Origin of the sequence: Corynebacterium xerosis NBRC 16721 = ATCC 373, from assembly GCF_001552415.1 — a bacterium.
Classification (GTDB): domain Bacteria; phylum Actinomycetota; class Actinomycetes; order Mycobacteriales; family Mycobacteriaceae; genus Corynebacterium; species Corynebacterium xerosis.
The window spans coordinates 172,096-402,781 of record NZ_BCRD01000002.1 but is presented as its reverse complement, the minus strand read 5'-3'; the positions used below and the strand labels follow the sequence as shown (position 1 = coordinate 402,781).

Here is a 230,686-nt window from a genome sequence, read left to right as displayed (position 1 = left end):
CCCGAACCGTCCCGTCGCTTGCCGACGCCCACGTCCTGCGCACCGCCGACGACGCGTCGCGGCTGCGGGAGACGCTCGGCGGCGGGGGCCGCGGCGTGGACGTCGTCGGCGCCGGGGTGCTCGGGATGGAGGCGGCCGGGTCGCTGACCGATGCCGGCCAGCGGGTCCGCGTCCACGACGTCGCGCCGGAGATCATGTCCCGCATGCTTCCCGACGGCGCCGCGGCCTGGCTGCGCGGCGTGCACGAACGCCGCGGCGTGGACTTCGCCCTCGGTGCGGAACCGCAGCTGGACGGTGACGCGGTCACGGTGGCCGCCATCGGCATCCGCCCCGACACGGAGCTGGCCGAGCAGCTGGGCCTCGAGGTCGCCGACGGCGTGGTGGTCGATGAACTTGGCAGGACGTCCCGGACCGGCATCTACGCCGCCGGCGACTGCGCGGCGCTGCGCGTCGGCGACTGCCTGCACCGCGACGAGGATCTCGCGTCGGCCCGGGCCTCCGGCATCCGCGGGGCCACCGGCGTGCTGGTCGACGCCGGAGAGACGGAAGCGCCCGACGCGCACGCACCGGCGCCCGCCCGGCGGTGGAGCGTCCAGGCCGGGCTGCGCGTGACCACTATCGGCGAGGTCGTCGGCACCGGGACCGAACCGGGCGCCGGGGCCGAGCACATCGTGGTCGTCTCCGAGGCGGAGGAATTCGAGTCCGTCGTCGTCCGCGATGGGCTGGTCATCGGTGCGGTGGCCGTCGCCAAGCGCCCGAACCCGCGGGGAATCGCCGCGGCGGTCGGGCACCCCTGGGACCGCTGACGCCGTGACGTTGCACGCCCCCACTACCCTGGCGGGTGTGAAGGACGAACCGGACCATGCGACCACCGACCCTGGAACCGCCGCCGGCGGGAACGGGCGCGGTGGCCGCAGGCGCCGGTTGACCGCCGGCCAGCGGCGCGAGGACATCCTCGACGCGGCCGCGACTCTGTATTCGGAGGGACGGCCGAGCGAGTACACCATCGACGACGTCGCCAAGAAAGCCGGAGTGTCCCGCGCGACGTTCTACCGGCTGTTCACCGGGCTCGAGGACCTGAAGATGGCCATCATCGGCCGCATCGCCGCGGCCTTCCAGAAGCGGATGTTCTCCGGTTTCGGCTCCGACAACCAATGGGAGGAACTGGTGGTCGGCATCCGCGAATTCCTGCGCATCTGCGACGCGGTGCGCTCGGAGGTGCTGGCGCTGCTGGACAGCCACGGCCGGGGGACGATCGCCGAGGGCATGCGCGATGCGGTCGCCGCCGAAATCGCCCGCCGGGTCCGGCCCATCGAGGAAACGCCGCTGGGCCGCGAGGCGCTGCGCACGTGGGTGGCCGCCGCCGAGCACCAGGTCCGCGACTGGATGCAGGCCCGCGCCGCCGACAAGGCCTCGGCGGCGCCCGTCGACGCCGTCGCCGAGCGCATGGCCGCGTTGCTGCCCGCCATCGCCGGTGCCTTCGCCGCCACCGGCGAGGATGCGTTCCTCGACGAGGTCATCCGCGTCCTCGAGGACGGGCGCCGGGCTCTCTAGACGGTCATCCGATCCGCGCCGACGTCGGCAGCTGCAGGCGGTCGGAGCGGACCATGAAGCTCTCCAGGCTGACGTCGCGCAGGATCAGCTCGTCGGTGATCTGGTCGGGCAGCCCCAGCGAGTGCGACGCCAGCGATTCCAGCACGGCGTCGTCGATCCACCGGGCGTCGATCGTGATGGGGATCAGCTCGCCGGCGCTCGCCGCGGGCGTGACCGTCAGGGAGCGGACGATGATGTGGAAATTGCCGGTCAGGGTGGACATGGTGCCGGGGGCCGTGGACAACCCGACGTCGACGCCTTCGGCCTGCAGGCCGAGGTTGTCCAGCTCCACCCGGTCCGCGTCGAGGCGGATCGCCTGCACGACCTCGCCGGACGGGATGGTCACGGCGGTTTCGGACAGCCGCACGTTGCCCAGCAACCGCACCGAGTCGGCGGTGATGATCTCCATCGTGTCGGACACGTTCAGCTCCCCCGGCAGCGACTCCGGCGGATCGCCGAGGCCGAAACCACCGGCGGCGTCGTCAGGCTCGTTTCCGGTCCCGGGCAGTCCCGGCAACAATTCGCTTGGCGACGGGATGGTGCCGGTATCGGGCAACGGTGACATGGCAGGGGGCGCGATCGCCGGCGGCGCCTGCTCCTGCGGGGCCCACGGGACGGGCAACGCGGGAATCGGCCACGGGGCGGGGGCGGCCGAGGCGACCGGCGGGGCGAACATCGGCGGCGCGGCAATGGCACCGACCATGGCGAGTGCGATGATCAGTGCCGCGGCGCTTGAGCCAGCGGCGGAGGGGCCCTTCCCTTCCGCGCGCCCGGTGCCCGAACCCGGTTCGGCGACTTCGGAGCCGCCGGGGGTGCCGGGGCCGTTTGCGACCGGTTTCTCGTCCGGGCTCCACGACAGCGCGAGCGCGCCGCCGACCAGCGCCAGCACGGTGCCGAGGATGAAGCCGCCGAAGTTCGACGTCGGCAACGCGACGATGGCGAGGATCAGCGACGTGACGCCGGTGAGGATCCGCGTGTCACCGCCGCGCCACGTCAGCAGGCCGCACACGATGAGCAGCACGCCGATGAGCAGCGTCGATACGCCCGACAGCGACGAGATGCTGATCAGCAGTCCCTGGACGTCGAAGGTCAGGTAGGCGGGCGTGAGGATCACCGCGCCGCCGAGGATCATGCTCAGCCCCGCGCCGAACGGGCGCTGCTTGCGCCACCGGTTGAGGGACCGGCCGCGGCGGTCGCCGGCGGTGTCGTGGGCGTTGTCGGCGCTGTTGGCGTTATCGATCTTGTCGGCGTCAACAGCTTTGTCGGACTTCGGGTCAGCAGCCACCGTCATCCCCGGTCACGACGTTGATCTTCGCCCCGGCGATCGTCAGCGAATCCGCCGCGACCGACGTCACCTGGAGCACCTGTTGCTGGACCACCATCCGCGTCGCGGCCAGGCCCCAGCTGCCGCCGGGCGCCCGTTCGTCGACCTGATTGGCGTCGATGCCGATCTGGGGGTTGTACATGGTCAGGGCGCCGTTGATGTCCTTGGCGCCGACCAGCAGATTCTCGGCGCCGAAGTTCTGGCCGGGGACCAGGAGCTTGAACGTGGCTTCCCCGACGCCCGGAACGTTGCCCAACGGCGCCGACAGGCAGACGTCGGTGCCGGTGGCGTCGCCGAAGCGCAGCTTGGAAACGCCGGACTCGCCGTCGCCGACCTTCTCGGCGCCGACGAAGAGACTGGAGGAATCGCCGACGAGCTCGTCGACGGTGAGCGTCATCACCGTGCCGGACAGTGCGAGGTTGGCGGAGATGCCGCCCTGGGCCATGGCCACGCCCGTGCCGCCGGCGACGAGAAATCCGCCTGCGAGGATGCCGATGAACCTGGCCTTCTTCACGTGCCCCATGCGTACGTCGCCTTCTTCCCGGTCGCCGGCGCGGACCGGGGCCAAAATCCCGTCGTCCGCGCCCTTTTCCTTTCCGGGGACTATATAAGTGCAGCAGCGTGCAGGGGCGGGGTTCGCGAAAATGGCGGGCGGGCTCCCGGGACAGCCAGGTAATTGCATCCCTCTCCGACAGCCGCCGGTGCACTGTGCCGGACCTGGGACGGTCACCCGCCCGGTGCGCGGTTCCGGCGCCCCAGGCCGGTTGCGACACGGTCCATGAGATCGAGCACGTCCGGTGCCCGCCAGGCACGGCGCCGTTTCCCGGCCTGGTACCCGATGACGATGCCGGATTTTTCGAGCCGTTCCAGAGAACGCCTCGCAGCCGTCACGGAGCACCCCGCCGCATCGGCGGCGAAAGCGACGTCCATGACGGGCTGCGCCAATAACGCGTCCACCAATGCGCCGTCGGGTGTACCGGCACGTCCCGTCACAAGCGCGCGCCAGTCCTCCCGGATCGACGCCAGTTCCCCTGCCGCCCACGTGCCCAACCCGGCGGCTTCGACCGCGGCGCGGGCGAATAGCTCGACTATCGGTTCCGGATGCCCTCGGCGGTACGCATCCAGCGTGTGGAAGTAACCCGCCGTGTCTTGCAGCAATCTCGCCGACAGCGGCAGCACCGCGTTCGAGCACAAACCGGATTGCGCCAACACGACGTGGACGAGCGCGCGGCCCGTCCGGCCGTTGCCATCCGCGAACGGGTGAATCGTCTCGAACTGTGCGTGGGCGATCGCGGCTTTCGCGACGGCCGGAAGGTCGCTGCGGCCCAAGAAGCCCATCAAATCGTCCACGAGCGCGGGTACGTCTTCGACCTTCGGCGGAACGAACAGCGCACCCGCAGGGCTCAGGTCATCACCGCCGATCCACACGGCGCCCTCCCGCCACTTGCCCGCGATGTCCGGTGCCGAGGGGCCGAGCAGAACCTCATGCATGCCGAGCAGCCCGTCGACGCCGAGTTCCGATCCGACGCGCGCCGCAGCGGACATCAACTTCGCATTCGCCACGATCAGCGGAGCGTTGCCCTTGATGCGCGACCCCGAAGCACCGCGTGCAGATGGGCCCGAGACATCCCCCTCGGACCCGGAAGTAGCGAAGAACTCCGCCTCCACGAGCGCCCTCGCCGAGGCGGTGAGACGTTCGATCCGGGACGACGCGGACGACTCGCTTCGCAGGAGCAAAGAGGCAAAGGGCAGCAATGCCGACGCCGGGCCGGCGTCGAAGCGCGCCACGGCGGCCGATGCTGCGGCCAGGTCGGCCGCCAATGCCGACGTCAGCTCGAACTTCGCCTCGGATATCGCGGGAACGACGGCGGAGTCATACGACGATGGGATCCTCGCGCGTGCCCGCGAGGAAACCGGCAGCCCGGGATCGACGACCCAGTCCTGCTTTTCGAATGTGACGTGCGGCCAGGTCATGTCGTCCCCTTCCGACGGCCACGGATGCAGATCACAACCGTCGCTCATGACCGCCAATTTTACACTTGACCCCCATAAGTGCAATCACAACTCGGGTTCATGGCACTTGAGGAGCTCAAGGCATCGATGATCGGCAGCTGGAACAACCGGGCACATGACCCGGAATCCCGCGCCATCCCCGAGCTACACCGAGCAGGAACCGTCCGAGCAGTCCGGGCCATCTGCGCCGGCATCGGTCCCGGCCCCACCGGTCGCGGCGGCATCGGCGCCCGCCCCCTGGCCACCGGTTCCGCCGGTCGCGGAGCCGTCGATCGTCGTCAAGCCCTTGTTGGACTCTTCCCACGCCGTGGCCAACGCCTGCCGGAACACGTCGACCGGCTGGGCGCCGTTGACGGCGAACTTGCCGTCGAAGACGAAGAACGGCACGCCGGAGATGCCCAGGCCCTGGGCCATGGTCATGTCGTGGCGCACGTCGATGGCGTAGGCGTCGGAGGCGAGCATCTCGGCGACCTCGTCGCCGGGCAGGCCGATGGACTCGCCGATCTCGCGCAGCACCCCATGATCGGAGACCAGGCGGCCGTCGGTGAAGTACGCCTTCTTCAGGGCTTCGTCGGCTTCGTCGTCGAGCCCTCGGTCGCTGGCCATGGCGGCCAGGCGGTGGGCGTCGAAGGTGTTGCCGGACTTGGCGTCGCGCCAGTTGAACTCCAGGCCGACGGAAGCGAAGTTCGCGGCCATCTGATCCTGGGACTCGACGGCGGCCTCGAGCGGCATGGAGTACTTCCGCGCGATCATTTCGGGGATCGTCTCGGTCGACGACGCGTCGGCGTTCGGGTCGAGCTGGAACGCCCGCCACAGGATCTCCACTTCGGCGTCCGCGTGCTCGGCACGGAACTCCTTCAGGGCTTCTTCCAGGTGCCGCTTGCCTATCCAGCAGAACGGGCAGACGACGTCGGACCAGATGTCAATGCGCATGACAGGTGCAACGGCGCCCGGCTGCGGGGCATTCCCGTCGGCCGGATGTCGCTGCCTTACGCGTCCTACCGGGCAGGGTTACCCGCCTCGGTGCCCACCTCGGACTGCGCCTCGGCGCGCGCCGTGCGCTCGGCGGACTTGCGGGCGACGGCGGCGAAGATCGCGCCGGCGATGTTGTGCCACACGGCGGCGACGGCGCCCGGGATGGCGGCTTCGGCCGAGAAGAACTTGCCGGACATGCCCGAGGCCAGGCCGGCGGACTGGGTGGCGACCTCGATGGCGGTGGTGCGGCACGCCTCCGGCGGCAGCTTGAACACGCGCGCGGCGAGGTAGCCGAAGATGTAGCCGAACAGGTTGTGCAGGATCACGGCGCCGATGACCAGCAGGCCAACGGTCTTGAGCGTCTCGGCGGACTTCGCCACGGCGGGGAACACCACGGCGCCGATGCCGAGGATCGACAGCCACGGCAGGATCGGCAGCAGCTTGTCCACGAACTTGTCGAAGGCCACTCGGATGATCAGACCGCCGACGACGGGGATCAGCACGGTCTGCGCCAGCGTCCAGGCGATGCCACCGCCGTCGACCGGCGTTTCCTGGCCGGCCAGCAGCAGCATGATGATCGGCGTGACGATGGGCGACAGCAACGTCGACACCGACGTCATGGCCACCGACAGCGCCACGTCGCCCTTGGCCAGGTACGCCACGACGTTGGAGGCCGTGCCGCCGGGAACCGAGCCGAGCATGAGCAGGCCGATGGCCAGCATCGGGTTGAGGCCCAGCATCTTCGACACGGCCACGGCGGTCAGCGGCATGATCACGAACTGCGCGATCACGCCGATGGCGATGGGCCACGGGCGGCGGGCGACGAGCTTGAGATCCGGGATCGTCAGCGTCAGGCCCATGCAAAACATGATCACCATCAGGGCGTAGGTGATGTAGTCGCCGATGGGGACGAAGGGCTCCGGGACGAAGAACGCGATGATCGCGCCGATGAGGATGAACGCCGGGAACGCGACGACCGCAATGGCGGCGGAGCGCTCCTCGGCCGCATTGTCCACGTGGGCGGTCCCGGTGGCACCCGACGGATCATGTGGGGGGTTCTGATTGATCATCGTCATGTGTTCACCATATGGGATCGTGTTCCCATCCGATGAAACGCCCTGGTCGTGCCGACTCCCTCTCCCCTCGCATATCGTGGCGCCATGACCGACTTCGCCGCCCATACCGATGCCACGATCCGCCGGGCCCACGCGCTGGCGGCCGAGGCCCACCGCGACGACGTCCGCCCCGGCCCCGGCGGTGCGGACGAGCCGTATCTGCGCCACGTCGAACGCGTCGCGGAGATCGTCGAGGCGGCAGGTGGCGCGCCGCAGCTGGTTGCGGCGGCGTTGCTTCACGACGTCGCCGAGGACCATCCCGAGTTCTGGGCCGTGGCACGCAACGGGGTTGCTCGAGACGTCGTCAAGCATGTCGAAACCGTCACCCGCCGGGCCGGCGAAAGCTACCCGGACTTCGTCGAGCGCGCGGCGGCCGACGGGCAGTCGCGGGCGATCAAACTCGCGGACGTGCGCGACAACCACGGCAGCCTGCACAACCTGCCGACCGGCACGGACGACGACCGAGCCCGCGTGGAGAAGCTGCGGGCGCGCTACGAAAAAGCGTTGGAGAGGCTGGAGCGGGCGAAGGGCGAAGGCGGGGGCCGCGACGAAGGCCCGGAGAGCGACCGACCCGAAAGCCCCTAGTCCCCCAGCTTCCCGGACAGCCGCTCGAGGCGGTCGAGGCTCTGGCCGTCGAGGCCGATGACGCTGAGCTCCTTGCCCTTGGCCTCGTACTTGGTGCGGATGGCGTCGAGGGTCGCCACGGTCGACGAGTCCCACAAGTCGGCCTCGGTGAGATCGAGGATGACGTGGTCGGGGTCGCCGGAGTAGTCGAACTGGTAGACCAGGTCGTTGCTGGAGGCGAAGAACAGCTGGCCGCGGATGCGGTAGCGGCGGACGTCGACCGTGCCGTCGCCGTCGACGTCGGACTCGGCGACCTTCTCGATGCCGACCATGTGCGCGACGCGGCGGGCGAACATGATCATCGCCGCGACCACGCCGAGGATGACGCCGATGGCCAGGTTGTGCGTGATGACGGTCGCCGCGACGGTGACCGCCATGACGATGGTCTCGCTCAGCGGCATGACCCGCAGCGTGCGCGGATTGACCGAGTGCCAGTCCATGGTGCCGACGGAGACCATGACCATCACGGCGACCAGCGCGGCCATGGGGATCAGGCCGACGATGTCGCCGAGCGAGACGACCAGGATGAGCAGGAAGATGCCGGCGAGCAGCGTGGACAGGCGGGTGCGGGCCCCGGCCTCGCGAACGCCGATCATCGTCTGGCCGATCATCGCGCAGCCGCCCATGCCGCCGAACAGGCCGCCGACGAGGTTCGCCGCGCCCTGGCCCCACGACTCGCGGGTCTTGTCGGAATGGACTTCGGTGATGTCGTCGACGAGCTTGGCGGTCAGCAGCGATTCCATGAGCCCGACCAGCGCGACAGCGAAGGCGTAGGGCGCGATGATCTGCAGCGTTTCCAGAGTCCACGGCACGTTCGGGATGAGCAGCTCGGGCCACGATTCGGGCAGTTCCCCCTGGTCTCCGACGTTGGGGACCTTCCAGCCGGCGGCGACGACCACGATGGAGATGACCAGGATCGCGATCAGCGGCGCCGGCACGACGGTGGTGACGCGCGGGAAGAACACCATGATGAGGATGCCCGCCGCGACCAGCGGGTAGACCAGCCACGGCACGCCGATGAGGTGCGGCAGCTGCGCGGTGAAGATGAGGATGGCCAGCGCGTTGACGAAGCCGACCATCACCTGCCGGGGGATGAACCGCATCAGTTTGGCCACGCCCAGCAGCGCCATGATGATCTGCAGGGCGCCGGCCAGCAGCACGGTGGCGATGAGGTAGTCGACGCCGTGGTCGCGCACGAGCGGCACGATGACCAGCGCGATCGAACCGGCCGCGCCGGAAATCATGGCCGGCCGACCGCCGGTGAACGCGATGGTCACCGCAACCGCGAAGGACGCGAACAGACCCAGCCGCGGATCGACGCCGGCGACGATGGAAAACGAGATCGCCTCCGGGATCAGCGCCAGCGCGACGACGAGGCCGCCGAAGACCTCCTTGCGCAGCCGCGTCGGCGAGGAGAACGCGAACTTGAACGAGTCGATCACCCCGACGGGCGCGTCCGGCTCGGCGTTCGGCTGCGGGTTGTTCTGCTTGACGACGCCGCCCTGGGCGACTCCATCGGCGCTGTTCGTCATTGACGGCCTTCCGGATCGAGACAATGGGGACGATCCGCCGCAGCCAACCCTCCCCCTACGTGAGAATCGAACCTACCGTAGCGGTAGAGTTCGCCCGCGACCAATCGGGAGCGGCGCCCTGGGTAGCATCGGGGCGAAAGCCTGGATCACGATTCAAACGCGGCGGAAGGAGGAGCACATGACCGGCACGGATGGCGGTACCGAAGGCGGCACCGGCAGCGACGTTGACAGCAACGTCGAAAGTGGCCGCGAAGGCGCCTTCACGGACGCCACGCCGCTGATGAAGATCGGTGAGGTCGCCGAGCGCACCTCATTGTCGATCCGCAGCCTCCGCCACTACGACGAGCTCGGCCTGGCCAGCCCGTCGGCCCACTCCCCCGGCGGTTTCCGCCTGTACACGGAGGCCGACGTCGAACGCCTGCTGACCATCCGCCGCATGAAGCCCCTCGGGTTCCCGCTGGATCGGATGCGCGAGTTCGCCCGCGCCGTCGATCGGCTTCACGACGACCCCCGCGACGCCGAGGCTACCGACGTCGTCGAGTCGATCCGCGTGGAAACGGCCGAACGCCTGCGCAAACTGCGCAAGCATCTGGCCTATGCCGAGGAGTTCGCCGACATCGTCGATGCGGTGGCGGCCTCGGGCACGGCCGGCCCGTCGTAAAGCGAACCAGCCGCAAGCACCGGCCGACCCGCAGGCCCTACTTCTTCCGCGGCCCCCGGACCCCGGTGCCCGGGCGGCCCTGCGCGCGGGACTTTTCGTAGAACGCGATCCATTGCTCGGACGTGACCTTTTCGGCCAGGCGGCCGATGAGCTCGACGGGCACGTGCTCGGGCTTGCGGAAGCGGATGCACGACTTGCCCATGTCGAGTTTGCGGCCGGTGCCCAGGGCCTCGTACTCGGCGACGAACCAGTCGAGCAGCTCGGGATCGGCGTAGACGGCCATGTGGTAGATCGAGATGTGGCGCTTCTGGCTCGCAATCGCCAGGAACGGCAGCGGCGTATCCGGGGTGCAGTGGTAGCCGTCCGGGTACGTGGCCAGCGGGACGACCCAGTTCGGCATGCCGGAGTACATGGCCTTGTCGAAGCCCGCGGGCAGGTGGGCGTCGATGGTGTCGACGAGGGCGGTCATGACCTCGCGGCGATCGTCGTCGAGCTCGGCGAGGTACTGGTCGACGGTGGCGGCATCGGATTGCATGGGCCCATTGTGCCGGGAAAGTCGGGCCGGGCCCGGACAGGCTCGGCCGAACTCGACCGAACGCGACCGGGCTCCCAGAAAACCCGAGCCGGCTGTCGGTTGCGACGTAAGGTCGGGGGCATGAGCGCGAAGAAGATCGACGTCAAGGATTCCCTGTCCGCCAAGCTCGCGGAGTGGAAGTCGTTCAGCCCCGCAGGCAAGGCCACGGTCATCGCGGCGGTCGTCGCGGAGCTGGCCGCGAAGGCCGGCGTGTGGGCCGATCTGGCCAAGCGGCCGGCGGACAAGGTGCGCGGCCCGAAGTGGCTGTGGGCCGTGCTGAGCTTGGTCAACGGCTTCGGGCCCGGCGCGTACTTCATGCTCGGCCGAAAGAAGTAGAGTCGAGCGGCCCTGGACTTCCGTGGGCGAACCGCTAGGATAGTTGACATGTCACCATCTAGCGAGGTCGCGCCCGCCCCCGACATCCGCATCATCCGCGCCGACGAGCGTTCGACGTGGCGCGATTCGGCGTTGCTGTCGCGGCAGTCCTTCCCCGCCACCGGCAGTTTCGACCTGGAGGGCAACGCGTTCGGGCTGCTCATGGTGCACAACGACGACGTCGTCGCCCCCGGCGAGGGCTTCGACATGCACCAGCACCGCGACGTCGAGCTGGTCACCTGGGTCATGGGCGGCCGCCTGCGCCACCGCGACGACGGCGGCATGGAGGGCTCCGCCGCCGGCACCGAGTCGATCCTGCCACCGGGCATGGCGCAGCGCGTCAGTGCCGGCCGCGGCATCCGACACTCGGAGCTCAATGCCTCCGGATACCTCGACGGCAAGAAGCTCCACGTCATCCAGGCGTGGTTGCCGCCGGATGAGCGTGGTGCGACGCCCTCCCACGACGAGGTCGACCTCAACGAGTCCCTCGCCACCGCCGCGTCGGCCGACTCCCCCGCCGAGCGCTTGATCCCCGTGGCATCCGGCACTCCGGGCGCCGCGCCGCTGACCATCGGCACCTCCGGCGCGACGCTGTGGGCCGGCCGGATTCCCGCGGGCGCCGACTTCACCCTTCCCGCAGCGCGTTTCACGCACTTCTTCGTCGCCAAGGGAACCGTCGAGTTCAACGGCACGTCGCTTTACGACGGCGACGTCGCACGCATCACCTCGACCGCATCGGATTCTGCCGATTTTCCGGCGGTCGGCGCGACGGCCGATTCCCAGTTGAGCGCCATCGCCATCGACGACGCCGAGGTGCTCATCTGGGCGATGGACCGAGCCATCCGCTGAAGCTCGACACCCTGGCGGGTGGCGGAAACCAGCGGTACCGTCGGCGATGATGACCGACATTAACCTGACCTCAGCACCCTTCAATGACCCGTCCGGCACCGGCGCGGCGGACCGCGGTACTTTCCGTTTCGCCGTCGTCGGCCTCGGCCAGATTTCCCAGCAGGCGTTCGTTCCCGCGATCCGCAGCCTCCCCGATGCCGAGATCACCGCAGTGGTGACCGGTTCGGAGGAAAAGGCCGGCGCCGTGTCCGACGACGTCGCGGTGTACGGCTACGACGACTTCCCCGACTTGCTGGCCAGCGGGGACATCGACGCGGTCTACGTGGCCACGCCGGTGTTCCGCCACCGTGAATTCGCCGAACCCGCCCTGGAAGCGGGCATCCACGTGCTGCTGGAGAAGCCGATGGCCGACTCCGTCGCCGATTGCGAGGCGATGATCGCGGCTTCCCGACGCTCCGGCGCGACGCTGATGGTCGCCTACCGCATGCACCAGGACGCCTACATGGTGGAGTTGGCGGACCTGGTCGCGCGCGGGGCCATCGGCGAGACCCGCACGTTCACCTCGACGTTCACCCACGACATCGAGGAGGCCAACCACCGCGGCCACTCCGGTTTCTGGGGCGGCCCGGTGCCGGACTTCGGCGCCTACCCGCTCAACATGGTGCGCCACCTGTTCCGCGCCGAGCCGACGCACGTCCACGCGACGGGCGTCCGTTCGCGCGGGCGCGGCTTCAATTTCCATGACACCGTCGGCGTCACGCTGCGCTTCCCCGGTGATCGCGTCGCGCAGTACACGCTGAGCTACAACGCGGGTGACCTGGACACGTTCCAGCTGGTCGGATCGAAGGGCACCATCACCTCGGACTCCTGCTACGGCTTCGCCCCCGAGCCGCCGCGCAACTACTCGTTGACCACGCCGAACGGCACGCGCCGCCACGAGGCGACGTCCGTCGACCAGTTCGCCGGCGAGACCCGCTATTTCATCGATTGCGTCCGCGCCGGCATCCGCCCCGAGCCCGACGGTGCCGAGGGGCTGGCCGATGTCCGCATCTTCGCAGCCATCGAGGAATCGCTGCGATTGGGCCGCGAGGTCATCCTGCCGCCGCGCCAGTTCGGGCCCGGGTTGTCCCAGAACCAGGTCCGCGCCATCGCCCCGCGCCCCGAGCGTGAGATTCCCGACGACGACGAGCTGGTCGACCAGACCCCGCAGGATCGCTGACGCCGACGCCCTTTCCACCGTGGTCCCGGCCGCGCCGGTGCCGTCGATCCCGCTGATGCAGTCATCGGGCTGCCGCGCGTTCGTGCCGCTGCTGGAGCGGGGCGCGCAGATCGTGATGACGTCATCCATCGCACGATGCGCGGCATCGACGCCCGCCGCCAGGTGATCGCACCCGACGCTGTCGCCGGCTTCGCCTGGTACTCCAAACGGTTCGCCCGCCCCGCGTACCTCGCCGCGATGCGCACATCGGACATCGTGACGGGCTGGATGATCGCCCACGACCGCAAGAAGTCCAAGGCCAGGTAGGGCCATGCTTTACGACGGCGCGCGCGGGCATGTCCCGCCTCCACGTCGCGACGAAACGCCGTCGCGGTGTGCCCGGGTCCACTAGCGTTTGCCGAATGAACTCTTTCTTGCCGCGCCCCCGCACTTCCGGTTCGATGTCCTCCCGCCCCGGCCTGCGTGCCGCCGCCGTCGCCGGCCTCGTCGGCACGGCGGGCCTCGCCGCCGCCTCGGGTGCCGGGCTGCTCGGCCGCTCCCCGAAGTCGACCGGCCCGCGGAAGGTCCTGATCACCGGTGCCGCATCGGGTTTCGGCCTGGAGCTGGCGAAGCGTTTCGCCGCGCGCGGCGACGACGTCATCGCCACGGACCTTCATGACACGGCGAACGAGGCCGTCGCAAAGCTCGGTGATACATGCACCTACCGCAAGCTGGACGTGACCTCCGATGAGGACTGGGAGCGCGCGGCCGCGGAGGTCGGCGCGGTGGACGTGCTGGTGCTCAACGCCGGCATCGCGGTGGGCGGTGCGATCGAGAACGTCACCATGGACACGTGGCACCGGGCGCTGGACATCAACCTGCTCGGCGCGGTGCGCGGCTGCCGCGCGTTCGTGCCGCTGCTGGAATCGGGCGCGCAGATCGTGATGACGTCGTCGGTGGCGGGCCTGGTCCACCCCATCAAGATGTCGACGTACAACGCGACGAAGGCCGCCGTCGTCGCGCTGGCCGAGACCGTCGATTTCGAACTGCGCGAGAGCGGCATCACCACCACCGTGATCTGCCCCCAGTTCTTCCGGTCGAACCTGGCCGATTCCTTGACCGGCGACGACGCCGAAGCCGATGAGCTCGCCCGGACGCTGCTGACCAAGACGCCGCTGACCGCCGCGACCGTCGCCGACCGGGCGATGAAGGGCATCGACGCCCGCCGGCAGGTGGTCACGCCCGATTCGGTGGCGGTGATCGGCTGGTATTCCAAGCGCTTCGCGCGGCCGCTGTACCTGTCAACGATGCGAAAGGCAGGCAAGGGCGCCAACCGCCTGGCCACCCGGAAGGCGAAGCAGGGCTGAATCAGGGCTGCATCACGGCGCAAGCAGGGCTGCATCACGGCGCAAGCAGGGCTGCATCAGAGCGGAAGCAGGGCCACCGAAGCTGCGTCGCCGAAGAGCGGCTACTTCAGCGAGTCGATGATGGCGGTCATCATCGTCGTGGCCTCCGCCATGATGTCGTCGATGCCGTCGACGCCGGCCATCTCGCCCATCGCCGCCGGGTTGAGGGCGGTGACGCGGATGGCGTCGCCGCCGTGGGCGAGGTCTTCGCGGACCACGACGTTGCAGGGCATGACCAGCGAAATGTCGCGGGACGCATCCAGTGCCCGGGACGCGAAGGTCGGGTTGCACGCGCCGAGGATGAGGATGCGCTCGATGTCGCGGTCGATCTTCTTCTTCAGCGTGGCGGTGACGTCGATTTCGGTGAGGACGCCGAAGCCGCCGTCGGCGATGGCCTGGCGAGTGCGGTCGGCGACCTCGTCGAAGTCACCGTGGACGATGGTGCCGATGCCCATGCGCTCGGCGGCGTTGGCCGCGGCGTGGGGATCGGCGGCGGCGTCGCCCGCCGGGGTGGTGCCGGTGAAGTTCGGTCCTGCGGTGTTCTCGGCCATGATCGCTCCTTGCGTGGTTGGTCCCGGCTGCGCCGCCACGTGCGGCGGCGCGCCGATTCGATGCCCCTCACCATACCCCCTGGGGCATACGGTGTCGAGGGTTCACCGCGGGACGGGATCAGACACGGGCGATGCGGGCCGTCGCCAAGCGGGAAACGATGCCGCTCGCCGTGCCGGCCCCGATCCGGCGAGCCCCTCGCAGCGCCCGCCCCGTGCCCGCCCTTTCGCGGACCTACAGCTGACCGAAGACGGCGTGCGCGATGAGCTGGTCGAGGCGGCGGATGTCGATGTCGCGGCCCAGCTTGACCTTGATGTGCCCGGCGCGGGTCCACAGCTCCAGCTCGGCGTTGAAATCGAGCGTGCCGGCATTCTCCGACGACCACATGTTGATCGACGAGTACGGCAGCGAGTACAGCTCCACCTTCTTGCCGCGCAGGCCCTGGGCGTCGCGGACGATCATGCGGCGGTCGGTGAAGATCGCGGAGTCGCGGAAGGTCTTGAACGCGGTGATCGGCCGCTCGCCCTGCACGAGGATCGGCCCGATGTCCTGGGGCACGGGGATTTCCTGCATCAGGGTCCAGCTGGTGATGGGCGCGATTTCGGTGGTCATGGTTCTCCTCGGGAGGTGATGGGAAGTCGGTGGCACGTCCGGGATCGAGCGATGCCCGTGCCGACGGCATCTACGGTGCCCGCATTCGCGCCGGGGCGGAAACGGGCGACCACGAAGCGGGTCGGGGCTGCCGCGCACGGCGGGTTGCTTGACGACGCCAACCGTCATTCCGACAGCAGCGCGTCCGGCAGATTCGCCCAGCGCATCCGGACGACCTGGCGGGCGGTGTCCTCGTCGAAGCCGAGGGCGAGGCACTTGTCAATCTCTGACTCGACGGTCAACGTTTCACCGGTTTCCCCGTCTTCGACGGGGTCTTCGAGGATGAAGACCCAGTCTTCGGCGTCCTCGCGCGTGGTCTGCACGAAGAGTCCGGATTCGGTGGCCATTTTCTCCGCGGCGTCGTCGCGGAACCACTGGCCCATCGCCGGAAAGTACAGCTGCCACCCGCCGATGCCGAAGCGGATCAAGCACGGGTCGACGTCCTCGCCGATCTGCCCCTCGATGAAGTACACCCAGGTCGCGTCGGCGATCGTCGACCCCGCCGGAGACTCGGACGGGTACCCGGCGCCGGGAAGATCGAACAGCGGCAAGCACCCGGTACTCGACGGAGCGAAGTACTCGTCTTCCGATTCGTCGGTGTCGCCGTCTTCGGCGTCGTCGTCGGCTCCGCCTTCCTCTGCATCCCCCTCTTCATCCTCGTCCTCATCGCCCTCCTCGTCCTCATCGAGGAAGTCGAAGGAGTAGTCGAAGTCGTCGTCGGGATCCGCGTCCGGGTCGACATCAGGGTCGTAGTCGGGATCCTCGAATTCGGACACCTCTTCGTCGGCGTCCTCCTCCTCGGCTGCCTCCAGCTCGGCGAGCTCATCGAGGAACTCCTGGAACCGTTCGGCGGGCAGGCCATCGGCCATCGGGTAGTCGGGCTGGCCGGCGCCGAGGTCGTAGACCGACATCGTGTCGCCCCACATCTCGTCGACGAACTCGTCGGCTAGCCTGCGATCCTCCGCGAAGTCATCGGCCAAGCCCTTGCGGGAAGCGGCCAGCACTTCGGTCTCGTACAGGCGCTCGTAGGTCCAGTTGATCACGTCGAGCATCGCCGCCGACCGCGACGCGAAATACTGGCGTGCGGACGCGGGCGGAGGCCCGCTCGCGCCCCACCCCGCACCCTGCGGCGGGCCGATGAAGCGGGTGAGCAGCCGAAGGTCCGGATCCATCACCTCGAACAGCAGGCGCGCCCGGTCGGCGTGCGGACGGCACCCGATGAAGCAGCCGACCGTCGGTGCCTCCTGCGTCAAGGACCCGATCCAGAGGAACCGGCAGTGCAGGCCCTCTGCGATGCGCGACGCGAGCTTCGCCCGCTCCCAGCGATACGACTGCGTCAACTGGATCTGACGGATGACCGGCCGATCGCGCACGTCCAATTCGGCGGCGGTCAGCGCATGCTTAGGCGTCGTCGCCGCGCCCTGCTCCGCGAGAAGCCCGAACGCGACCTGCATGTGCAGCTCCATGTTCCGGGTGTCGTCGTTGGCATCGGCCCACGCGAACAATCGCTTGACCAGCTGCATCAAATGAAGGTCCATGACCGGCCCCTCGCTTTCGATCTCCGGCTCCGTGGCCGGCACCGCGGCCGCTTCCGCGGGTGCGCCCGCAGACTATGCGGCGCGGCGGATTGACCCGACCGCCCTCCCAAACGGTCGTTCGAGACGGTGCCGACGACTTCGCCCACCCCACCACGTCCCCACCGTCCGTAGACTCGTCCCATGTCACAGACGAACGAGCCGACCACCACCCCCGACCAGCCCGTCCGCCTGACCACCGATTTCGCCGATGCCATGCCGGAGATGGCCATCGAATGGTCCGCGCAGGAATCGCCGACCCCCGAGATCGTGATGCTCAACGACGACCTCGCCCGCGAGCTCGGCCTCGATCCCGAGTGGCTCCGCTCCCCCGCCGGCGTCGAATTCCTGACGGGGCGCGCCGGAGCCGACGCCAACTCCGATGACGCGACGAACCCCGCCCGCGGCGCCACCCATTCTTCAGCTTCCGCCCCCTACCGCCCGGTAGCGCAGGCGTATTCGGGCCACCAGTTCGGGCAGTTCGTGCCCATCCTCGGTGACGGCCGCGCGCTGCTCCTCGGCGAGATCGCCGTCCGCGACGGCGATCTCCGCGACATCCATCTCAAGGGTTCCGGCCCGACCCCCTTCGCCCGCCGCGGCGACGGCCTCGCCGCGCTCGGCCCGATGCTGCGCGAGTACCTGGTCGCCGAGGCCATGCACGCCCTGGGCATCCCGACTACGCGCGCGCTGGCGGTCATCGCCACTGGCGGCCGCGTCCAGCGCGAGCGGGCGCTGCCCGGCGCGATCCTGGTGAGGGTGGCGGCGAGTCATCTGCGCGTCGGTTCGTTTCAGTTCGCTCGGACGCATGGCGGAGACGACGTCGTCAAGCGTCTCGTCGACCATGCCGCCGCCCGGCACTACCCGGACGTGCTCGCCCTGCCCCAAGCCAAGCGCCCGCTGGCCCTGTTCGATGCCGTCGCCGATGCGCAGGCGAGCCTCGTCGCGGCGTGGCTGGGCGTCGGCTTCGTCCATGGCGTGATGAACACCGACAACATCACCATCTCCGGCGAGACCATCGACTACGGCCCGTGCGCCTTCCTCGACGCGCACGACCCGGGCGCGGTGTTCAGCTCCATCGATCGCCAGGGCATCTACGCCTACGGGCACCAGCCCCGCGTGGCCGAGTGGGATTTGGCCCGGTTCACCGAGACCCTCGCGCCGCTTTACGACGCCGACGCCGAACGCGCCCTGGCCCTCGCCCGCGAGCACCTCGCCGGGTTCAGGGAGCTCGTCGATGGCCGGATCCTCGAGACGTGGAAGGCCAAGTTGGGGCTAGGTGGTGGGGCGGCGGTGGCCGATGTCGCTGCCGTGCACGCCGTGGTCGAGGAATGGTTGGCGATGCTCGGCGACGACAACCCCGACCACACCCTCGTCCACCGGGCGCTGACGCTCGTCGCCGCTGGAGGGCGAGCCGACGGCATGGGCGACGGCCCCGACAGCGTCGAGCCGGAAGTCGCGGAGGCCGCGTTCCTCGCGCACTTCACCGACGGCGACCGCGCGAAGGAGTGGCTTGAGACCTGGTGGGAGCTGGGCCCCGACGCCGATCGGATGCGCCGCGCGAACCCGATCTACATCCCGCGCAACCACCTCGTGGAGGAGGCCCTGGCCGCCGCGGGCGCCGGCGACGCCAACGAGCCCCGCAACATGGACCCGTTCCACGCGCTGCTGGCGAGGATCACCGAACCGTTCACGCCGAGCGGCAACCCCGCCGACGAACGATTCGAGCGCCCGGCCCCGGCTGAGTTCGGCGATTACACGACCTACTGCGGGACGTAGGCGACACATCGGCGCGCGCATCGGCGGCCCGTCGGCAGCGCATCGCGGCGACACATCGGCGGCGCATCGGCGACACATCGGCGGCGCACGGACGGCGCATCGGCGGCACCCAAGCGGACGAGCCCTCGTTAACCCACCCCGAATGACTTAACCCACCCGCTGTACCGGGTGGGTTAAGTCATTCGGGGTGGGTTAACGCGTCGAAGGGGAAAGCCGGGGCTCCACCCCCGCCGCCCACACCCGTTTTCCGGCACAGGCACTTAATCGCGACTAACGGGGCCATGAATCCGCACCCCATCACCGTTACCCGCACGCCCTTTTGACTCCCGCGCGGGCACCGTCGCCAAGAACTCAGATGATTCCAGAACCGTTTTCCGCGAAACCCGCACGAAACATCCGGTGATCATCTTTTAATAAGCACACCGCTCACGGCGGAGCACCGGGTACCCCCGGTTCCCACATCAGGTTCCGCCGACCGCCCGCTTTTACGTCCCGCAAGCACATTCAGGAGTCCACAGTGCGAATCGGAATCCCCATTGAACCGGATGCCCGGCAGCCGCTCGTCGCGGCCACGCCGGACACGGTCGCCAAGCTGATCAAGCTCGGCTACGACGTCGACGTCCAGGCCGGGGCCGGCGACCATGCCGCCTACCCCGACGATCTTTACGTAGCCGCCGGCGCACGACTCGTCGGCGAGGATGTGTGGCGCGCGGACATCATCACCACCCTCGACACCCCGCCACGCGAGTACCGCAACCTGATGAAGCCCGGCGCGATGCTCGTCTCCCGACTGGCCCCGGGCCGCGACCCCGAGCTTGTCGACGACCTCGCGTCCTCGCACTTCACCGCACTCGCGATGGACGCCGTGCCGCGCCTGTCGCGCGCGCAGTCGATGGACGTGCTGTCCTCGATGGCCAACATCGCCGGATACCGCGCCGTGGTCGAGGCCGCCAACTCCTTCGGCCGCCTGTTCACCGGGCAGGTCACCGCCGCGGGCAAGGTCCCGCCGGCCACCGTGTACGTCATCGGCGCCGGCGTCGGCGGCCTCGCCGCCATCGGCACCGCCAACGCCATGGGCGCCATCGTCAAGGCCACCGACCTGCGCCCCGAAGCAGGCGAGCAGGTCGAGTCCATGGGCGCCGAGTTCATCCCCATCCCCGTCGCCGCGGAGAAGTCCACCGACGGCTACGCCAAGGAAATGACTGACGACCAGGCCACCGCCGCCGCGAAGCTCTACGCCGAGCAGTCGGCCGCCGCCGACATCGTCATCACCACCGCGAACATCCCCGGCCGCCAGTCCCCGCGCCTGCTCACCGCCGACGACGTCCGCGCCATGCGCCCGGGCAGCGTCATCGTCGACATGGCCGCGGCCAACGGCGGCAACTGCGAGCTGACCGTGCCCGGCGAGGTCATCGTCACCGACAACGGCGTGACCATCATCGGCCACACCGACCTCGCGGGCCGCCTGCCCGGCCAGGCGTCGCAGCTCTACGGCCAGAACATCGTCAACCTGTTCAAGCTGATCACCCCGGACAAGGACGGCACGCCCATCCTGGATCTCGACGACGAGATCGTCCGAGGAATCACGGTCACGCTGAACGGGGCGTCGTCAAGCAAGGGCGGCGACACCGGCAACGTCGAGGCCGAAACCACCGGCGCGGCGACCGATACCCGCATCCTGTGGCCCCCGCCGCCCGTGCAGGTCTCGGCGACGCCCGCCGCCGCCGCGCAGGAGAAGCTCGCCGCCGCCGCGACCGCCGAAGAGCCCGAAAAGGTCGCGTTCATGGGTGGATCCAAGGCGAAGATCGGGCTCGGCCTGGCCATCGCGCTGGGCGCGGCGGTCATCCTGGCCAGCCCCGCCTCCGTCAGCGTCAACTACATGGTGCTCACCCTGGCCATCGTCCTGGGCTTCTACGTCATCTCCGCCGTCACCCCGCGACTGCACACCCCGCTGATGTCGGAAACCAACGCCATCTCGGGCATCGTGCTCGTCGGCGCGATCCTGGTGGTCAGCTCCACCAACGTGATCGTCAGCTCCCTGGCATTCCTAGCCATCGTCCTGTCGTCGATCAACATCTTCGGCGGCTTCACCATCACCGACCGCATGCTCGGCATGTTCCGCAAGGAGGAGGCGTAAGACATGAGCGCATTCAACGACTTCACGCACGACGTCGCATTCGCCGCCGCAGCAGCGGCCGACGACGCGGCCGCGACCGGCGCAGGCACCGACGTCCTGCTGGACTGGACCAACCGCCTGTCCACGCTCGGCTACATCGCCGCGGCACTGCTGTTCATCATGTCCCTGGCCGCCCTGTCCAAGCCGGAAACCGCCCGCCGCGGCAACACGCTGGGCATGACCGGCATGGGCATCGCGGTGCTCATCGCGATTTTCCAGGCCACCGCCACCGCGGCCCGCGACACCACCGGCGAGCACATGGGCCCGCTGGTCACCATCATCCTCATCGGCCTGGCCATGGCGCTGGGCGGCATGTTCGGCGTGTGGCGCGCCCGCTCGGTCGAGATGACCGGCCTGCCGCAGCTGATCGCCTACTTCAACGGCTTCGTCGGCCTGGCCGCCGTGTTCATCGGCTTCAACTCCTTCATGGAGGACGGCGGCCTGACCGGCAACGCGCAGGCCTTCCACCTCGGCGAGGTGTTCCTGGGCACGTTCATCGGCGCGGTGACCTTCTCCGGCTCGATCATCGCCGGCCTGAAGCTGGCGGAGAAGATCAAGGGCGCCCCGGTGCTGCTGCCGGCGCGCAACCTGCTCAACCTCGCGATCCTGGTCATTTCCGTGGCGCTGATGGTCGTGTTCATCATCGTCGGCGACGGCTCGGTGGCGTGGATCGCCCTGGGCGCCATGACCGCCCTGGCCCTGTTCCTCGGCTGGCACCTGGTCATCGCCATCGGCGGCGGCGACATGCCGGTCGTGGTGTCGATCATGAATTCCTACTCCGGCTGGGCCGCGGCGTTCACCGGCCTGATGCTGGCCAACCCGCTGCTGATCATCACCGGCGCGCTCGTCGGTTCCTCCGGCGCGTACCTGAGCTACATCATGTGCCAGGCGATGAACCGCTCCTTCCTCAACGTCCTGCTCGGCGGCTTCGGCACCGACGGCGGCGTGGTCGCAGACGGCGGTGAGGCCGGCACGCACACCGAGGTCTCCGCGTCCGAGACCGCGGACCTGCTGAAGATGGCCAAGACCGTCATGATCACCCCGGGCTACGGCATGGCCGTGTCCCAGGCGCAGTACCCCGTCGCCGAGCTGACCCGCACGCTGCGCGAGGCCGGCAAGGACGTCACCTTCGGCATCCACCCGGTCGCCGGCCGCCTGCCGGGCCACATGAACGTCCTGCTCGCCGAGGCCAAGGTCCCCTACGACCTGGTGCTGGAGATGGACGAGGTCAACGACGACTTCGCCGACATCGACGTCGTGCTGGTCATCGGCGCCAACGACACGGTCAACCCGATCGCCGAGCAGCCCGGCTCCCCCATCGCCGGCATGCCGGTGCTGAAGGTCTGGGAGGCCGAGAACGTGGTGGTGTTCAAGCGCTCCATGGGCTCCGGTTACGCGGGCGTGCAGAATCCGCTGTTCTTCAACGACAACACGGACATGCTGCTCGGCGACGCGAAGTCGTCGGTCGAGTCGATCATCTCCGAGCTGAAGTCCGGTTCGGGTGCGGCCGGTGGCGCCGCGCCGAACGCCGGCGGGTCCTCCTCGCGCGACGCGTCCGGTGCCCGCCAGGTGCCCGCGTCCGTGCACCAGAAGTAGCACCGGCCGGGAAGCAGGGCCCGGCCCACCCAAACGAGACCGGCCCGCTTCACCCAAAAAGACGTCGGGTGGACGGAAAGACGTGGTACACCACAACTTTTCGTCCACCCGGCGTCTTTCTGCGTCCGCCTCGGCTTTTACGTCCGGTTCCGCCGACCTCCACCGCGTTTCGCTTGACGACGGCCCGACCTCCTCGACGCCGGACCCGACGAGACCTGCGAGTTGATCGTCGAGGAATTGCCCCGCACCCACCTCGGCCAGCGGTGGCGCGGCGTGCTGCTGCTCCTCACCGGCGACGACATGGGCGGCGACGAGCCCGACGCCCCTCTGCGCGAATCGATCCTGGGCCAGCACGAATTCTTCGCCGACGGCCACTACGGGGTGGTCTCGCCCGAGAGGGTGGCCGTCGTCAAGCAGGCACTGGAAAGCGTCGACGTGGATGCCGCCATCGACGACGGGTCCTCCGCCAAGGGCCTGCGCGGGCTGCTGGGCCGCGGGCGCACGCGGATCCACGGGATCGTCTGCGATCATCCGGCCGAAGCGGTGCGCAGCGCCCACGAGGCGCTGCTGGGCATCTACCGCGATGCGGCGCGGCAGGGGGCGGGCGTGGTCATCGCCATCGGTTAGACGCGGGTTCTCGCTTGACGACGGCCCACGTGGTCCCTGCGGCGGCCTTTTCGTCGGCTACGGGGTCAGAAGTCGGCGACCTCTGGCCACCAGCCGGAGACCCGCGGGTCCCGGCGCGCGGGTCCTAGATGGTCACCACAATGTCGTTGGGCTCCAGGACGTCGAAGAAGTGCACGGCATCCTGGTGCGACAGGTGGATGCAGCCGTGCGAATCCTGCGTGAGGTCGCCCTCGTGGAAGGCGACGCCGGTGGTGGTGAAGTACACCGAGAAGGGCATCGGCTCGTTGTCGAAGACGTAGCTGATCTCGTCGCGGACCTTGCGCTGGACGGTGAATTCGCCGCGCGGGGTCTCGTAGCCGGGCATGCCGGTGGTCGTGGGCACCGGGCCGGCGGTGATGCGGCCGTCTTCCTGCAGCCACGCCAGGCGATTGTCGACGTCGACGCAGGCGCGGGCGTGCGGCGGGCAGGGGTTGTGGACCAGCCGGCCATCCGGGGTGAGGTTCCACTCGTGGAGGGCGGCGTTGACCGTTTCGATGACGTCGGCCTCGTTGGTCGGCCCCGTCGCGCCGACGCGGTCGTGGATTTCGACGTTGCGCGGGAACGGCACGGGCACGCCCACGAGGTGGCGCTGGATCATCTCGCCGCGGGCCTCGGCGGACAGCGGCGCGGGGGCGACGTCGGTGATCGCCGTCGTGGTTTCGTCGGCGGTGAGGATCTCGTCGACGTCGATGGGCCCGCCGAAGGACAGGGCCGCGACGACGCCGAGGGCCAGCACGCCCACGCCCGCGCCGAGCAGCGCCCATTCGCGCCGCGGTGCCGGTGAGGCGGCGCGATGGCGTCCCCGACGGCGGGTGCCGGACGTGGAGGGCCGAGCGCCATCGGGACGGCGCCGAGGGGGCGTCGATGAAGTGTCCACGCACTCCAACGTACCCACATGCTCACGGAACATTGGCCCGCATGTCGGGAAAGGCCCGCACCGTCCACGAGTTCCATCGCTGGTTGCTTGCCGATGACAACCGGGCCATCGTGTCGATCAACTGATCGGCCAGGCGGTGACCTAGCCTTGGCGGGGACGACGGCCGCATGTCACGCGGCCGCCCCGCGAGGAGGACGACCATGGCCGCCCAACATCGACGACCGACGCTGATCGCGCTGCTGATCGGCTTTCTCGTGGGGGCCGCGGCCATGGCCGGGGTGGGCTACGGCCTCGGCTACGTCGGCGAGGGCAGCCGAACGGATCCCAATGCGGCCGCCACCGCTGACGCCGACGCGAGCCTCGCCACCGGCGCCGGTTCCGATGACGCGGGACTCGATTCCGCCGGGACCGACGGGGAGGGCGATGGTGCGGCGGACGGGACGTCGTCAAGCAATCCGCCCGACCCGAACCGCCTGACCGTGACCGTCTCCGGCGACCTGCTGTGGCACGAAGAAGTGTGGGCCTCCGGCGACAACGGCGACGGGACGTGGGATTTCACGGACATGTTCGCCGACGTCAAGCCGATGATCGGGGCCGCGGACTTCGCCGTCTGCCACCAGGAAACCGTCTTCGCGCCGCCCGAGGGTCCCTACCTGGGCTACCCGGGATTCGAGTCGCCGCCGCAGGTCATCGACGCGATCAAGGACACCGGCTGGGACATGTGCACCACCGCCTCCAACCACTCCGTGGACGCGGGGACGGCCGGGCTGATCCGGACGCTCGACACCTTCGACGCCGCCGGCGTGCTGCACTCCGGCGCGGCGCGCAGCCCCGAGGAGATGGACCAGCCGCGAATCTTCACCGCCGCCAACGGCGCGCGGATCGCCGTGGTCACCGGCACGTACGGCACCAACGGCATCCCGGTCGAGCACCCGTGGCTGGTCGGCGGCCTCGACCCGGAAGAACTGCTGGGCAAGGCCGCGGCGGCGCGGGCGGCGGGGGCGGACATCGTGATGGTGGCCATGCACGCCGGAGAGGAAGCCGTCGTCGAGCCGACGCAGCAGCAGGTGGAGCTGGCGCAGATCCTCACCGCCTCCCCCGACGTCGACGTCGTCTACGGCCACCACATCCACGCCGTGCAGCCGATCGAGCAGGTCAACGGCAAATGGGTGATCTACGGGCTGGGCAACATGGTGGCCCACCAGTCGGCGGAGACCGTGCTGTCCTACGAGGGCATCACCGTGGAGCTGGAGTTCCGGCGCGGCGACGACGGCCGTTGGGGCGTGGGCGAGGTGAGCTACGTGCCCACCGTCGTGACGCCGTACCAGGCATTTCCGGTGCGGGTGGCGCCGGTTTCGACGCTGATGGGCCGCGCCGGGGACGGGGCCGAGGGCGATGCCGAACGGGCCCGGCTCGACGCGGCCCTGGAGCGCACGCGCGGGGCGATCTTCAGCCGCGGGCTCGACCCGCAGCTGATCCGCGAGAAGTAGCCGGGGACGCGCTGGTTCAGCGCTTGACCCGGCCGCCGGCGTTCTGCCAGGCGGTGACGCCGCCGGAGAGCCAGTAGGCGTCGAATCCCTGCTTGCGCAGCTGGCTGCAGGCGCGGCGGGCACGGGGGCCGTGGGCGCACACGGCAATGACCGGATGCTTCTTGTTCAGCTCCTTGGCTCGCGCCGGGATCTGCTGAACCGGGATGTGCGACGACTTCTGGGGAGCGGTCAGGCGACGCTCGGCGTCGGTGCGGACGTCGACGAGGCGGGCGCCGTCCTTGCACATCTGCACGGCTTCGGCGCCGCCGAGCTTGTGCTCGGTGCCGAAGAGCTTCGCGAAAAACGACATGGGTTGTGGACCTCCGGGGTGACGACTGCGCGGACGACTACCCGGTGATCATACCCCCTAGGGCATATTGGTTGAGGGGTGGCCGTCGCAAAGCACTACGCGCCAGGTGCCGCGTCCCGCGAATCCCTGCGACTACGGCCCCAACCGTGACCGACCATCGGAGCGAGCACCCACGGCGCGGCGAAAACCATGGCGCCCATCAGCAGCTGCGCAGCCGGGGGCCACAGGCCGGCCAAGGCGCCGAACGCCACGGTCAGCACCGCGCCCGCCGCATACGGCCGCCAGTAGACGGCTCGCTCGAGGTGGGGCCGAATGACACGATCGCGCCCGTCGTCGCCGTACCAGCGGGCGACGCGGGCGTGCTCTTCCGCCCATGCCTCGAACTCGGCCTGGCCGAGGTCCGCGACCACGCGCGCCACGCCCACGTGCCAGAGCAGCCGGACCATGAAGGCGGTGGCCACCGGAAGCAGGACCAGGGCCATCGCCAGCGATCCGGCGTGCAGGCGCGGGTCGTCGACCATCTGGTCCACGAACCCCATGCCCGGCAGGGCCAACCACAGCTGCAGCCACACGATCGCCGTGACGCCAGTGGCGGCGACGGCGGCCTCCCACCACGGGAAGAGATTGCGGATGACCACGTTCAGCGCCATCTGCAGCGCCCACGAGCCGAAGATCAGGGCGCTGGCGAACGCCACGAGAGTCAGGCGGGCGGGGTCGCGGTCGATCGACGCGAGCAGCGCGATGACGAACACCGCCGCCGGCCAATGTCGGGCCAGGCCGGAAAGACCGGCCGGATGGGGCAGTTCGGGCAGCGCGAAGTGCGGAAGGCCGAGGCGGGGAATGCCGGCGCGGCGGAAACCGGCTCGCGGGAAACCGGAGCGGGACGGCTGACGGGGGTCCACGGCCGTCAGCGATCACCGGCTAGATACATAAGCACTCGACATACATTAGACAATCATTCACTCAGGCAATGACGAACCCCGGGAATTCGTAACGGCGGGAGGAACCAACCGAGAAATCAAGGGCCCTGAGGAACCCGGGCGGCGCCTGCACCGACAACTACATCGGCGCCTCGACGCGGATTCCGCGATCGCCGTGCTCGCACACGGTCGACGCCCCGAGTTCCGCAGAGCGACCGGCCGTCGGCGAGCTGCACATCCACCCGTCGAAGTCCACGAACAAGGTGTTGCCGCCGCCCTCGGAGAATTTGCGCGAGTCGTACTCGTCGAGGACCTCCATGGCCTCCTTGCAGGTGATTTCGCCCTCAACGACGTCGGCGAGACGATGGCCCTCCATCGCACCGCACAACATCGGTGCCTGGACCAGGACGTCGGTGCCGGTCTGATATTCGGTGGCGGGCCCGTTGGCCGCGCTCGCCTGGAGCTCTTCGGGATCGAGGACCGGCCCCTCGGTGGTGATGTCGCGGTCGGAGCCCTCAACCTGGATCGCCGCCGCGTCGGATACGCATGCCAGGCGCGAATCGTCGGGCTTGGCACACTTGACCAGGCCGAAGTTGACCCACTGCCCCGTTTCCAACTCGGCCTTCGCCGGCGGGACGCCTTCGACGATGACGTAGGCGACGCCCGCGGATCCGATGGCCACGGCGCCGGGCGGCCCGAAGAAGGGTGGCATGTCGACGTCCGGGATGTCGTCGGCGGGCGTGCCGATGCAGGTCACGAACTCACCGTTGACGAAGCACTCCCCCGTCCTCCCGTCGACGACGTAGGTGAACGACTGCACGCTGTGCTCCCGGAACGTGCTCTGGTCGACTTGCTGCAGCGAAGCGAAATCGACGTCAATGTCTTCCGGTTCCTGCGCGGCGGTCTCCGTGACGGTCACCGTGGAGCGGGTTTCGCTTTCCGACGCGCCCGCCGCCGGAGACGGAGCGGCCTCCGTCTGCGAATCGGCGTCGCCCGCGCAGGAGGCGAGCAGAAGGCCGGTCGCGGCGAGCAGCGCGGCTGCGGCCGTGACTTTGGGAGTCGCGGAGCCGCGGGGGTTCTTCAGCATGGTTTTCATGCCAATAGGTTGCCACGATGTCAGCGTGGCGGCTGGTCGGGGGCATGTACGGCACGGTGCTCCACTTCGGAAACGATCGTGTCCTTCGAACCTCGGTTTTCCCTCGTGACTTCTGCTTCTGCCGCAACGGCATCAGGGAGACCGGCGAAAGACGCTCGACGTGGTTCGAGCCGAGCGATCAGTTGCCCGAGCCCTATCGACTTTTGATCCCCCACGACTTCGTCAAGGGTGGCCGCGGAAACGACGTGAAAATGCCACTGGCTCAGGTCCAAGGGTCCACGTTGGGATTGCCCGGGCTACCCAGCACGCTAAAGACGTATACGTCAGCCGGACGGCTCTTCCCTTCGTCGAACGTGTTCGTTTCGAAGTGCCACGGTCGATGCTCGGCTGCATCGAATCGAATCACCGACGGGCGGACCTGTTTCCACGATTGCCAGTACGAAGAGGATTTGACCTCGACAGTGGTGCCGTCGGCCAGCACCAGATCCCACGCATCCCATTCAACGCGCACGTTCCGAGGATCAACGCCCAATGCCCGCCCAACCAGGAATTCTGCGAGCACGCCACGGAGGGAATTGCTGACCAGATCCGAACTGGACTAACTCCAGAAGTCCAGGACATTCGCCACGTCCCGACCCTCGTCGTCGATGAACCGCTCGGTGCCGTCGAAAAGCCGAACACGGCGTGGAGTTTCCATGCCCTCAGGTTGCCACGATTGCGGCATGGCCGCGGTTCGGGGTGTTGGCCATGCGTTGCATAATTGAATTGCGACCAACCGGGGTGATTCCCACGCCCGGTCGCCCTTTGAAGAGCGTCGGAAGGCACCAATGAAAAAGAAGCTCCTGATCAGCGCACTCGCGGCCGTCCTCATGGTGCTCCCCGCGTGTTCCAACGGCGAGGCGACGGTGGAGACCGTCACCGAAACGACGACCGTTGACAACCCCAAAAAGCCCAACCCGACATCCGGCGATTCCTCGGAAAAGAATGAATCGAAGACCCCCACAACCAGCGCCGGCCACACGGGATATACGGGCGCACCGACCGGGGACCCGACGCCGATCAACAAGTCCATCGCCCGTTGCGCCAAGTCATCCGAGGGCCTGTACGAGCAGGGAACCACGTGGTTCACCGACGGCACGTCCGGGTGGACGCAGTACTGCTCGAACAACTTCCATGACGGCCCGCCGCCGGTGTACGAGCCCCAGGAGCCGTACGCACCGCCGGCGCAGAACACGCCGTCACCGTGGGTGCAGGGTCAGATCGACTGGTCCAACTGTCTCGAGTCCGGCAAATCCGAGGAACAGTGCCGGGCTGAATTGAATTAGCTCTCGGCCGCTCGATGCCTGCGCGGTCCGTCGTAAAGCCGGGGCAAGAAAAAGCGAGACGGACGGAAAGCGTTGACCGACGACCGACCGAGCGGCCACCCGGCGTCTTCCTGCGGTGAGGGGCATCCGCTGCGGCGGCTGGTCGGGAGAATTGAAGTCCGCCCCTCGGCAGGAATGCGGGTTCCACCCGGCTCCACTTGTAATCTCATGCCCATGCACAACGATGCGCCGCAGCCCGACACCCGCACGCGCATTTTGACGTGCTCGCGGGAGCTGTTCAGCCAGCGGTCCTTCGCACAGGTGTCGCTGAAGGACATCGCCGCGGCGGCCAGCGTCAGTTCGGCGCTGATTCTCAAGCATTTCCTCAGCAAGGAGCAGCTCTTCGAGCGCACGGTCGACTTCACCGACAGCGCGTCGGCGCTGTTCACGGGCCCCTTCGATCAGCTGGGCATGACGTCGGTGTTGGAGACGATCTCCGCACCGGACAATGCGCCGTATTCGACGATCCGGATCCTCACGATCACCGATGGCGGCGAGGAGTCCCTTGGCGCGATCGGCCGGCGCATCAAGGAGGATCTGCTGCAGGTGCTCGCGCGGCGGATCGCGAACGAGGCCCCGCACGCGCACCCCTCCCCCGAGCTGCGCGCACAGTCGGCGATGGCGGTGCTCGCCGGGTTGTCGTTCATGCGCCGCGTCGGCGACATCGACTTCGCCGCCTTCGATCGCACCGAGCTCATCGACCACTACGCGGCGATCATCCAGGGCATCGTCGACGGTCGGGAGTAGCAGGTCCGCGGTCGGGGGTGTTCATCGATCACCGCTTTACGACGAAGCCCCACGGCAACGGGCCGCAACACCGTTTCCGCTGGGGTGTTCGGCGTTCGCGATCACAATCCTTTTCCAGTGTGACGCAGGTCTCCGTTAGCGTCTGGGCAGATTCGCGGGAATGTTTCGAATGAAAACTCCCGCGCAGACCCCAGACGACTAGCTCAGGAGCTGAAATGACCCGCACGATCACGCATTTCGTTGACGGCGCCGCCCGCCCCGGCAACGGTGGCCGCACCGCCCCCGTCATGAACCCCTCGACCGGCAAGGAGCAGGCCCGCGTCGAGCTGGCCTCCGCCGCCGAGGTCGACGAGGTCATCGCCAACGCCGAGCAGGCGCAGGTCGGCTGGGCGAAGACGAACCCGCAGAAGCGCATCCGCATCATCATGAAGTGGATCTCGCTGATCAACGACAACATCGACGAGCTGGCCCGCACGCTGTCGCTGGAGCACGGCAAGACCTTCGAGGACGCCAAGGGCGACATCGCCCGCGGCACCGATGTCCTGGAGTTCTCGGTCGGCGCGCCGCACTTCCTCAAGGGCGAGTTCTCCAACTCCGTCGGCACCGGCATCGACGTGTACTCCATGCGCCAGCCGCTCGGCGTCGTCGCCGGCATCACCCCGTTCAACTTCCCGGCGATGATCCCGCTGTGGAAGGCCGGCCCGGCGCTGGCCGCGGGCAACGCCTTCGTGCTCAAGCCCTCCGAGCGCGACCCCTCCGTGCCGGTGCGCCTGGCGGAGCTGTTCATCGAGGCCGGCGGCCCGGCCGGTGTGTTCAACGTCGTCCACGGCGACAAGGAGTCCGTCGACGCGATCCTCGACTCCGAGGTCATCCAGGCGGTCGGCTTCGTCGGCTCGACGCCGATCGCCAAGTACATCTACGAGCGGTGCGCTGCCACCGGCAAGCGCGCCCAGTGCTTCGGCGGCGCGAAGAACCACATGATCATCCTCCCGGACGCCGACCTCGACAGCGCGGTCGACGCCCTCGTCGGCGCCGCCTACGGCTCCGCCGGCGAGCGGTGCATGGCCATCTCGGTGGCCGTGCCCGTGGGCAAGGAAACCGCCGACGCCCTGCGTGCCAAGCTCGAGGAGCGCATCCCGGACCTGAAGGTCGGCCACAGCCTCGACCCGGAGGCGTCCTACGGCCCGGTCGTGGCGAAGCCCGCGCTGGACCGCATTTCCCGGCTCATCGACGAGGGCGAGGCCGCCGGCGCCGAGCTGGTCGTCGACGGCCGCGGCAGGGGCGCCAACGACGCCGAGTTCGACGGCGAGTCGCTGGCCGACGGCTACTTCATCCAGCCGACGCTGTTCGACAACGTCACCACCGACATGTCCATCTACACCGAGGAGATCTTCGGCCCGGTGCTGTGCATCGTCCGGGCGAACGACTTCGAGGAGGCGTTCCGCCTGCCCGACGAGCACGTCTACGGCAACGGCGTGGCCATCTTCACCCGCAACGGCCGCGCGGCCCGCGAGTTCGCCGACCGCATCCGCGTCGGCATGATCGGCGTCAACGTGCCGATCCCGGTGCCGATCGCGTACCACACGTTCGGCGGCTGGAAGGCCTCCGGATTCGGCGACCTGAATCAGCACGGCCCGGATTCGTTCCGCTTCTACACGCGCACCAAGACGGTCACGCAGCGCTGGCCCGACGGCGTCGCCACCGGCGCCGACTTCTCGATGCCGATCATGGACTAGGAGCCGACGATGACCGACACCTCCAACACCACCCCGAACTCGGCCACCACCGTCGCCTTCATCGGACTCGGCAACATGGGTGGGCCGATGGCCGCCAACCTCGCCGCCGCCGGATACGCCGTCCGCGGGTTCGACGTCGGGGCGGAAGCCCAGGCGAAGGCCCGCGAAGCCGGGATCGATATCGTCGACTCCGTCGCCGGCGCGGTCGACGGCGCCGAAATCATCATCTCCATGCTCCCCAACGGGGCCCTCGTGGACTCGGTGGTCACCGAGGCGCTGGCCGTCGCCAAGCAGGGTTCCCTGTTCGTGGACTGCTCGACCATCGCCGTCGACGACGCCACCTCGGTGCGCGACAAGATCGCCGCCGCAGGCTCCGCGTTCATCGACGCGCCGGTGTCCGGTGGAGTCACGGGCGCCGCAGCCGGCACGCTGGCCTTCATGGTCGGCGGCGACGAGCCGGACGTGGCCCGGGCGAATCCGCTTTTCGACGTCATGGGCCGCGCCACCACCCACTGCGGTGCCGTCGGCGCCGGGCAAGCCGCGAAGGTCTGCAACAACATGGTGCTGGCGATCCAGCAGTTGGCGATCGGCGAGGCCATGGTCCTCGGCGAGAAGCTGGGGCTGTCCGCCGAGTCGTTCCACTCCGTGGTGTCGAACTCGACGGGCGCGTGCTGGGCATTGACCGTCAACTGCCCGGTCGCGGGTCCCGTGCCGACGTCGCCGGCGAACAACGGGTTCACGCCCGGCTTCGCCACCGCGCTGATGGTCAAGGACCTCGGCCTGGCCATGGGCGCACTCGACGCCACCGGCGCCTCCGCCCCGCTCGGCCGCACCGCCGCCGAGAAGTTCCGCGAGTTCGCCGACGACGGCAACGCGCACCTCGACTTCTCCGCGATCATCAACACCCTGCGCGAAGGGGACTGACCATGGCCATTGCCCTGATCGGCATTTTCCTGTCGCTCGCGTTCCTCATCTTCTTCGCGTACCGCGGCCATTCCGTGGTCGTCGTCGCGCCGCTGGCCGCTTTGCTGGCCGCCGTGCTCTCCGGCGCTCCCCTGCTGGCCACGTACACGCAGATCTTCATGCCGGCGCTCGGCGGGTTCATCGTCAGCTTCTTCCCGCTGTTCATCGCCGGCGCGATCTTCGGCCACCTGATGACCATCAGTGGTCTGGCGCAGGACCTGGCCGGGGGCATTTCGAAGCTGCTGGGACCGAAGCGGGCGCTGCTGTCGACGGTGCTGGCCACAGCGCTGCTGACCTACGGCGGCGTCTCCGCCTGGGTCGTGGCGTTCACCATCGTTCCGATCGCGGTCGCGCTGTTCAAGGAAGCGGAGATCCCCAAGCGCCTGATGCCCGGCGCGCTGGCGCTGGGCACCATCACCTTCGCACTGGCGGCGCTGCCGGGCAGCCCGCAGGTGCACAACGCCATCCCCACGAAGTACTTCGGCACCACGACGTACGCCGCCCCGATCGCCGGTCTCATCGGCGCGGCCCTGACGTTCACGTTGGGCATGCTGTGGCTGGAGTACCGGGTGCGCCGTCTGAAGGCCGCCGGTGAGATCTTCGAGCCGAAGCCGGATCCGAAGCACGACTTCCACGAGGCGGAGGGCCACGGCAGCACGTCCGAGGCCGAGTCCATCGGCGTCGACCCCGATGCGATGGGCCACGGGGAGACGTCGCCGGTGCTGACCCACGAACGCGACCGGATCCAGAATCCCACGGTCCGCGGCTTGATCGGCTTCCTGCCGATTCTCGTGGTCATCGTGATGAACTACCTGTTCACTTACGTCTTCGCCGACATGATGAATTTCGACTACCTCGCCGAGGAGAAGTTCGGCGGCGTGGAGCTCAGCTCCGTCATCGGCGTCTGGTCCGTCACCGTCGCCCTGGTCACCGCGATCCTGCTGATCTTCGCGCTCAACCCGCGCAAGGCCTCGGACTACGCCCACGGGCTGTCCGACGGCGCCAAAACGGCGATCCTCCCCGCCTTCACCACGGCCTCCGAGGTCGGCTACGGCGCCGTGATCGCGTCCCTGGCCGTGTTCGCGGTGCTGCGCGACGGCATCTTCTCGGTCAGCGACAACGCGCTGGTCGTGTCGATCCTGTCCACCGGCGTGATCTCCGGCATCACCGGCTCGTCGTCGGGCGGCCTGAGCATCACGCTGTCGACGTTCGGCGAGGACCTGCAGCAGATGGCGGCCGCCGGCGGCATCGACATGGAGCTCATGCACCGTCTCACCGCCATGGCGTCGGTCAGCTTCGACTCGCTGCCGCACAACGGCGCGGTGCTGACCATGTTGCTCGTCTGCGGCCTGACCCACCGCCAGTCCTACAAGGACATCTTCATGGTGACGGTCGTCGTGCCGCTGGCCGTGCTGGCCGTGCTCATCCCCCTGACTCTGGGCCTAAGCATCGTGTGATTCCCGGTCGCCGCGCATGCGGCGATCACGAAAGCGGCGAGGTGGATTCGTTCCCCCTCGCCGCTTTTCGACGGCCCGTCGTAAAGCCGCCGCCAGAACCGGCGCCGGTGACCACCATCGCGTGGCGCATTTCGCACGTCATCGTCGGTTGCCTCGGCGCCCGCCTGGCCAATCACTTCGGCGGCCCCGCAGTCGATTACGGCACCTTCGAATACTCGCTCACCGCCGGCGGGGCGCTGGCGCAACTCGACGAGGCCTACGCCGCGTGGATCGGCGCCCTCCATTCGCTTGACGACGCCGCCCTCTCCCTCCCCGTCGGCCCCACCGAAGGTCCATGGGCCGAGCATTCGATGGGGACGCTCATCGCGCACATCAACCGCGACATCATCCATCATGGCGCGGAGATCGCCCTGCTGCGCGACCTCTACGCCCACCGGGACACGCTGGGCGCCGACTGACTGCGCCGTGACCGATGGGCTCGGTGGTCACGGTGGCGCGGGTGGCGGGAACTGCGGAGGGGGCGCCGTGACCGACCTGCCGCTCCCCTACTCCGCGACCTTCGCCAGGGCCTGCTCGATGTCGGCGATGATGTCGTCGGCGTTCTCCAGCCCCACCGAAATGCGCACCAGGCCCGGGGTGATGCCGACGGACTCGAGCTGGTCGTCCGGGACCTGCCGGTGCGTGGTCGACGCCGGGTGCAGCACGCACGACCGCGCGTCGGCGACGTGGACCTGCCGCGCGATGAGCTGCAGCGCGTCCATGAACTTCACGCCGGCCTCGCGACCGCCCTTGACGTCGATGGTCAGCACGCCCGACGCGCCCTCCAGGTACTTCTCCGCCAGGTCGTTGTACGGCGACGACGGCAGCCCCGGGTAGCGCACGTCGGTCAGCACGTCGTCGCGGGTGAACAGGTACTCGGCGACCTTCTGCGCATTCTCGCAATGGCGGCGCATGCGCACGTCCAGGCTTTCCAACGACAGGTTCAGCATGAACGCCGAATGCGCCGACGGGTACGCGCCGAAGTCGCGCTGCAGCTGCATCCGCGCCTTGATCACGAACGGCGCCGCCGCGTAGTCCCTGGTGTAGACGACGCCGTGGTAGGACTCGTCGGGCTCGGTGAACCCGGGGAACTTGCCGTTGGCGTAGTCGAACGTGCCGGCGTCGACGATCATGCCGCCGACCTGCACCGCGTGGCCGTCCATGTACTTCGACGTCGAGTGCAGGACGATGTCGGCGCCGTACTCGATCGGCTTGCACAGCACCGGGGTGGCGAACGTCGAATCGACGATCAGCGGCACACCCTCCCCGTGGGCGATGCGGGCGAACTTCTCCACGTCGAGGACGCTCATGGCGGGGTTGGCGATGATCTCGCCGAACAGCGCCTTCGTGTTCGGCTTGAACGCGGCGGCGATCTCCTCGTCGGAGGCGTTCTGGTCGACGTAGATGACCTCGATGCCGAAGCGCTTCAGCGTCGTGGAGAACAGGTTCGACGTGCCGCCGTAGATCTCCGACGACGCGACGAAGCTGTCTCCGGCCGAGCACAGGTTCATGATGGTCAGCGCCGTCGCCGCCTGGCCCGACGACGTCGCCATCGCCGCGGCGCCACCCTCGAGGTCGGCGATCTTCGCCTCCACCGCCATCACCGTCGGGTTGGCGAACCTCGAGTAGATCAGCGCCTGCGTCGGCTCGTCGAACACGGCCGCGATGTCGTCGGAGGAGTCGAACGTGTACGTCGTCGACTGGACGATCGGCACCTGCCGCGGGTCCTTGTTGCCCGGCGCGTACCCGGAGTGGATGAGCTTCGTCTCGTCGTGCAGCTGAGTTTCGTCGTGCGCGGTCATCTGGGGCCCTTTCGGAGGGGTTTCAGGTCGCATAGCCGATTCCATTCAATCACCATTTTTGCTTGGCGACGCCCGCTCCCCCATCCTCAGCGACGGATTGGCCGGGGCGACGGGAGACGGACTATGGTCGGATGTTCCTGCTCAGAGTCATTTTCAGCGTCTCAGGCGAAGTGGTGAGCACAATCGGCGGCAACTCCGGACGACGTCGTCCCGGCCCAGGTTCAACGACATTTGCGGCGCGGACCATCACGGTCCCGGCAGCCCACGACGGCCGGCGCCTGGACAAGTACATCCGGTCGCAGCTCAAGGGCGTGCCCGCGACCCTGCTGTTCCGCCTGATGCGCGAGGGCAAGATCCGCGTCAACGGGTCGAAGGTGAAGCAGAACCACCGCATCGCGGGCGGCGACGAGCTGACGCTGCCGACCATCACGGTCGAGGCGGGACCATCGCCGCGGCCCGTTGCCCGGCACCTGGTCGACGCGGTGAAAAACGCGATCGTGCACGAGGATGAGGGGCTCATCGTCGTCGACAAGCCCGCGAACCTCGCGGTGCACCGCGGCACCGGGGTCGACGCCGGCGTCATCGAGGCGCTGCGGCGCGCGCGGCCCGACGTGCCCGACCTGGAGCTCGCGCACCGGCTCGACCGCGAAACCTCCGGGCTGCTGATGGTCGCCAAAACCCCGGCGATGCTGCGCCACCTGCAGGAGATCCTCCGCGACCGCGAGCACGAGATCAAGCGGACCTACCTGGCCCTCGTCGAAGGTGCGTGGCCCGATGACCTGCACGTCAGCCACGCTCCGCTGCGGCGGACGTCGCGCGCGACCATCGTCGCACCGGAGCACCGGGGCGGGCAGCGCGCCGAGACCCGCTTCCGCGTCGTCGAACGCCACGGCCGCCGCGCGACGCTGATCGAGGCCCGCCTCTTCACTGGCCGCAAGCACCAGATCCGCGTCCACTGCAAGGACGCCGGCCACCCCATCGGCGGCGATTCCCGCTACGGCTCACGCGCCTTCAACGGCCACGTCCGCGGGCGCGGCATCACCGGCATGCTGCTGCACGCCCACACCCTGCAGATTCCGCTCCCCGACGGTGGCACCCTCCGCCTCACAGCACCTCCGCCCGAGGAATGGGAGCGGTTCTAGCGGCCGTTCGGAATTTCCGCGGCGACGCCGCCGACGTACGCCTCGGGCGGGGTCAACCGCTCGACTGCCAACGCGATGCGCTCGTCGGAGTATTCGCCCAGGCGCATGCTGCGGTGCAGGAGGATCCCCTCGTAGAGGGCGTCGATGACGAAGGTGGTGTCGGCGTCGAAGTGCTCGAGGATCACGTCGCGGCACCGCTGGGTCCACGACGCCAGGATCATCCGGTGCAGCGGCCGCCGCAGCGACAGGGAGTACAGCTCGCTGCCGAGGATGATGTCGCGGCGCGAGTCGGCCGATTCGGTGAGCATCCGCGTCGTCGCGGCGCGGGCGGACTCCAGCGAGTCGGCTGCGGCGTAGTAGTCGCGGAATTCCTGCACGGACCGTTCGGTGTAGTCGAGGAATGCGGCGCTGAGCAGCGCTTCCTTGTCGCTGAAGTAGTAGCTGATCGACCCGAGCGACACCTGCGCGGCCTCGGCGACCTGGCGCATCGACGTTCCGGCGACGCCGTGGGCGACCAGGCAGTCCAGTGCCGCGGCGATGATCCGTTCGCGCCGGCCGGGCGCGTGCGCTCCGCCGGGGTCGGCTGTCGCGTCCTTCTTCATGTGCATGCTCGACCTTTTCGCTTGACGACGGCCCACCGGGGCCACCAGCAGCCTACGCCGAAGCCGCCCGGGTGCGGGCGGCTTCGGCGCGGGTCAGATGCGTTGGGGAATCAGCCGATTCGGAGTGCCGGCTAGGCGACTTCGGCGTCGCGGCGGCCGCGGGGCGCATCCTTCGGGCGGCCGGAGAAGATCTTCCAGATGCCGAAGATCGCGACCAGGGCCCAGACGACCTCGGTGATGAACAGGCCCGGGTTGAACGGCGACAGCGCGGTGTAGACGAAGCCGATGGCGCCGAGGAAGTTGAGCAGCTGGTAGATGACGGAATCGGCCTTGAGGACGCCGAAGTTGAGCAGTCCGAAACCGATGACGAAGCACGCGCCGGCGGCGATGCCGATTTCATAGGAGAAGTTCATTGGGGTGGCCCTTCAGATCAGTGCGGGATCAGTTCAGTGCGGGATCAGTGCGGGATCAGTGCGGGATCAGTGCGTCGGATGTGGGGTGCGGTCAGGCCGCGGACGGGGTGGAGCCGGTGCGGCGGCGCGAACGGGCGATCTTGACGATCCCGTACAGGCCGATGAGCGACCAGATCAGCTCGGTCCAGAACACGCCCGCATTGAAGGGGTTGGCCGCCGAGGCGGCGAGGAATCCCGCGCCGACGAAGTTGAGGATCTGGTACGGGTAGTGCTCCGTGGTCCACTTGCCCAGGTTGAGCATCGCGAAGGCGAACAGCAGGGCGACGGAGGCGATGAGGCCGAAGATGACCATTGCGGACATGCTGGCGGCATCCTTTCGTGGGGGTCGATTCGAATCGGCGCACGCGATTCGGCGCGCACGATTCGACGAACGATGAATTCGGGATACCGGCCCTGCGCTTCTCCGGCGGCTGACGAATCGTTCGGTGACGGTCACGATTCGCTCGGGTCGATGATTCAGTTCTAACGCCTCGGTCCCCGCATGCGCGAGTGTTCCGCCCCCGAAAAACCGGACGGGCGTACAAACGCGCAGGCCAGGACGTCGTCAAGCATGTTGGACGGTCGTTCGGTGCGTATTGCGAACACGCGCGAACTAAATTCGGCCTCAGAAGCCCACCGGCAAAGAGACAGGTGCCACGGGCTTTCACCCGGTCCCTGTGGCCGGACCAGACCCCGCATTCCCGGCGCGTTCTCCGGTGCGCCCCGAACGCCCGGCCCGCCGATGCAGAGGTGACGGCAGCGGCGGGAATCGCAGAAAGCACCCGCCATGTCCCATGCCCCCACCGGCGTCGACCCCGATATCCGGGACGTCAATTTGCACGTCAAGCCCGGACGGAAGCGCGCCCCCTTCTTCCGCTACATCCGCATCAACCTGCCGCGCCTGACGCGGGCAGCGATCATCGCCGTGATGGCGCTGCTGGCGTTCACCGCCGCCGTCGTCGCCCGCAGCGGCCACCTGCCGTTCAGCGCCGGCGACATCGCCCTGTGGCTCGTCGTGGCGCTCGCGGTGATCTTCATCGTCGTCGCGCTCGTGCCGTCGACGCGCCCGTGGGACTTCGGCTGCGTGCCGGCCCTGGCCGCGATCCTCGCCTACGTCGGCGGCCTGTTCGGCGACGCCCCCTACGTCTGGAACGGCGCGAGCGTCGAACTCGCCGCCGCCTGGAACTCGATGATGCTCCTCGGCGTCGTCTACCTGGTCATCCGGTGGGCCGCGGGCTACGGGATCCTCGCCGTGTACCCCGACGACCAGGGCTTCGAAGACTAGGCGCGAGCCGGAAAGCACGGAAGGACACACATCATGCTCACCGAATTCCCCGTCTGGCTGCGCATCGAGCACTTCGTGAACATCATCTTCATCACGTTGTTCATCCGAAGCGGCATCGAGATCCTGGGCACGTTCCCCAAGCTGCACCGCTCCATCCACACGCCGCTGGGCGGCCAGTGGGCGCAGTTCACCATCAAGCAGAAGCGCAAGCGCAAGTACTTCCCCGTCGCCGGCGAGTACGACGACTACTCCCCCATCGTGTCCCTGCCCGGCCACGGTGACCTGGGGCAGGGCCGCTACTGGCACTTCATCTCCGTCATGGGCTGGGTGTCCATGATGGTCATCTACTGGGTGCTGCTGGCCGTCACCGGCCAGTGGCAGCGCTACATCCCCGACGGCTGGGACACCTTCGCCCAGGCCGGCCGCGACATGCTGACCTACCTGGCGTTCCAGGTGCCGCCGGCGATGGACGGCTACCCGTTCAACGCGGTGCAGCAGCTGTCCTACGGCTTCGTCATCCTGGTGCTGCCGTGGTGGATGATCATCACCGGCGCGTTCCAGTCCCCGGCGATCAACAACCACTTCCCGCGGATCTCGCGGGCGATGGGCGGCCGCCAGGTCATCCGCACCATGCACTTCTGGGGCCTGATCGCCTACATCGTGTTCATCGTCGTCCACGTGCTCATGGTCGTGCTCCACGGCTACGGCCACGAGGTGTCGAAGATGGTCTTCGGCCACGCCGAGCACCCGCTGGCCGGCGGCGTGATCTTCTCCGCGGGCCTGGTGCTGGTGGTGTTCATCCACGTGTGGGCGACGAAGACGTCGACGAACTCCCCGCGCGTCATCGAGCGCCTGCACAACGTCGTCGTCCGCCCGCTGACCCGGGCGCTGCGCAAGCTGCCGGCGAAGACCACCACGTACCGGGACGCGGAGGTCACCAAGGCGCCGCACCACCGCGCGTCGGGCATGCCCCCGGCCACCGAGGCGTACATGGCGCTGGTGTGCAACGACTACGACGACGACTATGTGCTGGAGATCGGCGGGCTCGTCGAAAAGCCGATGCGCCTGACCCTGGCCGACCTGCGCGACATCGCCGCCGGGCACTCCCAGAACACGGTCCACCACTGCGTCCAGGGGTTCACGTCCGTGGGCAAGTGGGACGGGGTGCGGCTGCGCGATCTGCTGGAGCTGGTCCGCCCGCTCGACGGCGCCACCGACGTGGTGGTGCACAGCTTCCAGAACATGACCCGCGACGACGACCTGTACGAAGGTTCGTACTACTACGAGTCCGCGCCGATGGAGGAGGCGATGCAGGACCAGTCGCTCATCGCGATCGGCTACGACGGCGACGAGCTGCCCATCAAGAACGGCGCCCCCATGCGCCTGCGCCTGGAGACGTCGACCGGCTTCCGTTCGGCGAAGTGGCTCGACCGCATCGAGGTGGTCAACCGCTTCGACATCATCGGCGAGGGCAAGGGCGGCTTCTTCGAGGACACCTCCAGCTACGACCGCCTGCAGACGCTGTAGGCACCGCGGACGAGAAGGAGAACACCAATGTCACGCGCGCTCTACCAGGACATTTTGCTTGACGACGCCCACGTCGACCGCGTCCGCCGGTACCTCCGGGAGGTCGATTTCCACCTGCCCGGGGCGACGGCCGACGATTTCGAGATCAACCGCCGCGCCCGCTACCTGGGCTACATGTTCCAGGCGGAGGACCTCGAGGCGTTCGGCGTCGGCCTGAAGTGCACCCGGCCGGGGTTCGAGGGCCGCAACACGTTCATCCGCATGAGCCGCGGCCAGCTGCTCGGCGAGGAAAATGCGAAGCGGCTGCCGGTCAACGAGCCCGTGCTCGCCGCCGAGTCGATGACCCTGCACCGGATGTACGAGGCCGGCGGTGAGGCCGGGGCGGCAATGCGCCACGGCATCGGGACGTACGACTCCGACGCCGGGTTGCCCGGCGGCGACATGGATCTGGCGATGCTCGAAGCCCAGCTCGGCGACATCATCGCCTTCCGCAACGGCGACCCCGTGCCGGGCGACCAGGAGATCCTCGACCTGAAGATCTACTGGGGCACCCTGCTCGCCGGCCGGTACCCGCGGTTGAAGCATTTCGAGCGGGCCGGGAAGCTGTCGCCGGAGCAGGCGGAGCGGCTGGGGAAGTTCGAGTCGACCGTCAACGCCGTGTCCGACGTGCTGGTGGGCCTCGGCCTGCCGACCTTCGAGACGCTGAAGACGACGCCGAAGGTCGACGGGTAGCGCCGTCCCGCGCGGGCCCCGCTCTCGGGTCCCACGCGGGCCCGCCCGGGCCCGCTACCCCAGGAAGGCCTTGTCGGACAGGGTCGCGCCCTTGATCTTCACGAACTCCTGCAGCAGGTCCTGCACGGTCAGCTGCGCCTTCGTCTCGGCGGAGGCCTCGTAGACGATGCGGCCCTCGTGCATCATGATCAGCCGGTTGCCCAGGCGGATCGCCTGCTCCATGTTGTGGGTGACCATCAGCGTGGTCAGGCCGCCGTCCTCGACGATCTTGTGCGTCAACTCGGTGACCAATCCGGCGCGCTGGGGGTCCAGGGCGGCGGTGTGTTCGTCGAGAAGCATGATCTTCGGCTGCGTGAATCCGGCCATGAGCAGTGACAACGCCTGGCGCTGGCCGCCGGAGAGCAGCCCGACCTTGGCGGTCAGGCGGTCCTCAAGGCCCAGCTCCAGGGAGCGAAGCTGCTCGACGAAGACCTCGCGCCGCGCCTTCGACAGACCCAGGCCCAGGCCGCGGCGCTTGCCGCGGAGGTAGGCCAAGGAGAGATTCTCCTCGATGGTCAGGCTTGGCGACGTCCCGGCGAGCGGATCCTGAAAGACCCGCCCGATGTACTTGGCGCGCTTGTGGTCGGGCATCTTGCCCACGGAGATCCCGTCGATGCCGATGTCGCCGGAGTCGATGGACATGCGGCCGGACACCGCGTTGAGCAGCGTGGACTTGCCGGCACCGTTGGAGCCGATGACGGTGACGAAGTCGCCCTCCGCCAGATCCAGGGAGACGTCGACGAGGGCCTTGCGCTCGTTGGCGGTGTTGGGGAAGAACGTCTTGGAGACGTTTCGGATGGTCAGCATCACGCGTTCACCTTCCCGTCGGTCGCGGTGACGGCAGCCGCATCGCCGGCGCCGGTGACCGCCGCGGTGTTCGGCGTGACGGCACCACTCGCCCCGGCCCCGGCGCCATCACTGGTGCGGCCGCGGTTGGCGCGCGAGCCGGCGATGGCGCCGCCGATGGCCGAGCGCCACTGGGGCACCAGCAGCGCGATGACCACCAGCGCGGCGGTGATGAACTTCATGTCGTTCGGGTTCAGCCCGACCTCCAGGGCGGCGAAGATGATCAAGCGGTAGAGCACCGCGCCGACGACGACCGCCGCGACGGACAGCCACAGGAAACGCTGGCCCAGGATCGCCTGGCCCATGATCACCGATGCCAGGCCGATGAGGATCAGGCCGACGCCCATCGAGTTGTCGGCGAAACCCTGGTACTGCGCGAATACCGCGCCGGCCGCGCCGACCAGGCCGTTGGACAGCGCCAGGGTGATCAGCTTGGTGCGGTCGGTGGACACGCCGAGGGAGCGGATCATCGGCCCGTTGTCGCCGGTGGCGCGCACCGCCAGGCCGAAGTCGGTGTTGAGGAACCACACGATCGCCGCGGTGATCACCGCGACGACGGCGGCGAAGATGCCCACCGACGCCCACGACCCCATCAGCCCGGCGTCGCGCAGCGGGGTGAAGATGGTGTCCTCGCGCAGCAGCGGCACGTTCGACGATCCCATGATCCGCAGATTCACGGACCACAGGCCGATCTGCGTCAAGATGCCCGCGAGCAGCCCATCGATGTTGCCCTTGGTGTGGAGCAAACCGGTGATCAATCCCGCGGCGAAACCCGTCGCAAAGCCGGCGAGAATGGCCAGGAAGGGATTCCACCCGGCCAGGATGGCGACGGCCGCGGTGGCGCCGCCGGTGGTGAAGGAACCGTCGACCGTCAGGTCCGCGAAGTTGAGGATGCGGAACGTGAGAAACACGCCCAGCGCCATCACTCCGTAGATGAGGCCGAACTCGACGGCGGGGATCATACGGTTTCGGCCTCGCTCAGGATGGCCTCGGGGATGGTCACGCCCTGGCGCTTGGCGGCGTCCTCGTTGACCATGTAGGTGAACTCCTTGGCGGTCTCGACGGCCGTGGTGGCCGGGTCCTCGCCGTCGCGGAGGATGCGCAGGGCCATCTCGCCGGTCTGGCGGCCCAGTTCGGTGTAGTCGATGCCCAGGGTGGCCACGGCGCCGCCCTCGACGGTGCCGGCCTCGGCGCCGATGACCGGGGTCTTGGAGCTCTCGGCGGCCTGGACCAGCGAGGCGATGCCGGATACGACCAGGTTGTCGGTGGGCACGTAGAACGCGTCGACGTCGCCGAGGGCCTGGACGGCCTGCGGGATTTCGGTGACGTTGGTGACGGTCTGGGTCTCGATCTCCAGGTCGCGCGACTCCGCGGCCTCCTTTGCGGCGTCGACCTGGACCTGCGAGTTGACCTCGCCGGAGGCGTAGACGATGCCGACCTTCTTCGCGTCCGGCACGAGCTCCTTGAGCAGGTCGAGCTGCTGGTCGACGGGCGCGACGTCGGAGGTGCCGGTGACGTTGGCGCCCGGCTTCTCCATCGAGTCGATGAGGTCGGCGGACACCGGGTCGGTGACGGCCGTGAACAGGACGGGGGTGTCCTGGATGTTCTGCGCCGTGGCCTGCGCCGCGGGGGTCGCGACGGACAGCACCAGGTCCAGGTCGGCCGACGCGAACTGCTGCGCGATGGTCAGCGCGGTGGACTGCTCGCCGTTGGCGTTCTGCTCGTCGAACTCCACGTCCACGCCGGCTTCCTCGAACGCTTCCTTGAAGCCCGCGGTGGCGGAGTCGAGCGCCGGGTGCTGGACCAGCTGGTTGATGCCGATCTTGTAGGTGTCGTCGCCGGAGGCGCCGTTGCCGCCGTTGCCGTCGTCGGACGAGCAGCCGGCCAGGGCGAGGGCGCCGGCGGTGAAGATCGCGGCGATCTTGGTCTTGCGGGACGTGAACATGGGAGAGCCTCCTGTTGTTCCGGAAGGGACACTAAGAACTTATCCGTACGGGGGTGACCGGAGAAGGCTCACGCCGTTTCCGCGCCGATTTCGTTCCGCGCGGGGGCACCCGAACGCTGCGGTTTGTGGGATTCGGGGGTGGAGGGCGCTTCTGCGGCTCCGCGGCGCTCTCCTGCCTGCCGTGCGGATCCGCGTCGCCCTCCGGGCGGATTTGCAGCCTCGAGTCGCTAACGACTATTCGCTTGGCAATGTCCCGCCTCACCGGACAAGGATCTTACCTAACAGACGCTGAAAGCTGGCACACCAATCCATTTCGCCAACCATGCAATAAACCATGCAGTGAGAGCACTTCAAAACTGAGCCCGCCTTAATTCAGTTTAAATTGGTCAATCCATATACAACCGAACTCGAAGAACTAGCAATAGCTGCCGGGACGGCCAATCAAACACACCACTCTTGCGAAAAATATCTAAACGCAATAATTAAAGAGGCCGACCGCCATTCACAATAGTCTAAATCTGTGCGAAGTCATCAATTCAAACGCCTCCCGCTCCAGCACCTCAAGCTTTGAGGAGGAAAGGTCCCCAGACCTAAACATTTCGTAGCGAATTGGCCAGCAATTCGACCAGTCCTCCATTCTCCCATCCGTGAAACGAACAACACCAGAGTATTCTTTCGCAATTGCCGAGCGAAGATCTTGATCGCCGAACGACCAAAGCATAACCGCCACCAGCGGAGTCAACCATTCTTCAATTGCATGAACATCGAGCTGAGGATTGGGTCTTTCCAGGCCAAATTTTCCGAGAAGCCTCCAAAGATCAAGTTGGAAATACTGAATAAGATACAGCATCCAACAAGAAGTTTCGGTACTGCCCCTCTTCAACTCCCGGTACGCCAAGGAATAAATGATGTCATCGTAAAAGCTGAGCGCCGAAGCCGAAACCATGTTACGCTGACACATACTGTCAACAATTGACGGAATGAGGTGCGGCCACCTAAAGGCCGAATTAAGCGATCGGCAAAGAAATTCTTCAACCTCATCAGGCGTCGAACACATCCGGAGGCGCATCTTCCAGGCATACTTTGCCACGGAAAGTCCAGGATAGTCGCGCTCGAGTGCCAGGAGGTCAGCGAAGAACGCCGGAATACCCGAACTCCCCGCGTAAAACTGGCCAGTTCCAAGGAACCGACCCACAATCACCTGTATTCCTGAACCGGAGTACTGATGAAAGTCGAGTATCTCTTCCTTGGAGTGATTCAGATCCAGCGAATACCGACGAAGCGTTGCCGCAATTTCCGCAATCAGAGATTCAATATCTACTTCTTTCGATACCAACATTGTGATATCGTCGATTGCCCTCGCATACAACAGCTCCCCAGCCAACTGCTTCTTATTTAGCAATTCGTCGACAGGCTCCAGGATTAGCTCGGCGGCCACATTTGAAGTGACAGGCCCAATCGATATCCCATCGGTGCGACTATTCCTGCTAGTTTGAAAAGCTCGATCAATCTTGGCGCCGACAGAAGAGGAGGCGGCACCCCGCTTCTTCTCTATCGCCCATTCGAGCGCATGAGAATAAATACTAGGAAAAAAGTTGGAAATGTCCAGATTGACAATCTTTCCATTAACAAACTTTTCCGAAGGCTTTCCTTTAGTGAAGCCCGTAGGATTACCAATGCCAGTCGACTTAACCGCGCCAGAAGGCCGCCCGAACGGGTTCGTAATTTGATTGTAGCTCTCGTCAAATATGACAATGCGACCGTCCGTCTGCCGAGCTCGCGGAGATAACATGGAATGGGGATTGTTTATCCGAGGGAACAGGGAATTCCAATTATCGCAAAGCCCCTCGACCAACCAACTGTACCCTGCTGGATGAGGAAACTCCATGTGACGTATTTTCCCATCATACCGCACGGAGCCATATACACAAGGGGCAAGCTTACTTATTTGCTTATTGAAAGGCTTATTGCCGCCAGGCGCTGCACAGGGCTGCGTCGACGTTATCAATGCCTGGGCGAGGGAATCGGAAAAAGAATCTGTTCGAATTATCCGGGGTAGTGCAGGCACGTCGCGCACATTGTTCAACCACTGCAGTCTATATGCGGCGTCTTTAAACTGCTGTTCACTAACCATTTTATCTCTTTCGTGATGGGCTATTTTCCGTTGCCAACGCTACATCATCGAAGTTTCGCCTTCAAGCATTTTAGGAATGATTCACCAATTGCTTGTTTCATATGCTTTTTGGAGAGGGGTTCTTTGGCGCATCCGTTCCCGTCCTGCACCGCCCGCTGCTATTGCTGGTGTCCCTAGCTTTGAGACAGGTGGAGCGCTTTGGGCGTGGGTTAGCCCGGGATATGGAATCAGGGACACAAAGAGCCCTCTAGGTTGCGGAAGCTGCGGCGGCGAGCTCGTCGTCGATGGTCGTGGCCGCCGAAGCCCGGACGCCGATGACGCCCATCAAGACAGCGGCGACGACCAACGCGATGAGAATCGCCCGCCACTCCCCCGTCGCCCCGTAGAAGGCACCGACCGCAACTGGGCCAGCGCCGGCCACGAGGTACCCATAGGGCTGGACGAATCCGGACAGTTTCGCCGTCACCACGTGCGAGCGACTGCGCGCGGGGATGAGGGCGATGGCCGTCGGGAAGCAGAAGCCGCCGAGTCCGAGGAAGAAGGACCAGAGGAGGGGGACGTAGCCGTCGGCAAGCAAAAGCCCGAGGTACCCGACCGCGGTGGCCGCCGCGAACACGACGACGTACGGCGTCAGTGAACGCGCGCGGGCGATGAGCGACGGCATGACCAGCCCGCCGAGGACGTTGAGGCCGCCGACCAGTGCCAACGCGAGCGTGCCCGTCGTCGCCGACGCACCCGAATCGCGGTAGATCTGCGGGAGCCAGCCCATCTGGATGTACGCGTTCATGGACTGCAGACCGAAGAAGACGAGGAGGAACCGCGCCGTCGAGGAACGCCACATCGGGGCCGACTCCGACGCCCCGGCGCCGGAATCCGGTGAGGTGGCCGGGTCGGGGCGGGGACGGTCGTCGCCGAACCGGGCCACGACCACCATCCACACGACGACCTGCACGGCCGCCGGCACCGCCCACACGGCCAGGGCCCACTGCCAGGCGGAATCGCCGCGGAAGAACAGGGCGCTCAGCGGGCCGATCGCGCCGGACAGGCCGAGCAGGGCGCCGTAGGCCGTCATCAACGCGACCATGTGCCGGCCGCCGTGCCGCTTGATCCATGCCGGCAGCAGCACGTTGGCCACCGCGATGCCCGCGACGACCAGCCCCGTGAGCACGGCGAACACCCACATCGCGCCGACCCACGGGCGCACCGCCAGGCCGATGAGGCTCAGCACCGCGCCGAGGGTGATCGTGCGGGTCAGACCGAGTTGCTTCGCGACGGGCACCGCCACCAGCCCCAGCAGCGCAAACAGGAAACCGGGCATCGCCGTGATCAGGCCCGCGTACTGCGCGCCCGCCCCGAACGCCGCGAGCGTCTCCTCGAGCACCGGGCCGACCGACGAGATGCCCGCGCGCAGGTTGATGCCGATGGCGATGACCGCGGCAAACAGCGCGGCGGCCGCGAGCGTGCGGGGTGCGCGGGGCGCGCGGCGAGACGGGCCCTCAGAATGCGGAGAGCTCGGCGGGGTCGGAGGGGTGGCGGGCATTGGCCCATTAAGCGACGGGGTTGGTGGGGTGTCAACTTTGCGGTGTCGGCTCGCTTCCGGGCCGTCCCTTTTCGGGTGCGGGTGGTCTGCTTTGCGACGGGAACGTCGTCAAGCAGAAAGCCGTGCCATCCTTGGGGGATGGACGATTCGTTGAGCGGGGACTTCGAGTGGCAGCCCGTGGACACGGTGGAGGAACTGGCCGAACACATCGATCGCGACGAGATGCTCGACGGCCTGCGCATGGCCGATCAGGTGAAGTTTTGGGCCATCTACCCAGGGCTGTACAAGGCGGTCGTCGACGGCACCACGGTGTCATATGACGGCGAGCATTTCCCCGGCGGCTCCATGTGCGACTGCGACGCGGTCGGGGTCGCATCCATATGGTGCCGGCACATGGCGGCCGTGGGGCTGGTGGTGCTCGGGCGGGGGCGGGTGCCGGAGGGCGCGGAGGAGGCGATCCTGAACTACGAAAAGGTCTACACCGCCGAGGAGTGGGAAGAGATGAAGGAGGAGGTATTCGCCGCCCTCGACGAGGAGGACGCCAACCGGACGATTTTCACCAAGTTCGGCGGCTGGAAGAAACTCTGGGCAATCGAGCGCGAGTGAGGGGTGGGGCGGCTAGCTGCGCTTCGCCTCCGGGAACAGCTCCTTGAACTCCGCGATGCCCTCTTCCGGAAGCCACACGTAGGTGCCGCCCTGGCCGTTGTCGATGAACAGTCGCACGCGCCCGGGCACGTCGCCGAAGTCATCGAGGATGTCCATGGCGACCTCGGGGTTGAGCCAGTCGTCGGCCTGCTCGAACTCCATTCGCCGGGCCACGCCGTCGAGGGTGTATTCCAGCGTGGCGGTGCGGGCCTCGAAATTGAGGTGCGATGAGGCGTCGGAAAGCCTGTCTTCCTTACCCGTCGCCTGAGCCCACTGGCGGACCCAGTTGGCGTAATCAGCGTGGTCCTCGATCATCTCGGCGTCGAAGTGAAGCACGTGCGAAAACGCCGCGCCCTCCAGGTCCTCGCACGTGAGGATGAAAAACGGGGTCGCATCGGTGGGGTGGATCGTCTCGGGACGCAGCAGCTCGAGGCCCGCGCGGCGGAAAGCGTCGATGATGGCGTCGCGATCATTCTGGTTTTCCATGCGAACGAAGATACGCGCGAGTGGCGAACCTGGCATGGGGTCGTGCGCAGGATCGGACCCTATCCGTACTTCTGCTCCATTTCCCCGCATAGCGCGGGATCGTCGATATACCCCTGCTGGCAGCCATGGTGGGTCTGCGCTTCACCGGACGAGTCGTACACGGGATCCTCGGGAACCGGCGCCGGGGCAGGTGCCGGGGCCTCGCCGCCAATGGGTCGGCCGCCCTTGCTCGGATCGGTGCACCAGCTGGGATCGGGGACGTGCCAGTCAGTCTGCGGGCAGACGTACGGATTCTCGGCGAGCTGCGCATCGCGTTTCGCCTGGCAATCCGGGTGCGGGCCAAAGCTCCCGTCGCTGAATCTCCCATTGCCAGTCCACGATCCACCTCCATAAATGCACTCCACCAGCTGAGACGTGGGTTCGGCGTTTTCTGAGGATGCGGCAGTCGCGGACGACGCGCTGCTCGTCGTCGAGGACGTGGAGCTGGACGTGCTCGTGGAACTCGACGCCGTCGAGCTCGTCTGTTCCCCATCACTCGACTCATCGGCTCCGCAGCCAGCGAGCAGGAGCGCGGCGATGGGAAGGGCGACCATCCGGGCAACGGTTTTCATGACTCAACTATGGCAGAGAGTGGGAGCTCAGGCGGCCTCTACTGAGTTGCCGGCTGACTCGTCGACAAAGCCATCCGCGACGATGCGGGTCTCGCGTTCAACGATGACCTCGTCGCTGAAGCGGCATTCGGTGCATCGACGGCGATGAACGGCGAGCCGATCGGCGAGTTCGTTGAGCGGATCGCCCGAGTGGCCGCGCACCCACTTCAGCTGGATCCCATGGTCGCGAATGAGGACGCGCATCTGATTCAACTGCGACAGTCGCTTGCCGGTGGCCCAATACGTCGCCCGATTGCCGGACAGCGCGCCGAGAGCCTGCCGAGAATCGGAAAGAATGACGATCTTCCGATTCGGCTCGCGCGACATGGCGTCGTCGATGGCGTACTTGATGGCGAGAAACTCAGCCTCCGCGATCGCATTGACGTCGATCATGCGCGAGGTGTGGTGGCCTTCGGCGCTGATCCAGGCGATGCCGGCAGCGCCATTGCGTCCGCGGGACGCGTCGGTGGCGATGTACAGCGGTTCCCGGTTGCGCGCTTCTTCAGCCTCGATGCTCTCGACGCGCGCCACTTCCTCGGCCAGTCCCCTATCGACCGCCTGAAAGACACTGCGGCGCGACGCACCCACCACCCCGAGGTGCCCGGAGAACCGTTCAAGCCCGAAGGGCAACGTGCCAACCGCCGCGGCCACCGTCACATCGGGGATATCCACCACGACACGGCCGTGCACCGGCTGGACGGCCGCCAGGTGATCGGCCAATTCCGCCGCAATCCGCGCCCGGGTGTCGATGACCCGGCGGCTCAGCGTCGCGTACCGGGCATTGACGAATTCCTGCCGTTCGCCCAGCGTCGCTCGCGCCGCCCGCTGGCCAGGATGTTCGTAGCGATCGCACTCGACCCGCGTGAGCACCCAATCGGACAATCCCGGAAAGCTGACGCGGAGCTCGCCGCACACGATGGCGGCGGTGGTAGTGGTCGCCGTATCCACGTGGATGGTCGCGAGCACGGCTTCGGCACCCGAGACCGTGGTCGGGCGGGGCGTGGCCGTGACGTCGCCATCGCGAAGCGGCACGAGCTGTGGGTTTATGCGCCGGCGCATCATGGCGGGCGACGGTCCCGGCGATGCCGGGGCGAACTGGGAAGGCTGTGGGACCGGGGCGATTGCGGTGGTCATGGGAATCTCCTTTCGTTGATGCCCGCACCGTATCCAGTGGCCTGGATAACCTGGCCGAATCGACTCGAACAGATTCTCGACACCCTCACCCTCGTGGCGCCGAGGCATCCATGCCCACCCCGAATAGCCCACCAAATCTCCCGATTCGGCCGCAACCAGCGTCTCTGAAACTTAAGAGAGCTATGCAGAAGCATTCCCTCAGCCAAAATCCGCCTTCCTGAGCAGCCCATGCACGCCGACGGTCCGGTCGACGACCTGCGACAGTGCCAAGTCGGCAGCGGCGGACAAGTACGCGTAAGCGGTGACGCGCTCGACGCCAAGGTCATGCTCGAGGAAGTTCAGCGCATTGACCACGGCGCGGCGCATCACGACGCTGAGGTCGCCAGACCCCCGGGATCCGACAACCCGATGGGAATCCAATGCTCCTAGGTCACCGCCCAGGAATAGCCGAATGAAACGGATGGCGCATCGGCGTGCTCGCGCTTGCACACCGTCAGCTAAAACATTGAGCGGGGCGAACCCTTCCTTGCGGCGAGCGCGACCTCACCTTCACCATGACCATGTGGGAGGCGACGGTGTCAAACAGGACCCCTTCCACTCGAGCTAGCAGGGCGAACGCGGACCAGTGCCCAGATGATCAATGTCGATGTTTCAGCCGCCCAACGTCAGTGTCACGGAATTGTCCCGAGAGTCGATCGGCGACGCACCGCCTGAAAGCGCAACCCCCATTATGCTGGCGAACGGCCGCTGTGGGAATCGCGACTCGACGGGCCGCTGGCCATGACGCCGCAGCAAACTTTGACCGGAGTGCAGACGGAGACATTGCCGATGCCCATGGAATCGTCCGAGTCGGGCTTGCGACGTTCGATGGAGGCATCACTTCGACCGCAACAATGCCATCGGGGGCAACTCCATCCGAGGTCGCCGCCAACGATCGCCATGACGGAAAGAGACGACTCAGTACCGAGCGCGAAGCTCGTTGGCAATCGCTTCAATATTCAACACGCCACCGGGCATGACCCCTTCGACAGTGATCAAGCCAGTAACCACAAAAGGACCGTCGGTCGCGAAGTCGCGTTCAGAGCGTGAATAATCGACAGCGATGTCGGTCGCATCCTTAAGGACGCCAGCCTTCGCCATGCCTTGCCCAAACGACAGAGCCCAAGTAACTGTTTAAATCAATAGCAAGCGATTTACACCTTCGCAGAATAGCTATCCACAACACAAGAAGAAATGCGCTTACGAAACAGAGGAACGGACAGGACCGTCCCCAAAAGCACCGAACAAATATAGAAAGCGTATGCAATATCACTCACCCAAAACGATTCAATCGCCACGCCGTCACCACCGGAGTGAACTTCAATCAAAATCGAAGAAACATTCACCATCGGAATCACCACTGCCGACAAGACGCCAGCAATAGAAGTTGCAATGACGGCAAAAAACACAGAACTTCCCTCGCGCAAGAATATCACATAGGACAACCGCACCGGACCGATTGCACCTATGATGAATGCAGAGTACAACCACGCACGCCACACTTCATTTAACTCAAATCCGCCAAAATTGTCAACCATATTAAGCATTAAGATAGAAACCGCGAGAACGATAGCTCCCCAAACGACAACCTGAAGCCCAAATTGAGTAGCAAGTTTTCGCGCATTCCAAGATGAATAGATCGAAGTCAAATAATTGCAGAGGGACCTAGGACGTCGAAGAACGCCGGCGATGATCAACACAAAAATGAGGGACACGTTTAAGACCAATACAAGGAGGCCAAACAAGAGCAGGACCTGATCTGCCATCGACAAAATCACAGATCGCATCTCTTGACCCTCCACAGGATCCAGCACCCCGTGATCGACCGTAACGCGCGAGTAAACGACGAGCAGCACAGGAAGGACCAAAAAAGCCAGGATCGGCAAAACAATTCCAAAGAAAAGTCCGCCGATTAAAAACATCTTATCCGTCATAGAAAGTCCAGAACTGGCCCTCCAGTATTTAATAGGTACCGGCAGGAGACCTTCGATAGTCACCAAATCCTGATCTGAATCCAAGAACTCGACAAGGGTAAGGAACCCAACGAGGCAGAAAATGAAAAGGATTGCAGAAAGCAGAACACCTGTAGAAAGCCAACCACTTTGCGCACCAAACCGATTAAACAATGCAATCAACAGGAAAAAAGTAACCGCCCCCCAACCCAAAACCCTTCTCAACATTATCCTGGCCGACATTTCGACACGAGAAGACTTCAATAGATAAATAAACACGGGAAGAATGAAAAACACCAACACAAAAGCGACGACATCCATGATCCACCTCTTCACTTGACGAAGTGACACCCTCGAACGGTCCGCGGGCCCAGCCCACAGGTGCCCTCGGGATTGGCCGTTCAACACTAGATAAGCAATCCCTAACGCTCTAAATGCTACGCCGCCCAAGAATTTCCATCAACCCGGAACGATCGCAGCTACAACTCCGTCCTTCATATCGCAAAGTCACCCCCATATTTTTTCACCTGGCCGCGATCTGTCAACTTCACGACGCTACTTAAGCGGTGCCTTTCCCAGAAGAAGTACCACCCGAGGAAGATGCAGGGAGTAACGGGGGCGTATCGCCCGTTACCGTGATGGTGTCCGCTCAGGGGGACGCTCACCGAGCCCTGCGTGACCTTTCTCCGTGAGAATTTCCATGCTCCGTGGGCCAGTTGCCACCGAACGCCGGAGCCTATCGCTTACAGCTAATCGGGGAGACAGCCTGACTAAAGATCTATTCTTAACCTGGGTGCCTGTGACGGTTGTCCAAGAGGCGGGTGAACAGCCGCAACCACAAGGACACCATCATGTAAGCGTCCACAACATGCGCCATCGTCTTCATCGGACTCGATGTCTACAAGACCAGTCACCATGCATGCGCCCTCGCCACGACGGCCAACGAAATCTCCAATACGTCTCTGCCGCAGGTAGAACCCGCGCTGCGCGCAATCTTCGTATCCATGCAGACCCAAAGGCAGTGTTCTCATGGGCGTCGACCGACCCAACACCAGCAGCGCCCTGCCCATCGCCGAAGCCCGCGACTGCGGTTGCACGGTCGGATATCTGCCCAGCTGGCGGTGAACAATAGAGCGCTTCAAACTCAGCGGGATACAATCGCCGGACGAACCGAGGAGATGCTCGACCACTTCCCTGTCAGCCCAAGGTCGAGAAGTCGATGCCTTTCCGTGGACATCAAAACCGCCTCTAACATCTTGCTGCCCATCGACGATTGCCAAAACTTCGACGACGCCGCACATTTAACCCCTTACGCCGGCATCGCGCCAGCCACCAGTCGCCCGGTCACATCAATCCGCTGACAATTTCCCGCTCGCACCAGCAATAAGCGGCTGAAGAACGTCATATTTCGATCGGCATGAATCTCCTCGAACTGCCATCCCGCATCATGCGACTCCCACCTGCGCAAACGCGCCGAAGGAAAAAGCACTATCCGGCGGTGATATGCCTGTCCAAGAGAAGATGCAAAGTCATCGACGCCCTGTTGACCCGACGGGAGTACGTCCACTAGATCCCGCGAGGCCTCTGTCTACCGCTGCCTGACTCTAGAGCACGACCCGCACCGATCCTTCAACCCGGGTCGGTGCTTAGTTATGCCTGCCGACGCCCCTGTCCCGTGTATGAATAAATGATCCGCCCGAGATCTTGACAATCCCCAAAGGGACACCCCCATGAACCACAGATGGAACGCAGGGCCGACTGTGGACGACCCCCCATCAGGACACCATTTCGGCGACTTTAGCTATCTCAGCCCCATTCGACCAATTCAGGTGAAGCCATATTCGATCAATGCCATTAATACCACGATCAAGCTAAACGGCTTTCCAATAATCAGTCGATCGCAATGCCAAGATGCCGAGAAGCGAACGTTTCCGTCAGTTCGATGTGATCTTTCGCCATAGCATTCAGTATATTCACATCATTCTCGGTAGGCATCCCTTTCCTCAGCAATGAGGCCATTCTAGCCATTTCGGTCTGCACAACTCTCGCTGTAGATACAATCTTACGGAACTCATCCTTTTGATCGTACGTCATATAAATTCGCCCCCAATACACTGGGGCTTCGGACGCGTTACTCCAATTCTTCTTGTAGATGTCGATTCGATCTGCTGCATTTTTCTTCTCAGCCTCACTCGCCTCGATCACCGGACTAATACCGTCTTCGACAAGTCGCCTGAAGGCATCCGGCCTCAACGCTACCGCAGCAATTGCTTCGGCAATTTTCTCTACACATTCCTGAATCCTTTTTTCTTCAGCATAGTAGTGTGCAAATCCCTGCTGCATAAAGTGCCCAAAGATTGCTACCGCAAGTGCTATCGTGGCAACAGCCGGAGCAAAATGCGACGTAGTAATCCCTTCTTCAGGGCGCCAAATAAAAATCGCCACAATGAGACCAACGCCGGCGATTAAAGGAGCGGCGATAACGAATTTAGAAACTGCGGGCAGAGAGTCAAAAACTTCCCAAAAAGGAATCTTCCGAGCTTCAGGCTTCCACTGCTCGTGCTTTACTCGCATCACGTTCTTCCAATAAGGGCTCAATTCTCGACTAGCCTTCATTCTCCCACCCAGAAGTTCGACTGAGACAGCTTTCGCTAGAGGGTTCTCACAGCATCCAATTATGCGCGCCATCTACATGTGCCAGCATAGCACGGCTACCAGCCCGCAGCAGCTGCATGTTCTGGACAATAAAACTTGGCCGCATCGACGACGATGACGCCAGCCTCAAATTCATCCCACCCATACAATCCTGACGACTGCTCGCCCTAATTTTCCCTGAGCCTATCCAACATATCTGACTCAATATCATCCAACGAGACGCCTTTATCGAACTCCGCACATATCCACTCAGCTTGGGCGAGCGGTTCGACTTCATGAAACTCGGGAATATATTCTGTAATGGAATCTATAAACTCTTGAGCGGCTGCCGCTTCAACAACTCGAGACTTTGTGGCTTCTCCTTGAGCGGTTCCGCCAGCCTCGCCAAGGGCCCCACAAGCGGATAACACTAGGGGCGACATCGCAAAGACCATAAGAACTTTAGTCCGTTTCATTGTATCCATCTGACTGAGTGATCATCGACCGTTCAAGTTGTCGACAAAGTAGCTACGAAAGACTTGGGATTTTCCGACGTTTTCCCTACCCCTCATCCGTCGACAACGCCGCCACGAACGCCTCCTGCGGGACGCTCACGGAGCCGATGTTCTTCATCCGCTTCTTGCCGGCCTTCTGCTTCTCCAGCAGTTTGCGCTTACGCGAGATATCGCCGCCGTAGCACTTGGCCAGGACGTCCTTGCGCAGGGCGCGGATGTTCTCGCGGGCGATGATCTTCGCGCCGATCGCCGCCTGCACGGGCACCTCGAACTGCTGGCGAGGGATCAGCTCGCGCAGCTTCTTGGTCATCTTGTTGCCGTACCACTGCGCATTGTCGCGGTGCACGATCGCGCTGAACGCGTCGACGGCCTCGCCCTGCAGCAGAATGTCCACCTTCACCAGGTCCGCCTGCTGCTCGCCGGCTTCCTCGTAATTCAGCGACGCATAACCCTTGGTGCGCGACTTCAGCATGTCGAAGAAGTCGAAGATGATCTCGCCCATCGGCATGGTGTAACGCAGCTCCACGCGATCCTCGGACAGGTAATCCATCCCGCCCATCTCGCCGCGCTTCTGCTGGCACAGCTCCATGGTGGAACCGACGAACTCGCTCGGCACGATGATCGTGCACTTCACGATCGGCTCCCACACCTCCTTGAGCTTCCCCTCCGGCCAGTCGGACGGGTTGTGCACCACGACCTCGGAGCCGTCCTCGACCACCACGCGGTACACCACATTCGGCGCCGTGGAAATCAGATCCAGGTCGAACTCGCGCTCCAAGCGCGTACGCGTGATCTCCATGTGCAACAGCCCCAGGAAGCCACCGCGGAAACCGAACCCGAGTGCCACCGACGTCTCGGGCTCGAACGTGAGGGCGGCGTCGTTAAGCTGCAGTTTTTCCAGCGCATCGCGCAAATCCGGGTAATCGGCCTGCGAAATGGGGAACAGCCCCGAGTACACCATCGGCGTCGGCTCGGCGTAGCCCTCCAGGGCCTGCTCCGCGGGCCGCTTGTTCAACGTGACGGTATCGCCGACCTTCGACTGGCGGACGTCCTTCACGCCCGTGATCAGGTAACCGACCTCGCCGACGCCCAGCCCCCGCGACTTCTGCGGCTGGGGCGAGACGATGCCGATTTCCAACAACTCGTGCTTGGTGCCATTCGACATCATCTGGATCACGTCACGCGGCTCCAGGCGGCCATCGACGACGCGGATGTAGGTGACCACGCCGCGGTAGGTGTCGTAGACCGAGTCGAAGATCATCGCACGCGCCGGCGCATCGGCATCGCCCTCCGGCGGCGGCACGAGCTCGCACACGCGGTCCATCAGCGCCTCGACGCCCTCACCCGTCTTGCCCGACACCCGCAGCACGTCCTCCGGCTCGCAGCCGATGATGTGCGCGATCTCCTCCGAATACTTCTCCGGGTCGGCGGCCGGCAGGTCGATCTTGTTAAGGACCGGGATGATCTCAAGATCATTCTCCATGGCCAGGTACAGGTTCGCCAGCGTCTGCGCCTCGATGCCTTGCGCCGCGTCGACCAGCAGAATCGCGCCCTCGCACGCCTCCAGCGCGCGCGAGACCTCGTAGGTGAAGTCCACGTGGCCGGGGGTGTCGATCAGATGCAGCACGATCTCCTCGCCGGCATGCGCCCCCGACTTCGGTACCCACGGCAGCCGCACGTTCTGCGCCTTGATGGTGATGCCGCGCTCACGCTCGATGTCCATGTTGTCCAGGTACTGGTCACGCATGTCGCGCGCCTCGACCACGCCGGACATCTGCAGGATGCGGTCCGCCAGGGTCGACTTGCCGTGGTCGATGTGGGCGATGATGCAGAAGTTGCGGATCTGCTTGGGATCCGTGAACGTCTGCGCCGCGAAATTCCTGGTCACGTTGGCCGTACTCCGTACTCATGGGGGACATCTGGGTATTCTCCGCCCACACTACCCGGCGGCGATTCGCGACCGGACACCGTCGTCGCGCGGGCCCGGCGCTGGGCTAAACTCGTGCACCATGACGCCCCGCGAACCCGACTCCCCGGCCAATGCCACGGCCGTCGGTTCCGGCTTGACGACGCCCACCTCCGACTCCTCCGCCGCCCCCGGCCCGAAGAGGCGATACCGGTTCGGCCGGGCCGTGCGGCGTTCGTGGCGGCGCGGCTCGGCGCGGGTGTGGCGCTGGATCATCGCGTCGACGGAGTGGTTCCGCGGCGGTGACACCCTCGACCGCGGCCTGTCCATGCTCAACGAGCAGCTGGGTTTGATGCCCGACGCCGATGACGACGGCCTATCGCGCCGAGAGCCCGCCACCGTCGCCCGCCCCACCGCCGAGATGGCGCGGTCCATCGTTTACGCGCCGGACATGGACGGCCAGACCGATCCCGGCGAGGTCGTGTGGGCGCCCGTGCTTCTGGAGGGCGACGCCGAGAAGCCCCGCGAGCGCGCCGTCGTCGTCGTTGGTCGCAGCAAGCAGACGCTGCTGGGCGCGCTGATCTCCACTCACCAGCGGCACGCGGATTCGCCGCATTGGCTGTTCATCGGCTCCGGCGCGTGGGATCCGGAGGGCCGGCCGTCGTGGGTGCGGCTGGACAAGATCCTCGAGGTCCCCGAGTCCGGCATCCGCCGGTCCGGCGCGATGATGCCGCGGCGCCGCTTCGACCGCATCGCCGCGCGCCTGCGCTCGGATTACCACTGGAGCTGAGCGCTTAGTCTGCCGCCGGCTCTTGGGATTTCTTCCGCACCGGCCCGCCTGGTAGAGTTCTTCAAGTTGTTCACGCGACCTCGCGTGACCGCAGGCGATCAGGACCTTGGGTTCGCCGCGGCCACGACCGGCGCCGGGCCTCACCCCGGGAGCGCGTATCACCACCGACTACGGATACAAGAGGTATTCACATGGCTAACATCAAGTCCCAGATCAAGCGCAACAAGACCAACGAGAAGGCGCGCGTCCGCAACCAGGCCGTTCGCTCGGAGGTCCGCACCGAGGTGCGCAAGCTCCGCGCCCTCGTCGAGGCCGGCGACAAGTCCGGCGCCGAGGCGCAGCTGCGCGTCGCGTCCCGCAAGCTGGATAAGGCCGTGTCCAAGGGCGTGTTCCACCGCAACAACGCGGCGAACAAGAAGTCCGCGCTGGCGAAGTCCGTCAACAAGATCGAGGGCTAAACCTCTTTCGCTTGACGACGGCCCGGCGGCCCCGCCGCCCGGCCTTCAGCCTCGAAGCGCCCCGACCGTTTTTCGGTCGGGGCGCTTTTCGCATGCGTGGAGGGGTTGGGCTTCGGCCCCCGCGGCACACTCGAGGCGCGGGGCGCTTTCGCATGCGGGGACGGGTCCTGGGAGCGGCGTGCGGGTTGCTGGCCAGCGCGGCGCGGTTACCGCCGGTGCGAGGTCTTGGCCAGCGCGGCGATGTCGACGACGGCCTTCTCCACCGCGTACTCCGGGTCGGCGGACCAACCCTTCACGCCCGCGTCGAGTTCTGCGATGATCTGCGCCGCCTGCGCGATCGCCGGCGTCGACCATCGCGTGGCCAGGCGGTGGGTCTTCTCCAGCTTCCACGGCGGCATGCCGAAGCGCCCAGCGTCCCGGTTACTCACGCCGCGCACGGCGTGCAGGCGGGCGACGTCGCCGACCATGCCCGACAGCGCCGCCGCCAACAGCACGTACGGCACGCCCAACTGCATCGCCCGGCGCGCCAACGCCAGCGCATCGGCGCCCCGCCCGGTCAGCGCGAGCTCGGCGACCTCGAATCCGGAGACTTCGGCGGTGCGGCCGTAGTACGTGCGCACGGCATCGACGGTGACGTTGCCGCCGGTATCCGACACCAGCTGCGACACGGCGGTGGCCAGCTCGCGCAGATCCGATCCGACCGAATCCAGCAGCGCGTCGATGACGTCGGGCGACACGCGCAGCCGGTGCGCCTGGAACTCGCCGCGCACGAACCCGGGCAGGTCGTTGCGCTTGATGGGGTGGGCCTCGAAAAGTTGCGCGCCGGTCTTGCGCAGCGCGGGGACCATTTTCTTCTGCCGCCCCTCGCCGGAGTGCTGCAGGATCAGCGTGATTCCAGGTGCGGGGTCTGCGGCGGCCTGCACGATCAGGTCAGCGGGTTCCTTGCCGGCGGCGTCGCAGTCGGTGAGCACGATGATGCGGTCCTCGCCGAACAGCGACGGGCTGAGCAGTTCGACCAGGTCGGTGGTGGTGACGTCGCCGCCGCGCAGGTCGGTGATGGGCACCGCCCGGCCGTCGGGGTCGCCGGCGGTGGCAGCGGACCGGCGCACGGCGGCGATGATCGCCAACCGGGCGCGGTCGATGAGCAGCCCTTCCTTGCCGACGATCACGTTCACCGGTGCGGGCATCGTCTGAGTCACGCTCCCATCGTGCCAGACTCTCCGGATCGGCCCATCACCTCACCCGAGCAAATGGGTTACGGGTGATGAGGCGGTTAAGCAGACCGTTCGCTACGGGGTTACCCGCTGCCAAATCCGGCAGGTGATCTCAGCGAGAGCAGCGCTACGTGCGGTGATCGCAGCCTCGTCCCAATCTTCTGCAGCTGCCACCGGAAGATTCAATTGCAGTGCCGACTGTGCTGCGAGTTCAGGCCGCTTGAATTCCCATCCGAGGTTCGATACCCCCTGGTTGAACGCCGAAGTGACAAGCGTCAGGTTCCCGATTCGATCGACCGCAGCATTGCGCTCAGCCGTTGCCAGCTCACGCTGGGCAGGATCGGCCATGGACTCTTCCCGGAGAGCCCAATGGCGCTCCCACCGTTGGGGCATCAGATGTTCGATCTGCAAGCGGCCATAGTCAAACACCGCTGGCTCAGTTCGGGGGTTTTCAGCGCGCATTTGCGCATCAATCGCCCCCAACACGAGTCGGATACGTTCCTGAGTGAAGCGACCATAGAAGCGATCCCGTGCAAAAGCCTCTTTTACCAGGGTATCGGAAGGCCAATCCATCGAGTTGGGGCCGGCGGAGAGTGTCTCAACGATGGCACCACCGATGCCCGAAACGCCGTTCTTCTGCGCGGATTTCGCGTTCTTCAACACCGTCAAGAAGGCGGTGTTATAACCGCGGGTGTTCGCGCCTAGGAGCATGCGCCGGATAACCCACGATTCCACGGCACCCACAGCCAATTCGTGATCAGCGAGGGATAGTTCGTTCGCAGGCAAAGTCTGAAGCCATGCTAGAAGGGGAACCGCGGTTTGGAGCTTTAGAGTCACCAGGTTGCGATACGACTTGGTCAGAGACGGAGACCCTGAATCTTCTGCCCCGTAGATCACCTTGTACGAATGCCGGTACTCCGCGAGCTCCGCGAGAACATCCCGAGTCCCACGGTTGCCACCGGCGAGGTATTGACGCACCTCTCCGTAAAGGTGGCGGATGTTTGATTCAGCCCCTGTGACAGCAGCCAACCAAACTGACAGCAAGACGTCCCGTCGGGCGCGAGCAGCATGACCAACGCCGACCTGCTGCTTCCACCAGGGTTCATCGAATTCCGCCCAGTACTCGTCGTAAAGCTCTTCCAATTCCTGCTCATCGGCCAACTCTCCTCGCAGGAAGAGGAGGTTTTTCACCAAGTCCGAAGCCGACAGGGGGGTCTGGCGCCCGTTGAGGACCTCAAAAATCACCTGAGCATCGTCATTCTCGTCCAAATCAATGACCACAAGCTTGAAGAGGTCGAGGAGTGCGTCGACGATGTCGTCGGTTCGATCTCGGCCTTGCTCGTCTTCCAGGGCAGCTCGTACCGACTCAGAGAAGAACTTGCGGGCTTGCAAGTACAGATGGTCGTTCGCGCCAACTGTAGGAACTTCATCCGACATGGCTACCGGCCAAACGTCCCGGTCCTTGCGCCGCGGCCACAACTTGTAACGCTCATGTGGGTGGTCAATCACATCCGCAGGATTCTCGAGCAGCCTCTTCACCTGCTTGGAGCGGCCAGAGCCGTTTTCCTGCAGGACATCCAGAACTCCGCGCACCAATAGCTGCAGGGTCGTCAGACGTTGTTGCCCATCAATGACTGCGGACAGCGTTAAGCCGCCAGTTGGAGACGGCAGCTGATCGCAAACGACCGCCCCCAAGAAATGCGGTGCAACATACTTTTCAGCCCGCGCTGCAGATGTGCCCGTTGCTTCCGCCTTCTTACGGGCTTCACCCAGGCGGTTGGCCGCCGAGTCCAGATCCTCGAAAAGCAGCTCCCACTGTCCCTCCCGAGTCCACTCATAGTCACGCTGGAAGGTCGGGATCACGTACCTCCCTTCAAGGGTCATGATCTTCTTCAACGCCTTGGTGTCGGCCTCCACCGCAGTCCCTCGCTTGGTTTGTTGCGTGAATCGTCTCCGTATCGTTCTCCAACGTACCGAAGACACGAGTCACGGCTCGTCGGCTTCGTAACCCGAGCGGAAGGAGCTGCCATACGGTCCGCCGACCGAGATCGGCGTTTCTCATGCCATGCCCCTTGGCCGCCTAGCGGCTGCCGTTTCTCCACACCGCGCCATCCGGGTAGAGCGCATGCACTCCATCGCGTACCGGACACACGACGGGGACGCCCTCGGCCGTGCGGATGCGGACCCGCGCCCGCTCCCCGCAGTTCTCGACGACGATCCACCGCGGCACCGCCGTGAACTCGGTGGACTCCGTGGCACGGTCTGGTCCACTAACGTCACTCCTTCCCGCGCCGGAGCCCCCGCCCACCGAGTCCTCCACGTCATCGAGGCTCGCGTGCACCTCCACCTCCGATTCGTCGACGTGACCCGCCACTCCCCTCTCCAGGGCCAAACGGCAGGGGCGTGGGAGGGAGGGGGCGTGGGCGTCGTCAAGCGAGGCGGCGGTGACCACCCGCACTCGCCCGCCGTCGGCGCAGGCCCCGATGATCCAGCCGGGCGGGGCCGCGGGAATGTGCCAGCCGAGCGTGATGACCACCGCCGCCGCACCCATCACCACCGCCGTCACCGCGGCGGCGACCGAGGGCCACGCGATCGCGGCCACGGCCAGCGCGACGAAGACCGCTAACCCGAGCATCCCCATCTCCCCCGACGCCCCGGGCAACCCCGCCGCCGCGTGCCCCACCGCCCACACCCACCACGCGAAGGGCGCGGCGGCATGCACGAGCACCGCGACCACCGGCCCCAACCCCAGCAGCGCAGCGACGGCGGCGAGCGTGCCCAGAATGGTCACCGGCGCGACCGCGGGCGCTGCGGCGAGATTGGCCAGCACCGACACGTGGGAGACCTCGCCGAGAGTGAGGGCGAGGACGGGCGCGGTCGCGACGTGGGCCACCAGCGCGACGGCGGCAGCCCGGACGAGCGGCGCCGGCATCCTCGCCACCCCGGGGATGCGCAGCAGCCGATGCGTCATGGGCGCGGCGGCCAGCACCAGCCCCGCCGTCGCCGCGACCGACAGCGCGAACCCAATGGACACGGCGAGATCCGGGAACGCGACGATGAGCACGATCGTCCCCGCCATCAGCGCCGGCAGCGCCTGCCCCCGCCGCCCGAGGAGCACGGCGAGCAGGCCGACGATGCCCGTCATCAGCGCCCGCAGCACCGACGGCTCGGTGCCCACCACCGCCACGAACGCCGCCAGCGTCACCGCCGCGACCACCACCCGCCACCGCGGCGGCGCCCACGCGAACGCCCACACCGCCGCCCCGACCAGCAGAGACACGTTCGCGCCCGACACCGCGGTGAGGTGCGCGAGCCCCGAGTCGACCATCATCTCCTGGTCGCCCGCACCGAACCCGCGCTCATCACCGAGCGTCATCGCGGGCACCAGCCGATCCGGCCCGGTCGGCAACGCGGCGGCGGCATCGCGCAGGCCATCGCGGACGCGGGCGATGTGGTCATCGGGATGCTTGACGACGTCCACCGCCCCCCGCACCGACGCCACCACCCCGGACAACGCCGGCCGTTCGGAGGCCGAGATTCCCCCGTAGGCGTCGAGGACCGTGCCCCGGTCGTGGTCGAGCAGGCGGTCATCGCCGAAGACGCGGACGCGGCCGGGAAGGCCCTCGATGGTGGCCTCGGCGGTCGCACCGTGCTCGGTGGCCTTCGGCGTCGTGGTCAGCGTGAGGCGGGTCTTCTTGATGCCATCGATGCTCTCCGCGATCGGGTGCGCGGCGGCGCGGGCGCGGCGGATGAGCGTGCCCGACACGGCGACGATCAACGCGACCGCCGGCAGCGCCACCGTCGACGCCTGACGACGCCACGCCACCACCGCCGTAAACACCGCCGCCACGAGCAGCATCCAACCCAGCGGAGTCGTCGACGACGTCGCCAGGGTGATCGCCGTCGCCGCCCATACGAGCAGCGCGGCGGGCACCAGACGCAGGTCAAGGCCCAGGCGCGGAACTGCGGGGCCAGCATCGGGAGGCGGCGGCGAGGGATCGGCCATCGCGTACGTGCCACGGCGTTCGTCCGCTGCGGATTCTCCACGCTGGATGCCGCTTACGCCCGGTGACTGCATCTGCCGCGTCCGCTGCGTCATCGCGTCACACCGTCACTTCCGCGCGCATGCCCTCGAGCTTGGCGGGGCCGATGCCGGGCACCTCTTCAAGCTGGTCGACGCTGGCGAAGGGGCCGTTGGCCTCGCGGTGGGCGACGATCTTCTTCGCCGTCGCCGGCCCGATGCCGGTGACGCTTTCGAGTTCCGACTCCGTCGCCGTGTTGATGTTCACCAGCCCCGAGCCGCCACCACCGCCCACGCCACCACCCGCGCCGCCAGCTCCACCGGCCCCTGCCACGCCCGCGCCCACTCCACTCGCATCTCCGCCCGGCGCGCCCGCAGCCGTTCCCCCGGTCGACAGCTCGGGCAGCGGATCCGGCCCCACCAGGATCTGCTGGCCATCCGTCAGCGGAGCGGCGAGGTTGACGCTGGCGGGGTTGGCCTCGGGACGCATCCCGCCGGCGGCATGGATCGCGTCGGCCACGCGCGCGACGCCGGGCACGGTCACCACTCCCGGATGATGAACCATCCCCACCACCGACACGATGATCTCCGCTGGCGGCGCCGGAGGCTCGCTCGGGGCGTCCACCGCTGCGCCCGGATCTGCCGACGTCGGCAGGCCACCCTGCCCCTGGCCTGCGTCGACAAGCGAGGTATCCACCACCGGCATGTCGACCACCGGCCCGCGCGACAGTGCCCACCCCGCGACAATCGCGACCAGCACGACGGCCCCCGCCATCGCGACGGCCACCACCGCCCGCCGGTTCACGGCGATGCGCCGCCGCGAATAGTCGACGGGCATCGCCTCCTCGGCGGGCACCGGCTCCAGCAGGTCACCCAAACGCGAACGCAACGAATCCACGCCCGCACGCTAAGCCCGCCGCGGCCCTCCCCGCCGCGCACGAAGGCCCGGATCCGCCACGATTGTGGATGAATCCGGGCCTGTGGATACCGCCGAAATCCGGTGCGGCTACTGCTTTACGACGCCACCGTCCGACTCATCGCCCTCATCGGAGACAGGAGCGTTGGTGTCCGGAGCATTCGTGTGAGGAGCGTTCGTGTGAAGAGCGTTGGTGTCGGGAGCGTCGCCGCCGTTGGCGAGTGGACCATCAATGCCGGCACCACCCGTGCTCGGATCAGCGGCCTGTCCGGGATCGACGGCCCCATGGGCGCGGTCCGCCGCACGTCGCGCGGCTTCCTCGCGGGCCTCGACGCCGAACGCCGCGCCCTCGGGATCGGAATGGTCGCGACGGGCCAGCTCCGCGATCGCGTGCGCCAGCGCCTCGGCCTTTTCGATGGCCGCCCGGCGGTTCTCGCTCCACGTCGGCAACTTCGCCGCGACCGTGGTGAACAGCGGCGACGAGTCCCGGCCGACCACGGCGGTCGGCGGCAGCGGCAGATCGTCTCCACCATCGGCCCCCTTGCCGCCTTCGATGCCATTGCCGCCGTTGCCGCCGCGCTTACCGGCGCCAGCAGCACCCGGCTCATCGACGGATCCCGCCTCACCGCCGTTGCCCGCCACCTCGGGGGCGACGACCAGCCCCACGGCATACGCCCCGGGCCCGGTGTGGGCGACCAGCGCGGCGGGCAGGTCCACGACCTCGAAGGTCGAGCCCTCGGGAAGCTCCAGCGACAGCATCGCGTGCAGCTCCTCGACGCGCTCCAGCGCCCCGGAGTGCTGCAGCATCACGTGCGCGGGCCGCCCGGCGGCCTCCGTCGCGGCGAGGTCGACGAGCTTGTCCAGCACCTTCGCCTCGGTGCGGCACTTGGCCACCAGGCCCAGCGTGCCGTTTTCGATGCCGACGATCGGCTTGATCGCCAACGCCGTCGACAGCACCGCCTGGCCGGTCGAAATGCGCCCGCCCCGACGCAGCGGCTCGAGCTTGGGCACGTAGAGCCACAGGCGGTTGCGATCCAGCACGTCGTCGGCGACGGCGACGCACTCGTCCAAACTCCCGCCCTCGGCGGCCTTCTCGGCGGCCGCGATCGCCGCGGCCCCCATCCCTGCACCCACCGACGACGAATCCACCACGTGCACGTTGTCCAGCACCGCGGCCGCCGTCACGGCATTCGACCACGTCGCCGACAACCCCTTGCCCAGGTGCAGCGCCACCACGCCGGCATCCGCGCCACGCTCCAGCGCCCGCGCATACGCCGCGCACAGCGGCAGCGGCCCGATCGCCGACGTGGTCTGCTCCCCGTCGACTTCATCCAGCCCCAGCGCCACCACGGTGATGCCATGCCGCTTGGCGACGTCCGGCGCCACGCACGCAGACTCGTCCACCACGATCTGCACCCGGCCACGCCGAGCGGCGCGGTCGCTCACGCCGCCACCGGCCTCACCGGCTTCGTTGGACTCGCCGGCCGCCCGGCCTCCCCGCTCCCCCGCGGCGGTCACCGGTCGATCTCCTCGTCGAAAAGCTCGGCATTGAAGGCGCCGAGGTACCAGCCGAGCTCGCCATCCGGGCGGATCTTGGCGCTCAGCTCGACCCACGCGGTGTTCCGCAGGCCGTTGAACATCGTGTAATGGCTGATGGGGACGTCGAGCAGCGACGCCGTCAGCGCGGCAATCGCCCCGCCGTGGGCCACGAGCAACACCGTGGAACCGGGCCAGGAGTCGTCGTCAAGCAACTCGTCGACGACCGCGCGCATGCGGGCCGCGACCTCGACACGGGTCTCGCCACCCGGCGGGGCCCACGTCGCATCATGGCGCCACGTGGCGCGCTGGCCCGGGTACCCGCCGTCGATCTCGCCGTGGGTGCGGCCCTGCCAATCGCCCAGATTCGTCTCGCGCAAACGGGAATCACGCTCGACGCTGATGCCCAGCACGCGGCCGGCCGCCTCCGCGGTCTCCGCCGCGCGGCGCAGATCAGACGACACGATGCGGTGAATGTCGCGCTCGCGGCGACCCAGATGCGCCGCGGCCCGCTCGGCCTGTGCGACGCCCTCGGCCGACAACTCCGTGTCCATCTGCCCCTGCATGCGGCGCGTGGCGTTGTACGTCGTCTGGCCGTGGCGCAGCAACAGCAGACGGCGGGCGGGGACGTTGTCCATCGGCGGCGTCATCCTCTCGGGAAACGGGCGGGCGGCGGGGCTGAACCGGCGGGCGGTGCGGGCGGCGCGGGGAAACCGGCGGCCGCGGCGGCTCTAGTACTCGTCGGAATCCGGCTCGGGGGCGGCCAGCGGGATCTCGTCGATGGAACGGGCGGCCAGCGACGCGTCGGCCGAACCGGTCACGGCGGTCTGCTCGACGCCCTCGACCTCGATGCGGGGGCAGTCCTTCCACAGGCGGTCCAGGCCGTAGAAGTCGCGCTCTTCGTCGCGGAAGACGTGGACGACCAGCATCCCGTAATCCAGCAGCGCCCAACGGCCCTCGCGCACGCCCTCGCGGCGGATGGGCTTGACGCCGGCGTCGCGCAGGTCATCCTCGACCTCGTCGACGATGGCGGACACCAGACGCTCGTTGTCGGCACTGACCAGCACGAACGCGTCGGTGATCACCAGCGGGCCCGACACGTCGAGAACGGCGATGTTGGCGCCCTTCATGCGGTCGGCGGCGCGGGCGGCGATGGTGGCCAGGTTGGCGGCCTCGGTGGATGCGGTCACGAGTGGAATTCAGCTCCCGGTAGTTTCGGTGTTCTCCTCGCCCGCGGGCGAGGGGTGGTCGGCTTGCACGTCCTGGTACAAACCCCTTTTGGCAATGTACTGCACCACGCCGTCGGGTACGAGATACCAGACCGGCCGGCCGTCGGCGGCGCGTTTGCGGCAGTCGGTCGACGAGATCGCCATGGCGGGGATGTCCACCAGGTGCAGGCGGGCGCGGTCGACGTCGGGCAGTTCCTCCTCGACCAGGTGGAAGCCCGGCCGGTTAACGCCGACGAAGGTGGCGGCGTCGAACATCTTCTCCCAATCGCGCCAGGTGACGATCTTCTGCAGCGCGTCGGCGCCGGTGATGAAGAACAGCTCGTCGTCGGGGAATTGGGCGTTGAGGTCGTTGAGGGTGTCGATGGTGTACGTCGCGCCCGGCCGGTCGATGTCGACGCGCGAGACGGTGAACCGCGGGTTGGAGGCGGTGGCGATGACCGTCATCAGGTAACGGTCCTCCGAGTCCGAGACCCTGCGCCCGCGCTTTTGCCACGGCTCGCCGGTGGGCACGAAAATGACGCTGTCCAGCGCGAACCTGTCGGCGACTTCGCTGGCCGCGACCAGGTGGCCGTGGTGGATCGGGTCGAACGTGCCGCCCATGACGCCGATGCGCCGCGGCCGGTCGGACCTCGCCGCCAGCACGCGCGGCGGAGTCGGCTCGTTTCGCTTGACGACGCCCCCGTCGTCCGCCACGAGGCCTTTTTTCGGCTCTTTCTGCTCTTCCGGCATGGCGGGAATCGTACCCGCCGCAGGTGGTGGCCGATAATCGGCGGTGAGCGAATTTCACCCGGGGCGCGGCGCCGGACGACCGTTCAAATGAGAATCCACGACTCGCAATTGCCCAAATCGATGTCCGTCCGTACGATCGGACACATGAGCGCGCATGTGTCCGGAGGCCCCGTTTCGGGGGTTCGCGCCGCCTCTGCCACGCTGACCCGGCTCTCCGACGCCCACGGCCGCGTCGCCCGCGACCTGCGGGTCAGCGTCACCGACCGCTGCAATCTGCGCTGCACGTATTGCATGCCGGCCGAGGGCATGGACTGGATTCCCGGCCGTGATCTGCTCACCGACGACGAAATCATCCGCCTGATCACCCTGGGCGTCGAACGCCTGGGCATCCGCGAGGTCCGCTTCACCGGCGGCGAGCCGCTCCTGCGCCCCGGGCTGGCCGACATCATCGCCGCCACGAAGTCCCTGCGCACCGACGAGGGCCGCATCCCCGACACGGCGCTGACCACCAACGGCATCCTTCTCGGTTCCCAGGCCACCCGGCTCGCCGACGCCGGCCTCGACCGCGTCAACGTCTCCCTCGATTCCATTCGCCCGGCCACCTACGGTCTGCTGGCGCGCAGGGATCGGCTTGACGACGTCCTGTCCGGCCTCGACGCCGCCGACGCCGCGGGTTTCACGCCGATCAAGATCAACACGGTGCTCATGCCCGGCCACAACCACGACCAGGCCGTGGAACTGCTGCACTTCTGCCTGGAGCGCGGCTACCAGCTGCGGTTCATCGAGGAAATGCCCCTGGGCCCCAAGGGCCAGTGGCTGCGCGATTCGATGATCACCGCCGATCGGATCCTCGCGGACCTCGGCGAGGAGTTCGACCTGTCCCCGTCGGCCAAGCCCCGCGGCGATGCTCCGGCGGCGCTGTGGGATGTGGCGGCGGGCGTCGGAAAGCGAACGGGCACCGCCCACCGAGGCGGTGAGGTCGGCGTCATTGCGTCGGTGACCCGCCCGTTCTGCGGCGCGTGCGACCGGACGCGGCTGACGTCGGACGGGGCGATCCGCAATTGCCTGTTCTCGCGGACCGAGCGGCCGCTGCGCGACCTCCTCCGCGACGGCGCGGGCGACGACGAGCTCGCGGCCGCGTGGGTCGGCGAGATGGCCGCGAAGAGGCCCGGCCACGGCATGGACGACCCGTCGTTCCTACAGCCCGACCGCGGCATGTCCGCCATCGGCGGGTAGCGCCGCTGCCTCACTCGCCCCCGAATCCGACCCAGATCAACCGCACCCGACACAGCCGACCACCAGTTCAAAGGAGCACGCCATGACCGAGTCCCCCACGGCCGCGACCACCGCGAGCCGCACGGCCACCCTGACGTTCTTCGCCTCCGCCGCCGAGGCCGCCGGCCGCCCCACCATGGACGTGCCCGTCCGCGACGGCGATTCCTACCGCGACGTGCTGCTGCGCTCCGCGGAGGGCAACGACCGTCTGGGCCGCATCGTCGATGGCTCCGCGGTGTTCGCCGCCGGCGAGTTGGTGCGCGACCTGGACCGCCCGGCGACCGTCGATCAGCTCGACGTGCTGCCGCCCTTCGCGGGCGGGTAGGGCGAAGGGGTGCGCGTGGTCGTCGTCACGCGAAAGCGCCGCGCCGACCTGCGGTTACGCACTGTTGGACCACTCGTGGGTGCCGTCGGGGAAAACCTGCCGCTTCCACACGGGAATGTCGCGCTTGACCTCCTCGACGAGCCAGCTGCACGCCTCGAACGCTTCCGCGCGATGCGACGCCGACGCCGCGACCAGGAACGCCACGTCGCCGACGACGAGCTTGCCCACCCGGTGCCCCACCCACAGGCGGTGGACGCCGCGGTCGGCGAAGGCCTCGGCGGCCTTGGCGGCGATGTCCCCGATGACCTCGTCGGCCTTCGGATGGCAGCTGTACTCGATCCAATCGACCGCCCGCCCGCCGTCGTGATTGCGCACCACGCCCGTGAACGACACCACCGCCCCCGCGCGATCGTCGCCCACCGCGGCCGACGCCTCGGCCGGATCCAGCGGCGACTCGGACACTCCCGCACTTACAATCTCAATCACCCCACCATGGTGCACGAAAGGCGATGATGGTGCGATGAATTCCCCCGCCACCAGCGGCGATCCCGGATCCGGCGCAGCGCCGCGGGGCCCGCTCACCGTCGAGCAGTACCTGTCGGCGGTGCTTGACGACGTCCTGTCCCCCACCCCGACCACCCTGCCCCTCGCGGACTGCGCGGGACTGGTGCTGGCTGAGGACGTCGCCGCGAAACTGCCCGTGCCGCCATTCACCAATTCGGCCATGGACGGGTTCGCCGTGCGCGCCGCCGATCTGGTGGCAGGAGAGGGCACAAGTGGCGCGAGCGGCGCGGGCGGCGCGGGCGGCGCGAGCGGCGCGGACGATGCCTCAAGCGTGAGCGGTCATGGCGCGGGCGCCACTCTCCCCGTCTCCGCCGACATTCCGGCCGGCACTGCGCCGGGGCCGCTGGTGCCGGGGACGGCGGCGCGGATCATGACCGGCGCTCCCGTCCCCGACGGCGCCGACGCCATCATCCCCGTGGAGGACACCGACTCCGCGCCCGGACCGCGCGCCTGCCCGGCGACCGTCACCGTGCCCGCCGAAGTCGCGGGCCGCGTTCGAGCCGGCGCCCACGTCCGACCGGCCGGCGAGGACGTCGGCGTCGGCGACGTCGTGCTGCGCGCTGGCGAGGTGCTGTCCGCGGCGGCGCTGGCGTCGGCGGCGAGCATCGGCCACGGCGAGCTTCCCGTCTTCGCCCGCCCCCGCGTCTCGGTCGTGGCCACCGGCGCCGAGCTCGTCGCCCCGGGCCTGACGCCGGGGCCGGGGCAGATCCCCGACTCCAACGCCATCTTGCTCACGACCCTGGCCCGCGACTGGGGCGCCGACGTCACCGTGGTCCGCGCCAGCGGCGACACCGCCGACGAACTCGCCGACGCCCTGGCCCGCGCCGCCGCGGATGCCGACGTCGTGGTCACCTCCGGCGGAATTTCGGCGGGCGCCTTCGACCCCGTCAAGACGCTCGCCGCCGAAGGACGTGCGGACATCTCCTTCTTCAAGCTCCGCCAGCAGCCCGGCGGCCCGCAGGCGCGCGGGCGCATCGGCGACGCCGTCCTGCTCGGCCTGCCCGGCAATCCGGTGAGCGTCTTCGTCTCCGCGATCCTGTACCTCCGGCCCCTGCTGGCGAAGGTGGCGGGACTTGGTGACGGTCGGGACGTCGTCAAGCGAGATGGGGCACGGGATGCGGGACACGCTGCACCTTCGCTTCCCGACCTCGACATCATCGACGTCATCGCCGACGCCGAGTTCCGGGCGCGGCGCGGCAAGGTCCGGTTCGTGCCGGTGAGCGTGGCCGACGGGCGCGCGCGGCCGGTGCACGAACGCGGGCTCGGCTCGCACCTGATCGCCAGCCTGCACCGAGCGAATGCGCTGCTGGTGCTGCCCGCCGCGGGGTCCGTCGATCCCGCCGACGTTGCCGCCGCCGATGGAGATCCGGCCACGGTGCCGGCCCCCGAGACGTACGGCCCCGGCGACCGCCTCGCCGCCATTCCCCTCGACCCCGCGCTGCGCCGCGGAAAGGACCGACACTCATGAGCACCGCAGACAACGCGGACACCGCTGCCGCGACCAACGATGTGACCGCTGCTGACGGAAGCCAGTCCGCCACCGAGTCTCTCGTCCAGCCGGCCATGCGCTTCACCCACCTCGACTCGCTAGGCGCGGCCCGCATGGTCGACGTCACCGCCAAGAAGCCGACGGTCCGCTCGGCGACGGCGAAGGGCGAGGTCACGTGCTCGCCGGAGGTGATGACCGCCCTGCGCGACGGGACCGTGCCCAAGGGCGACGTCGCCGCCGTCGCGCGCATCGCCGGCATTGCCGCCGCGAAGAAGGTGCCCGATCTGCTGCCGTTGGCGCACGTCATCGGCGTGCACGGCTGCGAGGTCGACGTCGAATGGGGCGAGGACCGCGTGCTGCTCACGGCGACCGTGCGCACCGCCGATCGCACAGGCGTCGAGATGGAGGCGCTGACCGCCGTGACCGTCGCCGCGCTGGCGATCGTCGACATGGTCAAGGGCGTCGACCGGTCCGCCGCGATGGAGAATTGCCGCATCGTGGCGAAGTCCGGCGGCCGGTCCGGCGACTGGGTGCGGCCGTAGCGTCATGGCCCGGCGGGAGAGTGCGATCGCGTTCGCCATCGTGTTGGCCGGCGGGACCGGGCGGCGGATGGGAGGGGCATCGAAGCCCGATGTCGTCATCGCCGGTCGGCGCATGATCGACCACGTCCTCGACGAGCTCTCCACGCAGGGCGTGCCGGCCGTCGTCGTCGGCCCGCCGGATCTCGACGTGCCCAGTGATGTCACGTTGGTCCGCGAGGATCCGCCGCTCGGAGGCCCCGCCGCCGGCATCGCCGCAGGGTACGCGGCTGGCATCGACGAGGTTCACGCCCCCGGATTGGCCGTCGATCACTCCACTGATGAAGTTGCTGGTGGTGTCGCCGACTCCTTCACGACCCGTTCATCAGTCGCTATCCTCGCCTGCGATGCGCCCTTCGCCCCGCGCGTTCTCCCCCAGCTCGCCGCCGCCACATCCCCCACTTCCGTTGGCGCGGTGGCGATCACCCCGGACGGCCGACTCCAGCGGTTGCTGTGCGTCGTCGAATCCGAGGCCCTCGGCGCGGCGATCGCCCGACTCGAATCCGACGGCGGAGTCCGCGACCGCTCGGTGCGCGCGTTGCTCGGCGGGCTCGCCCTCACCCCTGTTGACGTGCTCGAATGGGTCATGGACGCCGACACCCGGGAGGACGTCAACGCCCTCGAGGCCATGTCCCCGGATGCCCCCGAAAGGTCACGGTGACGGAATGATCGGCCCGGCAACCTCCCCGCGCGAATCCCACCAGCCCCAAAATTCCGGGCCGCGTTCATTCTGAAACGTCGAGCCCGCAAATCACCAGGTAAAACGCCGCCCCGATGTTTCAAAAAGAACGCAAACCGCGGTCGCTGTTACTGGAGTGACGTGACCCCCGAGGTCGCGTGACACCTGGGGCCAGAGTGCCGCCACACCAGCGATGGCGGCGCTTCCCCCACGGCAATCCCCGACGATCCGGCCGCTCCCATGCGAACGCCGGACCGTCGTACAGCGAAAGCCGCGCGGGACTAGTGGTCGCCGCCGCCGAGCTGCTCGAGCAGGTGCGGCATCAGCGGGCCGATGACCTCGATCGCGTCGCGCACGCCGCCGGAACTGCCCGGCGCGTTGACGATCACCGCCGCATCCGCCCCGCGCCCGGTCACGCCGACGATGCCGCGGGACAGTCCGGCCAGCGGCGTCTTGGTCAGGCCATGATTGAGGATCTGCGCCTCCAGCCCGGGCAACCGCGTCTCCACGAACGGCGCGGTCGCCTCGGGCGTGTTGTCGCGCGGGGTGACGCCGGTGCCGCCGGTGGTGAACACCAGGCGCGCGCCGCCGTCGAGCGCGGCGCGGATGGCGGCGGCGACCTCGGGCACGTCATCGGTGACCACGACGGGCTCGGGACACACGACGCCATGCACCGCGAGGGCCTCGACCGCCCGCGGCCCGGACTTGTCGGGGCGGGTGCCCGCGGCGCAGCGATCGCTGACCGTGATGACCACGCCCGGCACCTCCTCTTCCATCGGCGCCAGCTGCTTTTCGACAACCGCGTCCCCGCCGTGCGCCGGATTTTGGGCCTTCGCCGGATTCTCGCGACGTGCCGAATCTTCGGGCGCCGCCGCATGCCCGGCCCTGCCGGATCCGCGTGACACTTCCGCATCCGCGCGGCTAACACCGTTAGCGACGGAGGATTCCCCCGCCACCATTTCAGGGTTCTTATCAGCCATAATCAGATCATACGTCCTTTCAATTCAGCAACATGAGCGTTGCGATAAAGGGCCGTTAACCTGCACCTTTACACTGGCCCATTTTACGCATACCGGTTACGATATTAGTGAGTGCATGAACTCGTAAGCATCGGAGCAGCCGGTAGTCGTGAGTGCCGGTCATCTCCGTCTACACCGTTACACGCGTTAACACGGAAAAGAGGCCCACATGTCCGTCGACACCTCCGGCCGGGTGCTGCAAGGCTGGAATCCCGAGGACGAAGCGAGCTGGGACAAGGCGATCGCCTGGCGCACGCTGAGCATCACCACCTTCTCCATGATCCTGGCCTTCGCGGTCTGGTTCCTGGTGTCGGCGATCGCCCCCAAGCTCAACGACATCGGATTCAACCTGACGTCCGGCCAGCTGTACTGGCTGGCCGCGCTGCCCGGACTCTCCGGCGGCGCGATCCGGCTGATCTACATGTTCCTGCCGCCCGTCCTGGGCACCCGCAAGCTCGTCGGCATCACCTCGCTGCTGCTGGCCGTGCCGATGCTCGGCTGGGGCTTCGCGGTCACCGACCCGTCGACCCCCTACTGGTGGCTGGTGGTGCTGGCGCTGATGACCGGCATCGGCGGCGGCTGCTTCTCCGGCTACATGCCGTCGACCGGCTACTTCTTCCCCAAGCGCATGTCCGGCACGGCGCTGGGCCTGCAGGCCGGCATCGGCAACTTCGGCATGTCCCTGATCCAGCTCATCGCCCCCTGGCTGATGGGCTTCACGCTGCTGGGCATCGGCTTCATCGCCCCGCAGCGCGACGCCGCGAACCAATCCGCCCTGTGGGTCCACAACGTCGCCTGGTTCTTCGTGCCGTGGGCGATCGTCGCCGCGATCCTGGCGTTCACCCTGCTCAAGGACGTTCCGGTGAAGGCGAACTTCCGCCAGCAGCTGGACATCTTCGGCAACAAGAACACGTGGATCCTGACCATCATCTACATCATGACCTTCGGCGCCTTCTCCGGCTTCGCCGCCCAGTACGCCCTGCTGGTCAACAACGTCTTCGGCAAGAGCTCGGACTTCGTGACCCAGGGCTACGACCCGGAGACGCTGCCGAAGGGCGCCGCGCTGGCGTTCCTCGGCCCGATGATCGGCGCCGGCGTCCGCGCCCTGTGGGGCCCGCTGTGCGACCGCTTCGGCGGCGCGATCTGGACGTTCATCTGCGGCGTCGGCATGACCGTCTTCACGGTGGTCGTGGCGTTCCTGGTCAACCCGACCGAGCCCGGCCAGTTCTGGTGGTTCTTCGCCGCCATGATGACCGTCTTCTTCTTCTCGGGCCTGGGCAACGCCGGCACGTTCAAGCAGATGCCGATGATCCTCAACCCCCGCCAGGCCGGTGGCGTCATCGGCTGGACCGCCGCGATCGCCGCGTTCGGCCCGTTCATCGTCGGCATGCTGCTTTCCGCCCTGGATCCGAAGGTGTTCTTCCTGGGGTGCGCGGTGTTCTTCGCCTTCGCCACGACGCTGACCTGGATCTACTACGCCCGTCCGAACGCACCCTTCCCGGGCTGATCGCGATGCGCATGCCCGCCCCGTTCCCGCGGCCACCCGACCGCCAGTCCCCGACCACCACCCGATGACCGTCCCCGAATCTCACCCGACTTGGAGTCGAGAATGACCACCACCGACAGCCGCCCGGCCTCCGGATCCGGCTCTTCGAATCCCCTGTTCAAGCTGGGCGGGCAGCTCCGCCGCGGCACCGTGAGCGAGGACTCGCGGCAGATGTTCCTCAAGGGCGGCCGCGACGCGGACCGCTTCTACCGCCAGCGGTGGAGCCACGACAAGGTCGTCCGCTCCACGCACGGCGTCAACTGCACGGGCTCCTGCTCGTGGAAGGTCTACGTCAAGGACGGCGTGATCACCTGGGAGACCCAGGAGACCGATTACCCGACCATCGGCGCGGACATGCCGGAGTACGAGCCCCGCGGCTGCCCGCGCGGCGCGGCGTTCTCCTGGTACACGTACTCGCCCACCCGCATCCGCTTCCCGTACATCCGCGGCACGCTGCTGGATTACTGGCGCGAGGCGAAGGCCCGGCTGAAGGACCCGGTGCTGGCGTGGCGCGACATCGTGGAGGACCCGGAGCGCTCCCGCGCGTACAAGGAGGCCCGCGGCAAGGGCGGCCTGGTGCGCACGACGTGGGACGAGGCGATGGAGATCGTCGCCGCCGCGCACGTGTACACGGTCAAGCGCTTCGGCCCGGACCGCCTGGCCGGCTTCACGGTCATCCCGGCGATGTCGATGCTGTCCTACGGCGCCGGCTCCCGCTTCTACCAGCTGGTTGGCGGCGCGATGCTGTCGTTCTACGACTGGTACGCGGACCTGCCGATGGCCTCCCCGCAGGTCTTCGGCGACCAGACCGACGTCCCGGAGTCGGCGGACTGGTTCAACTCGGGCTACCTGATCATGTGGGGCTCGAACATCCCGCTGACCCGCACCCCGGACGCGCACTTCATGACCGAGGCCCGCTACCACGGCCAGAAGGTCGTCGCGGTGTCGCCGGACTACGCGGACAACACGAAGTTCGCCGACGAGTGGCTGCGCGTCCACCCGGGCACGGACGGCGCGCTGGCGCTGGCGATGGGCCACGTCATCCTCAAAGAGTTCCACCTCGGCGAGCAGACGCCGCGCTTCCTGGAGTACATGAAGCGGTACACGGACTCGCCCTTCCTCGTGCGGCTGTCCGCCCGCGACGGCGCGTACGTGCCGGGCAAGTTCGTCACGGCCTCGGATCTCCCGCAGGATCATCCGCTTCACGACGCCGCCAACGCGGAATTCCGTCCGCTCGTCCTCGACGAAGACGGCACGGTGAAGGACCCGGGCGGCACGATGGCCGACCGCTGGGGCGACGCGGGCGAGGGCAAGTGGAACCTCAAGCTCGACGACTGCTCCCCCGCCATGACCGCGATGGGCAAGGCCGGCGCCGAACCCGTCGAGGTGCTGCTGCCCCGCTTCGACCTGCCCGGCGACACCACGCCGGAGGGCCCGGTGGGCGCGGGCGTGGTCTCGCGCGGCGTGCCGGCGTTCCGGCTCGGCGATGACCTGGTCACCACCGTCTTCGACCTGATGCTCGCCCGCTACGCCGTCGGCCGCGAGGGCCTGCCCGGCGAGTGGCCCGCCGACTACGACGACGCCTCCACCCCGGGCACCCCGGCGTGGCAGGAGGAGCACACCGGCGTGCCGGCCAACGCTGCCATCCGCATCGGCCGCGAGTTCGCGCAGAACGCCATCGAGACCGAGGGCAAGTCCATGATCGTCATGGGCGCGGGCACGAACCACTACTTCCACTCGGACACGATCTACCGCACGTTCCTGGCGCTGACCACCATGACCGGCTGCCAGGGCGTCAACGGCGGCGGCTGGGCGCACTACGTCGGCCAGGAGAAGGTCCGCCCGATCACCGGCTGGGCGCAGTACGCGTTCGCCCTGGACTGGCAGCGCCCGCCGCGCCAGATGATCTCCACCGGCTTCTGGTACGCCACCACCGAACAGTGGCGCTACGACGGCACCGATGCGGAGCGCCTGGCGTCGCCGCTGCAGGAGGGCTCGTTCGCCGGCAAGACCACGGCCGACACCCTGGTCGAGGCCACGCGCCGCGGCTGGATGCCGTCCTACCCGACCTTCGACCGCAACCCGCTGGCCCTGGGCCAGGAGGCGGCCGACGCAGGTATGGCGCCGAAGGACTACATCGTCAAGGAGCTCGAGGAGGGCCGCCTGCGCTTCGCCATCGAGGACCCGGGCAACCCGGAGAACTTCCCGCGCGTGCTGGCCAACTGGCGCACGAACCTGCTGGGCTCCTCCGCCAAGGGCACCGAGTACTTCTACCGCCACATGCTCGGCTGCGACAACGCCGTGCAGGGCAAGGAAGTCCCCGCCGACCGCCGCCCGACCGAGATGGTCTGGCGCGACGAGGCCGCGGTGGGCAAGATCGACCTGATGTGGACCGCGGACTTCCGCAACACGTCCACGACCCTGCACTCCGACATCGTCCTGCCCGCCGCGACCTGGTACGAGAAGAACGACCTGTCGTCGACGGACATGCACCCCTACGTCCACGCCTTCAACGCGGCGATCGACCCGCCGTGGGAGGCCCGCTCCGACTTCCAGGTCTTCCAGGATCTGGCCGAGCGGTTCTCGGAGATGGCGCGCACGCACCTGGGCACGCAGACCGACGTCATCGCGGCCCCGCTGTCGCACGATTCGCCGGACCAGATGGCGACCCCCCACGGCGTCGTCAAGCCCTGGTCCGAAACCCCGAAGATCCCGGGCGTGACCATGCCCAAGCTGATCCCGGTGGAGCGCGACTACACGGCGGTGTTCGACAAGTTCAACGCCATCGGCCCGCTGCCGGAAAAGGCCGGCATGGGCACCAAGGGCGTCGCGTTCGACCCGACCCGCGAAATCGGCGAGCTGGCGCAGACCAACGGCGTCGCCCGCGACGGCGCGGCCAAGGGCCGTCCGCGCGTGGACACCGACGTCCGCGCCGCCGAAATGGTCCTGCGCCTGTCCGGCACCACCAACGGCCGCCTGGCCACGGAGGGCTTCAAGCACCAGGAGAAGCGCACCGGCACCCGCCTCGCCGACCTGTCGGAGGAGGAGGCCGGCAAGCGCATCACCTTCGCGGACGTCTCCTCCCGCCCGGTGCCGGTGATCACCTCGCCGGAGTGGTCCGGCTCGGAGCACGGCGGCCGCCGCTACTCGGCGTTCGTCATCAACGTCGAGCGGCTCAAGCCGTTCCACACGCTCACCGGCCGCCAGCACTACTACCTCGACCACGACTGGATGCGCGACATCGGCGAAGCGCTGCCGGTGTTCCGCCCGCCGCTGGACCTGCACCACCTCTACGGCGAGGCGACGCCCGGCACGGTCAGCGTCAACGGGGCCGGCCAGACGGAAGTGGCGGTGCGGTACCTGACGCCGCACAACAAGTGGGCCATCCACTCGCAGTACTTCGACAACCTGCACATGCTGGCGCTCTCGCGCGGCGGCCAGGTCGTCTGGATGTCCCCCGCCGACGCCGAGAAGATCGGCGTCGCCGACAACGAATGGATCGAGGGCTACAACCGCAACGGCGTCATCGCCGCCCGCGCGATCGTCTCCCACCGCATCCCCGAGGGCACGGTGTACATGCACCACGCCCAGGAACGCACCGTCGGCGTGCCCGTGGCGGAGACGTCCGGCAAGCGCGGCGGCATCCACAATTCCCTGACGCGGATCCTGATCAAGCCGTCCCACCTCATCGGCGGCTACGCCCAGCATTCCTACGCGTTCAACTACACCGGCCCGACCGGCAACCAGCGCGACGAGGTCACCGTGATCCGCCGCCGCTCCCAGGAGGTTGAGTTCTGATGAAGGTCATGGCCCAGCTGTCCATGGTCATGAACCTGGACAAGTGCATCGGCTGCCACACCTGTTCCGTCACGTGCAAGCAGACGTGGACGAACCGCGAGGGCACCGAGTACGTCTGGTTCAACAACGTCGAGACGCGCCCGGGCGTCGGTTACCCCAAGCAGTGGGAGGACCAGGAGAAGTGGAAGGGCGGGTGGGTGCGCAAGGCCAACGGCAAGGTCGTGCCCCGCGCCGGCGGCCGGCTGAAGAAGCTGGCCACCATCTTCTCCAACCCGGACATGCCGGAGATGACGGACTACTACGAACCGTGGACGTACGAGTACGACAAGCTGCTGTCCGCGCCGAAGGATTCGAAGCACGTGCCCACGGCGCGCCCGGTGTCGCAGTTGTCCGGTAAGCCGATGGACACGATCGAGTGGTCGTCGAACTGGGACGATGATCTGGGCGGGTCGCAGGAGATCCTCGACGATGATCCGGTGCTCAAGGCGATGAGCGAGAAGGTCCGCCACGAGATCGAGCAGTCGTTCATGTTCTACCTGCCGCGCATCTGCGAGCATTGCCTCAATCCGACGTGCGTGGCGTCGTGCCCGTCGGGCGCGATGTACAAGCGCTCCGAGGACGGCATCGTGCTGGTCGACCAGGACAAGTGCCGCGGTTGGCGCATGTGCGTGTCGGGCTGCCCGTACAAGAAGGTCTACTTCAACCATCACACGGGCAAGGCGGAGAAGTGCACGCTGTGTTACCCGCGGCTGGAGGTCGGCGAGCCGACCGTATGCTCGGAGACCTGCGTCGGCCGCCTGCGTTACCTGGGCGTTTTGCTTTACGACGCCGACCGGGTCGGCGAAGTCGCCGCCACGGAAGATGAAAAGGACCTCTACGAGGCCCAGCGCTCCATGCTCCTCGATCCCTTCGACCCGGAGGTCATCGCCGGCGCCCGCGCCGGCGGCGTGCCGGATTCGTGGATCAAGGCGGCGCAGGAGTCGCCGATCTGGAAGCTGATCAGCGTCTACAAGGTGGCGTTGCCGCTGCATCCGGAGTACCGGACGCTGCCGATGGTCTGGTACATCCCGCCGCTGTCGCCCGTCGTCGACGCCGTCACCGCCTCGGGCGCCGACGGTGAGAACCACCGCCTGCTCTACACCGCCATTTCCACCATGCGCATCCCGTTGGAGTACCTGGCGGAGCTGTTCACCGCCGGCGACACCGCCGTGGTGGAGAAGGTCCTGCGCAAGCTGGTGGCCATGCGCTCGTTCATGCGCGAGGTCCGCAACGGCCGTGAGCCGGATCCGGAGATCGCCGCGGCGGTGGGCATGGACGGCCAGGACATCGAGGACATGTACCGGCTGCTGGCCATCGCCAAGTACGACGAGCGCTACGTCATCCCGACGGCCCACTCCGAGTCCGCCGCCACCCCGGAGGGCGTCGCGGCCATGGGTTGCTCGCTGGACGATTTCGGCGGCCCCGGCATGGGCGGCCCGGGCGGCACCGGAGTCGGTGCGGCCCACGACCCGAACATGTCCGTCGAAGAGCTCGCCGCCCAATTCCACGGCGTGCCCCCGGAAGACATCGCCGCCGGTTCCGGGCGCGTCCCCCTGGCCACGTGGAGTGCGGGCGAACGCCCCGACTCCATGTTCCCGGGCAGGTGAGTGCGATGGCGTTGAATTTCCTCGGTCGCCCGGCGCGCCGCGCGGCGGACGCCGCCCGCGCGACGGCCCTGGCCGAACCGACCCACGTCCCCATGACCGACGACCAGCGGCGCACCGTGCTCATGGCGGTGGCCACCCTGCTCGACTACCCCGGCGACGACGCCGAAACCCGCTGGGACGCGGTGGCCGACGCGCTGCCGTCGCTTCCGCTGGCCGCCGCCGATCCGTTGGCGGCGTTCCTGGCGCACGCGCGGGCCGTCGGAAAGCGGGCCCTGGAAGAGCACTACGTGGAGACCTTCGACCAGAAGCGCCGCTGCAACCTCTACCTGTCCTATTACGCAACCGGCGACACCCGGCAACGCGGCGTCGCGCTGCTGAGCTTCCGCGAGATGCTCGCCGCCGTCGGCCTGGAGCAGGACCGCGACGAACTGCCCGACCACCTGTGCGTGGTGTGCGAGGCCGCCGCCCTGGAACCCGGCAGCCCCGAAAACGGCGACACCATCGCCGCCGACGTGCTGGCCACCCACCGCGACGGCATCGAGGTGCTGCGCCACGCGCTGGCCGGCCGCGGCAGCGCCTACGCCGGCCTGCTCGACGCCCTGGTCACCGCGCTGCCCCCGCTCGACGAGGACACGCGCGAACGCTACCTGCGGCTGGTCACCGCGGGGCCGCCCGCCGAGCTCGTGGGCACCCTCGAGCTCCCCTTCCCCGTCAGCAATCAGGAGACGAGATCATGACAACCTTCGACTACATCCTCTGGATCGCCCTGCCGTGGTTGTGCATCGCGATCTTCCTGGTCGGCACCATCTGGCGTTTCCGCGTCGACCAGTACCGCTGGACCACCCGGTCCTCGCAGTTCCTGGGCAACCGGCTGCTGAAGTACGCGTCGCCGATGTTCCACTACGGCATCCTCGCGGTGGCGATCGGCCACTTCATGGGCCTGATCATCCCGAAGTCGTGGACCGAGGCTGCGGGCATCCCGCAAGACGTCTACCACCTGGTGGCGTCGATCGGCGGCATGGCGGCGGCGATCGTGACGGTGCTGGGCCTGATCGGGCTGCTGTGGCGCCGCCGCACCGACAAGTCGGTGTTCCGCGCGACGACGCCGAACGACAAGTTCATGTACGTCATGCTGGCCATCCCGATCGCGCTGGGCACCATCGCCACCGTGCTCAACCAGCTGCTCGGCGACTCCCACGGCTACGACTACCGCGAGACCATTTCGCCGTGGCTGCGAAGCCTGTTCCTGTTCAACCCGCAGCCGGAGCTGATGGTCGACGTGCCGCTGTCGTTCAAGCTGCACATCATCGCCGGGTTCCTGCTGTTCGCGGTGTGGCCGTTCACCCGCCTCATCCACGCGCTGAGCGCCCCCGTGGGCTACGTCAATCGCCCGTACGTCGTCTACCGGTCGCGGACCCCGCGCACCACGACGAAGCACTCCGGCGGCTGGGATCCCGTGTCCACCCGTGATCCGGAGAAGGGGCAGGCCAGGTCCAGCGGCGCCTGACCTGCGGCGCCTGTCCCCCATCCCCCACAATTCGCCCCGCGGCCACCGCACCGCGGGGTGAACCACGTTTTCGTGCAGATATGGTTACACCCCCGCTCCCCGCATCCGCACCGGCGCAGGTCGCGGGCTGCACACGTGAAGCGGTGGCATCATAGATGCACGAACGATGGAGGAGCAGCCGATGACCGACCTCGCCGACCTCGACGCCGACACCGACGCCGCCGCCGCGCGCGGGCGCCCGTCCTACAACGACCTGGCCTACGACGCCCACGTCCGCGCCCGCCAGCACGCGGCCGGCGCCGGCCACCGCGTCGACGACCGCCCCAACCTCGACGGCCCGGGCCCCGGCGGCTTCGCGTTCGAGGGCGTGGACAAGAAGCTGATCCGCGAGGCCGACGTGTTCTTCCTCGCCTCCGTCACCGGCGCCGGCTGGCCGTACGTGCAGCACAAGGGCGGCCCGGCGGGTTTCGTCCACGTCATCGGCGACCGCACCCTCGCGTTCCCCGACTTCCCGGGCAATCAGCAGTACGTCAGCGCCGGCAACATCGACCGCGATGGCCGGGTGTGCCTGTTCTTCGTCGACTTCCCCACTCGGCGCCGCCTGAAGGTCTTCGGCACGGCGCGCGCGGTGGAGGCCGCCGACGATCCGGAGCTCATCGAGCGCCTGCGCGACCTCGGCGCCGGCTCCGACCGGGAGATCCGGGCGACCATCGAGCGCGCGATCGTCGTCGACGTCAACGCGGTCGACGCCAACTGCGCCAAGCACATCAAGCCCCGGTGGGATAGGGCGGCCGTCGATGCGCGCATCGACCTGTACCGCGCCGACATCACCGAGTTGCGCGACCGGGTCACGGAGCTTGACGACGAGTTGGCCGCCACCCGCGAAGCCCTCGCCGCGGCGCGGGCCGAACTCGCCGAGGCACGGCGACAGCTCACGGAAACCGAACCACCCCATGCCGGAGAACACCCCATGTCTACGAGAAGGGCCGATGATGGCAGCGTTGGGACGTCGTAAAGCGAAGACGCAGGGCCACCGCAGCGCCGCGCGCATTGCGGCCGCCGCCACCGCGGTGGGACTGGCCGCGGGATTGGCGGCGTGCGGCGCCGGCGACGGCGAAGACGGAGACGAGCGGACGTTGACCGTGTTCGCGGCGGCGTCGCTGCAGAAGCCGTTCGAGGCCATCGCCGAGCGGTTCGAGGAGGACAACCCGGGAGTCGACGTGGTGCTGTCGTTCGACGGGTCGCAGAGCCTGGTCGACCAGCTCGGCGCGGGTGCCCCGGCGGACGTCCTGGCCACCGCCGACGCCCGCACGATGGCGCGCGCGGAGGACGCGGGGACGGTGCGGGTGCCGCAGGAGTTCGCGACGAACACGCTGACGCTCATCGTGCCGGCGGGCAACCCCGCCGGGGTGACGGGCCTGGACTCGTCGCTGGACGGCGCGAAGCTCGTGGTGTGCGCCCCCGAAGTGCCGTGCGGGGCGGCCACCGAGCAGCTCGAGACCAACGCCGGCGTGGAGCTCGCGCCGGTCTCCGAGGAGTCGAAGGTCTCCGACGTGCGCGGCAAGGTCGAGTCGGGGCAGGCCGACGCGGGCATCGTCTACCGCACCGACGCCGCGGCCGCCGGCGACCGCGTGGAGGCCATCGACATCGCCGGCGCCGACGAGGTGGTCAACGCCTACCCCATCGCCGTGACCGCCGACGCCGGAGCCGATGGGCAACGCTTCGCCGACGCCGAAACGTGGATCCGCGCCGTGACGTCCGACTGGGGACGGAAGATCTTGGCGGACGCCGGATTCGGGGCGCCGCGATGAGGCGGGGCCCGATCCGGCGCCACCGGTAGATTCGACATCATGAGATCCGCCGCCACCTCCGCCTCCCGCCTGCGCCCTCCCACCTGGGTGCTCGCCCCGGCGGCGGTGGCGCTGCTGGTCGCGGTGGTGCCCGTCGCGGCCCTGGCGCTGAAGGTGCCGTGGGCGCGGGTGCCGGAGCTGGTCGCCTCCGACGCGGGCGCTGCGGCACTGGGGTTGTCGCTGCGCACGAGCCTGATCGCGGCGCTGATCGTCGTGGTCGTCGGCGTCCCGCTGGCGGTGGCCATGTCGCGGGCGCGGCGCTTTTCCGGGGCGCTGCGCGTCGCGGTGGTGCTGCCCATGACCATGCCTCCGGTCGTCGGCGGCCTGGCGCTGCTGGCGGCGTTCGGGCGCACGGGCGTCATCGGGTCGCGGTGGCCGTGGTTGGCCGAGTCCCTGTCGTTTTCCACCGCCGCGGTGGTGCTGGCGCAGGTCTTCGTCTCGCTGCCGTTCCTGGTGCTGGCGCTGGAGGGGGCGCTGCGCGGCCTGGATGCGCGCCATGCCGAGGCGGCCGCGGGGCTGGGGGCGTCGCGAAGCAGGATCCTCGCCCAGGTGACCTTGCCCATGGTCGCCCCCGCCATCATCTCCGGCACCACCCTGTCGCTGGCCCGCGCGCTGGGCGAGTTCGGCGCGACGCTGACCTTCGCCGGATCGCTGCCCGGCGTCACCCGCACGTTGCCGCTGGCGATCTACCTCGAGCGCGACAACGATCCCGACCTGGCGCTGGCGCTGTCGGCGGTGCTGCTGGGCATCGCCATCGTGCTCGTCGCCGTGGGCGCGGCGGTGCCCTGGGCGATGGCGCGGCGCCGCGGCGGGGACGGCGCCCCCGAGCACCCCTCCGGCCCGTCCCCGCACTCCCCCGCAACGGACGCGCCAGAGGTCGGGGACGAAGGCGTCGTCAAGCAGGAGGACCTGGACCTGCGCATTGCCGTGGCGGGTCTGCTCGATGCCCGTGTCGCCATCGCCGGCGGCGCGACGACCGCGGTGATCGGCCCCAACGGCGCGGGCAAATCGACGCTGCTGCGCGCCATCGCCGGGCTGCCGGTGCGCGGCGGCGCGGAGGTCGGCGGGGACGTGCCGCGGGCGGTGCTGCTGACGCAGGATCCGGCGCTGCTTCCGCACCGCACCGTGCTGGGCAACGTGGTTTTCGCCTGCCGCGACGAGGCCCGGGCGCGCCGTGAGCTCGCCGCCGTCGGCGCCTCCGGGCTGGCCGACCGCTTCCCGGCGTCGCTGTCCGGCGGGCAGGCGGCGCGCGTGGCGCTGGCCCGGGCGTTGGCGGCAGATACGGAGGTCATCCTCCTCGACGAGCCCTTCGCCGCGCTGGATGCCGCGTCGGCCGCGTCGCTGCGGCAGGTGCTGCGCCGTCGGCTGCGCGGGCGCACGGCGATGTTGGTCACCCACGATCCGGTGGACGTGGCCACGTTGGCCGATCGCGTCATCGTCATCGAGGACGGCCGCATCGCCGCGGCGGGCTCGCCCGCGGACTTGCTGGCCGCCCCGGTGACGCCTTTCCTGGCGCAGTTCGCGGGGCTCATCGCCGTGCGGGGCACGGCCATTGCGCTTGACGACGCCACCGTCACCGTCCGCACGCCCGCCGGCTTCGAGATCACGGGCGTGCCAGCAGGCGCGGGCGCCGGTGGTGCACGGGAAGGGGGCGATCTGGAGAGTGGCGAACCGACACGTGGCGAACTGGAGAGTGGCGATCTGGAGAGTGGCGAACGGGAAGGCGGGGGCCGCGCCGTCGCGCTGTTTTCGCCGCGGGCGGTGACGCTGGGACCCCTCGACGGCGATGCGCCGGAGACCAGCGCCCGCAACGTCCTTGACTGCCGGGTACGGGCCATCCGCCATCAGGGCGCGGCCGTGCGCGTGGAACTCGGCGTCGCGGGTGGGACGGGTACGACGGGACGGGCCGACCGAACGGGCGAAAAACCCGCCGGCGAGGCCGTCGCGGCCAACGGGCCCGCCGATCGAGACACGGTCATCATCGCCGAGATCTCCGCGCACTCCCTGGCGACGCTCGGTCTGGCCGAGGGCTCCCCCGTCCGCGCCACCGTCAAGGCCATGCAGGTGCAGGTGCTGCCGATCGCCGGTTGATCCGGTACGCCGGTTGATCCGGTACGCCGGTTGATCCGGTGCACTGACGCGAAGGGCCGGGGCTCCCCACCGCTTTGGTGGGGTGCCCCGGCCTTTCGTCTGTCTCGCGTGCGGCTGGCTAGTTGGCCGTGGCGCGGCGGCCGATCAGCAGGCCGCCGAGGACCATCAGCGCACCGGCGATGCCGGCGGCGACTCCGATGTCCACGCCGGTGACCGGCAGCTGCGAACCGGAGTCCGCGGCGACGACGTCGGTCCGGCCGGACTCGGTGCCGGGGGCCTTTCCGTCGTGTGCACCGTTCTTGCCCGGGGCAGCTTCGTCGGCGCCCTTCTCATCTTCGGGAGCCGAGCCCAGTGCGGCCGAGCCGACCGAACCCACCGCAGCCGAGCCGAGGGCCGCGGAACCCACCGAGCCCGCCGCCGAAGATCCCGATGCGGAACTGCCGATGGAGGAGCTGCCGATCACGGAGCTGCCGATGATGGCGCTGCCGACGACAGCGCTTCCGACGGTGCCGGAACCGATCACCGTGGAAGGTGGATCGACCTGTGCCGACGCGGCGGGTGCCATGGCGACGGCGCCGGCGGACGCGGCGGAAACGAGCAGCGCGGTGGCTGCGACGACGGACGTCGCCTTGCGGCGGACGGACACGGAGGGGGTGGTTTCGTTCATGCGCTTCTTTCGTGGGTGGGAAAGGCGGATGGGTGGAATATGTGCGCCGGCTACTTCGAGGTACCGCGGCGGCCGATCAGCAGCGCACCGAGCACAAGAAGCGCACCGGCGATGCCGGCGAGGACGCCCGCATCGACGCCGGTGACCGGCAGACCACCGGTGGCCTGGACGACCTCGGACTCCTGCCGGGCGGGGGCCTTCACCGGAGCAACGGCAGCGGCCTCGTCCTTCGTCGGGCCCTTGGCGGGATCCGCGGCCGGAGTCTCGGCGGGGACCTCCGGTGCCGGGGCGTCCTCCACGTCACCCGAGGGCACCTCGGGCGCGGAATCCGAGCTGCCGATGGCGGCGCTGCCCACCGAACCGATGATCGCGATCGCCCCGGCGCCGATGGTCGTGGTGCCGCCCTGGGCGTGCGCCATCGGCGCCATGCCGAGGGAACCGATCATCAGCGCGGAACCGGCGATGACGGAAGTTTCCTTCTTACGGGAAAACAGCGAGATTGGTCGTCCTTCGAGTGATTCGGTGCCCCCGGAGGAGTCTTCCGGGTCAATCGCGGCCCATTGCCGAAACCTTCCAAATATTGCCAGCCCCCGAACCCACCTCAAAGAAATGCCGCGCAAATCACAGGCCATCCTTGCAGGTCCGACGGAAGATCGACTTTACCAATTCCAGTTTTGAATTTCGTTAATTCTCGCCGCATGACCCGGATTCACCGTTGTCCCATTACAGAACGCTCCCCGCCGTATCATCCGAAGAGGCTGCGCCCACGACAAAAGGGGCCGGATGCGCAATCGCGTGCGCGTCCGGCCCCTACGTTTAGGAAGCTACGGGCGCGTGTGTCCGGTGCCGCGCAGGATCCACTTGGTGGACGTCAGCTCCGGCAGGGCCATGGGCCCGCGGGCGTGGAGCTTCTGCGTGGAGATGCCGATCTCGGCGCCGAAGCCGAACTGCTCGCCGTCGGTGAAGGCGGTCGAGGCGTTGACGTTGACGGTGGAGGCGTCGACGCGGTCGACGAAGGTCTCGCACACCTCCCAGTCCTTGGCGGCGACGGCCTCGGTGTGGCCGGAGCCGTGGGCGTTGATGTGGTCGGTGGCCTCGATGACGCCGTCGACGATCTTCGCCACGATGTCGAAGGACAGGTACTCGTCGTTCCAGTCCTCGTCGGTGGCGGGGATGACCTCGCCGCCCCACTCGGCCTCGGCCAGGTTGTCGACGTCGCCGTGGACCTTCACGTCCGCGGCGTTCAGCGCGTCGAGGACCTTGCGGATCTTCTCCGCGCCCAGCGCGCGATCGAGCAGCACGCCCTCGGTGGCGTTGCACACCGAGCAGCGCCGGGTCTTGCCGTTGATCAGCATCGCGATGGCCTCGTCGACGTCGGCGGAGCCGTCGATGTAGAGGTGGCAGTTGCCCGTGCCGGTCTCGATGGCCGGCACGGTGGCACCGGTGACCACGGCCTCGATCAGGCCGGCGCCGCCGCGGGGGATGACCACGTCGACCAGCCCGCGGGCGGTGATCAGGTCCTGCACCGAATCATGGGTCTCGCACGGCAGCAGCTGCACCAGGTCCTCGGGGGCACCGTCGGCGGCGAGCACGCCGCGCAGCACCTTCACCAGCGCGGTGTTGGAATTGACGGCGGACTTCGAGCCGCGCAGCAGCGCCACGTTGCCGGACTTCAGCGCCAGACCGAAGGCATCGACGGTGACGTTCGGGCGGGCCTCGTAGACCATGCCCATCACGCCCAGCGGGACGCGGACCTGCGACAGCTTGATGCCGTTGGGCAGGGTGCTGCCGCGCAGCACCTCCCCGACCGGGTCCTGCAGCGCGGCGACCTGGCGCAGGCCGCCGGCGATGCCCTCGATGCGCTCGGCGTCGAGCTTCAGGCGGTCGATGAGGGACTCGTCCAGGCCGCGCTCGCGCCCGGCCTTGATGTCGGCCTCGTTGGCCTCGAGGATCTCCGGGGTCTTCTCCACGAGCGCCTCGGCGGCCGCGAGGAGCAGCCGGTTCTTGCGCTCGGAGGTGTAGCGCGCCAATTCCATGGTGACGTCCTTGGCGCGGCGGGCCTTGTCCAGCACCTCGTCGCGCTCGGCGGCGCGGGCATGGGTGATGGTCTGGTCATTTGTCGCGTCAGTCATACCGACCAGTGTAGGTAAACCCCCGGGGTGGGCTTCAAGTCACCATGCTTCACGACGCCCACGGCACCACGTTTCACCGCGTGCCGGCCGGGCCGTCGTAAAGCACAACCGCCCGGGCCACCGGCGACCGAAAACGTACGGCTAAGCGACGGAGACGTCCGTCCACGGCATCATGGTCTCCACCCACGGGAAGACGACTTCCATGAGCAGGAAGAACAGGCCGACAAGCACCAGCAGCACGACGATGGTCTTAAGCCACGCGGGGCCGGGCAGAACGCCCCACAGGGGTCCGTACATCTACGCCGTCTCCTTCGCTTCGACGCCCGCCAGGGCGCCGTGGACGATCAACCGGTGCGTGTTCGCCCACTGCGGATGGCAGGTGGTGAAGGTGACCATGCTCGCCTCGCCTTGCGGCGTGACCACCTCCGACCGGTCCGGGGTGACGATGTGCCGGCCGGGCACGCCCGGGACGATGGTGCCCTCCGGCACGCAATCGAAGGCCCCCGCCATGACCGCCGATCGTCGGATCCGGCGGGGCGCCGGGTTCGGCCGGCGCCGGGTCGGCCGGGGCGGCGGCGTTCCACTGCGATCGCAGGGCGTCGGCGGCCTGGACCTGGGCCTTGCCACTGGACACGCCCGTTTAACAGAGCCGATAGAAGACGAACAACGCGATGATCACGCCGAACGTGATCAGCAGTTCGCCAAGAGTCCCTGCGATGCGGGACGCCATGCCCCGACTATGCCCCGCGAACGCAAAAATCCCTCAGCGGGCGCTCACGCGCGGGAGGCGTAGCCCGACAGGTAGTCGGCGTGGATCACCGGCTTCTGCATGCCATCAGGCAGCTCCGCGGTGGTGCGGCCGACCATGCCTGCCAGTTCGTCGGAGTCGTAGGCGACCTCGCCGCGGCCGACGATCTCGCCGTTCGGGCCGACGATGTCCACGATGTCGCCCGCCGAGAACTCACCGTCGATGCTGGTCAGGCCGACCGGCAGCAGCGAGCGGCGGTGCTCGGTGACCGCCTGCACGGCACCGGCGTCCAGGCGCAGCACGCCCGTGGCGTCGGCGGCGTAGAGGACCCAGAACTGCCACGCGGACAGGCGGTCCTCCTTCGGCGCGAAGGCGGTGCCCACGTCGGCCTGATCGAGGGCCGCGTCGATGTTCTCCGTCGACGTCAGCAGCACCGGCACGCCGCCGCGCGAGGCCAGGCGGGCCGCCGAGACCTTCGACGCCATGCCGCCGGTGCCCAGCTTTCCGCCGTCGCCGGCGATGACGCCCTTGAGGTCGTTGCCGCTCCACACCTCCGGCACGAACTGCGCGCCCGGCTCGGAGGGGTTGCGGTCGAACAGGCCCTCGACGTCGGACAGCAGCACCAGCGCGTCGCAGAACGCCAGGTGCGACACCAGCGCCGCCAGGCGGTCGTTGTCGCCGAAGCGCATCTCCGACGTGGCCACCGTGTCATTCTCGTTGACGATCGGGATGGCGTGGAGCTGGCGCAGGCGGTCGATGGTGCGCTGGGCGTTGCGGGCGCGCGGGCGGTCGCCGGCGTCGGCCGACGTCAGCAGCACCTGCCCGGTGGTCCGGCCGAAACGGGCGAACGAGCGCGACCATTCCTGGGCCAGGCGCACCTGGCCGACGGCCGCGGCCGCCTGCTTGGTGGCCAGGTCGGTCGGGCGGGTCGACAGACCCAGCGGGCCCATGCCCGAGGCCACGGCGCCGGAGGACACCAGGATCAGGTCGCTGCCCTTGGCCATGCGCTTTTCCAGCGCTTCGGCGATCTCGTCGATCTTCGCGGGGTCCGTGCGGCCATCCGGGCCGGTCAGGGAGGATGACCCGATCTTCACCACGATCCTCTTCGCATCGCGGATGCTGTCGCGGGTGGAGCTGGAGTAAGGCGGGTTCATGGGCCCTTTCGTTTCTTCGTCTTCGGGGGCTTGCTGGTTATTCGGGTTGTTCCGGTCGTCCCGGCCGATCCGGTCGATCCGCCCGGTCAGGCTGACCGGGCCGACCGGGATGGCCGGGATGGCCGGGATGGCCGGGGATTACTGGTAGCGCTCGCGCTCGGCCTGCTCGCCGTCGCCGAAATCGAACTCGTCGATCAGGCCGCGACGGGCCTGCGAGGCGCGCTTGCGCTCTTCGGCGGAAACGCGGTCGGTCGTCTCCAGGCGCTGGTCGGTGCCGCGGCCCGACGGCACGAAGTCGTCGATGCCGGCGGCGGTCTGCGGGTGCCATTCGAAGGTGATGTCGCCGATGGTCACCGGGCAGCCCGGGGTCGCGCCGGCCTTGGCCAGCGCCTCCTCGACGCCCAACTTGGCCAGGCGGTCGCCCAGGAAGCCGACGGCCTCGTCGTTTTCGAAGTCCGTCTGCATGATCCAGCGGCGCGGCTTGCGGCCGACGACGACGAATCCGTCCGGGTCCTCGGGATCGCGCTCGATCTCGAACTCCTGGGGGCGGCCGCGGCGGCCGACGGCCTTGGGCACGATGACCGCGGGCTTCTCTTCCTTCTTCGCGGGGTTGTCCTTGCGGTACGTGGCCACGGCCTCGGACAGGCCGTAGGTCAGTTCCTTCAGGCCCTCGCGCGTGGCGGTGGAGATGCCGAAGATCGGCCAGCCGAACTCCTCGAGTTCCTCGCGCATGAACTCGGCCATCTCCTTGGCCTCGGGCACGTCGAGCTTGTTCAGCACGATCACGCGGGGCCGCTCGGCCAGGTCGCCCAGGCCGATGTCGCCGGCGAGCTCGGACTCGTAGTTGGCAAGCTCGTGCTCCAGCGCCTTGATGTCATCGACGGGGTTGCGGTCGGACTCGTAGGTCGCGCAGTCGACCACGTGGGCCAGGACGGCGCACCGCTCGATGTGGCGCAGGAAGTCCAGGCCCAGGCCGCGGCCCTCGGACGCGCCGGGGATCAGGCCCGGAACATCGGCGATGGTGAAGGACTCGTGACCGACGTTGACCACGCCCAGGTTCGGCTGAAGCGTGGTGAACGGGTAGTCGCCGATCTTCGGCTTGGCCGCCGACAGGGCGGAGACCAGCGAGGACTTGCCGGCGGACGGGAAGCCCACCAGGCCGACGTCGGCCATCGACTTCAGTTCGAGGACGAGGTCCTTCTCCTCGCCCGGCTCGCCGAGCAGGGCGAAGCCGGGGGCCTTGCGGGCGCGCGACGCCAGCGCCGCGTTGCCCAGGCCGCCGTAGCCGCCCTCGGCCGCGACGAAGCGGGTGCCCTTGCCGGTGAGGTCGGCCAGGACCTCGCCGTCGGTGGTCATGACGACCGTGCCTTCCGGCACCTCCAGGATCAGGTCCTGCCCGCGGGCGCCGTTGCGGTGGTCGCCGGCGCCGGGACGGCCCTTTTCGGCCTTGATGTGCGGGTGGAAGTGGAAGTCCATCAGCGTGTGGACCTGGGGCGAAACTTCGAGCACGATGTCGCCGCCGTGCCCTCCGTTGCCGCCGTCGGGCCCGCCGAGGGGCTTGAACTTTTCGCGCAGGACGGAACTGCAGCCGTGGCCGCCGTCGCCCGCCTGCAGGTGCAGGACGACGCGATCGATGAACCGTGACATGGGGCCTCATTCCTGGGAGTGCTGTGGACGGGGGCCTCGTCCGTGCGGCGTCCATCATGGATTCCGCGTCGTTTCGGGGCTGTTTCCGGTGCCAATGCGACGCCGATTCCGGGCACGCGAAAGCCGGGCCCGACTGATCGGACCCCCGCATAACCCATGATTGTCGCACAATCGGGCCGCCAACCCGAATGATCCGGGGTGGATCGTGAGAAGTTCAACGTCGCCCGCGACCTGCGATGCAGATCACTTCGGCGTCCGAATCACCTCCCCCACCTTTGCTTTGCGACGCCCACGGCCCCGCCGTCCGTCGTGTGGGGGCCGTTTCGGCGGGGGCGCGGGGACGTCGCCGAGCGGGGCGCGAAGCGTTCGAACGGGCGAATCCGGGTGCCGTGCTTAAGTGGGGGCATGACCGCCGGTGATCAGACCCAGCCCACATCTCCCTCGACCGACGGGGCCCTCGGGCCCGCGACGCGCGCGGAGGCCGATGAGCTGTTGCAGGGGCTCGCCGGGCCGGGGACGTCGCTGCGCGACGACCAGTGGACGGCGATCGACGCGCTGGTCAACCGGCGCGAGCGGCTGCTGGTGGTGCAGCGCACCGGCTGGGGCAAGTCGGCGGTGTATTTCATCGCGGCGAAGCTGCTGCGCAGGCGCGGGCGCGGGGCCAGCGTGATCATTTCGCCGCTGCTGGCGCTGATGCGCAACCAGGTGGCGGCGGCGCGGCGGGCGGGCATCCGGGCGGAGACCGTCAACAGCGCCAACATGACGGAATGGGACGACATCCAGCGGCGCGTCGCCGGCGGCGAGGTCGATGTGCTGCTGGTGTCGCCCGAGCGCCTGAACAACCCGCAGTTCCGCGACGACGTGCTGCCGTCGCTGGCGCGGGCGGCGGGCATGGTCGTCGTCGACGAGGCTCATTGCATTTCCGACTGGGGGCATGACTTCCGGCCCGACTACCGGCGCATCCGCGACCTGCTGGCCGGGCTCGGGGCGGGCGTGCCGGTGCTGGCGACGACGGCGACGGCCAACGACCGCGTGGTCGAGGACGTGCGCTCCCAGCTCGGCGACGGCACCGGGGTGCTGCGCGGCGGCCTGGACCGCGAATCGCTGAGGCTCAACGTGGTGCGGCTGCGGGATACGACGAAGCGGCCGGCGTGGCTGGCGTCGCATCTGCGGGAGCTGCCGGGGTCGGGCATCATCTATTGCCTGACGGTGGCGGCCGCGGAGGATCTGGCGGAGGCGCTGACCGCCGCAGGTTACGAGGTCGCCGCGTACACCGGGCGCACCGATGCCGCCGAACGTGAGCGGCTGGAGGCGGCGCTGCTGGACAACGAGGTCAAGGCGCTGGTGGCCACGTCGGCGCTGGGGATGGGCTTCGACAAGCCCGACCTGGGGTTCGTGGTGCACATGGGCGCGCCGGGGTCGCCGATCTCGTATTACCAGCAGATCGGCCGTGCCGGCCGCGGCACCGACCGGGCGGAGGTCGTGCTGTTGCCGGGTGCGGAGGACCGCGACATCTGGGAATACTTCGCCTCGCTGTCTTTCCCGGCGGAGGACGTGGTGCGGTCGTTGCTCGCGGAGCTGGAGACCTACGGTGACCAGCCCGCCTCCACCGCCCGGCTGGAGACGGCGGTGGATCTGTCGAGGTCCCGGTTGGATCAGGTGCTCAAGGTCCTCGACGTCGATGGGGCCGTGCGCCGCGTGCGGGGCGGCTGGGTCGCCACCGGCGCGCCGTGGGAGTACGACGCCGCCCGCTACGGCGGTCTGGCCGAGGCGCGCAAGGCCGAGCAGAACGCGATGATCGCCTACGAGCGGCTCGGTGACGGCGCGGCGGCGGGCGGCACGACCGAAGATGCCGCAGGTACGAACGGCGGGCCCGGAGATGGCGCGGCTGCGGGAGGTGCGGGGGCGTCGTCAAGCAACCGCTCCCCCGAGCCCGACGCGTGCCGCATGTTGTTCCTGCGCCGCCAGCTCGACGACCCGACGGCGACTGGCCCGTGCGGGCGCTGCGACAACTGCACCGGTCGCGACCTGTCCCCCGACGTCGACGCGAGCGTCGATGACGTGGTGCGGGCGCGGCTGACCGAACCCGGCGTGCGCATCCCCGCTCGCAAGCAATGGCCGACGGGGCTGGACCGCCTGATGGCCGGCGGCCACGGGCACGGGCGCGCCGGGGCGACGCTCGGGGCGACGGGGCTGCGGGTGCCGCTGAAGGGCAAGATCCACGGCATCAGCGAAGGCCGGGCCCTGGGCCGTCTCAACGACATCGCCCGCGGCCCGGCGCTGACGCAGCTGCTCGCCGACGCGTCGTGGCGCCCCGACGCCTCCCGATGGAAGCAGGACCGGACGCTGCGCAGCGTGGTCGAGGTGCTCGCCGGCTGGGACTGGGACGTGCGGCCCGACACCGTGGTGGCGTTGGTGACGCATGCCGTCGTCGATGCCTCGGCGGGCGCAGCTCTCGAAGCCGGGTCCCCGGCGCATGGTTCGGCACTCGACGAGATGGTCGTCGCCTGCGCCATCGCCGTGTCCGACATCGGGCGCATGGCCTTCGGCGGCGTGCTCCCGGTTCGCGACGGGTCCCGCCCGGTCGACGCACAGAACTCCGCCTACCGCGTGGCGGGGCTCGCCGACCGGTGGGATTGGGCGGCGATCGGGGACATCGAGCTCGGCGACGGACCGATCCTGTTGGTCACCGACTGCATCGACACCGGCTGGTCGATCACGCTGGCCGCCGCCGCGCTGGCTTCGGCCACCGGCCGCGACGTCCTGCCCCTGGCGCTGGCCGCGCGCGGTTAGTTCAGCGTCGGCGCCGACCCCGCGAGCGTGCAGCCGCAAAGCGAAGAACCCCCGCCCACCGGAACCACGAGATCACGATACGGCCCCTGGAACACGATCTCGTCGAATGCGCAGCCCACCCGAACCAGGAGATCGCGATACGGCTCCTGGAACACGATCTCGTCGAATATGCAGCCCACCGCCGGGCCCTCGCCCCGGCCCCACGCCCACACCCGCCCCGGACCCCGCGCACGCGAAAGCGCCGCACCTCCCAAGGGGAAGTGCGGCGCTGCCGGTGTCGTGGGCGCCGACGCGACGAATCGCGCGCGGCGGACCGGGAAGCTTACGCCTCGGCGGTCTCGGCCTCGACGATGTTGACGGTGCGCTTGTTGCGCTTGGTGCCGAACTGGACGGCGCCGGCCTTCAGGGCGAAGAGCGTGTCGTCGCCGCCACGGCCAACGTTCTCACCGGGGTGGAACGAGGTGCCGCGCTGGCGGACCAGGATCTCGCCGGCCTTGACCTGCTGGCCGCCGAAACGCTTCACGCCGAGGCGCTTGGCCTCGGAGTCGCGGCCGTTGCTGGTGCTGGATGCACCCTTCTTGGAAGCCATGATTCCTCCTTAAGGAAAAGCTTGTTTCGGTGGCTTACTTGGAAACGCCGGTGATCTTCAGGACCGTCAGCGGCTGACGGTGACCGAAGCGACGCTTGTAGCCGGTCTTGTTCTTGTAGTGCATGCCGCGGATCTTCGGGCCCTTGGCGGCCTCGACGATCTCGGCGTTCACGGTGATCTTGGCAAGCTTCTCGGCGTCGGAGGTGACGTCGGAGCCGTCGACGAGCAGAACCGGGGTGAGAGCCACGGTGGAACCCGGCTCACCCTCGATCTTCTCGACCTTGACGAGGTCACCTTCGGCAACCTTGTACTGCTTGCCGCCGGTCTTGACGATCGCGTACATAGGAGGGCTACCCCTTTTTCGTTTACTCGACTCGAGGGACGCAAATCCCTCGACGTGGACAGTTTCTTCTGCGTTCAGCGGCGGGCCTCATGGCTCGTTGTCGCGGGTATCCGCGCGCACCCGGCAAGGGCTCGATTCGGGCATGCCCGATACGCCTCTGAACAGCGACTGGTCAAGACTAGCGAATCGCCCCCGCAAATGACAAACCGCGCCATGCCCACAACCCCGGCACTCCCCGAAGTTCCGGGCATCGTCGGCCATGTCGGATTCTACGCCAACCACATGCGCCACAGCGTTAACACGCGGGCATGGGAAACGGCCCCCTCCCCCGCGACGGTGATCGCGGGGTCGGGGGCCGTTTCGGTCATCGCAGGGCCACCGGTTCCGGGTGGTTCGGCTATCCGCGCGAGACCCTGCGGACGGCGCGTCGGCGTCCCCGGCGGGGCTTCTGGCCGGCGTCGTCCTGCTTTGCGACGCTTCCGTCCGCACCTTCGCCCTTCGGTGCCGAAGACTGCGCCTTCTTGGACGCCGCCTTCTTCGGCGCGTTCTTCTTCGCTGCGGACTTGTCCGACTGGCCCGAATCGGCGGCACCGGATTCGGCACCGGCCTGCGAGGTCACGCGGCGCACCGCGCGGCGGCGGCCACGGCGGCGGGCCGGACGCTCCGACTCGCCCGAAAACGAGGCGGACGAGGTGGAAGCCGCGGAATCGGATGCAGCCGCCTTCTCCGGGGTCGCCTTCGGCGCATCCGCGGGCATCGCCGGGGCGTCGTCCTTGCCACCGGAGTTCTTCGGCGCCGCGGTCTTCTTGGCGGAGCGCTTCCTGCCGGAATTCTTGTCGTCGGAGCTCTTCTGCCCGGAGCCCTTCCGATCAGCGTTCTTCTGGTCAGTGCCCTTCTCGTCACTGCCCTTCTGGTCAGAACTCTTCTCGTTCGAACCCTTCGCATCGGACGCCGGCTGACCGAAGTCCTCCGGCTTCGGCGCATGATCCGAGCGCGATCGGCCGCGCGTCGGGCGATTGCGGCGCGGCGACTTCTCGAACGCCGCCAGCGCCTCCTCGTACGTCCCCGGCTCGGCGGGTGCCTCGTCGGCGCCCTTCACCGGCTTCGACTCGACGGAAACGGTGCGGTCCGGCGTGTCCGACACCTCGGTGCGCTGCTCCCGGCCCGAGCCACGGTTACCACGCCCCGCATCCTTCCGGCCCGAGTCCTCCCGGTCCGATTCTTCCCGGCCCGAATCCTCGCGGCCCGAATCCTCGCGGCCGGCCTCGTCCTGCGTCGCCTGCCCGGCGTGCACCACGCGGCGACGGCGACGGCGGCGCGCCGAACGCGACACGTAGCGGTCGTCCGACGGCTCGTCCGGATCCTTGTCGCGCGCCTCGGCCACCGCGTTGGCGGCCACGCGAGCCAGGGCGTCCCCGACGTCGGCGTGCTCCTCGCGGTTGCCACGGGACGCTTCACGACGACGCTCGCCGGAATCCTCCGTGGAGCGCTCATCCGCGCCACGGCGCTGGCCCTCATCGGAGCCCGGCCGCGACGATGCACGGCGACGGCCACGGCGGCGCGGCGGACGCGACTCCTCGGCCTCGGCGCGGTTCACCGACTCATCGACGGCGCGGTCCTCGGCCGACATCGGCTCATCGGCGGCGTCGTGATCGCGGCGGTCGTCACGGTTCCGGTCATCACGACGTCGCTCATCACGACGCTGGTCGTCACCGCGCTGGTCGTCACGGTTCCGATCATCGCTGCGCTGATCGTCGCGGCGCTGCTCGTCGCCACTGCGGCCCTCGCCGCCACGACGCGAACCCCGGCGCCCACGACGGCGGGACCGGCCGCCGGACTGCTCGCGATCGCCGGAACCGGCACCACGCGAGCCGTCGTCAAGCCGGGTATTCGTGCCCTGCTCGTCGGCGAAATCCTTCGTCGACGCCGACTGATCCGACCGGTGATCGTCCTCGTGGCCGTGCTTGTGGTCGTCCTTGTGATCATCATCGTGATCGCCGCGGCGCATCGCCTCGGCGACCGGGTGCTTCGGCGGTGCCTGGGTACGGCGGCCACGCGGACGGCCGCGCTGCGGCTCATGCTCGTGATCGACCGGATCGACGTGGATGACGAGCCCGCGGCCATCGCAGGCCTCACACGTGGTGGAGAACGTCTCCAGCAGACCCGTGCCCAGACGCTTGCGCGTCATCTGGACCAGACCCAGCGACGTCACCTCCGACACCTCATGGCGCGTGCGATCCCGGCCCAGTGCCTCCTTCAGGCGGCGCAGCACCAGATCCTGATTCTCCGGCAGAACCATGTCGATGAAGTCGACGACGATCATCCCGCCCAAGTCGCGCAGGCGCATCTGGCGGACGATCTCCTCCGCGGCCTCGAGGTTGTTGCGGGTGACCGTCTCCTCCAGGTTGCCGCCGGCACCGGTGAACTTGCCGGTGTTGACGTCGACGACGGTCATGGCCTCGGTGCGCTCGATGATCAGCGTGCCGCCCGACGGCAGCCACACCTTGCGGTCCAGCGCCTTCGCCAGCTGCTCGTCGATGCGGTGGTGGGCGAAGACGTCCTCGCCGCCGTGCTGCTCCGGACGGTAGCGCTGCAGACGGTCGGCCAGATCCGGCGCGACCTCGTCGACGTAGGAGCGCACGATGCCCCACGCCTTGTCGCCCTCGACGACCAGGCGCGAGAAATCCTCGTTGAACAAGTCGCGGACGACCTTGATCAACATGTTCGGCTCTTCGTACATCGTCTCCGGCTTGGCGCCCTTGCGGGCCTTCGCCTCACCGGCACGCTTGTCGATGTCCTGCCACAGTCCCTCGAGGCGCTGCACGTCGGCCTCGATGGCGTCCTTGGACACGCCCTCCGCGGCGGTGCGGATGATCGTGCCCGACCCCGACGGCGTGACCTCCTTGAGGATCTCCTTCAAACGCTTGCGCTCCGGCTCCGGCAGCTTGCGCGAAATGCCGGCGCTGTGGCCGCCGGGGACGTAGACCAGGAACCGGCCGGCCAACGAAATCTGCATGGACAGGCGGGCGCCCTTGTGGCCCAGCGGATCCTTCGTCGCCTGCACCAGCACCTGATCGCCGGCCTTGAGCGCATGCTCGATGCGCCGCGAACGCCCGGACGACCCGAAGGCCCGCCAGTTGACGTCCGCCGAGTACAGCACGCCGTTGCGGTCGGTGCCGATGTCGATGAACGCGGCCTCCATGCTCGGCAGCACGTTCTGCACGCGGCCGAGGTAGATGTCGCCGATGATCGACGTCTGCGTGTCCGAGGTGACGAAGTGCTCCACCAGCAGATCGTCCTCCAGCACGCCGACCTGCGTGACCATGCCGTTGCCGTCGTGGCGGCGGCGCTCACGCACCACCATCGTGCGCTCGACGGACTCGCGGCGGGCCAGGAACTCGGCCTCGGAGATCACGTGGCGCTTGCGGGACTCCGCGCGGCGATCGGCGCGGCGGCGGCGCTGGGCCTCCAGGCGGGTCGAGCCCTTGATGGCCACCGGCTCGTCGACGACCGCCACCTCGGGCTCGTCATCGTCCTGGGCGGCGTCGGTGTTGCGGTCCTGCTTGGCCGGCTGGTTGCGGTCGTCGTGCTTGGCGACGCCTCGATCGCCGTTGCCCGAATCCGACCCGGAACCGGACTTGGCGTCGGACGCGTCCCCGCCATCACCATTGCCCGAGCCGTCGCCCGAACCGTCCTGGGCACCGCGGCCACGGCCACGGCCGCGACGGCGGCGGCGCGGGCGCGGCTCACGGGAACCCTGGTCGTCGGAGCCGCGGCCGCCGCCGGTGCGGTCGCCGTCGGAATCGGCGTCGTTGTCGTGATCGTCGTGGTCGTCGGCGGAGTCGTCCACCGCTTCGGCGATGGCGTCGGCCGATGCGTCGGAGGTGTCGGCGGAGACCACGGTCACCGGCTCGGGGGCCATGAACACCGGGATGGCGAACGTCGGCTCCGCCGGCGGCGGGGTGATCGGCGGGACGACCTCGACGAGGGGATCGTCCTCGGTGAGATCGGAGGACGTGCCGGCCGAGGTATCGGCGGCGGCCTCCGCGATGGGCTCGGCGACGTCGACGTCATCGGCCTTCTTCGCGGGCGCTGCGGCCTTGGACACGGTCCGCTTGACGGCGCGACGCGAACGCGAACGGCGGGTGGCCTTCTTCGGCTCCGCGTCGTCGCCCTCGCCCTTCGCGGTGGTCTTCGCGGTGGGCTCAGTCGCGGCGGTGGTCCCGGCGGTCTCGGCGACCTCGGGGGTCTCGGGAACGTCGGGGGCCTCGGCGACGATGGTCTCGGCGACGTCGACGTCATCGGCCTTCTTCGCAGGGGCAGCCTTCTTGCCGGCGGTGCGCTTGGCCGTGCGCTTCGTGGACTTCTTGGCGGACTCGTTCTTGGCCGCGCCCGTCGGCTCCCCGGCCTTCTCCTTCTCACCGGCCGTCTCGACGGCGGCCGCCGGGACGTCGTCACGCTTCCCCTGCCCGGCAACGGCATCGAGGAAACGATCCCGATCGGCGGCGACCACGGTCGACGACGCCGACTTCACGGACACGCCCAATTCCCCGAGCGCGGCGATCAATTCCTTCGACGTGACGCCCACGGCCTTCGCCAGGGCATGCACGCGCATCCTGTCCGGAGCCGATGCGCGATCGAAATCACGGGCATTCGACACGGTGTTGTCGCTGAAATTCAGCACGATATGCGGTTCTCCTTGAAGCCGCCGGGCCCACGCGCCGACCTGCGGAAACTTCGCGCAGATCCGGGGGCCGCCGAGGCGGCGATCGTCGTTTTTCTTAAGTCGGTTGTCATACGCGGCGTTCTGCGGTCAACGTCGTTCCATTCAATCGCGGAGCGAACGCGGCGTACGCGCCCCATTGTCGCACACGCGCCGCCCCCGTGCCGCCATCCGCACGCCCCGAATACGCGAAAACCGGCTCCCCGCACTGTGATGCGGGAAGCCGGCGCGTCAACCGCCCGGACGGCGGCGGTGAAACCGTGACTTAGAGGTTCGGGAACCAGATGGAGATCTCGCGCTCGGCGGACTCCGGGGAGTCGGAACCGTGCACGATGTTCTCGGCCACCTCGAGGGCGAAGTCGCCGCGGATGGAACCCGGGGTGGCGGCCTCGACGGGGTTGGTGCCGCCGGCCAGCTGGCGCCACGCGGCGATGGCGTTCGGGCCCTCGACCACGCCGGCGACCAGCGGGGCGGAGGTGATGAAGTCGACGAGCTCGCCGTAGAACGGGCGCTCCTTGTGCTCGGCGTAGTGCTCCTCGGCGGCGGCCTTGTCGGCGACGCGGAGGTCCATGGCCACGAGCTTCAGGCCCTTGCGCTCGATGCGGGAGATAACCTCGCCGACGAGGCCGCGGCGGACGCCGTCGGGCTTGATCAGAATCAGAGTGCGTTCGGTCATGCAGGGAAGCATACTTGCCGCCCTCCGGGCATGCGCACCTGCGTCAAGTGACCCCCGTCACCCGGCGGCCGTACCCTGTGCACCATGCCCGACGACACGTCCCACCCGGCCCTGGTCTGGTTCCGCGAGGACCTTCGCACCACCGGCCACGCCGCCCTGGCCCGCGCCGCCGAATGCGGCCCCGTCGTCGGCCTGTACGTCGCGGAGCAATTGCCGGCCGGAGAGACCGCGACGGACGAGCCCGGCTCCCCTCCCCTGGGTCCGCGCCCGCTGGGCGGCGCCGCGAAGTGGTGGCTGCACCACAGCCTTCATGCGCTTGCCGACGACCTCGCCGGGTACGGAATCGAGCTGCACGTGGCAGCCGGCGATCCGCGCGACATCGTGCCCGCGATGGCCGCGGAGCTCGACGCCGTCACGGTCACGTGGCACCGCCGCTACGCCCCGGGTGCCCGGGCCCTCGACGCGCAAATCAAGGCCGTCCTGCCCTCCGCGTCGTCGCACCCCGGCCACCTGCTCAACGAGCCGTGGGACGTGGCCACGAAACAGGGTCACCCGTACAAGGTCTTCACGCCCTTCAGCCGCGCCGCCATCGACAATCTGGGCGCGGTGGAGGTCTCGGCGATGGATGAGGCGGACGCCGCGGAGGTCGTGGCGGACACGGCGCCGGACGCCGACTCCGTCGCCTCTCCGGACGCGCCGCGGCTCCGCGGGCGCGGCGTATCGAGCGACGACCTGCGCTCCACCCACGCGGCCATAGACGCGCTCGCGCTGACGCCGGATCATCCCTCCCGCGACGAACCGGATTGGGCCGCCGACTTCGGCCGCCACTGGACGCCGGGAGAAAAGGGCGCGCGCGAACGCCTCGCCGGATTCATCGGGCGCCTCGCCGAGGGCCCCTCCCCGGCCGATCGCCGTGCCTCCGTCGACGATCTCGAGCACCGCTACGCCACCGGCCGCGACTACATGGCCCTCGACGCCACGAGCCGACTGTCGCCGCACCTGCGTTTCGGCGAGATCAGCCCGCGACAGGCCTGGGACGCCATCACCGGGGCCATCGACGCCGGCGAAGTGCCCGCCACCGACGGCGAATCCTTCCTGCGGCAGCTGCTGTGGCGCGACTTCGCCTGGCACCGCCGGTTCCACTTGCCGCATCTGGACGCCGCCAACACCCGCACCGCATTCGACGCCTTCCCCTGGGCCTGGTTGCCCGGGGAGCCCGACGCCGCTCGAGAGGCGGAGATCCGCGACGCGTTGTCCGCCTGGCGGCGCGGGACCACCGGCTTCGGCCTCGTCGATGCCGGCATGCGCGAGCTGTGGGTCACCGGCCACATGCACAACCGGGTGCGCATGCTCGTGGGATCGCTGCTGACCAAGAACTTCGGCATCCACTGGCGCCACGGCGAGGAATGGTTCTGGGACACGCTCGTCGACGCCGACGAAGCGAGCAACCCGTTCAATTGGCAGTGGGTCGCGGGCTCCGGCGATGACGCCGCGCCGTACTTCCGCATCTTCAACCCGGAATCGCAGGCCACCCGCTTTGACCCGACGGCGGCGTACATCCGGCGGTGGGTGCCCGAGTTCGGCACGCCCGCCCACCCCGCCCCGATGGTCGACCTGCGCGAATCCCGGGCGGCTGCGCTGGCGGCGTACGACATGACGAAAAACGCCGGATAGCCGACGGCCTCGCGGGGCCGCCGTCCATCCGGCGCTGGTATCGCGCGAGCCCCCCCTCGGGGAACGCCGGGAAAGCTACATGTGCTGCGTCGTCAGCAGACCGCGGTTCATGCGTTCGATAAGGTTCTTGCGCAGATGCAGGATGTACGCCCACACCAGCGCGAAGAAGATGCCCACGAAGCCCATCGACCAGTGCGTCAGCACCGCCAGGATGCCGAAGACCTGCAGCACGATGTTCGCCGGCAGCGCCCACGGCTTCTTCTGCAGGAACGCCATGACCACCATGGCCAGGCCGAGAATGGTGATGTACCAGATGGCGAACGTGGACCCGAACAGCCCACCGCCGTCGACGCGCGCGACGACCGTCAGACCCAGCAGCACGGAAATCGCCTGCATGATCAACGTTCCGGCCATCACTCCGCGCAGGCCCTTCATGGGGTCCTTCGCCGGCTCGTGCCCGGCGCCCAGCGGCCCGTACTTGCCGCCGTCGGACAAGTCGCGGCCCTCCTGGTAGGCGCGCAGTTCCTCGGCGGTCATGTCCGCTTGACGACGGCCGGCGCCATCGTGGGCCGGCGTGCCGGTGGATCGGTCGTCGGTCATTGGGGGTCCTTTCCGAACAGGGTGCGCGCCTCGCCCGCGGTGACCACCGAACCGGTGACCACCACGCCCGAACCGCTGACGATGCCGTCGCCGGAGTCGGTCTCCTCCGCCAGCGCGACGGCCAACTCGACCGCCGACGGCAGCGTGTCGATGCGGTGGATGCGTTCCTCGCCGTAGATCTGCTCCGCCAGCTCGGCGAGATCGTCGACGTGCAGGGCGCGCGGCGACGAGTTCTGCGTGACCACGAGCTCCTCGAAGTACGGCTCCAGCTCCTCGAGGATGCCGCGGGCGTCCTTGTCGCCGAGCACGGCCACGACGCCGACGACCTTGCGGAACTCGAACTCCGCGGTCAGCGCCTCGCGCAGCGCCTTGGCGCCGTGCGGGTTGTGCGCGGCGTCGACGAACACGGTCGGGGTGGAGCGGACGCGCTCGAGGCGGCCGGGTGACGTCACCGTCGCAAAGCCCTCGCGCACCGCGTCGATGCTGATCGGCCGGCCGGGGCCCGCGCCGAAGAACGCCTCGACGGCGGCCAGCGCGGTCGCGGCGTTGCGGGCCTGGTGCGGCCCGTGCAGCGGCAGGTGGATGTCCTCGTACTCGCCGGCCAGGCCGCGCAGCGTCAGGTTCTGGCCGCCGACCGCGAGAGTCTGCGACACGACGCCGTATTCGGCGCCGGCGCGGGCCACGGCGGCGTCGCATTCCACGGCGCGGGCCAGCAGCACCTCCATGGCCTCCGGCTCCTGCTCCGCGATGACGGCGACGTTGTCCGGCGGCGACAGCAGGTCCCCGGCGTCCCAGCGGGACTTGATGATGCCCGCCTTCTCCGCCGCGATCTCCGCGAGGGTGTCGCCCAGGTAGTCGGTGTGGTCGCGGCCGACCGGGCACACGACCGCCACGTCGGCGTGGGCGACGTTGGTCGCGTCCCACGTGCCGCCCATGCCGACCTCGACCACGGCGACGTCGACGGGTGCGTCGGCGAAGGCCGCGTAGGCCATGGCGGTGAGCACCTCGAACTTCGACATCCGGGGGCCACCATCGGCCTCCGACGCGGCGTCGACCATCTCCACGTACGGCTGGATTTCGCGCCAGATGCGCACGTAGTCGCGCGGGTGCAGCGGCGCGCCGTCGATGCCGATGCGCTCGGTGGCCAGCTGCAGATGCGGGCTGGTGGTGCGGCCGGTGCGGCGGCCCAGCGCGCGGACCAGCGACTCGATCATCCGCACCGTCGAGGTCTTGCCGTTCGTGCCGGCGACGTGGATGACCGGGGCGGACCGCTCGGGGTTGCCCAGCAGGTCCATGAGCTTCTCGATGCGCTCCAGAGACGGGTCGATCTTCGTCTCCGGCCAGCGCGTGTCCAGCTCGGCCTCGACGGCGGCCAGTTCCGCGAGATCCTCCCGGGTGACCTCCTCCGGGGCGGGAGCGTTGACGGGCTGGTCGACGTCGACGGGCAGGCTCAGGCCCTCGTCGTCCATCGACACCGCGCCGAAGCGGCCCAGCAGATCCACGTCGGCGCCGCCGTCGCGCTCCTCGGCCGACATGGCCACGCCGTCGGCGGCGGGCGACGCCTCGTCGAGTTCGCCGATCAGCTCCGCCGCCAGCTCGCGGGGCTCGGTGTCCTCCACGATCTCCGCGGTTGCGGGATCGAACCCGTCGTCGTCGGAAAGCTCCAGCGGTTCCCCGCCGTGGTCGTCGTTGCGGTCGGTCATGCCTTCGGCAGTCCCTCGAGTCGTGCGGTGATGCGCTCGATCTCCTCGCGCGCCACCTGGTTGCGGGTGCGGATCTTGTCCACCACGGCGTCGGGGGCCTTGGCCAGGAACGCCTCGTTGCCCAGCTTCTTCTCGGTGCCGGACAGCTCCTTCTCGGCGACGGCCAGGTCCTTCTCCAGACGCTTGCGCTCGGCGGCGACGTCGACGGTGCCGGAGGTGTCCAGCTCGACGGTGACCGTCGCCGTGGACAGGCGGACCTCGATGGAGGCGGTGGCGGTGAAACCCTCCGCCGGGGTCTCCAGGCGTGCCAGCGAACGGACGATGCCCTCCTGCGCCGCCAGATCCGCGGCCGCGGCGTCGAAGCGCGAGGGCACGCGCTGCGACGGCTTCACGCCCTGATCGGAGCGGAAGCGGCGCACCTCGGTGACCAGCTTCTGGGCGTCGTCGATGCGGCGGGCGGAGTCGGCGTCGAACGCGGCGTCGCCGTTGGCCTCGCCCTCGGTCGGCCAGGACGCGATGACCAGGGACTCCGGCGTGCCCTCGTCGCCGTCGGTCAGCGCCTTCCACAGCACCTCGGTGACGAACGGGATCGACGGGTGCAGCAGCCGCAGGACGGTGTCCAGCACGTGGCCCAGCACCAGGCGCGTCGACTCGGAACGCGCGGCCTGTTCGGCCGTCGGATCCTCGCCCTCGGCCAGGCGCGGGAAGTCCACCTTGGACATCTCCAGGTACCAGTCGCAGAACTCGTCCCACGCGAAGTGGTACAGCGCCTCGTTGGCCTTGGCGAACTCGTACTTGTCCAGCGCGGCGTCGACGTCGGCGCGGACCTGCTCCAGGCGGTCGAGGATCCAGCGGTCGGTGTCGGTCAGCGTCCCGCGCGCCGGCAGTTCACCGACGTACGCGCCATTCATCAGCGCGAAGCGGGTGGCGTTGAACAGCTTCGTGGCGAAGTTGCGGGAGCTCTGCGCCGAGTCCTCGCCCACCGGCAGGTCCGAACCGGGGTTCGCGCCGCGGGCCAGGGTGAAGCGCAGCGCATCGGCGCCGTAGTCGCGCACCCAGTCCAGCGGGTCGATGCCGTTGCCCAGGGACTTGGACATCTTGCGGCCCTGCTCGTCGCGCACCAGGCCGTGCAGGAACACGTCGGTGAACGGGATCTGCGGTCGGCCGTCGACGCCCTCGCCCAGCGGCGAGTTCGGCAGGGTGGCGGCGAAGGTCGAGAACATCATCATGCGCGCGACCCAGAAGAACAGGATGTCGTAGCCGGTGACCAGCACCGACGTCGGGTAGAACTTCGCCAGCTCCGGGGTGGCCTCCGGCCAGCCCATCGTGGAGAACGGCCACAGGGCCGACGAGAACCACGTGTCCAGCACGTCGGGGTCCTGGGTCCAGCCCTCCCCCGCCGGGGCCTCGTCGTCCGGGCCGACGCACACGATCTCGCCCTCGGGGCCGTACCAGATCGGGATGCGGTGGCCCCACCACAGCTGGCGCGAGATGCACCAGTCGTGCATGTCGTCGACCCAGTCGAACCAGCGCGGCTCCTGCGACGCCGGGTGGATCACCGTGTCGCCTTCGCGGATCGCATCGCCGGACATCTTGGCCAGCTCGTCGACCTTGACCCACCACTGCTCGGACAGTCGCGGCTCGATGACCTCGCCGGAACGCTCCGAGTGGCCCACCGAGTGGACGTAGGGGCGGATCTCCTTGACGATGCGCCCCTGCTCCCGCAGCGCCTCGGTCACGGCCGTGCGCGCCTCGAACCGGTCCATGCCGTCGAAGCGGGTGCCGGTGCCGGCGATGGTGCCGGTCTTGTCGATGACCTCCGGCATGTCCAGGTCGTGGCGCTGCCCCATGGCGAAGTCGTTCGGGTCGTGCGCCGGGGTGATCTTCACCGCGCCGGTGCCGAACTCCGGGTCGACGTAGTCGTCGGCGATGACCTGCAGCGTCAGGTCGTCGCGGAACGGATGCGGCAGGGTCTTGCCCACCAGGTTCGCGTAGCGCTCATCGTCCGGGTGGACGGCCACGGCGACGTCGCCGAGCATCGTCTCCACTCGGGTGGTGGCCACGACGATCGACTCGTCGTCGTCTCCGTAGCGGAACGACACGAGCTCGCCGTCGCGGTCCTCGTACTTGACCTCGATGTCCGAAATGGCGGTCTGCAGCACCGGCGACCAGTTGACCATGCGCTTGGCGCGGTAGATCAGGCCCCGGTCGAACAGCTCCTTGAAGATGGTCTGCACGGCGCGCGACAGCCCGTCGTCGAGCGTGAACCGCTCGCGGGACCAGTCGACGGAATCGCCGATCTGGCGCATCTGGTCGCCGATGACGCCGCCGTACTGCTTCTTCCACTCCCAGACGCGGTCGATGAACTCCTCGCGCCCGTAATCGAAGCGGTCCTTGCCCTCGGTCTCCTTCAGCTGCGCCTCGACCTTGGTCTGCGTGGCGATGCCCGCATGGTCCATGCCCGGCAGCCACAGCACCTCGAAGCCCTGCATCCGCTTGCGGCGGGCCAGGGCGTCCATCAGCGTGTGGTCCAGCGCGTGGCCCATGTGCAGCTGGCCCGTGACGTTGGGCGGCGGCAGCACGATGGAGTACGCCGGCTTGTCGCTGGAGGCGTCGGCGGTGAAGTACCCGGCATCCACCCAGCCCTGGTAGAGATCCGCCTCCACCTCGGAGGGGTTCCACGACTTCGGCAGATTGTCGGCGCGGTTCGGAAGATTCTCGGCGTTGGTCACGCCGCACAGTCTAGAGGGTCGCCCAGATCGCCCCGCCCACCACGTCCACCGCGCCACGAAGGCGGGCAGGCGCACACGTGCGGGAGGGGCCGTCGCAAAGCAAAGCAGCTTTGCGACGGCCCCTCCCGGACCGTCCGCGCATCCCGCGCGGCAACGGCGCGACCTACGGCAGCAGGTCCGCGACGGCCTCGCGCTCGGAGCGCAGCTCGGCGACGTTGGCGTCGATGCGGGCGCGCTGGTAGTCGGAGATCTCCAGGCCCTGGACGATCTCCCACTTGCCGTCGACGGAGCGGCACGGCATGCCGGTGACCAGGCCCTCGTCGATGCCGTAGGAGCCGTCCGACGGCAGGGCCACGGACACCCAGTCGTCGCCCGGCACGCCCTGGACCCAGTCGCGCATGTGGTCGATGGCCGCGGCGGCGGCGGAAGCGGCGGAGGAGGAACCGCGGACCTCGATGATCTCGGCGCCGCGCTTGGCCACGCGCGGGATGAACTCGTCGTCCAGCCAGGACTGCTCGACCAGGTCGGAAACCTTCTCGCCGCCGACGGTGGCGTACGTGACGTCCGGGAACTGGGTGGCCGAGTGGTTGCCCCACACGACGACCTTCTCGAAGTCGGTGACCGTGCGGTCCAGCTTGCCGGCCAGCTGCGACAGGGCGCGGCTGTGGTCCAGGCGCATCATCGCCGTGAACCGGTCGGACGGGATGTCCTTGGCGTGCTCGTTGGCGATGAGCGTGTTGGTGTTCGCCGGGTTGCCGACGACCAGCACGCGGATGTCGTCCGCCGCGTGATCGTTGAGGGCCTGGCCCTGCGGGCCGAAGATCTTGCCGTTGGCGGACAGCAGGGCGGAGCGCTCCTCGCCCTTGCCTCGCGGCTTCGCGCCGACCAGGAACGCCGCGTTGGCGCCGTCGAACGCCTTGTTCGGGTCATCGGTGATGTTGATGCCGCGCAGCAGCGGGAACGCCGAGTCCTGCAGCTCCATGGCGACGCCCTCGGTGGCTCCCAGCGCGGCCGGGATCTCGAGGAGGTTCAGCTCCACGGGGACGTCGTAGCCGAAGACGTCGCCATGGGCGAGGCGGAAGAGAAGGGAGTACGAGATCTGGCCTGCGGCGCCGGTGACGGCGACCTTCACGGGAGAAACGCTCACGATTGTCCTTTCATGGATTTCCTTTGACGCCGTCCACGCTAGTGCCGTTCGGGCAGGGGCGCAGACGGGGGCGAACGCGGCGGCGGAATCGAGAAAGGCTATAGCATGAACCCGATCCCGCCCCAGTTTTCATCTTTCGGAGCCAGACCGGCCCCGCAGCCCGGGCGGTCACCCCCGATTTACCGTCGGGAACCACCCGAAAGCGTGGAAAGGCGATTCATGAAGGCCACAGGCAGCACCGACGCGATCCCCCACGCCGTCCTCGAGGCGGCGCTCGGCGAATTCACCGCCAAGGGGTACGCGGATGCGCGTCTGGACGCCATCTCGTCGTCGTCCGGCGTTTCCAAGCGGATGCTCCACTACCACTGCGGCGACAAGATGGGCCTGTACCGCACGACCATGAACCACGTGCTGCGGCTGCTGCGGCCGGACCCGGACGATCTGCGAGTCGATTCCGAGGTGCCGGTCGACGTGCTGCGCCACGTGGTCGGCGTCATCTTCGATTGCTTCGCCGACAACCCCTCGGCGGTGCGCTTCATCGCGCAGGAGAACATGCACCCGATCCTGCCGCTGGAGGAGTCCTCGGCGATGGCGGAGCAGTCCCCCATCGTCCTGGAATTCGACCGCGTGCTGCTGCTGGGCCGCGACTACGGCGCCTTCCGCACGGACGTCTCCGCGCTGGACATCTATTACATCGTGGCGTCGATGGCGCAGTTCCCCACGCTCAACGAGCGCACCTTCGGCAACCTCTACAGCCTGGAGCTGACGTCGGAGACGCTCATCGACCGCCTGCGCGAGATGGCCCGCGACGCCGTGACCGGGTTCCTCACCGCGTCGACGACGTGGCAGCACGGCACGTCCTACGTGACCACCACCCCGCGGCGGAAGGTCGAGCCGCGCCTGGTCGACGAGGTCTACGCCGACGATTCCCCCGCCGGACTCGACGAGCGCGCCGACGGCGACGTCGCCCCCTCGTTCACCGACATGTACGACGAAGGCGACGAGTAGCGCATCAGCCGCGCCGTGCCTTCCCTGGTGCACGACGGACGCGCCGCCCGCGATTCGTGAACGACGCACGCCCACGGTTCGCGCATGGCGCGCCGCCCACGGTTCGGGAGCGCCGCACGCCGATGATTAGCGTCCCAGGGGAATCGGAGTAGCCTTCATTTCGATACTCATCGAACTGAATGGAAGGTTTCCCGTGACCGCTCCCACGCACCCCGCGCCCCCGCAGGCGCGGATGTCGTTCCTGGACCGTTGGCTGCCGGCGTGGATCATCCTCGCCATGGCGCTCGGCCTCGCGCTGGGGCGGTTCTTCCCCGGCATCGGCGACGCCTTGGGCGCAATGGAGGTCGGTGGGATTTCCCTGCCCATCGCCCTCGGCCTGTTGGTGATGATGTACCCGCCGTTGGCCAAGGTCCGCTACGACAAGGCCGGTGAGATCGCCGCCGACAAGCGGCTGATGACCGTCTCCCTGCTGCTCAACTGGGTGCTCGGCCCTGCGTTCATGTTCGCGCTGGCGTGGATCTTCCTGCCGGACGAGCCCGCCCTGCGCACCGGCCTGATCATCGTCGGCCTCGCCCGCTGCATCGCCATGGTGCTGGTGTGGAGCGACTTGTCCTGCGGCGATCGCGAGGCCACCGCCGTCCTGGTGGCCATCAACTCCGTGTTCCAGGTGATCATGTTCGGCGTGCTCGGCTGGTTCTACCTGCAGATCCTGCCGTCCTGGCTGGGGCTCGCAACGACCAGCGCGGAATTCTCCTTCTGGTCGATCGTCACCTCGGTCGTCGTGTTCCTGGGCATCCCGCTGCTGGCCGGCGTCGTCTCCCGCATCGTCGGCGAGAAGACCCGGGGCCGCGACTGGTACGAGAACACCTTCATCCCCCGCATCTCGCCGCTGGCGCTGATCGGCCTGCTGTACACGATCGTGCTGCTGTTCTCCCTGCAGGGCGAGCAGATCACCTCGCAGCCGTGGACGGTCGCCCGCCTGGCGCTGCCGTTGCTGGCCTACTTCGTCGGCATGTTCCTCATCGCCTTGGCCGCGTCGAAGGCGTCGGGCATGAACTATGCCCAGTCGGCGTCGGTGTCCTTCACGGCTGCGGGCAACAACTTCGAGCTGGCCATCGCCGTGGCCATCGGCACGTTCGGCGCGACGTCCGCCCAGGCGCTGGCGGGCACGATCGGACCGCTCATCGAGATCCCGGTGCTGGTCGGCCTGGTCTACCTCATGCTGTGGATCGGCCCGAAGCTCTTCCCCGGCGACGCGACGCTGCCCGACCGCGGCGGCTCCACTCGCCCCGCTGCGTAGTAGCCTGCGCCGCCCGCGCCCGTCCGTTACGCGCTGCGCTCGTCCGGCTCGGCGAGCACCAGCTCCGGTGCCTCACCGTCGGTGACGCAGCCGCGGTGGATGATCACCTGAGCGATGTCGTCGCGATCCGGCACGTCGAACATCACCGGCACCAGGATCTCCTCCATGATGCCGCGCAGGCCGCGGGCGCCGGTCTTGCGCTCGATGGCCTTCGACGCGATGGCGTGCAGGGCGTCGGAGTCGATGCGCAGCTCGACGCCGTCCATTTCGAAGAGGCGCTCGTACTGGCGGACCAGCGAATTGCGCGGCTCGGTGAGCACGCGCACCAGCGCCTCCTCATCGAGGTTGGTCACCGACGCGATGACGGGCAGTCGGCCGATGAACTCGGGGATCAGGCCGAAGCGGATCAGGTCCTCCGGCAGCACCTCGCGGAACGGGTCGACCTCGTCGAGATCGGACTTGGAGTGCACGTCCGCGCCGAAGCCCAGGCCCTTCTTGCCCACGCGCTCCTGCACCACCTTCTCCAGGCCCGCGAAGGCACCGGCGACGATGAACAGGACGTTGGACGTGTCGAACTGGATGAACTCCTGGTTCGGGTGCTTGCGCCCACCCTGCGGCGGCACGGACGCCACGGTGCCCTCGAGGATCTTCAGCAGCGCCTGCTGCACGCCCTCGCCGGAAACGTCGCGGGTGATGGACGGGTTCTCCGACTTGCGGGAGATCTTGTCCACCTCGTCGACGTAGATGATGCCGCGCTGCGCCTTGGCCACGTCGAAGTCGGCGGCCTGCAGCAGCTTGAGCAGGATGTTCTCCACGTCTTCGCCGACGTAGCCGGCTTCGGTGAGGCTGGTGGCGTCGGCGATGGCGAAGGGAACGTCGAGCTTGCGGGCCAGCGTTTGCGCCAGGTGCGTCTTGCCACAGCCGGTCGGGCCGAGCATGAGGATGTTCGACTTCGACAGTTCGACGTCGTCGCGCGAGCCCTGCTCCTCGGCGCGGATGCGCTTGTAGTGGTTGTAGACCGCGACGGCCAGCGTGCGCTTGGCCACGTCCTGGCCGATGACGTACTCGTCGAGGAAGTCGCGGATCTCGGCGGGGCGGGGCAGGCGATCGCCGTTTTCCGACGACGACGAGCCGGTGTCGAGCTCTTCCTCGATCATCTCGTTGCACAGCTCGATGCACTCGTTGCAGATGTAGACGCCCGGTCCCGCGATGAGCCTTTTGACCTGCTTCTGGCTCTTCCCGCAGAAGGAGCATTTCAGCAGATCGGCGCTTTCCTGCATGCGTGCCATATCCGGTCCGGCCCCACTTCCCTGGTCGTGTCTTCGGCGGTTGTCGGCGGCTGGTTCGCCCGCCGCCTCCTGGGTTCAACCCCGTCGGCGGCCCCGATATTCCGCTGCCCCCGCGTTACCGCCGCGGGCGCAATCGCCCCAAGCCTAGCCGCACGCCCGGATCAGCCCCATCAGCCGCGGGGCCCGGCGCGCCGTCGCGTGTTTTCCGCTTTACGACGGGCCGCCGCCCCCGTTTCGCGGCCTGGCTTTTCGGACGCCCCGCCACCCGGAGAGGCCAGCGCGGCCGGAGAGACCGACGCGGCCGTAGGGGCCGGCGCGGTCAGCGCGGTCAGCGCGATCGACTCAGCGCAGCGACCGGGCGGCGGCGATGAGCGGGATCTGCAAGGGCAGGCGCCCATAGGCGATGGCGCGCTTCGAGGGGCTCTTGCCGCGCCAGTCCCAGGCCATTTTGATGTTGCCCACCCAGAGGGCGGTGAGCAGTACCGCCGCGACCGTTGCAGCGGCGCTGCGGGTCCGCGGCATCAGAAGCGCCGCCGCAGTGCCGACCTCGATGACGCCGGACCCGACCGTCCAGGCGCGCTTCGGGCCGGGCAGGAATTCCGGGATAAGTCGGTCGACGACGCGGGCGGTCTTCGGCGGGAAGTGCAGGGCTCCGACTCCGGCCAGCGGCACGAGGACGGCCGCGAGACGCACCGATTCGGGAATCTGCATGGACATGACGACACTCCTCGGCGAATGGTCAACGGGTACCGGCGCGAAACCGCTTTTAACCGGCTTTTCCACCTTACTCGGGTCCCGCTCGATTGCTTTCGAATTTGCATTCACCGGAAACCGAATGCGCCCGCGTTCCGGTACGAGCCGGCAAGTTCGTCCTTCTCTCGCCTTGCCGACCGGTGAATTGTCTCGCCCGTGAGGCCCTCGCCAGACGGGAGCGCCCGATCCACACACGCCCAGAATGCACCCCGAGCATCCGCCAAGGGATGACGGGCCGCCATCGAGATGCCCCCCCCCAACAGGTGGGGCCCTATTCGCATCGCACACCAGACAAAGCCACGTCATCGTTCTCGGAAGTTGCCTGCTATCTGCAGATCAGGAGGTCTGGACGGGTTCGGACGAGATTGTGAGCGTCTCGGGGTGCGCCGTCCGGCAGGCCTGCGGCATGCGGTGACCAAGTGCGCTGTGTGGCCCGAACGTTCTGAACCAGTGGGCTGCTGGGCGGTCCCGAAACTGACGTCGACGACCCCGAGCCAAGGTTGCGGCTCCGGCTCTGTTCGACCATCAACGGTGAGATCCGGGCCCCGGCCAGCTTATTGCCGTAAGAATGGCCTCGTGGTGCTCCTGCCACGGCGGCCACTCGCTCGGCGATCACTTAGCCATAGCGGAAAGTTCGATTTCGGACTGTTGGGCCAAAGGGGCGTACCACCCCGGACTGGTCGTTTAGATCGCCGTGAAGCAGATAGATTCTCATATCCACCGTGTCGAGAGGGAGATCGGTGTGCAGAGAACGTGATTCTCGCCCCCCCCGCGTGGTGTTCGAGGCCTATGCCTGGCGTATCCCGTAAGGGGCGAGATCGCCCATTGGGCGCTCGGCAGTGCAGCCGGGGGCACGACTGCTGCCCCAGGTCTGGGCGTGCCGATGAAGAGCGACGGGCGTCTTCCCTGCCCCGGACACGTCCATTTTCTTATGGTGCGACTGTGCGATGCCCTGTTTCGGGAACCGATCGCGCCGCTCCCTCGCGGGTGGGGGGCGGAAGGTGCTGGCGGATGCGGTCGGCTGCGACCGTTGTAATGCATGGACAGGCGCCTGCGCATCTCGCTGGGGTACTTGCGTGGCGCAGGCTCGTCAGTGCTCGTTTCCGTGGCTTCACTGCCTCGTGCGTCCTCAGAGAGAAGCACCCTGCGGCTCTGTCCGGCGCTTTGGGAATGCAGCCTCGAAGGGCCCGATCCACATTGCCACCTTCGATTCGCCGCAACCGCCGAACGAAAGGCCGCAAAGCATGGGATGACCCCTCTCGAACGGTTCAGATGCTGCGATGTGGATCGGGGTGTTGCAACGACCGCTAGAACCCAAGCAGGCAGCCCGAACACGCGAAAACCCGGCCCCCATCGGGGAACCGGGTCAAACGCCGGATCGCTCACGGGTCAGCCCGAAGGCCGGTGCCCGACTCCGCCGCTATTTCTTCAGCTTGCGGTACTCGAAGACCTGGTCGATGATGCCGTACTCCTTGGCCTGCTCGGCCGTGAGGATCTTGTCGCGATCGGTGTCCAGGCGCACCTGCTCGGCGGTCTGACCGGTGTGCTGCGCCAGGGTCTCCTCCATCAGCTTGCGCATGCGCTCGATCTCGGCGGCCTGGATCTCCAGGTCGGACACCTGGCCCTGCACGCCCTGGGTGGCGGGCTGGTGGATCAGGACGCGCGCGTTCGGCAGCGCGGCACGCTTGCCCGGCGCACCGGCGGCCAGCAGCACGGCGGCGGCGGACGCGGCCTGCCCCAGGCAGACGGTGTTCACGTCGGGGCGGACGTACTGCATGGTGTCGTAGATCGCCATCAGGGAGGTGAACGAACCACCCGGCGAGTTGATGTACATGGTGATGTCGCGGTCCGGGTCCAGCCCCTCGAGCACCAGCAGCTGCGCCATGATGTCGTTGGCGGCGGTGTCGTCCACCTGCGATCCGAGGAAGATGATGCGCTCCTCGAACAGCTTGTTGTACGGGTTGGATTCCTTGGCGCCGAAGCTGGAGTGCTCGACGAAGGACGGCAGCACGTAGCGCGACTGCGGCATCTGCATGTTGTTGCTCATCTCCATGTTCATTTCGTGCTTCTGGCTCAGGTTCTCGGCCCGCCCGGCGAATCCGGCGTCGCCGGCGATGTCGCGGTTCATCTCGCGTTCCTCGCTTTCCGACGCCGGCCTACTGGCCGGAATCCTGCTCGTCGGCGACGTCGGCGGCGTTCTCGGCGTTGCGCTCGGCATCGTCGCTGGCGGTGTTGCCGGTGCCGTTCTTGGCGTCGTTGGCGTCCTTCAGGGACGTCACCACGTGGTCGACGAAGCCGTACTCCAGCGCCTCGGCCGCGGTGAACCAGCGGTCGCGGTCGGAGTCCTCGACGATGCGCTCCAGCGGCTGGCCGGTGTGCTCGGCGATCAGGCGCGCCATTTCCTTCTTCGTCTGCGCGAACTGCTCGGCCTGGATGGTGATGTCGGAGGCGGTGCCGCCGATGCCGGCGGACGGCTGGTGCATCATGATCCGGGCGTGCGGCAGGGCGTAGCGCTTGCCGGGCGTGCCGGCGGACAGCAGGAACTGGCCCATCGAAGCCGCCAGGCCCATGCCGTAGGTGGCCACGTCGCAGGGCACGAACTTCATGGTGTCGTAGATGGCCATGCCGGCGGTGACGGAGCCGCCCGGGGAGTTGATGTACAGCGCGATGTCGCGCGTCGGGTCCTCGGCCGACAGCAGCAGCATCTGGGCGCACAACTTATTGGCGATCTGGTCGTCGACCTGGTCGCCGAGGAAAAGGATGCGCTCCTTCAGCAGCTTGTCGAACACGGAGTCGGCCGGGGCGTGGTTCTGGTCGCTCATCGAAAAAGGGTTTCCCTTCCATTTCGCCTTCGCCGCCTTTGACGGGCGGGCCGCCTGTGACGGGCGGGATCTCTCATTGAGGGTAACGAAAGGGACCGCCCCTTTGTTTCGGGACGGCCCCATGTTCGCTGTCAGCGTCGGGGGCCGGGGATCAATGGCTGATGTTCCCCGGCCGGGCCCGCGTGATGCGGTCGAGCCGGGGTCGTCGTAAAGCCTTGCTTTGCGACGTGCCCCGTCCGGCGCTTCTTTACTTCTCGGCGTCGGCGGCCTCGTCGGCCTTGGCCTCGGTGTTGTCGGCGTCGGCGGCCTCGGCCTCGCCGAAGAACTCGGCGACGTCGATGTCGTTGCCGTCGGTGTCCTTGACGGTGGCCTTCAGGATCGACACGGCCAGGGCCTTGCCGCGGCGGACGTCGGCGAAGAGGTTGCCGAGCTGGCCCGACTGCTGGATCTGCTGGATGAACTGGTTCGGGTCCATGCCGTAGGACTGCGCGGTGAACAGGATGTGGTCGGTCAGCTCCTGCTGGGAGACCTCGGGCTGCTCGGCCTCGGCCAGCTCGTCGAGGAACAGCTGGGTGCGCACGGCCTCTTCGGCGGAGGTGCGGGAGTCGGCGTCGAACTGCTCGCGGGTGGTGCCCTGCGCCTCGAGCATGCTGTTCAGCACGGCCTCGTCGCCGCCGAACTGGCCGAGCAGCTGCTGCAGCTGGCCGTCGACCTGCTCCTTGACGACGCCCTCCGGCAGCGGCACCTCGGTCTTCTCGAGGGCCGCGGCGAGGACCTTGTCGCGGATCTGCTGGGCCTGCTCGCCCTTCTTGGTGTTCTCGACCTGCTTGGCCAGGTCCTCGCGCAGCTCGTCGATGGTGTCGAACTCGGAGGCCATCTGGGCGAACTCGTCGTCGGCGTCGGGCAGCTGGCGGACCTTGACGGACTGGACGGTGACGGTGACCTGGGCGTCCTCGCCCTCGTGGTCGCCGGCGACCAGCTTGGTGCCGAACTCCTTGGACTCGCCCTGGGCCAGGCCGGTGACGGCCTCGTCCAGGCCGTCGATCAGGTCGCCGGAGCCGACCTGGTAGGACAGGCCCTCGGTGGAGGCCTCTTCCAGCTCTTCGCCGTCGACGGTGGCCGACAGGTCGATGGAGATGAAGTCGCCGTCCTCGACGGCGCGCTCGACGCCGGTGAGGGTGCCGAAGCGGGCGAGGAGGTTGTCCAGCTCGGACTGCACGGCCTCGTCGTCGGCCTTGAGGGCGTCGACCTCGACGGAGATGTCGGAGAAGTCCGGCAGCTCGATCTCGGGGCGGACGTCGACCTCGGCGGTGAACTCGACGACGTCGCCGTCCTCCAGCTTGGTCACGTCGACCTCGGGCTGGCCGATGACCTTCAGGTCGTGCTCCTCGACGGCCTGGCCGTAGCGGGACGGGACCATCTCGTTGAGGACCTGCTCCAGGATCGGGCCGCGGCCGACGCGCGCCTCGATCAGCTTGGCCGGGGCCTTGCCCTTGCGGAAGCCGGGGATCTGGACCTGCTGCGACAGGGCCTCGTGGGCCTTGTCGAACTCGGGCTTCAGCTCGTCGAAGGGGACCTCGACGGTGATCTTGACGCGGGTGGCGCTCTGCTGCTCGACGGAGGACTTCACTGGTTGCACACTCCTGTTAGTAGATTGTGAGGCAAATGATTTCACAGACCACGGGAGTGCCCGTGATGCTGGTCGGGGTAGCGGGATTTGAACCCACGGCCCCTCGCTCCCAAAGCGAGTGCGCTACCAAGCTGCGCCATACCCCGTTGTGAATACGTCGTGCAGTCTACGTGGCCCCCGTTCGGGGAGCATTCACCGCCCCGGCTTAAGCCTGCGGGGCGGCGATTATGGCGCGTGGCGCGGCGTGCGCTATAGTTTCCCCCACGTTCACACGGGGCGGTTTCCGCTTTACGACGGATCGGTCGCCCCGCTTGAGCTGCGGGGATGTCGTATAGTGGCTAATACCTCAGCCTTCCAAGCTGAAGACGCGGGTTCGATTCCCGTCATCCCCTCCACGTGTTGCGAAGCGGCGCGGTCCCCTTGGGCCGCGCCGCTTCTTCGTGTGGCGGTGTCGCCGTCCGGTCATGTCACGGTTGCGTAGACGCGCGGTCACAACTTAACGGCAGTGCCTTTCGCGGTCTTTTGACGTCCGAAATCGTCAGTATCGTGGACGGCATGGATCCCCGCATCATCGACAAGGACACCGGCGTGGAGCTGTGGACGGCGGCGGAATGCGCCGAGTTCACCGGCACCGCGCGCGGCACGTTCACCAGTTACGCGGGACGAGGCAAGGCACCCGTTCCCGCGACGAAGCTCCACGGCCTGACGCTGTGGAACTCCGATGACGTGCGGGAATGGCAGAAGGGCCGCGAGGAGCGCAAGAAGTAGCGCCCGCCGGTCACGGCACCGACCGCACCCGGTAGACCAGCACCGCGCCGATCGCCGTGAGGATGCCGGCGAAGACGTACAGCCCCGGGTAGCCGCCCAGGGACGACAGCGCGAACGCCGCCAGCACCGGCGACACCATGTTGGGGCCGGCGACGGCGAGGTTCATGACGCCGACGTCGCGGCCGCGTTCGTCGGCCTTCGGCAGCACCTGGTTGATCATGGCCTGATCGACGGCCATGAACACGCCCCACGACAGCCCCAACAGCACGGCGGCACCGATGACCGTCGCGAAGGATCCGGCGAACGCCATGATCGCGCAGGCACCCGCGACGCCCAGGGACGACGCCGCCACGAATACGCGGCGCTTGCCGATCGCGTCGGAGATCTTGCCGGACAGGATCGCCGTGACCACGACGCACAACGCGTAGACGCCGGTGAGGACCAGCACTCCGGTGTCCGGGTCGCCGTGGCCGATGTGGTCGCGCAGGTAGTAGAAGAGGTAGAACAGCGCGACGGAGTTGCCCGTGGTCACCAGGAACCGGGCGATGAACACCCAGGTGAAATCGCGGTACAGGCCGCCGGGTGCGTCGGCGACGGCGGGAACGACGGCGGTCTCGCCCCCGTCATCGTCGTAAGGCACCGGTGACAGCGGGCCCATCGAGCGGACCCGGGAGACGTCGCGGAAACCGGGGAGGAACTGGCCGATGCCGATCAGCAGCAGCGCCGCGGTGACGATGTAGGCCAGGCCGAGGTCGAACATGGTGGCCACGACCGTGCCGAGCACCACGCCCAACGTGTACGTCAGGCCGAGCACCCCGGACACGACGCCGTATTGGTTGTCCGGCACGGTGTCCGGCGCCACGGCCTGCGCCGCGTTGATCGACGCGGCGATGGCCAGCTGGAACACCGACCAGCCGATGGTCAGCGCGACGAAGCCGGGGGCGGCGCCCATGAACATCAGCGCACCGGCGGCCGCGAGCCCGCCGAAGAGGATCCACGGGGCGCGACGGCCCCACCGGGAGTTCGTGCGATCCGACAGCCAGCCGGCCAGCGGGTGCCCGATGATGGAGAAGAACCCGCCGATGGCCATGAGCAGCGCCAGCTTCTGCTCCTTCTCCCCCGGGTGCCACACGAGGATCTGCTGCGCCAGCAACAGCTGCGTCGGCGCCGCCCACGAGATGTTTTGGCCCAGGTAGAGCAGGCCGTAACGGAAAATCCAGCCCGTGGTCACCGGCGTGCGTTGGGCGGGGTCGGAGGTGAAGCGGCCGACGTCGGCGAGGGCGCGTTCGGCGGGGCTCATGAGACGGCTCCGTCCGTGTCGCCGGAACCGGAGCCGGAGTCGGTGGCGCCGGAGCCCGCAGTGCCGGCGCGCACGTTGGGGTCGGTGTTCTCGTCGGCGACGGGGTACCGGCGGCCCACGGTGTAGCGCTCGTGGAGTTCCGGCGTGATGCGCCCGGCCACCGCCAGTTCGGCGAGCATGCGGCCCGACGGCTTCACCGTTCGCTCCTGCGTGCCGTAGTCGAGGTGGACGATGCCGAACCGCGGCTCCTCGCCGTCGGCCCATTCCCAGTTGTCCACGAAACACCAGTGGTAGTAGCGCTCGATGGGCACGTCGGACTCGGCGATCGCCCGCAGGTGCTCCAGGATGAACCGCGGCCGGAACGACTCCAGCCGGCGGTCGGCGGCCGCGGCCTCGGCGTTGGCGTAGTCGGCAACGGAACCGCTTTGCTTTGCGACGCCCCCGTCCCCATGCCCGCCATTCGAACCGCTTCCGCTCGAACCACTGCTGCTCGAACCACTGCCGCTCGAACCGTGTCCGCTCGGGCCCGGGTCGCCCAGATCGCAGGTGCCGTTCTCGGTGATCCACACGGGACCGCCGAATCGCTGGTGCAGGTCGCGGGCGCATTCGACCAGGCCCTCGGGGTGGATCTCCCACCCGAGATCGTTGACGGGTGCGCCGACGAAGGTGCCGTCGTCGAGCTTGTCCACGGCCGTGCGCGAGTAGTAGTTCAGCCCGAGGAAGTCGTGGTGGCGGCCCGACGGCAGGTCGCGGCCCATCTTCGCGCCGCCCAACAGAGGGTGGAACTTCCCGGCCAGGTGCGCGTCGGCGACGATGTCCTGGAACAGGTGCCGGTTCACGCGCGCCAGCCCGCGGTGGAGGGGATTGCGTGGATTGCGCGGCGCGAACGCGCGGGCATGGTGGGCAATGCCGACCTTCGCCCGATCGCCCTGGATGCCGTGGATCAGCTCGTAGCCGCGGATGTGCGATACGGCGGTGTTGCGCAGCACCGCCATGGTGTCGCGCCACGACTTGTTGCCGGGCGGCCCGGAGCGGAACATGTGGGCCTGCGTGGCGTAGACGTTCGGTTCGTTGATGGTCACCCATTCGTCGACGAGGTCGTCGAGCGCCCGCACCGTCGTCTCCGCGTACCGCAGGTACGCCGCCGCCGAATCCTTCGCGGTGAAACCGCCGCGCGCCGCGAACCAGCGGGGGTTGACGAAGTGGTGCAGCGTCACCAGGGGCCGGATGCCCTTGTCGCGCAGATCGGCGATCTCCTCGCGGTAGCGGTCCAACACGGCATGGTGGAACTCCCCCGGGCGCGGTTCGATGCGCGCCCACTCCACGCCGAGGCGCGCGATCGGCAGCCCCAGCGACGCCATCAGGTCGTTGTCCTCGCGCCACCGGTTCCAGTGGTCGGTGGCGCGCAGCGGCGTCGACCCGTCGGCGATGTTGCCGGGCACGCGGGCCCAATCCAGCCAGTCGTTGTTCTCGTCGCCGCCCTCGATCTGGGCGGCCGCCGACGCCGTGCCGATGAGCAGGCCGTCGAGGTCGACGTCGCGAAGCAAAGGTTCCGCGGCCGCCGAGGTTCTCGGCATGGGCTCCAACGTGCGGGCGCGTGCGGGGTCCGGAGTTGACATGGCGTCAGACTATGTGTCGCAGTTGGCTGAATTCATGCTTTTCGTCGCGAACGTTATGGCCCCGAGATTTTGCCCCGGGATTCGGTGGGGGCAGCGCGGGAAAAATCGGGGCCGCGAGGGCACGCGCGGGCCGTCGGCACGCCCCCGGATCACGGGAAATTCTCGCCGCGATGGAACGAATTCGCGGCCTCGCCCGTTGTCAGTGGTGAAGTTGCACGAGAAATAACCGCACCATGCAACCCACCCCAACATCGCGTTAGGACCGTGACCCACCAGATGGAAGCCTTCCTCCTCATCGCCGTCGTGATCATCGGCGGAGTCCTGCTCATCCAGATGGGCCAGAAGCGACAGAACAAGGCCATCGAGCAGAAGGCCCACGACGAGGTGGCCGATGCCGTCGCCGACGCCCGCCGCTGGATCGAGCGCCTGGGATCGCAGGTGCTGTCCATCGCCGGTTCCGATACCGCGTCGACGCAGGCCATGGCCGACGCGTCGGAGCGCTACAACGCGGCGTCCGCGCAGATTTCGACCGCGAACACGGTCACGCAGGCGAGCCTGGCGCGGGAGTCCGCGCTCGAGGGGCTGCACTACGTCAACGCCGCCCGCGAGATCATGGGCATGCCCGCCGGGCCGCAGCTGCCGCCTCTCGAAGGCCAGCGCGCCGCCGGTTCCGTGACCGAGCAGCGCACCATCGAGCACGAGGGGCGCCAGATCTCCGCCTCGCCCGTGGCCACCGAGGACACCCCGAACTACTACCCCGGCGGCAAGGTCGCCGGGCGTCCGGTGCCCGCCGGCTGGTACTCCGAGCCGTGGTGGCAGTCGGCGCTGCGCACCGGCATGTGGACCATGGGCTCGGTGCTGCTGTTCTCCATGATGTTCAACGGCATGGCCGGCGTGGCGTACGCCGCCTCCGACTTCGAGAGCGGCGCCGGCGACGGATCCGAGGGCGCCGGTGACGCGGGTGACGCGGGTGCGGGCGACGGTGGTGACGCCGGAGACGCCGGAGAAGGCGGCGACATGGGCGACGGTGGCGACGCCGGCGACATGGGCGATGCCGACGGTGACGGCGGCGGCTTCTTCGACGGCGGCATGTTCGGAGGCGACGGCGGCGACGGCGGCGGTTTCTTCGACGGCGGCGGATTCGACTTCGACTTCTAGCCCGGGGGCGGGGTTTCCCCGCCCCTGACTCTCTCGCCTGGCTCCCCCGACTTCCCCCAGACGTTTCACTCCCGACACCCGCGGCCCGCGATGGCCGCGGGTTTCGTGCATATGCGGTTACACCCTCCGCGAGCTTCTCCTCATAATCGCAGGTCACGGGCTTCACTTCTGCGGCCCTGGCATCACATGTGCACGAAGCCGCGCGACCGTTTGCTTCACGACGCCGCCGCCGACGACGAGATCGCGAAACGAGACCCCTACCGCGATCTCGTCGAATGGGGTGGGCGCCGCCGACGACGAGATCGCGAAACAAGACCCCTACCGCGATCTCGTCGAATGGGGTGGGCGCCGGCCCGTCGCAAAGCAAAAGCGGCACCCCACGCCAAGTGGGATGCCGCTGAGACGATGAGGGGCACGCGACGCCGGGCGCGGAGCCCGACGCGACCCGGGCGCGTTACTCCTGCTCGGGCAGGGCGGGGGCGATGCCGGTCTTCTCGTACTCGGCGAGGATGTCGATGCGGCGCTGGTGGCGCTCCTCCTCGCTCCAGGGCTGGGCGACGAAGGCATCGACGATGGCCAGCGCCTCCTCCTCGGAGTGCATGCGGCCACCGAGGCCGATGAGCTGGGCGTTGTTGTGCTCGCGGGCCAACTTCGCGGTCTCCACCGACCAGGCCAGCGCGCAGCGGGCGCCCTTGACCTTGTTCGCGGCGATCTGCTCGCCGTTGCCGGAGCCGCCGAGCACGATGCCCAGGGAGCCCGGGTCGTTGACGGTGCGGGAGGCGGCCTCGATGCAGAAGGCCGGGTAGTCGTCGGCGGCGTCGTACACGTGGGCGCCGCAATCGACGACCTCGTGGCCCGCCTTTTCCAGGTGGTCCTTGATCAGGTTCTTCATCTCGAAACCGGCGTGGTCCGCGCCAAGGTAAATACGCATGGGGCAAGCATAACCAGGTGGCGGCGCGGGGGTGCGCAGCGTCGCCCCGACTCGACGGACTCCCGACAACACCGCCGGTCAACGCCGTTCGACATCCCATTCGATGCATAAACATAAGCGATCCGGGCGGCGTGCGAATCTGCGGTTGCTGCACAGGTCGCAGCCCCCATCGGGCGAATGAACGCCGGATCGGGTCCCCGGCGCCGGGCCGTTGGCAAAGGCGCCACTACGCATCAGGAGTGCACCATGAAGAAGTCCACCATCGCCGCCGGCCTCGCCGCACTGGCCCTCACCCTCGCCGCCTGCGATGGCTCTACGTCGTCGACGGCGTCCGCCGACGCCGCCGATTCCAACGGCGCGGCGGCCGCTGAGCAGTCCGGTCCCGCCACCATCGGCGACACCGTCAACCTGGGTGAGGCGGACGTCACCGCTTCCAACTTCCGCAACGCCGGCGCCGATGTCTTCGGCGACAACCAGGTCTGCGCCGACGTGTCCGTGGTGAACACCTCGGACGCCGAGACCATCAGCCTCAACGCCTTCGACTGGGAACTCACCGATCCCAACGGCGTCATCCTGAGCACGGAGTTCGGTGGCGCGACCGACTATGACGCAGTCGAGCTCGCCCCGGGCGGCAGCAAGTCCGGCACCCTGTGCTTCAAGTCGGATGGGGCGCCGGGCGAGTACACGCTGACCTACGAGGAGATGTTCAGCTTCACCTCGGAACCGACGCAGTGGAAGGCCTCCCTGTAGGTCGCCCCAGGCCCGGCACACGCAGGCGTAAAGTTGCTGGGGAGCGTGTCTTTTCACCATCCCCGGCAATCCAAGGAAGCCCCGTGCACCGGCCCCCAGCAGTCCGCACCGTCCGCCACGACATCAACACGAAGCCGTTCATCGTGATCTGGGAGGTGACGCGGGCGTGCGGCCTGGTCTGCAAGCACTGCCGCGCCGACGCCCAGCATGAGCCGCACCCGGATCAGCTGAGCACGGAGGAAGGCAAGCGGCTGCTCGACGCGCTGTCGTCGTACGAGCGGCCGCTGCCGCTGGTGGTCCTCACCGGCGGCGACCCCTTCGAGCGCGATGACCTGGAGGAACTGGTCGCCTACGGCACCGAGCGCGGCCTCAACGTCTCGCTGTCGCCGTCGGTGACGCCGAAGCTGACGCCGGAGCGCGTCCAGTCGCTGCGCGAGGCCGGTGGCAAAGCCATGTCCATGTCGTTGGACGGCGCGACCGCCGCCACCCACGACGCGTTCCGCGGCTTCTCGGGCACGTTCGACAAGACCGTCGAGATGGCGCCCGTCATCAACGAGGCCGGCTACCGACTGCAGATCAATTCCACGCTGACGCGCGACAACATCGGCGAGGCCCCGGCGCTGCTGAAAAAGGTCATCGGGATGGGCGCGAAGATGTGGTACGTCTTCTTCCTCGTGCCCACCGGCCGCGGCACGGCGCTCAATTGCCTGTCACCCGACGAGCGCGAGGACGTGCTCAATTGGCTCGTCGACGTCTCCGACCGCATCGCCATCAAGACCACGGAGGCTCCGCAGTACCGCCGCGTGGTGCTGCAGCGCCGTGAGGCGGAGGAGTCCGGTGCCCCGAAGTACGTCGGTGGCCCGCTTTACGACGAGCTGACGGCCGAGACCACCCGCCTGCTCGGCGAGCATCCCGACAAGCCCCGTCCGCCGCGCTCCCCCATGGCCGTGAATTCGGGGTCGGGTTTCGCGTTCATCGACCACGTCGGCGACGTGTACCCCAACGGTTTCCTGCCGATGCACTGCGGCAACGTCATGGAAACCCACTTCCCGGAGATCTACTCCGAGTCGCCGGTGTTCAAGGAGCTGCGCGACCCCGACAATTGGCACGGAAAGTGCAGCGTGTGCGGGTTCCACAACGTCTGCGGCGGTTCACGCTCAACGGCTTTTGCACTGACCGGCGACTACCGGGCCTCCGACCCGACGTGCGCCTACGTCCCGCCGGCGTGGCACCCCGATGCCGATGTCGTCGAGGGCGACGGCGCGACGTCCGCGGACCTGGCGGAAATCGGCAGCGGGCCGGGGGGCGACGTGCATGCCGCCGGTGCGGCCGGGGCGCACACCCCGGCGCTGAAGCTCACCGTCGTCGACGGTTCAAAGGGGATGTGAGGGGCCGGCGAAAGACCCCCGGACCGGTCACACCGGGGCACCGGTGCACCGGGGCACCGGTGCACCGGGCAAAGTGAGCACTCAAGAGGTGTGCGGCTAACTCTCGAACCGCCAGCGCTCCCCCGACGATTCGTCGACGAGCACCAGGGCGGATTCGTCGGGTTTCTCCACCAGACGCGACCCACCCAGCGCCCTGCCCATCTGCTCCTGTGCGCCGGTCACGTCCGGGCACGCCATGCGGGTGGCCCCGAGGGCCCCGAAATCGATGGTCGTCGGCTCACCCTCGGTGATGGACACCTGGCCGAACAATCGATTGCACGAATCCGTGCCCCGTAGCTCGGTCGCCTCGATGCGGAAACTGGCGTTCCGGTCGGCTTCCAGATGCCAATCCACGCCGGAAATGTCGGTGGCAGCGACGATCGGTGGCGGGCCGGGATCGGGATCCGAACCACCGCACGCGGCCACCATCACGCCAGTGGCAAGGGCGAACGCGAAGATCGCCGCACGGGCGAAAGTCCTCCGGCGTTTCACGGCCTCGCCTCCAGACGCACCGAGGGCACCGGCCGCGCCACCGGTGACTCACACCGGCTGCAGCCCCGGCGCCGCATAAGAGTCACGCCTCCCGCACTCGCCGGGCGTAGTCCGGGTTCTTGCGCAGGAACCGCCGAACGGCCGGGCAGGTCGCCACGATCTCGTCGCCCGCGGCGAGCGCCTGGTCGAGGGCTTCCTGGATCAGCAGCTTCGAAAGTCCCCGGCCCTCGAAGGCCGAGGCGATCTCGGTGTGGGTGAAATCGCGCATGCCGGTGAACTTCTCGTAGTACGCGAAACCGGCGTACTCGTCGTCGACGAGCAGCGCGAAACGATGGTTCTCCAATTCGTCTCGAACCTCGATCGCAGGGCCGGAAGCGGCCCGGGAATCCGCGGCCGCGGCCTCCCCCGCCCGATCCACGCCCGTCACGTCATCGTTGCTCATGGTTGCGCGTCCCTTCGCGTCCGCGATGGCCGTCGTAAAGCCGGTTCTAGTCGAACTCGGGGTTCTCGGTACGCGAGCGCTTCAGCTCGAAGAAGTGCGGATAACCGGCCAGCGCCACCGAGCCGTCGAAGATGCGGCCGGCCTCCTCGCCGCGCGGGATGCGGGTGAGCACGGGGCCGAAGAAGGCGGTGTCGCCCAGCTTGACCACCGGGGTGCCCACGTCGTTGCCCACCGAATCCATTGCGCCGGCGTGGTACTCGCGCAGCTTCGCGTCGTAGGTCTCCGCGTGGGCGGCGTCGAACCGCTCGGCGGGCAGGCCGACGGCGGCGAGCGACTCGCGGATGATCTCGTCGTAGCCCTCCGGGGTGTCCTTGCCGCCCTGGCCGCCATCGTGAATGCGGGTGCCCATCTCGGTGTAGAGCGCGTCGAGCTTGTCCTCGCCATCCTCGACGGCGACGGCGGTGAACACGCGCGCCGGCGCCCAGTTGGCGGTCATCTTCTGCTTGTAATCCTCGGGCAGCTCGTCGCGGCCCTCGTTGAGCACCGCCAGGCTCATCGGCTGCCACTTCACCTCGATGTCGCGGACCTGCTCGACCTCCTTGATCCACCGGGAAGTGATCCAGCAAAACGGGCAGGAAACGTCGAACCAGAAGGTGACGGACTCGCGGTTGGTGGTCATGGCAACGCCTTTCGTCGTGGAATCTCTGACGAACGCCAGAATAGACGAAAAATTATGTTGACGCATCACCAATTAGGGATTGCTTGACGACGCCGCCGGGCACTCGGTCCGCCCGCCCCTGCGATACACGGGGCAAGGCCATGCGGCGAGATCATGCGGTCTACAGACGCGCGACCCCGACGAAGCGGCTGAGGGCGGCCATGACGGCGAGGGCGACGAACGGGGCGGCGACGAGCGCCACGCCATGGACGACCGTGCCGTGATCGGTCGACCAGAAGAACGCCACGGCCAACGCGATGGAGTTGACCACCGAGTGGATCCACGCCGCCGACGTCAGCGACAGCGTCGCCCAGTACGCGATGCACGCCGCGCCCGCGATGATCAGCAGGTCCGCACCCGCGCCCTTGCCCAGCCCGAGCTTGCCGGCGAGGGAGTTCGGGGCCTCGCCGCGCACGGCGAGGAAGATGTTGGCGACGACGGCGATGATCACCGCGATCACGCCGATGACGAGAAGGGCCCGCAGCATCCCCGGGCCGAAGAACCGGCCGCTCTCGACGGCCGCCATCTCCCCCGGCCGCCGCGCGGCGCCGCTCCCCGTCGAACTCCCGGCGCCGTTCCCCTCCTCCCGCACGGTCTTCCGGCGCGCGCCGCGGAGGACGAGTGCGACGATGATAAGCAACGGCACGAACTGCGCCAGCGCCATCCACGGCGGGACGGCGAGCTTCGGCATGGCATCCAGGTCGCCGCCGTCGGCGCCCGCCGCCATCTGCGCGCCACCGGTGCTCATCAGCATCAGCGACGGCAGCAGCACGCACACCATCGCCGCCAGCAGGCCGACGACGGCGTGGCCCCACCCCAAGGCGCCCGGCCGCAAACGCGCAGCCCGCGCCCCAATATCGCCATCCATGTTGTCCCCGCTTCGACGTCCGTCCACGGGGCCGAGCCTTCGGGCTCAGAAGCTCGAGGGCAGACCCTTCGTCTCCAGCAGCCCGGCGGTGTGTTCGAGGAAGCCGGCCCAGTCGGGGTAGTCCAGGAAGGACGACCCGGTTTCGTGGTCCATGTCGACGTAGCGGCCGGTGCGGGTGTCCAGGCAGACGTGGTTGCCGCCGAAGTCGTGGATCAGCGGGATCCACGCCTCGTGGTACCACTTGCCCTCGGAGTCGGCGGAAGTGCCGGCGTCCTCGACGAAACCGTCGAAGTCGCCGTTGGCCTCCATCTCGGTCCACATGCGGTAGTCGCGGAGGATCTGCTCGGGCGAGGCGATCCACCCGCCGTCCCACGGCTCCTCGCCGTCGACGGAGCGGTGGCGCAGCCAGGAGGCCCGGACGTCCTCCGGCAGCTTCAGGCCGAGGGCCTTCTCCAATTCATCCAGTTCGGACTCGGTGGCCGGCGCACCCAGCGCGTCGGCGGGCAACTTCGCTTCGATTCGATCCCATGCTGCGTTGACACGATCGACGGGCGTGCCCTGGGTCACGTTCTGTTCGGTCATGCCTCCGATCATGCCCGGCCAGGTGGCCCCGTGCCAAGGAACTCTTCGGGCGCAGGTCCCCCGGCCGCGTCCCCGGTCGGGGTCGCCCGGGCCCGCGCCGACCGCCCGCGCCGCCCGATCCGCCACCGCGGTTACCCTGAATCCCATGACTTCCACGAACCTGACGCAGACCGAGGCCGCCGCCCGCGCGGCCATGCTCGAGGTGTCCCACTACGACATCTCCCTCGACGTCACCGGCGCCCCGGGCACCACCGCCGCCCCGGGCGCGGAGACGTTCCGGTCGACCACCACGATCACGCTGACCGCGAAGACCGCCGGCGAGACGTTCCTGGACCTGCGGGCCGCCTACGTCCGCTCCGTCACCGTCGATGGCGCGGACGTCACGGACGCCGCCTGCGGCGGGAACAAGGAGCTTTACGACGACGAACGCGGCCTCATCCTCGATCTCGCCGTGGGCGAGCACGACGTCGTGGTCGACGCCGACCTGCGCTACACCACCACCGGCGAGGGCCTGCACCGCTTCACCGACCCCGCCGACGAGCAGACGTACCTGTACTCCCAGTTCGAAACCGCCGACGCCAAGCGGGTGTTCGCCTGTTTCGACCAGCCGGACCTGAAGGCCACGTATTCGATGGACGTCACCGCGCCCGGCGCGTGGACCGTCGTCTCCAACTCGGAGGCCGACGTCTCCGACGTCGCCCCCGCAGACGGCGAGGTCCCGCCGCTCGACGGCCCCGCCGCCCGCATCCACCGCTTCCGCGTGGACGTGCCGCTGTCGACGTACCTGATCGCGTTCTGCGCCGGGCCCTGGCACGAGGTCCGCGACGAATGGGCCGGCACCGTCGCCAAGCATCCCGAAACGCCCGAGGACCACCAGCCCGACGGCGAGCTGACCATCCCGCTCGGGCTGTTCTGCCGCGCGTCCATCGCCGAGCATCTCGACGCCGAGCGCCTGTTCCGCGAGACCAAGGAGGGCTTCGACTGGTACGCGGCGAACTTCGGCGAGCCGTACCCCTTCGGCAAGTACGACCAGATCTTCTGCCCGGAGTACAACATGGGCGCGATGGAAAACGCCGGCGCGGTGACCATCCGCGACGAGTACGTCTTCCGGTCGCGCACCACCGGTTACCTGTACGAGCGCCGCAACGAGACGATCCTCCACGAGATGGCGCACATGTGGTTCGGCGACCTGGTGACGATGCGGTGGTGGGACGACCTGTGGCTCAACGAGTCCTTCGCCACCTGGTCCGCGTGCGCCTCGCAGGCTGCGGTGAGCCAGTATGACGGGGCGTGGACGACGTTCGCCAACGTGGAGAAGGCGTGGGCGTACCAGCAGGACCAGCTGCCGTCGACGCACCCCATCGCCGCGGACGCCTCCGACATCGACACCGTCGACCAGAACTTCGACGGCATCACCTACGCCAAGGGCGCGTCGGTGCTCAAGCAGCTGGCCGCCTACGTCGGCGAGGACGCGTTCCTGGCCGGCGCGCGCCTGCACTTCGCCCGCCATCGCTTCGCCAACGCCACCTTCGCCGACCTGCTCGACGCTCTGTCCGAGGCGTCCGGCCGCGACCTGTCCGGGTGGGCCGACCAGTGGCTGACCACCACGGGCATCAACACCCTGTCGGCGGCCTACTCCACGAAGAAGGCCGAGGGCGGGGCCAGAGCTGACGCCAAGGGTGGCGCCGGCGAGGTCTACGACGTTTTCGCCATCCGCCAGACCGGCGCCGAGCCGGGCGCGGGCGAACTGCGCGACCACCGCGTCGCCGTCGGCGTCTACGCGATGGCCGACGGCGTGCTGCGCCGCACCCACCGGGTGGAGGTCGACGTCAAGGGCGAGATCACCAAGGTCCCCGAGATGTCGGGCGTGCCCGCCGGCGACGTCGTCCTGGTCAACGACGACGACCTGAGCTACTGCTTCATGGAGATGGATCCCGGGTCGTGGCTCTTCCTGCTGGAGAACATCGGCGCCTTCGCCGATCCGATGCCGCGCACCCTTGCGTGGTCGACGATGTGGGAGATGACCCGCGCGGCGAAGGTCCGCGCCCGCGATTTCATGGACATGGTGCTGCGGGGCGCCCCGGCCGAGGACCAGATCTCCGTGCTCGAGCGCGTGCTGGCGCAGGCCGTCGCGGCCGTCGAGCGCTACGCCGACCCGCAGTGGGCCGCCGAAACCGGCCGCGCCCGGCTCGGCGAGGGGCTGCTGGCCCACGCCCGCGCCGCCGAGCCCGGGTCGGATGCGCAGCTCGCCTTCGTCAACGCTTTGGCCATGCTGCCCGCCGACGCAGCCGGCTCCATCGACGTGTTCCGCGCAATCCTCGCCGGCACGCCGGAGGACGCCGATCTCGCGGGCCTCACCGTCGACGCCGACATGACGTGGAAGGCGCTGACCGTGCTGGTCGCCGCCGGTGACAAAGGCGCCGACGACATTTCCGCCGCCGAGCGCGACGACCAGTCCGCGCTGGGCGCCCAGTCGGCGGCCAAGGCCCGCGCGGCCATCCCGGAGGCGAACAACAAGATCCGCGTGTGGAACACCTGCACCGCCACCGGCGCCGCCGCCCCGTCGAACCTGATGCTGCGGTCGATGATGGCCGGATTCGCTGCCCCGGGTTCCGACGACCTGCTGCGCGAGTTCACCGACCGTTACTTCGCCGAGGCCCCCGGCTGGTGGGCGGAGTACTCCTCCGAGACCGCCCAGCGCATGCTCGACGGCCTCTACCCGCATTGGGAGGTCTCCCGCGAGGGTCTGGACAAGGCAGCGGCGTTGCTTGACGACGACTCGACGCCCACCCCGGTCAAGCGCATCGTCGCAGAGAACCGTGACCGCGTCGCGCGGGCCCTCGACGCCCGGGCATGCGACGGGGAATCCGGGGAGTAGGCGCCGCCTCGCACCACGGGCCCCGGGCCCGACGGGCACGACGCCCGCCGGGCACGGGGCGCGTCGTAAAGCGGAACCGCTAACCTGGGGCCATGACCAACGGCCAGACCCCCTCCGACCAGCCCAGGCAGTACAGCGATTTCTACCGGGAGGTCGGCGAGGAGACGTTCGCGAAGATCGTGCGCGGCTTCTACGCCCGCGTGCCCGACGACGACATCCTCGGACTGATGTACCCCGACGATGATTGGGAGGGCGCCGAGCGCCGCCTGCGGATGTTCCTCGAGCAGTACTGGGGCGGGCCCGACACCTACAACGCCGAGCGCGGCCACCCGCGGTTGCGGATGCGCCACCACCCCTTCGTCGTGGACATGGCCGCCCGCGACCGCTGGCTCGAGCTGATGGCGCTGTCCCTGGCCGACGTCTCCGACGACGAGCTGCCCAAGCCCCACCGCGACGCCATGTGGGAGCACATGGTGCGGGTGGCGGACATGCTCATCAACAAGCCGGCGTAGGGGCCGCTCCCCCTCCCGGGGCGCCCATGGGCCCCGCCTCCGAGCCCGGGAGCGCCTCTACAGCGGCAGCACCCCGAAGCCCTCGGAGGCGTAGACGCTGCCGAAGCGCCCGTCCAGGCGACGCCAGCGCGCCTTGACGGACACCCGCACGGGCTCGTCGGCCGACGGCTCGGGCGGGATGAAGCCCATCGCGCACAGGGCGAAGACCTCGCGCATGGTGATCTCGGCGGACGCCGACGACGCCCCGCGCACCGAGAGCACCTTCTGGTCGAGCAGCGACGTCGGCAAGCCCATCGGGCCCGACTCTTCCTTCGCCACTCCCCTCGCCTGAGCCTCCAGGTCGCGGAATACCGCGGCCGGCACGGCCTCGAGCACCGTCCACCCGCCGTCGACCGGCAGCCGGCCCGGCCAAGAGGAATCCGCGGGGGCGCCGCAGTCGAGCGTCATCGGCACCGCGGCATCGAGCTGCGGCACCGAACGGGCGTCGCCGGTGGCGGCGGACACGGCGTCGGCACGGACGATCATGTCGTCGCGGCCCGGGGTGACGGACATGGTGCGGCAAGCCATCGGGCCGAAGGGGGTGGTGGCCCACACGCGGGCGATGCCGCCGGGCCGAGATGCGGCGACCATGTCCTCCGACGACCCGGGGGCCACCGAACGGATCCGCATCAGCGCCCCGGGGTCCATCGCCTCGGCCTTGCGCGCGAGCACCCCGAGGTTGGTCGAGGCCGGGACATCGTGGACGAGAAGGGTCTCGCCGCGGCCGGAAGCGTCAGGCACGGTCGTCGCCCGCATCTGCAGCGCCCGCATCTGCATCGTCCGCAGCGCGAGCATCGTCGGCATCGTCCCGGCCGCCGTTGCCGACCGTCAGCTCCGGCGAGGCGAAGCGGCCGAGCGTCTTGCGCACGGTCGGGGTCAGTTCCATTGCGCGGGCCTTTTCCAGGTCGAACAGCACCATGACGGTGGTGAGCATTGCGGCGATGTGCCCGTGCTCGTCCTTGATCGCCTGGCGGATGGTGTAGGACGTGTTGCCCATCGCGATGATCTCGGTTTCCACCAGCACCTCGCGGGTGTCGGGCAGCAATGCACGGAGGTAGTCGACCTCCATGTGCCGCACGACGGTGCCGAGGTTGCCCGTGCCGCCGTCGACGCTGGCGCGGGCGAAGGCCACGCGGGCCTCCTGCGCGTATTCGAGGTAGGCGAGATTGTTGACGTGCCCGTACTGGTCGAAGTCCGACCAGCGCACCGGGATGGTGGTCAGAAACGCGTTGGTGTCCGGCATGCCGTCCCCTTTCCTGAGTGAATCGAGTGCGGGCCGGGTGGCGCGGCGGCGGCACTGGAACGCGCGAAGGCCCGCGGCCACCGGGTGCGGCGGCCACGGGCCCAGGCTAGCGCGGACGGTCGCCGCGCGGGGGTGCTAGCGGGTCAGCTTGCGGTGAGTGACGCGCGACGGGCGGGCGGCGTCGGGGCCGAGGCGCTCGACCTTGTTCTTCTCGTAGCCCTCGAAGTTGCCCTCGAACCAGAACCACTGGCCCTCCTCGACGTTGCCCTCCCACGCGAGGATGTGGGTGCAGGTGCGGTCCAGGAACCAACGGTCGTGCGAGATGACCACGGCGCAGCCCGGGAAGTTCTGCAGCGCGTTTTCCAGCGACGACAGCGTCTCGACGTCGAGGTCGTTGGTCGGCTCGTCCAGCAGGATCAGGTTGCCGCCCTGCTTGAGGGTCAGCGCCAGATTCAAACGGTTGCGCTCGCCGCCGGAGAGCACCTTCGCCGGCTTCTGCTGGTCGGCGCCCTTGAAACCGAACGCGGACAGGTACGCGCGCGACGGCATCTCGTTCTGGCCGACGTGGATGTAATCCAGGCCGTCGGAGACGACCTCCCACACCGTCTTCTCGCCGTCGATGTTCTCGCGGTTCTGGTCGACGTAGCTCAGCTGGACGGTCTGGCCGACCTTGACCTCGCCGGCATCCGGCTCCTCCAGCCCGACGATGGTCTTGAACAGGGTGGTCTTGCCGACGCCGTTGGGGCCGATGACGCCGACGATGCCGTTGCGGGGCAGCGTGAACGACAGGTCCTTGATCAGCGTGCGGCCGTCGAAGCCCTTCTCCAGATCGATGGCCTCGACGACCTGGTTGCCCAGGCGCGGCGGGGTCGGGATCTGGATCTCCTCGAAGTCGAGCTTCTTGTACTGCTCAGCTTCCTCCACCATCTGCTCGTAGCGCTCCAGGCGGGCCTTGTTCTTCGCCTGGCGGGCCTTCTGGCCCGAGCGGACCCACGCCAGCTCGTCCTTCAGGCGCTTCTGCAGCTTGGCGTCCTTCTTGCCGGCGACCTCGAGTCGCGCGGCCTTCTGCTCCAGGTAGGTGGAGTAGTTGCCCTCGTAGGGGTAGAGCTTGCCGCGGTCGACCTCGCAGATCCAGCCGGCGACGTGGTCGAGGAAGTAACGGTCGTGCGTCACGGCCAGGACGGCGCCGGGGTACTTTTGCAGGTGCTGCTCCAGCCACAGCACCGACTCGGCGTCGAGGTGGTTGGTGGGCTCGTCGAGCAGCAGCAGATCCGGCTCGGACAGCAGCAGCTTGGCCAGCGCCACGCGGCGGCGCTCGCCACCGGACAGGTGCGTGACGGGCTCGTCGCCGGGCGGGCAGCGCAGCGCATCCATGGCCTGCTCGATCTTGGAGTCGATCTCCCAGGCGTCGGCGGCGTCGAGCTCCTCCTGGAGCTTGCCCATCTCCTCCATCAGCTCATCGGTGTAGTTCGTCGCCATTTCCTCGGCGATCTGCTCGAAGCGCTGCTTCTTCTCGAAGATGTCGCCGAGGCCCTCCTCGACGTTGCCGCGAACGGTCTTCTCCTCGTTCAGCGGCGGCTCCTGCTGCAGGATGCCGACGGTGGCGCCCGGCTCGAGGTACGCCTCGCCGTTGGACGGCTGGTCCAGTCCCGCCATGATCTTCAGGATCGACGACTTGCCGGCGCCGTTGGGGCCCACGACGCCGATCTTGGCGCCCGGGTAGAACGCCATGGTCACGTTGTCGAGGATGACCTTATCGCCGTGCGCTTTGCGCACGTTCTTCATCTGGTAGATGAACTCAGCCACAGCTGCGCTCTCCTTCGGAGGTAGGTGGTATCGCTTCAGGTGCGCGGGGAACCGCCGCGCAAAGCCCGGGCCCCGACTCATCGGTGCCCGGGGGTTTGCTCTGCGGGGATTCCCGTGACGCGCACATTCGGCCCTCACCTTACCGGTACCGCCGGGACTTCCCCGCCCGGCGACCCCACCGGCCCGCGAAACCGCGGCAGCTAGGAAACCATTTCGGCCATCTCGTGGTCCGGCTCCGGGGCCTGCTCCGGGTCGACCGGCTCGTCCGGCAGCCCCCGATCGTCGAAGCGGTTCGTCTCGGTGACCATCGGCGCCGACCCCTCCCCGCCTTCTCCGCCACCGCCGTTGTCGCCGCCGACACCGCCGTTGGCCCGCATCATCTCCTCCTCCTGCGCGCGCCGTTCGGCCTCGGCGGCGCGGGCCGCGCTCGAGCGATTCCGGGTGATCGCGGCGGTGGCGAAACGCAGGTCCGGGCCGACCGAATCGGCGACGATCTTGGTGAAGGTCTTCTTCACCCCGTTGTCCTCCCACTGATCGGTGCGCAGCCGCCCCTCGGCGATGATCCGGTCGCCCTTAGTAAACGTGTTCACCGCATTCTGCGCCAGATGCTCCCAGCAATCGACGTCGATGTAGGCGGTCTCCCCGTCGATCCACTGGCCCTCGATGTAGCGCTTGCGGGTCGACGCGACGCGCAGCCGCGTCACCAGCTTCCCGCCGTTGGTGGTCTTGATCTCGGGATTCCTGGTGATGTTCCCGACGATGGTCACGCTGGTTTCGGACATTGGCGAGTCCCCCTTCTGCTCGTGGACGCCCCGGACCGCGAGTCGATCCGGGCCTCGCACCACAGACCCTGCCGCCCGCCGCGCTCCACCACCACCGCCGCGACGGCCGTCTGTGGATGAATCCGCGATTACGCGGTTCATCCACAGCCCGCCACTCATTCGGCTTGACGACGGCCCGCGCCCCCGTGCTTCACCGCGAGGTCGTCGTCAAGCGAAAATCGCCTACTTGCGGCGCATCTTGCCGGCGTCCTTCGCGGAACCGAGGTGCACCTCGTGCTCGGAATCGACGGTGCCGGTGTAGTACTCGCGCTCCTCGTCCGTCATGGACTGGCTCGTGCGCGCCGCGAGCATGGCGTTGTAGGCCTCCAGCTCGGCGTCGTGATCGCGCTCGGCATTGCGGTCGTAGCGGGCGGCGTCCTTCTCGTCGGTGCGGCGCCACTGCACGAACAGGGCCGTCATGACGATGAACAGCGGCACCTCGCCCAGCGCCCACGCCACCGCGCCGCCGACGTTCTGGTCCGCCAGCAGATCGACGTGCCACGGCAGGCCCAGCTCCAGGTAGTAGTCCTCCGCCAGGACCTGCTGCATCTGCATCAGCGTGATGCCGAACCACGCGTGGAACGGCAGCGACCCCATCAGCGACACCAGCTTCACCGCCGGCGAAATCTGCTGCGGTGCGGCATCCACGCCGATGATCACCCAGTAGAAGATGTAGCCGGAGATCAGGAAGTGGATGTTCATGAACAGGTGGCCGGCGTGCTCGTCGGCCAGGAAGTCGTACAGCGGCGTCATGTACAGCAGGTAGAAACCCGCGACGAACTGGGCCGTGGCCACCACCGGGTTGGTCAGGAACCGCGAAACCGGGTTGTTGATGAACGCCACCAGCCACTCGCGGATGCCCGGCACCCCATCGCGGCCGGCGGGCTTGAGCGCGCGCAACGCCAGCGTCACCGGGCCACCGAGGGCGAGCATGACCGGGATGGCCATCGAGTACATCATGTGCGCCAGCATGTGCACCGAGAACTGCGCCGGCATGTACACGCCCAGCGCCGACGACGACGTGAACAGCAGCAGCGCACAACCGGCCAGCCACCAGAGGGTGTTGGCGATGGGCCACTCCCCGCCGCGCTTGTGCAGCTTGCGCAGCCAGTACAGGTAGATCCACGCCGCGATGATCGCGGCCGAGCCGAAGAAGATGTCGAAGCGGAACTGCGTGAACATCGCCTCCCAGCCGAAGGGGATCTCCAGCTCGTAGCCGAGCTTGACCTCCATCTGGGTGATCGGCGGCAGACCTTCGCCACCGGCCTGATCGGAGTAGTTCGGCGGCGGGGGCGTGCGGCCCAGCGCCACGGCCACGCCGACCGCGACGGCCATGACCAGCACCTCGACGATGGCCAGGCGCCAGAACGACGCACCGCCCGGGTCCTTGTCCAGCGACGGGATGGTGACCTTGCGGTGCATGTAGCCGAACAGGCCCAGCACGATGATCAGCAGCGCCTTGACCACTACGAGGATGCCGTAGTTGTTGTTGAACAGGTCCTGCCACGACAGGTTGATCGCCGCGTTAATCACGCCAGAGACGCTCATGGCCACGAACGCGACCAGCGCGACGAAGCTGTAGCGGGAGGCGACCTCGACCATGTGCTCGCCGCGACGGCGGGCGTGCCCGATCAGGGCCATCAGGCCGCCGACCCAGAACACGGTGAACGTCAGGTGCCAGATGTAGGAGTTGGTGCCGTAGTCGTGGTTGCCGCCGGTGGCGTTGTGGCTGACGACGGCCAGCGGCATCATCGACACCAGGGAGATGGCGAAGAACACCGGCTGCCAGATCCACTTGCCGGTCAACGCCGACCCCAGCGCCACGACCATGGCGAAAATGCCCACCCACAGCCACGCCAGCGCCTCGCTGACCTGGTCGAGGGCCACGGACCAGTTCTCCGGCCGGATGGTGGTCGACAGCGGCTGACCGGAGACGTCCGACAGCACCAGCGGGATCTGCAGGAACGCGATGGCGCCCCAGCTGAAGATCGCCCACCGGCCCGTGCGGGCGGCCGCCCATCCGTCGAGGTCCAGCGTCCCATCGGGCCGCGGCTTCGACGCGAACGCCGCCAGCATGAACGAACCGATCGCCAGCGCGGCGAGCATCTCGCCGCCGGCCTTCGCCAGCGGGAAGCCGACGGTGGTGATCACGCCCGGGTCCGGGATGCCCAGCGTGGATCGCGAATCCATGTTGAACGCCAGCGACAGGCCGCCCGCGAGCGCACCCGCCACCAACGCGAACACCACGTACCAGCCGAGGGAACCCCTGACCCGGCGGGCCGGGCGGGTCGTCGTCGCAGTCATGCCCCCCAGGGTAGACCCATGGCCGTACCGCACCGAAGTCCGGTTGCGCCCCTCGACCTCCCCCGCCCCGCTTTACCTCGGACCCCCGCGCCGGGCTAGAATTCCGTTCCGCATGCCTCCGTAGCTCAGTGGATTAGAGCATCCGGCTTCTACCCGGCTGGTCGCGGGTTCGAATCCTGCCGGGGGCGCGATGCGGCAGCGGCGTTCTTGGTTCATCGTCCCGGCCGCCCCAGCTACGAAACGGCGCCCTCGCCGCCTCTTCCCGGAGGCTGCCGGGGCGCCGTTTTCGCGCGGCGAGTCGACGGCAACAGCGCCGCCACGAGGTAGACGATCACCGCCAGCGCCGGCAAGAGGATGCCCCCGATGTTGATCACCGCGCCGCCGCGGCCGGTATCCATCGCCCACAACACCAGCCACGACCCCCAGCCGACGAGCGCGATGACCCCGGCGACGAGGCCCGCCCACATGCCGGCGCCGCGGCCCCCGCGGGCGAAGGCGACTCCGCCGATGGCCAAGGTCGCGAGGATGCCGATCGCGGACAGGATCATGATGTCGATCCGCAACGCGAGCATGATGGCGGCCACCAGCACGGCATGGACCGCCGCGGCGGCGAGGAAAAGCGAACGCATGGGATCACCTGCAGAGTTTCGTGGAAACGCGTCCTATGACCGCGTATCCGCGACGATACTTGTAGCCGACCCAACTCACAACGATAGTTGTCGCCTACATTGCGCCGCGCCCCATTACGCCCGCCCCTCCCGGGACGGGGGCGTTCGACGCCGACTCCCCTACGGCCGCAGGTAGCGGTCCACCATTTCGGTGACTTCCGCGACGGCGTTGTCGACGTTGTCGGCCTCGTCCGTGGCCCCCTCGCGCAGCATGTTGCTGCACAGCAGCACCGCGGACTGCATGACCATGAACACGTTGTTGGACAGCACGGTCGGGTTGCCCTCGCGCACCGACCCGTCCTCCTGGCCGTGGACGATGCCCGGCAGGATGAACTTCTCGATGATCGATCGTTCGCTGGAACCCTTCGGGCGGATGATGGCGCGGACGATGCGCTCAGGGTCGGTCTCGGCCAGATTGAGGAAGAACTCACCGTTCGACAGGGTCCGCAGGATGATCCGGAAGCGTTCGACGATGCGCTGGCGGGCGTCGCCGGGCATGGTGCGCAGGTCGGCGAGGATGCGCAGGAACTCGCGGGTGATCACTTCGTTCGCCAGCTCGTCGAGGTCCGCGTAGCGCCGGTACACCGTGGGGCGGGACACTCCGGCGTTGCGGGCGATCTCCGCGATGGACGTGCGGCGCAGGCCCACGGCCATGATGCTTTCGCGGGCGGCCTCGATGATCGCCTCGTCCACCGACGGCTTTGACGTCGCAGCCTCGGAGTAATCGCCAGTCATCGTCGCTTCCTTTCCTGCACCCGGGCCGCGCCGACGCGGTTCGAGTTGATGGCCCCGGGACCATCGCAGTCATTTAATTCCCCTTCAATGCTATCGGGCGTTGCACGGGGATCACGGTTCACCCGCCGCCCGCGGGGACACCCGTTGACGCGAGATGACATGGGAAAACAACCTTTTCATAAATATTAGGATTGCGAATGCCCGTCGCCGACTTGAATGTCGGTCACCACGGCAGCGGCCGCGCCGCCGTGCCGGAACTTGCGGGCGCACTAGGCTTGGCCCGTAACAATCCGCACCGAACCACCGCGAGGTCGACACATGGCATTGCCCGCCCCCCATCCCGATTACCGTGCCGTGGTGACCGGCGCGTCATCAGGCATCGGAAAGGCCCTGGCCCGCGAGCTCGCCCGGCGCGGCCATTCGCTGATTCTCGTGGCGCGCTCCTCTGACAAGATGGAGGCGCTGGCCGCCGAACTGTCGGGACCGTCCCTGGCAGTGGAGGTCCGCCCGTGCGATCTGTCGGATGCGGGGGCCCGGCAGGAGCTTTGCGACGAACTGCGCGGACGCGACATCAGCGTGATGGTCAACTGCGCCGGCATCGCGACGTTCGGCCGGTTCCAGGAACTCGACCAGGATTACGAGCGCGCGCAGTTCGAGCTGAATGCGACGGCGCTTTTCGATCTCACGCAGCTCGTCGTCAAGCCCATGGTCGAGCGTGGCTCGGGCGCCATTCTCAACGTGGGCTCGGCGGCGGGCACGACGGTGATCCCGAACAACGCCACCTACGTGGGCACCAAGGCGTTCGTGAACACGTTCACCGAGGCGCTGCACTACGACCTCAAGGGCACCGGTGTGCACTGCACCCTGCTCGCCCCCGGCCCGGTGCGGCCCGATCAGCGCGACGACGGCGCCAACGAAGTCGACGACAACGTCCCCGATTTCCTGTGGACCTCCACCGACGACTGCGCCCGCGACAGCCTCGACGCGCTGGCCGCCAACCGGCTGCGCGTGGTGCCCGGCGCCCTGAGCAAGGGCATGAACACCGCCGGCAACTACCTGCCGCGCTGGCTCGTCGCCCCCATCGTCGGCCGCTTCTACGAAGGGATGTCCCAGTGACCAACGGCAACGCAACCGCCCCGGCCGGCAATGGCAATGGCAATGGCAACGGCAACGGAGTGCACCCGAAGTACGACCGCATCGTGTGGATCGACTGCGAGATGACGGGCCTGGACCCGCAGAAGCACGTGATCGTCGAGATCGCGGCGCTGGTCACCGACGCTGAGCTGAACATCCTCGGCGAGGGCGTCGACGTGGTGGTCCACGCCTCCGAAATCGACCTGGCGCAGATGGACGACGTGGTCACCGAGATGCACAACTCGTCCGGGCTGACCGAGGAGATTCGCGAATCGGCGGTCGACGTCAACGAGGCCGAGCGCATCGTCCTCGATTACATCCGCGAGTGGGTGCCGAACGCTCGCCAGGCGCCGCTGGCCGGCAACTCCATCGCGTCGGACCGCGGCTTCATCCGCCGGTACATGCCGGAGCTCGAGGACTTCCTGCACTACCGCATGATCGACGTGTCCTCGCTGAAGGAGCTGGCCCGCCGCTGGTACCCGCGCGTGTACTTCGGGCAGCCGGAGAAGGGCATGTCCCACCGCGCGCTGGCCGACATTCGCGAGTCCATCCGCGAGCTGGAGTTCTACCGCCGCGCGATGATGGTGCCCGGCGAGGGGCCGACCAAGGAAGAGGTCGCCCGGGCCGCCGAGGACGCCGTCCGCGCCGTGCCGATGGACTGACGTGGCAACTCGCCCCGGCCCCCTCGAGCCGAGAGGACGATCCGCTCCCACGCGGGTCGTCGCCAAGCCATGCCCCGACCTGCGGTTTTGTTCCGCGCGCGTCGTGGGTTATCCTGTAATCCGCTGCACGACAGGGGCAATCGCCGCTGAAGTGGAAGCGATGGTGACTGTAGTTCAGTTGGTAGAGCACCAGGTTGTGATCCTGGGTGTCGCGGGTTCGAGTCCCGTCAGTCACCCCGAATGAAAGGCCCGGACCGATTGGTCCGGGCCTTTCGCATGCGCGGGAGAAGGACATCGCTCCGAATGGCCGCAACCCGAGGGGCTAAGTGCCCGAATCCTCCAGAGTTTGAATCCGGCGAATTCTGACCTGCGCGTTTGCGGAGACCGAATCGGGGTCTGGAGGATTCATGCACTAACGCGCCGCTGCGTGCTCCCGCTTCTCGGGCGAAGTTGCCGCTCCCCCGCCCGCCGCTCCCCCGGCGTCGGTCAGCCGACCGTCGACCATCTCCAGCACGCGGTCGGCGCGCTCGGCCTGGCCGGGATCGTGGGTGACGTGCAGGGTCGCCGCCCCGTAACGGCGGGTGACGTCGACGATGAGGTCGGTCACCGCCTCGGCGGAGGCGCGGTCGAGGGCGGCGGTGGGCTCGTCGACGAGCAGCAGCTCGGGCTCGTTCATCAGCGCACGCGCCAGGTTGACGCGCGCCTGCTGGCCGCCGGAGAGCGTGGACACTCGGCGATCCCCCATGCCCGCCAGCCCCACCGACTCGAGCAGCTCGGCGGCGCGCTCGCGGGCGCGGCGACGCTCCGAGGCCGGCGGCGGGAGGATGCGGCCGAGGCGCGTCATGACAATCAGCTGCTCCTGCACCGTCAGCGACGGCAGCAGATTCGGCTGCTGGAACACGAGGCCGACGTGCTCGCGCCGCACGCGCGCCGCAGCGGCACCTCGGGCGGTGAGATCGACGTCGCCGTCGGCGGAATGCAGCTTTACGACGCCCGTGTCCGGCGTCTGCAGACAGCCCGCCACCGCCAACAGCGTGGACTTGCCGGAGCCGGAGGGACCGGTGACGGCTACGATCTCACCGCGGTTCACGTCGAGGGAGACGTCGTCGAGGATCCGGCGCGTGGCGGAACCGTCCACGACCTCGAGGTCCACGCCGGAGATGTGCAGCGCCGTTCGAGAGTCGGGGGCGGTGCGGGAATCAGCCATTCGGGAATCGAGAGCGGTGGGCGAGATCATCGTGGTCTCCTGTTCGCGGTCATGCGGGAAAACGGGGGTGTGGGCGCGATTGTTCGGGTTGGCGGAGTGGGCGGGGTTGGCGGGGTCACGCATTGGCCAGCGCCTCCCTCGGTTCGACGCGGAGGACGGGCACGAGCGCCACGGCCGCACCGATGAGCCCGGTGCCGACGAGCACAAGCGCCGGCCACGCGGTCGTGGACGCGTCGATCAGCACAGGCATGATCCCGGAGGAGGACAGCCACGTGCCCGCGCCGACGGTGATGGCCACGCCCGCCCCGACGCCGAGCACCAACACGATGAGCGCCTGGCCGAGCGAATCGGCGGCGAGCACCGGCCGGGATGCCCCGAGCGCCGAAGACACGGCGACGCCGCGCATGCGCTGGACGGTCCACACCATGAAGAACGCACCGACCACCAACGCGGAAATGAGGAACAACAGCGACGTCATGGCGTTGAGCGACATCTGCTCGCCCTTGTTGGAGGCGGACAGGTCCATGCGCTCGTCGCCGCGCATGACGACGGTGCCGTCGACCTCGGGGGCCTGCGCCGCCGACTCGTCGACGACGACGGCCGACGGGGCGCCGACGATCTGCTCCGCCAGCGCGGGTGCGGCGAACACGACGGGCTGGTGCTCCCACCACAGGTCGCCCGCCGTGCCCGCGACGGTGACGGTGCGCCCCTCGAAGGTCGTGGTGCCGGACTCCGGAAGATCCCCGGCGACGGCGTCGGAGGGCCGGATCTCGTTCGTGCCCAGCGAATGGTCCGGGAAGACGAAAACCGGCTCATCGCCGACGCGGGCACGGCCCACGGACCACGCCTCGGCCGAGCCGGCGGACTTCGCGGCGTTAACCTTGGCCGTCGTCAAGCGGGAAGCGGCCAGCGACGGGCTGCCGGCGTCAGCGACGATGACGGCGTCATCGGGCCCGAGGGCGTCGACGAGCGCCGACGTCGACTGGTGGGACAGGCCCGCCGCCAATGCCGAGAGCATGGTGACGAGCACGGCGATCAATCCGACGGTGACGGTGATCAATGCGGTGCGCCCTGGTGCGGCGCGGAGTTCACGGGTTGCCTGGTACATGACTCTCATGGTCGCCGCCGTGGCCCGCCAGCGAATCGCACGCGGGATGGGACTTCCCGGCCAACTTTCGGTTGACCCCGACTGCGCGACCGCGCCCCCGGGACCTGCATTCGCGCACTCCCGGCCCTTACGCTGGGGGCGTGAACGACCGCCCCCAGCTCCCCGCCCCCGCCGCACGGCCGGCCCCCGCCGCCGGCGACGCGGCGACCGACCCCGCCGCCCTCGGCCGGATCTGGCGGTGGCTGCGCGTGTGCCTGGATCTGCTCATCGCCGTGCTGCTCGTGTTCGTCGCGGTGCGCGGCATCGCCACCGCCGACGCGGGGCACCTGTCGCCGGCGACGTGGCTGTGGCTGGTGGCCTTCGCCATCGTCTACGCCATCGGCCGCATGCAGCCCGACGACGGCCCGCGCTGGTGGCTGCCCGCCGTCATCGCCTGCTTCACCGGACTGGCGTGGACGTCGCCCGATGGCGTGTGGCTGGCGTTCCCCCTCTTCTTCCTGGTGCTGCAGGCCGTCGCCGGCTGGTACGCGGTGGCGCTGGTCGGCGTGCTCACGGCGCTGGCCATCGGCACCATCGCCTGGCACGGCGGCTGGAGCGTCGGCGGCGTCGCCGGCCCCGTCCTCGGCGCCGCGGTGGCGCTGATGGTGGGCCTGGGCTTCCGCATGCTGTTGCGGGAGGCCACCACCCGTGCGGAAGCCATCGACGAGCTGCTGGCCGCCCGCGCCGACGTCGCCGAGATGTCGCGCCGGGCCGGCGAGCTCGACGAACGCGCACGCCTCGCCGCCGACATCCACGACACGGTCGCACAGGGGCTCTCCTCCATCCAGCTGCTGCTCCATTCGGCGGAGGCCTCGGCTCGCGACCACGACGACGCAGCGCGCACCCCGGACGACCGCGCCGCCTCCGCCGAGCGCACCATCGGGCAGATCCGCATGGCCCGCGAGGTCGCCGCCGACAATCTCCGCGAGACCCGCCGCATCATCGCGGCGCTGCAGCCGGGTGCCCTGGCCGGGGCGGATCTGCCGGTGGCGCTGGCCCGCGTCTGCGCCGCCACCCCGGCCACCGCCGGCGGCGATCCCGCGACGTTCACCGTCGACGGCGACGCCCGCCCCCTGCCGGCCGACGTCGAGGCCACGCTCGTCCGCGTCGCGCAGGCCAGCATCGCCAACGTCGCCCGCCACGCCCGCGCCACCCGCTGCACGGTCACCCTGACCTACCAGCCCGACTCGGTGTCCCTCGACGTCGTCGACGACGGCATCGGTTTCGACCCCGCCGCCGATCCCCCGCCCGGTGCGGTGGGCATCGCGGGCGTGCGCCGCCGCATGGATGCCCTCAGCGGGCAGCTGGTCATCGAATCCGCGCCGGGTTCCGGTTGCGGGGTGTCGGTGCGGGTTCCGCTTGACGACGGAAAGGCCCTCCCATGATCACCGTCCTCCTCGCCGACGATCACCCCGTGGTCCGCGCGGGCCTGCGCGCCGTGCTCGAAACGGCCGGGGACATCGCGGTCGTGGCCGAAGCCGCCACGCCCGACGACGCCGTCGCGGCAGTCGAAGCGGCCATGGAAACGGCCATGGAAACGGCCGAGACCCCCATTGATCTGGTTCTCATGGACCTGCGCTTCGGCGAGGGCCCCGGCGCGCAGGGGCGGGCCGGCGGAGTCGACGCCACCGCCCGCATCCGCGCGCTGCCCGACCCGCCGCAGGTGCTGGTGGTGACCAACTATTCCTCCGACGCCGACATCCTCGGCGCGGTGTCCGCCGGGGCGGTGGGCTACCTGCTCAAGGACGCCGACCCCGCCCAGCTCGTCGACGGCGTCCGTGCCGCGGCCCGGGGCGAGACGGTGCTCTCCGGCGACGTCGCCACCCGCCTCATGGGGCGCCTGCGGGACCCGGCGCGCACCCTCACGGCACGCGAAACCGAGGTGCTGCGACTCGTCGCCGACGGCCTGTCCAACCGCGACATCGCCGCGCGCCTGACGCTGACCGAGGCGACGGTGAAATCCCACCTCGTGCACGTCTTCACGAAACTCGGCGTCGGCTCCCGCACCGCCGCCGTGGCCAGGGCCGCCGAGCTGGGCATGCTCTGACGGCCCCTGGAATCCGTCACCTCGCCCGCCCCGCCCCGCCGCTCCCCCGCGCCCGCGCCTGCGTTCGCGCCCGCGCCTGCGTTCGCGCCCGCGCCTTCGTTCGCGCCCGAAAAACCCCGCCCGACCATGAGGTCGAACGGGGTGTTTTTCTTGCGCGACGTCGCAAAGCAATGCGGGCCGGGGACCGGCCGCGCGGAACCTACCAGGAGGAGGTTTCGTCCGCGTTGCCCTTCTTCCAGGTCTCCCACGGGATGTTCCAGTCGCCCAGGCCATCCGTGCCCGGCAGGGTGCCGCCGATGGTGTTCTTGACGATCACGATGTCGCCGCGCTTGGTGTTCTGCTGGAACCACGCCGCATTGGCGTCGGTGACGTTGATGCAGCCGTGCGACACGTTCTGGCTGCCCTGCGCCCACACCGACCACGGGGCGCCGTGGACGTAGATGCCCGAGTAGGACATCTGCGTCGCGTACTTCACCGGGGTCTTGTAGCCGCCGTCCTCCAGCGCCAGGCCGTAGGTCGTGGAGTCCATGACCATGTTCTGGTGCTGGTCGCCGATCATGTAGGTGCCGTTCGGCGTCGGCCACGTGCCCGAGCCCATGGAGATCGGCATCGAATTCTCGACGACGCCGTTGCGCTCGATGGTCATCGTCTTCGTCGCGTCATCCGCGATGGCGACGACGCGGTCGCCGATGGTGAAGTTGGTGGAGTTGTTCTCCTGGCCGTAGTAGCCGTTGCCCAGGTCCTTGCCGTAGATGTCGACCTCGACGTTCACGGTCGTGCCCGACGGCCAGTACTCGGCCGGGCGCCAGCGCACCTCGGAGTTGTTCAGCCAGTAGAACGCGCCCTCGACGGCCGGCTCGGTGGTGACCTTGATGGCCTCCTGCGCGGCATGGCGGTCGGCGATCGGCTCGTCGAAGCGAATCGCGATCGGCTGGCCCACGCCCACCGTCGAGCCCTCCTGGGGCGACAGGTAGCCGTAGGTCATCGTCGTGGGCACGACGGTCTGGAAGGAGCTGGACAGCTCCTCCTCGCCCGCCTTGGCCTCCAGCGTGTAGGTGCGGCCGTAGCCGAGGTTCTCCGTGGTCGTCCAGGACGTGCCGTCCTCGGACAGCTCGCCGGCGACCTCCTTGCCCTCGTCGTTGGTCATCTCGACCGAATCGAGCTTGGCCCCGTCGATCTCGACCGTCACCGGATCAAGCACCGACCATTCCTCGGCGCCGTCCTCGACGCCGTCCTCGACGTTGGCCACCGGCTTCGGATTGGCCTCCTCGACCTGCGCGGCCTCCTCCGCACCGTTGCCCTCGCCCACGGTGCAACCCGTCAGGCCCAGGGCAGCGACGCCCACGGCGGCGACCGCCGCACGCAGGCGACCGCCGCGGAAAGCGCCGCGACGGCGCTTCAGCTCAACACCCATGTTCTTCAATCGCTCCACTTACTCGTCGGCAAAAACCCGGTTTCCGCACGGCGACGCCGCGGACTGACGCGCAGGTCGCCCGTTGCGGAAACTCATACCCGGCAAACCTAGTCGCTCCGGTCGCAAAAACGCACGTCAGGCGACCCTCACCACGGTCACGATTCTGCAACGTCCGATCAACGCTGGTAAACCCGGCGAAACTTGCCTATCACATCATCACTGCCGCACGTCCGGGGGGCTTCACGACGACTATCCGTCGATCCCCTCCCGCTCCCCCTGTCGACGGCGGAAACGTGGCGGGATGCCCACTCTGGCGAGCCCCCCGTGCCCACCCGCATCTCCCTCCAACCCTCCGGTGGCTTTCCGCCGGCTTTCCGGTGACCTTCGGTCGCTCTCGGGTGGCTTTCCGGTGGCTTTCCGGCGACCTTCCCGCAACTCTCCCGCGACATCGCCCCCGCCAGACTTGCGCCTGCCACGCACGTCCGCAATCGACACCAAAGACGCCACATGAAAACACCGCCTGACCAGCCGATTTTGTATCGCGCCGCGATCAGGGTTATATTTCTTCTCGTTGCAGCGGAGGCCGCCGAACGGCAAGCCGAAGCGAAACGCAAGCGCCATTAGCTCAATTGGCAGAGCAGCTGACTCTTAATCAGCGGGTTCGGGGTTCAAGTCCCTGATGGCGCACCACAGACCAGGCCGGGTTTTCACCCGGCCTGGTTTTTTCATGCGCCGAGCCGGGCACAACGCGGGCCGTCGCAAAGCAGTCGCCCGCAAAGCAAATGGCCCGCACACGCCGAAAGAGGGCGGGCCCCACACTGGGACCCGCCCTCCGGCGGTACGGGAAACGCGACCTAGCGGGACGCGGCCTCGATCATCTCGCGGATGCGCTCGATCTCGGCGGAACGCTTGCGGTTTCGGGCGACCGACAGCGCGATCGCGCCGACGATGACCAGCGCCACGGCGCCGAGAGCGGCCTGCACCTTCGGCTCCTGCAGACCATCCACGGCGCGGGACTTGGCGTCGTCCGCGACGTTCTTCGGATTGGTGCGAACCGAAAGCTCGTCCAGCGTCTTGGCGAGCTGGGTGCGGTTGCGCTCGATGTCGCGCTGAATGTCGTCAATGCTGCGGGCCACGTGGACTCCCCTGGATCGGTGAACGGTCGTCTGATGGAAAAGGGTAACACTCAAAAGCACCTGAGGGCGCCCAACACCCATTAATCCCCGCTACCATGATCCACATGGCCGATAACGACACCAGCGCACAGCAGAACATCCGGCTCGAACCCGGCGACGCCGCCCCCGACTTCACCCTGACGGCGGACGACGGATCCGAGGTGTCGCTGTCCGACTACCGCGGCCGGCGCGTGCTCGTGTACTTCTACCCGCGGGCCAACACCCCGGGCTGCACGACGCAGGCCTGCGACTTCCGCGACGAATCCGCGCAGTTCAACGACGCAGGCGTCGACGTCGTGGGCATCTCCCCCGACAAGCCGGAGAAGCTGGCGAAGTTCCGCGACGACCACGGACTGGACTTCACCCTCCTGTCCGACCCGTCGAAAGAGACCCTGGCCGCCTGGGGCGCGTTCGGCGAGAAGAAGAACTACGGCAAGGTAGTGCAGGGGGTCATCCGCTCGACCGTGCTCGTCGACGCCGACGGCAAGGTGGAAAACGCCTGGTACAACGTCCGCGCGAAGGGCCACGTCGGCCGCGTGCTGCGTGACCTGAACTCCGGTGACTGAGCGCGTGTCCGACGGCGCGAAGGAGTCGGCCGCCGAGGCCGGCGCGAAGGCGGACGAGGCGTCGGTGCGCCTGGACCCGGCGACCGACCCGGACCATGATCACGAGATCCTGCGGCCGCGCCGCCGCCCCGCGCAGCAGCGCAGCCGCGAACGCTACGCCCGGATCCTCGCCGCCGCCCGCGAGGTGCTGGTCGACGTCGGGTTCGAGTCCTTCACCTTCGACGAGGTGGCCAAGCGGGCCGAGGTGCCGATCGGGACGCTGTACCAGTTCTTCGCCAACAAGTACGTCATGATCTGCGAGCTCGACCGGCAGGACACCGCCGGCGTCGTCGCGGAGATCACCCGCTTCGCGGAAATCGTGCCGACTCTGGAGTGGCCAGAGTTCCTGTCGGAGTTCATCGACCACATCGCCGACCTGTGGCGCGACGACGTGTCGCGCCGGTCGGTGTGGCTGGCGGTGCAGTCGACGCCGGCGACGCGGGCGACGGCCGCCCACACCGAGCAGGAGCTGCTCGACGGCATTTCCGAGGTCCTGCGCCCCCTGGCCCCGCGGTCCGACGCGCACGTGCGCAGCTTCATCTCGGGGCTGCTCATCCACACCACGTATTCGCTGCTCAATTACTCCGTCGACCGTCCCGGCGACGCCGGCATGCGGGAGCTGCACTACGAACTGACGGTCCAGGAGGTCAAGCGCATGCTCATCTCCTACCTCATGACCGTCGCCGAGAAGGCCGGCGGCTAGGGCTTTCCGGGGCCCGGCACTTCGCTTTACGACGCCCACGTGGCGCCTCGCCCGACGCGGATTCGGGGCGCCGCGCCCGTGCTCGGCCGTCAGCCCTCAGCCAGCACCGCGATGGCGATCGCCTGATCACCGTCGTGGCTGATGCTGACGTGGAAACGCACCTGCGGGGGGCCCGTGGGCGTCGCAAAGCCGCCCGAAGCCGCACCAGGTGCGGCGCCCGAAGCGGGCGCGCCGACCGTGCGCGCGACCTCGTCGCGGACCCGCCCGTGCAGCGCGACCGCGACCCGGCCCCACGCATCGGCGACGACCTCGATCTCCCGCCAATCCACCTCATCACGCGGGATCACCGGCGGCGTGCCGTAGAGGGCCTGCGACCATGCCTTGACCACGGCTTCCTTAACCGCCCAGCGGCCGGCGAGGTGCCTGGCCAGGGCGGTGCCGACGAGTCCTCGGCGGTTTGCGGCGGCCCGCTCCCCCACCGTGAACGCGGCTTTGGCGAACGTCGAGCCCGGCCGGTCCAGGTCCGCCGCGAACGACGGCACGTGCACCATGTCGATGCCGGTGCCCAAGATCGAGCCCTCCACCGCGCCGCCGATGGCTACGTCGGCAGTCGCTGCGTCGGCAATCGATTCACCGCCGCCGCTGGCGTCGGCACCGCCCTCGTGGCCATCCGCCGCCGCTGATTCGGCCCCTCGTCCCGCCGCTGATTCCATGCGCCCAGGCTACCGGCCGACCGCTCCGCTCCCCTTCCCCGCAATGCCCTCCTTTCCGGCGACGAGATCACGATTCGGGCCACCAATCACGATCTCGTCAAATGTGCTGCCCTACCCGGACCGGCGAAATCACGATCCGGGCCACCAATCACGATCTCGTCGGGTCGGATTCCAAGGCGGCGATCCGCTCCAGGATGGTGTCCCGCACCATTTTCGACGTCGCCCGCCAGCGCGTCGTCACATCCCGAGCCTCGACGCTGAGCAGCTTCCAACCCTGACGGGCCAAGCCGGCCGCCCTCAACTCGTCCCAACGGCGGTTTTGCTCGTACTTATGGTGTTTCCCCATGAACTCGACGCCCGTCTTCGCGCGGATGCTCGCGAGATCCATGCGCACCGTATACGTGCGGCCATCGATGACGATCTGCACCGAATGCTGCTCCACCAGGTCCGGCAGCCCGATCTGGTGCATGAGCACGCGGGTCCGGGATTCCCACGGGCTCTCCGCGCGGGAACTCGCCAGGTTCGCGACTTCTCGGAATCTCGCGAGATCCCGGATCGACCTGTCGGTCGTCGAGGCGGCATCCCGAATGCGGTGGGTCAATCCCGGCATCACCGCGCACATGCCGTCGACCGCGGCCACGGCTTCGGGAAGATTCCGAATTCGCGCCAGATCGAACGCGGTCCGCAGCGGCGAAGTGCACTGCACGCCGTTGACCACGATGATGGATCTGTCCGGCAATCGGTCATGCGCCACCGCGAACTGGGGTGGTCCATGCTTCCCGACGACGGCTTCCCCATCGAGGTGCCGACGAAACCCTATGGCGTCCACCGGGATCGTCCGGGGCTTGTCGGCGAAGACCGTGGGCAGTGCATCCCAAGGCATCCACGGGTGCCCGTACATGTGGGCCGCGCCCCAGAACCCAATCACTCCGTCCGGGAATCGGGCCACCGCCTGATTCACCAAAACTCCCATGTCACGAGCCATGTCGGCGCGTACGAATCGGCCATCCCGCATTCGCACGTAATTCGAGTGCAGTTCAGCGCCCCGGATCCCGTGGCGCGCGAAAAGTTCGTCGCGGCTCAACGGGCCAATGGGCAACCGGGTGTCTTTGAATCTCACAACGGAATCGTTGCCCGGCCAGATGGCCGCCGTTGGACGGGCCCCGGCCGAATCCACATGGTTTGTGGGTGAATCCTGGGTTGTGGATAGTGCCCCGCCCTCACGTATTGACGGAGCCTCCGCCGAACTTGTGCGGAGCCACGACCCGAACAACACGGCAATCACTCGCACGAGATCACGATCCGAGCACCCAATCACGATCTCGTCGAATGTGCCGCCCACCCCGTCCGACGAGATCACGATCCAATGGCCCAATCACGATCTCGTGGGAGGCGGGGCGGATATGTCACCTGTGCCGGGCCGTCGCCGGGTGTCGGCGGCCGCGATCGCGTGTCCGATTGACCGTGGTTCGCCTGCGGAAACGCCAAAGAGCCGCGGCGGCGACCCCATGGGGATCACCGCCGCGGCTCATGCGGCAGGCACGGTGGGCGCGGCGGGCGCGGCGGGCACGGTGGGCACGGTGGGCACGAAGCCCACCGGCGCGGGCGGCGCAATGCCCGCCCGCGCCGGACTGCTACTGCGCCGGACCGCTACTTCGCCGGCTCGTCGGAAAGCACTCCGTCGACCAGGCGCGCATCCGGATTCAGGATGACCGCCTTCTCCAGCGTCGCGGTGTCGCGGTACGCGCCACCATCGCCCAGGCGGCGGCCCTCGGGACGCTCGTAGAGGCCCTCGCCGCCGTAGATGGCGTCGTCGATGCGGCGCAGGCCCGCGGCCTCGCGCTCATCGGCGGCGGCACGCCACGCCGCGGCGGCGTCGGCGCCGTCCTCGGCGGCGACGGCCGCGTGGAACGCCTCCGGGTGGACGATCGCGACCAGCGCGGACACGTGGCCGAAGCCCAGCGAGGTGACGAAGCCGGCCTTCATCGGCAGCGCGTCGCCCATCTCGATCGGCTTCGTCGGCCACACCAGGCGGCCGTGCTTGGCCAGCTCCGGGTCGACGCAGTCCAGCGAACGGTTCGCCGGGAGCACGCCGGAGCGCAGCACCTGGGTCAGGCCGATCATCTGGAACGCCGCCGCGCCGCCCTTGGCATGGCCGGTCAGCGACTTCTGCGAGACCACGAACAGCGGGTTCGATTCGTCGCGGCCCAGCGCGTCGGCGACGCGCTCGTGCAGCTCCGACTCGTTCGGGTCGTTGGCGTTGGTAGAGGTGTCGTGCTTGGACAGGATGGACACCTCGTCCGCGGCCACGCCGTGCTTGGCGAGCGCACGCGCCAGGCGCGAGCTGGTGCCGCCGCGCGCGGCGCCCAGTGCGCCGAGGCCCGGCGCCGGGATGGACGTGTGCGCGCCGTCGGCGAAGGACTCCGCGAAGGCGACCACGCCGAGCACCGGCAGGCCGAGGTCGCGGGCGACCGAGCCGCGGGCCAGCAGCACGGTGCCGCCGCCCTGGGACTCGACGAAGCCGCCGCGGCGACGGTCGTTCGGGCGCGAGAAGAAGCGCCGGTCGATGCCCTTGGCGTCCATCGTGGCGGAGTCGGCGGTGGCGTTCATGTCGCCGAAGCCGGTGATGCCCTCGGTGGACAGGTCGTCGAAGCCGCCGGCGACCACGAAGTCGGCCTTGCCCAGCTGGATCTTGTCCAGGCCCTCCTCGACGGACACCGCGGCGGTGGCGCAGGCCGCGACCGGGTGGACCATCTGGCCGTAGCCGCCGACGTAGGACTGCATGACGTGCGCGGCGATGACATTCGGCAGGGCCTCCTGCAGGACGTCGCTGGCGCGCGGCAGGCCGAGGATGCCGTCGATGAACAGGCTGCGCAGCGATTCCATCGCGCCGATGCCGGTGCCCTGGGTGGAGGACACGAGGCCCGGGTGGACGGCGCCGAGCAGCTCCGCCGGCGTGAAGCCGGAGGACAGGAACGCGTCGACGGTGCAGACGATGTTCCACAGGGAGACGCGGTCGAGGTTCTCGCACATCTCCGCCGGGATGCCGTACACCGCGGGGTCGAAGCCCTCCGGGATCTGGCCGCCGACGTAGCGGGACATGGCCATGCGGCGCGGCACCTGGACGGCGGTGCCGGCCAGTCGGGTGACGATCCACTCGCCGGACTCCTCGTCCGGTCGCGCGGTGGTGTTCTCCGGGTCGGACTCGACGAAGGTGACCGCGGCGGCCTTGTCGCGGACCGGGAAGGACAGGTCGCGCTCGAGGTAGACGGTGGTCAGCTCGGTCATGGTGTTGTCGACCAGGTCGCCGTCGTCGCCGTAGCGGCGGACGCCGACGCGGGCGGTGACCTCGTCGCGGTAGCGCTCGACGATGTCCTCTTCGTCGATGGGCTGGCCATCGGCGTCGAGCCAACCGCCGTCGTGGCTGATCAGGCCCATGGTCCAGGCCAGTTCCACGATGCCGGCGCCGGAGATCTCGCCGAGCTCCGCCTCGAAGCGGGTGCGGGACGAGCCGTAGGGGCCGAGCTCGCCGGCGCCGACGATGACGATCATGTCCTCGGGGGCGACCTTGACGCCGGAGAAGTCCGGTGCGGTGCGGGCCAGGGGCTTGCGCAGGCCGGGCAGGGCCCGGATGGAACGCGGCTTTGCGACGCCGCCGTCCTCGCCGTCGCCCTTCTCGCCGGAGGCGGCCATGGTCTCTTCCGCCAGCTTGGACATGTTGAGGTCGACGTCGCCCAGGCCACCGGTCAGGTCGACGGTGATGGGCTGCTCGGCGGCCTTGGCGCGGGCCTCCGGGGTGGACTGCTCGAGCAGGAGCTCGGCCATCTCCTCGGTGGCGTAGGTGCGCACGCCCTTGGCCTCGACGGCGTCGACCAGCGGGTCGTTGCCGCCCATGAGGCCGGTGCCGCGGACCCAACCGATGTGGGCGTGGACCAGGGAGGTGCGGGAGCCCCAGACCTCCTCGGCGTTCCAGCGGGTGACGACGGCGTCCAGCGCCGCCTTCGACTCGCCGTAGGCGCCGTCGCCGCCGAAGCGGCCGCGGTTGGGAGAGCCCGGCAGGACGACGTGCAGGCGGTGCGCGACGTCGGTGTCGGCGCCGATCTGCGACAGGCCGGCGACAAGGCGCTCGACCGACCACAGCAGCAGACGCATCTGCATCTCGGCGGCCGGGCCGGCGTCGGCCAGGGAGCCCATGACGCGCGGGGCCGCGAACGGGAACAGCAGCGTCGGGGACATCGCGGGCTTGGTGACCACGGAGCCGCCGCCGACGGTGGCGATCTGCTCGTTGCCGACCCAGTCGACGACCGCGTCGAGGTCCTGGTAGCTGTTCAGGTTCGCCGGGACGACCCACAGGGCCGCTCCGTCGATGGCGTTGGTGCGGTACAGCTCCTTGTAGAACGCCAGTCGGCCCGGGTTGAGGGACGACGTGGTGGCGACCACGGTGGCACCGTCGGCAAGCAGGCCGCCGATGACGGCCGCGGCGATGGAGCCCGGCGAGCCGCCGGTGACCACGGCGACGTCGGAGGCGCGGGCACCCTCGCCCGGCTTCGTGGCCCCCTCGGCCAGCTGCGAGTACGCGGCGGCCAGGGTGGTGCGGCCCGCGGCGGTGGCGCGGCCGGCCCAGAACGTCGCCTGCTTGGCGGCGGAGGCGGAGATCGCCTTCGGCGTAGCGGCGGCCAGGTCCTCGTCGGAGGTGGCGGCCCACATGCGGGCCAGGTCCTCGCGGGAGGTGGCCCAGCGGTCGTCGATGAGCACGGCGCGGTCGGCGTCGAAGGACGGGGCGACCAGGCGCGGCCAATCCGAGCCGAGCTCGGCGGTGACCAGGTCCAGCAGTTTGTCGTCGGCGTCGTCGGCGTCGAAGTCGACGGCGCCGGTGATCTCGTGGCCCAGCTGCTCCAGGATGGTGCGCGCGGCCACGGCCAGAACGCCGCCGGTGCCGGTGACCTGCTCGGCGAAGGCGCCCAGCGCGGCGGAGTCGACGACACCGCCCGCGCCGCCGCCGGTGGCCGGCATGGTCACCGCGACGCCGCGCTTGGAGCCCACGGACTGCACGGCGGAGTCGATGAGCTGGTTGAGCTCGGAGGTCGACGACGGCGGGTTCGGGGCCAGGTGGCCCAGGTCGCCGCCGCGCAGCGAGGAGCCGTCGCGGGAGCCGAGGACGACCTCGGCCACGGTGGCCTCGACCCAGCCGTCGCCGAGCTGCCAGGTGTCGCGGACGCGGTCGGCGACGTGGTTGGCGCGGGCGCCGGCGGGGCCGGTGACGCGGCGCAGGCCGTCGGCCAGCGCTTCGCCCAGGACCGGGCCCCACGGGTTCCAGCCGCGGACCATGCCGCCGATCTTGTCCTTCAGGGAGGGCATGTCGGCGTCGGCGGCGCCGTCGATGGCGCCCAGGCCGAACTCGGCGCCCAGGTCCAGCAGCAGCTGGTTGCGGCGGGAGCTCACGCCGTCGACGAGGGTCTCGATCGAGTCGGCGGCGCCGATCTGATCGGGGCGGACCTTGGTCCACAGGGCGATGAGCAGTTCCACGGCGTCGGCCGGGGTGACCGTGAGGTCGGCCGGGCGCTCGGAGGAGGTGGCCACCGGGGCCGGGGCGGCGGCCGCATCGGCGGACGCGGCGGCCGGCTTCTGCATCGGCTCGGCCGGCACCGAGGTTTCCTCGACGGACTCGGCGGCCTCGGCCGCGTCCTCGACCTCCGCGCGGACCTCGTCGCGGGCGAACACCAGGTCGCGGTCGCGCTCGACGTTCCAGACGGTGACGTCGCGGTTGGCGTGGCGCGGCAGCGCGGCGGTGCGGGCGGCCAGGTTCGCGATGGTCGGGGCGGTGCCCACGCCGACCTCGATGATGCGGGTGACGCCAAGGTCGTCCAGGACCAGGTCCTGGGTCTCGATCCAGCGCACCGGCGAGCAGAACTGCCAGGCCAGCAGCTCGACCAGCAGGGTGCGGGCCAGGCGGCCCGGGTTCGCGGCGGCGGCGCCGAAGTCGGCGAGGATGTCTGCGAGCACCTTCGACTCGGCGACCTCCGCCATACGGCGGACGAACTCCTCGGTCAGCGCGAACCGGGTGGCGGTGAGGTTCGGGATGTAGCGGCCGACCAGGGCGGCCGGGTCGACCTCGTCCGGCAGCAGACGGTCGAGGTGGCCGCGGAACTCGTCCACGCCGTCGCGCAGGACGGCGGAGTGGAACGGCACGTCGATGCCCGGGATCCGGACGTAGGCCTTGCCGTCCGGCGCGGCCTCGTTGGCCGCGGCCTGCAGGGCCTTCAGCCCGGCGACGGTGCCGGCGACGGCGTACTGCTTGCCGGCCAGATTGTGGTTGACGACCTCGAGGAACTCCCCGGACTGCTTGGCGACGTCCGCCACGAACTCCTCGACGTCGGATTCCTTCACGCCGCACTTGTCGGGGCGCAGGGCGGCCAGGCCGTAGTTGGAACGGCCGTTGGCGTCGCGCGGGACCAGCGAGTGCATGGTCAGGCCGCGGTGGTAGACGACCTCGAGCACGGCGGCGGCGTCGAGCACGCCGGCGAAGGCGGCCAGCGCGTTGTACTCGCCGACGGAGTGGCCGGCGAAGTAGGCGTCCTCGTCGAGGACCCCGGCCTCGCGCAGTTCGGCGGCCTGGGCCAGGCCCAGCGTCGCCATGGAGACCTGCGTGAACTGGGTCAGGTTGAGCACGCCCTCCGGGTGGTGGAAGCGGCGGCCGTTGACGGTGACCTCGGTCGGGTTGTCGCGGACGATCGCCAGCACGGAGAAGCCGAGCTTCTCGCGGGTGACGGCGTCGGCCTCGTCCCAGACGGCGCGGGCGGCGGCGGAGTTGCTCCGCGCGGCCAGGCCCATGCCCTTGGACTGGATGCCCTGGCCCGGGAAGGCGTAGAAGGTGTTCGGCGCGGCGATGACGGCCGTGGCGGAGAGCACGGGCTCGCCATCGACGGTGGCCATGACCTCGCGGACCTCGCCGTTGCCGGGGCGGGAATCGATGCCGCGGCGCTCGACGGTGAAGGTGACCTCCTGGCCCGGCAGGACCGGGGCCAGCATGGTGGAGGTGAACTCGGTGATGCGGTTGCCCAGGCCCGCGGAGGAACCGGCGATGGCGGCGTGCTCGGCGGCGGCGGACAGCCACATGCCGTGGACGATGACGCCCGGCAGGCCCGCGAGCATGGCGGCGCGGTCGTCGACGTGGATCGGGTTGCGGTCGCCGGAGACGGTGGCGAACGGCACCAGGGTGCGCGGCGCGGTCACGGTGACCGTGGCGCGGTGGCTGCGCGGGGTGTCGGTGACCGTCGGCAGCGGCACGGTGTTGACCTGCGCCGGGGTGTCGCCGTTGCGGCCGCGGATGGCGAAGCGCTCGGACAGGGTGGCGATGAGGTTGTCGTCGCCCTCGGCGCCGGCCTCGGCGTCGCGGATCTCCGCGCGGACCACGACGACGCGGCCCATCTCGGTGTCGGCGACGTCGTCGGCGTGGGCGGTGACGGCCAGGCGGGTGCCGTCGGCCAGCAGCGACGGGCCGGCGGCCTCGGCGTTGTCGGCGTCGGCGGCGGAAACCAGCTTGACGTGGTGTTCCAGGTGGACCAGGGCGAGCATGCCCTCGACGACCGGGACGCCGGACTCGGTGGTGGCGTCGGCGACGGCGGCGAAGATCGCCGGCCATGCGTGGCCCACCAGGGCGTCCGGGGCGGTGCGGGAGTTGGAGCCGGTGGCGGCACCGTGGTCGGCGGCCGCGGCGGTGGTCCAGACGGACTCCCACTCGGCGACGCCGTCGTTGATCTCCGGCAGCGTGCCGCCGGCGGCGATGGCGGTCAGCGCGCGCATCGAGGCGGCGGCGTCGTCGACCGAGATGACCGGGACGGTGCCGGCGGGGCCGGAGACGTCGAAACGCAGGGTCAGCTCATGGTCGCCGCCGGAGCCCTCCAGGGGCACGGTGAGCACGGCGACGCCGTCGCCCTCGGCGGACAGGGTCGCACCGGTGTCGGGCTGCGAGGCCGAGGAGGAGTCGTCGGCAAGCACCCAAGAAGCGCGCGAGCCGAGCTGCAGGGCCGGGTTCGCCTGCTGGCGGCCCGCCCAACGGATGATCGGGTTGGCCAGGACGCGCGCGACCGGGGCGGTCGGCTCGTCGGCGGCCGGGGCGGAGGCGGCCAGCTCGTCGGCGGCGGCCTCTTCGAAGGAGCCGAGGATCTCGGCGACCGGCACGTCGGCGGCGGTGATGCCCGCGACCGCGGCGGTGCCCGGGATGATGCAGACGCCGTCGGCGTCGTAACGCTCGTCGTGGGCCTGCCACAGCGAGTCCGAGCGCCACCAGCGGCGGACCTCGGCGTCGATGACCGGCACGAAGTTGACCGGCTTGCCCGGCGTGCGGCACGCCTCGGAGAGGAAGTGCTCGGCGTCGGCCGGGTGCAGGCGCGAATCGAGGTCGTGGGCCTCGGCCAGCAGCGCGACGGTGGCGGTGCCGGACGCGGCGCCCTCGGCGTTGGAGGCGCCGGTGCGGATGGAATCGAACTCGCCGGAATCGGCGTCGGACAGGCGGGCCTCGAAACGGTCGACGATGACGTCGAAGCGGGCGGCCCACGACGGGTCGAGGAACTCGCCCTCCGGGGCGGCCAGCTCGAGGTAGCGGTCCAGCACCTCGCGGTAGGTCATGTCGGCGACGTCGCCGAAGTACGGCTTGGCCGTGCCGTTGATCGCGGCGATGATCTCGTCGCGGCGGGCGGCCACGGCGTCGGCGTCGTTGGCGACCTCGTCGAGCAGTCGGCCCGCGCGGGCGGCGGCGTTGTCGATCTCGTGGATGTCGGCGCCCAGCTGCGAGCGGCCGGAGGCCATGCCCTCCTCGGCGCCTCCGGCGCGCACCCAGGCGTCGGTGCCCTTGGTGTCGACCAGCATCTTCTTCACGCCGGAGGAGGCGGTGGACTCCTTGGCGGCCATCGCGGCGGTGCCGATGATGATGGCGTCGACCGGCATGGCCGGGTAGCCGTGCTTTTCGGACCAGCGGCCCAGCAGGTACTCGGCGGCCTGCTCCGGGCGGCCGATGCCGCCGCCGACGGCCAGCACGGCGTTGTCGCGCGCGCGGATGTCGGCGTAGGTGGCGGTCAGGAGGTCGTCGAGCTCCTCCCACGAGTGGTGGCCGCCGGCGCGGCCGCCCTCGACCTGGATGATGACCGGCACGTCGGACAGCTCGGCGTCGGCGGCCAGGGCGTCGGCGATGGCCAGGACGGACTTGATCTGCTTGACGGTGCCCGGCTTGAAGGACACGTGCGGGATGCCGCCGGCGCGCAGCTCGCGCACCAGCGACACGGCCTCGTCGACCTCGGGGATGCCCGCGGAGACGGTGACGCCGTCGATCGGGCGGCCCGCGGCCACGGCGCGCTGCACCAGGCGGCGCGAACCGATGTGCATGCCCCACAGGTACGGGTCCAGGAACATGGTGTTGAACTGCGCGGAGGCGCCTTCGTCGAGGAGCTCGTGCAGGCGGGAGACGTTGTCGTTGAAGATCTCCGGGGTGACCTGGCCGCCGCCGGCCAGCTCGGCCCAGAAGCCGGCGTTGGCCGCCGCGGCGACGATGGCCGGGTCGACGGTGGTCGGGGTCATGCCGCCGAGCAGGATCGGCGAACGGCCGGTGGCCTCGGTGAACTTGGTCTCGACGCGGGCGCGGCCGTCGCGGGTGACCAGGCGCGGCATGTGGACCGACCAGGTCTGCGGGGCGGCGGGGGCGCTGCCGGGCTCGAACAGCTCGGCCTGGCCCTGGTCCAGCGCCACGGCGACCACGCCGACGCCGGTGCCGGCGGTCAGCGCGCGGGTCAGCGGGGCGACGCCCTCGCCGGGGCCCATCTCCAGGATCCACTCGGCGCCGGCGTCGATGACGGAGGCGACGTCGGCGGGCCAGTCGATGGCGGCGGTGAGCACGTGCTCGGCGATCGGGCGGGCGAAGGCCTCGTCGATGCCGACGGCGGCGGCCAGCTCCAGGGTCTCGTCGACGGCGGCGGCCATGTCCGGGTGGTGGAAGCCGGCGCCGACGGGCAGCGGCGAGCAGGTCGGGGCGAAAGCGGCCCCGCCGCGCAGCTTCGCGGTCAGCTCGGCGGCGTCCTTCTTGGCGGCGCGGCCGAGGTTCTCCTCGGTGGCGCGCAGGTCGGCGGGGGTGCCGACGACGACGCACATCGAGCGGCCGTTGCGCAGGCCCACGACGGCGTCGCCGGCCAGGTGCGGGGTGACCAGCTCGGGGCGGACGCCGGAGACGATCATCATGGGGTACTGGGAGCCGGCGGCGGCGGAGCCCGATCCGGCGCCGTTGCCCTCGCGGGAGGTCATGCCGGTGACGCGGCCGCGGCGGGCCACGGCGACGCCGATGATCTCGGCCAGCGCCACGACGTCGCCGGCGCGATCCGGCTGCTGGGCGGCGGCGACGCCGAGGACGCCCTGGGAGTGGCCGATGGCGGCGACGGCCTTGGACGCGTCGACGCCCTGGGCGGCCAGCAGATCGAGCACGGCGATCTGCGCGACGAGGATGCCTGGCACGGAAATGGCCGGAGCGTCGAGGTCGGGCAGGCCGGCGACGGCGGTGGAGGCCGCCGAGGCCTTCTTCTCGGCCTGCTTGTCGCCGTCGAGCGCGTCGGCGTCGGCGGCGGGGTTGGAGGCGGCGGCCTGGGCGGCGCCGGCCTTCTCGGCCCACTCGAAGGGGGTGAAGCCGTCGGGACGCTGGCCCGCGAGGCGGTCGGCGACGGGCGCCAGGCGCTGCTCGGCCTGGGCGACGAGCTCGCGGACGCGGCCGTCGACGCCGGCGGCGACGCAGGTGGTGAGGGTCTCGAGCCAGGGGTAGCCCTGCCCGGAGAAGCTGAGGGCGAACTTCTCGCCCTCGTTGAGCCGCTGGGATAGCGTGGGCTCGACCCGGCGCGAAGAATCGTCGGCGGTGGGGCGCGAGCGGAAGATGGACAACGCGTCCGCGGCGGTGCGGTGCTCCGGCTTCTGGTTGAGGGTCACGCGGTGGGCTCCTTGTTCAGACTTGGGATCCGCGAGCATGCACATGCGAATGCCCGCGAAGTTGGTTCAGCCGACAAATATGCCACAAGATTCGTGAGGGTTCCTTCATGTTTATGGCTTTACGACGATGACCGCACAGCTTTACAGTCCTCCCTGAACCTGTGGCGAACCCGTGCAAAGTTGCGGAACAACGGCGTAAACCATGCCAAGATTCACGTTACGACGTGCATGTTTGACAAGTGAATCAACATCACCCGCCGCCACGCTCCCCGCGACCGCGCCCCCTCCGCCAGTCGCGCAGACATTGCAAATGAAGCGAACGGCGTGACGAAGGTCACGCGCCCAGCGCCCCGAAAACGCCCCCTGGAGCACCCGAACCCGGCCCCACGCCCCTCAAACGGCCGCTAATTCTTCGCAAAATCACGACCCCGTAGCGCTCTCATAACGGCCCCATAACGGTTCTGCGTCTTGCCAATCACACCCCGCCAGTCCCTCCCTCGCTCGTCCGTCGCCCCCCCCCCAGCCATCCGCCGAACCGCCTCCTGCACGCCCGACGGTCCTTAGCCCCGCACCTCTTAATGCCCGCCAGCCCTTAGTCCGCACCTCTTCACGCCCGCAAGCCCCTCCCTCGCACACCCCTTCCCGCCCGCGTCGGACCGTCGTCAAGCAATCGCGCACCGTTTCGTGCCACGGAGATACCGTCGCCGCGTCGATATCTGTGTTTGCCCAGGTGGCCGATAAACGTGGCGTCTCCTTGGCACGAATCGCCTGCCGCAAACTCTCACCATTACGGCCACGCCTTTTGGTTGTGCTGCTCCCAGTGGATCTGGCGATCGACGTAGAGATCCTCGCAATGCCCGGCATCCCACGGCCCCTCGCGCAACGGCTGCCCCAGCAACCAATCGATGGTCGAGCAGATCTCGTCGATGAACCTGTCGAAGCGCAGCTCCACGTCATCGTCGACGTAACGAAGAATCCGGTAATCGCGGCGAATGAGGTTGTTCTGCCGAGCGCGATCGATGCGGAACGCCTGCGAGTCGTCGTGATGCCGACGCGAGTCGTACTCGATGACCAACCGTGCCCCCTCGTGCACGATGTCCCATATATATGGACCGATCCGCACGTTCAGAGTGATGTCGTAGCCGCGCAACTGCAACGCCCGCGCGATCCTGCCCTCCGCCTTGGACCTGCGGTCGACCGGCGCCCACCGCAGGATCGGCCCGAGCCTCGTTCGTTTATGCGCGGGCAGCACCTCAAGATCGGCGAACAGCCCCGCCCGCGATTCCGGAGTCGGAAACCTGTCGTCGACGATCCGCGCCGTGACTTCTTCGCCCCACTCGCCCAGCATGTCCGCGAGCGTCTCCGCGACGGACGTCACCGGCATACCCCGGCACCGCATCGACTGCACCTGATCCCGCCGCCACACGTGGGCGCCGGCCACGCTCCCTCGACCCCGGGGCACGATCACGTCCAGACGAGCCGGCGGGTTGCGCAGCAGCCCGTGCTCGAATGCGGCGATGCGGTGCGAGAACACGGCATCGGGCGCCCGCAGATGCACCAGCTCCATCCGCAGCCTCTGCCCCGCGACCGCGAAGCGATACGTCGAGCGCCCCTCCCGCACCAACCACCCCTCGGTTTCGGCTCGGCTGATTTCGTGCCGGGTGAGGCCATCGTCGAGGAGTTCGCTCCGCCGGCGCAGTTGCCCGATCTCGGCCATGGACGTCCCGTCGCGCATGCCGCCGTCGCGCAGCGCCGTCGGCTTTCTCCGCACCCCGGCGGTCGCACGCTGAGCCGGTACCGCATTGGTCGCACTGCCGGTTCCACGACCGCGGCCACCGCCGGACATGCCGTTTCGCGCGCCGATGCGGCGCGAACCCCCCGATTCGATCCCCATGCCGACACTCTCGCACGCGAGTAGCGGCCCCGCATGCCGTGGAGACGGGGCGAATGCCGGCCGGCAGCTTTCCCTGCCAAGGTTTCATGCCAAGGAGATCCCAACGCCCGTCGCCATCCGCGTTTGCCCAGGTGTCCGATAAACGTGGCGTCTCCTTGGCACGAACGGTTGCTTGACGACGCCCACCGCACCGCGACCGCCGAGCAGGTCCGTCGCCGCGCACCTGATTCGACGCGCGGGCGGCTCGCCGCGCAGGTCCGTCGCCGCGCACCCGATCCAGCGTGCAGGCGGGCACCGCGGCCCAGTTCCCTGCCGCACGCAATTCGGCGCGCGCGAATCAGCCGAGCAGATCCCGCACCGTGCTGGCGGCGCGGGCCAGCCGTGCCTCGGTATCGCCCCGGCGGTCGCGGTCGGCCTCCTCGGCGGTGACGGCCAGCCCGGCGTCCACCCCACCGGCATCGCCGACGAGTCCGGCGCGGCGGGCGATTTCGTCCTCGAGGCCGTCGGCCTTCTCCACGGCGCCGTCGAAAACGGCGCAGGGGTCGTCGACGACGACCGTGTCGTCGGGCGTGATCCCGCGCCGCGCCATGTATTCGTCGATGTGCATGGAGATGCTCATGTCACGGCACCATAGCCGTCGCAAAGCAGAATCACCGCAAGCACAAACGCCACAAGCGCAAACGCAGCAGCGCACGAAGGCCGCGAAGCAACTGCGCCCCACAAGCCGCACGGCGAAAGTCCCGGACCCGACCGCGAAGTCGGGCCCGGGCCCCTGAAATCCGGTGCGCCCGGGGGGACTTGAACCCCCACGCCCTCGGGCACAGGAACCTAAATCCTGCGCGTCTGCCAGTTCCGCCACGGGCGCCGGTCCCGCCGCCACCGTCGCGCCGGGTACCCCGGAGGGGATATCGGCGGGTGGTGCGGGCCCCGACAATCGTAACCGGTTAGGCTGGTGGGCGTGTCATCCACCAGGCAAGAGTCCCAGTCGCACCCGAACGCGGAGTCCGCGGCGCACGGGCGGGCGAACGGCCCGTTCAAGCGGCGCACGCGGATCATCCAGCTGATTTTCCTGGCCGCCGCGGTCGTCGCGACGCTCGCGCTGGCCTACTGGCAGCTCAGCCGCTGGAGCTCCACCAGCTCCTTCCAGAACCTCGGCTACGCGCTGCAGTGGCCGGCCTTCGGCATCTTCTTCATTTGGGCGTACCGCAAGTACATGCAGTACGAGCGCGAGAAGTTCGAGGGCAACGAGGAAGCCGGCGTCACCGTCCGCGACGGCGACATGACCGAGATCCCCGAGGACTTCCTGCCGACCCGCCCCGGCGCCGCGCCGGCGGCCACGACCGCAGACGACCACACCGCCATCACCGACGCACCCGTCGACGAGGAGAAGAAGTGACCGACCCGAATCAGGCCCGCGACCAGCGCAGCGACCAGGTCCAGCCGAACACCGCCCCGGCGACCGACGGCCGCGCCATCCACCCGAATCGCCAGCGCCGCGTCAAGACCGCGCTGACCGCGTTTTCCATCACCGCGTACATCACCGGCGTGATGCTGCTGGTGCTGGTGGCGGAGATGATCTACAAGTACCTGATCATGCCGGAGGGCCAGGAGGCCCCGGGCTGGTTCTTCTTCATCGCGCAGATCCACGGGTTCGCGTACATGGCGTTCCTCATCGCGATCGTGAACCTGGGCACGAAGGCGCGGTGGACGCCGGGCAAGTGGATCATCACGGCGCTGGGCGGCGTGGTGCCGCTGCTGTCCTTCTTCGTGGAGCGCAAGCGCCGCGAGGAGGTCAAGGCCGCTTTCGCGCTGGACTGATTTTCGCTTGACGACGGCCCGACGCCCCGCATTCCCATCGTGGAATGCGGGGCGCGGCGTTTGCGTGGCGGGGCGTGGGTCCTAGCGGGGCGTGGGTCCCAGCGGGCGTGGCGCACCCGCGCGGGATCAGCCCAGCGTCCGGGCCAGGCGGGCGAGCTCGGGGACGAGCTGGCGCAGCGCGCGGCCGCGGTGGCTGATGGCGTCCTTTTCGTCGGGCGTCAGCTGCGCGGCGGTGCGGGCGTCGGCGCCGAGTTCGTCGACGTCGCGGCCGGCCTTGACGCGGGAGTCTTCCTCGCGGGGGACGAACAGCGGGTCGTAGCCGAAGCCGCCGTCGCCGCGTTCCTCGTCGAGGACGTGACCGCGCCACTCTCCGTGGAACGACAGGACCAGGTCGCCGTCGCCGGAGTCGGGGGCGACGCCGTCGCCGACTTCGCCGGCGCCGGGGACGACGAGGACGACCGAGGACACGAAGGACGCGCCACGGCGGTTGTCCGGGATGTCGCGCAGCTGGCCCAGCAGCAGGGCGTTGTTCGCGGCGTCGTCGCCGTGGCCGCCGGACCAGCGGGCGGAGAGCACGCCGGGCATGCCGTTGAGCTCGTCGACGGACAGGCCGGAGTCGTCGGCCAGGCAGGGAAGGCCGGTTGCATCGGCGCCGTCGTGGGCCTTGATCAGGGCGTTGGCCTCGAAGGTGCGCCCGTCCTCCGGCCGCTCGGGGTACTCGTCGACGTCGTCGATGGACAGCAGCTCGACGCCCTCGACGCCGGCTCCCTCGAGCAGCCGGGCGAGCTCGCCCAGCTTCTTCTTGTTGCGGGTGGCGACCAGAAGTTTCATCGCCTTTCCCCTTCCCGTGGTCGGATGCCCGGCGGCGTGGTGCGCCGCCGACGCGACGATTGGTGCGTCGTCCGCCCTCCAGTTTTCCACCATGTGGGCTTCACGTCACGTACCAACGGCGGCGCGGTGCACATCGCCGTCAAAACGTGAGGCCCGCGAAACATGCCGGAAACATGGCGGGCCCGGCTGCTAGGCCTGGACGCGGCCGTCGGGCAGCTCGCCCGGGTACGGCGCGCGCAGGACCTCCTGCTGCAGCTCGATGAGCTCGCGCAGGCCCTTGCCCGCGACGTCGAGCATGGCGTCGAGCTGATCGCGGCCGAAGGTGGCGGCCTCGCCGGTGCCCTGGATCTCCACGTACTTGCCCTCGGCGGTCATGACGACGTTGAAGTCGACGTCGGCTCGGGAGTCCTCCTCGTACGGCAGGTCCAGGCAGACCTTGCCGTCGATGACGCCCACGGACACCGCGGCGACCGGGGACTTCAGCGGCGCGCCCGGCACGGCGCCCGCAGCGTGGAGGTAGGTCAGGGCGTCGGCCAGCGCGACGTAGGCGCCGGTGATCGCGGCGGTGCGGGTGCCGCCGTCGGCCTGCAGCACGTCGCAGTCGATGTTGATGGTGTTCTCGCCGAGCTGCCCCAGGTCGACGGCGGCGCGCAGGGCGCGGCCGACCAGGCGGGAGATCTCGTGGGTGCGGCCCTTGACCTTGCCGCGCATGGACTCGCGGGGCATGCGGTCGTGGGTGGCGGCCGGCAGCATCGAGTACTCGGCGGTCAACCAGCCCTCGCCGGAATCGCGCTTGAAGCGGGGCACGGACTGCTCGACGGAGGCGGTGCACATCACGCGGGTGTTGCCGAAGCACACCAGCACCGATCCGGCGGGGTTGTCGGTGAAACCGCGGGTGATGGAAACCTTGCGCATCTCGTCGCCGGCGCGGCCGTCGGCGCGGGTGAAATCAGAAGTCATGGCCCCAACGGTACCGCCCTACGGTTCGATGACCATCCCGGGGCGGGCCAGCTCGATGGGCCCGTCGAATTCGGCGCGGGCGGCGGCCAGCGCACCGTCGGGGTCGCCGTAGGGCGGGATGTGGGTCAGCACCAGCTTCCCCGCCCCGGCCAACGCGGCGGCACGGCCGGCTTCGGCGCCGGACAGGTGCATGTCGGCGGGCTTGTCTTCGCCGTCGCCGCACCAGGTGGCCTCGCAGATCAGCACGTCGGCGTCGCGCGCCAGGTCGATCACGGCGTCGGTCCAGCCGGTGTCGCCGGTGTAGGCGATGGTTCCGTTGGGCCCGGTGATGCGGAAGCCCCACGCTTCGATCGGGTGGACCATGGGGAACGCCTCGACGGTCAGTCCGGCGACGTCGAACGGCGTGCGTTCGGCGATGGCGCGGATGTCGAAGGTGTCGCCGAGGTCGTCGAAGCCGTCGCCGGTGTCGGCGGAGGCGTGCCCCAGACGGTCGGCGGTGTCGGCGGGGCCCCACAGCAAGTTGCGGTGCGCCGACGGTTTGTTCGGGTGGAACCTGCGCCAGACCAGCAGACCCGGGATGTCCAGGCAGTGGTCGGCGTGCAGGTGGGTCAGCACGATGTCCAGCTCCGCGGGGTCGCGGTACTTCTGCAGCTCCCCGAGCACGCCGGGGCCGAAGTCCATGACGAACGCCCGGTCATCGGCGCCAACGCCCGACTCGACGAGGAATCCGGAGGCCGCCGCGTCGGGGCCGCCCATGCTCCCCGTGCATCCCAGTACCGTCACTTTCATAACCCCACAATGCCACGCCACCCCGGCATGGGGCATGCCGACGCTCCGAATCGGCCGCGGGATCAGTGCCCGGCGTGGGGGCTGACGTCCGTGATCGCGGGGCCGAGGAACCGCGCGGCCAGGCGCTGGAACATCTCGGGGTCGCCGGTGGATTCGAAGATCCGCGTCGGCGGCGGATCCGTTTCGGGGTCGGCGAGCAGGTCGAGTTTGGTCAGGGTGCGCAGCACGTCCTTGGCGGTTTCCTCCGCCGAGGACACCAGGGTGACGTCGTCGCCCATGGCCAGCTGCACCACGCCGGACAGCAGCGGGTAGTGGGTGCAGCCGAGGACGAGGGTGTCCACGCCGTCGGCCTGCAGCGGGGCCAGGTACCCCTCGGCCAGGCCGAGGATCTGCCGACCCGAGGTGATGCCGCGTTCGACGAAGTCGACGAAGCGCGGGCAGTCGGTGGCGGAGACGTCGACGCCGGGCACCGCGTCGAACAGGTCCTGGTACGCGCGGGAGCGGATGGTCGCCGCGGTGCCGATGACACCGACTTTGCCGTTGCGGGTCGCCGACACCGCGCGGCGCACGGCGGGCAGGATGACCTCGACGACGGGGACGGGGTAGCGCTCGCGGGCGTCGCGCAGGAAGGCGGCGGAGGCGGTGTTGCAGGCGATGACGATCATTTTGCAGCCGCGGGCGACGAGGTCGTCGGCGATGGCTTCGGCGTGCTCGCGCACTTCGGCGATGCGCAGCGGCCCGTAGGGCCCGTTGGCGGTGTCGCCGACGTAGATCATCGACTCGTGGGGCAACTGGTCGACGATGGCGCGCGCGACGGTCAGCCCGCCGACGCCGGAGTCGAAGACGCCGATGGGCGCGGTGCGGTCGATCGCCGGCCGGTCGCCGTCCTGGGTCATGTCCGGGCTCAGGTCCGGCTGGTTCTCGTCCCGCTGGGTCATTATTCCTTTCGCGTCCCTTCCCTGCTTTGCGACGCTCACCGCGCCGCCCTCCCCCGCTTGAGCATGGATGCGGCGAGGACGCCGCCGATGGCCCCGAAGAGGTGCATCTGCCAGCTGACGCCGAGTTCGGTGGGGAACACGCCCCAGATCAGGCCGGAGTAGCCGAAGCCGAGGATCATGCCCAGCAGGATCTGGCCCGGGGCGCGGTTGTAGAAGCCGCGCGCGATGAGGAACGCCAGCCAGCCGTAGACCAGGCCGGAGGCGCCGACGTGGGCGGTGCCGACGCCGCCGATGAACCACGTGGCCACGCCGGAGACCACCATGACGATGGCCGTGACCTGCCACCACAGCTTCTTCGACGTGAAGGCGATGAGCCCGGCGAACAACGCGGCGGGCACGGTGTTGGCCATGAGGTGCTGCATGTCGGCGTGGAGCACCGGGGCGAAGAGGATGCCCCACAGTCCCTGCGTGTCCAGCGGCCGCAGCCCCAGCAGCTGGTTGAGCCCGCCGAGGAACACGATCTGGTTGATGAAGAACACCGCCCACGTCACCACGGTGAACCCGATGGCGGTGCTCAGGGCCGAGCCGATGCCACCATCGGCGGTCCTCGGCGCGACGGCGTTGGTGCGTCGCCGCGCGGGAACGCCCGCGCCGGCGCCGGGCCCCGCGAACGGGTTGGCCCCGTATCCCGGGCCCCGGGCGTACGGGTCGGGTCGCCGTCCCCTGGGTCCGGGCTGCATGGTCACTGTGGTGGGGTCCTTTCGGGTTTCGGGGCCGGGCGGGCATGGCGGGCGGTGCGGCCGGTGGGCCGGTCCCGCTTACCCCGCGTGCCCGGCGCGCCCGGGCTGGATCAGGTCGGTGAACGACGGCACGCCCGCCCTCGACTCGGCCGCAGTGACGGCGTCGACGATGGCGTGCTCGACGGCGTCGGCCGCAGCCGCGGACAGCAGCGCCAGCACCGCCGGGTCGACGGAATCGCTTGCCGACGGCCCCGCCGGGTCCTTCTCCCCCTCCAACGCGCCGGCCGCGCGGAACGTTCCCGTCGCGAGGCAAAACAGGGTGTCGCCGTCCATGGGCAGGTGCGCGGGGCGGATCGCGCGGGCCAGGCCGTCGTGCCCGGCCATGGCCAACCGTTTCGCCTGGTCCTGCGTCAGCGCGGCGTCGGTGACGATGCACCCGATGGTGGTGTTGAGCTTTCCGACGGCCCCATCGCCGCCACCTCCGGCGGCGTCTTTCGGCACCGGGACCTTGGTCAGCCCGACGAACCGCTCCCCGATCGCCGCCAGCGCGGATTCGGGGATGACGCCGCGGCCCGGGTCGGCCCACAGCCGGCCATCGGGCCCCGCGACGGCGCCCATGGGATTGGCCACGACGATGGCGGCGACGGTCGAACCGTCGGCCAGCGTCACCGCCGCGCGGCCCACGCCGCCCTTGATCGCCCCGGCCATCGCGCCCGTGCCGGCGCCGACGCAGCCGGAACCCGAGTCGGAACCAGAGTTGTAGCCAGCATCGGAGCCGGCACCTGAGCCGGCATCGGAGTCGGTGTCGGCTTCGGAGCCGTCGAGGGCGTCGGCCAAGGCGGCGCGGCCCATGTCGGCGTCGGGCACGTGGCGCTCGCCGAGCAGCAGATCGAAGATCACGGCCGCCGGCACGATGGGCACGCGGACGTCGGGGAACTCCTCGGTGACGCCGAACCCGTGGCCGCGCTCGGCCAGGCCGCGCATGACGCCGTCGGCCGCGGCGAGCCCGAAGGCCGAACCGCCCGACAAGACGATCGCGTGAGCCTCGCGCACCGTGTTGTGCGGCTCCAGCAGATCGGTCTCCCGGGTGCCGGGGCCGCCGCCGCGCACGTCCACCGCCGCGACCGCACCCTCGGGGCAGGCGACGACGGTGACGCCGGTGTCCGCGGCGGATGCGTGCCCGACGGAAACTCCGGGGAGGCGGGACGGATCTGCGGCCGGCCCCGTCGTCAAGCGGCCCCCGAACGACGCGGATGCGACGGCGGGCCCGGTCATTCCCGCATCAGCTCCTGCACCAGCGACTCCTGGTTGTAGCTGAGCCACTGGTACATCGCATCGGTCTCCTCCGCCTTCGCGATCGGGCCGTCATGGCCCTCCAACGCGGCATGGAGGTACAGGCGCAGGCTGTTGATCGCCGCGATCCACTGGTTCGCCTGCTCCTCGGTCAGCGATACCTGGCCGTTGTCGGCCGGCTCCAGGGCCTCGATGATCGCCCGCAGATCCGTCAGCTTGCCCTTGACGATCTCCGACTCGTGGAGCTGGCGCATCAGCTGATTCTCGCCCTCCACCGACTCATCGCCCTCCGCGGCGAAATCCGGCAGCAGGCGGGCCAGGCGCGGATCCTCCGGCGCCTCCGCATGACCCGACGGCATGCCCGTCAGCTCCGACAACTCATCCTTCGGCGCCGACCGCGCGCGCCCGATCAACGCATCGGCGACCGTGGCCGACAACTCCCCCAGCAACGCGCGCTCCGCCGGCTCCAGGACCGTGACGTACCGGGCGCCGCCTCGCAGCATCCCCCGCTTCCTCTTCCAGGGGCGCATGGGCAATCTCCTCTAATCGGCTTGCTGCATGGTGGCCCACAGGCCCGCCTTGTGCAGCTTCTTCACGTCTGACTCCACCTTGTCGCGCTCACCCGACGACACGACGGCCTTGCCCTCGTTGTGCACCTTCAGCATCAACTCGTGGGCCTTCTTGCGGTCCATGCCGAACAACATCTGGAACACGTAGGTCACGTAGCTCATCGAATTGACCGGGTCGTCCCACACGACGCACTGCCATGGCCGATTCGACTCGGTCACGGTCTCGGCGTCGATGACGCCCATCGGGGTGGCGGCTGGCATGGTCATGCGCCCAAGGATAACGACGCGGGCGATCGCGTGCACCGGGCCACCCCGGCGCCGCGCCCCGCTAGACTCGGCCCCGTGACGAATCCGACCTCCCCCACCACAGAGTCGACCGCCCTGCTGACGGACAAGTACGAGCTGACCATGCTGCAGGCGTCCCTCCGCGACGGCACGGCGGACCGGCAGTGCGCGTTCGAGGTCTTCGGCCGCCGGCTGCCCAACGAGCGCCGCTACGGCGTCGTCGCCGGCACCGCCCGCGTCCTCGACGCCATCTCGCGCTTCCGGTTCACCGAGGACCAGCTGGCGACGCTGGACTTCCTCGACGACGCGACGCTGGACTACCTGCGCAACTACCGGTTCAACGGCGACATCGACGGATACCGCGAGGGCGAGCTGTACTTCCCCGCCTCCCCGATCCTCACCGTGCGCGGCACCTTCGCCGAGTGCGTGATCCTGGAGACGGTGATCCTGTCGATCCTCAACGCCGACTCCGCCATCGCCTCGGCCGCCGCGCGCATGGTCACCGCCGCCGGCGGGCGGCCAATCATCGAGATGGGCTCGCGCCGCACCCACGAAGACGCCGCGGTCACCGCCGCCCGCGCCTCCTACCTGGCCGGATTCACCGCCACGTCGAACCTGGAGGCCGCCGCCCGCTACGGCATCCCCGCCTCCGGCACCGCCGCGCACTCGTGGACGCTGCTGCACACCAACGCCGACGGCACGCCCGACGAGGCCGGGGCCTTCCGCGCGCAGGTCGAGACCCTGGGCCTGGACACCACGCTGCTGGTGGACACCTACGACATCACCGCCGGCGTGGCCACCGCCATCGAGGTCGCCGGCCCGGAGCTCGGCGCGGTGCGCATCGACTCCGGTGACCTGGGCGTGCTGGCCCGCCAGGTCCGCCAGCAGCTCGACGGCCTGGGCGCCCACAACACCCGCATCGTCGTGTCCTCCGACCTCGACGAATTCGCCATCGCCGCGCTGCGCGCCGAGCCCGTCGACGTCTACGGCGTGGGCACGTCCGTGGTCACCGGTTCCGGGGCGCCGACGGCCGGGTTGGTCTACAAGCTGGTCGAGGTCGACGGGGTGCCCGTCGCCAAGCGATCCCGCGACAAGAAGAGCCACGGCGGAGCCAAGGCCGCGGTGCGCGCCTGCCGGCGGTCCGGCACGGCCGTGGAGGAAATCGCCTTCCCGCTGGGCAGCGACGCCCCGGACACCGGCACGCTCGACGCCGTCGACCTGACCATCCCGATGGTGCGCGGCGGCGAGCTTTCCGACGGCCTGCCGACGCTCGAGGACAGCCGCGACCACCTGGCCCGCGCCCTGATCTCCCTGCCGTGGGAGGGCCTGGCCCTGTCCCGCGACGAGCCGGTCCTGCACGTCCGCTTCGCCGGTGTCTGATCCCGCGGTGCACGACGCGATCGACGACCCCGCGTCCCCCGACGGCGTCGAGGCCCTGCTCGGCCACGCCGTCGCCGCCCTGGGCGGCAAGGAGCGGTCCGGGCAGGTGAAGATGGCCCGGTCGGTCCACGAGGCGCTCGACGCCGGCCGCCACCTGGCGGTCCAGGCCGGCACCGGCACCGGCAAGTCGCTGGCGTATCTGATCCCCGCGATCGTGCGGGCGATGGAGGACGACGAAGCCGTGATCGTCTCGACGGCGACGATCGCACTGCAGCGCCAGCTCGTCGAGCGCGATCTGCCGCGCCTGGCCGACGCGCTGGAGCCGCATCTGTCGCGGCGGCCGACGTTCGCGATCCTCAAGGGCCGCAACAACTACCTGTGCCAGAACAAGGTCGCCGAGGTGCCGCTGGACCAGGACGACGGCATCGGCGACACCGGCGCTCTCATCGACCCTTCGGCGCTGTCGCGCACGGCGGCCCAGGTCCTGGAGCTGCGCGAATGGGCCGGCGAGACCGAGGACGGCGACCGCGATTCCCTTCCGCGCGGCGTATCCGACATGGCCTGGCGGCAGGTGTCGGTGACCTCGCGGGAGTGCGTGGGCGCGGCGAAGTGCCCGATGGGCGAGTCCTGTTTCGCCGAGGCCGCGAAGGCCCGCGCCGCCGGCGTCGACGTGGTGGTGACCAACCATGCGCTGCTGGCCATCGACGCGATGTCCGATGGTCTGATCCTGCCGGAGCATTCCCACGTCATCGTCGACGAGGCCCATGAGCTCGACGGCCGCATCACCTCCGTGGCCACCGAGGAGCTCACCGCCACCGGCATCACGTTGACGGCCAAGCGCGCGAAGAAGGTCGGCGCCGCCGAGCAGGCGGCGGATCTGGAGGACGCGGCGGGAATGCTGCAGGAGGCGCTGGTGTCGCTTGGCGACGACGGCGTGGGCCGCTGGGACGAGATTCCCCCGGACGTCGGCGTGCCCCTGACCGCCCTGCGCGACGCGCTGTGGAAGACGCAGACGGCGCTGGCCACGGGCCAGGAGGGCGACGCCACCGAGCGTCAGACCGTTCGCGCCGCGCTGGAGAACATGCACGACGCCGCGGTGCGGATGCTCGCCCTCGACGAGGCCGACGTGGTGTGGATGACCGATCGGCGGGCGCTGTGCGTGGCTCCGCTGACGGTGTCGGATCTGCTGCGCGAGCGGCTGTTCGGCGAGAACACGGTGGTGCTGACCTCGGCGACGCTGGCGTTGGGCGGCCGCTTCGACGCGATGGCCGCGACGTGGGGCCTGCCGAAGGGGCAATGGGACGGCATGGACGTGGGCACGCCCTTCGATCCGGCCAAGTCCGGGATCCTCTACGTCGCCCGGCACCTGCCCAAGCCCGGCCGCGACGGCACGGATCCGAAGGTCATGGACGAAATGGCCGAGCTGATCAAGGCCGCGGGCGGGCGCACGTTGGGCCTGTTCTCCTCGCGCCGCGGCGCGGAGGCGGCGGCCGAGGAAATGCGCAAGCGCCTCCCCTTCGACGTGATGTGCCAGGGCGACGACGCCATCGGCAATCTGGTGGAGAAGTTCGCGGCCTCGGAGAACTCGTGCCTTTTCGGCACCCTGACGCTGTGGCAGGGCGTCGACGTCCCCGGACCGGCGCTGTCGCTGGTGGTCATCGACCGGATCCCGTTCCCACGCCCCGACGACCCGCTGTTGTCCGCGCGTTCCGACGCCGCCAACGAGGCGGGCCGCAGCGGTTTCATGGAGGTCTCCGCCACCCACGCCGCTCTGCTCATGGCGCAGGGCGCGGGCCGGCTGCTCCGGTCCGTCGACGACCGCGGAGTCGTCGCCGTGCTGGACCCCCGCCTGGCCACGCAGCGCTACGGCTCCTGGATAGCCGCGTCGATGCCGCCGTTCTGGCGGACCACCGACGGCGCCACGGCCCGCAAGGCCCTGGAACGCCTGGTGGCGCAGCGGTTCGGGGGCTGAATCCGGCGCCACCCGCTATTGGCAGCGCCCCCTACAACCCCGCGCGGTCGGCGGCGCCGGTGGCGTAGGCGATGAGGCCGTCGACCATCTCCGCGGTCGGGGCACCGACGGGTGCTTCGTTGGCGGGCATGTCGCGGACGCGGCGGACCACGCCCTCGGCGATGATGGCCACCTTCCACAGCCCCAGGACGCGCCAGTACTCCAGCGCCGCCCGGTCGCGGCCGGTGGCGGCCAGGTAACGGTCCGCGAGCTCCGGCCCCGTCGGAAAGCCCTCGGCCAGCGCCGCCCCGAACCCGGGCAGCACCAGGCCATCCCGCTCGGGCCAGTAGGCCAGCAGGGTGCCGACGTCGGCCAGCGGATCGCCCAGCGTGGCCAGTTCCCAGTCGACGACGGCCTTGATCTCGCCGGTGCCGGTGTCGCACATGACGTTGCCCAAATGCAGGTCGCCGTGCACGAGCACGGTCGCGTCCTGCTCGGGGACGCCGTCCCACAGCCGGCGGGTCAGGTCGTCGAGCGCCGCGGAGTCGCGGGTGCGGGTCTTCTCCCACTGTCCCGACCAGCGGCGCAACTGCCGCGGCGCATACGGTTCGTGGGAAGCCAGGCCATCGAGCCCGACCTCGGCCAAGTCGACGGCGTGGATGGCGGCCATCGCGTCGATGAGCCCCTCCCCGACCGCCCGGCGCGCCGCCACCGTCATCTCGTCGGCGATCGACGGCGAGGTCACGGCGGTGCCGTCGACGAGCTCCATGGCCACCACGGGCACCTCGGCGACGTCGGGTTCGGACCGCACGCCGAGGATCTCGGGCACGGGTACCCCGGTGCCGGCCAGCGCCGCCATGATCCTGCCCTCCCGGGCGACGTCATGGGCCGACGACGCCAGCGAACCCATCGGGGGCCGCCTGACGACGACCACGTGCCCCTCCGCATCGCGCGCCAGATAGGTCAAGTTCGACTGCCCCGCGCCCAGCCGCTCCAGGCGCACGGGCCCGCGGGTGGCGCCGGGCAACGTTTCCAGCCACTCGGCCAGCCGGGCCTCGTCGAAGGGGGTGATGGCGCCGTCGCCGGTTCCGGTTCGCTCGTTCATCGTTCTCCGCCTTTCGGTGTCCTGTCTCCACGGTATCGGCGGAGTTCGCCGCGCGCGATGGTCATCAGGTGCACCTCGTCTGGGCCGTCGGCCAGGCGCAGGGCGCGCAAGCCCGCCCAGAACTGGGCCAACGGCACGTCATCGGTGACGCCTTCGCCGCCGAAGAGCTGGATCGCCTGGTCGACCACCCGCAACGCCGTCGCCGGGGCGGCGACCTTGATCGCCGCGATCTCCTGGCGGGCGGCCTTGTTGCCGGCCTCGTCCATCAGCCACGCGGCCTTGAGCGTCAGCAGCCGGGCCATCTCGATGTCGATGCGCGCCTGGGCGATGCGGTCGCGGACGTTGTCGCGGTCGGCCAGGAGCGTGCCGAACGTCGACCGCTCCAGCGCACGCCGGCACATCATCTCCAGCGCCCGCTCGGCCATGCCGATGGCCCGCATGCAGTGGTGGATGCGTCCGGGGCCGAGCCTGTCCTGCGCGATGCGGAATCCCTCTCCTTCTCCCTTCAGCACGTCGAAATCGGGCACCACGACGTCGTCGAAGAGCACTTCCGCGTGCCCCTCGCGATCGTGGAAGCCGAACACCGGCAGGTCCCGCAGCACGGTCACGCCCGGCGCATCCGCCGGAACCACGAGCATCGACTGCTGGCGGTGGGTCTCGGCGTCCGGCGAGGTCTTGCCCATGACTATGAGCACCCGCAGGTTCGGGTGCATCCCGTTGGAGGTGAACCACTTGCGGCCGTTGAGCTTCCAGCCGCCGTCGACGCGCTCCATGCGCATGGCCACGTTGGTGGCGTCGGAGGAGGCCACGCCCGGCTCGGTCATGCAGAACGCCGAGCGGATCTCGCCGGCCAACAGCGGTTCGAGCCACCGCCGCCGGTGTTCCTCGGTGCCGTAGAGCTCGAGGACCTCCATGTTGCCGGTGTCCGGGGCATTGCAATTGCAGGCCTCCGGGGCGATGTGGGGGCTGCGGCCCATGATCTCCGCCAGCGGCGCGTACTCGACGTTGCTCAGCCCCGGCCCGCGCCCCGGGTGCGGGTGGAAGAGGTTCCACAGGCCACGGGACTTCGCCTCGGCCTTGAGCTCCTCCATCGCCGCCGGGTGGTGGTGCGGATCGCCGGAGGCGCGGACCTGCTCGGCGATGGTCGCCTCGGCGGGGTACACGCACTCGTCCATGAAGGCCTCGAGGCGTTCGCGGTACTCCCGGGCGCGGTCCGATTCGCGGAAATCCATGGCCGCCCTACATCCCCGCCGTGCCGATGAGCTGGCCGCCGTCGACGACCAGGTCCGCGCCGGTGATCCAGCGCGCGCCGTCGCCGGCGAGGAAGCAGATCACGTCGGCGACGTCGTCCGGCTCGCCGATGCGGCCCAGCGGCGTCGCGGCGGCCACCATCGGTTCGTGCTCGCGCCACAGCGCCTCGGCGAGTTTGGTGCGCACCACGCCAGGCGAGACCGAGTTGACCCGCACGTTCGGCGCCAGCTCGCGGGAAAGCTGCTTGGTCACGTGCAGCAGCGCCGCCTTCGACGCGTTGTAGGCGCCCAGGCCGTCCTCGACGGTCCACGCGCCGATCGACGCGACGTTGACCACCGCCGCGCCGGGCCGCGCCCCCAGGCCGTGGCCGACGGCGACGCGCACCCAATTCATCGGGGCCAGGGCGTTGATGGCGAAGGTCTTCTCCAGCGCCGAGCGCTCCTGCTTCACCACGGGCCCGTAGGCGGGGTTGGTGCCGGCGTTGTTGACCAGGATGTCCAGGCCGCCGAACTCGGCGCGCACCCGGGCGCAGGCGTCGTAGGCGGCGTCCGGCTCTCCTGCATGCGCGGCCAGACCGATGACCGTGCCGCCGGTGATCCCCGACAGTTCCGCCGCAGCGGCTTCCGCGGCCTCCGCCTTGCGCGAGGTGATGGCCACCTGCGCTCCGCCCTCGGCGAGGATCCGGGCGGTGGCGTTGCCGATCCCCCTCGTTCCGCCCGTGACCAGGGCGACCTTTCCGGTGAATTCATGAGCGATCATGGCCGGTCCTTTCATCCGCGCGCCCCATCCGGGCGCTGTCGGGGCCCAGCCTAGATTGAATCGTGATTCAAGTCACCGGTTTTTCGCTTTACGACGCCCACCGCCACCTCAATCGGCGCCACCCCAGTCCCCGGCGCGCATCCCCAGCGAGGACCACCAGATGCGGTTGACGGTCGCCAACACCCGCTCGAGGGTGGCGTCGTCGTCCGGATACTCGCCGTCCGCCCACGCCCCGTAGGCCATGCGCGAGACCATCGCCGACAGCGAAGCGGCCATCATTTCCACGTCGACGGCCGGGTCCACGACGCCGGCGTCGCGAAGGCGGCGCAGGGCCGCGGCATTGCGGCCCACGAAGTCTCGGGCGCGCCGCAACCGCAGCTCGCGGAAGCCCGGATGCATCTGGGACACCTGCTCCAGCAACGCCATCAGCCTGGCGTTTTTCCGGTACGACTCCAGATAGGACCGATTGGCGGCGGCAATCTCCGCGGCCGGCGCGAGACCTTCCGGGCGAGGGCCCCGCGACCGCCGCATCTCCTCCTCCACCCCGCACAGCACTTCGGCGAGCAAATCGTCGCGATCCTCGAAGTGGGTGTACAGCGTGCCGACGGAACAGCCCGCCTCCGCGGCGACGTCGGCGAGTTTCGCCGCGGCATATCCGTCGCGGACGAAGACCGTCCGGGCCGCCGCGAGGATCGCTTCCCGCCTGCCCTCTCCACGCGCCATGGCCCGCCACCTATCCGTTCCGACCCGTTCCGAAAATCGCTCTGGTGCCTGAATCCTGATTCAGTTACGATCTCACGTCAAGACCATATGTGATCCAGCACACAACACGCACCGCGCGGATGATGGCCGGATCGCTCACGAACACCTGGAGGAAAACATGCCGCAGACCAGCCCGAGGCCCGACGCCATCATCCCGGACGAGTCCATCTTCGACTACGTATTCGGCGACATCGCCCCGGAGTTCGCCGACAAGGTCGCCTTCGTCGACTCCGGTGCAACGACGACGTACTCCGAGTTGAAGGCGATGATCGAGGCGTTCGCCGGCGCGCTGGCGCACCGGGGCATCGGCAAGGGCGACGTCGTCGCGCTGCACTGCCCGAACTCCACCACCTTCGCCGTCGCCTACCACGGCATCCTGCGCGCCAACGCCACCGTCACGACCGTGGCCACGCTGGCGACCGCCGAGGACGTCGCCAAGCAGCTGACCGCGTCCGGCGCGAAGATGATCCTGACCACGTCGGCCATCGGTTGGGCGGGCACGCACGGCGCCGAAAACGCCGGCTTCACCGAGGACCAGGTGGTCGGCCTGACCGGCGTCCACGGCATCGCGGAGATGCTCGCCGAGGGCCACCCCGCCCCGGAGCAGGACATCGACCCGTCCACCGACGTCGCGGTGATCCCGTTCTCCTCCGGCACCACGGGCGTGCCCAAGGGCGTCATGCTCTCGCACACGAACCTCATCGCCAACCTGGTGCAGGTCGCCGACGGCACCCCGACGGTCCTCGGCTCCGACACCATCGCCGTCACCCCGCTGCCGTTCTTCCACATCTACGGCATGAACGCGCTGCTCAACCTGCTGCTGCGCCTGCGCGCCACCCAGTACACCATGTCCAAGTTCGACCTCGGCGACTTCCTGGAGATCATCCAGGACCACAAGGCCAACTTCGCGTTCATCGCCCCGCCGATCGCGGTGGCGCTGGCCAAGCACCCGATGGTCGACGAGTACGACACCTCGTCGATGAAGACCATGCTCTCCGGCGCGGCGTCGCTGAAGGAGGAGCTTGCCCTCCAGGTCGAGCAGCGCCTGGACATGGACATGGTGCAGGGCTACGGCATGACGGAACTGTCCCCCGTCTCGCACCTGCGCGTCGGCGACGGTTCCCCGCTGAACTCCATCGGCACCGCGGTGTGCAACACCGAGTTCAAGCTCGTCGACGTCGATTCCGACGATCTGGCCGAGATCCCCGTGCCCGAGTCGGGTCACTCGGCGGCCGGAGAACTGTGGGTCCGCGGCCCGCAGGTCATGCTCGGCTACCTCAACAACGAGGAGGCGACGAACCAGACCATCGTCGACGGCGGCTGGCTGCGCACCGGCGACATGGCGGAGCTCGACGAGCACGGCAACACCTACATCGTCGACCGCCTCAAGGAGCTGATCAAGTACAAGGGCTACCAGGTCGCGCCCGCCGAACTGGAGGCCGTCCTGCTGGGCCATCCGGACATCGCCGACGCCGCCTGCTCGGGCGTCTTCGACCGCGACGGCGAGGAGATCCCCAAGGCCTACGTCGTGCCGCAGGCCGGCGCCGAGCTCTCCGCCGAGGACATCATGGAGTACGTCGGGCAGCGCGTCGCCCCGTACAAGAAGGTCCGCGCCGTGGAGTTCATGGAGGCCATCCCGAAGTCGGCGACCGGCAAGATCCTGCGCAAGGACCTCAAGGCCATGGAGGCCGCCCGGGTCTAAACTCCGGCCCCGGCCCAGCCTCCCGAATAGCGCCCGCCCGTGACCATCACCGTCGCGGAGCCGGGCGCTATTTCGGTGAACCCCGCGTCGACGACGACCACGTCGGCGGCCGGGGCGTCGGGAAGCTCGGCCCGAGGCACTTCCCGCACCTGCAGCGGGAAGCCGTCCCGGGCCCACCGCCACGCGGCATCCTCGCCCAGCACCGCGGCCAACAGCATCGAACCGTGGCCCACCTGCGCGGCGGCCTTGCCCACGGTCATCCCGAGGTCGGAGTCGACCCAGATGATCGGCGTCGCCTCATCCAGCGAGCCCGGAACGGCATCGTGGGGCAGTTCCGTCCCGCCGATCTGGAGCTTTGCGACGAGCCGGTCCTCCTCCCCCACCGGCGCCGGCACCAAAGCACGGGCCGAAGCCCCATCCACGGTGACGGTCACGCCCGGCAGCGATTGGACGCGCTCCCAATGGGTGCCGCGCGCACGGCGGGCGATCTTGCGGATGCGCTCCCCGTACCAGCTGCGCAAGTTCCGGGAGTATCGGGCATCGGGAGCGGTGGCCCCCGCCAGATCCGCCGCCCGCTCATCCAGGCAGGCCGCCACGACGGCCCTCGCCGCCGCCTCGAGCAGCGGCGTGCGGGCCGGGCGCTCCGGCTTCGGGATGTGCAGCACGATCGGCATCGACCACGGCACGTCCTCGCCGGGATCACGGTCATGCGGCTGCGGAAGCGCCGCATGCGCGTCGGCGAACCACGCGGGCACGGCGGACGGGGCCGTGGCCGAGTCGTCGCAAAGCGAACTCACTGCTCGAGGGGGACCCGGCGGAACGAACCGTCCTCGCGGTCGGCGTAATCGATTTCGTCGCGGGAGACGCCGAGGATGAACAGCACCTCGTCCAGGAACGGGGTGTTCACCGAGGTATCCGCGACCTCCTTGAGCGCCGGCTTGGCGTTGAACGCGATGCCCAGGCCCGCCACCGACAGCATGTCGATGTCGTTGGCCCCATCGCCCACCGCGACCGTCTGGTGCATCTGCAGGCCATTGGCCTCCGCGAAGCGCTTGAGGCTGCGGGCCTTCTCCTCGCGATCGATGACGTCGCCGATGACGCGGCCGGTCAGCTTGCCGTCGACGATCTCCAGCGTGTTCGCACGGTAGAAGTCCAGGCCGAGCTCTTCGGCCAGCGGCTCGAGGATCTGAATGAAGCCGCCGGAAACCGCCCCGGCCTTGTAGCCCAGACGCTTGAGGGTGCGGATGGTGGTGCGCGCGCCCGGCGTCAGCACGATGGCGTCGGAGACCTCCTGCAGAACCGACTCCGGCAGGCCCGCCAGGGCCTTGACCCGCTCGTGGAGCGACTCGGCGAAATCGAGCTCCCCGCGCATGGCGCGCTCCGTCACGGCGGCGACCTCCGCCTCGCGGCCGGCGTGGGCGGCGAGCATCTCGATGACCTCGCCGGTGATCAAGGTGGAGTCGACGTCGAAGCAGATCAGTCGCTTGGAGCGGCGCTGCAGGCCATCGCGCTCGATGGCGATGTCGATCTGCTGCGCCATGGCCAACTCCGCCAGCGCCTTGCGCACGGGGATGCCGGCGCCGGGCTTGGGATCCGGCAGCGACACCTTCAGCTCCAGGCCAGTGACCGGGTAGTCCGCGATGCCACGGATGGTGTCGATGTTCGCCCCGTAGTCGGCCAGCGTCTGGCCGATGCGCGCGATGTCCTCGGCCGTGAGCGGATTGCCCAGCACCACCACAGCGTGCGACGACGCATGGCGGGTGGACTCCACGCCGGCGGTCGACACTTCCACGGTCATGCCGTGGCCCTTCAACGTGCCGGCGAGGCCGTCGGCCATCACCTCGAGGCGTTCGGGCTTGACGCCGACCAGCGCGCCGAGGGACAGCCGCGAACGGAACAGCGACTGCTCGACGTCCAGCACCTGCGCGCCGTGCGCGGCGAGCACCCGGAAGAACGACGCGGACACGCCGGGGCGGTCCGGGCCGGTGGCGGTGACCACCGCGGGCACGAGGCCCTCGGGCAGGGTCACGGTCTCCAGTTCGGGCGCGACGGCTTCGGGGGCTGCGGGTACCTCAACCTTGTTCTGCACGCCGACGATTATCCCATGCCCGGCCCGGGTACTCGACTCCGGGGCCGGTGAAAGGGGGTTTTCGGGCACGACGAAGGCCCCCGCCGGGAGGAACCAGCGGGGGCCTTTCTTCGTGACGCGTAGTCTACGGCAGCTTGGTCAACTTAGAGCTGACGGCCGACGTGGGCCTCGGCGCGCATGCGCTCGACCATGTGCGGGTAGTGCAGCTCGAACGCGGGGCGCTCGGAGCGGATGCGCGGCATGGCGGCGAAGTTGTGGCGCGGCGGCGGGCAGGAGGTGGCCCACTCGAGGGAGTTGCCGTAGCCCCACGGGTCGTCGACCGTGACGACCTCGCCGTAACGCCAGGACTTGAAGATGTTCCAGATGAACGGCAGGACCGAGACGCCCAGGATGGCGGCGCCGACGGTGGAGATCATGTTCAGCGTGGTGAAGCCGTCGGACTCGAGGTAGTCCGCGTAACGGCGCGGCATGCCCTCGTTGCCCAGCCAGTGCTGCACCAGGAACGTCAGGTTGAAGCCGACGAAGGTGAGCCAGAAGTGGATGTGGCCCAGCTTCTCGTCCAGCATGCGGCCGGTCATCTTCGGGAACCAGAAGTACACGCCGGAGTAGGAAGCGAACACCAGGGTGCCGAACAGGGTGTAGTGGAAGTGCGCCACCACGAAGTAGGTGTCCGAGATGTGGAAGTCCAGCGGCGGGGCGGCCAGCATGATGCCGGTCAGGCCACCGAACAGGAAGGTGACGATGAAGCCCAGCGCGAAGGTCATCGGGGTCTCGAACGTCAGGTGGCCGCGCCACATGGTGCCCAGCCAGTTGAAGAACTTCACGCCGGTCGGGACCGAGATCAGGAACGTCATGAAGGAGAAGAACGGCAGCAGGACCGCGCCGGTGACGAACATGTGGTGCGCCCAGACGGCCATGGACAGGCCGGCGATGGACAGGGTCGCGAAGACCATGCCCGCGTAGCCGAACAGCGGCTTACGGGAGAACACCGGGATGACCTCGGTGATGATGCCGACGAACGGCAGCAGCAGCACGTAGACCTCGGGGTGGCCGAAGAACCAGAACAGGTGCTGCCACATGATGGCGCCACCGTTGGCCGGGTCGTAGATGTGGCCGCCCAGCTTGCGGTCGTACAGCACGCCGAGGGCGGCGGCGGTCAGGATCGGGAAGATCAGCAGGGCCAGGATCGAGGTCACCAGGATGTTCCAGGTGAAGATCGGCATGCGGAACATGGTCATGCCCGGCGCACGGAGGCACAGGACCGTGGTGGTCATGTTGATGGCGGAGGCGATGGTGCCCACGCCGCCGATGCCGACGCCGACGATCCACAGGTCGGAACCGACGCCCGGGGAGTGGATGGAGTCCGACAGCGGGGAGTACATGGTCCAACCGAAGTCGGCCGCACCGCCCGGGGTCAGGAAGCCCGACAGCATCAGGATGCCGCCGATGGTGGTCAGCCAGAAGCCGAAGGCGTTCAGACGCGGGAAGGCCACGTCGGGCGCGCCGATCTGCAGCGGCAGGATGTAGTTGGCGAAACCCCAGACGATCGGGGTACCGAACAGAAGCAGCATCACCGTGCCGTGCATGGTGAAGAGCTGGTTGAACTGCTCGTTGGACAGGAACTGAAGGCCCGGCTGGAACAGCTCGGCGCGGATGAGCAGAGCCATGAGACCGCCCACGAAGAAGAAGGAGAAGCTCATGATGATGTACATGATGCCCAGCTTCTTGTGGTCGGTCGTGGTCAGCATGTCCCACGCCCAAGTGCCCTTGCGGTCGTGCCCGAACGGCTCCGGCCGTTCTGCCGTGGCCACTTCATGGCCGGGGCGAGGCGCTACTGCAGTCATTCTTCCTCCTGACTACGCGACTCCCCGTGGAACTCACAGGGTCGTCAAAGATTTGTTGCTGCCTAGATGTTAGAGGAGGTGGACACGTTTATGCGAGTCCACCTCGCGGTACCTGGCCGAGTCTAACCCCGACCTGTGAAAATGTTAAGGCTAAAGATAGGTAGGGGGGTATCCCCCAGCTTGCAGTGGGAACGTAGATCTTGCTGAGAATTCCCTTAAGCAGCGAAGATGCCGCCCAGCCCCTCCCTCATGGGCGTCACGTCGCCCTTCTCCCCCGCTCCACCCCCGAAGAAAGTTCCCGGTCGCAGGCGATTCACCGGCGGGTCGCCGCCGCTTCACGGCCCGCGCGACGACGATCCCGGCGCCTCTTTCGGGAAGGCGCCGGGATCGTCGTCAAGCGAAGCGGTGGAACCGGGCTAGAAGTCCCAGTCCTCGTCTTCGGTGCTCTCCGCCTTGCCCATCACGTAGGACGAGCCGGAGCCGGAGAAGAAGTCGTGGTTCTCGTCGGCGTTGGGGCTCAGGGCCGACAGGATCGCCGGCGACACCTTGCACTCGTCGGCCGGGAAGATGCCCTCGTAGCCGAGGTTGTTCAGCGCCTTGTTGGCGTTGTAGCGCAGAAAGCGCTTGACGTCCTCGGTCCAGCCGAGCTCGTCGTACATGTCCTCGGTGTACTGGGTCTCGTTGTCGTAGAGATCGAGCAGCAGATCGAAGGTCCAGTCCTTCAGCTCCTCGCGCTCCTCCGCGGACATCCGTTCCAGGTTCTTCTGGTACTTGTACCCGATGTAGTAGCCGTGGACGGCCTCGTCGCGGATGATCAGGCGGATGATGTCCGCCGTGTTCGTCAGCTTCGCGTGCGACGACCAGTACATCGGAAGGTAGAAGCCCGAGTAGAAGAGGAACGATTCCAGAATGACGGAGGCCGCCTTCTTCTTCTGCGCGTCGGCGCCCTCGTAGTACTCGAGGACGATCTTCGCCTTGCGCTGCAGGTGCTCGTTTTCCTCGGCCCAGCGGAACGCGTCGTTGATCTCCGGCGTCGACGCCAGCGTCTGGAAGATCGACGAGTAGGACTTCGCGTGCACCGACTCCATGAACGCGATGTTGGTGTACACAGCCTCCTCGTGGGAGGTCAGCGCGTCCGGCAGCAGCGACATCGCTCCGACGGTGCCCTGGATGGTGTCCAGCATGGTCAGGCCGGTGAACACCCGCATGGTGGTGCGCTGCTCGAGCTCGTTGAGCGTGTTCCAGCTCTTGATGTCATTCGACAGCGGCACCTTCTCGGGCAACCAGAAGTTTCCGGTCAGGCGATCCCAGACCTCGGAGTCCTTCTCGTCCGGGATGGTGTTCCAGTCGATGGCGGCCACCGGGCACTCGCGGGCCTCGGGGTGCTTCTCCCGGTGCGCGGGCGTGGACGGCGGGCAATCAGAGCGATTCACGGTCATGTAATTCCTCCCTTTACTCCCCGGGAGTCTATCCCCGATCGCGCCGTCCGGCGACCACCACCCCTGAAATCGAGGAAGCCGGGGAGCCGCGGGCGCAATGCCCCGGCTCCCCGGAAAAATTCCTGGTCAGAACGGCCGAACCGGCATAGGGGACAACTCTCCCCTATCGCCGCTGACAGCGCCTTCGGCCAGGGCGCCGGCCGGCTTTACGCGGGCACGGTCTCGCGCACCGCTTCACGACGCGACAGCACGCCGTCGGCAACCAGCCAGATCGCCAGGCCGACGAGGACGATGCCCGCGAGGATCCACAGCACGGTGGCGACGACCGCCTCGGCGCCGTTGGCCGCCGGCGACAGGCCGGACAGGAACGTCGGCCCGAGGTCGACGAGCTTAGCGGTGTAGGCGATGCCCACCGGCACGGCGATGTTGATGACCAGGTTGTAGAAGCCGATGGCAACACCGGACTTCTCCGGCGGGATGTCCCCCACCGCGGTGGCGACCAGGGGCGCGTAGATCAGCGCGAAGCCGGACGGGAACAGCAGCATCGAGATGACGATGACGGCCACGGACTGGCCCACGAACAGCGCGGGCAGGATCAGCGCCGCGGCGATCAGCAGCAGCGCCGCGATGATGGTGTTGCGCGACGACAGCACCTTGCCGACCTTGCCGGACAGCGCGTCATCATGGGTGCGGACGTGCCACGCGAACACGAGGGCGCCCACGATGGACAGGACGAGCCACGGCCAGGAGAAGTCCTGGAAGTACATCATCACCGCGGTGGCGACGACGGTGATGAGGAACAGGCCGAAGACGTCGAGGTGGCTGCGGACGCTGGCCGAATCCGGCACCTTCTTCAGGATCACCGGCACCGCCGCGATGAGCAGCAGCGACACCAGGAACATGGCGGTCCACGACACGTACGTGGCCATGATGCCCGACGTCAGCGTGCCGATCAGCAGCGCGCCCTGGAACGCCGACGTGGAAAAGCCGAGGTAGGTCTTCTGATCGGCCTTGGACAGGTACTTGGTCACGTAGATGACGTAGAGCGTCTCGGCCGCCGCCAGGCCGCAGGTCTGGATGATGCGGCCGACGAGCACGAGCTCCCAGACGCCCTGGAACGCGAAGCCGATGGCCGACCCCAACGCGATCATGGCGATGCCCGCGACGAGCAGCTTGCGCATGCTGATGGAGTCGGCCAACGCGGCGTAGACCACCGCGCCGATGCCGATGACGATGCCCGCCAGGGTCGCCTGCAGGCTGGCCGTCGTCAGCGACAGGCCCAGGTCCTCGGCGATGGGCTTGGTCATGAACTTGAATCCGTTGTCGATGACCAGGCAGAAAACGAAGGTGAAGAGGATGACCGGGACGGCGGCCTTCGGATTGAGGCCCGTCAGCGGCTTGTCGGAGACCTTGATGGATTTGATGCCCATGGCTAGATCGCCGCCAGCGGGAGCGCGAGCTCCATCATGGTGGTGAACGCGGTCTGGCGCTCCTCGGCGGTGGTCTGGCCGCCGGTGACGATGTTGTCGCTGACGGTGAAGATGCCCAGCGCCTCGACGCCGGCGCGCGCGGCGGTGGCGTACAGGCCGGCGGACTCCATCTCGACGGCGAGGACGCCCATGCGCGCCCAGCGCTCGTTGGCCTCCGGGTTGTCGTTGTAGAAGATGTCGGACGACAGGATGTTGCCCACGTGCGTCTTCACGCCCTGCGCGCGGGCCCGGTCGCGCACGTCCTCCAGCAGGCGGTACGAGGCGGTCGGCGCGTAGGTGCCGGGGATGCCGTACTGGGACAGGAAGTTGGAGTCGGTCGACGCCGACTGGCCGACGACCACGTCGTAGAGGTCGATGTCGGCCTGGAAGGCACCGCAGGAGCCGACGCGCACCAGCTTCTTCACGCCGAAGTCGTGGATGAGCTCCCACGCGTACAGCGAGATCGACGGGATGCCCATGCCCGAGCCCATCACCGACACCGGCGTGCCCTGGTACGTGCCGGTGAAGCCCAGCATGTTGCGCACCGCATTGAACTGCACCACGTCGTCGAGGTACGTCTCCGCGATGAACTTCGCCCGCAGCGGGTCGCCGGGCAGCAGAATGGTTTCGGCGATGTCGACGCCGTTCGGGTTGATGTGCGGTGTGCTCTCGCGGGCCATGGGGTCTCCTTCGACTCGGGCTTCTTCGCTTTCCGACGGATCGCGTCCGCCGCAACTGACCCCAGGCTACGCCCGTGCCGAACACTCGTCAATCACGTTGTTTACATCTGTGCATGGCGTTGGATCCTTCGCCGGGCCGTCGCAAAGCAACGTGCACACCGGGCGGTGACGCAAAAAAGGGGCGGGCCGCCCGGAAAAATCCCGGACGGCCCGCCCCTGCCCCACTGCTAGAGCATGCAGCTCACGCAGCCCTGGACCTCGGTGCCCTCGAGGGCGACCTGGCGCAGGCGGATGTAGTAGATGGTCTTGATGCCCTTGCGCCACGCGTAGATCTGCGCGCGGTTGATGTCGCGCGTGGTGGCGGTGTCCTTGAAGAACAACGTCAGAGACAGACCCTGGTCCACGTGCTGAGTGGCCGCGGCGTAGGTGTCGATGATCTTCTCGTAGCCGATCTCGTACGCATCCTGGAAGTACTCCAGGTTGTCGTTGTCCATGTGCGGCGCCGGGTAGTAGACGCGGCCGATCTTGCCTTCCTTGCGGATCTCGATCTTCGACGCGATCGGGTGGATCGACGACGTCGAGTTGTTGATGTACGAGATCGAGCCCGTCGGCGGCACCGCCTGCAGGTTGCGGTTGAACAGGCCGTGCTCCTGGATGGAGACCTTCAACTCGCGCCAGTCGTCCTGCGTCGGGATGCTGATCTCGGAGGCGTCGAACAGCTCCTTGACCCGGTCGGTGGCCGGCACCCACTCGGCGTCGATGTACTTGTCGAAGAACTCGCCGGTGGCGTACTTCGACTCCTCGAAGCCGCCGAACTTCACGCCGCGCTCCTTGGCGATCTTGTTCGACGCCTTCAGCGCCTCGAACAGCACGCAGTAGAAGTAGATGTTGGTGAAGTCGATGCCCTCTTCGGACCCGTAGTGGATCCGCTCGCGGCCGAGGTAGCCGTGGAGGTTCATCTGGCCCAGGCCGATGGCGTGCGATTTGTCGTTGCCCTTGCGGATCGACGGCACCGAGTCGATGGACGTCTGCTCGGACACGGCGGTCAGGCCGCGGATGGCGGTCTCGATGGTCGCGGAGAAGTCCGGCGAATCCATGGCCATGGCGATGTTCATCGAACCGAGGTTGCAGGAGATGTCCTCGCCGATGTGGTCGTAGGACAGGTCCTCGTGGTACGTCGACGGGGTCGACACCTGCAGGATCTCGGAGCACAGGTTCGAGTGGGTGATGCGGCCGGCGATGGGGTTCGCCTCGTTGACCGTGTCTTCGAACATGATGTACGGGTAGCCGGACTCGAACTGGATCTCGGCGAGCGTCTGGAAGAACGCGCGGGCGTTGATCTTCGTCTTCGAGATCCGCGGGTCCTCGACCATGTCGTCGTAGTTCTCGGAGATGTTGACGTCCGCGAACGGCGTGCCGTAGACGCGCTCGACGTCGTACGGGCTGAACAGGTACATGTCGTCGTTGTTCTTGGCCAGCTCGAACGTGATGTCCGGGATGACGACGCCCAGCGACAGCGACTTGATGCGGATCTTCTCGTCGGCGTTTTCGCGCTTGGTGTCCAGGAAGCGCAGGATGTCCGGGTGGTGCGCGTGCAGGTACACGGCGCCGGCGCCCTGGCGCGCGCCGAGCTGGTTGGCGTAGGAGAAGGAGTCCTCCAGCAGCTTCATCACGGGGATGACGCCGGACGACTGGTTCTCGATGTGCTTGATCGGCGCACCCTGCTCGCGCAGGTTCGACAGCAGCAGGGCGACGCCGCCGCCGCGCTTGGACAGCTGCAGCGAGGAGTTGATGGCGCGGCCGATGGACTCCATGTTGTCCTCGATGCGCAGCAGGAAGCAGCTCACCGGCTCGCCACGCTGGGCCTTGCCGGAGTTGAGGAAGGTCGGGGTCGCCGGCTGGAAGCGGCCGGAGATGATCTCGTCGACCAGGTGGCCGGCCAGATCGAGGTCGCCGTCGGCCAGGGTCAGGGCGACCATGCAGACGCGGTCCTCGTAGCGCTCGAGGTAGCGCTTCCCGTCGAAGGTCTTCAGCGTGTACGAGGTGTAGTACTTGTACGCGCCGAGGAACGACTGGAAGCGGAACTTGTGGGCGTAGGCCCGCTTGAAAAGCGCCTTGACGTCCTCGAACTGGTACTTGTCCAGGACGATCGGATCGTAGTACTTGTTCTCGACCAGGTAGTCCAGCTTCTCCTTCAGGTTGTGGAAGAAGACGGTGTTCTGGTTGACGTGCTGCAGGAAGTACTGCCGTGCCGCCTCGCGGTCCTTGGAGAACTGGATCTTGCCGTCGTCGTCGTACAGGTTCAGCAGGGCATTGAGCGCGTGGTAATCCAGCTCGTCCTTGCCGATGGGCTCCGCAACGGTCTTCCCCATGTCAGCCAATCTTCTGCTCCCTCTTCTTCGCCCTGGCTCGCGCCGGCTCTCTTTGTCGCTTGAACGTTGTCGATTGAACGCTGTCGCTTGAACGCTTCGTGCTTTGCGACGACCCACGTGGTCGCCGCAGTGGTGTGCGGATGGTGTCCGCCCCGTGCTTCTCGTCGGTGCTTCTTGTCGGTGCTTCTCGTCGGCCGCGTCCCATTTTCGTTCCCCTCCCCTATATAGGGGAAACTGCGCGGGCGCATGGTCCGGCGGCGGTCAGGACGCCGCGCGGTGCCGGAAAAAGTCCTCCAGCCCGGCTCGTACGATTCTCACGTCCTCGTCGTTGCCCATCAGCTCGAACCGGTAGACGTACGGCACCTTGCATTTTTCGGACACGATCTCGCCGGCCAAGCCGTAGTCGATGCCGAAGTTGGTGTTGCCGGCCGAGATGACCCCCCTGATCAACGAGCGGTTGTGCTCGTTGTTGAGGAATCGGATGACCTGGGGCGGCACCGGACGGGACTTGTCGCCCGTGATGGAGGAGCCGCCGCCGTACGTCGGGACGATCAGGACGTAAGGCTCGTCGACGAGCAACTCGGGTTCGCTTCGATGGATGGGGATCCGCGCGTTCGGGATGCCCAGCTTCTGCACGAACTTGTGCGTGTTGCCGGTGGCCGACGAGAAATAGACGATGAACAACGGCTTTCGCCACCCTTCAACGAAAGGCCGTGGGCTTTCCGCGCCGACGTGATGCGGCGTCTGCGGAAAATCCACGGCCGGGTGATTGGTCCCCGAACGTCCGCGGCCTTACGCGGCGAGCAGGGCCTTGATGCGGTCGGGGCGGAAGCCCGACCAGGTCTCGGCCCCGGTGTCCACGACCGGGGCCTGCAGGTGACCAAGGGCCATGACGTAGTCGCGGGCCTCGTCGTCGAGAGTGATGTCCACGATGTCGTAGGAAATGCCGGCCTTGTCCAGGGCTCGGGTGGTGGCGCGGCACTGCACGCAGGCGGGCTTGCTGTAGACGGTGACCATGTCTCGCACGTTCCTTCAGTCAGTCAGTTCGAGGAGTTCACGGCCGGGGTTCCTGGCGGTTCCCCCGGCCGGCGCCCTGTGTGGCGCAACACCAGAAACACTACACTTGGGGTTCCGAAAAGGCCAGTGACACAACATATAGTAGTTACACGCATCGAATTCCCAGGATGGGGATTCAGCGGCCACTACATGTGGGGCGCGATGGCCTCACAACCTTGTGATTTAGTGGTCGTGTCCCGGAAATTCCCCGAAAATCGCCGAAAATCATCTATCGAAGGCAGCCCTCACCTTCTATCGGCCGACCCTGGCCGAGCCAGACGCCACCGGGTGACGCCGGGTGGCGCCGGGTGGCGCCGGACGACGCCCGGGAACGACGCGGCAAAGAAAACCGCGCCGCATGGATCCGGGGATCTCATGCGGCGCGGCGGTGAAGCTGTTGAAGCTCAGGCGACTCAGCCCTGACGGGCCTTGAAGCGCGGCTCCTTCTTGTTGATCACGTAAACCTTGCCACGACGGCGCACGACCTGGGCGCCCGGCTTGTTCTTCAGCGACCGAAGGGACTTGCGGACCTTCATTCGGGCGCTCCTTTCTTCTCGGCTCCTGTGGGCGGTGGCGGGCCGCGCCACGCCTGCGCTAACGCGGCGGAGGATGCGACAACCCGGTGGCACCGACCTGCGGCGCCACGACACGAACGGCCATGTTACCCAACGGCCCCCTCAACCACAAAAAGCCCTGCTTTACGACGCCTCGGCGCCGGCGCTTTACGACGCCTCGGCGCCGGCTTCCCGCAGTTCGGCGCTGACTTCCGACAGGGAACGGCCCGTGGTTTCGGGCACCATTTTCCAGGTGAAGGCCAGTGCCATGGCTCCGGTGACCGCGAAGAAGAGGAAGGACCACGAGCCGCCGACGGCGTCGACCATCGGCAGGAAGGACTGCGCGACGAACCAATTCGCGGCCCACAGGGCCAGGCCCGCCATGCCCATGCCGGCGCCGCGGACCTCGGCGGGCACGATCTCGGAGATGAGCAGCCACGTGGCCACGGACACCGCGGCCTGCTGGAAGGCGATGAACACGGTCATCAGGGCCAGCGACGCCATCGCCCCCGCCGACGAGTCCGAGGCCAAGCCGTAGACCGGGGCGAGGACCGCCAGCGAGATCGCGCAGCCGGTCAGGCCGATGATCAGCATCTTCCGGCGGCCGACGCGGTCGATGATGCTCATGCCCACCGCGCAGGCGATGACGGAGACCGTGCCGATGAGGATCGACGTGTACACCGAGTTCTCGGCGGACAGGCCGACCTTGTTCATCATCGTCGGCGCGAAGTACATGATGGCGTTGGCGCCCGTGACCTGCTGCGTGACGCCGATGAGCATGGCGATGATCACCGCCCGCCGGATCCACGGCACCTTCAGCGCGGCACGTTCGGCGGCGCGCTGCCCGTCGCTCATGGAACCTTCGGCGATCTCGACGTCGGAAAGCTCCGCCCGGGGACCGTGCATGTCCCGCAGCACCTTCAGCGCCCGGTCGCGCCGGTTCCGGCGCAGGAGGTAGGCGGGCGTGTCCGGCAGCAGCAGCATGCCGATGAGCAGCACGACGGCGGGCACGGCGCCCAGGCCCAGCATCCAGCGCCACGATCCGGAGTCGGCGAGCGCGGAGTTGGTGAGGAAGGCCACCAGCTGGCCGATGACGATCATCAGCGAGTTGAGGCTGACCAGGCGGCCGCGGATGTGCGGCGGCGACATCTCCGAGATGTACATGGGCACCACGATGGACACCGCGCCGATGCACACGCCCAGCAGCGTCCGCGCGGCACCGAGCTCGAAGGCGGAGCCGGCGATGGCGCACCACAGGCTGCCGACGATGAAGCCGACGGCGCCGATGAGCACCGTGGCCCGGCGGCCGATCGCGTCGGCGACGCGGCCGCCGGTGAAGGCGCCGATGGCCGCGCCGACCAGGAGCATCGCGGTGACCGTCGATTCCTGCGCGGCCGTGAGCTCGAAGGAGCGCTGGATGAACAGCAGGGCACCGGAAATGACGCCGGTGTCGTATCCGAACAGGAGGCCGCCGAGCGCGGCGATCACCGCGACCGCGATGGCGCGGCCGGATGAGGCGGGGGGTTGCGGCTGAGGCTCCCGGGGAGCACTGGTCATGTCATTCACGGGGGCAATCATGCCACCGAAACGGGCCGGAAACGTCTCCGACGTACCCTGGGCCCATGACGATTCCGAAGGACAGCGTCCGCGGGCGCATCATCGCCGACCTGAACGTTTCGCCGGAGATCGACCCGGCCGCGGAAATCGAGGCACGGGTGGGGTTCCTCGTCGACTACCTCGCCGCCACCGGCGCCCGCGGTTATGTACTGGGCATTTCCGGTGGCCAAGACTCGACGCTGGCCGGCCGGCTGGCGCAGATGGCCGTGGAGCGGGTGCGGGCCGACGCCGGCGGCACGACCCCCGACCATCTGACCGACCCCGTGTTCATCGCGGTGCGCCTGCCCCACGGGGTGCAGGCCGACGAGGACGACGCGCAGATCGCGCTGCGGTTCATCGATCCCGACGAATCGGTCGTCGTCGACATCGAGCCCGCGACCACCGCCATCGACGATGCCGTGGCGGCGGCGCTGAAGGTCCGCGAGCTCGGCGACTTCAACAAGGGCAACGTCAAGGCGCGCCAGCGCATGATCGCCCAGTACGCGATCGCCGGCGAGCGCGGGTTGCTGGTCATCGGCACCGATCACGCGGCCGAGGCCGTCACCGGTTTCTTCACCAAGCATGGCGACGGCGGCGTGGACCTGGTCCCGCTGGCGGGGCTGACCAAGCGCCAGGGCGCATTGCTGCTGGACCATCTCGGCGCGCCCGAGTCGACGTGGACGAAGGTGCCCACCGCGGACCTGGAGGAGGACCGCCCCGCACTTCCCGACGAGGTCGCCCTGGGCGTCACCTACGCGGCCATCGACGCCTACCTCGAGGGCCGCGACGTGTCGGACGCCGATGCGGCGCGCATCGAGAAGCTGTGGCGGGTCAGCCGCCACAAGCGGGCCACTCCCCCGGGCCCGGCCGATGATTGGTGGCGGGACTGACCTAATGGAGGGACTGGCCCGGAAAGCGAACCGCTAGGCCTCCGGCGCGAACGCGTCGGCGCCGGCGAGCCACACGGGATCGGCGGTGTGGCCGGAATCCTGCACCAGCTCGGCGGTGACCAGGCCATGGGCGAAGGCCCACAGCGCCAGGCCGCGAGCTTCGTCGCCGCCGGTGACGCGCGTGAAGGGCTCGCGGATCCACCGGTCCAGGTCCGTCGGCTCGACCATGTTCACCACGCGGGTGCGGCTGATCAGCCGGTAGCCGTGGGGGTCGGCGGCGGCGGCCCGCCGGTACGCCTTGAGCAGCGACCGCGGGCAGGAGTCCTCCTCCACCGCGGAATGCAGCGCGGCTCCGAGGTTGCGCAGCGTCTCGTCGAGAAGCAGACGATAGAGCTCGTCCTTGCCCGTGATGTGCTTGTACAGCGACGGGGCCTTGACGTCGAGGCGGGCGGCCAGGCGGCGCATGCTGACGTTGCGCCAGCCGGACTCGCGCAGCATCGTTCGCGCTTCATCGAGAATGTGCTGGACGCGCGGCGAATGCTGGCCGGGCGCGGCGATCTCGCGTGCATCGGTCATGGGTGCACCACCCTCCGGAATATTTATGATGCTGGTCACATTCCGGAGGGTAGCGCCGATAACGACGGTGCGGGCCGGTTTCACGAAACCGGCGGTCCGCAACTGCGCTAGTAGCGCTCGGGCTCGTCGCCCAGGTGGAACTTGCGGCCCGAGATCTCGTTCGGCGAGACCACGACGTAGTTGTACTTCAGGGTCGGCAGCCACGGCTTCAGCGGCAGCTGGTCGGCCGCCTCGATCTCCGCGTTCGATGACAGCGTGCGGGCGGTGCCCTTCACCACGACGGACCACGCCTCCTGCGAGTCGCCGTCGACGTTGTCGGCCTCGAACAGCACGTCATTGTTGAGGGTCAGGGAAAACAGCTTGGACCCCTCCGCCGTGCGGAAGTAGATCTCACCCTCATGGACCAGGTAGTTCAGCGGGAACAGATCCATGTCGTCCTTGCGGCGCACGACCAGGCGACCGAAGGTCTTGGTCGCCAGCAGCTCGAGGGATTCCTCGTCGGACAGGTTCTGGATGACGTCGGTGTTTTCGCTCATGGCGCCCATTGTTCCACCGCTCGAACTTTCACGCAGACCCGCCCGCGACCCTATTTGCGCACCTGACGTGCGCATATCGGATATCCGCAGGTAGCCGAACGTTCGGCGGGCGAACACCGTTAGGGGGTGGCGACTGGGTTGGCCACCGACTCAGGGACGAACCAGGACCTTGATGCTGCGCCGCTCATCCATGTCCCGGTATCCGCCCGGGATCCCGTCGATGCCGGTGACCACGTCGAAGACGAGTCCCGGTTCGATCGTCCCGTCGAGGATGTCGGGCATGAGCTCCTCCACGTAGGCCCGCGTCGGGGCCGGACCACCCGCCAATCGGACGTTCGGCCCGAAGAGACTGGTGAACCCGACCCTCGCCCGCGAATACTGGGGCACTCCCACCCGGCTGACCACGCCGCCGGGACGCACGACTCCGACCGCCTGCTCGTACGCCGGCATGTGCCCCACCGCCTCGAGCACGATGCCGGAACCGTGGCCGCCGGTGAGCTCGCGGACCCGCTCGATGCCCTCCTCCCCTCTTTCCGCCACGACATCGGTGGCGCCGAACCGACGGCCGAGATCCGTGCGATCGCGGTGGCGGCCCATGAGAACGATCTGCTCCGCTCCGAGCCTCTTCGCGGAGAGCACCGCCATCAGACCGACCGCGCCGTCGCCGATGACCGTCACCGCGCTGCCCCGGGTCACGCCACCGCACTTCGCGGCGTGATGGCCGGTGCCGAAAACATCGGACAACGTGAGCAACGACGGAATCAGCGCCGAGTCCTCCGCGACGGGCAACTTCACCAGGGTGCCGTCGGCAAGCGGGACCCGCACGGCCTCCGACTGGCCGCCCTGATCGGGGACGCCGTCCCAGAACCCGGCCTGCTCGTGGGTGCACGAAGTATGCAGCCCCTCGACGCAGAAGACGCAGGAGTTGTCGGAGATCGCGAACGGCGCCACCACCAGGTCGCCCCTGCGCAGCGTCGCGACGTCCGAACCGACGTCCTCGACGACGCCGATGAACTCGTGGCCCATCCGCGCCGGACCATGGGCGGGATCCATCGAGTGATACGGATGCAGATCCGAACCGCAGATGCAGCTGGCCGTCACCCGGACCAGCGCGTCGGTGGGCAGTTCGATGCGGGCATCGGGGACGTCCTCGATGCGGACGTCGCCGGGGCCGTACATGAGGGTCGCGCGCATGATGGTCTCGCTTCCGTGTGCCGGGAAAGTTCCCGCAAGGTTACTGCAGAGACGGCGTCCCGAGACGCGAAAAGGCGGGGCCGCATCTGGAATTCCAGGTGCGGCCCCGCCGTTCAAGTGGAGCTAAGGGGACTCGAACCCCTGACCCCCACACTGCCAGTGTGGTGCGCTACCAGCTGCGCCATAGCCCCGTATCGAATTGTGTTTCCGCGAACTCTCGCGGCCACGGAAAACCGGCGAACCGATTTCCAGTGGAGCTAAGGGGACTCGAACCCCTGACCCCCACACTGCCAGTGTGGTGCGCTACCAGCTGCGCCATAGCCCCGTGAAGCCTGTCGGCGAACACCTTCCGGCACTCGCTTCGGACTCCCTGTAAATTACACGGCCACCCGGGGATTACCCAAATCCCCAGGTGGCCGCCCGGCCCCCGCCTGCGCGGGGAGCGGCGAAACTACGCCTTGCCGGCCTCGAGCGCGACCTTGACCCAATCGCCCAGGGTGCCGGCTTCCTTCGGGGTGACCTCTTCGCCGTCGACGATGACGTGCGGGGAGGACACGGAGCCGGTGACGCCGGACAGCTTCTCGCCGTTGGCGGTGCCGATGGCGTTCGCGGCGTCCCGGTCGAGCGCGCCGTTGCGCACGTCGTCGACGAGATCCGACGGAGCGCCCATCATCTCGAGGCGCTCGGCCAGCTGCTCGTCATCCCACTTCGCCGCGGACTGGATGTCCTCGAGCATGAGGGTGTGCACGTTCCAGTACAGGCGTGCGTCGCCGGTCTCGGCCACGCGCTTCATCAGCGCCAGGGTCTTCGTCGAATGGCCCTCGATGTTCTCCCGGTCCAGGAAGTTCAGGGGGTGGTACTCGACGACGAGCTCGCCGTTGTTCAGCGCCTCCAGCTGGTCGGCGTGGCCGCCGTTGGCCATCTCGGCGCAGTACGAGCACGAGTAATCCTCGTAGACCTCGGCGACGACGGCGTCGTCACCGGCCTCGTCGGAGGCCAGGCGGACGATGTTGCCGTCGGCCTGGACCGAGAACGACACGTCCTCGTCGGGAAGCCCCTCGATCGGCTGGTTGCGCCCCATGTACAGGACGACGCCGATGACCACGGCGACGATGGCGATGAGGGCGATGATGCCGACGATGAAGCCGGAGCCCTTCTCATTCGGGTTTTTGATTTTCTGGCTCACGGATCACACGATAGCGGCCGGGGTCGCGCAGGTCACCCCGCGGAGGGTGATTCGGGGAGGTGTTTCTGGACACGTCAACCACCTGCCGCGCGACACCGCCGATCCCATCGGACCACGGCCGGATCACGGCCGGATCGCGAACTTCTCGAACGGCCGCCATGCCGTCCACGCCGCCATGGCCAGGAACAGCGCGTCGCGGCCCATGGTCGCCAGATACGACGACGGTCCCGCATCGGCGTCGTATCCCCCGCCGCCGAAGCAGCCGCAGTCGATGCTCAGGCCCCGAGCCCACGCCGACGCCACACCGACGATGAAACCCGCCAGCACCAGCGCCGACACCACGCCGGCGGCGCGCAGGAACACGCCGGCCAGCAGCATCAGGCCGAGCACCAGCTCGAACGCCGGCAACGCCACGGCCAACGGCGGCACCCAGGATGCGGGCACGATCTCGTACGCCCCAATGGCTTGTTCACTGTCCAGGGGCGCGAGCAGCTTCGCCGTGCCCGACCACAGCCACACGATGGCCAGGCCTAAGCGGGCGACGAAGCCGATCGCGCCGGATACGGCGTTCATCGGGGATGATGCTCGGAAGGCATCAGGAACCCAGCACCTGCGAGACCACGTCCTGGGCCTCGGCCTGCACCTGCTTGAGGTGGTCGGTGCCCATGAAGGATTCGGCGTAGATCTTGTACTTGTCCTCGGTGCCCGACGGGCGCGCCGCGAACCAGGCGTTTTCGGTGGTCACCTTCAGGCCACCGATGACCGCGCCGTTGCCGGGCGCCTCGGTGAGCTTGGCGGTGATCGGCTCGCCGGCCAGGGTCTCGGCGGTGACCTGCTCGGGCGAGAGCTTCTTCAGAATGGCCTTCTGCTCGCGGTCGGCGTCGGCGTCGGTGCGCGCGTAGGCCGGGGCGCCGAACTTGTCGGCCAGCTCCGCGTAGCGCTGCGACGGGGTCTTGCCGGTCACCGCGATGATCTCCGCGGCGAGCAGGTCCATGATCAGGCCGTCCTTGTCGGTCGACCAGACGGTGCCGTCGTGGCGCAGGAAGGACGCGCCGGCGGACTCCTCGCCGCCGAATCCCACGGAGCCGTCCATCAGGCCGGGCACGAACCACTTGAAGCCGACCGGCACCTCGACGAGCTTTCGGCCCAGGTCGGCGACCACGCGGTCGACCATCGAGGACGACACCAGGGTCTTGCCCACGGCCGTGTCGGAGGCCCAGCCCGGGCGGTTGGCGAAGAGGTAATCGATGGCCACGGCCAGGTAGTGGTTCGGGTTCATCAGCCCGGCGTCCGGGGTGACGATGCCGTGGCGGTCGGCGTCGGCGTCGTTTCCGGTGGAGACGTCGAACTTGTCGCGGTTGCCGATCAGCGACGCCATGGCGTCGGGGCTGGAGCAGTCCATGCGGATCTTGCCGTCGGTGTCGAGCGTCATGAACCGCCACGTGGCGTCGACAAGCGGGTTGACCACCGTCAGGTCCAGGCCGTGGGCGTCGGCGATGGCGCCCCAGTAGTCGACGGACGCGCCGCCCATCGGGTCGGCGCCGATCTTCACGCCCGCCTCGCGGATCGCGTCGATGTTCACCACGTTCGGCAGGTCGGCGACGTAGTCGTTCATGTAATCGTGCTTGACCACCAGGTCGCCGGCCTTCTCCACCGACTGGCGCTTGACGCCGTCGAGCCCCGCGGCCAGGTAGTCGTTGGCGCGCGCCGCGATCCAGTCGGTGGCGTCGGCGTCGGCCGGGCCGCCGGTGGGCGGGTTGTACTTGAAGCCGCCGTCGCGGGGCGGGTTGTGCGAGGGGGTGACCACGATGCCGTCGGCGCGGCGCTTGTCGGAGCCGTTCGGGCCGCCGTCGAGGTCGCGGTTGTGCCGCAGGATCGCGTGGCTGACGGCCGGCGTCGGGGTGTAGCGGCCCTGCGCATCGACCATGACGGTGACGCCGTTGGCGGTCAGCACCTCCAGCGCGGAGATCATGGCCGGCTCCGACAGCCCATGGGTGTCGCGGCCGATGTACAGCGGCCCCCCGATGCCCTGGCCGGTGCGGTAGTCGACGATCGCCTGGGTGGTGGCGTGGATGTGGTCCTCGTTGAACGCGGTGTCCAGCGACGATCCGCGGTGGCCGGAGGTTCCGAAGGACACCGCCTGATCGGGGTCGCCCGGCTCGGGGTGGCGGGTGTAGTACGCGGTCACCAGCTCGGCGACGTCGATCAGATCCTGGGGCTGGGCGAGCTGCCCGGCGCGATCGTGGGCCATGGGGTCCTCCTGCTGTCGTGCCACCGTACGGGCCCGTTCCCGGCCGATGGGGCGTTAACCGTTTCCCCTCCAGTGTTCCCCTTTTCACGGGCGGCCGCAGGGCGGGACCGGCCATCCGGGGGAGGTAGCATGCGCGGGGTGACCACGTGCACCCCTTCCCCGGCCGGCGAGACCGATCGCGGGCGGCCCCGCGCCTACGCGTTGGTCGCCGCGGGGTCGGCCCTGGGTGCGGTCCTGCGCGTGCTGGCCGGTTGGTCGATGGGTTCCCTGCTTGACGACGCCTGGTCCACCGTGATCGTCAACGTCGCCGGGTGTTTCGCAATCGGAGTCGTGGCGGGTCTGGCGGCGCGCCGGCCGGCGATGGCGCGGTGGTGGCCGCTGCTCGGCCCGGGCCTGCTGGGCGGATTCACCACGTTCTCCGCGTTCGTCGTGCTTCTCGACGGCGCCTCCGAACTCGAAGCGGCGCTTCGGGTCGTCGTCACGCTGGGCCTGTGCCCCCTGACCGCGTGGCTGGGCGAGAAAGCGGTGACCCGTGCCAACTGACTCCCCCGCGACCGCCGTGTTCCACCTGCTCCTCGTCGCCGCCGGCGCGGCGATCGGCGGCATGGCCCGGTACTGGTTCGGCGAGATCTCCGGCCGCGTGGCGTGCAGCGCGCTGCCGGGGACGTTCTTCGCCAACGTCGTGGCCTGCGGCGTCGCAAGTTTTGCATGGTCGCTGTGGGGCGACGGGACCCTGGCGTGGGCCGCCGTCGGCGCGGGCTTCGCCGGCGCATTGTCGACGTGGTCGACGCTGGCGCGCGAGATCGGCGAATTGTCGCGGACCCGCTCGTGGTGGGCGGTGGGTTATCCCGTGCTGACCATCGTCACCGGATCGGCGGCCGCGGGACTTTTCCTCGGCTGACCCGTTTCGGGGGCGTTAAAAACGCGCGCCCCGCGTTAAATCCCACGTCCGACCGGCCGTTCGCGTCCGAACCGGGGTGGCGGGGCTGTAACTTCTCCCCCATGAACGAATTCTTCAGTGCCCTGGACTCATTCGTCTGGAGCCCCCTCCTTCTCATCCCGCTGCTGTTGGGCACGGGCCTGTGGCTGACCATCCGCCTCGGCGGCGTGCAGCTGCGCATGCTCGGCCCGTCCCTGCGCCTGGGCCTCATCGACCGCAAGGACGATGGCGGCGAGGGCGACATCTCCCAGTACCAGGCGCTGGCCACCGCGCTGGCCGCGACCGTCGGCGTCGGCAACATCGTCGGCGTCGCCACGGCCATCGGCATCGGCGGCCCGGGCGCCCTGTTCTGGATGTGGGTCACCGGCCTCGTCGGCATGGCGTCCAAGTACGGCGAGGCGTTCCTCGGCGTCAAGTTCCGCACCACCGACGCCGCGGGCGAGCAGTCCGGCGGCCCGCAGTACTACCTGAAGAAGGCCATCCCGAACACCTTCGGCAAGGTCCTGGCCTACACGTTCGCCATCTTCGCGGCCATCGCCGCGTTCGGCATCGGCAACCTGACCCAGGGCAACGCCGTCGCCACCAACCTGGAGAACTCGTTCGGTCTTCCGGTGCAGGCGACCGGCGCCATCATGTTCATCCTGGTCGGCGCGGTGCTCATCGGCGGCATCAAGTCCATCGGCCGGTTCACCGCCGCCTTCGTGCCCATGATGATCATCCTGTACATCGCCGCCGCGATCTGGGTGCTCGTGGCCAACGTCGCCGACATCCCCGCCGCCCTCGCCCTGATCTTCACCGACGCGTTCACCGGCACCTCCGCCGCCGGCGGCTTCGCCGGCGCGGGCATCATCCTGGCCATCCAGATGGGCGTCGCCCGCGGCCTGTTCTCCAACGAGTCCGGCATGGGCTCGGGCGCCATCGCCGCCGCGGCCGCGACCACCACCCACCCGGTGCGCCAGGGCCTGGTCTCCATGACCCAGACCTTCATCGACACCCTCATCGTCGTGTCCTTCACGGGCCTGGTCATCATCACCACCGGCGCCTGGGAGGAGGGCGGCGAGGATCCCGGTTCCATGACCGCCCGCGCGTTCTCCGAGGGCCTGCCCGGCACCATCGGCGGGGATCTGGTGACCCTGTCCATCGTCTTCTTCGCCTTCTCCACGATGCTCGGCTGGTCCTACTACGGCGAGCGCGCCTTCGAATCGCTGGTCGGCCGCATGGGCACCGTCCCCTACCGCTTCGTGTTCACCTGCGTTGTCTACCTCGGCGCGGTCACCGAACTGGAGACCGTGTGGGCCTTCGCCTCGGCCCTCAACGGCCTGATGGCCCTGCCGAACCTCATCGGCCTGGTGATCCTGTCGGGCCTCATCGCCCGCGAAACCAAGGCGTACCTGGACTTCGACCCGCAGCTGCGGGCGTCGGCGAAGGAAGTCGCCGAGTGGGAGCGCCACCGCGTCTCCTAGGCGCGCCCCGGCCCCGGGCCCGATCCGCCGTTCGCGGATAGCCTGGGGCCGATGTCCGCACACGAGCCCCATGCCCTGCCCGGATCCGAAGCCCTGTCCCTGGTCGATTCGTCCGAATCTGGATTGACCTCGACGGATGCTTCACGACGCCTCGGCGTCCACGGCCCCAACGCGTTGCCCGAACCGGAACGCGCGGGGGCCGTCCGCCGTTTTCTGGGCCATTTCAACGATCCGCTGATCTACGTGCTCATCGGCGCGGCGGTGGTCACGGCACTGATGCGGCATTGGATCGACACCGCCGTCATCGTGCTGGTGGTGGTGATCAACGCGCTCATCGGCTTCATCCAGGAGGGGCAGGCCGAGAAGGCGCTGGAGGGGCTGCGGAACATGCTCACGGCATCGGCGCGGGTGCTTCGCGACGGCTCTCCGACCACGGTCCCGGCCGATGAGCTGGTGCCCGGCGACGTCGTCGTGCTCGGCGCCGGCGACCGCGTGCCCGCGGATCTGCGTCTGCTGCGCACCTCCGATCTGCGCGTCGACGAGTCGCCGCTGACCGGCGAATCCGAGCCGGTGACCAAGGGCGCCGACCCCGTGACCGCCGACGCCGGCATCGGCGACCGCACGTCCATGGCGTTTTCCGGCACCCTCGCCGTGGCGGGCACCGGGTCGGGCGTCGTCGTCGGCACCGGCCGCGGCACCGAGATCGGCCGCATCGACCAGATGCTCGGCGACGTGCAGACGCTGGAAACGCCGCTCACGAAGTCGATGGCGAAGTTCGGCACGCAGCTGACGGTCCTCGTCGTCGGGCTCGCGGTGCTGCTCATGGCGGTGTCCCGCCTGGTCCACGGGTCGGCGCTGATCGACGTCGGGCTGCAGGCCATCAGTTTCGCCGTCGCCGCGATCCCCGAGGGACTGCCGGCCGTCATGGCCATCGCCCTGGCCCGCGGCGTGCAGGTCATGGCCCGCCGCAACTCCATCACCCGCAAGCTCGGCGCGGTGGAGACCCTCGGGTCGGTGTCGGTGATCTGCACCGACAAGACCGGCACCCTGACCAAGAACGAAATGACGGTCCGCGAAGCGTTCGTCGCCGCCGGACCGGTCCCCGTCTCCGGCACCGGTTACTCCCCCGACGGCGACCTGTCCGGGCCCGTCTCCGACGACCCGGCCGTGCGCATGCTGGCCGCCATCGCCGACCGCGCCAACGAATCGGAGGTGCGGGAAATCCCCGCCACCGGGTCGGCGGACTCCCGCTGGACGCTCGTCGGCGAACCGACCGACGGCGCGCTGCGCGTCTTCGCGCTCAAGGCCGGTCACCACCGCGGCACGGACGACCGCGTCAGCGACGTGCCCTTCAACTCCGACAACAAGTGGATGGCCGTCTACGACGACGCCCCCGCACCCGCGGACCTGCCACCCGCCCCGTGCCCCGCACCGCCGGACGGTGGCGACGCGGTGACCGGCACGGTCCTGCTCAAGGGCGCCCCCGACCGCCTGCTGGACATGTGCACCCGCGAACTCGGCCCCGCCGGCGAAGTCCGGGACCTGGACCGGGGCTTCTGGGACGCCGCAATCGACCGTTTGTCGGACCAGGGCCTGCGCGTGCTGGCGGGCGCATGCCGCCGCGCCGGGACGTCGGAAAGCGACGGGGACCTCGACGAAAACGACGTCGCTCTCGGCGAGTTCACGTTCGTGGGGCTCTACGGCATCATCGACCCGCCGCGGTCCGAGGCCATCGAGGCCGTGGCGCGGTGCCGGGCCGCCGGCATCCGCGTGAAGATGATCACCGGCGACCACGCCGGCACCGCCTCCGCCATCGCCCGCGAAATGGGCATCGGCGACCCCGATCCGGCCACCGGGGCGATCCCCGCCATCACCGGCCCCGAACTCGAGCGCATGGACGACGCCGCACTCGCCCGCGCGGCCGCCGACCACGACGTCTTCGCCCGCACCTCCCCCGAGCACAAGCTGCGGTTGGTCGGCGGGCTGCAATCGCGCGGCGACGTGGTGTCCATGACCGGCGACGGCGTCAACGACGCCCCCGCCCTCAAACGCGCCGACGTCGGCGTGGCCATGGGCATCAAGGGCACCGAGGCGACGAAGGAAGCCGCCGACATCGTGCTGGCCGACGACAACTTCTCCTCCATCGCCCACGCCGTGCGCGAGGGGCGCGCCATCTACGACAACCTGCGCAAGACGATCATCTACATGCTGCCCACCAACGGCAGCGAGGCCCTGGTCATGTTCGTCGCGGTCATGGCGAATCTGACGCTGCCGCTGACGCCGCTGCAGATCCTGTGGGTCAACATGGTCTGCGCCGTCACCCTCGGCGTCGCGCTGGCCTTCGAGGACCCCGAGCCCGACGTCATGGACCGGCCGCCGCGCGACCCCGGGGCATCGCTTCTCGACGCCATGGCGGGGATCCGCATCGTCGTGGTGTCGTTGCTGCTCGGCGGCGTGACCATGGCGCTGTTCTACGTGGCGCTGGACCAGGGCGCGGAGCTGGGCACCGCGCGGACGCTGGCCGTCAACGTGCTGGTCGTCGGCCAGATCTGGTACCTGTTCAACGCCCGCCACCTGCGCGAGCACAGCTTCCGTGCCGACCTGTTCACCACCAACCCGGTGTCATGGATCGCCGTCGGCGCGCTGATCGCGCTGCAGCTGCTGTTCACCTACGCGCCGTTCATGCAGGCGGCGTTCGGCTCGGCGCCGCTGGATGCGGCGCACTGGGGCCTCATCGCCGCCATCGGCGCGGGGCTGTTCCTGGTCATCGAGGGCGAAAAGGCCCTCGGCCGGCTCATCCGCAGGTAGGGGCGGCGTTCGGGTCGCCGAGGGCGTCGACCGCCGCATCGAGCGTGCCGACGCTGATCAGCTTCATGTCGCCGGCGTCCGCCGTCAGCGCCTCGGAGCAATTGTCCGTGGGCACCAGGAACACCTCGGCCCCGTCTTCGCGGGCGGCGGCGATCTTGTGGGTGATGCCGCCGATCGGGCCGACGACGCCGACGCCGTCGATGGAACCGGTGCCGGCGATGTGGCGGCCCTCCGTGAGGTCGCCGGGGCTGAGCTTGTCCACCACGGCCAACGACAGCATCAGGCCGGCCGACGGGCCGCCGACGCCGGAGACGTTGTACTCGACCTCCACGTCACCCGTCGGCTGAGCCGCCATGCCGATGCCCAGGAACGCCCTGTTTTCGTCGTCCGGGTGCCCGCCCAACTCGACCTCGATCTCGCGGGGTTCGCCGTCGCGGACGACGTCGAGGACGACGCGGTCGCCCGGGGCGTGGCCCGCGACCGTGCGCTGGAGGGTTTCCGGGCGATCGACCTCGTCGCCGTCGATGGTGCGCAGGACGTCGCCTTCCTCGAGCGCCCCCTCCGCCGCGCCGCCTTCCGTCACCAGTGCGACGGTGACCTCGATCGGCAGCCCCAACTGGCGCAGCGCCGACGCCGTGGCGTTGGCCTCCGAGTCGGTGAACATCAAAGCGTTGCGCTCCTTGACGTCCTCCTGGCTCAGCCCCGGCGGGAACACCGACTCGATGGGCACCACCTTCTGGTCCGGGTCCGCCCACATGCCCATGACCTGCGCCAGCGACAGCCTGTGGGCCACCGCGACCGTGGTCATGTTCAGCTCGCCGGCCGACGGATCCGGGTCTCCGCCGGTCACCTCGACCGCCTCTTGGCCCTCGATGTCGCCGAGGACGTCGAAAAGCGGGCCCGGCCCTTCCGCCGCGAAGGGGACGGGCACGGACGGCGACGACAGCACGGCCGCCAGCGCCAGGATCGGCGCGGCGCCGACGAGGAGAGTTCTGGTGCGGCGATTCACGAAAGCCAACCCTACCGGTGGATCGTGTTCGCCCTCCGCGAGCACCGCGGAAAACCGGTTGGCGCTCAGTGACCGCGCACCTCCCCGCCGGTACGGTTGGGGGCATGACTGGACAGGGATTCGGATTCACGCCCGACGACGATGACGATCGCGACAAGGGCGACGACAAGGGCGGTCAGGGCGGCTCCGGCGGCTCCGGCGGCCAGAACCCCTTCGGCGACTTCGGTTTCTTCGGGTTCCCGTTGGGCGGCTTCGGCATGCCCGGCCAGCCCGGACAAGGCGGCCAGGGTGGCCAGGGCGGCGCCGGTGGTCCCGGCGGCCCCGGTGGCCTGGGCGACTTCCTCAGCCAGCTGGGCGAAATGATGTCCGGCATGGGCCAGCAGATGGACGCCGCCGGCGGCGCGCCGGTGGACCATTCCGTCACCGAGCGCATCGCCCGCCAGCGCATCGGCCAGGTGGCGCCGGTGCGCGATTCCGAGCGCGAGGCGCTCTCCGACGCGCTGCGCCTGGCGGAGCTGTGGCTCGACGAGGCCACGACGCTGCCCGCCGGCGCCAACCGCGCCGAGGGCTGGAATTCGCTGCAGTGGCTGGAGCACACCCTGCCCACGTGGAAGCGCATCGTCGATCCCGTGGCGGAGCAGATGGCCGAGGCCTCCGTCGCCGGCATGCCGGAGCAGGCCCGCGAGATGATGGGCCCGATGCTCGGGATGATGAGCCGGATGAACTCCATGAACTTCGGCGTCCAGCTCGGCGGGGCGCTGGCGGACCTGGCCAAGGACGCGCTGACCGCCTCGGACCTGGGATTGCCGCTGCACACCACCGGTGCCGCAGCGCTGCTGCCGACGCACCTGACGGCCATGGCCGAGGAGCTGGAGCTGCCCGCCCGAGAGCTGTACGTCTACGCCGCCGCCCGCGAGGCCGCCCACCAGCGCCTCTACGACCGGGTGCCGTGGCTGGCCGAGCGGATGATCTCCTCGGTGGAGGAGTACGCCTCCGGCCTGGTCATGGATTACTCGGGGGTCGAGGAAGCCGCCCGCGGTCTGGATCTGGAGTCGATGCAGGATCCGGCGAAGCTGCAGGAGGCGATGTCGGCCATGCAGAACATGGACCTGTCGCCGAAGATCACCTCCGCCAACCAGCACGCCCGCACCCGCCTGGAGACCCTCCTGGCCCTGGTCGAGGGCTGGGTCGACGTGGTGGTCGAGGACGCGCTGGGCGAGCGACTGCCCGGTGCGGTGCAGCTCGACGAGGCGTGGCGCCGCCGCCGCGTCACCGGCGGTGCGGAGCAGGCCCTGGAGAAGGCCACCGGCATCGACTTGGGCGCCCCGAAGGTCCGGGAGGCCGCCGATCTGTGGCGCCGCCTGACCACCGCCGTGGGCGTCGAGCGCCGCGACGGCGTCTGGGATCACCCCGACTTCCTGCCGGTCGCCGAGGACCTGGACAACTCCGCCGAGTTCATCGACGGCGTGCTGGGCGGCGACGCCTCCGACGACTTCGACCCCATCGCGGCACTGGAGGACCAGCTGCGCAAGGAGGCCGAGGAAGGCGACGAGCGCGAGAAGCGCGACGACGAAGACTAGGCCGGCGAAAACTGGGCCGACGAGAACCGGGCGAACGCCGGCGGCCGCAGCCTAGGACCGCACTCCCCAGCGCTGGTACGCCTCCAGATAGCCCCGCGCCCGTTCGTGGTGCGGGGCTTTCGCGGCCCATTCCCAAAACTCGTCGGAATGGCCGTCCTCGATGAAGGTGTGGACGAGCTCGTGGACGATGACGTCGTCGAGCACGTATTCCGGGACGTCGGCGAGCCGGTGCGACACGCGGATCCGGCCGGGATCGCCCGTGACCGACGCCCAGCGCCTCGACATGTTGCGCACCCACTTGATGGACTCAATGCGGGGTTTGCCGTCGAGCACGGTGCGGGCCAACCTTCGGGCGCGCTTGTCCAGCGCGGCGTCGTCGAGGTTGTTGCCTACCTTGTCGCGGACGCGCTCGACGATCTCGGCGATCTGCCGGCGCTCCTCCGAGTCGGGCAGGTCGTCGGGGACCATGACCACGATGCGGCTGCCCTCGGCGCGGGCGGAGACCGTGCGGCGGCGGCGTTTGGAACGCCGCACCTCGACGTCGGGCCCGTAGTCGGGCCGTTCGCGCTTCGGTTGCCTGCGGTCCATGCCCCCAGCGTAGACGGGTTCGGGGGTGAAACGGGGCGATTGGCCGGGTGCGCGCGCCGGGGCCGCGTGCTTCAGTGTCGGCATGGGGGTTGAGATCGGGGGATCCGCGCCGGTGCTGCTGCACCGCCACGTTCCGGTGCTGCTGCGCCCGGGCGGCCGCATCCAGTTCGGGGCGGACCCGCGAACTTGCGTGGTGTTCCCGCTGCCGGAGGGGATGCCACCCGGCCCGGTCTTCTCCGCGTTCCTGTCCGCGACGCGCGGATCGTGCCTAGAAGCCGAACTGTCGGGCACGGAATTGTCCCCGGCGATCGCGACGGCCCTGGTCGCGGAACTGCGTCGGGCTGGGCTCGTCGACAAGCAGCGGGAACCCGGGCCCGTGACCGTCGTCGGCCGCGACGGCCTGCGCCACCGGCTCGTCGACGCGCTGCGGCTGCGCGGCCGGACGCCGGCCTCGCGCATCCCGGACCGCGATACCCGGCGGTGGCTGGAACGCACCCCCACCGCGGACATCGGCACCGTGGTGCTCACCGGCTTCGAGGTGCCGGACGAGCCCCTGTTGTCGACGCTGCGGGGACGCGGGATCCCGCACCTGTCGGCGGTGCTTCGCGACGGGGCCGGCGTGGTCGGCCCGTGGACCCCGGATGCGCTGGCGCCGTGCCCCGCCTGCGCCGAAGCGCACCGCGTGGACGACGATCCGGCGCGGCGCGTGCTGGCGCTGCAGCTGGCGGGGCGGGTGGGCGGCGCGCCGCCGGAGACCGTAGCCGCGACGGTGGCGACGATCATGGCCCAGCTGGCCGCGCCCGGGCCCCTGCGTGGCGCCGAAGTGCTCGTCGACCCCCACGTGCTGCGGTCGGGCGTGCGCCCCCTGCTGCCGCATCCGCGCTGCCCGGTGTGCGCCGCCGGCGGCCGATCCCCTCGCCGATGATCCGATAACGGGCACAATGGCCCCCATGAGCGATCAGTCGGTGTCCGGTTCCCCGTTCCGCCGCGCCGCGAAGTTGGCGTCGGTGCCGTTGTCCGCGGGTGCCCGCGCGCTGAACCCCCGCAGCCGGGCGACGAACCCGCGCAAGACGGCGGAACAACTGGCCGCGGTGCTCGGCGAGCTCAAGGGCGGGGCGATGAAGGTGGGGCAGGCGTTGAGCATCTTCGCGCCGATCCTGCCCGACGAACTGGCCGAGCCACTGTCCGGCACGCTGCGGTCGCTGCAGGCGGAGGCCCCTCCCCTGCCGGCGTCGTCCGTCCACCGGGTCCTGGACCGGCAGTTGGGCACGGCGTGGCGGGACCGCTTCCTCGAATTCGACGACGTGCCCGTGGCCGCGGCCTCGATCGGCCAGGTGCACCGCGCCGTGTGGTCGGACGGGTCGCCGGTGGCGGTGAAGGTGCAGTACCCGGGTGCCGACAAGGCCATCAAGGCGGATCTGCGGCAGTTGAAGGTGATCACGCCCATCCTGCAGCAGCTCGAGGACGGCATGAACATGTCGGATCTGGTCGACGAAATCGCCGACAACGTCCTCGACGAGCTCGACTACCGCATCGAGGCAGACCACCAGCGGGCGTTCCACGCCTCATTCGGCCATGGCGAGGAACCCCGCCTGCACGTGCCCAAGGTGTACGCGTCGTCGCCGAAGGTGCTGGTCAGCGAATGGGTGGAGGGCGTGCGCCTGGGCGAGATCATCGACCACGGCACCGCGGAGCAGCGGTCCATCGCCGCCGAGGCCCTGACCGTCTTCGAGTTCGCTTCCCCCGACCTGGTGCACCGCATGCACACCGACCCGCACCCGGGGAACTTCCTGCTCCGCGACGACGGCGTGCTCACCGTCATCGACTTCGGCGCGTGCATCCATGTGCCGGAGGGGCTGCCGCGGCCGCTGATCGAGCTCGTCGCCGCGGTCGTCGACGGGCGCCGGGAGGATCTGCTCGATCTGGCCGTGCGCCACGGCTACGTCACCGGCGGCCGGGAGAAGGATCTGACGCCGGAGGAGGTCGAGGCGTTCCTGCTGCCCTTCGCCGAGCCGCTGTCGCACGACGATTTCACGTTCACCGTCGCCTGGCTCAAGCGGGTGATGGGGCCGTTCATGGACCCGATGTCGCCGCAGTCGAAGCTGGGCCGCAAGTTCGGGATGCCCAAGCGCTACATCATGATCCACCGCATCCTCGCCGGCGCCGTCGCGGTGCTGTCGCAGCTGTCGGCGCCGGCCCCGTACCGGCAGGTCATCGCCGAGCATTATCCCGAGATGGTGGGGTTGGGCGGGTCGCGGTAGCGTCACCGCCATGCGACCCCAGGAGTTGTACGCGCAGGTGGGCATGACCCATGAGGCCCTGTCGGGCATCGTCGACCAGGTCCGTCAGCTGGTGGCCGGCGCGGAGGTGTGGGACCGGCGGGCCTTGACGGTGGACGACTCTTCCGTGATCACCCCGGCCGAGGCCGCCGACGCCGTCGCCGAGGAACTGCGCGCCTGCGCCGACGCCCTCGACTTGGCCATCGGCCACGCCGAGGCCGCCTGGTCCGCCGCCTCCCGCATCGGCGACGGAGGGTGAACGGGCCATCGAGCCCCGGCGTTTAGTTCCGCGCTGCCACGGCCTCGGAAAGCGGGTCGTCGCCGTCGAGGAACGCGATCTCGCGCGACGCGCCCGGGCCATCGCCGACGAGCTCGTCGAAACGGCCGACCACGTGCGCGATCATCGCGGCGACGGTGGCTCGGGAGGTGGTGCCCTCGACGCCCTCGGGTACGTCCGCGGAGTCGTCGCCGACGTACACGTTGCCGGCGGGCTCCAGCGTCAGGGCGCCCGGCTTCAGGATCACGTGGCGCAGCCCCGAGCCCCGCAGGTGCTCGTCGGCCGCGGCCTTGGCGTCGGCGTAATGGACGAAGGGATTGTCCGCCGGGACGCCGTGGTCGCGGCGCGCGCCCCAGTAGGACACCATCACGTAGCCCGCATCGCGCGGGGTGGCGTCCATCGACGCGATCGCGGCGACCTCGTCGACCGACTTGGTGCGCTCCGGGTCGCCGCCGCCGGCGCCGGCCGACCACACGACCAGGTCAGTATCGGCGAGCAGGGCCTTCCATCCGTCCCCGTCGAGGCGTTCGATGTCGACGACGTGCGGCTCGGCGCCGGTCTTCTCGATCTCGCCCGCGTGATCCGGATTGCGGATCACCCCGACGACCTCGTGGCCCGCGGCCGCCAGCAGGGGCAGCCCCCGCAGCGCGACTTTTCCGTGTGCTCCGATGACGTGGATTCGCATGGCCCCACGCTACCGATGCCGCGGGATCCCCGCTTTTTCGCTTGGCGACGGCCCGGCGCTCACCCCACCGACGCGATGAGCGCGAGCAGCTGCGGACCGAACCGCTCGAACTTCACCGGCCCGATGCCGGGCACGGCGAGCAGTCCCGCCGGATCCGTCGGCCGCGCCTCGGCGATCGCCGCCAGCGTCGCGTCGGAGAACACCACGTACGCCGGCACCGACATCTCGCGGGCGGTTTCGGCGCGCCACGCGCGGATGGTCTCGACCAGCGCCGGATCGACGTCCGAGGGGCACTTCGAGCAGCGGCCGATGATGCGCTCGGCGTTCGTCGTCAAGCGGCCCCCGCACGTGCGGCACGTCGTCGGCTTCTTCTTGGTCGTCGGCGCAGGTGCGGCCTTCGCCAGGCCGGGGACGTCGAGGCCCTCGAGGAAGCGGCTGCGGCGGCGCGTGCGGCGGCCGCCCTCCTGCCGCGACAGCGACCACGACAGTTCCAGATGCTCGCGGGCGCGGGTGACGCCGACGTACAGCAGACGGCGCTCCTCCTCGACGTCCTGCGAATCATCGCCCTTCTTCAGCGCGTGCTGGATGGGGATGTTGCCGTCGGTCAGACCGACCAGGAACACCGCGTCCCACTCCAGGCCCTTGGCGGCGTGGAGGCTGGCCAGCGTCACGCCCTGCACCGTCGGCGGCTGCTTCGCCTGCTGGCGGGTGCGCAGCTGGCCCAGCAGCCCCTCGATGCGCAGCTCCGGATCGGCGTGGACCAGTTCCTCGCACAGATCCGCCAGCGCACCCAGCGACTGCCAGCGCTCGCGGGCCTGCGCGCCCTCCGGCTCTTCCTTCGTCAATCCCAGCGGCACCAGCGTTTGGCGCACCAGCGCGGCGAGCTTCGGCCCGCGCAGCGCCTCGCCGGTGGTGCCCGCCGTGCCGTCGCCGGTGGTGGCCACGTCGGGGCGGCGGGCGACTCGGATGAGCTCCGCCACGGCCTGCTTGACCTCGGGGCGCTGGTAGAAGCCCTCGCCGCCGCGGACCTGGTACGGGATCGCGGCCTCGCTGAGCGCCTGCTCGAACACCGCCGACTGCGCGTTGACGCGGTACAGGACGGCGATCTCGGACGGCGCCGTGCCCGACGAAATCAACCCGCGGATCTGCTGCGCGACGATCCGGGCCTCCTGCGGCTCGTCGTCGTACTCGGTGTAGCCCGGCTCCGGGCCGTCGGGGCGCTGGCCGATCAGCTGCAGGCGAGACCCGGCCAGCCGGCCCTTCGCCTTGCCGATGACCTCGTTGGCCAGGTGCACCACCTGCGGCGTCGACCGGTAGTCGCGCTGCAGGCGCACCACGGTCGCGTCGGGGAACCGGCGCGAGAAGTTCATCAGGTACTCCGGGGTGGCGCCGGTGAACGAGTAGATGGTCTGGTTGGCGTCGCCGACCACCGTCAGGTCGTCGCGCTCGCCCAACCATGCGTCGAGAACGCGCTGCTGCAGCGGCGTGACGTCCTGGTACTCGTCGACGACGAAGCTGCGGTACTGCGCCCGGAACTCCTCGGCGACCGCCCGCGAATTCTCCATCGCGCCGGCGGTGTGCAGCAGCAGGTCGTCGAAGTCGAGGAGCATGCCGTCCGGCGAGGTCTTCATGTCCTCGTAGGTGCGGTAGGCGTTCGCCAGCTTGTCGGCCGGCACGGGGGCCACCCGCCCGCGCTCGTCGACGGCCGCCGCGTACCCTTCCGGCGTGACCAGGGACGCCTTCGCCCATTCGATCTCGCCCATGACGTCGCGGATGGTCTCCTTGCCGGAGTCCAGGCCGGTGGCGCGGACGGCGCGGGCGACGACGGAGAACTTGTTGTCCAGCAACCGCCACGGCAGGTCCCCGGCGACCTGCGGCCAGAAGTAGCGCAGCTGCCGCAGGGCCGCGGAGTGGAACGTGCGGGCCTGCACGCCCGTCGACCCCATCGCGGTGAGCCGGTCGCGCATCTCCCCCGCCGCCCGCGCCGTGAACGTCACGGCCAGGATCTTCTGCGGCTGCACGAATCCGGAGCGGATCAGGTGGTCGATGCGGTGGGTGATGGTGCGGGTCTTGCCGGTGCCGGCGCCGGCGAGGATGCACACCGGGCCCAGCGGGGCGGTCGCCGCCTCCATCTGGTCCGGGTCCAGGGACACCCCGCCGCCGGGGACGGGGCTATTTGACGGCATCCGGATCGGCTTCCCCGCTGAGCACGCGCCGGACGTAGAGCAGCCGGTCGCCCGGCTCGACGGACTCGCACTCCGGCGAGTCGATGCGATACAGCTCGCCGGAGCGCACCACGCCCAGCACGATGTCGGCGAGATGGCGCGGGTTCGCGCCGATCTCTTCCTCGGTGACCAGGCGTTCGGCCACCGAGAAACCTTCGTCGGGGCTGAGCAGGTCCTCCATCATCTCCACCACGGACGGCGTCACGGTGGCCAGGCCGAGCATGCGGCCGGCCGTTTCGGAGGAGATGACCACCTGGTCGGCGCCGGACTGGGTGAGCAGGTGCCGGTTTTCCGATTCGCGCACCGATGCCACGATGGTCGCGCCCGGGGCGATCTCGCGCACCGACAGCGTCACCAGCACGGCGGTGTCGTCCTTGTTCGGGGCCACGACGACGGAACGGGCCCGCGGGATGCCGGCGAGTTTGAGCACGTCGGCCTTCGTCGCCGACCCGTGCACGGTGACCAGGCCCCGGACGCTGGCCTGGTCGAGGGCGTGCTGGTCGGTGTCGACGACGACGATCTGCGACGGATCGGCGCCGTCCGCCAGCAGCGCGGAAATGGCCGATCGTCCCTTGGTTCCGTAGCCGATGACGACGGTGTGATTGCGCATTTGCTTCCTCCAGCGCTGGATCTGCAGTGCCCGGCGGGACTCTTCCGTCAGCACCGTCAGCGTCGTGCCGACCAGGAGCGCCAGGAAGATCACGCGCAGCGGGGTGATGATCAGGATGTTCAGGATGCGGGCCCGTTCGGTGACCGGCGCGATGTCGCCGTAGCCCGTCGTCGACAGCGACACCGCCGAGTAGTACAGGGCATCGACGAAGCTGATGTGCTCCGAATAGCCGCCCTTGTCCGCGTACACGACCAGCGCCGCGATGAGCAACAGCGCCAGGGCGTAACCGAGCCGCCGCACGATGAGGCGCCACGGCCCCTTCCGCGCCGCCTCGGGCATGCGGATGACGCCCAGCAGGGCGTGGTCCGGCAGGTCGTCCAACTCGATGTCGGCGCCGAACCGATCGCGGATCCTGTCGCGCACCGTCAGCTACCTTTCCTCGTCGTCGTGTCGGCGACGAGCTCGCGCATCGCCTCGTCCAACTCTAGCCGGTCGGGGAGGTCGCGCCCCTCCGGTTCCACGGTGACGTCGTCGGCGATGTAGTGGAACGCCGCGCGCACGTCTTCCGGGGACACGTCCTCGCCCGCCGCGCGTCTGCGGTCGGCCCAGGCGATGCGGTACACCGCCAGCTGCAGCGCCGCCTGCCGGGCCTTGTCCCCGACCGGCCGGCGCCCCGTTTTCCAGTCCACGACCATCCACCGCCCGTCGATGCGGAACACCGCGTCGATGCGCCCGACGATGCGCCGGCCGCCGACGCCGATGTCGAAGGGCTCCTCCACGAATTCCGGCGTCCTGTCGGCCCACCGGCTCGCCGCGAACTTCTCCTTCAGCTTTTCGACGGCCACGTCCTGGCCGTCGCCCTCCCCGTCGATGACGGCGAACAGGTCGTCGTCGTCGAGCAGAACCGCCGCCCCGAACCTGTTCTCCAGCCACGCATGGAAGGCCGTGCCGCGGCGGGCGAAACGATTGGGCTTGTACGGCAACGGGCGGGCGCGCCGGCGGGCGAACGCCGCCGGATCCGCCCGGAGCGCCTGGTATTCGCTGGTGGACAGCTGCACCGGCATCGGCACCGACACCGCCTCGGCGGCGGCCCGGCGGCGTTCCTCCAGGAGCATGGACACCTCGTCCTCCCAGATCCGGGAAACGTCGCCGTCGATGGGGGCGCCCGCCGACTCCGGGACGGCGAGAGCGCGGCGCACCAGCTCCGCGCCCCTTTCCAGGGCTTCGCGGCGTTCCGGGTCCGGCGCGGCCGGCCAGTGCACGCCTTCCGCGTCGGGGATGGGCAGCGGCTCCGCGGAGACCTCCTCCACCCACGTCTCCACCGCGTCGGGCCGCAGTTTCCGGAGGGCCACGAGATGCTCCGACGGGCCGTCGGGCTTTTTGCGGCCGGGGGTCATCCGCTGGCTGCCCGAGACCAGCAGCGAGTCCTCCGCGCGAGTGACCGCCACGTAGAACAGGCGGTCGGCTTCGGCGATCTTCGCGGCGCGGTAGTCCAGCTTGTGCTCGTCGAGCGCCTTGACCAGGTCGCCCTGGTGATCGGCCGCCGCGGTGTCCAGGACGGGGGCGCCGTCGCCGGATTCGCCGTCGGACATGACGTCGGACGGCAGCAGCTCCGCCTTGGTCAGCCAGGTGTCCACCGTGACCTCGTCGTAGACCGACGCACAGACGTGCGGGACCGCCACGACGTTCCACTCCAGGCCCTTTGCCTTGTGGACGGTCATGATCTCCACGCGGTCGCCCCGCATCCGGGTTTTTCCCGGTTCCAGTCCCTTGTCGTGGGCGGCCGCGCGCTCGAGATACCCCAGGAAAGCACCCAGCTCCCCGCCGACGCGCCGGGAAAAATCCGCCGCGACCTCGGTGAACTTGTCCAGGTGCACGGTGCCCGGGCCGATGCCCGCGCCGCCGGCGGCGGCGACCTCCACGCGGATGCCGAACGCCTCCTCGATGTCCGCGATGAGCTCCGGCAGCGGCTTGCGCAGCGAGAACCGCCGCAGATTGCGCAGCGCCGCCGAGAGTTCGGCGATGCGGCGTTTGCCCTCGTCGGAATACCCCGGGGCGGCCGTGCCCTCGTCGCGCACCGCGGGGTCCGCGACGGCATGGCCCAAACCTGTCGGCGGCGTGGCGCGCTCGCGCGCCAGGGCCTCCAGGTCCGCGTCGAGGGCGGACAGCGGCCCGTCGGCGGGTTCCGCGTCACCCGGGCGCTCGCGCGCGTAGGACGCCAGCTGGCGGGCGCGCCTGCCCAGCGCCGCGATGTCCGCCGCGCCCAGCGGAGCGCGGGGCCACGTGAGAATGCGCAGCATGGCCCGATCGTCGGCCGGATCGGCCAGCACCCGCAGGCAGGCGATGACGTCGAGGATCTCCGGCAGCGTGAGCAATCCCGCCAGACCCACGATTTCGGCGGGCACGCCCGCCGCCGTCAGAGCGTCGAGGATCGCGGCCGAGTGCTTGTTCTTGCGCACCAGCACCGCAGCCGTGATCGGCCGCCCGGCTTCGCGGGCCGCCCGGAATTCTTCGGCCATGTGACCGGCGACCCACGCCAACTCGTCGTCGACGGTGCCGTGCAGGGCCAGCCGCACGGTCCCCCGGCCGGCCCCGGCCCGAGGCGTCAGCTCCTCCACGGTGCGCGGCGCTTCGCCGAAGGCCCGGCCGGAGACGTCGTTGGCCAGCTCCAGCACCGACGACGGATTGCGCCACGACGTCAACAGCTGCTTCTTCTCGGCCGACCGGCCGTCGGGCCGGGGGAAATCGGTGACGAAGCGCGTCAGGTTCGCGGCCGTCGCGCCGCGCCATTCGTAGATCGCCTGCATGGGATCGCCCACGGCAGTGACGGCGGTGCCGGCGAACAGCGCCCGCAGCAGCACGCGCTGGGCATGCGAGGTGTCCTGGTACTCGTCGAGCATGACCACGCGGAATCGCCTCCGTTCCGCCTCGCCGACCTCCGCGATGCCGTCGGCGAGCCGGGCCGCCATGGCCATCTGCCGCCCGAACGTCACCGCGGATTCCGCCTCGTGCCTCTCCCGCAGCTCGCGGACCAGCGGAATGAGCTGCAGCCGGTCACGTTGAGCCCGCAGCGGCCCCTCGAGCTTCGAGTGCAGGTCCTTCCTCTGCCGCGGCGCCTTCGGCGACTGCAGGATGTTGTGGATGAAGGCCTCGGTCTGCTCGCGCACGTCGTCGACCGACGCCAGGTTGGAATCGATCTCCTCCGACAGCTTCATCAATTTGTCCACCAGCGCGGGAACGCTCAACTCGGTCGCGATGTCCCCGCGGTCGCGCACCAGCTCCCACGCCATCTGCCACTGGGTCGCACCGTCGAGAACGTCGGCGCCCGGTTCGGCAGGCAGGAGCAGGCCGTAATCTCGGACGAGGGATCCGGCGTAGGCGTCGTACGTGGACACCTCGGGGGCGATGACCCGCAGAGCCTCGCGCACCTCCGGCGCCGCCACCCGGTCGAACGGCCTGCTGGCGGCGAGTGCCGCGAGCCGTTCGCGGATGCGCTGCCCCAGTTCGCGGGCGGCCTTGCGCGTGAACGTCAGGCCCAGGACCTCTTCGGGGCGCACGAAACCGTTGGCCACCAGCCACACGACGCGGGCGGCCATGGTCTCGGTCTTGCCCGCACCGGCACCGGCGACGACGAGCAGCGGTTCCGGCGGTGCGCCGATGACCTCGGCCTGAGCCGGCGTCGGCTGGTGGGGCTGCCCGATCATGCGGGACAGGGTCACCGGATCGATGGTCCCCGGATCGATGGTCCGTGGGTCGATGGTCATCGGTCGCCCTCCTTCGCGGGGCACGCCAACCGCACGCCGCAATGCTTGCAATGGTCCCCCGGCGTGGCCAACGCACCGGGGCCCCGCATGTCCGCGGCGACCCGCAGGACCATCTCCCGCCACTCCGCCAGCTTCTCCGGGGTGTGCACGGACTGCGTCCGCACCGACGCCCCGGACGCGACGGGCTTGCGCGGGTAGACGAGCTTGCCGCCGCCGGTCGCCAGCCCCTCGCCCCCGACGATCCGCGCCCCGGCGTCCCCGCTCCCGCCGCCGCCCGGGCCGTCGGCCTCGAAACGCCCCTCGGACAGCGCCAGCTGATAGACGGCCAACTGCGGGTTGTCCTCGACGTCCCCGGCCGAAGGCACGTTCGCCCCCGTCTTGACGTCCACGACGGTGTAGCCGCCTTCGGGGTGCTCCTCAAGCCGGTCGATGCGCCCGGCGATGACGGCGTCGTCGCCCACGGGCACGCGCACGTCGATTTCGGTGCCGACGGGCGACGATCCGGCGGTCCACGCCTCCCACGCACCAACGGCGTCGGCCCACTCCCGCTCCATGGCCCCGATGCGCCACTCCGGCTCATCGACGAGCTCCGGCAGTGCGCGGACCAGCGACTGCGTCGCATCCGCCACAGCGACGCCGTCTTCCAGCGCCTCGACGACACGGTGAAACGCCGTGCCCAGCGCCATCTGATCCGACGAGGACGGCTGTTCCAGCATCGCCCGCAGCGGGCATTCCAGGACCTTGCCGACCTTCGACGGGCTGACCCGCACCGGCGGCTGCGCGACCGGCTCATCGGTGCTGGGGTCCGCCAGCCCCCACCACTGGGAGGGGTCTGCGCCGGGCACCCCGTCCTCCGCCAGGCGCGCCAATTGGCGGGCCGCCCGGGCGCGGCGGGCGGGGCCCGCGGAGTCGGACAGCACGGCGGCACGCAGCTCCGCGAGCAGCGACCCCATGGACAGGACCCTGGAGATGCGCTCCGTGCTCTCGGACACGGGCACGTCCACCGGGTCGTCGCCATCGCCGATTCCCGCCGCGGCATCTCCATCAGCGGTTTCGGCAGCTTCGGCGGCGATGGCGGCTCCGGCGGCTCCGCGCAACTCCACCTCTTCGCCGAGTTCACCGAGGAACCGGCTCGGCGCGCCCTCGTCGTCAGGCGCATCGACGGCCGTGACCAGCAGACGACGCCGCGCACGCGACACCGCCACGTGGAACAGCCGCCGTTCCTCGGCCAGCCTTTCGGCCGCGTGCGAGACCGGCGTACCCGGTTCGATGCCGTCGTCGAGCAAATCGACCAGCTCCTGCTGCCCGACGACGGACCCCGTCCGGCCCAACGACGGCCACACGTCCTCCTGCACCCCGGCCACGGCGACGGCCTCCCACTCGCGACCCAGCGCCGCGTGGGCCGAGAGGATGACCACAGCCTCCCGCTCGGCGCCGCGGCGGTCGCGGGCGCCGGTCGGCAATTCTTGCGCCGCGATCTCGCGGACCACGGCGGCGATGGTCACCGACGGGTCCCCCTCGACCAGGTCGCCGAGGAAATCGAAGAAGGTCATGACCCCGTCCAGGTCCCGGTCCGCCGCCGACCCGGCCGCGCCACCACGAAGCGACACGGCCATGAGGTGATCGGCCAAGCCCGACGCCTCCCACAACGCCCAAGCGACGGCCTCCGGCCCCTCGTCGCGGGCGGCGCGGCCGGCGTCGAGGATGCGCAACGGCCCGGCCAGCACGTCCCGCTCGCGTTCGGGCAGTCCGGCGAGAAGTTCCTCTTGCTCGGCCGAACGCCGCTCCGCCGCCAGCAGGCCGATGATGCGGTCCATGGCCCGCTCCCCCGCCAGATCGGCGCGCCGGACGCCGCGGACCAGCCGCGTCAGGGTCACGGGGTCGGCGTTGCCCAGCGGCCCCGTCAGAAGGCGCTCCCACTCCGACGGCTCCAGTCCCTCGTCGACGGCCCGCAAGGCGAGCACCAGCGCGGAGACCATCCGTTGTTCGCCCAGCACCACGTCCGTCGGATCCATGCGCACGGGCACGCCCGCCCGCGCCAGCGACCTGTGCAGCGCCGATTCACCCGCGCCGGAACGCACCAGCACGGCCATGTCGCTCCACGCCACCCCGTCCTCGAGGTGGGCCCGCCGCAGGAAGTCGGCGATGGTCGCCTTCTCCCCCATCCCCGTGTCGTGCACGACCACCCGCGCCGCCGGCCGCTCCCCGTCGAAGCGGGTGCCCCGGATGCCCCGCTCCGGCGGGTTCCCCGGCAACCGCCCGGACACGCGGTTGGCGGCCACGGCGATCTCCGGGGTGCAGCGGCGGGAGGAATGCAGGACGATCCGCCGCTCCGGATCCGCGACGGTGTCCAGGAACTCCGAATCCGCGCCGCGGAACCGCAGCACCGACTGATCCCGGTCGCCGGTGACCACCGCAACCTCGGTGGCCGGCAGCAGCCGGCGGATCAACTCGGCCGATTGGGGGTCCAGATGCTCCGCATCGTCGACCAACAGCACGCGGATGCCGGCCTCCGCGATCAACGACGGATCGGCGTCGACGGCCGCCACCGCCGCCGACACCAGTTCCGCGGCATTGAGTTCCTCGTGCCACGCCAGCCGCATCACGCGCCGGTACTCGCGCAGGAACGTCCCCGCCGCGACCCATTCGGCGATCCCGTGCACCTCGCCGAGCCTCTCCAATTCGTCGGCTCCGACGCCCCGCTCAGCCGCCCGCAACAGCAAATCGCGCAACTGCCGCGCCATGCCGCGCATGCGCAGTGCCGGCACCAGGCGCTCCGGCCAATACGCCCCGCCGGCGTCGGCGTGGCCCTCCAGCAGTTCACGGATCACCGCATCCTGCCGCGCACCCGTCGCCAGTGCCGGCTCCGGCTTGCCCACCCGCACCGCAGCCGCGCGCACCAGCGCAAACGCCAGCGAATGCACCGCGCGCACCATGCCACCGGATCCAGCCCCGGACGACTTCGGCAGCCTGCGAGCCACGTCGTCGCGCAACCGCGACGCCGCCTCCTTCGACGGCGCCAGCACCTGCACGGAATCGGCGGCCCACCCCGCCGCCACATGCGCCGCAGCCAGATCCACCAGCAGCGCCGACTTTCCCGTTCCCGGCCCGCCGACGACCTGCCACGCCTCGCCCGGGACCTTCAGCTCCGACAGGCGGTCGTCCCCCGGAAACAGGGCGGCCACCGGCCCCTCCCACGTCCGCTGCGCCGGAGCCCCGGGCTCCGTCAACCGCACCATCGGCATCTCGCTCATGGCGCCCATCATGGCACACGACGGGGATCCGTTCGAACGGACGTTCCCCGCCTGCCGGTGGCCCGCGAAAACCGCCGGCGGCCGACTACAGCCGCGCCCGCACCAGCTCCGCCGCCCGCGCCAAACCGCGCCAGGCGGCCGGCCGCGAACCCGGATGGGCGGCGTGGAGGAACAGCCGATGGCAGATCGCCCGCGCCAACAGCGCATCCCAATGGGGGACGTGATCGAACCTGCCCAGCAGATCCTCGTCGGCCCCTCCCCACGCCAGCGCGTCGACGGCCGCCACGGCGGAGGTCCAGCCCGCCGGATGCCACCTCGGGACGACGTCGACGAGCAACGGCGCCGCGGCCCCGTCGTAAAGCAACGTGCCCACCGGATCCCCGTGCACCAGCTGTCCTTCCGCGCGCAGCTGGCCCCGCAGGCAGATCAGGCCGCCCGCGGCCGCCAACGCCTCGGCCGCGTCCCCGCGCGGCACCGCAGCGGGATCCAGCAGCCCCTCGAGCTGTTCGATGGGGTCCTCGGCCCACGCCGCGCGGTCGCACATGTCGAAGACGTCGCCGCCGCCGCGGGCCAGGAAACGGGGGCGCTCGATGCCGGCCAAGGCCTCGTCGAGGCGCCCGCAGGCCACGATCGTCTCGTCCGCCCGCGGCTCCGGGCGGCCCGGGCGATGCTGCCGCGCGCGCCACCCCGCCAGCACGTGGCGGCCGTCGCTGGTGCGCACCGGATGGGCGACGTCCACGCCGTCGACGACCAGCATCTCCAGCAGCTTCGCCGACCACGCCGCGCGCGAGGAGTCCGCGACCGCGGAAATGACCACGTCGCCGTAGATCCAACCGTCGTCCCACGCGGGGCCGGCCGGCTCGGGGCTGCCCGACACGCCGAACGCCTCGGGCACGTGGGCGGGGGGCGTGCCCGTCATCGGACCTCCCCCGCGTCCCCCGCGAACCGGAACTCGCGGAAGGACATCGCCGCCGAATCGTAGAAGAGCACGCGCCCCGACAGCGGCTCGCCGAGCCCCGTGATCACCTTGACCGCTTCGGTGGCCATGATCGTGCCGATCGTCCCCGGGACCGTGCCCAAAATGCCGGTCTGCGCCGCCGTCAGCACCGTCTCGGGCGCCGGCGGCTCCGGGTACAGGTCGCGCAGCCACACGCGACGACCGCCGCCCAGGTCCAGCCCGAACACGCTGACCTGACCGCCGAGCTGGCGGATGGTGCCCCACACCTCGACGATGCCGGCGCGCCGGCACGCGTCGCCGACCAGGTAGCGGGTCTCGAAATTGTCCGTGCCGTCGATGACCAGGTCGTGGCCGGCGATGATCCCGTCGACGTTGTCGGGCGTGAGCCGCACGTCGACGGTGGCGATCTCGATGTCGGGGTTCAGCGCGGCCATCCGCTCGGCCGCGGATTCCACCTTCGGCCGGTCGATGTCCGCGACGCGGTGGATGACCTGCCGCTGCAGGTTGGTCAGGTCGACGCGGTCATCATCGACGATGGTGAGCTTTCCGACGCCCACCGCCGCCAAATAGAGGCCGACCGGAGACCCCAGGCCGCCGGCGCCGACCATGAGGACGCTCGCGCCCGCGAGCCGGCGCTGGCCTTCCTCGCCGAAACCGGGGATCGGCAGGTGCCGGGCATAACGATCCGGATCGAAACCGGGATCAGCCGAGCGGGTAGGGCCAGGGGTTCGGCGCGCAGCGGGCTCCGTCATCGGGGTACACCTCGTTCGGATTGAGCTTGTGCAATTCGGAATTGTCCAGCGACAGCGTCTGCTGCATCATGATCGGCGCCACGGCGCCGGGGCCGGGGCACGACTCGTGGGCGGCGTAGCCGATGGCGTGGCCGACCTCGTGGTTGATCAGGTACTGGCGGTAGGCGCCCAGGTCCCCCTCGAAGGGCAGGGCGCCGCGGACCCAGCGGGCCTCGTTGATGAGCACCCTGGTCGGGCCGTCGCCGGTGGGGTCGGAAATCGAGCAGCTGGTCTCCAGCGGGATCTCGTACCCGCACTCCCGGTGCGCGGTGTCCGTGGACGTCAGCTGGAAGATCAGGTCCGGGTCGTCGTCGCGGGCGACGTGCCGGAACGCGAAGGCGTCGTCGCGGATCCAGCCGCGTTCGTCGGCCAGCGTCGCGTCGATCATCCCGGCGAAGGCGTCGGGGCCGCCGAAACGCACCGGGTCGACCGTGTCCTCGATCTCCACGGCGTAGCGCATGATGGTGTCCTCGCCCGCGCCCACCTGATCCGACACGAGGTCGACGGGGACGAACACGCCGGACGAGTCCTCGGTGAACGGGCCGCCCGGGGGCAGCTGCCCCACGTCCAGGTTTTCGGCGTACCCGCCCTCGGGCACGGGGCCCGGCGGGAGTTCGCTCGTCGCCGCCGACATTCCCGTCTCCTCGCCGCGGACGTCGCGGATGACGTCGGCGACGACGATGACGGTGAGCACCAGAAGAACGGGGATGGCGTATGCGCGCCATCCCCACTTCCGTGCGAACCGGACGAAAAAGGATTCTCTGCTCATGTGCGGGCGACGACCGATCCGAAAACGCGGGATCAGGCGATGAAGCCGACCTGGCGGGGCGCCGCCGGGCCGACCTGCACGTACGCGATCTTCGCGATGACCGCGAAGTGGGTCTTACCGGCGCCGTCGACGAGCTCGAGGACGCCCTCCCCGGCCGCGAGGCGATCCGGAATGGAGGCGGCCAGCTCCCGGCCGCCCTCGACTCCGGCGATGTTCAGTTCGCGGGGGTTGTCAACGAATCCGATGGTGATGTCCATGCGGGACATCATAACCCGCGCCACCACGGCTAGTATCGGGGACGACCGAGCAGCACCCAGCATGAAGGAGATTCCGGTGGCAGACCGTCCCGCGCCGACGTTCGTCGAATTGGGGGTCGCCGCGGAAATCTGCGACGCCCTGGCGTCGGGGGGCATCACCCGGACCTTCGCCATCCAGGAGCTGACGCTGCCGCTGGCGCTGGACGGCACCGACATCATCGGCCAGGCCCGCACGGGCATGGGCAAGACCCTGGGCTTCGGCGTGCCGCTGATCGACCGGGTCTTCGACGACGCCCGGGTGCCCGAGCCCGACGGCACCCCGCGGGCCCTGATCGTGGTCCCCACCCGCGAACTGGCGGTGCAGGTGGGCGAGGACATCACTCCGATCGCCGAATCCGTCGGCCTGCGCGTCACCACCATCTACGGCGGCCGCCCGTACGACGAGCAGATCGACGTGCTGGAGTCGGGCGTCGACGTGGTCGTCGGCACCCCGGGGCGCCTGATCGACCTGCACCAGCGGGGAAATCTCAACCTCGGTGCGGTGCGCGTGCTGGTCCTCGACGAGGCCGACGAGATGCTCGACCTCGGTTTCCTGCCGGACATCGAGAAGATCCTGCGGGCCGTGCCCGAGGGCCGCCAGACCATGTTGTTCTCGGCCACCATGCCGGGGCCGATCCTCAACCTCGCGCGCACGTTCATGGACCGCCCGGTGCACATCCGCGCGGAGTCGGGCGAATCGGAGGCGAGCATCCACGCCACCACCCGCCAGGTGATCTTTCAGTCGCACCAGATGGACAAGCTGCCCGTCATCGCCCGCATCCTGCAGTCGGAGGGCCGTGGCCGCACCATCATCTTCGCGCGCACCAAGCGCTCCACGGCGTCGGTCGCCGAGCAGTTGGGCGAGCGCGGCTTCAAGGCCACGGCCGTCCACGGCGACATGGGCCAGCCCGCCCGCGAGAAGTCGCTCAACGCCTTCCGGTCGGGCGACGTCGACGTTCTGGTGGCCACCGACGTCGCCGCCCGCGGCATCGACATCGACGACGTCACCCACGTGATCAACCACCAGGTGCCGGAGGACGAGATGACCTACGTGCACCGCATCGGCCGCACCGGCCGCGCGGGCAACACCGGCACGGCCGTCACGCTCGTCGGCTGGGACGAGCTGCCTCGTTGGAAGATGATCGACGACGCCCTGGGCCTCGGCTTCCCGGAGCCCCCGCAGTGGTTCTCCACCTCGCCGGAATTCCTCGAGGCCCTCGACGTGCCCGAGGATGCGGGCGAGTCCGTCGGCCCCGCCCGCCCGGTGCTGGGGTCGCGGCCCATCAAGGACCGCGGTGATCGGCGCGATCGCGGTGGCCGCGGCGGCCGCGGAAGCCATGGCGGCCGGGATGGCGGGGACCGCCGGCGCCGTCGATGAACCGGAACCGGATCGCGGCCGCGCTGATCGTCGCCGCGGTCGTCGCCGTCGTCGCCTGGACCTGGTGGCGGGCCCCCGCCCGCGGGGTCGACCACGTCGTCGCCGACGCCCCGATCGCGGCTTCCCCCGCGCCGGCCGCGGTGCCCGCCTCGCTGACCGAGGTGTGGTCGGCCGACGCCCCCAACTCCACGGCGCCGTTCACGGTCGATGGCCTGGCCATCGCGGCGGATGACCACGGCGTCACGGCGATCGATCCCGGCACCGGCGACGAGGTGTGGTCGTACCACCGCGACATCCCGCTGTGCGAGGCGATGATCTCCGACGGCCGCGTCGTCGCGGTGTTCCGCGGCCCCGCAGGGTGCGGCGAGGTCACGGCCCTGAACGCCGGCGACGGCTCCTACGCGGGCACCCGCCGCGGGCTGTCCTCGGACGAGGTCGAGCCCGTCCGCTCCAACGACCGCGCGGGCGTGCGCGACGACCGCATGGTCGAGCTGTGGCGCGATGACCTGGTCCGCACGGTCGAGTACGGCGACGTCGAGGCGTCTGCCGAGCCCGGCATGCAGCCCCACCCGGGCTGCGCCATCGCCGACGCCCTGACCCGCGGCGATGTGCTCGCGGTGGTCAACGACTGCCCCGACGGCCACCGCCTGGTCCTGCAGGAAGTCACCCCAGAGGAGTCGCGCACCCCCGAGGTCCATTCGGACGTCGAGCTGCCCGGCCCCGCCCGCCTGGTGGCCATCGGCCAGTTGTCCGCGGCCGTCCTCGTCGACGGCGAAGTCCGCACCTATTCGCTCGAGGGCGTCCCCGGCCCGTCGTGGCGGCCGGCGCCGGAGGATCTCCCGGCTGCCCCGCTCGACGGCGCCCCCTTGGACGTCCCCGTCGCCCGCCCGTCACTTCCCGAGGGGGAATCCGTGACCACGGCCGTCGCCGGCGACATGATCGTCGAAAAGCGGGGCGACCAGCTGGTGGGCCTGCGCCCCAGCCAGGTGTGAGCGCCCGTCAGGCCCCGTGGGCGGAGGCCGCCCAGTCGACGGCCTTGGGGTTGAACATGCAGGCCAGGGCACTCAGCGCGAACAGCGCGGTGACCATCCCCAGTGCGATGGCGCCCGAGGTGAACATGTAGAAGGCCACGCCGGCCAGGCACAGGTTCAGCATGACGATGGGCCCGCGCCCCCAGCGGTTGCCCATGAGCAGGAACACCGCGCCGGCCAGGACGGCGCCGAAGATGAAGTAGAACCAGAGTGCGGTGCCCCAGCCGGAGATGACGGCGCCGGGGTCCTCGTAGCCCTGGAAGTCGCGGATCATGAGGAACACGCCGTAGCCCAGGCCGATCGTGCATTCCACGACCGCGATCCAGGCGCCGGCGAAAACGGAGCGGGGCGCCTCCATGGGCGCGGGACGGTTGGCTGCGGAATTTCGGCTGTTCACGTCACCACCATATCGCCCGTTACGATGGAACTCGTGCGCGCCCTTCTGATTTCCAATCCGAACTCCACGTCGATCACCGAATCCCTCACCCGGACGGTGGTCGCCCAACTGCGCGGCGTTCCCGGGCTGCACCTGCGGTCGGTGTTCACCGGCCATCCGGGACATGCGACCGCCATCGTCACGGGCCTGACCCGCGACGAGTGCGACGTCGTGGTGTGCATGGGCGGCGACGGCACCGTCAACGAGGTGGTCAACGGCCTCCTCGGCGCATCGTCCGACGGCCACCCGGTCCGCGGCGCCGACGAGATTCCCGCCATCGCGGTGATCCCCTCCGGCAGCGCCAACGTTCTGGCCGGCGCGCTGGGTCTGCCCCGCGACCCGAAGTTGGCCGCGCGGGTCATCGCGGATCTGCTGCGCTCGGGCGAGGATCGGGCGATCAGCGTCGGCCGGGCCGCCGGCCGGTGGTTCGTGGTCAACGCGGGCCTGGGCGTCGACGCCGAGGTCATTTCCCACATGGAGGACCTGCGCGCCGGCGGCGTCAGCGCCAATCCCCTGCGCTACGTGCCCACGGGCCTGGGCGCCTGGAACCGCATGCGCACCAATCCGCCGCGCATCACCGCCCATGCCGACGGCGAGCTGCTCGGCGAGGATCTGCCGATGGCAGTGGTCTCCAATTCCAACCCGTGGACCTTCCTCGGCGATCTGGCGGTGGTGACCAACCCCAACACCAAGCTCAGCGGGGGCCTGGGGTTCTACGGCCTCACCTCGATCCACGGCCCCAAGGGCATGGTCGCCGCGCTGCGGTTGGCCGGCGCGGGCCAGGCGCTGTGGCGTCTGCTCAAGGTAGAGGAAAGGGAGCTTCGCGACGACGACGTCGACGTGGTCACCCTGACCTCCCCGGAACCCCTGAAGTTCCAGATCGACGGCGAATACGTCGACGAGCGCTCGGAGCTGGAGATCACCTGCGCCCGGGACGCGGTGCGTTTCATCGCGCCCGCCGAAACGCGGGAGTACGGCGAGGATATCGGCGACAAGGCCTGGTATCTCCGCCTCGGCGCGATGCTCGACCGCCGCATCCGCGCGCTGTCCCTGCCCCGCCGCGGCGGACGGCGTTAACCGCCAGTTTCGTTCGCCACAGGCCGCTCACCTGCGGATGTAACCCTCAGTTCACTTGTTTGTGACGTTCCGCACTTTTTCGCGCGAAGGTCTTCACAAGTGCGTCATGACATGTCATCATTCATCAGGACCGCGGGGGGAGCGAATACCTCCACCCGCATTCGACCGACGGGCGTGACGCGCCCGCGGTCCGCGGATCCGACGGCGAACCCCTGATTCC

At 69.0% G+C, this 230,686-nt stretch carries 198 protein-coding genes, 8 tRNA genes and 2 pseudogenes (1 of these 208 cut by a window edge); 77 read left to right on the top strand and 131 right to left on the bottom strand.

The features are described from left to right. Positions 1–806, top strand: the 3' portion of a protein-coding gene (locus CX1_RS04680; protein WP_060925338.1) for an FAD-dependent oxidoreductase. Its footprint begins 151 nt before the window's first position; only the last 806 of its 957 coding nucleotides appear in the window; its start codon lies off the left edge, out of view; its stop codon occupies positions 804–806. A gap of 37 nt (positions 807–843) precedes the next feature. After that, positions 844–1,554: a TetR/AcrR family transcriptional regulator gene (locus CX1_RS04675; protein ID WP_060925337.1), complete on the top strand. Its 711-nt coding sequence runs from the start codon at positions 844–846 to the stop codon at positions 1,552–1,554. 4 nt (positions 1,555–1,558) lie between these two features. Here CX1_RS04675 and CX1_RS04670 read toward each other — a convergent pair whose 3' ends face one another. The 5 genes from CX1_RS04670 to CX1_RS04650 form a co-directional block, all read right to left on the bottom strand. Next, the gene (locus CX1_RS04670; RefSeq protein WP_146780615.1) at positions 1,559–2,878 is read right to left on the bottom strand and encodes a DUF6114 domain-containing protein; all 1,320 of its coding nucleotides are present in this window, start codon (positions 2,876–2,878) and stop codon (positions 1,559–1,561) included. Then, positions 2,868–3,440, bottom strand: coding sequence for a DUF6230 family protein (locus CX1_RS04665; protein WP_046650309.1), 573 nt, complete (start codon positions 3,438–3,440; stop codon positions 2,868–2,870). The genes CX1_RS04670 and CX1_RS04665 overlap by 11 nt, the downstream gene beginning before the upstream one ends. 203 nt (positions 3,441–3,643) lie before the next feature. Beyond that, positions 3,644–4,939, bottom strand: a complete 1,296-nt coding sequence (locus CX1_RS04660) for a Fic family protein (RefSeq protein ID WP_211255208.1) — start codon at positions 4,937–4,939, stop codon at positions 3,644–3,646. 135 nt (positions 4,940–5,074) lie between these two features. Further along, positions 5,075–5,863: a DsbA family oxidoreductase gene (locus CX1_RS04655; protein ID WP_046650268.1), complete on the bottom strand. Its 789-nt coding sequence runs from the start codon at positions 5,861–5,863 to the stop codon at positions 5,075–5,077. 65 nt (positions 5,864–5,928) lie between these two features. Continuing rightward, positions 5,929–6,981: a bile acid:sodium symporter family protein gene (locus CX1_RS04650; protein ID WP_060925335.1), complete on the bottom strand. Its 1,053-nt coding sequence runs from the start codon at positions 6,979–6,981 to the stop codon at positions 5,929–5,931. An 84-nt stretch (positions 6,982–7,065) separates the two neighbouring features. Here CX1_RS04650 and CX1_RS04645 point away from each other — a divergent pair, with 84 nt between their 5' ends. After that, complete coding sequence (locus CX1_RS04645) at positions 7,066–7,605, top strand: HD domain-containing protein (protein ID WP_060925334.1); 540 nt, start codon at positions 7,066–7,068, stop codon at positions 7,603–7,605. Here the strand turns inward: CX1_RS04645 and CX1_RS04640 are convergent. Continuing rightward, complete coding sequence (locus tag CX1_RS04640; protein WP_060925333.1) at positions 7,602–9,176, bottom strand: SulP family inorganic anion transporter; 1,575 nt, start codon at positions 9,174–9,176, stop codon at positions 7,602–7,604. The genes CX1_RS04645 and CX1_RS04640 overlap by 4 nt on opposite strands. A 280-nt stretch (positions 9,177–9,456) precedes the next feature. On the opposite strand from CX1_RS04640, the gene CX1_RS04635 reads away from it, so the two are divergent. Next, positions 9,457–9,837, top strand: a complete 381-nt coding sequence (locus CX1_RS04635; RefSeq protein ID WP_046650308.1) for a MerR family transcriptional regulator — start codon at positions 9,457–9,459, stop codon at positions 9,835–9,837. 37 nt (positions 9,838–9,874) lie between these two features. On the opposite strand, the gene CX1_RS04630 is transcribed toward CX1_RS04635, so the two are convergent. After that, entirely contained in the window at positions 9,875–10,372 is a 498-nt protein-coding gene (locus CX1_RS04630) for a DUF1801 domain-containing protein (RefSeq protein WP_046650267.1), read from the bottom strand. Between the two features lie 120 nt (positions 10,373–10,492). Here CX1_RS04630 and CX1_RS04625 point away from each other — a divergent pair, with 120 nt between their 5' ends. The 5 genes from CX1_RS04625 to CX1_RS04610 all read left to right on the top strand — a co-directional run bounded on the left by CX1_RS04625 (position 10,493) and on the right by CX1_RS04610 (position 14,200). Next, positions 10,493–10,747, top strand: coding sequence for a PLDc N-terminal domain-containing protein (locus CX1_RS04625; RefSeq protein WP_240941457.1), 255 nt, complete (start codon positions 10,493–10,495; stop codon positions 10,745–10,747). Between the two features lie 48 nt (positions 10,748–10,795). Beyond that, positions 10,796–11,635 carry a pirin family protein gene (locus CX1_RS04620; protein WP_060925332.1) on the top strand — a complete coding sequence of 280 codons (840 nt, stop codon included), beginning with the start codon at positions 10,796–10,798 and terminating at the stop codon, positions 11,633–11,635. Positions 11,636–11,684: 49 nt separating this feature from the next. Further along, a complete protein-coding gene (locus CX1_RS04615; protein ID WP_082719147.1) occupies positions 11,685–12,854 on the top strand; it encodes a Gfo/Idh/MocA family protein in 1,170 nt (389 codons plus the stop codon). Positions 12,855–12,989: 135 nt separating this feature from the next. After that, positions 12,990–13,160, top strand: a complete 171-nt coding sequence (locus CX1_RS12320) for a hypothetical protein (RefSeq protein ID WP_156425056.1) — start codon at positions 12,990–12,992, stop codon at positions 13,158–13,160. A 95-nt stretch (positions 13,161–13,255) separates the two neighbouring features. Then, positions 13,256–14,200, top strand: coding sequence for an SDR family NAD(P)-dependent oxidoreductase (locus CX1_RS04610; protein ID WP_244465454.1), 945 nt, complete (start codon positions 13,256–13,258; stop codon positions 14,198–14,200). Positions 14,201–14,301: 101 nt separating this feature from the next. On the opposite strand, the gene CX1_RS04605 is transcribed toward CX1_RS04610, so the two are convergent. The 3 genes from CX1_RS04605 to CX1_RS04595 all read right to left on the bottom strand — a co-directional run bounded on the left by CX1_RS04605 (position 14,302) and on the right by CX1_RS04595 (position 16,977). Further along, entirely contained in the window at positions 14,302–14,790 is a 489-nt protein-coding gene (locus CX1_RS04605; protein WP_306302938.1) for a DUF302 domain-containing protein, read from the bottom strand. Positions 14,791–15,022: 232 nt separating this feature from the next. Further along, a complete protein-coding gene (locus CX1_RS04600) occupies positions 15,023–15,400 on the bottom strand; it encodes a PH domain-containing protein (protein WP_046650266.1) in 378 nt (125 codons plus the stop codon). A 164-nt stretch (positions 15,401–15,564) separates the two neighbouring features. Beyond that, positions 15,565–16,977, bottom strand: coding sequence for a hypothetical protein (locus CX1_RS04595; RefSeq protein ID WP_146780617.1), 1,413 nt, complete (start codon positions 16,975–16,977; stop codon positions 15,565–15,567). Between the two features lie 180 nt (positions 16,978–17,157). On the opposite strand from CX1_RS04595, the gene CX1_RS04590 reads away from it, so the two are divergent. The 4 genes from CX1_RS04590 (at position 17,158) to CX1_RS04575 (ending at position 23,188) form a co-directional block, all read left to right on the top strand. Next, positions 17,158–18,789 (top strand): protein adenylyltransferase SelO, encoded by a 1,632-nt coding sequence (locus tag CX1_RS04590; RefSeq protein WP_082719102.1) that lies wholly within the window; start codon positions 17,158–17,160, stop codon positions 18,787–18,789. Between the two features lie 517 nt (positions 18,790–19,306). Next, the gene (locus CX1_RS04585) at positions 19,307–20,926 is read left to right on the top strand and encodes a Re/Si-specific NAD(P)(+) transhydrogenase subunit alpha (RefSeq protein WP_046651275.1); all 1,620 of its coding nucleotides are present in this window, start codon (positions 19,307–19,309) and stop codon (positions 20,924–20,926) included. Positions 20,927–20,929: 3 nt separating this feature from the next. Next, positions 20,930–22,561 carry an NAD(P)(+) transhydrogenase (Re/Si-specific) subunit beta gene (locus CX1_RS04580; protein WP_082719101.1) on the top strand — a complete coding sequence of 544 codons (1,632 nt, stop codon included), beginning with the start codon at positions 20,930–20,932 and terminating at the stop codon, positions 22,559–22,561. Between the two features lie 237 nt (positions 22,562–22,798). After that, positions 22,799–23,188 (top strand): DUF1877 family protein, encoded by a 390-nt coding sequence (locus CX1_RS04575; protein WP_160298036.1) that lies wholly within the window; start codon positions 22,799–22,801, stop codon positions 23,186–23,188. A gap of 124 nt (positions 23,189–23,312) precedes the next feature. Here the strand turns inward: CX1_RS04575 and CX1_RS12650 are convergent, their stop codons facing one another. Further along, positions 23,313–24,104: a L,D-transpeptidase gene (locus CX1_RS12650; RefSeq protein WP_244465546.1), complete on the bottom strand. Its 792-nt coding sequence runs from the start codon at positions 24,102–24,104 to the stop codon at positions 23,313–23,315. A gap of 200 nt (positions 24,105–24,304) precedes the next feature. On the opposite strand from CX1_RS12650, the gene CX1_RS04565 reads away from it, so the two are divergent. Continuing rightward, a complete protein-coding gene (locus CX1_RS04565; protein ID WP_052753327.1) occupies positions 24,305–25,594 on the top strand; it encodes a CapA family protein in 1,290 nt (429 codons plus the stop codon). 16 nt (positions 25,595–25,610) lie between these two features. Here CX1_RS04565 and CX1_RS04560 read toward each other — a convergent pair whose 3' ends face one another. The 4 genes from CX1_RS04560 to CX1_RS12310 form a co-directional block, all read right to left on the bottom strand. After that, complete coding sequence (locus tag CX1_RS04560) at positions 25,611–25,943, bottom strand: rhodanese-like domain-containing protein (RefSeq protein ID WP_046651271.1); 333 nt, start codon at positions 25,941–25,943, stop codon at positions 25,611–25,613. Between the two features lie 95 nt (positions 25,944–26,038). Then, positions 26,039–26,845 carry a hypothetical protein gene (locus CX1_RS04555; RefSeq protein WP_046651270.1) on the bottom strand — a complete coding sequence of 269 codons (807 nt, stop codon included), beginning with the start codon at positions 26,843–26,845 and terminating at the stop codon, positions 26,039–26,041. Between the two features lie 157 nt (positions 26,846–27,002). Continuing rightward, entirely contained in the window at positions 27,003–27,959 is a 957-nt protein-coding gene (locus CX1_RS04550) for a hypothetical protein (RefSeq protein ID WP_052753326.1), read from the bottom strand. Between the two features lie 262 nt (positions 27,960–28,221). Next, a complete protein-coding gene (locus CX1_RS12310) occupies positions 28,222–28,521 on the bottom strand; it encodes a hypothetical protein (protein ID WP_146780619.1) in 300 nt (99 codons plus the stop codon). A 265-nt stretch (positions 28,522–28,786) separates the two neighbouring features. Here CX1_RS12310 and CX1_RS04545 point away from each other — a divergent pair, with 265 nt between their 5' ends. The 6 genes and pseudogenes from CX1_RS04545 to CX1_RS04520 form a co-directional block, all read left to right on the top strand. Continuing rightward, the gene (locus CX1_RS04545; protein ID WP_046651269.1) at positions 28,787–29,284 is read left to right on the top strand and encodes a hypothetical protein; all 498 of its coding nucleotides are present in this window, start codon (positions 28,787–28,789) and stop codon (positions 29,282–29,284) included. 213 nt (positions 29,285–29,497) lie between these two features. Beyond that, positions 29,498–30,070: a TetR/AcrR family transcriptional regulator gene (locus CX1_RS04540; protein ID WP_046651289.1), complete on the top strand. Its 573-nt coding sequence runs from the start codon at positions 29,498–29,500 to the stop codon at positions 30,068–30,070. 215 nt (positions 30,071–30,285) lie between these two features. Then, positions 30,286–31,806, top strand: a complete 1,521-nt coding sequence (locus tag CX1_RS04535) for a CoA-acylating methylmalonate-semialdehyde dehydrogenase (protein ID WP_060925330.1) — start codon at positions 30,286–30,288, stop codon at positions 31,804–31,806. Between the two features lie 9 nt (positions 31,807–31,815). Then, positions 31,816–32,730, top strand: a complete 915-nt coding sequence (gene mmsB / locus CX1_RS04530) for a 3-hydroxyisobutyrate dehydrogenase (protein ID WP_046651268.1) — start codon at positions 31,816–31,818, stop codon at positions 32,728–32,730. 2 nt (positions 32,731–32,732) lie between these two features. Beyond that, positions 32,733–34,226: a GntP family permease gene (locus CX1_RS04525; protein ID WP_060925329.1), complete on the top strand. Its 1,494-nt coding sequence runs from the start codon at positions 32,733–32,735 to the stop codon at positions 34,224–34,226. A gap of 86 nt (positions 34,227–34,312) precedes the next feature. Continuing rightward, positions 34,313–34,684 (top strand): annotated as a pseudogene (locus CX1_RS04520) (DinB family protein); the annotation flags it as partial. Between the two features lie 87 nt (positions 34,685–34,771). On the opposite strand, the gene CX1_RS04515 reads toward CX1_RS04520, so the two are convergent. After that, a complete protein-coding gene (locus CX1_RS04515) occupies positions 34,772–36,067 on the bottom strand; it encodes an O-acetylhomoserine aminocarboxypropyltransferase/cysteine synthase family protein (RefSeq protein ID WP_211255278.1) in 1,296 nt (431 codons plus the stop codon). Positions 36,068–36,240: 173 nt separating this feature from the next. Here CX1_RS04515 and CX1_RS04510 point away from each other — a divergent pair, with 173 nt between their 5' ends. Continuing rightward, entirely contained in the window at positions 36,241–37,209 is a 969-nt protein-coding gene (locus CX1_RS04510) for an RluA family pseudouridine synthase (protein WP_244465545.1), read from the top strand. Here the strand turns inward: CX1_RS04510 and CX1_RS04505 are convergent. The 3 genes from CX1_RS04505 to CX1_RS04495 form a co-directional block, all read right to left on the bottom strand. Further along, entirely contained in the window at positions 37,206–37,811 is a 606-nt protein-coding gene (locus tag CX1_RS04505) for a TetR/AcrR family transcriptional regulator (protein WP_046651285.1), read from the bottom strand. The genes CX1_RS04510 and CX1_RS04505 overlap by 4 nt on opposite strands. Positions 37,812–37,942: 131 nt before the next feature. After that, entirely contained in the window at positions 37,943–38,224 is a 282-nt protein-coding gene (locus tag CX1_RS04500) for a CBU_0592 family membrane protein (protein ID WP_046651267.1), read from the bottom strand. Between the two features lie 91 nt (positions 38,225–38,315). Further along, on the bottom strand, positions 38,316–38,585 hold the full coding sequence (locus CX1_RS04495) for a CBU_0592 family membrane protein (protein WP_046651266.1): 270 nt from the start codon (positions 38,583–38,585) through the stop codon (positions 38,316–38,318). A 465-nt stretch (positions 38,586–39,050) separates the two neighbouring features. Here CX1_RS04495 and CX1_RS04490 point away from each other — a divergent pair, with 465 nt between their 5' ends. The 3 genes from CX1_RS04490 to CX1_RS04480 are packed head-to-tail and all read left to right on the top strand — an operon-like array spanning position 39,051 to position 41,807. Next, positions 39,051–39,548, top strand: a complete 498-nt coding sequence (locus CX1_RS04490; RefSeq protein ID WP_046651265.1) for a hypothetical protein — start codon at positions 39,051–39,053, stop codon at positions 39,546–39,548. Between the two features lie 33 nt (positions 39,549–39,581). Then, complete coding sequence (locus CX1_RS04485; protein ID WP_046651264.1) at positions 39,582–41,075, top strand: molybdopterin-dependent oxidoreductase; 1,494 nt, start codon at positions 39,582–39,584, stop codon at positions 41,073–41,075. A gap of 27 nt (positions 41,076–41,102) precedes the next feature. After that, positions 41,103–41,807 (top strand): hypothetical protein, encoded by a 705-nt coding sequence (locus tag CX1_RS04480; RefSeq protein WP_046651263.1) that lies wholly within the window; start codon positions 41,103–41,105, stop codon positions 41,805–41,807. Between the two features lie 54 nt (positions 41,808–41,861). On the opposite strand, the gene CX1_RS04475 is transcribed toward CX1_RS04480, so the two are convergent. The 5 genes from CX1_RS04475 to CX1_RS04460 all read right to left on the bottom strand — a co-directional run bounded on the left by CX1_RS04475 (position 41,862) and on the right by CX1_RS04460 (position 48,311). After that, entirely contained in the window at positions 41,862–42,653 is a 792-nt protein-coding gene (locus CX1_RS04475) for an ABC transporter ATP-binding protein (RefSeq protein WP_046651262.1), read from the bottom strand. Continuing rightward, positions 42,653–43,654 carry an ABC transporter permease gene (locus CX1_RS04470; RefSeq protein ID WP_046651261.1) on the bottom strand — a complete coding sequence of 334 codons (1,002 nt, stop codon included), beginning with the start codon at positions 43,652–43,654 and terminating at the stop codon, positions 42,653–42,655. Before CX1_RS04470 ends, CX1_RS04475 begins: the two co-directional genes overlap by 1 nt. Then, positions 43,651–44,637 carry an ABC transporter substrate-binding protein gene (locus tag CX1_RS04465; protein WP_060925328.1) on the bottom strand — a complete coding sequence of 329 codons (987 nt, stop codon included), beginning with the start codon at positions 44,635–44,637 and terminating at the stop codon, positions 43,651–43,653. The genes CX1_RS04470 and CX1_RS04465 overlap by 4 nt, the downstream gene beginning before the upstream one ends. A gap of 502 nt (positions 44,638–45,139) precedes the next feature. Next, entirely contained in the window at positions 45,140–46,525 is a 1,386-nt protein-coding gene (locus CX1_RS12305; RefSeq protein ID WP_160298035.1) for an RNA-directed DNA polymerase, read from the bottom strand. A gap of 493 nt (positions 46,526–47,018) precedes the next feature. Continuing rightward, positions 47,019–48,311: an MFS transporter gene (locus CX1_RS04460; RefSeq protein ID WP_082719095.1), complete on the bottom strand. Its 1,293-nt coding sequence runs from the start codon at positions 48,309–48,311 to the stop codon at positions 47,019–47,021. A gap of 138 nt (positions 48,312–48,449) precedes the next feature. Between CX1_RS04460 and CX1_RS04455 the strand changes: the two genes are divergently transcribed. Continuing rightward, the gene (locus CX1_RS04455) at positions 48,450–48,917 is read left to right on the top strand and encodes a hypothetical protein (RefSeq protein WP_046651260.1); all 468 of its coding nucleotides are present in this window, start codon (positions 48,450–48,452) and stop codon (positions 48,915–48,917) included. A 12-nt stretch (positions 48,918–48,929) separates the two neighbouring features. Here the strand turns inward: CX1_RS04455 and CX1_RS04450 are convergent, their stop codons facing one another. The 8 genes from CX1_RS04450 to lepA form a co-directional block, all read right to left on the bottom strand. After that, a complete protein-coding gene (locus CX1_RS04450; RefSeq protein WP_052753324.1) occupies positions 48,930–49,442 on the bottom strand; it encodes a hypothetical protein in 513 nt (170 codons plus the stop codon). A gap of 638 nt (positions 49,443–50,080) precedes the next feature. After that, positions 50,081–51,226, bottom strand: coding sequence for a ribonuclease HI (locus CX1_RS04445; protein WP_160298034.1), 1,146 nt, complete (start codon positions 51,224–51,226; stop codon positions 50,081–50,083). A gap of 198 nt (positions 51,227–51,424) precedes the next feature. Beyond that, entirely contained in the window at positions 51,425–51,595 is a 171-nt protein-coding gene (locus tag CX1_RS12300) for a hypothetical protein (protein ID WP_156425055.1), read from the bottom strand. A gap of 588 nt (positions 51,596–52,183) precedes the next feature. Continuing rightward, entirely contained in the window at positions 52,184–52,366 is a 183-nt protein-coding gene (locus CX1_RS12295; protein ID WP_146780622.1) for a hypothetical protein, read from the bottom strand. Positions 52,367–52,419: 53 nt separating this feature from the next. Beyond that, positions 52,420–53,538: a hypothetical protein gene (locus tag CX1_RS12290; RefSeq protein ID WP_146780624.1), complete on the bottom strand. Its 1,119-nt coding sequence runs from the start codon at positions 53,536–53,538 to the stop codon at positions 52,420–52,422. Positions 53,539–55,107: 1,569 nt separating this feature from the next. Next, complete coding sequence (locus tag CX1_RS12285; protein ID WP_146780626.1) at positions 55,108–55,791, bottom strand: hypothetical protein; 684 nt, start codon at positions 55,789–55,791, stop codon at positions 55,108–55,110. A gap of 248 nt (positions 55,792–56,039) precedes the next feature. Beyond that, positions 56,040–56,336: a hypothetical protein gene (locus CX1_RS12280; RefSeq protein WP_146780628.1), complete on the bottom strand. Its 297-nt coding sequence runs from the start codon at positions 56,334–56,336 to the stop codon at positions 56,040–56,042. A gap of 76 nt (positions 56,337–56,412) precedes the next feature. Then, positions 56,413–58,254, bottom strand: a complete 1,842-nt coding sequence (gene lepA, locus CX1_RS04440) for a translation elongation factor 4 (RefSeq protein ID WP_046651256.1) — start codon at positions 58,252–58,254, stop codon at positions 56,413–56,415. 121 nt (positions 58,255–58,375) lie between these two features. On the opposite strand from lepA, the gene CX1_RS04435 reads away from it, so the two are divergent. Together CX1_RS04435 and rpsT are read left to right on the top strand one after the other, a co-directional pair. Next, positions 58,376–59,062 carry a type II toxin-antitoxin system PemK/MazF family toxin gene (locus CX1_RS04435; protein WP_082719093.1) on the top strand — a complete coding sequence of 229 codons (687 nt, stop codon included), beginning with the start codon at positions 58,376–58,378 and terminating at the stop codon, positions 59,060–59,062. Positions 59,063–59,253: 191 nt separating this feature from the next. Continuing rightward, entirely contained in the window at positions 59,254–59,520 is a 267-nt protein-coding gene (rpsT, locus tag CX1_RS04430; protein ID WP_046651255.1) for a 30S ribosomal protein S20, read from the top strand. 206 nt (positions 59,521–59,726) lie between these two features. Here rpsT and holA read toward each other — a convergent pair whose 3' ends face one another. The 8 genes from holA to nadD all read right to left on the bottom strand — a co-directional run bounded on the left by holA (position 59,727) and on the right by nadD (position 69,165). Further along, a complete protein-coding gene (gene holA, locus CX1_RS04425) occupies positions 59,727–60,719 on the bottom strand; it encodes a DNA polymerase III subunit delta (protein WP_371440302.1) in 993 nt (330 codons plus the stop codon). A 90-nt stretch (positions 60,720–60,809) separates the two neighbouring features. Further along, the gene (locus tag CX1_RS11965) at positions 60,810–62,651 is read right to left on the bottom strand and encodes a DUF262 domain-containing protein (protein WP_046651253.1); all 1,842 of its coding nucleotides are present in this window, start codon (positions 62,649–62,651) and stop codon (positions 60,810–60,812) included. Between the two features lie 163 nt (positions 62,652–62,814). Continuing rightward, positions 62,815–64,740: a ComEC/Rec2 family competence protein gene (locus CX1_RS04415; RefSeq protein ID WP_060925326.1), complete on the bottom strand. Its 1,926-nt coding sequence runs from the start codon at positions 64,738–64,740 to the stop codon at positions 62,815–62,817. 97 nt (positions 64,741–64,837) lie between these two features. Beyond that, complete coding sequence (locus tag CX1_RS04410) at positions 64,838–65,653, bottom strand: ComEA family DNA-binding protein (protein WP_046651252.1); 816 nt, start codon at positions 65,651–65,653, stop codon at positions 64,838–64,840. Positions 65,654–65,761: 108 nt separating this feature from the next. Continuing rightward, positions 65,762–67,189 (bottom strand): DegV family protein, encoded by a 1,428-nt coding sequence (locus CX1_RS12785; RefSeq protein ID WP_244465543.1) that lies wholly within the window; start codon positions 67,187–67,189, stop codon positions 65,762–65,764. Further along, positions 67,186–67,845, bottom strand: coding sequence for a histidine phosphatase family protein (locus tag CX1_RS04400; protein ID WP_174520144.1), 660 nt, complete (start codon positions 67,843–67,845; stop codon positions 67,186–67,188). The genes CX1_RS12785 and CX1_RS04400 overlap by 4 nt, the downstream gene beginning before the upstream one ends. Positions 67,846–67,938: 93 nt before the next feature. Further along, positions 67,939–68,397 carry a ribosome silencing factor gene (gene rsfS / locus CX1_RS04395; RefSeq protein ID WP_046651250.1) on the bottom strand — a complete coding sequence of 153 codons (459 nt, stop codon included), beginning with the start codon at positions 68,395–68,397 and terminating at the stop codon, positions 67,939–67,941. A gap of 9 nt (positions 68,398–68,406) precedes the next feature. After that, positions 68,407–69,165: a nicotinate-nucleotide adenylyltransferase gene (gene nadD, locus CX1_RS04390; protein WP_082719091.1), complete on the bottom strand. Its 759-nt coding sequence runs from the start codon at positions 69,163–69,165 to the stop codon at positions 68,407–68,409. A 144-nt stretch (positions 69,166–69,309) separates the two neighbouring features. Here nadD and moaA point away from each other — a divergent pair, with 144 nt between their 5' ends. Both moaA and CX1_RS04380 read left to right on the top strand, forming a co-directional pair. Then, positions 69,310–70,401 carry a GTP 3',8-cyclase MoaA gene (gene moaA, locus CX1_RS04385; RefSeq protein WP_082719090.1) on the top strand — a complete coding sequence of 364 codons (1,092 nt, stop codon included), beginning with the start codon at positions 69,310–69,312 and terminating at the stop codon, positions 70,399–70,401. A gap of 82 nt (positions 70,402–70,483) precedes the next feature. Next, positions 70,484–70,765, top strand: a complete 282-nt coding sequence (locus CX1_RS04380) for a MoaD/ThiS family protein (protein ID WP_046651248.1) — start codon at positions 70,484–70,486, stop codon at positions 70,763–70,765. Between the two features lie 54 nt (positions 70,766–70,819). Here the strand turns inward: CX1_RS04380 and CX1_RS04375 are convergent, their stop codons facing one another. Then, entirely contained in the window at positions 70,820–71,251 is a 432-nt protein-coding gene (locus CX1_RS04375; protein ID WP_306302937.1) for a molybdenum cofactor biosynthesis protein MoaE, read from the bottom strand. A gap of 34 nt (positions 71,252–71,285) precedes the next feature. Between CX1_RS04375 and CX1_RS04370 the strand changes: the two genes are divergently transcribed. The 3 genes from CX1_RS04370 to mobA all read left to right on the top strand — a co-directional run bounded on the left by CX1_RS04370 (position 71,286) and on the right by mobA (position 74,057). Next, a complete protein-coding gene (locus tag CX1_RS04370; RefSeq protein ID WP_060925325.1) occupies positions 71,286–72,797 on the top strand; it encodes a molybdopterin molybdotransferase MoeA in 1,512 nt (503 codons plus the stop codon). A 95-nt stretch (positions 72,798–72,892) separates the two neighbouring features. Continuing rightward, positions 72,893–73,360, top strand: coding sequence for a cyclic pyranopterin monophosphate synthase MoaC (moaC, locus tag CX1_RS04365; RefSeq protein WP_046651279.1), 468 nt, complete (start codon positions 72,893–72,895; stop codon positions 73,358–73,360). A gap of 4 nt (positions 73,361–73,364) precedes the next feature. Next, entirely contained in the window at positions 73,365–74,057 is a 693-nt protein-coding gene (gene mobA / locus CX1_RS04360) for a molybdenum cofactor guanylyltransferase (RefSeq protein ID WP_046651246.1), read from the top strand. Between the two features lie 299 nt (positions 74,058–74,356). Here the strand turns inward: mobA and CX1_RS04355 are convergent, their stop codons facing one another. Beyond that, positions 74,357–74,980 (bottom strand): MogA/MoaB family molybdenum cofactor biosynthesis protein, encoded by a 624-nt coding sequence (locus CX1_RS04355; RefSeq protein WP_255217634.1) that lies wholly within the window; start codon positions 74,978–74,980, stop codon positions 74,357–74,359. Between the two features lie 283 nt (positions 74,981–75,263). On the opposite strand from CX1_RS04355, the gene CX1_RS04350 reads away from it, so the two are divergent. The 8 genes from CX1_RS04350 (at position 75,264) to modB (ending at position 87,532) form a co-directional block, all read left to right on the top strand. Continuing rightward, the gene (locus CX1_RS04350) at positions 75,264–76,601 is read left to right on the top strand and encodes a nitrate/nitrite transporter (RefSeq protein WP_046651245.1); all 1,338 of its coding nucleotides are present in this window, start codon (positions 75,264–75,266) and stop codon (positions 76,599–76,601) included. Between the two features lie 102 nt (positions 76,602–76,703). Beyond that, a complete protein-coding gene (locus CX1_RS04345; protein ID WP_060925323.1) occupies positions 76,704–80,438 on the top strand; it encodes a nitrate reductase subunit alpha in 3,735 nt (1,244 codons plus the stop codon). Then, on the top strand, positions 80,438–82,084 hold the full coding sequence (narH, locus tag CX1_RS04340) for a nitrate reductase subunit beta (protein ID WP_060925322.1): 1,647 nt from the start codon (positions 80,438–80,440) through the stop codon (positions 82,082–82,084). Before CX1_RS04345 ends, narH begins: the two co-directional genes overlap by 1 nt. 5 nt (positions 82,085–82,089) lie before the next feature. Beyond that, complete coding sequence (narJ, locus tag CX1_RS04335; protein WP_306302936.1) at positions 82,090–82,821, top strand: nitrate reductase molybdenum cofactor assembly chaperone; 732 nt, start codon at positions 82,090–82,092, stop codon at positions 82,819–82,821. After that, positions 82,818–83,591, top strand: coding sequence for a respiratory nitrate reductase subunit gamma (gene narI / locus CX1_RS04330; RefSeq protein ID WP_046651242.1), 774 nt, complete (start codon positions 82,818–82,820; stop codon positions 83,589–83,591). The genes narJ and narI overlap by 4 nt, the downstream gene beginning before the upstream one ends. Before the next feature lie 181 nt (positions 83,592–83,772). Beyond that, positions 83,773–84,606: a pyridoxamine 5'-phosphate oxidase family protein gene (locus CX1_RS04325; RefSeq protein WP_082719143.1), complete on the top strand. Its 834-nt coding sequence runs from the start codon at positions 83,773–83,775 to the stop codon at positions 84,604–84,606. Further along, entirely contained in the window at positions 84,581–85,402 is an 822-nt protein-coding gene (gene modA, locus CX1_RS04320; protein ID WP_244465542.1) for a molybdate ABC transporter substrate-binding protein, read from the top strand. The genes CX1_RS04325 and modA overlap by 26 nt, the downstream gene beginning before the upstream one ends. 39 nt (positions 85,403–85,441) lie before the next feature. Next, positions 85,442–87,532, top strand: a complete 2,091-nt coding sequence (modB, locus tag CX1_RS04315; RefSeq protein WP_060925321.1) for a molybdate ABC transporter permease subunit — start codon at positions 85,442–85,444, stop codon at positions 87,530–87,532. Between the two features lie 118 nt (positions 87,533–87,650). Here modB and CX1_RS04310 read toward each other — a convergent pair whose 3' ends face one another. From CX1_RS04310 to obgE, 7 genes are all read right to left on the bottom strand, one after another. Then, positions 87,651–88,199 carry a hypothetical protein gene (locus CX1_RS04310; protein WP_046651404.1) on the bottom strand — a complete coding sequence of 183 codons (549 nt, stop codon included), beginning with the start codon at positions 88,197–88,199 and terminating at the stop codon, positions 87,651–87,653. 50 nt (positions 88,200–88,249) lie between these two features. Then, positions 88,250–88,645, bottom strand: coding sequence for a hypothetical protein (locus tag CX1_RS04305; protein WP_046651405.1), 396 nt, complete (start codon positions 88,643–88,645; stop codon positions 88,250–88,252). A gap of 378 nt (positions 88,646–89,023) precedes the next feature. Beyond that, positions 89,024–90,331, bottom strand: a complete 1,308-nt coding sequence (locus CX1_RS04300; RefSeq protein WP_046651406.1) for a glutamate-5-semialdehyde dehydrogenase — start codon at positions 90,329–90,331, stop codon at positions 89,024–89,026. A gap of 141 nt (positions 90,332–90,472) precedes the next feature. Beyond that, on the bottom strand, positions 90,473–90,628 hold the full coding sequence (locus tag CX1_RS12505; protein ID WP_046651407.1) for a hypothetical protein: 156 nt from the start codon (positions 90,626–90,628) through the stop codon (positions 90,473–90,475). Next, positions 90,629–90,841 (bottom strand): sortase domain-containing protein, encoded by a 213-nt coding sequence (locus tag CX1_RS12780; RefSeq protein ID WP_060925320.1) that lies wholly within the window; start codon positions 90,839–90,841, stop codon positions 90,629–90,631. 264 nt (positions 90,842–91,105) lie between these two features. Further along, entirely contained in the window at positions 91,106–92,233 is a 1,128-nt protein-coding gene (proB, locus tag CX1_RS04290; RefSeq protein ID WP_046651408.1) for a glutamate 5-kinase, read from the bottom strand. 138 nt (positions 92,234–92,371) lie between these two features. Continuing rightward, positions 92,372–93,880 (bottom strand): GTPase ObgE, encoded by a 1,509-nt coding sequence (gene obgE, locus CX1_RS04285; protein WP_046651409.1) that lies wholly within the window; start codon positions 93,878–93,880, stop codon positions 92,372–92,374. A gap of 405 nt (positions 93,881–94,285) precedes the next feature. On the opposite strand from obgE, the pseudogene CX1_RS12875 reads away from it, so the two are divergent. Further along, a pseudogene (locus CX1_RS12875) lies at positions 94,286–96,049 on the top strand (RecQ family ATP-dependent DNA helicase); the annotation flags it as partial. A 946-nt stretch (positions 96,050–96,995) separates the two neighbouring features. On the opposite strand, the gene rpmA reads toward CX1_RS12875, so the two are convergent. The 4 genes from rpmA to ndk all read right to left on the bottom strand — a co-directional run bounded on the left by rpmA (position 96,996) and on the right by ndk (position 103,004). Further along, a complete protein-coding gene (gene rpmA / locus CX1_RS04270) occupies positions 96,996–97,262 on the bottom strand; it encodes a 50S ribosomal protein L27 (RefSeq protein ID WP_046650489.1) in 267 nt (88 codons plus the stop codon). 34 nt (positions 97,263–97,296) lie between these two features. Next, complete coding sequence (gene rplU / locus CX1_RS04265) at positions 97,297–97,605, bottom strand: 50S ribosomal protein L21 (protein WP_046650490.1); 309 nt, start codon at positions 97,603–97,605, stop codon at positions 97,297–97,299. Positions 97,606–98,002: 397 nt separating this feature from the next. Continuing rightward, complete coding sequence (locus tag CX1_RS04260) at positions 98,003–102,289, bottom strand: translation initiation factor IF-2 N-terminal domain-containing protein (protein WP_060925318.1); 4,287 nt, start codon at positions 102,287–102,289, stop codon at positions 98,003–98,005. Positions 102,290–102,593: 304 nt separating this feature from the next. Next, a complete protein-coding gene (gene ndk / locus CX1_RS04255) occupies positions 102,594–103,004 on the bottom strand; it encodes a nucleoside-diphosphate kinase (RefSeq protein WP_046650491.1) in 411 nt (136 codons plus the stop codon). A gap of 84 nt (positions 103,005–103,088) precedes the next feature. On the opposite strand from ndk, the gene CX1_RS04250 reads away from it, so the two are divergent. After that, a complete protein-coding gene (locus CX1_RS04250; RefSeq protein WP_046650492.1) occupies positions 103,089–104,678 on the top strand; it encodes a cryptochrome/photolyase family protein in 1,590 nt (529 codons plus the stop codon). A 75-nt stretch (positions 104,679–104,753) separates the two neighbouring features. Here CX1_RS04250 and CX1_RS04245 read toward each other — a convergent pair whose 3' ends face one another. From CX1_RS04245 to CX1_RS04230, 4 genes are all read right to left on the bottom strand, one after another. Continuing rightward, a complete protein-coding gene (locus tag CX1_RS04245; RefSeq protein ID WP_046650500.1) occupies positions 104,754–105,215 on the bottom strand; it encodes a DUF4233 domain-containing protein in 462 nt (153 codons plus the stop codon). 59 nt (positions 105,216–105,274) lie between these two features. Next, positions 105,275–106,813: a bifunctional tetrahydrofolate synthase/dihydrofolate synthase gene (folC, locus tag CX1_RS04240; RefSeq protein WP_046650501.1), complete on the bottom strand. Its 1,539-nt coding sequence runs from the start codon at positions 106,811–106,813 to the stop codon at positions 105,275–105,277. A gap of 164 nt (positions 106,814–106,977) precedes the next feature. Next, complete coding sequence (locus tag CX1_RS04235; protein WP_244465476.1) at positions 106,978–109,713, bottom strand: valine--tRNA ligase; 2,736 nt, start codon at positions 109,711–109,713, stop codon at positions 106,978–106,980. Between the two features lie 163 nt (positions 109,714–109,876). After that, the gene (locus tag CX1_RS04230; protein ID WP_046650493.1) at positions 109,877–110,860 is read right to left on the bottom strand and encodes a malate dehydrogenase; all 984 of its coding nucleotides are present in this window, start codon (positions 110,858–110,860) and stop codon (positions 109,877–109,879) included. A gap of 219 nt (positions 110,861–111,079) precedes the next feature. On the opposite strand from CX1_RS04230, the gene CX1_RS04225 reads away from it, so the two are divergent. Both CX1_RS04225 and arsB read left to right on the top strand, forming a co-directional pair. Beyond that, positions 111,080–111,868 (top strand): TetR/AcrR family transcriptional regulator, encoded by a 789-nt coding sequence (locus CX1_RS04225; RefSeq protein ID WP_052753209.1) that lies wholly within the window; start codon positions 111,080–111,082, stop codon positions 111,866–111,868. Between the two features lie 232 nt (positions 111,869–112,100). After that, positions 112,101–113,168, top strand: coding sequence for an ACR3 family arsenite efflux transporter (gene arsB / locus CX1_RS04220; protein ID WP_046650494.1), 1,068 nt, complete (start codon positions 112,101–112,103; stop codon positions 113,166–113,168). 26 nt (positions 113,169–113,194) lie between these two features. Here the strand turns inward: arsB and clpX are convergent, their stop codons facing one another. From clpX to CX1_RS04190, 6 genes are all read right to left on the bottom strand, one after another. After that, positions 113,195–114,457 (bottom strand): ATP-dependent Clp protease ATP-binding subunit ClpX, encoded by a 1,263-nt coding sequence (gene clpX, locus CX1_RS04215; RefSeq protein WP_046650495.1) that lies wholly within the window; start codon positions 114,455–114,457, stop codon positions 113,195–113,197. Positions 114,458–114,799: 342 nt separating this feature from the next. Then, entirely contained in the window at positions 114,800–115,174 is a 375-nt protein-coding gene (locus tag CX1_RS04210) for a DoxX family protein (protein ID WP_046650496.1), read from the bottom strand. A 1,456-nt stretch (positions 115,175–116,630) separates the two neighbouring features. Further along, the gene (locus CX1_RS04205; RefSeq protein ID WP_371415653.1) at positions 116,631–117,245 is read right to left on the bottom strand and encodes an ATP-dependent Clp protease proteolytic subunit; all 615 of its coding nucleotides are present in this window, start codon (positions 117,243–117,245) and stop codon (positions 116,631–116,633) included. A 121-nt stretch (positions 117,246–117,366) separates the two neighbouring features. Beyond that, positions 117,367–118,032, bottom strand: coding sequence for an ATP-dependent Clp protease proteolytic subunit (locus tag CX1_RS04200; RefSeq protein WP_082719087.1), 666 nt, complete (start codon positions 118,030–118,032; stop codon positions 117,367–117,369). A gap of 247 nt (positions 118,033–118,279) precedes the next feature. Then, complete coding sequence (gene tig, locus CX1_RS04195; RefSeq protein WP_046650497.1) at positions 118,280–119,662, bottom strand: trigger factor; 1,383 nt, start codon at positions 119,660–119,662, stop codon at positions 118,280–118,282. A 69-nt stretch (positions 119,663–119,731) separates the two neighbouring features. Continuing rightward, positions 119,732–119,808 (bottom strand) — tRNA-Pro (locus tag CX1_RS04190). Between the two features lie 174 nt (positions 119,809–119,982). Between CX1_RS04190 and CX1_RS04185 the strand changes: the two genes are divergently transcribed. After that, positions 119,983–120,057 (top strand) — tRNA-Gly (locus CX1_RS04185). A gap of 160 nt (positions 120,058–120,217) precedes the next feature. After that, entirely contained in the window at positions 120,218–120,430 is a 213-nt protein-coding gene (locus tag CX1_RS04180) for a helix-turn-helix transcriptional regulator (RefSeq protein ID WP_046650506.1), read from the top strand. Positions 120,431–120,440: 10 nt separating this feature from the next. Here the strand turns inward: CX1_RS04180 and CX1_RS04175 are convergent, their stop codons facing one another. Together CX1_RS04175 and CX1_RS04170 are read right to left on the bottom strand one after the other, a co-directional pair. Beyond that, positions 120,441–121,730 (bottom strand): MFS transporter, encoded by a 1,290-nt coding sequence (locus CX1_RS04175; protein WP_060925317.1) that lies wholly within the window; start codon positions 121,728–121,730, stop codon positions 120,441–120,443. Continuing rightward, complete coding sequence (locus tag CX1_RS04170) at positions 121,727–123,349, bottom strand: glycoside hydrolase family 1 protein (protein ID WP_082719086.1); 1,623 nt, start codon at positions 123,347–123,349, stop codon at positions 121,727–121,729. The genes CX1_RS04175 and CX1_RS04170 overlap by 4 nt, the downstream gene beginning before the upstream one ends. Before the next feature lie 276 nt (positions 123,350–123,625). Here CX1_RS04170 and CX1_RS04165 point away from each other — a divergent pair, with 276 nt between their 5' ends. Further along, positions 123,626–124,507 carry a hypothetical protein gene (locus tag CX1_RS04165; RefSeq protein WP_046649492.1) on the top strand — a complete coding sequence of 294 codons (882 nt, stop codon included), beginning with the start codon at positions 123,626–123,628 and terminating at the stop codon, positions 124,505–124,507. A gap of 454 nt (positions 124,508–124,961) precedes the next feature. Here CX1_RS04165 and CX1_RS04160 read toward each other — a convergent pair whose 3' ends face one another. Further along, positions 124,962–125,438: a ribose-5-phosphate isomerase gene (locus CX1_RS04160; RefSeq protein WP_035123591.1), complete on the bottom strand. Its 477-nt coding sequence runs from the start codon at positions 125,436–125,438 to the stop codon at positions 124,962–124,964. A 246-nt stretch (positions 125,439–125,684) separates the two neighbouring features. Between CX1_RS04160 and CX1_RS04155 the strand changes: the two genes are divergently transcribed. Together CX1_RS04155 and CX1_RS04150 are read left to right on the top strand one after the other, a co-directional pair. Further along, positions 125,685–126,188: a DUF4352 domain-containing protein gene (locus tag CX1_RS04155; RefSeq protein WP_046649491.1), complete on the top strand. Its 504-nt coding sequence runs from the start codon at positions 125,685–125,687 to the stop codon at positions 126,186–126,188. 83 nt (positions 126,189–126,271) lie between these two features. Next, positions 126,272–127,576, top strand: coding sequence for a TIGR04053 family radical SAM/SPASM domain-containing protein (locus CX1_RS04150; protein WP_113569964.1), 1,305 nt, complete (start codon positions 126,272–126,274; stop codon positions 127,574–127,576). A 96-nt stretch (positions 127,577–127,672) separates the two neighbouring features. Here CX1_RS04150 and CX1_RS04145 read toward each other — a convergent pair whose 3' ends face one another. From CX1_RS04145 to CX1_RS04125, 5 genes are all read right to left on the bottom strand, one after another. After that, positions 127,673–128,107, bottom strand: a complete 435-nt coding sequence (locus CX1_RS04145) for an META domain-containing protein (protein WP_244465368.1) — start codon at positions 128,105–128,107, stop codon at positions 127,673–127,675. A gap of 82 nt (positions 128,108–128,189) precedes the next feature. Further along, the gene (locus tag CX1_RS04140) at positions 128,190–128,549 is read right to left on the bottom strand and encodes a GNAT family N-acetyltransferase (RefSeq protein WP_082719084.1); all 360 of its coding nucleotides are present in this window, start codon (positions 128,547–128,549) and stop codon (positions 128,190–128,192) included. Positions 128,550–128,595: 46 nt separating this feature from the next. Next, positions 128,596–129,228 carry a mycothiol-dependent nitroreductase Rv2466c family protein gene (locus CX1_RS04135; RefSeq protein WP_046649489.1) on the bottom strand — a complete coding sequence of 211 codons (633 nt, stop codon included), beginning with the start codon at positions 129,226–129,228 and terminating at the stop codon, positions 128,596–128,598. Positions 129,229–129,388: 160 nt separating this feature from the next. Then, entirely contained in the window at positions 129,389–130,135 is a 747-nt protein-coding gene (locus tag CX1_RS04130; protein ID WP_156425054.1) for a hypothetical protein, read from the bottom strand. A 45-nt stretch (positions 130,136–130,180) separates the two neighbouring features. Beyond that, positions 130,181–130,717 (bottom strand): SMI1/KNR4 family protein, encoded by a 537-nt coding sequence (locus tag CX1_RS04125; protein ID WP_046649516.1) that lies wholly within the window; start codon positions 130,715–130,717, stop codon positions 130,181–130,183. A gap of 145 nt (positions 130,718–130,862) precedes the next feature. On the opposite strand from CX1_RS04125, the gene pepN reads away from it, so the two are divergent. Beyond that, positions 130,863–133,595: an aminopeptidase N gene (pepN, locus tag CX1_RS04120; protein WP_060925316.1), complete on the top strand. Its 2,733-nt coding sequence runs from the start codon at positions 130,863–130,865 to the stop codon at positions 133,593–133,595. 92 nt (positions 133,596–133,687) lie between these two features. Next, a complete protein-coding gene (locus tag CX1_RS04115) occupies positions 133,688–134,107 on the top strand; it encodes a globin (protein ID WP_046649487.1) in 420 nt (139 codons plus the stop codon). Between the two features lie 57 nt (positions 134,108–134,164). Here the strand turns inward: CX1_RS04115 and CX1_RS04110 are convergent, their stop codons facing one another. The 5 genes from CX1_RS04110 to CX1_RS04090 form a co-directional block, all read right to left on the bottom strand. Further along, positions 134,165–134,941, bottom strand: a complete 777-nt coding sequence (locus CX1_RS04110; RefSeq protein ID WP_255217633.1) for a DUF8185 domain-containing protein — start codon at positions 134,939–134,941, stop codon at positions 134,165–134,167. Continuing rightward, a complete protein-coding gene (locus tag CX1_RS04105) occupies positions 134,880–135,389 on the bottom strand; it encodes an acyl-CoA thioesterase (protein ID WP_082719083.1) in 510 nt (169 codons plus the stop codon). Before CX1_RS04105 ends, CX1_RS04110 begins: the two co-directional genes overlap by 62 nt. A 135-nt stretch (positions 135,390–135,524) precedes the next feature. After that, on the bottom strand, positions 135,525–137,195 hold the full coding sequence (gene ettA, locus CX1_RS04100; protein ID WP_060925314.1) for an energy-dependent translational throttle protein EttA: 1,671 nt from the start codon (positions 137,193–137,195) through the stop codon (positions 135,525–135,527). A 200-nt stretch (positions 137,196–137,395) separates the two neighbouring features. Then, positions 137,396–137,977, bottom strand: coding sequence for a single-stranded DNA-binding protein (ssb, locus tag CX1_RS04095; RefSeq protein ID WP_052753003.1), 582 nt, complete (start codon positions 137,975–137,977; stop codon positions 137,396–137,398). 222 nt (positions 137,978–138,199) lie between these two features. Next, entirely contained in the window at positions 138,200–140,320 is a 2,121-nt protein-coding gene (locus CX1_RS04090) for a bifunctional copper resistance protein CopD/cytochrome c oxidase assembly protein (RefSeq protein WP_046649486.1), read from the bottom strand. A 114-nt stretch (positions 140,321–140,434) separates the two neighbouring features. Here CX1_RS04090 and CX1_RS04085 point away from each other — a divergent pair. Next, a tRNA-Arg gene (locus CX1_RS04085) sits at positions 140,435–140,508 on the top strand. A gap of 45 nt (positions 140,509–140,553) precedes the next feature. Here CX1_RS04085 and CX1_RS04080 read toward each other — a convergent pair. Both CX1_RS04080 and CX1_RS04075 read right to left on the bottom strand, forming a co-directional pair. Beyond that, on the bottom strand, positions 140,554–140,949 hold the full coding sequence (locus CX1_RS04080; protein WP_046649485.1) for a hypothetical protein: 396 nt from the start codon (positions 140,947–140,949) through the stop codon (positions 140,554–140,556). 159 nt (positions 140,950–141,108) lie between these two features. Then, positions 141,109–141,723 (bottom strand): TetR/AcrR family transcriptional regulator, encoded by a 615-nt coding sequence (locus CX1_RS04075; protein ID WP_046649484.1) that lies wholly within the window; start codon positions 141,721–141,723, stop codon positions 141,109–141,111. 318 nt (positions 141,724–142,041) lie between these two features. Here CX1_RS04075 and cmrA point away from each other — a divergent pair, with 318 nt between their 5' ends. From cmrA to CX1_RS04060, 3 genes are all read left to right on the top strand, one after another. Next, on the top strand, positions 142,042–142,839 hold the full coding sequence (cmrA, locus tag CX1_RS04070) for a mycolate reductase (protein ID WP_046649483.1): 798 nt from the start codon (positions 142,042–142,044) through the stop codon (positions 142,837–142,839). Positions 142,840–142,898: 59 nt separating this feature from the next. Continuing rightward, the gene (orn, locus tag CX1_RS04065) at positions 142,899–143,519 is read left to right on the top strand and encodes an oligoribonuclease (protein WP_255217641.1); all 621 of its coding nucleotides are present in this window, start codon (positions 142,899–142,901) and stop codon (positions 143,517–143,519) included. A gap of 163 nt (positions 143,520–143,682) precedes the next feature. Further along, positions 143,683–143,755, top strand: a tRNA-His gene (locus tag CX1_RS04060). Positions 143,756–143,931: 176 nt separating this feature from the next. On the opposite strand, the gene CX1_RS04055 is transcribed toward CX1_RS04060, so the two are convergent. Then, on the bottom strand, positions 143,932–144,726 hold the full coding sequence (locus CX1_RS04055) for an ABC transporter ATP-binding protein (RefSeq protein ID WP_046649513.1): 795 nt from the start codon (positions 144,724–144,726) through the stop codon (positions 143,932–143,934). Between the two features lie 115 nt (positions 144,727–144,841). Next, entirely contained in the window at positions 144,842–145,834 is a 993-nt protein-coding gene (locus tag CX1_RS04050; RefSeq protein WP_046649512.1) for an ABC transporter permease, read from the bottom strand. 140 nt (positions 145,835–145,974) lie between these two features. Here CX1_RS04050 and CX1_RS04045 point away from each other — a divergent pair, with 140 nt between their 5' ends. Both CX1_RS04045 and CX1_RS04040 read left to right on the top strand, forming a co-directional pair. Next, a complete protein-coding gene (locus CX1_RS04045) occupies positions 145,975–147,258 on the top strand; it encodes a sensor histidine kinase (protein WP_082719081.1) in 1,284 nt (427 codons plus the stop codon). Then, entirely contained in the window at positions 147,255–147,920 is a 666-nt protein-coding gene (locus CX1_RS04040) for a LuxR C-terminal-related transcriptional regulator (RefSeq protein WP_046650470.1), read from the top strand. The genes CX1_RS04045 and CX1_RS04040 overlap by 4 nt, the downstream gene beginning before the upstream one ends. Before the next feature lie 199 nt (positions 147,921–148,119). Here CX1_RS04040 and CX1_RS04035 read toward each other — a convergent pair whose 3' ends face one another. Further along, a complete protein-coding gene (locus tag CX1_RS04035) occupies positions 148,120–149,334 on the bottom strand; it encodes a L,D-transpeptidase (protein ID WP_046650473.1) in 1,215 nt (404 codons plus the stop codon). A 614-nt stretch (positions 149,335–149,948) separates the two neighbouring features. Between CX1_RS04035 and CX1_RS04030 the strand changes: the two genes are divergently transcribed. Then, positions 149,949–150,024 (top strand) — tRNA-Lys (locus tag CX1_RS04030). A gap of 164 nt (positions 150,025–150,188) precedes the next feature. On the opposite strand, the gene CX1_RS04025 is transcribed toward CX1_RS04030, so the two are convergent. Continuing rightward, entirely contained in the window at positions 150,189–150,470 is a 282-nt protein-coding gene (locus CX1_RS04025) for a DUF3618 domain-containing protein (RefSeq protein ID WP_046650469.1), read from the bottom strand. Between the two features lie 104 nt (positions 150,471–150,574). Between CX1_RS04025 and bcp the strand changes: the two genes are divergently transcribed. Further along, entirely contained in the window at positions 150,575–151,075 is a 501-nt protein-coding gene (gene bcp / locus CX1_RS04020; RefSeq protein ID WP_113569966.1) for a thioredoxin-dependent thiol peroxidase, read from the top strand. A 70-nt stretch (positions 151,076–151,145) separates the two neighbouring features. Beyond that, positions 151,146–151,817: a TetR/AcrR family transcriptional regulator gene (locus CX1_RS04015; protein ID WP_082719137.1), complete on the top strand. Its 672-nt coding sequence runs from the start codon at positions 151,146–151,148 to the stop codon at positions 151,815–151,817. A gap of 89 nt (positions 151,818–151,906) precedes the next feature. Here CX1_RS04015 and acpS read toward each other — a convergent pair whose 3' ends face one another. The 6 genes from acpS to CX1_RS03985 all read right to left on the bottom strand — a co-directional run bounded on the left by acpS (position 151,907) and on the right by CX1_RS03985 (position 166,248). Further along, the gene (acpS, locus tag CX1_RS04010; protein WP_174520150.1) at positions 151,907–152,389 is read right to left on the bottom strand and encodes a holo-ACP synthase AcpS; all 483 of its coding nucleotides are present in this window, start codon (positions 152,387–152,389) and stop codon (positions 151,907–151,909) included. A gap of 289 nt (positions 152,390–152,678) precedes the next feature. Beyond that, positions 152,679–153,503 (bottom strand): hypothetical protein, encoded by an 825-nt coding sequence (locus tag CX1_RS04005; RefSeq protein WP_146780632.1) that lies wholly within the window; start codon positions 153,501–153,503, stop codon positions 152,679–152,681. A 677-nt stretch (positions 153,504–154,180) separates the two neighbouring features. Beyond that, positions 154,181–163,489, bottom strand: coding sequence for a type I polyketide synthase (locus CX1_RS04000; RefSeq protein WP_255217632.1), 9,309 nt, complete (start codon positions 163,487–163,489; stop codon positions 154,181–154,183). Positions 163,490–164,276: 787 nt separating this feature from the next. Then, positions 164,277–165,383, bottom strand: coding sequence for a DUF559 domain-containing protein (locus CX1_RS03995; protein WP_146780634.1), 1,107 nt, complete (start codon positions 165,381–165,383; stop codon positions 164,277–164,279). Positions 165,384–165,720: 337 nt separating this feature from the next. Next, positions 165,721–166,002, bottom strand: a complete 282-nt coding sequence (locus tag CX1_RS03990; RefSeq protein ID WP_046650352.1) for a hypothetical protein — start codon at positions 166,000–166,002, stop codon at positions 165,721–165,723. Positions 166,003–166,166: 164 nt separating this feature from the next. Further along, positions 166,167–166,248: transfer RNA gene (locus CX1_RS03985), tRNA-Leu, on the bottom strand. Between the two features lie 93 nt (positions 166,249–166,341). Between CX1_RS03985 and CX1_RS12265 the strand changes: the two genes are divergently transcribed. Both CX1_RS12265 and CX1_RS03975 read left to right on the top strand, forming a co-directional pair. Continuing rightward, positions 166,342–166,779, top strand: a complete 438-nt coding sequence (locus tag CX1_RS12265; RefSeq protein ID WP_082719135.1) for a hypothetical protein — start codon at positions 166,342–166,344, stop codon at positions 166,777–166,779. A 77-nt stretch (positions 166,780–166,856) separates the two neighbouring features. Beyond that, complete coding sequence (locus tag CX1_RS03975; RefSeq protein ID WP_046650366.1) at positions 166,857–167,201, top strand: DUF3817 domain-containing protein; 345 nt, start codon at positions 166,857–166,859, stop codon at positions 167,199–167,201. A gap of 126 nt (positions 167,202–167,327) precedes the next feature. Here the strand turns inward: CX1_RS03975 and CX1_RS03970 are convergent, their stop codons facing one another. The 8 genes from CX1_RS03970 to clpS all read right to left on the bottom strand — a co-directional run bounded on the left by CX1_RS03970 (position 167,328) and on the right by clpS (position 173,588). Further along, positions 167,328–168,032, bottom strand: a complete 705-nt coding sequence (locus CX1_RS03970) for a non-canonical purine NTP pyrophosphatase (RefSeq protein WP_046650351.1) — start codon at positions 168,030–168,032, stop codon at positions 167,328–167,330. Positions 168,033–168,221: 189 nt separating this feature from the next. After that, positions 168,222–168,992, bottom strand: a complete 771-nt coding sequence (rph, locus tag CX1_RS03965; RefSeq protein WP_046650350.1) for a ribonuclease PH — start codon at positions 168,990–168,992, stop codon at positions 168,222–168,224. A gap of 18 nt (positions 168,993–169,010) precedes the next feature. Continuing rightward, on the bottom strand, positions 169,011–169,748 hold the full coding sequence (locus CX1_RS03960; protein WP_306302935.1) for an MBL fold metallo-hydrolase: 738 nt from the start codon (positions 169,746–169,748) through the stop codon (positions 169,011–169,013). Between the two features lie 95 nt (positions 169,749–169,843). After that, a complete protein-coding gene (gene murI, locus CX1_RS03955; RefSeq protein WP_046650364.1) occupies positions 169,844–170,677 on the bottom strand; it encodes a glutamate racemase in 834 nt (277 codons plus the stop codon). A gap of 77 nt (positions 170,678–170,754) precedes the next feature. Next, positions 170,755–171,459, bottom strand: a complete 705-nt coding sequence (locus CX1_RS03950; protein WP_255217640.1) for a rhomboid family intramembrane serine protease — start codon at positions 171,457–171,459, stop codon at positions 170,755–170,757. A 78-nt stretch (positions 171,460–171,537) separates the two neighbouring features. Continuing rightward, positions 171,538–172,734, bottom strand: a complete 1,197-nt coding sequence (locus CX1_RS03945; protein ID WP_060925313.1) for a P1 family peptidase — start codon at positions 172,732–172,734, stop codon at positions 171,538–171,540. Beyond that, entirely contained in the window at positions 172,731–173,282 is a 552-nt protein-coding gene (locus CX1_RS03940; RefSeq protein WP_046650347.1) for a DUF2017 domain-containing protein, read from the bottom strand. Before CX1_RS03940 ends, CX1_RS03945 begins: the two co-directional genes overlap by 4 nt. 12 nt (positions 173,283–173,294) lie before the next feature. Further along, positions 173,295–173,588, bottom strand: coding sequence for an ATP-dependent Clp protease adapter ClpS (gene clpS, locus CX1_RS03935; protein WP_052753175.1), 294 nt, complete (start codon positions 173,586–173,588; stop codon positions 173,295–173,297). A gap of 75 nt (positions 173,589–173,663) precedes the next feature. Between clpS and CX1_RS03930 the strand changes: the two genes are divergently transcribed. Together CX1_RS03930 and CX1_RS03925 are read left to right on the top strand one after the other, a co-directional pair. Next, a complete protein-coding gene (locus CX1_RS03930) occupies positions 173,664–174,986 on the top strand; it encodes a nicotinate phosphoribosyltransferase (RefSeq protein ID WP_046650346.1) in 1,323 nt (440 codons plus the stop codon). A gap of 19 nt (positions 174,987–175,005) precedes the next feature. Beyond that, entirely contained in the window at positions 175,006–176,958 is a 1,953-nt protein-coding gene (locus CX1_RS03925) for an ATP-dependent DNA helicase (RefSeq protein ID WP_255217639.1), read from the top strand. A 31-nt stretch (positions 176,959–176,989) separates the two neighbouring features. On the opposite strand, the gene CX1_RS03920 is transcribed toward CX1_RS03925, so the two are convergent. The 4 genes from CX1_RS03920 to CX1_RS03905 all read right to left on the bottom strand — a co-directional run bounded on the left by CX1_RS03920 (position 176,990) and on the right by CX1_RS03905 (position 180,775). Next, on the bottom strand, positions 176,990–178,042 hold the full coding sequence (locus tag CX1_RS03920) for a phosphotransferase family protein (RefSeq protein ID WP_046650345.1): 1,053 nt from the start codon (positions 178,040–178,042) through the stop codon (positions 176,990–176,992). Continuing rightward, positions 178,039–179,274 (bottom strand): acyl-CoA dehydrogenase family protein, encoded by a 1,236-nt coding sequence (locus tag CX1_RS03915; RefSeq protein ID WP_046650344.1) that lies wholly within the window; start codon positions 179,272–179,274, stop codon positions 178,039–178,041. The genes CX1_RS03920 and CX1_RS03915 overlap by 4 nt, the downstream gene beginning before the upstream one ends. Before the next feature lie 7 nt (positions 179,275–179,281). After that, the gene (locus tag CX1_RS03910) at positions 179,282–180,052 is read right to left on the bottom strand and encodes an SDR family oxidoreductase (protein WP_046650343.1); all 771 of its coding nucleotides are present in this window, start codon (positions 180,050–180,052) and stop codon (positions 179,282–179,284) included. A 108-nt stretch (positions 180,053–180,160) separates the two neighbouring features. Beyond that, entirely contained in the window at positions 180,161–180,775 is a 615-nt protein-coding gene (locus CX1_RS03905) for a TetR/AcrR family transcriptional regulator (protein ID WP_046650342.1), read from the bottom strand. 157 nt (positions 180,776–180,932) lie between these two features. On the opposite strand from CX1_RS03905, the gene CX1_RS03900 reads away from it, so the two are divergent. Further along, the gene (locus tag CX1_RS03900) at positions 180,933–182,516 is read left to right on the top strand and encodes an AMP-binding protein (protein ID WP_046650341.1); all 1,584 of its coding nucleotides are present in this window, start codon (positions 180,933–180,935) and stop codon (positions 182,514–182,516) included. On the opposite strand, the gene CX1_RS03895 is transcribed toward CX1_RS03900, so the two are convergent. The 11 genes from CX1_RS03895 to CX1_RS03845 all read right to left on the bottom strand — a co-directional run bounded on the left by CX1_RS03895 (position 182,513) and on the right by CX1_RS03845 (position 195,576). After that, positions 182,513–183,313 (bottom strand): peptidyl-tRNA hydrolase, encoded by an 801-nt coding sequence (locus CX1_RS03895; protein ID WP_046650340.1) that lies wholly within the window; start codon positions 183,311–183,313, stop codon positions 182,513–182,515. The two genes, CX1_RS03900 and CX1_RS03895, sit on opposite strands and share 4 nt — an antisense overlap. Then, positions 183,310–184,605 carry a phosphoserine phosphatase SerB gene (serB, locus tag CX1_RS03890; protein WP_046650339.1) on the bottom strand — a complete coding sequence of 432 codons (1,296 nt, stop codon included), beginning with the start codon at positions 184,603–184,605 and terminating at the stop codon, positions 183,310–183,312. Before serB ends, CX1_RS03895 begins: the two co-directional genes overlap by 4 nt. Before the next feature lie 143 nt (positions 184,606–184,748). Then, a complete protein-coding gene (gene ctaD, locus CX1_RS03885) occupies positions 184,749–186,449 on the bottom strand; it encodes an aa3-type cytochrome oxidase subunit I (protein WP_046650338.1) in 1,701 nt (566 codons plus the stop codon). 416 nt (positions 186,450–186,865) lie between these two features. Continuing rightward, complete coding sequence (gene nrdF / locus CX1_RS03880) at positions 186,866–187,888, bottom strand: class 1b ribonucleoside-diphosphate reductase subunit beta (protein WP_046650337.1); 1,023 nt, start codon at positions 187,886–187,888, stop codon at positions 186,866–186,868. A gap of 206 nt (positions 187,889–188,094) precedes the next feature. Beyond that, positions 188,095–189,318, bottom strand: coding sequence for an MFS transporter (locus tag CX1_RS03875; RefSeq protein WP_060925311.1), 1,224 nt, complete (start codon positions 189,316–189,318; stop codon positions 188,095–188,097). Between the two features lie 2 nt (positions 189,319–189,320). Then, a complete protein-coding gene (gene deoD / locus CX1_RS03870) occupies positions 189,321–190,037 on the bottom strand; it encodes a purine-nucleoside phosphorylase (RefSeq protein WP_046650335.1) in 717 nt (238 codons plus the stop codon). A 227-nt stretch (positions 190,038–190,264) separates the two neighbouring features. Then, entirely contained in the window at positions 190,265–192,409 is a 2,145-nt protein-coding gene (nrdE, locus tag CX1_RS03865) for a class 1b ribonucleoside-diphosphate reductase subunit alpha (protein ID WP_046650334.1), read from the bottom strand. A 261-nt stretch (positions 192,410–192,670) separates the two neighbouring features. Beyond that, positions 192,671–193,093 (bottom strand): class Ib ribonucleoside-diphosphate reductase assembly flavoprotein NrdI, encoded by a 423-nt coding sequence (gene nrdI / locus CX1_RS03860; protein ID WP_046650333.1) that lies wholly within the window; start codon positions 193,091–193,093, stop codon positions 192,671–192,673. 108 nt (positions 193,094–193,201) lie between these two features. After that, complete coding sequence (gene nrdH, locus CX1_RS03855) at positions 193,202–193,426, bottom strand: glutaredoxin-like protein NrdH (RefSeq protein WP_046650332.1); 225 nt, start codon at positions 193,424–193,426, stop codon at positions 193,202–193,204. Positions 193,427–193,878: 452 nt separating this feature from the next. After that, positions 193,879–194,001 (bottom strand): type B 50S ribosomal protein L36, encoded by a 123-nt coding sequence (gene ykgO / locus CX1_RS03850; protein WP_005511141.1) that lies wholly within the window; start codon positions 193,999–194,001, stop codon positions 193,879–193,881. A gap of 186 nt (positions 194,002–194,187) precedes the next feature. Further along, entirely contained in the window at positions 194,188–195,576 is a 1,389-nt protein-coding gene (locus CX1_RS03845) for a sugar porter family MFS transporter (RefSeq protein ID WP_082719077.1), read from the bottom strand. Between the two features lie 65 nt (positions 195,577–195,641). Here CX1_RS03845 and nadE point away from each other — a divergent pair, with 65 nt between their 5' ends. After that, entirely contained in the window at positions 195,642–196,505 is an 864-nt protein-coding gene (gene nadE / locus CX1_RS03840; RefSeq protein ID WP_046650331.1) for an NAD(+) synthase, read from the top strand. A 33-nt stretch (positions 196,506–196,538) separates the two neighbouring features. Here nadE and CX1_RS03835 read toward each other — a convergent pair whose 3' ends face one another. The 8 genes from CX1_RS03835 to pgm form a co-directional block, all read right to left on the bottom strand. Further along, positions 196,539–197,081: a TetR/AcrR family transcriptional regulator gene (locus CX1_RS03835; RefSeq protein WP_060925310.1), complete on the bottom strand. Its 543-nt coding sequence runs from the start codon at positions 197,079–197,081 to the stop codon at positions 196,539–196,541. A 107-nt stretch (positions 197,082–197,188) separates the two neighbouring features. Continuing rightward, the gene (locus CX1_RS03830) at positions 197,189–197,617 is read right to left on the bottom strand and encodes a pyridoxamine 5'-phosphate oxidase family protein (RefSeq protein ID WP_046650361.1); all 429 of its coding nucleotides are present in this window, start codon (positions 197,615–197,617) and stop codon (positions 197,189–197,191) included. A gap of 150 nt (positions 197,618–197,767) precedes the next feature. Then, a complete protein-coding gene (locus tag CX1_RS03825) occupies positions 197,768–198,811 on the bottom strand; it encodes an alcohol dehydrogenase catalytic domain-containing protein (protein WP_046650330.1) in 1,044 nt (347 codons plus the stop codon). Positions 198,812–198,929: 118 nt separating this feature from the next. Then, a tRNA-Ala gene (locus tag CX1_RS03820) sits at positions 198,930–199,002 on the bottom strand. A 61-nt stretch (positions 199,003–199,063) separates the two neighbouring features. Further along, positions 199,064–199,136, bottom strand: a tRNA-Ala gene (locus tag CX1_RS03815). 126 nt (positions 199,137–199,262) lie between these two features. Next, a complete protein-coding gene (locus tag CX1_RS03810; RefSeq protein ID WP_046650329.1) occupies positions 199,263–199,997 on the bottom strand; it encodes a DsbA family protein in 735 nt (244 codons plus the stop codon). Between the two features lie 123 nt (positions 199,998–200,120). Beyond that, positions 200,121–200,570 carry a DoxX family protein gene (locus CX1_RS03805; protein ID WP_046650328.1) on the bottom strand — a complete coding sequence of 150 codons (450 nt, stop codon included), beginning with the start codon at positions 200,568–200,570 and terminating at the stop codon, positions 200,121–200,123. Positions 200,571–200,592: 22 nt separating this feature from the next. After that, positions 200,593–202,248 (bottom strand): phosphoglucomutase (alpha-D-glucose-1,6-bisphosphate-dependent), encoded by a 1,656-nt coding sequence (pgm, locus tag CX1_RS03800; protein ID WP_046650327.1) that lies wholly within the window; start codon positions 202,246–202,248, stop codon positions 200,593–200,595. A 138-nt stretch (positions 202,249–202,386) separates the two neighbouring features. Here pgm and CX1_RS03795 point away from each other — a divergent pair, with 138 nt between their 5' ends. The 4 genes from CX1_RS03795 to CX1_RS03780 all read left to right on the top strand — a co-directional run bounded on the left by CX1_RS03795 (position 202,387) and on the right by CX1_RS03780 (position 207,459). Beyond that, positions 202,387–202,791 carry a fluoride efflux transporter FluC gene (locus tag CX1_RS03795; protein WP_046650359.1) on the top strand — a complete coding sequence of 135 codons (405 nt, stop codon included), beginning with the start codon at positions 202,387–202,389 and terminating at the stop codon, positions 202,789–202,791. After that, positions 202,781–203,149 (top strand): CrcB family protein, encoded by a 369-nt coding sequence (locus tag CX1_RS03790; RefSeq protein WP_052753172.1) that lies wholly within the window; start codon positions 202,781–202,783, stop codon positions 203,147–203,149. The genes CX1_RS03795 and CX1_RS03790 overlap by 11 nt, the downstream gene beginning before the upstream one ends. A 101-nt stretch (positions 203,150–203,250) precedes the next feature. Beyond that, positions 203,251–204,651, top strand: coding sequence for an alanine/glycine:cation symporter family protein (locus tag CX1_RS03785; RefSeq protein WP_060925309.1), 1,401 nt, complete (start codon positions 203,251–203,253; stop codon positions 204,649–204,651). Positions 204,652–204,702: 51 nt separating this feature from the next. Next, a complete protein-coding gene (locus CX1_RS03780; RefSeq protein WP_060925308.1) occupies positions 204,703–207,459 on the top strand; it encodes an HAD-IC family P-type ATPase in 2,757 nt (918 codons plus the stop codon). On the opposite strand, the gene CX1_RS03775 is transcribed toward CX1_RS03780, so the two are convergent. Next, on the bottom strand, positions 207,446–208,468 hold the full coding sequence (locus tag CX1_RS03775; RefSeq protein ID WP_046650357.1) for a YlbL family protein: 1,023 nt from the start codon (positions 208,466–208,468) through the stop codon (positions 207,446–207,448). The two genes, CX1_RS03780 and CX1_RS03775, sit on opposite strands and share 14 nt — an antisense overlap. Positions 208,469–208,572: 104 nt before the next feature. Here CX1_RS03775 and CX1_RS03770 point away from each other — a divergent pair, with 104 nt between their 5' ends. Next, positions 208,573–210,048, top strand: coding sequence for a zinc-dependent metalloprotease (locus CX1_RS03770; RefSeq protein WP_046650326.1), 1,476 nt, complete (start codon positions 208,573–208,575; stop codon positions 210,046–210,048). Between the two features lie 51 nt (positions 210,049–210,099). Here CX1_RS03770 and CX1_RS03765 read toward each other — a convergent pair whose 3' ends face one another. After that, entirely contained in the window at positions 210,100–210,636 is a 537-nt protein-coding gene (locus CX1_RS03765) for a YgjP-like metallopeptidase domain-containing protein (RefSeq protein WP_046650325.1), read from the bottom strand. An 82-nt stretch (positions 210,637–210,718) separates the two neighbouring features. Between CX1_RS03765 and CX1_RS03760 the strand changes: the two genes are divergently transcribed. The 3 genes from CX1_RS03760 to CX1_RS03750 are packed head-to-tail and all read left to right on the top strand — an operon-like array spanning position 210,719 to position 213,174. After that, on the top strand, positions 210,719–211,561 hold the full coding sequence (locus CX1_RS03760) for a bacteriocin biosynthesis cyclodehydratase (RefSeq protein WP_146780636.1): 843 nt from the start codon (positions 210,719–210,721) through the stop codon (positions 211,559–211,561). A 25-nt stretch (positions 211,562–211,586) separates the two neighbouring features. Then, entirely contained in the window at positions 211,587–212,897 is a 1,311-nt protein-coding gene (locus CX1_RS03755; RefSeq protein WP_046650355.1) for an ABC1 kinase family protein, read from the top strand. 10 nt (positions 212,898–212,907) lie between these two features. Next, on the top strand, positions 212,908–213,174 hold the full coding sequence (locus tag CX1_RS03750; protein ID WP_046650324.1) for a hypothetical protein: 267 nt from the start codon (positions 212,908–212,910) through the stop codon (positions 213,172–213,174). A gap of 22 nt (positions 213,175–213,196) precedes the next feature. Here the strand turns inward: CX1_RS03750 and CX1_RS03745 are convergent, their stop codons facing one another. The 9 genes from CX1_RS03745 to CX1_RS03705 all read right to left on the bottom strand — a co-directional run bounded on the left by CX1_RS03745 (position 213,197) and on the right by CX1_RS03705 (position 226,505). Next, entirely contained in the window at positions 213,197–213,877 is a 681-nt protein-coding gene (locus CX1_RS03745) for an NAD(P)H-binding protein (RefSeq protein ID WP_046650322.1), read from the bottom strand. Between the two features lie 59 nt (positions 213,878–213,936). After that, positions 213,937–216,063 (bottom strand): ATP-dependent DNA helicase UvrD2, encoded by a 2,127-nt coding sequence (locus CX1_RS03740; protein WP_060925307.1) that lies wholly within the window; start codon positions 216,061–216,063, stop codon positions 213,937–213,939. Beyond that, positions 216,050–217,135 carry a potassium channel family protein gene (locus CX1_RS03735; RefSeq protein ID WP_240452456.1) on the bottom strand — a complete coding sequence of 362 codons (1,086 nt, stop codon included), beginning with the start codon at positions 217,133–217,135 and terminating at the stop codon, positions 216,050–216,052. Before CX1_RS03735 ends, CX1_RS03740 begins: the two co-directional genes overlap by 14 nt. Positions 217,136–217,137: 2 nt before the next feature. After that, the gene (locus CX1_RS03730; protein WP_060925306.1) at positions 217,138–220,476 is read right to left on the bottom strand and encodes an ATP-dependent DNA helicase; all 3,339 of its coding nucleotides are present in this window, start codon (positions 220,474–220,476) and stop codon (positions 217,138–217,140) included. Further along, on the bottom strand, positions 220,473–223,730 hold the full coding sequence (locus tag CX1_RS03725; RefSeq protein ID WP_244465432.1) for an ATP-dependent helicase: 3,258 nt from the start codon (positions 223,728–223,730) through the stop codon (positions 220,473–220,475). The genes CX1_RS03730 and CX1_RS03725 overlap by 4 nt, the downstream gene beginning before the upstream one ends. An 85-nt stretch (positions 223,731–223,815) precedes the next feature. Then, complete coding sequence (locus CX1_RS03720; protein ID WP_046650011.1) at positions 223,816–224,649, bottom strand: TIGR02569 family protein; 834 nt, start codon at positions 224,647–224,649, stop codon at positions 223,816–223,818. Continuing rightward, on the bottom strand, positions 224,646–225,440 hold the full coding sequence (locus CX1_RS03715) for a HesA/MoeB/ThiF family protein (RefSeq protein ID WP_046650010.1): 795 nt from the start codon (positions 225,438–225,440) through the stop codon (positions 224,646–224,648). Before CX1_RS03715 ends, CX1_RS03720 begins: the two co-directional genes overlap by 4 nt. Continuing rightward, on the bottom strand, positions 225,391–226,248 hold the full coding sequence (locus CX1_RS03710; RefSeq protein ID WP_046650009.1) for a DUF3152 domain-containing protein: 858 nt from the start codon (positions 226,246–226,248) through the stop codon (positions 225,391–225,393). The genes CX1_RS03715 and CX1_RS03710 overlap by 50 nt, the downstream gene beginning before the upstream one ends. Before the next feature lie 32 nt (positions 226,249–226,280). After that, positions 226,281–226,505: a DUF3107 domain-containing protein gene (locus CX1_RS03705; protein ID WP_046650021.1), complete on the bottom strand. Its 225-nt coding sequence runs from the start codon at positions 226,503–226,505 to the stop codon at positions 226,281–226,283. A gap of 61 nt (positions 226,506–226,566) precedes the next feature. Between CX1_RS03705 and CX1_RS03700 the strand changes: the two genes are divergently transcribed. Then, the gene (locus CX1_RS03700; protein ID WP_060925305.1) at positions 226,567–227,922 is read left to right on the top strand and encodes a DEAD/DEAH box helicase; all 1,356 of its coding nucleotides are present in this window, start codon (positions 226,567–226,569) and stop codon (positions 227,920–227,922) included. Continuing rightward, a complete protein-coding gene (locus CX1_RS03695) occupies positions 227,919–228,914 on the top strand; it encodes an Rv3212 family protein (protein ID WP_060925304.1) in 996 nt (331 codons plus the stop codon). The genes CX1_RS03700 and CX1_RS03695 overlap by 4 nt, the downstream gene beginning before the upstream one ends. Before the next feature lie 7 nt (positions 228,915–228,921). Here the strand turns inward: CX1_RS03695 and CX1_RS03690 are convergent, their stop codons facing one another. Next, complete coding sequence (locus tag CX1_RS03690; protein WP_255217631.1) at positions 228,922–229,350, bottom strand: hypothetical protein; 429 nt, start codon at positions 229,348–229,350, stop codon at positions 228,922–228,924. A gap of 33 nt (positions 229,351–229,383) precedes the next feature. Here CX1_RS03690 and CX1_RS03685 point away from each other — a divergent pair, with 33 nt between their 5' ends. Beyond that, complete coding sequence (locus tag CX1_RS03685; protein WP_160298014.1) at positions 229,384–230,466, top strand: diacylglycerol/lipid kinase family protein; 1,083 nt, start codon at positions 229,384–229,386, stop codon at positions 230,464–230,466. Positions 230,467–230,686: the final 220 nt, after the last annotated feature.

Excerpts from the sequence above, each read along its gene's own strand:
- CX1_RS04345 (WP_060925323.1), top strand. The coding sequence starts at position 76,704 with ATGACCACCACCGACAGCCGCCCGGCCTCCGGATCCGGCTCTTCGAAT.
- CX1_RS04550 (WP_052753326.1), bottom strand. The coding sequence starts at position 27,959 with ATGAAAACCATGCTGAAGAACCCCCGCGGCTCCGCGACTCCCAAAGTC.
- CX1_RS04545 (WP_046651269.1), top strand. The coding sequence starts at position 28,787 with ATGAAAAAGAAGCTCCTGATCAGCGCACTCGCGGCCGTCCTCATGGTG.
- CX1_RS04140 (WP_082719084.1), bottom strand. The coding sequence starts at position 128,549 with ATGAGCAACGATGACGTGACGGGCGTGGATCGGGCGGGGGAGGCCGCG.
- CX1_RS03750 (WP_046650324.1), top strand. The coding sequence starts at position 212,908 with ATGCGACCCCAGGAGTTGTACGCGCAGGTGGGCATGACCCATGAGGCC.
- CX1_RS04580 (WP_082719101.1), top strand. The coding sequence starts at position 20,930 with ATGAGCGCATTCAACGACTTCACGCACGACGTCGCATTCGCCGCCGCA.
- mmsB (WP_046651268.1), top strand. The coding sequence starts at position 31,816 with ATGACCGACACCTCCAACACCACCCCGAACTCGGCCACCACCGTCGCC.
- CX1_RS04635 (WP_046650308.1), top strand. The coding sequence starts at position 9,457 with ATGAAGATCGGTGAGGTCGCCGAGCGCACCTCATTGTCGATCCGCAGC.
- CX1_RS03755 (WP_046650355.1), top strand. The coding sequence starts at position 211,587 with ATGAGCGATCAGTCGGTGTCCGGTTCCCCGTTCCGCCGCGCCGCGAAG.
- rpmA (WP_046650489.1), bottom strand. The coding sequence starts at position 97,262 with ATGGCTTCCAAGAAGGGTGCATCCAGCACCAGCAACGGCCGCGACTCC.
- CX1_RS04180 (WP_046650506.1), top strand. The coding sequence starts at position 120,218 with ATGGATCCCCGCATCATCGACAAGGACACCGGCGTGGAGCTGTGGACG.
- CX1_RS12285 (WP_146780626.1), bottom strand. The coding sequence starts at position 55,791 with ATGCGAGTAAAGCACGAGCAGTGGAAGCCTGAAGCTCGGAAGATTCCT.
- CX1_RS04445 (WP_160298034.1), bottom strand. The coding sequence starts at position 51,226 with ATGACCACCGCAATCGCCCCGGTCCCACAGCCTTCCCAGTTCGCCCCG.
- CX1_RS03905 (WP_046650342.1), bottom strand. The coding sequence starts at position 180,775 with ATGGCGCGTGGAGAGGGCAGGCGGGAAGCGATCCTCGCGGCGGCCCGG.
- pepN (WP_060925316.1), top strand. The coding sequence starts at position 130,863 with ATGACTTCCACGAACCTGACGCAGACCGAGGCCGCCGCCCGCGCGGCC.
- CX1_RS03725 (WP_244465432.1), bottom strand. The coding sequence starts at position 223,730 with ATGAGCGAGATGCCGATGGTGCGGTTGACGGAGCCCGGGGCTCCGGCG.
- CX1_RS04325 (WP_082719143.1), top strand. The coding sequence starts at position 83,773 with ATGACCGACCTCGCCGACCTCGACGCCGACACCGACGCCGCCGCCGCG.
- CX1_RS04535 (WP_060925330.1), top strand. The coding sequence starts at position 30,286 with ATGACCCGCACGATCACGCATTTCGTTGACGGCGCCGCCCGCCCCGGC.
- CX1_RS04155 (WP_046649491.1), top strand. The coding sequence starts at position 125,685 with ATGAAGAAGTCCACCATCGCCGCCGGCCTCGCCGCACTGGCCCTCACC.
- CX1_RS03970 (WP_046650351.1), bottom strand. The coding sequence starts at position 168,032 with ATGAAACTTCTGGTCGCCACCCGCAACAAGAAGAAGCTGGGCGAGCTC.
- CX1_RS04165 (WP_046649492.1), top strand. The coding sequence starts at position 123,626 with ATGGAAGCCTTCCTCCTCATCGCCGTCGTGATCATCGGCGGAGTCCTG.
- ssb (WP_052753003.1), bottom strand. The coding sequence starts at position 137,977 with ATGTCCGAAACCAGCGTGACCATCGTCGGGAACATCACCAGGAATCCC.
- CX1_RS04310 (WP_046651404.1), bottom strand. The coding sequence starts at position 88,199 with ATGAACGAAACCACCCCCTCCGTGTCCGTCCGCCGCAAGGCGACGTCC.
- CX1_RS03705 (WP_046650021.1), bottom strand. The coding sequence starts at position 226,505 with ATGGACATCACCATCGGATTCGTTGACAACCCCCGCGAACTGAACATC.
- modA (WP_244465542.1), top strand. The coding sequence starts at position 84,581 with ATGATGGCAGCGTTGGGACGTCGTAAAGCGAAGACGCAGGGCCACCGC.
- CX1_RS03760 (WP_146780636.1), top strand. The coding sequence starts at position 210,719 with ATGGGGGTTGAGATCGGGGGATCCGCGCCGGTGCTGCTGCACCGCCAC.
- rpsT (WP_046651255.1), top strand. The coding sequence starts at position 59,254 with ATGGCTAACATCAAGTCCCAGATCAAGCGCAACAAGACCAACGAGAAG.
- CX1_RS04525 (WP_060925329.1), top strand. The coding sequence starts at position 32,733 with ATGGCCATTGCCCTGATCGGCATTTTCCTGTCGCTCGCGTTCCTCATC.
- CX1_RS12295 (WP_146780622.1), bottom strand. The coding sequence starts at position 52,366 with ATGGCGAAGGCTGGCGTCCTTAAGGATGCGACCGACATCGCTGTCGAT.
- ndk (WP_046650491.1), bottom strand. The coding sequence starts at position 103,004 with ATGACCGAACGCACTCTGATTCTGATCAAGCCCGACGGCGTCCGCCGC.
- CX1_RS04620 (WP_060925332.1), top strand. The coding sequence starts at position 10,796 with ATGTCACCATCTAGCGAGGTCGCGCCCGCCCCCGACATCCGCATCATC.
- CX1_RS04625 (WP_240941457.1), top strand. The coding sequence starts at position 10,493 with ATGAGCGCGAAGAAGATCGACGTCAAGGATTCCCTGTCCGCCAAGCTC.
- CX1_RS04245 (WP_046650500.1), bottom strand. The coding sequence starts at position 105,215 with ATGACCGCCGAGGAACTGCGCGCCTACCAGGAGGGCCGCGACTTGTCC.
- CX1_RS04080 (WP_046649485.1), bottom strand. The coding sequence starts at position 140,949 with ATGCGTTCGCTTTTCCTCGCCGCCGCGGCGGTCCATGCCGTGCTGGTG.
- deoD (WP_046650335.1), bottom strand. The coding sequence starts at position 190,037 with ATGGCCCGCGAGAGCACACCGCACATCAACCCGAACGGCGTCGACATC.
- CX1_RS04130 (WP_156425054.1), bottom strand. The coding sequence starts at position 130,135 with ATGGATGGCGATATTGGGGCGCGGGCTGCGCGTTTGCGGCCGGGCGCC.
- CX1_RS04160 (WP_035123591.1), bottom strand. The coding sequence starts at position 125,438 with ATGCGTATTTACCTTGGCGCGGACCACGCCGGTTTCGAGATGAAGAAC.
- CX1_RS04090 (WP_046649486.1), bottom strand. The coding sequence starts at position 140,320 with ATGACTGCGACGACGACCCGCCCGGCCCGCCGGGTCAGGGGTTCCCTC.
- CX1_RS03825 (WP_046650330.1), bottom strand. The coding sequence starts at position 198,811 with ATGCGCGCGACCCTCATGTACGGCCCCGGCGACGTCCGCATCGAGGAC.
- CX1_RS04415 (WP_060925326.1), bottom strand. The coding sequence starts at position 64,740 with ATGGCCGATCCCTCGCCGCCGCCTCCCGATGCTGGCCCCGCAGTTCCG.
- CX1_RS04380 (WP_046651248.1), top strand. The coding sequence starts at position 70,484 with ATGACCGAGTCCCCCACGGCCGCGACCACCGCGAGCCGCACGGCCACC.
- CX1_RS04125 (WP_046649516.1), bottom strand. The coding sequence starts at position 130,717 with ATGACCGAACAGAACGTGACCCAGGGCACGCCCGTCGATCGTGTCAAC.
- CX1_RS03780 (WP_060925308.1), top strand. The coding sequence starts at position 204,703 with ATGTCCGCACACGAGCCCCATGCCCTGCCCGGATCCGAAGCCCTGTCC.
- CX1_RS04500 (WP_046651267.1), bottom strand. The coding sequence starts at position 38,224 with ATGAACTTCTCCTATGAAATCGGCATCGCCGCCGGCGCGTGCTTCGTC.
- CX1_RS04480 (WP_046651263.1), top strand. The coding sequence starts at position 41,103 with ATGTCACGCGCGCTCTACCAGGACATTTTGCTTGACGACGCCCACGTC.
- CX1_RS03945 (WP_060925313.1), bottom strand. The coding sequence starts at position 172,734 with ATGACCGGGCCCGCCGTCGCATCCGCGTCGTTCGGGGGCCGCTTGACG.
- moaA (WP_082719090.1), top strand. The coding sequence starts at position 69,310 with ATGAGCGCGCATGTGTCCGGAGGCCCCGTTTCGGGGGTTCGCGCCGCC.
- CX1_RS03715 (WP_046650010.1), bottom strand. The coding sequence starts at position 225,440 with ATGACGGAGCCCGCTGCGCGCCGAACCCCTGGCCCTACCCGCTCGGCT.
- CX1_RS03730 (WP_060925306.1), bottom strand. The coding sequence starts at position 220,476 with ATGACCATCGACCCACGGACCATCGATCCGGGGACCATCGATCCGGTG.
- moaC (WP_046651279.1), top strand. The coding sequence starts at position 72,893 with ATGCGCTTCACCCACCTCGACTCGCTAGGCGCGGCCCGCATGGTCGAC.
- CX1_RS04590 (WP_082719102.1), top strand. The coding sequence starts at position 17,158 with ATGTCACAGACGAACGAGCCGACCACCACCCCCGACCAGCCCGTCCGC.
- folC (WP_046650501.1), bottom strand. The coding sequence starts at position 106,813 with ATGTCGGCCGAGGAGCGCGACGGCGGCGCCGACGTGGATCTGCTGGGC.
- CX1_RS04435 (WP_082719093.1), top strand. The coding sequence starts at position 58,376 with ATGACGCCCCGCGAACCCGACTCCCCGGCCAATGCCACGGCCGTCGGT.
- CX1_RS04205 (WP_371415653.1), bottom strand. The coding sequence starts at position 117,245 with ATGCAGATGCCGCAGTCGCGCTACGTGCTGCCGTCCTTCGTCGAGCAC.
- CX1_RS04200 (WP_082719087.1), bottom strand. The coding sequence starts at position 118,032 with ATGAGCGACCAGAACCACGCCCCGGCCGACTCCGTGTTCGACAAGCTG.
- CX1_RS04455 (WP_046651260.1), top strand. The coding sequence starts at position 48,450 with ATGGACGATTCGTTGAGCGGGGACTTCGAGTGGCAGCCCGTGGACACG.
- CX1_RS04075 (WP_046649484.1), bottom strand. The coding sequence starts at position 141,723 with ATGACTGGCGATTACTCCGAGGCTGCGACGTCAAAGCCGTCGGTGGAC.
- ctaD (WP_046650338.1), bottom strand. The coding sequence starts at position 186,449 with ATGACTGCAGTAGCGCCTCGCCCCGGCCATGAAGTGGCCACGGCAGAA.
- CX1_RS04175 (WP_060925317.1), bottom strand. The coding sequence starts at position 121,730 with ATGAGCCCCGCCGAACGCGCCCTCGCCGACGTCGGCCGCTTCACCTCC.
- CX1_RS04470 (WP_046651261.1), bottom strand. The coding sequence starts at position 43,654 with ATGATCCCCGCCGTCGAGTTCGGCCTCATCTACGGAGTGATGGCGCTG.
- CX1_RS04495 (WP_046651266.1), bottom strand. The coding sequence starts at position 38,585 with ATGTCCGCAATGGTCATCTTCGGCCTCATCGCCTCCGTCGCCCTGCTG.
- proB (WP_046651408.1), bottom strand. The coding sequence starts at position 92,233 with ATGAACCCGCCTTACTCCAGCTCCACCCGCGACAGCATCCGCGATGCG.
- CX1_RS04615 (WP_082719147.1), top strand. The coding sequence starts at position 11,685 with ATGACCGACATTAACCTGACCTCAGCACCCTTCAATGACCCGTCCGGC.
- narJ (WP_306302936.1), top strand. The coding sequence starts at position 82,090 with ATGGCGTTGAATTTCCTCGGTCGCCCGGCGCGCCGCGCGGCGGACGCC.
- CX1_RS04490 (WP_046651265.1), top strand. The coding sequence starts at position 39,051 with ATGTCCCATGCCCCCACCGGCGTCGACCCCGATATCCGGGACGTCAAT.
- CX1_RS04035 (WP_046650473.1), bottom strand. The coding sequence starts at position 149,334 with ATGGGTGTTGAGCTGAAGCGCCGTCGCGGCGCTTTCCGCGGCGGTCGC.
- arsB (WP_046650494.1), top strand. The coding sequence starts at position 112,101 with ATGTCGTTCCTGGACCGTTGGCTGCCGGCGTGGATCATCCTCGCCATG.
- modB (WP_060925321.1), top strand. The coding sequence starts at position 85,442 with ATGAGATCCGCCGCCACCTCCGCCTCCCGCCTGCGCCCTCCCACCTGG.
- nrdF (WP_046650337.1), bottom strand. The coding sequence starts at position 187,888 with ATGACCGTGAATCGCTCTGATTGCCCGCCGTCCACGCCCGCGCACCGG.
- CX1_RS04305 (WP_046651405.1), bottom strand. The coding sequence starts at position 88,645 with ATGATCGGTTCCCTCGGCATGGCGCCGATGGCGCACGCCCAGGGCGGC.
- CX1_RS04560 (WP_046651271.1), bottom strand. The coding sequence starts at position 25,943 with ATGTCGTTTTTCGCGAAGCTCTTCGGCACCGAGCACAAGCTCGGCGGC.
- rplU (WP_046650490.1), bottom strand. The coding sequence starts at position 97,605 with ATGTACGCGATCGTCAAGACCGGCGGCAAGCAGTACAAGGTTGCCGAA.
- CX1_RS03995 (WP_146780634.1), bottom strand. The coding sequence starts at position 165,383 with ATGGGGATCGAATCGGGGGGTTCGCGCCGCATCGGCGCGCGAAACGGC.
- CX1_RS04250 (WP_046650492.1), top strand. The coding sequence starts at position 103,089 with ATGCCCGACGACACGTCCCACCCGGCCCTGGTCTGGTTCCGCGAGGAC.
- pgm (WP_046650327.1), bottom strand. The coding sequence starts at position 202,248 with ATGGCCCACGATCGCGCCGGGCAGCTCGCCCAGCCCCAGGATCTGATC.
- CX1_RS04515 (WP_211255278.1), bottom strand. The coding sequence starts at position 36,067 with ATGACCGCGCACGACGAAACTCAGCTGCACGACGAGACGAAGCTCATC.
- obgE (WP_046651409.1), bottom strand. The coding sequence starts at position 93,880 with ATGTCACGGTTCATCGATCGCGTCGTCCTGCACCTGCAGGCGGGCGAC.
- cmrA (WP_046649483.1), top strand. The coding sequence starts at position 142,042 with ATGGCATTGCCCGCCCCCCATCCCGATTACCGTGCCGTGGTGACCGGC.
- CX1_RS04450 (WP_052753324.1), bottom strand. The coding sequence starts at position 49,442 with ATGGAAAACCAGAATGATCGCGACGCCATCATCGACGCTTTCCGCCGC.
- CX1_RS03785 (WP_060925309.1), top strand. The coding sequence starts at position 203,251 with ATGAACGAATTCTTCAGTGCCCTGGACTCATTCGTCTGGAGCCCCCTC.
- CX1_RS03990 (WP_046650352.1), bottom strand. The coding sequence starts at position 166,002 with ATGAGCATCTCCATGCACATCGACGAATACATGGCGCGGCGCGGGATC.
- nadE (WP_046650331.1), top strand. The coding sequence starts at position 195,642 with ATGACGATTCCGAAGGACAGCGTCCGCGGGCGCATCATCGCCGACCTG.
- CX1_RS04300 (WP_046651406.1), bottom strand. The coding sequence starts at position 90,331 with ATGACTGACGCGACAAATGACCAGACCATCACCCATGCCCGCGCCGCC.
- CX1_RS12290 (WP_146780624.1), bottom strand. The coding sequence starts at position 53,538 with ATGGATGTCGTCGCTTTTGTGTTGGTGTTTTTCATTCTTCCCGTGTTT.
- CX1_RS04400 (WP_174520144.1), bottom strand. The coding sequence starts at position 67,845 with ATGGACAACGTCCCCGCCCGCCGTCTGCTGTTGCTGCGCCACGGCCAG.
- CX1_RS04170 (WP_082719086.1), bottom strand. The coding sequence starts at position 123,349 with ATGTCAACTCCGGACCCCGCACGCGCCCGCACGTTGGAGCCCATGCCG.
- CX1_RS04460 (WP_082719095.1), bottom strand. The coding sequence starts at position 48,311 with ATGCCCGCCACCCCTCCGACCCCGCCGAGCTCTCCGCATTCTGAGGGC.
- CX1_RS04605 (WP_306302938.1), bottom strand. The coding sequence starts at position 14,790 with ATGGCCGAGAACACCGCAGGACCGAACTTCACCGGCACCACCCCGGCG.
- CX1_RS03875 (WP_060925311.1), bottom strand. The coding sequence starts at position 189,318 with ATGGGCATCAAATCCATCAAGGTCTCCGACAAGCCGCTGACGGGCCTC.
- CX1_RS04115 (WP_046649487.1), top strand. The coding sequence starts at position 133,688 with ATGACCAACGGCCAGACCCCCTCCGACCAGCCCAGGCAGTACAGCGAT.
- CX1_RS03835 (WP_060925310.1), bottom strand. The coding sequence starts at position 197,081 with ATGACCGATGCACGCGAGATCGCCGCGCCCGGCCAGCATTCGCCGCGC.
- CX1_RS03710 (WP_046650009.1), bottom strand. The coding sequence starts at position 226,248 with ATGAGCAGAGAATCCTTTTTCGTCCGGTTCGCACGGAAGTGGGGATGG.
- CX1_RS04660 (WP_211255208.1), bottom strand. The coding sequence starts at position 4,939 with ATGAGCGACGGTTGTGATCTGCATCCGTGGCCGTCGGAAGGGGACGAC.
- nadD (WP_082719091.1), bottom strand. The coding sequence starts at position 69,165 with ATGCCGGAAGAGCAGAAAGAGCCGAAAAAAGGCCTCGTGGCGGACGAC.
- CX1_RS03910 (WP_046650343.1), bottom strand. The coding sequence starts at position 180,052 with ATGATCGCTCATGAATTCACCGGAAAGGTCGCCCTGGTCACGGGCGGA.
- CX1_RS12505 (WP_046651407.1), bottom strand. The coding sequence starts at position 90,628 with ATGTACGGACCCCTGTGGGGCGTTCTGCCCGGCCCCGCGTGGCTTAAG.
- CX1_RS04135 (WP_046649489.1), bottom strand. The coding sequence starts at position 129,228 with ATGACCACCAACCGCGAGTCCGTCACCTTCTGGTTCGACGTTTCCTGC.
- narI (WP_046651242.1), top strand. The coding sequence starts at position 82,818 with ATGACAACCTTCGACTACATCCTCTGGATCGCCCTGCCGTGGTTGTGC.
- CX1_RS03805 (WP_046650328.1), bottom strand. The coding sequence starts at position 200,570 with ATGAACGCCGTATCCGGCGCGATCGGCTTCGTCGCCCGCTTAGGCCTG.
- CX1_RS04640 (WP_060925333.1), bottom strand. The coding sequence starts at position 9,176 with ATGACGAACAGCGCCGATGGAGTCGCCCAGGGCGGCGTCGTCAAGCAG.
- CX1_RS04595 (WP_146780617.1), bottom strand. The coding sequence starts at position 16,977 with ATGGACCTTCATTTGATGCAGCTGGTCAAGCGATTGTTCGCGTGGGCC.
- CX1_RS04210 (WP_046650496.1), bottom strand. The coding sequence starts at position 115,174 with ATGTCCATGCAGATTCCCGAATCGGTGCGTCTCGCGGCCGTCCTCGTG.
- CX1_RS04225 (WP_052753209.1), top strand. The coding sequence starts at position 111,080 with ATGAAGGCCACAGGCAGCACCGACGCGATCCCCCACGCCGTCCTCGAG.
- CX1_RS04650 (WP_060925335.1), bottom strand. The coding sequence starts at position 6,981 with ATGACGATGATCAATCAGAACCCCCCACATGATCCGTCGGGTGCCACC.
- CX1_RS04600 (WP_046650266.1), bottom strand. The coding sequence starts at position 15,400 with ATGACCACCGAAATCGCGCCCATCACCAGCTGGACCCTGATGCAGGAA.
- mobA (WP_046651246.1), top strand. The coding sequence starts at position 73,365 with ATGGCCCGGCGGGAGAGTGCGATCGCGTTCGCCATCGTGTTGGCCGGC.
- CX1_RS04565 (WP_052753327.1), top strand. The coding sequence starts at position 24,305 with ATGGCCGCCCAACATCGACGACCGACGCTGATCGCGCTGCTGATCGGC.
- CX1_RS12780 (WP_060925320.1), bottom strand. The coding sequence starts at position 90,841 with ATGGCGGGGGCCTTCGATTGCGTGCCGGAGGGCACCATCGTCCCGGGC.
- rph (WP_046650350.1), bottom strand. The coding sequence starts at position 168,992 with ATGACTTCTGATTTCACCCGCGCCGACGGCCGCGCCGGCGACGAGATG.
- clpX (WP_046650495.1), bottom strand. The coding sequence starts at position 114,457 with ATGGCACGCATGCAGGAAAGCGCCGATCTGCTGAAATGCTCCTTCTGC.
- CX1_RS12305 (WP_160298035.1), bottom strand. The coding sequence starts at position 46,525 with ATGGAGTTTCCTCATCCAGCAGGGTACAGTTGGTTGGTCGAGGGGCTT.
- CX1_RS04655 (WP_046650268.1), bottom strand. The coding sequence starts at position 5,863 with ATGCGCATTGACATCTGGTCCGACGTCGTCTGCCCGTTCTGCTGGATA.
- CX1_RS03950 (WP_255217640.1), bottom strand. The coding sequence starts at position 171,459 with ATGCAGCCCGGACCCAGGGGACGGCGACCCGACCCGTACGCCCGGGGC.
- CX1_RS04665 (WP_046650309.1), bottom strand. The coding sequence starts at position 3,440 with ATGGGGCACGTGAAGAAGGCCAGGTTCATCGGCATCCTCGCAGGCGGA.
- CX1_RS04005 (WP_146780632.1), bottom strand. The coding sequence starts at position 153,503 with ATGGGAGTTTTGGTGAATCAGGCGGTGGCCCGATTCCCGGACGGAGTG.
- narH (WP_060925322.1), top strand. The coding sequence starts at position 80,438 with ATGAAGGTCATGGCCCAGCTGTCCATGGTCATGAACCTGGACAAGTGC.
- clpS (WP_052753175.1), bottom strand. The coding sequence starts at position 173,588 with ATGACCATGCCAGCCGCCACCCCGATGGGCGTCATCGACGCCGAGACC.
- CX1_RS04540 (WP_046651289.1), top strand. The coding sequence starts at position 29,498 with ATGCACAACGATGCGCCGCAGCCCGACACCCGCACGCGCATTTTGACG.
- CX1_RS12280 (WP_146780628.1), bottom strand. The coding sequence starts at position 56,336 with ATGGATACAATGAAACGGACTAAAGTTCTTATGGTCTTTGCGATGTCG.
- CX1_RS04105 (WP_082719083.1), bottom strand. The coding sequence starts at position 135,389 with ATGCCGGACACCAACGCGTTTCTGACCACCATCCCGGTGCGCTGGTCG.
- CX1_RS04350 (WP_046651245.1), top strand. The coding sequence starts at position 75,264 with ATGTCCGTCGACACCTCCGGCCGGGTGCTGCAAGGCTGGAATCCCGAG.
- CX1_RS04630 (WP_046650267.1), bottom strand. The coding sequence starts at position 10,372 with ATGCAATCCGATGCCGCCACCGTCGACCAGTACCTCGCCGAGCTCGAC.
- nrdH (WP_046650332.1), bottom strand. The coding sequence starts at position 193,426 with ATGGTCACCGTCTACAGCAAGCCCGCCTGCGTGCAGTGCCGCGCCACC.
- CX1_RS03745 (WP_046650322.1), bottom strand. The coding sequence starts at position 213,877 with ATGCGAATCCACGTCATCGGAGCACACGGAAAAGTCGCGCTGCGGGGG.
- CX1_RS04485 (WP_046651264.1), top strand. The coding sequence starts at position 39,582 with ATGCTCACCGAATTCCCCGTCTGGCTGCGCATCGAGCACTTCGTGAAC.
- CX1_RS03740 (WP_060925307.1), bottom strand. The coding sequence starts at position 216,063 with ATGCCGTCAAATAGCCCCGTCCCCGGCGGCGGGGTGTCCCTGGACCCG.
- CX1_RS04505 (WP_046651285.1), bottom strand. The coding sequence starts at position 37,811 with ATGAAGAAGGACGCGACAGCCGACCCCGGCGGAGCGCACGCGCCCGGC.
- murI (WP_046650364.1), bottom strand. The coding sequence starts at position 170,677 with ATGACCCAGGACGGCGACCGGCCGGCGATCGACCGCACCGCGCCCATC.
- CX1_RS03770 (WP_046650326.1), top strand. The coding sequence starts at position 208,573 with ATGACTGGACAGGGATTCGGATTCACGCCCGACGACGATGACGATCGC.
- CX1_RS03920 (WP_046650345.1), bottom strand. The coding sequence starts at position 178,042 with ATGAACGAGCGAACCGGAACCGGCGACGGCGCCATCACCCCCTTCGAC.
- bcp (WP_113569966.1), top strand. The coding sequence starts at position 150,575 with ATGGCCGATAACGACACCAGCGCACAGCAGAACATCCGGCTCGAACCC.
- CX1_RS04370 (WP_060925325.1), top strand. The coding sequence starts at position 71,286 with ATGAATTCCCCCGCCACCAGCGGCGATCCCGGATCCGGCGCAGCGCCG.
- nrdE (WP_046650334.1), bottom strand. The coding sequence starts at position 192,409 with ATGGGGAAGACCGTTGCGGAGCCCATCGGCAAGGACGAGCTGGATTAC.
- CX1_RS04465 (WP_060925328.1), bottom strand. The coding sequence starts at position 44,637 with ATGTTCACGTCCCGCAAGACCAAGATCGCCGCGATCTTCACCGCCGGC.
- CX1_RS03900 (WP_046650341.1), top strand. The coding sequence starts at position 180,933 with ATGCCGCAGACCAGCCCGAGGCCCGACGCCATCATCCCGGACGAGTCC.
- CX1_RS03720 (WP_046650011.1), bottom strand. The coding sequence starts at position 224,649 with ATGACGGGCACGCCCCCCGCCCACGTGCCCGAGGCGTTCGGCGTGTCG.
- CX1_RS04055 (WP_046649513.1), bottom strand. The coding sequence starts at position 144,726 with ATGGCTGATTCCCGCACCGCCCCCGACTCTCGAACGGCGCTGCACATC.
- CX1_RS03695 (WP_060925304.1), top strand. The coding sequence starts at position 227,919 with ATGAACCGGAACCGGATCGCGGCCGCGCTGATCGTCGCCGCGGTCGTC.
- CX1_RS04610 (WP_244465454.1), top strand. The coding sequence starts at position 13,256 with ATGAACTCTTTCTTGCCGCGCCCCCGCACTTCCGGTTCGATGTCCTCC.
- CX1_RS04050 (WP_046649512.1), bottom strand. The coding sequence starts at position 145,834 with ATGTACCAGGCAACCCGTGAACTCCGCGCCGCACCAGGGCGCACCGCA.
- CX1_RS04110 (WP_255217633.1), bottom strand. The coding sequence starts at position 134,941 with ATGCTCGCGCTGCGGACGATGCAGATGCGGGCGCTGCAGATGCGGGCG.
- CX1_RS03830 (WP_046650361.1), bottom strand. The coding sequence starts at position 197,617 with ATGAGCGAAAACACCGACGTCATCCAGAACCTGTCCGACGAGGAATCC.
- ykgO (WP_005511141.1), bottom strand. The coding sequence starts at position 194,001 with ATGAAGGTCCGCAAGTCCCTTCGGTCGCTGAAGAACAAGCCGGGCGCC.
- CX1_RS03960 (WP_306302935.1), bottom strand. The coding sequence starts at position 169,748 with ATGGGCGGCCCCGACGCGGCGGCCTCCGGATTCCTCGTCGAGTCGGGC.
- CX1_RS12320 (WP_156425056.1), top strand. The coding sequence starts at position 12,990 with ATGCGCGGCATCGACGCCCGCCGCCAGGTGATCGCACCCGACGCTGTC.
- CX1_RS03765 (WP_046650325.1), bottom strand. The coding sequence starts at position 210,636 with ATGGACCGCAGGCAACCGAAGCGCGAACGGCCCGACTACGGGCCCGAC.
- CX1_RS03845 (WP_082719077.1), bottom strand. The coding sequence starts at position 195,576 with ATGACCAGTGCTCCCCGGGAGCCTCAGCCGCAACCCCCCGCCTCATCC.
- CX1_RS03700 (WP_060925305.1), top strand. The coding sequence starts at position 226,567 with ATGAAGGAGATTCCGGTGGCAGACCGTCCCGCGCCGACGTTCGTCGAA.
- CX1_RS04645 (WP_060925334.1), top strand. The coding sequence starts at position 7,066 with ATGACCGACTTCGCCGCCCATACCGATGCCACGATCCGCCGGGCCCAC.
- CX1_RS04040 (WP_046650470.1), top strand. The coding sequence starts at position 147,255 with ATGATCACCGTCCTCCTCGCCGACGATCACCCCGTGGTCCGCGCGGGC.
- CX1_RS04475 (WP_046651262.1), bottom strand. The coding sequence starts at position 42,653 with ATGCTGACCATCCGAAACGTCTCCAAGACGTTCTTCCCCAACACCGCC.
- CX1_RS03915 (WP_046650344.1), bottom strand. The coding sequence starts at position 179,274 with ATGGATTTCCGCGAATCGGACCGCGCCCGGGAGTACCGCGAACGCCTC.
- CX1_RS03940 (WP_046650347.1), bottom strand. The coding sequence starts at position 173,282 with ATGCGCCCCTGGAAGAGGAAGCGGGGGATGCTGCGAGGCGGCGCCCGG.